Genomic DNA, 229,251 nt, shown 5'->3' on the forward strand with positions numbered 1-229,251 from the left:
TAACCCAAGCTGAGCCCCGACGGGACATGGGAGCAGGTACCTAATGAGTGCCTCGCTGCCTACTATGGTCTATTAGGGAGTCCCGTGGGACGTCGTTCGTTTCGAATCCCATAACGATTTAGGCTGGAGCCGCGGCCGGGATTTGAACCCGGGACCACGGGATTACAAGTCCCGCGCTCTAACCAGGCTAAGCTGCCGCGGCGCATTCACCCGGACCACGATCGTCAGCATACTTATATGTTACGCTGCCGACAGACCCGGTCACTCGGTACCTCGACCAGTTCTCCAGCACCAGTCGTACCGTCGGTGTGCCTTACTGGGACGGAGATGTTAGGAGGTAGAAGCGATACTCGTTCCGCTTCGCGTCGGGATAGGACGGGGGGCAGCGCATCACCTTTCTGCCGACCGGGCGGGTCGCTATTCGCCCTCCAACTCCTGCAACCGTCGGACCATCTTGACGGCGGCTTCTACGGCGCGCTTAGCGTAGTGGACGCGCTCCAGGGCTTCCATCCTGGTCATGCCCGGGCCGGAGATACCTAGCGCCACGGGCTTACCGTACTCGACCATAAGATCCTGTATCTTTCTGAACGCCTGTTGCGCGATAGCCTGGTCGTGGTCGGTGTCACCCTTGATGATCGCACCGAGGGTTACGACGGCGTCGATGTCGTCACGCTCGAGGAGCTTCCTGACCGCCAATGGTACCTCGAAGGACCCAGGAACGAGGACGCGTTCAACGACCTCTGCCCCGAGATCCTTGGCGTGTTGGACCGCAAGTTCCTCCATCGCGTAGGTTATCTCCCGGTTGAATTCCGTTACGACGAGACCTAACCGCACCGTGGACATCTGACACACCCCGACGGCTCCGCGCTCCGACACGTCCAAAACCCCTACGGTCATCAGTCGGTGGGGGGACGGCGTTGGCTGAAGACGATGAGGTCTTTCGGCGCGCCCGTGAGCGTCTGGTGGAGCGGTTGAAGTCCCTGGGTTATATTAGATCGGATCGCGTGGCCGAAGCTATGCTCAAGGTGCCGCGCCATGAGTTCGTCCCGGAGGACCTCCGAGATCGGGCTTACGTCGACTCGCCCTTGCCCATCGGCAAGGGACAAACCATCTCGGCCCCGCACATGGTGGCGTTGATGACCGAATTGCTCGATCCACGGATTGGGCATAAGGTGCTCGAGGTAGGGGCTGGTTCGGGGTACCACGCCGCCGTGGTAGCCGAACTGGTAAAACCAAATGGTCGTGTGATCACGGTCGAGAGGATCCCGGAACTAGCGGACTTCGCTCGGAATAACCTGAAGAAAACCGGATACGACCGTTTCGTGAAGGTGTTGGTGGGGGACGGAACCAAGGGCTACCAGCCCGAGGCTCCGTACGACCGTATTCTGGTGACGGCAGGCGCTCCGGACGTCCCGGAAAGCCTGCTGGAGCAGCTGAAGCCAGGAGGGAAAATGGTCATTCCGGTAGGAGATCGACACATGCAGGAGTTGTGGTTGGTGGAGAAGACCGAGGACGGAGAAGTCAGGCGTCGTCGGCACGGTGGATGTGCGTTCGTACCACTCGTAGGGGAAGAGGGATTCCAGGAACCCGAATCTTGACCCACTCTAGAGGATATGTACGACCCCGGGGATGAGGAGACCGGCAGGAGGAGACCGGGATGATCGAGGACCCCGATACCCGACCCGGGAGGTGAAGACCATGGTTAAAGTCCCTGATCGCGTACTGAGCCGCTCCGAGGTCGCTCAGAATCCACACCGGGCCGTAGGAGAGTACGTCGAAGCTGTGGTGGTGCAGATAAAGGGAGATCAGGGTATTCAGCTGGAGCTCGGCCTACCGTTCGGCGTGTTCCTACCGGCCGGAGCGATCCGGGCGGCTTTAGACTGGCCCGAACCGGTGGATTTGGAGCTACTATTCATACCCGGGGAAGAGCTGATCGTCAAACTCGAGGATCTAGATCTTAAGAACAGAGTAGCTCGTGTGTGGATCCCGGAATTCGAGGTGGAACGGCTCCGAGTGAGGCTCGGAGAGAGGCCGCCTCGCCGCGTGATCGAGATCATGACTAGGGAGGAATTCTTCGATCTGATCACCGAGGGTCTGAAAACCGCAGAGATACGGCCGTCCGATCACCGATCGTTCAGGTATCTGGAGCCGGGCGATACGCTCATATTCAAGAACTTCAAGGCCGGAACCATGCGCTGTATCGAAACGGTAGTCAGGAACGTCGAGAAGGACCTGGACCCTAAGGAAGCTGCCGAGAGGTTCTATCAGGAGGCCGGATTCGAGAGCCCCGAGGAATGTCTAGAGGGGCTCAAGGAGATGTATGACGGACTCCCAGAGAAGGTCGATGTAGCCGAGTTCGAGCCGGTGAGGGAGTGGGAAGAATGAAGGAGGAAGTGGCAAAAAGGATCGCATCGGAAGTGGCACCCCGGGTCGACTCGAAGGTAGTGGACAGGGTCTACGTGGCCGTGCGTGAGGGTACCGAAGAAGACCCAGAACCCGTCGCGAGGCTCGTCGAGGAAGGAGAGGAGGTATACGTGGTCTTCATCGGGCTCGAGGAGTCCGAAGACAGCAGTGCCGATAGGACCCTCGTGAACCCTAGGAACCTCGAGGCTATGACCATCGATCTGATGGAGTGGGCGAAAGAGAAGTTCGAGGACGTCCACGTGTTAATCGGTGGCGTATCTTTCATCTGGAAGGGTGGCTCGTTCCGAGATCTCCTACGGCGCTACGGTGAGGATCCGAACGACTTCACGGTGATCGAGGAGAAGGCCGTAGGTATCCCTCCCCGCTGATTCAACGCCTAACGGAGCTCATCTAGGGGCATTAAGGCGTTATCGAAGCTTCGGAGACGTATTCTGGGCGCGTGGCTGCGGCTCTTCGCACGTCCGCGATACGTTGGCCGCCACTCACGGTAATTCACAGATCATAGGCGCGTCCATCCCGGGCAGCGACGGTTTCAACGCCAGTCTCGTGCTCAATACGCCTCGCTTCGCGCCCGGGACCTACCCTAAGCATCTTCATTCCGAAATGTGTTATGAAAACCTTCCGGAGTTCGGGTGCTTCCGAGACTAACTCTATCACGTCGCGGGTGCAAAGATGTCCTCTGATCCTATCCGATCCCGGCCTTACGACGTTGACTATAGCAACGGTCACGTCTTCTATCACCTCGAAGAGATCTTCACGAAGCTCCGTGTCTCCGGTGTAGTAGATGGAGTCGTCCTCTGTTTCGAGACGGAACCCGATACCGGTAGGGTCCCCATGGGCGGTCGGTACCGCTTCGAGGGTCCCGACCGGTAGGTCTACCTCATCGCCGGGTTCGAGCACCACCACTTCTTCCGGTAGGCTTCGGTGGTAAGCGCTGAGGACGGGACCGTAGTCACCGGAGTCATCGGAACACCCTTCCACTGCGGAAACGGAGCCTACGAAGATGCCACGACGTTTAGTCCCGCCGCGCGTCATAGCCTCGACGAGTACCTCGGCTTCGGCGTAGTGATCGGGATGTGAATGGGAGACGAACACGGCGTCGACGGCCGTGGTGGGTCGTCGGGAGAGTCTGGTACTCAGAAGACATCCAGGCCCTGGATCCACGTGGAGATGGAAGTCCGGGAACTCAAGACGGAAACCTCCGGTTCTGCGTTTCTGAGTGATCATAGCGAAGCGCCCGCCGCCTGTACCAGCGAAGAACATTGTAGTGTTGTCCGTCCACCGGTTCAACGTCTCGTTCGGCAGATTGAGTACCCCGTTACTACGGGCAGGTCCTTTCCATCTATCTTCATTATCCCGTCTTTCACCACCACCGTATCGCCCGGCTCTACCTTCTCGGGATCACCTTCGACGGCCATGACGATCTCTTCACCGGGACCGGCGACCACGTCTCCCATGTGCCTGGCGTCGACGTCCTCCACGAGCCTGACGACGATCCGCCGCTCGGGAGGAACGTCCTCCACACCCTCACCCTCCTCCTCGGTGCCGACCTCGACAACTTCGCCGACCACCCCTTCCTTCAAGATATCGTAACCTTCCCGGATATGCTTGAGCATCTCCTCAGCGAGTCGTCGTCTATACTCGCGGAGTCGTTCGATGTCCTCGTCGATGGCCTTTTGGAGGTGAATCCGAGCCAAGTGGTCCACCCTGCCCTTTACCTCGAACGCGTCGTACTCGGAGCTCACGAGAACGGTGTTGGAAGACACGTACTCGAAAATATCATCCAGTGCGTTTCGTAGGGATTCTAGGTCTGGCTTCCCTCCGAGCTCGGAGTCCACGAACTCGATCACCAGTTCCTTGACGACCTTAGGACCTTCCACGATCAGGGCGGGGCCGCCGAAATTTTTGGATAGAACTTTTTCTCCTTCGAGTTCGACGATGGCGTGGGCTCCGGGAGTAGCATAAACACGGCGTCTCCGGACGCCTTTGGCAGATCTTACACCGACCTCTCCGGCCACCACCTCGTCGTTCACTTTCCAAACCTTCTTCCTATCGTCATGGAACTCGAAGTAACCACCCTCGACCTCGAGATCTTTCAGGAACGATTCCAATTCTTCTTCCGTTCTTATTTCACCGGAGTACAGTTTTTCCTCCACTTCCCGCATCTTTTCTTCATCCATACGAGCGACTAGGATGCGATGGTCCCCGGCCACGAGAGCACCGTCCGTCCCGGCGTAAGCCAGTACCAGGGTCAACGCGTCCTCTCCCCGAGCTAGTTAGAGTTAGATGGAAATTATTTCAAGTTAACTTCAAACGTATCGGTATATACAAACGTCGACGTTTTCCAGATGACGCTCGGCGGCGCGTCTGCACTCTCGCATAACACGGACCGGCGTGTAACCGAGATCCGCCGAGTGGTATTGAGGCACGTGCTGGAGAATCCGGTAAGGTATGCCTTCGTCGATGGAAGCCAGAAACTCCGCAATTTTCTCTACATCCTCGGGCGTAATATACCCTGGCACTACTAAGGTACTCGGACGGAGGATCGGTGGATCTTCTCGCGCGAATTCCCGACCGATGATCTCGAGATTCTTAAACGTGTACTCGGGGTCGGAGAAGGATAAGGCGTAGTATATCCGTGGATCGAACGCCTTGACGTCCATGTTAAAACCTCCACCGGACTCGTAGCAGATCTCGGCGATTCTACGCATGAGTTTTGGTCTTAAGCTTCCGTTCGTTTCCAAGCACACGCGAACGCGGAGCTCCTCCCACTCACATCCGATCTCTATAACCTGGTCGTAATGGGGGGTTGGATCACCACCGAAAAAACATACGCACGTCACGTCCGGATCGGAGGCACGACGTTTCAAATCTTCGGAACTCAGCCGCTCACGTTCCATCCAATGTTCGTAATTCTGGCAGAAGAAGCAGTGATGGGTACATCCACCGTAGAATACGGCTAGGTTGTATCGATCGCGCTCGGGCCCCAGTGTTTCCGTGTACTTCGGGTACCCGCGAGAGGTGGCACCAGGGCAGACCCACGCTCCCACGCAGTTGGTAGGATGGGGATCCAGATATGCGCGGCCAATGTGCTCGCGGACTATCTCACCGCATTCGTTTCGAACGACACCGCAGTACCCTACCTTCCCCTCGGGTATCCTACACCGGTTCACGCAGGCGCCGCACTCGAGCCCTCCCGACGGCGGCTCCGGTGGGAGTCCAAGCTCCCTCCTCGCTTCAGCGTGCGCCTCTCGGAGGATCTCTCGGGCTTTATCCCAACGGTTCAAGATACATTCCCTACACACGCGTAAAAACGAGGATGCGGGAGCCCCGCAGAGTTCGCAGGTCATTCTTCTTCCTCCGTCAACACGTGTCCGACCAGCTTCACGTCGACGTTCACGCCCTCGAAGGCGGACTGGAGGGCAGCCTTGACTTGTTCCACGATCATCAGTGCGGAGGGACAGAACGGGTTAGTGGGCCGGATGATGACTTCGATGTTCTCATCGTCTGCGTTCACCTCCTCGATGAGCTTCATCGAGACTATGTCGAGTCCCGTGTGTGGGTCTTTCACACTCTTGAGCTCCTTTAACACTTCCTCTTCTGAGGGCAACTAGGTTCACCCCCGAGCCTTCCGGAGCACCTCTTTCGCGAACTTACGGGCTTTTTGAACATCTTGTTCGTCTGGGTGCCCTCTGGCGATCAAAGGTAAGAAAGGGTGCTCTCCCTTTATGGTTAGTTCCCCGATCACCTCCCCGCCGGCTCGTTCGATCCTTTCACGCATCCATTTGATGGTTTTACCCCAGTGTAAGGAGTACGTGCAGAATAGTGCGACTTTAACGTCGCTCCAGTCGTTGTTGCGCACGAAGTGACGAACCGGCTCCGCCGGTCGGAACGCGTGGACTGGGGTGCCGAGGAAGGCGAGCTCGGCATCCAAGCGTTCGTTGCCGCTGAGGATCTCGACGAGCGAGGCTCCCGTGGTCGAAGCGATCACTTGGGCGATTACTCGAGTGTTCCCCGTCTCCGAAAAGAAATACACTTTGCGTCTTATGGGATCTCACCTCCACACGTGATTCGGTTATCACGGTTCCGGGTCAGGCATCTCGACGACCCTTTCGAGCTCTAGGTAGAGTTCTTCCATTTCCTCCTGATACTCGGCCTTACCGAGTGCTACGGCGTCCATGCGTTCCTCAAGATCTCTCGTCGTCTCCTCCGATACGAACCGCTCGTAATTAGCACTGAGATATTCGTAGATTGCTTCACCACGGGTTGTCGGGAATATCCACCTCCGTTGCGGTACCTCGTACACGTATCCGCGTCGAAACAGCTTCTCAACTATCTGCGCGTAGGTGCTAGGACGGCCAAGCCCCCGCTCTCGCATGTCTTCAACCAACTCCGACTGATCGTACGGGTACTCTTCATGTCGTTCCAACACCTCTACGTCTCCTATTTTGAGCCGGTCTCCCTCTTCCAGTTCTGGGGTCTCCCGGATGCCGTACGCCGGCAGGTCGTATTCCGTTAGGACCTTAGTGAAGCCCGGATCGACGATCTCTAAAACCCCGCTGAGCTCGAGCTCCGCGACGGGCACCCCTTCGACTTCGACCTCCAGTACGGCCTCCTGGTAGAGGACCTTCGCGGACTTCATCTGGCTAGCTACGAAACGTCGAAAGACGAGATCATAAAGGCGTAAATGGTGGGAAGTCAACGTGACGGTGGTTCGAATCGCTCCCTCACGAACCATAGTTCGTATCTCCTCGACGTCGGCAGGTTTGGTTGGTCTTATACACTCGTGGGCGCCTTCGACGTGCTCGGCCTCGGGTTCCCAGGTCCTCGGATTGTAGTCCTCGGGGTCGAAGTTAGCCCGAATGTAATCCCGAGCCACGCGCTTGCCCTCCTCCGAGACTCTGGTAGAGTCGGTCCGGTGGTATGTGATGAAGCCCCCCTCAAATAGGTCCTGAGCCAGCTGCATGACGCGCTCGGACGACAGTCGAAGTCGTCGGGTAGCTGCCTGAAGCATGGTTCCGGTCTCGAAAGGTGGTTTAGGGTGTATTTCACGCTCCTCTCGATTAACTCGGACGACCTCGGCTTCCGCTCCCCTCATCGAAGTGTAGGTCGATTCAGCGACGGGTCTGTTCCGGATCCGAAGTGTCGCATTCAATTACGATCCCCCGGCCTCGCAAGGTTAGGGCGAGCGCCGAGGCAAATATTGACTTTCGGGAGAACGGGCCCGGGTCGGGTGGGTAGGGCATGGACACGTTGTACCGACGCTGGTGGGAGATAGCCCCAGGAGGCACCCATATGATGGAGGGCACGGGGAGCCCCGACGGCCAGGGTATCCGAGTAGTGATCCGGTGGGGAGTGGGATGATTGTGGTGAACGGCGGCGGATAGAATGGTAGCACATCTCAATCGCGCTGATAGGCATGAATGATGAACATCGGGGCTCGCGAGCATCACATCGACGGAGATACTGTGAAGTTCTTCGGGATCGAGCGGTGTGACCGTCATGCTCCCGAAGTGCCAGTTCCTGTCGTGTCGGCATTCACCGCGCCGGGCGGGTCGGTAAATAACGTCGAGGAAGTCGGGAAATAGGTACTGTCTGAAGGCCAACGGTATCCCCTGATCTACCGGCCGCGCCCTCTGGTATTAACGGCCCGAAGATCGATTGTTATCCGCGACAGAAGTCCAAGTGCATCTTAGAGGGTGACGGTTTCTCGTCCCCGTGGTATTTACCACTGGACTCCGCATAGGTACGCTCCGCGGGGCTGGAGAGCCTGTGGAACACTATTTGTACCACCCTCATGCCGGGACGCAGCTTGACTGGCATGGGGTTGAAGTTAACCAGTTCTAGCGTCAGCCGCCCACGCCACCCAGGGTCCACGTACCCGGCCTCGACGTGGGCTTGTATTCCGAGCCTGCCCAACGACGAGCGTCCGTGAAGGACTCCGGTTATGTCCGGTGCGTTGATCTCGATCCACTCGTGCGTGACGGCCAACACGAGCTCGCCTGGATTGATCACGAACTCTTCGTCTTCATCGATCACTACCCGCTCCGTGTTCTCACCGGCGTCGACAGTTGGGTCTATGCAGGGCTTATGGAGCGTCTTGAACACCACAAACTCGTTGCCTAAGCGCAGATCCAGACTGGCCGGTCCAAGGGCTTCCTCGAGATACTCCTCCTCGAGTGGTTTCACGACGATATCGCCCTCTTTCAGAGCCCGCTTGATGTCCCGGTCCGAAAGCACCGTCAAAGGCTCTCCCCCGGGTTGAACCGCGAATCGCATACGTTCCGACCCTCTATCTCGACTGGTGGTACCTTGACCTACGGTACCGTCGGGACGTGTGCCGAGCCATCACCGTCGACCGACGAGACGGATTCGGCTATGATAGCACAAAGTGCCGGCGTCCAATCCGGAGCGTGCGCATGCGGAGTTACCAATATCGGGAGTGGCGTTGGTGGCAAGTTCGAATACCATAATTTTTGGCTTCGTGGACGACGCCGCGGCGCTCGTTGAGCGAGAGATCGAAAGAACCCGATATCCGGAATCCCTTCCGCTGATCGACGAGGCTAGAGAGGACTTAATAGACGACAATTTTAAGGCATACGTTTGTGAGTCAACCATCAAAGCCAGGGTTATTATTTCCGATGTAGTGTTAAAGTTGTTGTTGGAGCTTCGGAGTTTCTCAAGCTAATTACGGATTCGGGTGTGGATGTGGTTTAGATAGTGAGATGATTTCCGTGGAGCCCTCCTCGGATGTTTTAACTGGATTCGGTAGCAAGGGATGATAAGACCGGGATCGTGGTGCCAACGGATTCAACCGGGTCTCTGCCTCGATCTGAAGGTGTAAGGGAACGTCTACTTACGAGGCCACGGCTACATCGGCGTTCAGTTTCCCACCCTCGACGTAGGTTCGCTCCATGGGACGCGAGACGTGGTCGGGGGACACGCGGCGGGCTCAAGTCGACTGTCGGCGAATGAGCTGCCTGCGCGAGGACTCCATCACCGTCTCGCTCCTGAAGCGGCTGCGAATTATTCGCCCTATCATCAGGGCCTTCACTCAGTTCCCGCCGAGTGTACGTGCCGGACTACTCCACCGACGGGTGGCGACACTGTTACGTGATATTGTAGTTACGTGACCAACTAGCGGAGATCGCCGAGACTATCGTGGCAAATGGCGTAGGGACCGGTGTCGGACCCGGATACGCTTCGAGCTACTTTTAGGCTCCGTCCCAGAGTGTCCGTCGGGGGCTGTTCTTCGTGGATGAGAAGAAGATCGAGGAGCTCGTGAGCAAGGTAGTGGAAGGTGAGATCAAGTTCCACGAAGTGGAGAAGTATACCGACGGTGATAGTGAGGTAGCCACAGAAGTTCGACGTCGTGCGCTGGAGCGGTTGACCGGCGCGGAGCTCAAGCACCTCGGCGAGTACACTATCGACGCGAACCGTGCGATGGACAAGAACATCGAGAACATGATCGGAGCCGTTCAGGTACCGGTCGGTGTCGCAGGTCCGCTGTTAGTGCACGGGGAGTACGCAGAGGGGGAGTACTACGTACCGCTCGCGACGACTGAGGGGGCGTTAGTGGCCTCCGTCAACCGAGGTTGTTCGACTATCACCGATTCAGGCGGTGCCCACGTGAGGATAGTGAGAGACAGAATGACGCGTGCTCCGGTGTTCAAACTGCCGTCCGCTCGTGAGGCGTTGGAGTTCTGCGAGTGGGTATGTAAGCACTTCGACGAGATCAAAGAGGTGGCCGAGAGTACCACACGTCACGGTGAGCTGCTCGATATTCAGGAATTCGTGGTTGGTAGGCACGTATTCCTCCGGTTCGAGTTCGATACGAAGGACGCGATGGGTATGAACATGGTCACTATCGCCACCGAGGAAGCTGTGAACTGGATCGAGGAGAAGTATCAGGACGCGAAGTGCGTTTCGATAAGCGGGAACGTTTGTGTGGACAAGAAACCCTCGTGGCTCAACAACGTACTGGGCCGAGGTCGAACGGTGGTGGCCGAAGTCGAAGTCCCGCGCGATATAGTCGAGGAGAAGCTTAAGACCACTCCGGAAGCTATGGCCGAGGTCAATTACAGGAAGAACCTGGTGGGTTCCGCGGCCGCCGGTAACATCGGGTTCAACGCGCATCACGCGAACGTTGTGGCCGCTATCTTCATCGCTACAGGCCAGGATGAGGCGCACGCTGTCGATGGGTCAACTGGGTACACCACGATGGAGGTCACGGAGGACGGTGATCTGTACGCCAGTGTGACGATTCCCAGCTTGAACGTAGGGACGGTTGGAGGGGGTACCGGAGTGGAGACGCAGCGCGAGTGTCTGGAAATCCTCGGTGTGGCTGGTGGGGGAGACCCGCCCGGTGTCAACGCTAAAGAGTTCGCCGAAGTGGTCGCCGCCGCGGTCTTAGCGGGTGAGCTGTCACTCGTAGCTGCACTGGCGGCAGGACATCTGGGTAAAGCGCACAGGCTCTTAGGTCGTTAAGCTTCGAAAATCGGGAGTGGGAACTCCTCCTTCCCTTCCCCTCCCTCTACGAGCTCACGCATGAGTTCGTGGACGCGCTCCCGGATCTCTTGGTACTCCTCAGTAACGTCCTCCATCAACGTCACCGCGTAGCCGAACTCCCTGTCCGAGTCTAGGGAGACTACCTCGGGTTCCTCTTCCATAATCTCCTGAAGCATCTCGTACGCCTCGTCGAAGTCGTCCGCCGAGAACCGAGCTGAGAGTATCATGCGGTCACCGTGGCTGAACACCCTGAGTTTCACCAACTTTTCCTTGTGCTTGTTAAGTATCTCCATGATCATGGCCTAGAACAGCCCCCGATGCGAGGGTGGGTAACGTGACGAGGTGTCGGCGCTGCGGATACCCCGTCGAATTACCTCTTAAATGTCTCCGTTGCGGGGAACCGTCCTTCGAAGTCGCCGCGTTTCAAGTATACCCGAAGGATGTCAGGTACGTCGTAGCGTTCGTCAACGAGAGCGACGTTCACACAATCCGCCAGTCGTTTCAAGGAGATCCGGACGGGATCATGCTTCGAAACCTTGCAGAGAGACTAGGAGAGCTTCTCCACTCAGCGGCACCACACGCCGCGACGGCTGTCTGCACCCCACCGTGGATAGTCGAAATCGTGGAGCGGATATCCGGAGTAACCGTTCGCACGGTGAGGGACGATTTCGACGATGTTGTAAGGTCTCTGCAGGCCGAGCTTCGAGCCGACCGGCGGCTGGACCGCGTCGAAGAACCACCGGAGCGTAAGCTAGGTGGTAGTCACTCGACGATCATCGGTGGTCGGCGTGGGAGGGAACTCGTACTCAAGGTAGCTTCCGTACCCTACGTCAAGAAAGTGATCCCGGGTCGTATAGGAGCTAAAGGATCGCGTGGAGGTGGGGGAGTTCGACTGAAGGTGTCGCGGGTCAGTGGCAGTGGTAACGTGAAACTACTCCTCTCCGAAGGGGCGGCCACCCAGGAGATTTTCGTGGTGACCACCGCCCGGGACGAGCGAGAAGGTAAGCTCGTGGCCAAGCTACTTGAGCGGGTCATTCGATGAGCTTTCTTTCCCTCTTTCGCGGTGGACGTACCGTAACGACCGCTAACGCCCTTTCATCCTCTCGGACGAGCACCAATGTGCGCGCTTCTCCCGAGAATCGGGCGTACTCGAACTCTGTCGCTAGATCATCGACATCCAGACGACCTGCCGAGGTTGGGCGACATCCCTCCGCAGTGATCACATACACGGTGTAAGCGGGATGTAATCTGTCCAAATGACGCTTCAGCTCGTCCTGGTACTTCTCTAGCGGCACGGTTCTCATCTCGGAGAGCACTAGTACCCTTTCGGTTCCCACCGCAATCCATACGTCGTTCTTTATTAGCACTTTAGCGGCCGAAGCTAACCTCCTGAGTGCGTGGACGGCTTCGGGGACGTCGGCTGACGGCGACAGTTCCCTCTTCCTGAGTCGTTCTAAGGCGTGCCTGGTGGGCACTAACACCCACTTGTTCGGGTCGAACTTCCGTACGATAGCCAACTCACGATCCCCTCGGTGGGTGATCACATTGGTGTCGCTAAGTCCAGAGGAGGTCCATCGTAAGTGTTCGGAGAAAGGTTGGGTGACCATGTACGAGAGGATCGCCACGCTCACCGACGAGGACAGGGGACGCGTACTCTTGGTCGAGGACCATCCAACACCTGTCGGCGCCGAGTGGGTGATAAGGAACTACGAAGCCACCAGCCCGCTGGTAGAGAAAGCTTGGAGGGAGGGTAAGCGCCACTTTTTCTTGCTGAGGGTCGGGGAGACCTCGCTGAACCTTGAATCGGGTGTACGGGCCGCGGGTGTGGAGAGCGTAGAGGTGCGGGACGGCGAGGTCCGGGTGACTCATGCGGGGCTCGCCGGGGCCGGTGTCGGTGCCGCTCTATCCCGGGGATGCGCCGAGGGTGTTTCTCGGGTCGAGATTCATGAGGAAGGAGGAGGATCCCGACTGGGTCGGGCGACGGTGGTAACGCCGGAGCTACGACGCCTAGTGATCGGGGTCGATGATACGGACACCGAGGAGGAAGGCGCTACTTGGTCGGCGGTTGACGTGATCTGTCACCGCTTGGAGGACGAGGCAGGGGTTTTCTATTCCCGACACGTCATAGTGCAGTTGTACCCTAAGACACCCCACCGAACTCGAAACTGTGCGGCGGTAGTTGTAGAGCTCGGGGTGCCGCCGAAACGCGTAGAGAAGGTCAAGAGGAAGTTCCTGAAGATGCTGAAGGAAGTGTCCTTTTCCGATCACACATGTGCGGCGTTCTGGGACAGGTTAGAGTTCCCGAAGGAACTGAGAGATCTAGGGGACGCCGCCAAGCGTCGGATCGTTAGCCGGGAGGAGGTCGATGAAGTGGTAGAGATATGTGAGATCGAGGTCGTCTCGATCGGGGACGGAGAGCGCGGGCGGATAGGAGCCGTGGCAGCTCTGCCCTTCATCGACGACCACGGGCTCGCCGCCCGCGTTCCCAAATAACCCTACCACCGCGCTCCACCCGAATTACCCGATGTACTGGAATCTCCGCGTTCCACAGCACTAAAAAACCCCTTTTAACGTCTTGAATCTCATCTCCCCAGATCCGACGGAGCCCACTCGAGGATCCACGATCGATGACGTAGATCACGTACTCCGAGGGGTCGTCGTCCGGATCGTGCAACATGCGGCTAAAAATTTCTTCAAGTTCCGTTTTGCGCGACACATCGCCCACTCCCCGGGGGAGCCAGCATGTATCGAACGTTAACGCTGCTCATAATTTCCACGACCCTAATGACCATCGCAGCTGCAGAACGCCTAGACCCAGTCGACGAGAGCCGGCCGCACATTCTCAACGTTTACATCGAGGGGCACGATGCCACCTGCTTCGGCCAAGGTATCGACACGAAACAGATCGAGACCTCGGGCCTGAAGCACGTTCCAGAAGTCCAGACGAAAGGTGAGTTCACCGTGACGGTGGAGTTCGACACTGGTCCGCGTCCCCCTGAGCGACTCGCCGTGGAGCTTTACTTCCCGTCGTGGTTGGTGGTGCCGCCTAAGTACGAACTAAAGCCTGAGAAAGGGGTCGAGATCGATCATCCCGAACCTAATAGTACCATTCGTGCCGATCTCCGAGTTAGGGTCGGTGAAGGACCTAACCCACTGAGCATAGGCGATGAGTACTATCTCGTGGCCGTGCTTCGGGATCCGACCAAGGAGTCCGACGTCCTCGACTACGTGGTTTTCAAGCTGAGGTTCAAGGAACCGCGCGGTGGGGAAAGTACCCACGAACCGGCGCTCCTGAAGGTTACTCGGTCAGCACTCGGTGATGCCGCGTCGGTGCTCGTGGCAGGGTTCATTTTGGGATCTTTGAGTGTTCTCGTCGCGGAGATCGTGTGCGGATGGATTCATTCCGGACCGGCGGCGCAGTGGGCGACGGTGATAGGAGGGTTGATCGGAGCCCTCCTGGTCTCGATTTAGAGGGGGATCCAATGTGAACGTGAGGATCTACGCGGCGGCGTCCGTATTATGCCTGGCATTGCTCGCGGCTTCGGTCCAGTGGGACGTACTTGCGGATTTACCGGAGGCATGGAGGGAGCTGAACGCGGCTACGGAGCTAGCACACAAAGCCCTCGAGGAGAAGAAGAAAGGTGACGAACTGATGGAGGAGGTATCCGCCACCGTCAACGCGGCTAGGGGTGCCGGACTCTTAGCCCTCTCCGTTAACGCCCCAAGAATACTGGAAGACCTTCGCGAAGCGTACGTCCATTACGCCAGAGCCGTCGATGCGATAGAAGCGGCCGTCGATCATCTCGACAGAGCCCTTGATGTGATCGGAGCGACGGCCGATCCCGAGATAAGGGAGTCACTGAAGCTGATGCACGAGGGCGTGAGTCACTACAAGATGGCTTTAAAGGAGTTCAAGCTGGGCGTCCAGGCGGCCGACGAAGGGGATGTCGGAGAGGCGTTCCACCGCGTTAATTTGGCTTATCGCCTGATGCGCGAGGGCATGAAGATGTTCAGCCGAGGGAAAGCGGAGCTGGAAAGTAAGACGCTGTTGTTCATGGGATGACTCGTTTATGAGAGGACTCGAAGAGAAAATCCGGACGTTGCAGTTGCCTACGGGTGTGCGATGGTGTCCTAGGCGGATGACCAACAGGTCCAGGGGACGCCGGTGGTACGCTGTTCGCGGATCGGACGCCGTACGCGTAGTACTACCCGTTAGGGTGTCTCGACGTGATTTCAAGAAAGTGCCGAAAGGTGCCGAAGACGCGGCGGCTCACCCAATCATCGAGGAGATTAAACGACGGTCGCGCGAGGAACCGGACCTCTACCCGTTGTCCGGGAAGCTCTTGGACCATAAAAAGGTCCGGAAACTCACCGAGCCCTGTACGGTCGTACGACTCCACGGCTTTCGCACTCCTCCCATTTGGATGCCGGGAAAGTCCAACCGTGTCCTGCGCCGGTCACGCGAAGTCCTGTTAACGGTGCGGATGTTGTTCCCGCCCGATTGGTCTGAGGAACGCGTTCTGGACGGTGTATACGCAGCCTTGGACGCGCTTCGAGAGGTCGTACTGGAGATCCCACGGAAGGAAATCCTTCGAACTTGTGATGTGGTTCTCGATCAGCGAGAGCTTCGGGAGCAGTTGGAGAGAGGTGAGATCGAACACCGAGGGAAGCGGGTAGTATCCTTGATAGGGGATGGGGCACGACCCGCTCGCAGGTTGACGGACGTCCGTCGACACCACCGCATAGCCGGCCCCAAGCCCGACCCTCACATCCCGTTCGAGGTTCCTGAGGACCACGATGCGGACCTAGTTCCGCTGGAAATTGAGCTCCCCCGAACCGGCGAGCGAAAGCGCTTCCTACCGATTTACGAGGGAGAACTGTTCGCCATCGCCGGAGCCAACGCGCAGGGCAAGACTACCCTGATTAACGCCGTGGAAGCGGGTCAAGACGATCATGCGCCCGGGGACGGTCGTGAGTACGTGATTACAGTCCGGCGCACCGCCAAGGCCGAGGCGGGTGTCAAGAGGATGAACGGTGAGGATGTGAGTCTGTTCTTCCGGGAATTACCGCCCGGATACGAGGGGACTCCTGAAAACGTCCGTGGCCTCGCCAGCGGTTCGATGAAAATGGCCGCGGAGATCCAGCGGACCCTGGAGGAAGGAGCCAAAATACTCTTCATCGACGAGGACAAGGCCGCCGTGAACCTACTAGTGCCGGGAGTTCTTACCAAGGAACTTGAAGGTATCCGCACTCTCGTGGAGGTACGTGACGAGATCACATCCCGAGGCGTCACAATCGTCGCGGCTACAGGCGTTCTCGACGACTTCACCGCCGCCGCCGACAGAGCGATCGTAATGGAGGATCATCGGCCTAAGCCGTTGAACTTGAGGGAGTTCCGCGCACGGTTGGCCCGGTATTACTTGGAGCGGGCCCGAAGGTATCGCTCGAACGCCGAAAGCCCTGAAAGTGACTGAAAAAATCACCCGAGCTTGCCGGCTTCACCGCGTACACGCTCCCTCATCGCCTCGGAGTACCTAATGAACTCTTCAAGCTCGCGCCGCCGTGCCTGGTTCACGTTCAGTACTCGCGCTTCCTCTTCCGGTTCGAGCTCTTTCGCAAGTTCTAGGGTCTCGTCTTTCCCTTCTTCGAAGAACGTCTTGAGAATCGGCAATACGGCGGATAGCGACGGTGCCGCGACGGCTACGTCCGCTTCTGGTATACAGTACTCGTTCCCGTTAAAAGCTACCGCCAGTCCGCCCCGTTCCCTCACGAACTTCAACATGTCTACGTCCGTTATGCTGTCACCCACGCACGCGATCTCGGAAACGTCGGTATCTTCTAGGTCCGCGACCTCTTCCACGACCTCCGCCTTCCGAGATCCGCCTACTACCTTTATTTTAGAGCAGAACTCCCCGAGCTCGGTCTCGGAAAGTCTCCCGAAGAAGTCGTCGACACTCTCGACGAGCTCCTTTTTGTCGGCATCACTCGGCGGGTAGAACTTCCTCAGTATTTCCATTTCCATTTCGAGCACGAGCCGCCGCTCATCTTCTGAGGGTTCCGGAGCGTCATCTAGCGGCATCTCCGTGCAGTACACGTGTTCGAGTGGAATGCCGACGAGGCCGGCGATACGCATGGCATGCTGCTCGTAACTCGTGGAAGCTATGAACGGAGTAGCATCGAGTTCTCTCACCGTCCTTCGAGCACCGGGAGTGAGTGTAGCATCTTCCGAAACCCTTCGAAGATCGTCTTCAGTGACGCCGTGAACAACTAGGAACGGAACGATGAGTGCCAGTGTGGTTCCCGGTTCGTATCCCTCCCGCTGCTCCTCGAAGTACACCACATCGTCGTAGAAACTGATGACCTCAAAGATCTCCCGACCGTTGGGAACGCAACGCGCCATGACCTCGTAAGCGTGGTCCATCGGGGACAGCGGGCCTTCAAGGTCGAACACTACGGGCACGTTGACGCCCCCTCAGGTGCTTCAGAACTCGCTCGGTTCGCTCTTCGATCACGTCCATCCGGACGGCGCGACCCACGCAATCGTCCTCCAGGAAGTACATGTAGAGCATGCCCACTACCCGCTCGTTCTGCGCCACCGGGGCGCCTGCGTCGCCAGGTCCTGGGATTGCCACGTTTGGAATTCTGATACTCAACTCTCGTCGACCTACCTCCAACACCTCGGCTAGTATCCACCTGTTCCCGATGTGAACGGCACACGTTCCTTCTTCCGGTAATCCTACGTCGGTTACCTCCGAGTGACCCGGCTCCACCCAATATGCCGCGAACCCACCGACTGGGTCATGGAACGCGAGCTCACAGACGGTTCCCCCACCTCGGACGCGCTTCGGCACGTTCTCGGGGTTAGAGCTCGTGATCACTACTCGACATCCGTTCACGTCCAACACCGCCGTGACCTTTCCTTCCCACCCAAGTCCGTGGATCCTGTCACCGGCTTTCAGCAGGCGCATGACCCCCCGTGTCACCTGCGACTTCGAGCGGGGTTATCACCCCACGCTCACGACGCCGATCGAAAACTAGGAAATCGATAACTAGGAAGTCAGAGGTAGGTTAGGGAGCTGAGGAGTATAGGGCGACTCTCGGGTCGAGCGGGAGTCAGACCTCGCGGGCCCAACTTCCCGAGACTGTCGCTACGTGGCTACCACGCAGTGAGATCATTCGCTGAACCTTCCGAAACGTCGGCCGGAACGCTGATCACACCTTCCGAGCCACTAAAGTCCGCTCGTTAGGTGTATTCCGTTTCAGGCGCTCGATAGCCAGTATCTCGTACCCGCGGCGCTCGTATTCGAGTTCGGTTTCTGAGACAGCCGTCTCCACGTCCGATGCGGCGTATTTTCCGGTTGACGGGTCGACGGCCAACTTCACCGTCTGCACTATGAACCCGCCGGGCTCGAGGAATTCGTCCGCGACGCTGAGGGTGATTTCGGTGGCTTCAGTGTGGATCCTATTGAGATCGCTCGTGACTAACCTGACACGGCCTTCGATGTCGTCTTCGGTCAGCTCTTCGGCCCTTTTCTTGAGGTGTACGACGTTGTCTAGCTCGAGAACCTTCGGGTGCAAGTCCCCTGGATCTACGGCGTATACCGTCCCTGACTCTACCCTCCTCGCCAGTTCGTAACTCCAACCACCCGGTGCGGCCCCGAGATCGATCACGTCGGAACCTTCCCGTACGATGTACGGATGGCGCTTCAGCAACTCCCTGAGTTTGAGCTGAGCCCTGGAGATAGGTCTCATCCCGGGACTCCACTTGCGTACCCGTTTAACCTCTTTGCTGACGATCAGGTCCGGAGGGGCTACCGAGATCCCGGCGGTATCCTGTAGCACCTCGATCCAGACGTAGTAGTCGGGGTCCTCCAAATCCACCGGGGCGCCGGTCGCCTCCTGTACCGCCGCACCTACCTTCACCTCGACCTCTCGCTGTCCGAACGGTGGTTTGCCCCGCTTTCGGCACCGTACTGCAAACGACGTGTTTTCGCCCAGCTTACGTCGCGCCAGGATCGTGGCCGTGCGTTTCATCACGTCCAGGTCGGCGCGCACGGTTCGGTGGATGGGGACGATCTTAGCCACCCAATCCGTGTCCGCATCTTTCACTATCTCGACGATCTCTTCCGGTTCTAGATCCGATCGTACCACTACGACGCCTTTGAAGTACGTGGGCTCCGCCTCCGTGTACGGGTCCTCTTCTTTCAGTATACCCTCGAGCTCTTCGACACAGCGGAACTCGAACCCGGCGGGGCATGTCACTAGAGCTTGGAACGGTGGAATCATCCTACCAGTCCTCCGGCACTTCGGGCGCGTCCGGGTGCTGTGATAGTATGTCCGGAAGCTCGTCTCGAACGTCCTCGCGACGACGTTCTAGTTCTTCCAGTACCTCCGCTAGTGCTTCTCCTACCATCCGTTTGCACTCACCGCAGATGATGTCCCCTTCTCGGCACTTCTTCCGGATCTCCCGTAGCTTTTCATCCCCTCCGATGCGGTCTGCTAGATGGTACACCATGAGTTCGTACACCACGCACTTGTCAGGGTCGCCACCGTGCTCGCGGTGTTCCTCGAGCGTCGCCCCTCCACCTGTCTTCGCGTTCCACACCTTCTCTTTCGCCGCCTCGGGATCGTCGGTGAGGAATATCGCGGTGTTGGGTTTACTGCTTGACATCTTACCACCAGTCAGCCCGGTCATGAACCTGTGGTACGTGCTGGCCGGCTTGATCAAGTCCTCCTTCTCCGCTATATCCCGAGTCAGCCGGAGGTGGGGGTCCTGGTCGACACCCACGGGTACGAGGACCCGGTGTGGTCTTTCGATCTCCTGTGGGTGTAGTATGTCGGCGGCTTGAACGATCGGTGCGAAAGCGTGCCCCATGCTGGTCTCGCCGGTGAACCCGTACGTGTTCTTCACGGCGTTCCACGTGAGTCGGCCAGCTAGCAACAGTGCCATCCGCTGGACTGTCTTTCTCTCGGATTGGAGGTAGATCTCACATCGATCCGGGTCCAGGTCGAGACCCAACGCGGCGTAGTTGAGGACGTACTCTTCGATGGCGATCCTGTGTGCCCGATCCAGGTCCATGTTCCGGGCGTTGTATGCCTCCAAGTCGGCAATTGGGATGTACACCTTGACGTCCATCTCCTGTTGGTAGAACACCAGTTGATCGACGACCGTCTTGTGGCCGAGGTGCATTCGGCCGCTAGGCATCATTCCGCTGAGGACGCTGACGAGTTTGCCGTCGTTGTAATCCTTGAGGAAGGCGTCGTAGTCGCGGTGCCCGAAGACTATACCACGGTCCAGCAGCGGGAATCGCCGTGGTAGTAACTCTCGGACTTCCTCGTCGATCGGTCGAATGCCGAACTCCTCGGTAAGACGTTCGTAGTCAACTTCTTCTACGTCCCAGGGATCGATCAAAGTCTCGGGTATGGGAGTTCACACCCGCTCATTCGCTCTCCACGAACTTTTCCTTCACGTAATCGATGAGGCCTTCTTCCTCGGCCTTCTTTAGGTGGTACTTCACGGACTTAAGTGAGATGCCCTCTTCCTCGGCTATTTCTTCCTCACTCTGTCCCAAGACGTACTTTCTGAGGATTATTCTCGCCCGCCGGGCGCTGGTGGTCACTCCCTCCTCGACGAGATCTCGTGGGTGACACGGCCAGGCTCCGTAGTACGGCTTCTGATCGGCCATGGGAGTGTCCCCCTTACAGTCTCTTCCACCGCCACATCACATACTCGATGCGTGGTTCTTCGACGTCCTCAACGACGGCTAGGACGAAATCCTTCCGGACGGAATGTGCCAAACGTGTGGCCCGCAATACGTCACGGGTAGACAGTTCCGTGTCCGGCTCGACCACCCTCACCACGTATTTAGAGTGTTCCCGGTCGGGGTCCTCCTCGTACACCCGGAACCTTCCTCCGTACTTAAACCCGGACTTCACCACGTATCCCCGCTCGGTGAGATCCCGATAAACGACGTATCCTGCCAAAAACCCAGGTCTCCTACGTTCGAAGAAGGAAAGCAGTTCTTCCACATTCATGGATTCGCCTTCCGGCGTCTCCGGGTTGATCTCACCTTTCTCCGCCAGGTACACGGTTTCGAAAGGGTCAAGGAAGAGCACGTTACCGTGCTCTGTTCCGAAGTACCGACGCTTCAAGTCCTCGTAATCCTTAGAGACTAAGCTACCACCTTCGAAGACCTTAGCATGTGGCAATTTCTCACCCCCAGTTCCCGGCGCACAACATTCAACTAGGATGGATCGTTCGGACTACATGGGCGTGATGAAAGGCCTGCGTCGCGGATCCTGCGGATGAAGATTGAGCCCGGCACTGACTCGGCCTGGGTGTTCACCGTGCGGTTCCGAGGACGGCCCGACCGGTACGTGGCGGCGTGGAAGCAACCCGACCGAGTCACGGGAGCGGATCGTAGTGTAGTGATAGTGCTGTCCACCCGGGGCTGCCGATGGTTCCACGAGACCGGAGGATGTGTGTTCTGCTCCTACCCGCTCGAGGGCGCGGGTACGAGGGTGCCGACGGAGCTCCTAATACGCCAGTTCGAGCGAGCTTATTCCCGACACCGACTGGACTCACCACACGGAGTCAAACTGTTCACGTCGGGTAGCTTCTTAGACCCTGAGGAAGTGCCAGACGAAGCCGTTCGGGAGATACTAGGTCGGCTGGCCGAAAACGATCTGGTGACGGAGGTATCCTTCGAATCTCGCCCCGAGTTAATCACGGACGAGCGGTTGGAGTTGATCACGGACGTTTTGGACGGGAAGTCCTTCGAGGTAGGCATCGGGTTGGAAACCAGTGATGACGAGCTGCGCGCGTCTATGAACAAGGGCTTTTCCTTCCGTGAATTCGCCAAGGCCGTGAAGAAGGTGAGGGAGTATGGAGGAATCCCTAAGGCGTATGTAATGCTGAAGCTCCCATTCCTCTCCGAATCAGAGGCACTCAGGGACGCGTACATGTCATGCGTTGACGCCCACTTGGCCGGCTGCACTAGGATTTCGATATGCCCTGTCACAGTCCATAGGGAGACCGTGCTGGAGAAAGCTTGGCGCGCCGGGCTTTACAGACCGCCCTGGTTGTGGACCTGCGTGGAGGTAGCTAGGAAGGTGAAAGGGGACTTAGGTGATAGGGTCGATCTGCTGGTAGATACGAGCGGTGCCGGAACTCCACGAGGTCCGTCCAACTGTCCGAGATGTTCCCGGCGTGTCGCCCGGGCCCTTCGGGAGTTCACCCGTACGCAGGATACCGGCAAGCTCGAGGGTCTCAAGTGCTCATGTTTCGCGGTTTGGCGCACGCATATCGTCTGCTAGGCACGTTTCAGCCGATGCTGAGTAGTGTCGCCAGCAACAATCCCCATACGAACACCAGCGCCGCCCGCGCGAGTATTCCGATGACTGGGCTCAAGTCACCCTCCGCCGACGCTCCCGATACTTTTTCCAGTATCCCCATCCCCGAAAGTGCCCCGGAGACGGCTTCGAACGCCCCCTGGAGCAACTCCAAGGTGATCTCTGCGATTCCGATCGCCGCCTGTCCCAGCGAGCTCAACAACTCCGGATTGACGATGGACAGTGCCAATCCTCCGAACGTCCCGAGCACTAGTCCCGTCAGCAGCAGGCCCGATAGGTCGAACTGTCCGCCTCCTACCGGACCCCACTGTGAGGTACCACTCGCGGACTCCGTGATGGACCTTATGACGTCACGTACGAGCTCCATCCTCTTGACCTCTCCGTACCTGAAGAGCCATACGTCCGGACAGCCAGCCTCCTTCAGCAGCGTTAGCTGATGCGCTAGACGACTTTCGTTTAGCTCGTGGAGCGCTATTGCCACCTTGCCTGGGTAGAGCCGCTCGTACAGCTTGTACACTCTGACGGGCCACTCGTCGTCCCTCCCGTACTCCTCGGTGTAGGCCTCGACGATGAACTTGTCCACGTAAGTCGCGATCGCGTCTCGGTCGATGGAGTACGGCTCCGGCTTCTCAGGCAGTAAGCAGAAGTACACCACCTTACCGTGGGAGTGCACGAGTTCCGAGATCTCACGTACGAGGTCGGTGATAGCCTGCATAGCTTTCGCGCGCTTGACGGGGTCACTCGTCGGGTACCGGAAGGAATCGTCCAATATTACCCCATCACAGTACGGTAACGCCGACCGTACTGCGTCGAGGATTTCCCTACGCGCTTCTGGGTCCCACGGCTTGTCCCAGCCGTCCTTACGTTCGAACCCCACGATCCAGGCGTATACCTTGACGTTCGGGTCCCTCGCCTTGATGTGGGAGTATACGGCCGAGAGCGTGTCGACGCGCGTCGGGGTGCTGACCCCGCGGATTAAGACGGCCACCTCTGTGTAGCCCGTGCTGAGGATATCGTCCGTGAACTTTTGGACGCCTTCGGACCTTATCGTGCTTCCCCAAGCGAACACCCCGACATCGGTAGCGCAGGCGGGTGTAGCGAGTAGAATGGTAGAGATCGAAGTCATCAAAACTCTAGTGAGCATGTCCACCCCCCTCGAATGCCTCGGAGGTTGCAAAACGTCTATAAAGTCCCTGGGCGGGCACACCACCAGCTCTGGATTGCCGGAAAACCCGTTCCGGGGTGTCGACTTTGGCCGACGAGGTATACACGGTCGACTTCAAGAAGCGTCAGGAGGAGAACGAGGAGAAAGTCGAGAAGGTGATGGAACAAGTCGAGAGTAAGGACGTCAAGTTCGTCAGACTCCAGTTCGTCGACATCCACGGGTTCGTTAAGAACTTCGCGATCCCCGCGGAGCGCCTCGAGGATGCGCTGGTCGAGGGTGTCCTCTTCGACGGTTCGTCCATCGAGGGCTTCGTCGGCATCGAGGAGTCGGACATGATCGCGATGCCCGACCCGGACACCTTCGCCGTACTGCCATGGAGACCGAAGGAGGGTAAAGTTGCGAGGATAATCTGCGATGTTTACTGGCCGGAAGGCAAGCCGTTCGAGGGCTGCCCGAGACTCAACCTGAAGCGCGTGATGAACGAGCTCGCCGAGAAGGGTTACATGATGTACTGCGGTCCCGAGTGTGAGTTCTACCTGCTCAAACAGGACCCGGAGACGGGAGAGGTGGAGGCACACGACGAGGGTAGCTACTTCGACTTCTACCCACTGGACCGCGCCGAGGACATCCGGCGTGAGATCATCTTCGCGATGGAGGAGTTCGGTCTTGAGGTCGAGATGAGCCACCACGAGGTCGGTCCCGGTCAGCACGAGATCGACTTCAAGTTCGCGGACGCAGTGACCACGGCCGACAACGTCATCTCGTTCAAGCAGATCGTGAAGGCCATCGCCAGGAGACACGGACTGATCGCGACTTTCATGCCGAAGCCGATCTACGGCGAGAACGGTAACGGAATGCACACGCACCAGTCACTGTGGGATCCCGAGGGTAAGGAGAACCTGTTCTACGACCCGGACGCTGAGGACCAGTACTACCTGTCAGACACCGCCTTGTACTACATCGGTGGTATCATGGAGCACGCCCATGCGCTGTGTGCCGTCTGCAACCCGCTCGTAAACTCGTACAAGCGACTAGTGCCGGGCTACGAGGCTCCGGTGTACATCGCGTGGAGCCCGAAGAACAGGAGCGCGTTCATCCGTGTACCGGCCGCGCGTGGTAAGGCCACGCGAATCGAGTACCGCTCGCCAGACCCGGCGTGCAACCCGTACCTGGCCTTCGCCGCGATGGCCGTCGCGGGTGTCGACGGCATCGAGAACAAGATCGACCCGGGCGACCCGGTGAACGAGAACCTTTACGAAATGAGCGAGGAGGAGCGGAAGGAATTAGGCATCGAGCACCTACCAGAGAACCTCCGCGACGCCCTGGAGGCGTTCGAGGAGGATGAGGTCGTGCAGAGCGCGTTCACGGACCACATCGTGGAGCAGTGGCTGGAGCTGAAGTGGGAGGAGTGGGGCGAGTACCGGGAGCGCGTCACCAAGTGGGAGATCAAGAAGTTCATTGTCTACTAAGCCCGGAACCTTCTTCCCCACCACCTATAGTATTGTTACAGGGGTTGAAACGAAATGAACCAGCTGGACGTGATGATCCTCAAGATACTCGCCGAGGCAGATCGACCCATGGGCTCCGGTCGCATCGCCGAGCTCATCGAGGAACGGTTCGGTGAGAAGTACAGCACGCGCTCCATCCGGTACCGCCTCCAGAAGATGGAGGATAAGGGACTAATTCGGAGGGTACGGAGGAACGACAGGGTAGTCGGTGCCGAGATCACCGAATGGGGCCTCACGGCGCTGAAGATCGAGACATCTTCCGAACGCGTGGGCATGTACCTCTCAGTGATCGAAGAGATGGCTTACCGTTGCTCCTTCGATCCCGATGTCATGAAAGGGAGAGTAGTTTGCAACGTCTCCGTAGTGAAGAGGGAACACCTCGACGACTTCCTCGACGCAGTCGTTGAGACGTACCGTGCCGGCATCTCGCCCAGCCCGCTGGTGGCGATTAAAGAGGATCTGTCGGATCACGACGTCGAGGTAGGAGAGGACGAAGTCGCAGTACTCACGGTGTGTTCCGTCACCATCGACGGTGTTCTGATCAACCGGGGTATCCCGGTAACACCCGTCTGCGGAGGCCTGCTTTACCTAGAGGAGGGCGAACCTCTGGGTATGCAGGAGTACATAGAATACGAGGGGTCTACAGTGGATCCTCTCCACGTGTTCGTCGCTAAAGGGATGACTCAGGTCGAACGCGTCCTAGAAACCGGTACCGGGTTGGTCCCCGCCAACGTCAGGTACGTACCGTGGGCGGCGCTGGAGGACGTCGAACGTGTCGAACGCGAGCTCGAGAAAGCCGACATCCGTGGGATCGTAGACGTCCCCAAAGTCGAAGGGGAAATCTTGGGAATCCCACTCCCACCCAGAAGCTTGGGTATCGTGGCGTACGGTGGGCTGGTCCCGGTAGCCCTCCTCGAAGAACGCGGTATCTCGACTCGAACGTATCCCACGCGCACTTTAGTGGAGTATTCCTCGCTAGAAGATGCCCGCCGTTACTAACGCCGGAACCTCGAGAGTAGTCGTCTGATGGGACCCAAGATACCCTCAGAGGAGGTCATCCTCCGGATTTTCAACTCTTCCCCTCCCGCTCTTTCGGGCAACTTCTTCGGAGGTCCCAGTTCCTTCAACCTTTCAATGAGGTCTTCCGGCAGTACCGTGGATAAGGCAAGGCTAGCTCCAGCTAGGACCACACTCTGCTCGTAGTGGTACCTGCTTCCGGCGAAGAACCCGGTAACGTTCGAGAGTATCTCGTTCGGATCTTCCCAGTCCAGATCTACCGTGGATCCTGGTTTGATGGCCTCCTCCTTACTGTTCATCTCAATGAACACTTTAGCATCTTCAGAAACGCCCGGGTATCCGGCAAAGACAAAGAGCACGGGTTCCCCGGCGTGCGTCAGTACCTTCCCCCTCTTCCCGTTCACCCTGATTTTGACGGTGTGGTACGGCCTGGGTGGATCTTTCAACAGCTTGGTCACGAGGTTATAGCCGGTCTCGAACAGCTCTTCCCGCGTGACCGTGTACCGGTTGAAAGACAGGAAGTTTGAGGTGACCAGTATGAACAACGGTAACACCCCGATCACGCCGTGACTCCCGGCGCCCTCCCCTCATAACCCGATCGTCATCTCAGTCATCTTATCAGACATTCCGCCCCGGTCATCGGGTGGGGTGAAGCCTGTGTCCGCGTTTAAAACGTTGACGTTGCGGGTGTACTGGGACGAAGCACGGTTCGAGGTCCTGGACCAAACGGAGCTACCGGACCGAGAGGTTTGGCGTGAATGCACTTCCTACAAGGATGCCGCGGAAGCCATCGAGAACATGCGCGTCCGAGGAGCACCTCTCATAGGAGCCGTCGCCGCCTTGGGCGCGTGGGTGGCGTACGAGCGGGACGAGGACTACGGAGAGGCCATCGAACGACTCCGTAACACACGGCCGACAGCACGCAACCTCTTCTGGGCGCTCGAGAGGATGGAGGACGCTCAAAACCCACGAAAGGAAGTCGAGCGGATCCTACGAGAGGATGTGGAGGTGAACCGAAAGCTCGGCGACCATGGGGCCGAACTACTGCCAGACGAGTGCACGGTTCTCACCCACTGCAACGCCGGGGCACTAGCCTGCGTGGACTGGGGGACAGCACTCGGTGTCGTCCGGTCCGCGGTATTCGACATGAACAAGGAGGTCGAAGTCATCGCGACCGAGACGCGTCCCGTGCAGCAGGGGGCGCGCCTAACCTGTTGGGAGCTCTCAAAGGACGGCATACCGGTGAAGCTGATAGCCGACACGGCCGTAGGATACGTGATGTCGAAGGGTAAGGTCGACGCGATCATCGTAGGTGCAGATCGCATCGCCCTGGACGGATCCGTCGCCAACAAGATCGGCACCTACCAGATCGCCGTGTTGGCGGATCGCCACGACGTGCCGTTCTACGTGGCGGCCCCTACGAGCACCATCGACCCAAACACCGAGACCGGCGAAGACATCCCGATCGAACACAGGTCCGAGGAGGAGGTGAAAAACGTCCGTGGCGTCCGGGTGGCCCCAGAGGACGTGACGGCCCTCAACCCGGCGTTCGACGTCACACCGCCGGAACTCATCGACGCCATCATCACCGAGAAGGGTGTCGTCGAGCCCCAGGAGGTGGCCGACCTGGTATGAGTAGCATCCTCGACCCGATACGCGGGATCCCCGTGGATCTCGAGCTAGTGAGAAGGGAACTCAACGTCGATCTTCCCACGGCCCGGTACTTGGTACGGACCGGTCTGATCACGACCGACGGAGCCCGGGTGCTCCGACGCGGGCCCACCACCGGGACTTGCGCCACCGCGGCCGCCAAGGCCGCGGCTATCCGACTCCTGGAGGGCAGAACGGTACGGATCGTCCGCGTTCGCCTGCCGATAGGGACGGTAGTGGGCGTTCGGGTTTCGCGCGTCGATGGGTACCCACCCGAAGCCAGAGTGAAGAAACCCGGGAACGACGACCGCGTGGACGTCACCGCGGGTGTTACCATCGCCGCCAGGGTCGAGGAGACCGGCTCCCAGGGTATAGAGATACGCGCGGGTAGGGGGGTTGGTGAGACACCATCCGGAGAACCAGCGATATCCGAGGCTGCGCGGGAACAGATAATCGACAACCTGCGCTACCTCGCTGACTCCTACGGGATCGGTCTAAGGGTCACGATCGAGGTGCCGGACGGCGAGGAGATCGCCCGCAAGACCCTGGCACACCGTCACGGGGTAGAAGGAGGCATCTCGATCCTGGGAACGAAGGGTTTGGTGGACCCGAACTCAGAGGAGGCCATCGAGGGGTCGATCCGGAGCGACCTCCGGTACGTCGGGCGCTTTCCCTGTCTGGTCACCGGGTACAGGACCATGGACAGGGCGCGACGACTCGGGATACCCTCTCGCGACATCATCAACTGCCATGGAAGGTACGACCTGGCGCTCGAGGCCGTGAAAACAGGTGTTCCGGCGGACGGGGAGGTCAAACGATTCGGCGCCGTGCTGATCTTCGGAATGCCAGGCAAGCTGCTCAAGCTCGCGGCGGGCGTGTACAACACGCACTCGAAGGTAGCCGACGCACGCCGCGAGTCCCTGGTGACCCGACTAGTCGAGATCGGCCGGCCCGACATCGCGGTCAAGGCGTTGCGTCACGAGGGGCTGATATCCGAGTTCCTCAGAGGCCTCGACCCAGACGTCCGTCGGAAGCTGTTCGAACGCGTCTGCGAGCTCGTCGAGGAGCGGGTGAGCTCCGATCACGACATCGAGTGCGGGTGCGCGCTATACTTCCGCTCGGGCGACTCCGAAGAAGTCGTTGAGGGGGAGGGCTGGAAGCGGCTGGTTCGCGGGCACGATGATGATCTGATCGGCCGTCCGAGGGGATGAGGACACAGGCCGCCGCTGAATCCCGACCTTAACGGAGTGGAAGCATCCCGGATGATGACCTAATCGGCCGCCCGATCGGTGAGGACGTTCCAGGCCGCTGACGGGGTCAAGCTACCTCGACACCTTCCGAGACCCCGTGTATCGCCGACACGCACTTTCCGCTCAACGCGTCTTCGAGCGCCGTCTTGACGTCTTCGGCATCCTCGCGCCAGCACACGGCGAAGACCGTGGGTCCCGCGCCGCTGATCGCGAACCCCAACGCCCCTGCCCCGTAGGCGGCTTCCCGGAGCTCACCATATCGGGGCACGAACCGCCTGCGCACGGGCTCGGAGATCCTATCCTGTCCGATCAACCTCGCGAACGTCTCCGCGTCCCCCTCCGCGATCGCCGCCACCATCAGCGCGACCGCCGAGAGGTTGTTCACAACGTCGTCAAGCGAAGGCGGCCTTTCTCTGAGGACCCTCCTGGCCTCCTCCGTGGTCACCCTGACCCCGATCGGCGTCACCGTCACGAACCCGAGGTCCCCAGGTACCTCCAGCCTCCTGTACTCCCGCTCGGACCGCCAGATCACGAAACCGCCCAACAGGCACGGGGCCACATTGTCGTAGTGGGGCTCCCCGGCTGCCGCGCGCTCCCCTTCCGCCGCGAACCTGAGCAGCTCGGACTCCTCGAGCCCTAGCCCGAACTCCCGGTCGATAGCCACGGCCGCAGCCACCGCCGAGGCCGCGCTACTACCTAATCCCCCCACAGGAACGCCCTTACCGATCTCTAAGGTCACCCCGGGTAGGTCGAACTCCTCAACCATCCTCAGGGCCACGCGTCCCGCGGTGTTGCGCTCGGGATCGGTCGGGATCGAATCCTCGGTGACTATCCTCACGCCGTCCGCTTCGCGGGCCTTCACGACGTCATGGAACCCGTCGACCGCCAGTCCGAACACGTCGAACCCTGGACCGACGTTGGCGATCGTCGCCGGTGCCCGTACGACCGTCGACAACGGCGTCACCCCGACAAGGATACTTAGCGCCGGCCCTTCCTGGGATCGGGTGGTACCCTTGAACATCAGCCGTTACTTCGCTCTAGCCCCCGGCGCCGGGGTTTCGTCCAAGGAGCTCGTCCAGTGGCTCCTCGAGAACTCACCGCCCGAAGTGACGATCAAGGAGACCTGCTTCGGGGCCATCGCGGACGGTCCCGAGGACGAGCTACGGAAGCTCGCCGAGAGGGCACGTGAGGAGTTCGGATACGCCGTGTTCTCCAAGGTGAGGGGATACCCCGCAGGGGACCCCAGAGTCTGCCGGAGAACCAGAGGGGGCGGTCCCAGACCCGGGTTCCCGCAACTCCAGCGCGAGGTCGAACTCCTCGACCTCATCGCGGAGGGATTGCGCGCCCTGGACAGGGGGGAGGAGGTAGAACTAGAGGAGCGGGAACCAGTGTCCGCGAATACGATCCGGAAGCTCGCCGAAGAAGAGCTGGAGTAACCCTCGTGAGGGATATCGGCGTCCTAAGATGAGATGACGGGGATACATATCGGGTACAACATCGCCACAGCTAACAGCTCACGCCCCGCATGGAGTCTTCCTGTATTATCTTTTTCCACCGTCAATTAATAAGTCTAAGAAATGTCACAGAACCTGATAGTCGAATCCCGACTTCCGTATTCTGCCGTCAGGATAATACCACACGAGACGTGAACGTGTGCTGTGGGTCGGAGATGATGATCCAACCTACCGGCACCCCATATCGTGTCGCTAGTGTGCGGAACCTCCTAGGGTTCTGATCAGGAAGGCTTCTAGTCGGTCTGAGTTCTCCTAGAGGGTCCCCGGAGCTCGATCGTATTCGAGGTCTCGCGTCGGAGGTCGGGCTTAACTCGCAAAACGAGTACCCGAAACGAGTACCCGTCTCGCCCGGTTCGTGTGGAGATACGAGAGTACTGAGAGTGGAGTTGCGCATTAACTGACGGGTCCGGCTAGAGGACTCTCCCAGGTCCAGGGAAACTTGACACCCCCGTGGAATACTTTCGTTCTAGGGTTTGGGTGGAAAGCTCGCCCGCGCTCGAACCGGTGATCACGACTCAACCTGGCAACGTAGTACGGGGCCGCTGGAGCTTCAGCGGCCCGTCTGCTCCTCGATACGATGGGTGAGAGTGTTTACGTACTGTTATCCACTAACACTCATACTAATATCGCACTATATACGTATCATCTTCGTATGATTACTCAACAATAGTAATGTGATCGCCCGACCACGATGGAACGGAATGTGGATCACGGGTGGAAATTCTACACCACTTCCAACGCGGGATCGTATTGGAAACGAACGCACATGTCCGGTACTGGGGCGAGGGTCCACGAAGGAGCACCGTCTACGGCATAAGACTCAAATACTGGAAGGGGTTGGATGGGATTGTGGGATAGGGCCCGCAGTTCAGCCCGGCAGAACGCCGGCCTGACGAGCCGGTGGTCCCGGGTTCAAATCCCGGCGGGCCCACCACCGCTAATTGTTACGAAAATCATAACAACATGACCCCGGACCTCGAGAATGAGGTGATTGAATTCTCTCCATACCATCATGGGAATCGTGACGCTCGCTCCGCCTAACTATTATATGAGTCATATGTTCTTGATTTCCGGAAAGTATTGAGCGGTGGTCCCGCCGGACCTGGGGGACTGTTGAGGCTGGGCATCCCGTTCCTTGTCGGCGTTACGGCGTACCAGGGTGGGACCGGCAAGACTACAGTGGCTTTCAACGCAGGTTTGGAGTTCGCGCGTCCTAGGGGCTTCGACGGTGTCCCAGCCTGCCCAGTGGTTATGATCGATCTTGACCCACAGGGTCAAGCCAGGAAGGGTGGGAGAACGCTGGTTTCCTTGTTCGAGGACGGACCGTTCGAGCGACACTCGATCAGGATATCGGTCTCGGACTTCCGAATGTGGAAAGTGGAGTACGATCCCAACGGCTTTGACGACATCGTCCGAAAGGACGTACCGTTCGGCACCGCACTACTGGCCGTACCTAGAAAGGGGCTGGAAAGGATCAACGCCAGTTCGTTACGGAGATTAATAGGGGAGGTACACGAGTTGGTTGGCGATCCCCCAATCGCCTTGGTGGACACTCCACCGATGAACGTGAGGGCGGAGTGGGTTCGAAACATTCTGGTAGAGTGCGATCTGGTGGTGCCGGTGGCGGACTTCAGGTCGATCAAGCAGTTAAGTAGGTTCTTCCGTGAGTCGGGCTACGTGACCCGATTCGCCGTACTGAACAAGGTGTTCGAAGGGCGAACGAAGGAGGCCGAATTCCTGAGGAAGCGTGTGAAGGAAGAGCTGAGCCGATTACCGATAGATACCGAATCCGACTTGATTTGGGTTCCCGATTCCGAGGTGATCCGCGTGGCGACGGATCTCGGAGTACCCGTGCGGATGAGGTTCAACTCCTACGGTTACGCCACACCTTTCCGTAGGATAGCACGTCGAATCACACTGGAATGGAGCCGGAGGGTGATATAATGACTTCCACGGAGGTCAAGTTCGACGGCGAGGCAGTACAGCGCGTGTTCGGCGTTCCGCGAGATGTGATTAAGGGTACGGTAGTAGGAGCTATGGACGTCATGGAGGAGAGGAAATCCGAAGGCCTCGCCGCGATCCGGCGACCGGATGAGATATGGCCAATAGGACGGGCACTGGCGCGGTTGGCCTCGACGGCGAGAACGTCGCTAATCCGGACGGGCGGTATCTCGGAACCGTGGGGAGTACTCGAAAACGTGCTTGGAGACAACGAGCCGAAATCCCCGCTTCTCCGTCGATTGTGGGCTTTGACTATGGGACGGGGAAGTGTTGGTTTCCCTGCACTGACTCCGGAGACTACGGTGATAGCTTGGGGCGTTCGAGACACCGGCGAGGTGAACTTGGAGGTGAGAAGCTTGGTGGAAACCCCGGTTGTTCGAGGTCTGGTGACGCTGGCAGTGATGGACGACATGGGTGAGATGATGCTAGACAGGTTAGGTGATCGGGCGGAGCGGTTGTCCGAAGCACTCCGACGGGCGTTCGACGACCGAGCGATCAAACTTCTGGGTACTTGCGCGTGCTCGTGGATGTCGGAGAAGCTCGGGGACGAGTTCGAGGAGTGGTGGAACGAAGGCGGTGGGTGGCGGGCTCTCTATAGAGTCGTACGTAAGAGCGAGCTGGTGGAGTCGACGGTGAAGGAACGCACCGGGATAGAGCCCGGGAAGTAAGCCCGCGGTCCGGCCCCCACGGTTTCGTTTCATGATATCCGGTTTTCGAGTTCTCGGTACACCCCGCCCTCACTCGTCGCGAAAGCGACCACTTATCAGAACTGTCGACATTTTACCCGCTCATCGACATTGATTGTGAGGTATTCGTCATTCATGGCTAAAGATAGTGAGTGAGTTATGGTGGCTAGTTTTGAAAGGTGGATAAATCTGTGTTGGATGGTATATGTGAAATAGTTGAAAGATTGATTTGATTAGGCAGTGTTCATATAAGGAGTAGGACAATAACATTTTTCAATCGGGAAAGGATAGGTGTGTCGAAGTTGATGGTGATGAGAATGAAAAGAAAAATAAAGGCAGTAAGAGGTAAAAATAGTAGAAAGCAATACACTGAACTGTTGGATTAAGAAGAACACTCTCGAGAAGAATACTCTAGATTACTGGGTCAAGGTATAATAGAAGATTATGCATAGAGGTGAGTAAGGTGTGATGGGGAGGAGGACTACTCCTTCTCCACCGGGCCCAGGACACTGTCCAGGGCCTTCTTCCAGGCCTTGGTGGGCACCTCCGGCATCGCGGTGACGCCCTCGCGGACGACGGTTATCGCGCTCACCGGGCACGCCCGGGCGCACGCTCCGCAGTAGGCGCAGGTCTCCGGGTGTGCCACGATCTTAGTTTTACCAGCCTTACCGCCTTTCTCAAACTCCAGCGCGCCGCACGGGCACACCTCGACGCACAGTCCGCAACCGACGCACTCCTCGTCGTCGACCTCCAGGGTTCCCTCGTACGGCTTGATCACCTCGATGGCGTCGACCGGGCAGACGAAGCCACACCATCCGCAGTATACGCAGGAGCTCGGGTCGACGTCGACGGACCCATCGACCTCACTCTTCTCCGGGATCTCGCCGCGGGTGGTACCGTAGCACACCATACAGCCGACCTTGATCGCGTCCACCGGGCACGTCCTCATGCATACGCCGCAGTACACGCACTTGTCCTCGTCGACTTCGATGCTGAACTCGGGCTCAGGGTTATCGGCGCTGGGCTTCGGCCGCTCGACCGTGATGGCGTCGGCAGGACACGCTTCCTCGCAAGCCTTACAATAGATGCACTTCTCCTCGTCGATCTCGATCTCTCCCATCACGAGGTCACCGGGTGTCGGAACCTCGCGCTCGACTGTAATAGCCTCCTGCGGGCAGGTGTCGGCGCATAGGGAGCAGTACACGCACTTCTCCTCGTCCACTTCCACCGACTTCGGCAGCTTAGGCAGTCCAACCTCTGTCATGGGCTTCCCGTTGACGAACAGCTGGATGACGTCGTACGGGCATACGAAGGAGCAGATGCCACAGAGGACGCACTTACTCTCGTCGACGTCGATCGGGTCCTCTCCCTTGCGCACGACGGCGGACGGTGGTGCCACGGAGATCGCGCCCACTGGGCAAGCCGTCTCGCAGATCCCACAGGCGGCGCACTTCGACGTGTTTACCACGAGTTCCCTCTCCTCTGCACCCTCCCTGACCACGCGCAGCAGCGGTGGGGATACCTCCTTCACGGGTTCTAGCCTGGCTTCCGCCATGTGTGTTTCCCCCAAGTAAATCTCGTTCGCGCCACCCTCAGACCGTCGTCCGCTATAAATCGTGTTGTCGACACCTGAATGATGGTAAAGGTTATCTATATTTACATGCGTAAGACGCAGTCCACCTCGGCACCACTAAGCGACAGATGTCCGCTGTCGGCGTCCTAACTTCACGGATGAAACGGCCGTCTTTCATGTTCCGAAAGGTTTAAGTCCGAAGAGTAGAGGACAGACGTTGTGTGGAGTCCGATTGCTACGTCTGGTCCAGAAGGTTCTGTGGTGGATTCTGTCCAACCTGGAAGAAGTTATCTATACGGAGAACTTACTGCTCCGCGTGGTAAGCCGTACGATCGTTGTGATGTTGCTACCGATCAGGTTACCGTACAGGTTGTTGAAGACGATCGCTGAATACCTACGACGAGGACTTACATCCACCTACTAGAGAACGTTCCGTTTACTTTCTTGAGATTCCGAGGTTCGCGTTCCCCGTTGCCATGTACCCTACCCGGTGCCCTTGTTTTCCTCCGTCAAGGACGTCACGCGGTGACCATCACGGTTAGTCTTACGGTTGATTACCGCTCCACTTTTTGGTGCGAGGCACGCTGGTTCGAATAGGGAGTGCGGTTGGCTCACGCAGTGATCCGAGTTTTCAGTCCGATACTTACCTGTATGGAGTTTTCCGTAGGTGATGATACCTTCCGATACCGTCAAGAGTCGGGATCGAGGGTTGGTATCATTCGCGAGCGACGGACCGTGGCGGGTCAGTGTCATAGCGTACGCCCGGTGTACCTAAGTGGTGCACCGCTGTGTAATCCGTCAGGAATCCGATCGGCCGGGGGGTGCCTCCGTGGCGAAGATCCTGGTGACGGATCCCATACACGAGGACGCGCTGAGGAAGCTCGAGGAGCTAGGAGAGGTCATCGTGTTAGAGGACGCCGACGAAGAGGAGATCCGGGAGCACGTGAGGGACGCGGACGCTTGGGTGGTGAGGAGCGGGACGAGGGTGACGAGGGAGATGATCAAGGAGGCCGAGCGCCTCAAGGTCATCGCCAGAGCGGGTGTGGGCGTCGACAACATCGACGTGAAGGCCGCTACGGAACGCGGTATCATCGTCGTCAACGCGCCGGAGTCGAGCTCGATCTCTGTCGCGGAACACACGATGGGTCTCATCCTCGCGTTGGCCAGGAAGATACCGCAGGCGGACAGATCGGTACGCCGCGGGGAGTGGGACAGGAAGACGTTCATGGGCGTTGAGCTGGCTGGGAAGACTTTGGGCCTCATCGGCCTCGGCAGAATAGGTCAACAGGTGGCCAAGCGTGCCAAGGCGTTCGAGATGGAAGTGATAGCGTACGACCCGTACATACCGAGGAAGGTGGCGGAGGAGCTCGGGGTGGAGCTCGTCGACGAGCTCGAGGAGCTGCTGGAGCGCGCCGACATAGTCTCGATCCACGTCCCCCTGACCGAGGAGACGGAGGGGATGATCGGCGAGGAGGAGCTGAAGAGGATGAAGAGCTCGGCGTTCCTGATCAACTGCGCGCGCGGTAAGATCGTGGACGAGGAGGCGCTGATCAAGGCGCTGAAGGAGGGCTGGATCGCGGGCGCCGCCCTCGACGTGTTCGCCGAGGAGCCGCCCGGCGAGGACCACCCTCTGTACGAGCTGGACAACGTGGTCCTGACGCCGCACATCGGCGGCTCGACTGGTGAGGCACAGCGATCGGCGGGTCTGATCGTGGCCCGTGAGATCGAGCGGGTGTTGAAGGGTGAGATCCCAGAGAACGTGGTCAACCTACCGCTGGCTGGCGTGCCGGACGACGTGAGAGAGCTGATGGAAGTGGGCGAGCGACTGGCCGACGCTGCCGCCCAGGCACTCGAGGGACGTCTGAGATCGGTTCAGGTTAAGGTGGGTGGTGAGTTCGAGGATCGGGAGAAGGAGGCGCTGAAACGGGCAATTCTGAAGGGATGCCTGGACCGTGTGTTGACGGATCCCGTTACCATGGTCAACGCGATAGACGTCGCCGAGCGAAGGGGGATCGAGTTCGAGTTCACGGTCTCGGACGAGCTCGAGGGAGGAGAGGTGGAAGTGGTTGTCCGCTCGGACGAGGACGAGATCTCGCTCAGGGGCGAGCTAGTCGAGGATCGGGTGTACCTGACGTCGGTGAACGGGTACGAGGTGAGGTTCAAGCTCAGCGGTCCGACGCTCTTCGTGTGGCACGTGGACAGGCCTGGGGTGATCGGGGAAGTCGGGATAATCCTGGGCGAGCACCGCGTGAACGTGGCAGCGATGGAAGTCGGACGCCGGGAACGTGGCGGCGAGGCGATCATGGTCATACGGACGGACGAGGAGCCGCCCGAGGAGTGCCTGCGGGCCATCGACGAGGTCGAACCGGTCCGCCGGGTGGAGCTCGTCAGGTGCTGAAGAGCGTGGCCGTGGCGGGTGACCTGGACCGGTTTAGGGAGGTGATTAAGGAGAGGGGTTGGTCGGAATACTCTCCCAACCCCGCCACGGGCCTCCTCACGGAGCTGGTCGAGCGGTTCTTGGCTAGGTTCCCGGGTGCCGTGGCCGTCAAGGGACCGGACCGGGAGCGAGGTACCGAGGAGTTCGTCGTCGAGATACCGGGCGGCGACGCGTTCTTGGACGAAATACTGGAGGAATGTGAACGGATACGTGAGAACTTCGAAAGAGAGTTCAGAGGAGAGGTCACGATCAGCCTCGGTGTAGGCGTCGGCCCGGCACCACGCAACCGCCGTCCACTCCGCGAAGGCGAGTCGCCGGCGGTCCGGAGGGCCCTCGAGGCGCTTCGGGAGGCGAAGAGGAAGGGAGGAAACGCTATCGTAGTCCGGGGGTGACGGAGTTGACGGAGTTCTGGACGCGGTGCTACGCGCTGGCGGCGAGATCGCTGATCGAGGTTATGAGGACGAAATCGTACCCGGTGCAGTATATCCTCAGGAAGACGCTGTCCGAGTACGACGACAAGACACAATCCGTGACGCGGAGCATGGTGTACGACGTGCTCCGCCGCTACGGGACACTAGAGCGCGTCGTCGACGACGTCTCGAGGTCAGAGCTTCCGCCGTTGGAGCGCGCCCTCGTGATGGTGGCTGCGAACGAGGTCCTCTACGAGGGTAAACACTCGGCACCGGTGACGGACTCCGCGACCCGGGCAGCCAAGGAACTCGGATTGAACCACCGCCGCGTCCACGGAGTCGTCGCGGACCTAGAGGAGTACGAGGGACCGGAACCGGAGGACGATATCGACAGGATGTGCCTTGAGTACCACCATCCACGGTGGTTCGTCGAGAAGTTCGGTGCCCTCATCGACGAGGACGAGCTCAAGGATCTCATGGAAGTCCACAACGAACCGCCTGAGTACTATACGTTCCGAGTTAACACGATGGTAACCGACGTAGAGGACGTCCTCCGTGAGTTCGAAGAGCACGGCTTCGAGGTGGAGCGCGGGAAGTACGTCGACTACTGTATCCGGGTGAAGAAGGGGCAACCGCTGCGGCTGGAGGAGCTGGAGTGTTGGCGGGAAGGGCACATCGTACCCCAGGACGAGGCGGCGGCACTGGTAACCGAGATACTGAACCCACAACCCGGGGAGAGGATCGCCGACTTATGCGCCGCGCCGGGCGGTAAGACCACACACATCGCACAACTGACTGGAGACGAGGCGGAAATCCTTGCCGTAGACGTCAGTGGGGTACGACTCCGCAGGCTAGAACGGTTCGCGGAACGAATGGGATTCGAGAACATCGAGACCCTACGCGCGGACGTCCGCAGGCTAGGTAGGAACCCGCGGTACGTGGGTAAGTTCGACCGGGTGCTGTTGGACCCTCCATGCTCCAGTCTTGGAACGCTCCGGAGCGATCCCGACGTCAAGTGGAAGATCGGGCCGCGAGATATCCGAGAGTTGGCACTAAAGCAGCGTCAGCTCATCCGCGCGGCGGCCCGACTGCTCAAACCTGGGGGCGTACTGGTATACTCGACCTGTACCATCACACCCGAAGAAAACGAACTCGTCGTATCCGAAATTATCAAGCGGGATCGCTTGCGTCCCGTGGACGTACGTTCGAAGTTCAAGTTCTTACACCCGCCCTTAGGAGTCGACGGAGTATCGTCGAGCTTGGAAGCCGGTCGGATGTGGCCACACGTCCACGGTACTACCGGGTTCTTCGTGGCCAAGTTGAAGAAGGTGGCTTAACAAGTGAAGGCTATCCCGAATCCCGCTATCCCCGCGATCGTGGGTGGTAGGAGTGTGCGACATGTTCGCTCGAGGATCTCTGCATTACCGAACACGGCCGTCCATAGGTACTTCACGAGTATTGATTCCAGCGAGGACAGTGCGATCAGTACGCCCGCGGTCGAGGAAGGAAGGGTACCCGAATTCACCATATAGGCTAGGCTCAAGCTCATCGCGTTGCTGCTGGCTAACGAGCCGACCACGGCACCGACGACCAAGCCGGCTTTCCCCGCGAACAGCTGTCCTATCTTCAGTGTCATCGAGAACCCCGAAATGAGGAGACCTAGCTTCACCGCGGGTTTCAGGGAGAGGGGAGACCGCATCCGATCCTTAACGACACGTCGGAGATCTTCCTCGTCGACTTCCGCGCGACCCGACTCGTATACGGAGATAGCGAACCCGGCTATGGCCGCGGGGATCGCCACGTAAGCCACCTTCTTCACCACGGCTAGGTCCCTCGAGACGGCTGCGACCAGGATCATGTTGCGTAGGATCGCGACGGAAGTCGCGGCGGGTACTACGGCGGCAGGCACCAAAGGGAGTTCCTTGAACCTCGCCACGACGGTCGCGGTGGTGGCGGAACTGCTGACGAAACCTCCGACCAGAGACGTCGTCAGTACCCCTCCCCTGACGGACGTCCGAACTCCCAGGTACCCGAGTGCCGTCACAGCGAGCACCAGCAGGACGATCTCCAACACCCTCCTCAGGTTCAGAACGCCCCAGGGATCCACGGGGCCGGGTGGACAGAGCGGATAGACCAGTGCGGCCAGCGAGAACACCGTCAAGGCGTCCAACACGTCCCTGTCGGACAGTCTCCTCAGGACGGGGTGGATCCTCGCCCGGGAGAGGAGTACTACGGCCGTCGCGATCGCTAAAGTGGCTCCTTCTTTGAACCTACCCATTCCGACCAACGCACCAGCGGCGAACGTGGCCAACAGCGCCAACGGTGTGACTATACCCAACGATCGACGCTGGTACACCCGCATGACGTACATCGTCACGGCCAGCGCGGCGGCCCCAACCGACGTCACCGTGGCTATGGGGACGCATCCTAACCTGTAGAAGTACGCGGTGAGTCCTCCGAGCACACCGATTAAAGTGAACGTCCTGAAGCCCGCGACCCGACGCGCGATGTGAGCGTGCTCGCGCTCGAGTCCCACCACCATCCCTACCGCGGCCGATAACACCAGCATCTGTAGGAACCGGAGGTACTCATCCATGACGATATCCTCCCGGGGGCAACCTGAATGGGGTTGGACTACGAGCCTTCACACTTGATGTTACTGGTTACGGTATTGGACGATCGGGACGGCGAGGTGCTGGGCGACGCGATTCAAAAACTGATCGAGCGCGAGGAAGTACTCGCGTGTCACGCGGTCCCGTGTGTGACGAAGAAGAACCGGCCCGGACACGTCCTGGTGGTTTTAGTGGACGGTGGTGAGAATCCCGACCGGGTAGCGGAGGACGTCGCCCGTGACATCATGGTGTTAACTGGGTCAACGGGTGTCGACAGGTTCGATGCCGATGGTGTGTACTCCGTACCTTCCAGGTTCGAGGACGTCCGGGTGGTATACGGCGAGCGTGAATGGAGGGTCAGCGTCAAGATCGCGGAGACAGAGGAAGGAGAAGTCGTCACGGTGAAAGCGGAGTTCGACGAGTGTCGTGAGATAGGTGAGGAGACGGGGATCCCACCGCGCGAGGTGAAGGCCATGGTAGAGGCCGCCGCGAGGGTCGGGGGTTGGGTCGACCTCAAGGATCGCGAGATTAAAGTTCGGTAAGTGTCCAGACCCAGTGGCATAACGGTATGAAAAAGTATCCCCGGACCGTGGGGCCCCCTCTCATCCCGGCGCCTCGCGGCGTCGAGGGGGCCCCGCCGACTTGTACCGGGGGTCCGTAGCGGACGCTCATCGGATCGGCTTCGGCCACCTAGCGCCCGTCCCTTGAGGGAAGTTAGCGTGAAAGGCCTCCGTCGGCGCCGCAATCATCACGTGTCAGGTTCGGGCAAGAGTCTTCATCGGCTAAACTACCGACGATGGCGTAAGATTTGAAGATCTCGCTCGAACGCCACGGAGGACCAACAGCGTAGAGAAGGAGCCCGTCCGCTTCAGGGGCGGAGGATGTCGATCTTCTCCTCTTCGACGGCTTCGATCGCTCTCTCCATCAGTTTCTTCGCGAGATACGCCGAGGATTCACGAACGATGATCTGGAGCCTTCTCCCTTCGACTTCGAGTTCCCCTAGATCGACCTCGACCGCCGGGCAGAACTCGTGACAGTATCCACAATGGAAACAGTCACCGGTCCGGAGGTCACCGTACGGATACGGGCACTTCTCCTCGAGTCGGCAAGGGTCACAGTTCTCACAGCGATCCGGGTTCCAATGGATGGTCTCTTGGATCCACGTATCGGCGTACGTGGCCTCCTCTACTGGTGTTCTGTCGGAGAGCCTAGCGATCGGTAGGGCGGCGTCGGAGTGATCACGCTCCAAAAGCGGAAGCGTTTCCTCGGTAACCGCTATCACTGACGCGACACCCGCGATATTCTCCGGTCCCGCGGATGTCCTATACTCGCCCATGAACGTAGGGTCACACTCGGTGAGATCCGCGTGAAGTGTTAAGTTAGGGCGTTCCCGGGTGCTGCGGGTACCTCTTCCAGTGATGACCCCGGGAGCCCCACAGAACAGTACACGTCGGCCGGGTCGATGGAGGCGGAGGTCCGGATCGTGTTCCAGAGGGTTGTAACCTCCGCACCCGCTGAAGGATGCCTCCCCGGGTTCCAGAGGTCTCGGTGCGAAGATAGTCGACGCGGGTCGTTCGCCATCGTTGAATATCGCGGAGTAGTTACGGAAGCACGCACGGGTAGACGCGATCATCGCGCGTTCAAGCTCATCTAGGCCGACTGTTACCTCATACTCACGACCGTCGTCCGATACGGCGACGACGTCGAACTCTTTACCCTCCGCTATCGTGCGGAGTAGGTGCGCCCCAGAAACGTCTCCATGAGCTGTAGCCGGGACCAGACACTCGATGAGTCCGAGGCGCTCGTTAGGGCACGGGCCCACGGGTACTCTTATACCCTCTAGGTATGCTTCCTCGAATCGACGCACCTCACCGGGTTCAGTGATGCGAAAAGACAAAATCCCATAAACTCCACTCATCAATCCGACAGTGGCGCAAGTGACGGCATCGACGGATCGACGTTCACCTTCGGTCATGTCCCAGAACTCGTCGATACGTACCACGGTAGGCACACCCGATCCCCCGCATCCACTGAGCCCCAAATATTCTGTACTAACGTTACCGGGCAGCCTTAGCCCCACTAACGGCTTAGCAAACCCTTTACGGCACGTGTAGTTTTTTCACGCCGTGAAGTAAGATGATGACGGAGGTAAAAGGGTATAGTGGAGGATAGAAACGGCGTCACGTTAACTGAACTGCACCGGTATCGTCGTAACGAAGCGACGTAGGTATGACGGTAACGATCGAAGGTCTAGCGGAGCCAGTGGGCGCGCTCCGCTACCACGTACCCATCGTCGGACTTGGGTGCGTTCTTGAGTATTTTCTTCTTGAATTCACGATCACGCCTCGGATTGTCATCTTCACGGAACTTACGCGTCCTCTCGGAAGTTGTCCACGTCTCATCCTCCGCGTCAACGTCTTCTAATCGTTCCGCGAACTCTTCCAGCAACTCCATAGTTTCCCTTAGGATATCCAAAACATCGACGTCATCACGCTCGGAAGCCAGAGACAGGTACGTATCGACCTCGAGGAGTTGCTCAAGCTCCCTTCCCTTCATAACGAGACCCCCAGCAACTCTCCGGACCGCGCGACGAGTTCGTCGTCCAGGTAAAGCTCGAACTCCTTAATAACCGCATCGAGATGCACCCGTGAGCTTACCCGCCCGCCAAACGTGCTGTTGTCCCCCAAACCCTATGTGGACGGTCCCGTAGACCTTCTCGTCTTCCAGTACCACCCCACACAGCTTCGCCCCGGGATTGGTGCCCACTCCCAGCTCGCACAACATTTCTCCGTTCTCGATCCGGCGGATCAGCCGAACGAATTCGAGATCTTCATGCGAGGCTTCGACCATCCGACCATTCGAGATCTCAAGCTTTATAGTCAAGCTTTATAGGCTCGTCGAGAATTCCATCAGGCGCCACGCTGCCGTCGATTTGAACGTGCCCTTCCGCCGACCCTTCGATCGGGGCTACGAAAGCCTCTCCAGCCGGAAGGTTACCGAATTCCCCTGGGTCCCGCAGGTTCCCGTCGTCCGCCAGTGCCTCCCGTCCGCTGATGTCTATCACGAGCTCGCCCGCAGGAGTCACCAGACGGGCTTCGGAGGCTTCAGTGAGGCGTTCAGCGAGTCCTCGAGACAAACTCCTCAGCCGCTTATAATCGACGTCAATGGCACGTTCCGCGGTATCACGAGTGAGGCCGGGCATCGATGCCACCCTAGCCCCGGCTTCGCAGGTCCGTCGCCGGGCCTCCGTGTGAGATATCGACCAAGAGGTGACGGCAGCGACCGCGTTGGAGCTCCTCATCATTGCCGCGACGTGGTCTGGGGGCTCCTCGCCGTGGGTTTCCCTGGGATCGATGATGACTAGCGCTCGGTCTGTCCCTTCAGCGGCTTCGAACAGTTCGCGACCTAGTTCCTCCATCCCGGGATCGGTCAGCACGAGGAAACGCTCGCCCTCAGAGAGCCCTAAGCACTCTCGAACGACCCGTTCAGCCCAGCCCAAACCGACCACCCGCGTGACGTCACGCTCTGGAAACTTCGGACACGTAGCCCCGGACCGGTGAAGGAAGGTACGAACGGCGTCGCGATTTGCGGATGGGGTGTTACAACGGCTCCATCTCACGTGTTGTCGGAGGACCAGAAGTTGAGACGATACGGTTTCTCCGAACTACAGGTTGCGTCTCTCGAACAGGTAGTCCGACTGACTGTAAGCGTGAAAGGAAAGCTAAACGACCACATTACCCACCTCACAGGCGAGCCGGGCCCACGTCAGGATGTCCCTCACGGCACCCCATACCCGCCTCCCGGGTCAACGCCTCCGGCTTTTCGAGCATCTTCACGACGTTAAGCGCGTGTTCTTCCGCCCTCTTCACCGCCAGCTCGTGGAGCTCCCGTTCATCCTCCGCCTCATCCTCGTGTACGAACACTTCGATGATATGCGTGTTGGTGAGTAGTTGTGCCAGTATTAACCCCATAGAGGCGACCATCGCGCACTGTTTGTCGATCTCGGTGGGGCCGGGCATACCGAAGGCCATGACCAAATCGCAATCTTCCTCCTCGATCAGTCGCTTGCAAGCCACCGGCAGATCCTTTATCCCAGGTACCGTGTACCTGGGAGTCTCGACCCCGGGTAGGTACTCCTTCAAGACCTTCTCCGCGACTGAGGCCATGTCAACTCGGGCGAAGGTCGTGTCCGCCAGTCCGACTTTATATCTGGTCACCGGTCATCACCCCAAGCTTCGGGCTGAGAGGGGTCGGGTTTGAGGACCTTGGAAGCGTCGAGGCGCAGGACGGCGTTTGCGCAGGCACTCAGCGCGCAGAGAGTCCCTCTGCCCGAGCCCGAGGGAGTGATTATTTCCGGATACTCCTTCACCCTGAGCTGGACGCCACCCTCTATTTCGGTCAGACGCTGGAGCACCACGTTTCCAAGTGCGCTTATGGGCTTACCAATCCAACAATGCTTCAAGGGACATTCGTCACAGTAGGCTCGGAGCAATCGCTTAGAGCGTTCCGACCCGTATCCGGCCTTCAACTCAGCCCGGACGATCGCGTAAGCCACACAGCACCCTCGGTTGGTGACACTTCGGTTCGCCAGCCTAAGGCTCGCGAAAGCTATTCCGAAGCGGACTCTCACACGATTCACGACACCGTCATCGGCCTTCATTTTACCCGTGTTGGGAACGTCGGCGAGCTCACGCTTTAGCTCACGGTATACTCGGGGATGCCGTACCGCCGCCAAGGCCAGTGCGCAGGCTGGACAGTAGGAAACGTATTCCGATTTCGAACCGTCGTAGTGTATCTCCACCTCAGAGCCGAGATCGTGGCGTCGGACGAGTATAGTACCTCCTCCACCGAGGACGATTCGAGATGCAACCTTGTCGACCGTCAGCACCCTCCCATAGCCGAATACACGCGCCAGTCGTCTCATGTCACGCTCCGGAGTGAGGACCTTAGAGAGCCTTTCCTCCCACCCTTCCGGGTAGACCCCAGATTTTATCAGAGATTCGAGTATCGCCGGTGCCCAAGTGACGTCGCGACCTTCGGTCACCGACTCGTCCGGACCGATAAGGCGAGCTCTCACACCCAGCCGCTCCTCGATGCACTCCACTCGGTATCCCGACCACGATAGGATTTCCAGGGTAGCGTGTGCGATACCGCACGCTCCCTCTCTCGGATCGAGAACGCGTTCAACTTGGTTGCGGATCCCCTCCAACGGCCGCACCACCTACTCGGGGTGTGTATCATGTTCGACCCGGAAAAGTTCGTCGAAGAGGCTGTCGAAGAACTACGCCAGGAGATAGGGGATAGGAAAGCTATCATTGCCGTATCCGGCGGCGTCGATAGCACCACCGCCGCAGTTTTAACGCATCGGGCCATCGGGAGCCACCTGGTGTGCGTGTTCGTCGATCACGGTTTCATGCGCAAGGGCGAGCCGGAACGCATCCGCGAGTTACTGGAAGAAGAACTGGGTTTGAACCTCAAGTTCGTCGAAGCCGCGGACGAGTTCTTCGAGGCACTTCGAGGAGTTACCGATCCAGAGAAGAAGAGGAAAATCATCGGGGAGAAATTCATCGAAATATTCGAGCGGATAGCGAAGGAAGAAGAAGCCGAAGTGCTCGTTCAGGGTACGATCGCACCTGATATCATCGAGTCCGAGCGTGGAATCAAGTCTCACCACAACGTCGGTGGACTGCCCGAAAAGCTGAACCTCGACGTCGTGGAGCCACTTCGGGACCTATACAAGGACGAGGTGAGGAAGGTTGCTCGCTACCTGGGAATACCAGATGAAATCGTGGAGCGTATGCCATTCCCCGGCCCCGGTCTCGCAGTCCGAGTGCTTGGTGAGGTAACGCCTGAGAAGGTCGAGATCGTGCGTGAAGCGAACGCTATCGTGGAAGAAGAGGTCGAGAAAGCTGTCGAAGAGGGGAAGATGTCGAAGCCGTGGCAGGCCTTCGCCGCACTCCTGGACTGCAAGGCCACCGGTGTGAAGGGTGACGAGCGGGACTACGGATGGGTCATCGCCGTTCGGATCGTCGAATCGATCGACGCGATGATAGCGGACGTACCAGAGGTTCCGTGGGAAGTCCTACGCAATATCCAGGACCGGATCACCAGTGAGGTACCTGAGGTAACCAGGGTTTTGTTCGACGTAACTCCTAAACCGCCAGCAACTATCGAGTTCGAGTGAGGGGGGACGCGCGTTGGCTTTCGTCGTCATCCCATCGGTCGATGTAGTCGAAGGTAAGTGTGTGCAGCTCGTCGAAGGAGATCCGGAGCGTAGGACGTTCGAGTCCGATGACCCGGTGGAAACCGCGCACCAGTGGTCCGAGTTCTTCCCCTGGATTCACGTGGTGGACATCGACGCGGCACGCGGTGAAGGGGATAACTCGAATATTATCGAGCGGATCTGTGAGGAGGTCGACGCCAATGTTCAGGTGGGTGGCGGGATCCGTTCCACCGAACGCGCGGAAGAGCTCATCGAGCTGGGTGCCGACCGTCTGATAGTGGGAACCGTGGCGTTCACCGATGAGGATGATTTCTTGAAGATCGTCGACGTGTGTCATGATCACGGTATCGAGGTGTTCGTGGCACTGGACGTCAACGAGAACCACGAGGTGTTAGTCGGCGGGTGGAAGGAGGACGCAGGAATCACCCTGGAGGACGCCATAAAACGCTTCAACGAAGTTGCTGACGGGTACCTGACCACCGCGGTGCACGTCGAGGGCAAGGAGATAGGTATTGACGAAAAAGTCGTAGAGAAGTCGACCAGCACCACGAATCTCCCGGTGTTGTACGCCGGTGGAATAGGTTCGATCAAGGACGTGAAGCGGGCCAAGGAAGCCGGAGCGTACGGAGTAGTGATCGGGACCGCCCTGTACCATGGGGACATCGATCCCGTGGCGCTACTCGATCTCATGGAGGAAGACTAGGGTATCATCCTCTCGATAGGAAGGACGATAATACCCTCCGCACCTAACTCCTTAGCCTTGAGTACTACCTTCGACACGTCCTCCTCGTTCACTACCGCGTAAACGTCGACCATGTCCTCGTCCCCGTATATCTCCGACACTGTAGGACCGGTAACGCCAGGCAACAGCTCGTGGAACTCTTCTAACCGTTCTCGAGGCACGTTCATCATGACGAGGCACTTTCCATCGGCGTTGAGCACACCCTTCAGCGATAAGTAAACTCTCTGGATCACCTCACCGTCCGTCGCGTCGGGATTGGCGATCAATCGTGCGGAGGTCTCCAGCAGTTCGTCGACAACACGAAGCCTGTTGACCTTGAGCGTAGTCCCCGTGCTACACAAGTCCACGATCGCGTCCGCGACTCCTATTCTCGGCATGATTTCGGTGGCTCCCGACACTTGAATGATCTCCACGTCCACGCCGATATCCTCGAAGTACTGCCGGGCGATGTTTGGGAACTCCGTGGCGACGGTACCACCGTCGAGGTCTTCCGGTGACTTCACATCCGACTCTTCGGGTACTGCGAGCACCAGCCGCGCCTGACCGAACCGTAGATCGAGCAGCTCCTTTACCTCCACTCCAGCCTCTACTATGAGGTCGTATCCGGTGATCCCGAGTTGCGCCACCCCCTCTTCCACTAACCGAGGGATATCCGCAGCCCTGACGAACATAACCTCGATATCGGGGTCCGTGGTTCTGGCCTTGAGACGGCGTCCCAGAGGCTCCTCTACGCCGATTCCAGCGCGCTCGAGGAGCTTAAGTGCCGGCTCATGTAGGCGTCCCTTGTTGGGTACCGCTACGGTTATCACTTGCGCCCTCCATCGACGTCCCAGTCGCAGGATATAACGGTACTCGGGGACCGTGGACTTGAGGCTCGCGATACTAGGAGGCGTCGCGGTAACTCCGGAGCGTGTGATTGAAGACGCAGGAATTCTGATCGAAGACGGTCGAATTTCATTCGTAGGCACACGAGAACAGCTCGAAGAGTGTGAAGACTGGGAGGACGAAATAGAGCTCGAAGAGAAGGACGTTATCATGCCGGGTTTGATCAACACTCACACACACGGTCCCATGACGCTGTTTCGAGGTGTCGCCGATGATATGCCACTGATGAAGTGGTTGAGGGAGGAAATATGGCCGCTGGAAGAGCGCCTCGACGCCGAAAAGTGCCGATGGGGAGCGGCGCTCGCGGCTATGGAGGCCCTCAAGTCCGGCACTACCTGCCTCGTAGATATGTATTTCTTCATGGACACCGTAGCCGAAGCCTACGCCGAGGTCGGCATCCGCGCGGTTATCTCCCATGGCATGATAGACCTCGGCGAGGAGGACAAGCGGGAGGAGGAGCTGAAAGAGTCGGAACGCGTGTACCGCAAGTGCCACGGGATGGAAGGAATCATCGAGTTCTCGCTAGGACCGCATTCCCCCTACACATGCTCTGAGGAGTTGCTCAAGGAGGTCCGGCGCTTAGCTGATGAGTGGGGAGTTAAAATTCAGATTCACGTAGCCGAGACCAAGGACGAAGTGGAAGAAGTGAAACGGGAGTACGGGAAGCGACCTGTAGAGTACCTGGATGAAATAGGACTGCTCGACGACGACGTTATAGCCGCTCACTGCGTGTGGCTCAATGATAAAGAAATTGAAATATTATCGAAGAGAGGAGTGGTTGTTTCACACAATCCGATCAGTAATATGAAGTTAGCTTCCGGTATCAGCCCCGTACCTGAAATGCTCGAAAGAGGTGTTAACGTCACTATAGGTACAGATGGGTGTGCGAGCAACAACAACCTCGATATGTTGGAGGAAATCAAAGTAGCAGCCCTGTTACATAAAGTGAACAAGATGGATCCATCGGCCACGGAGATGTTGGAGATCATGAAGATGGCGACTGTGAGGGCAGGTACGGTCTTCTCGAGCGAGAAGATAGGGGACATCGAAGAGGGTTACGCAGCAGACCTAGTAGTTCTAGACGGCAGCTCTCCCAGATTAAATCCCAATCACAACCAAATTTCAAACATTGTGTACTCAGTCTCAGGATCAGATGTGAAGCATGTATTCGTGGCTGGGGAACTCGTAGTTAAGAATAGAAGACTCGTCAGAGCAGACGAGCAGGAAATACTGGAGAACTCCACAGAGTGTGCAGAGCAACTCACTTCCTCATGAGTCTAACTCCTAAGTAAATCGCCGCTCCCGCCAGCACTGCTACCAAAAGTGCCACCAACGCCCATGCGACGGACTTTGGCGACAGCTTCTTAAGTTTCTTCTTTATCTCTTCCCTTAGTTTCCCAATCTTCTTTTTTATCTTTTCAGTCGCCGTTCTTACCTTTTCAGCCACTGTTCCTTCGCCACTTCTCTTCTCTTCTTCGCCCTTCTCGCTTACCTTCTTCCCTTCCTCGCTCCCGCCTCCACCGGCATGCCCACCGGTCGTACTTCCGTGGGTCGTACTTCCGTGATCTTGTTCGCCATGTCCTCCTCCCTTAGCGCCCCCTCCGCCGTGTCCTCCCCCTACGCCGGCGGAGCCGGCCGGCGAGGGGTGTGAGGCGGGCGGAGGGGGCGTTTGGCCTACGGAAGGCGAAGATCCCCCTCCGGTCCCGCCGGAAGGGATAGACGGCGGTGGTGGTGGTAGTGTCTGCGCCTGAGTTGCGCTTATCGCCATCAGGACCAGCGCCGCGAGAACCACAGCAGTGCGCCGCAAGCTATCAACCCCACCATAGGGTTCACCGGGACTTTGAACGTTATCACCGCGGCGATTGTGCCAGCTCCGGCTATTATCACGGCGAGTGACACCGGAAGCTTGACACCGAAGACCTCGATGTAATCCCCGGACCCATGCTCCTCCGACGCGAACACGTCAGATATCCTTACAGGAATCCGCTTCGTACCATTTATATATTCATCATAAAGGCGTGTTACTTCCTCGTACTCTGGTATCAACTCCGAGTCTACCAACCGTGCCGCTTCATCCCGCTGACCCAGCTCCAGCAGCTTCGCGACGCGCTTGCACTCTTCGGACATCTCCGTCAGGAGGTCACGAATTTTAGCAGCGATCTCCGCGAGCCTCTCGAGCTCCGATCGGTACTCTGGATGGGTCTCTGCGGATTTGCTCAGGTATTCAACAGTGCGACCCCAGGTCTCGGCAGCCATCGCGTACCATCGGGCAAGCTTACGGTATCCCTCCGGAGTCGGTGGGACTTTACCTCCTTCGAGAGCGTAGAGGTACAGGGCTTCTAGGAAGGCTTTGTCCAGTTCGGTCCGATAGTTATCGTAATTCGGAGGAAGCTCTCGCCCGATGTAGTAGTAACCGTCCTCGAAAGTTGCGGCCGGAATCCCGTGCTTGGCGACTGGGGCGGTGACCCATGGTGGAGACGTTCCGGTCTGTTGTGTGTCGACCCTCGCACCGATCACTCCAGCTAGTACCTCACAGATCTGAAGCGCCCGTTGGAAGGACTCGGGGTTGTCGTTCCCGTGGATCGGGCCGGCTGGGATTAGGATGAACTCTGACACTCCCCAGCTCGGCCGATGCGCGTGAACGTCAAGGAAGAGTTCAGGTTTCCCTGTGATAGGCACACCGACCTTTCTCCCAAGCTCCTCGGGATGTAGCACGTAAGGTAGCACGTGGTTGTAAAAAGTAAGCTGTCCGAGATCACGTGATACTAGGTACTTCTCCTCTTCACTTCCGGATTGATAGTACTCCGTCGGAATCTTAATCCACGAGACTACGAGAGTTCCCTTAAACTCACCAGAGTTATATACAAACCATTTCACGGCTTCAAACATGCATTTATGAGCTTGATATTCCAGTGGATGAACACCCAAAGACACCCACACAAAGTGGCCATCGCCATTCTTCCAAACATAATATTCGACCGGAACCTCATACACTTTATTACCCAAAGTAACTTGATATGTCTCCACTAGCTCACCATATTGTATCGAACAGGCCCCAGTAAGTGCCGTAAAAGCCATCGTGAGCACCATCACCACACGACGCACCATTTCACCCCCTGATACGATAAAGGTGTACCCGGCGGCCAGGCCACCCGGTCATCGACGGCACTACGGCCACTCACGGGCGTGACGGGAACCGATGTGCCGGGAACGTGACCACGGGGATCACCGCCGGGAGACTCCCGCCTCCCCCCGCCGGGGGCCGGCGTAAGAAACACTCGATCATGCCCATTACCATTTTCGGGGGATGCTCGACGTTGGTCGTAGTTAAGGAGGGTGAGTACGCGATTCGAGACCCTTCCCTAGCTCCGAAGGGTCGAGACATGATTGAGTGGGCCCGAGACCACATGCCAGTGTTAGAAGCTATCCGCGAGCGGTTCGAAGAAGAACGACCACTCGAAGGTATAACCGTGGGAATGACCCTACATCTCGAGGCCAAGACGGCCGTTCTGGTCGAGACGTTGATGGCCGGTGGCGCCGAGGTAGCCATCACCGGATGCAACCCTCTTTCGACGAAGGATGAGGTCGCGGCGGCACTCGTGAGGGAAGGAGTGCACGTATACGCCTGGCGTGGGGAGACGGAGAAAGAGTACTATCAGAACATCGACCGGGTGCTCTCCCACGAGCCCGACATCATAGTCGACGACGGTGCAGACTGTATTGCGCGTGTGCACACCGAGTTCCCGGACCTAACGGAGCGCGTGATCGGGGCCACCGAGGAAACAACAACGGGCGTTAACAGACTGCACGTGATGCATAGGGAGGGCATCCTAAAGTTCCCGGTCATCGCCGTGAACAACGCTAAGACGAAATACCTTATGGACAACCGTTACGGGACCGGACAGAGCGCACTGGACGGGTTGATGCGAGCCACCAACATCCTCCTCGCTGGCAAGACCGTAGTGGTAGTCGGGTACGGGTGGTGCGGCCGCGGCATCGCGCGTCGAGCGCGGGGCTTGGGAGCCAACGTCATAGTAGTGGAGGTAGATCCGATTAAGGCCATGGAGGCTATCTTCGACGGATTCCGAGTGATGCCGATGGACCGAGCTGCCGAGGAGGGCGACATCTTCATCACCGCTACCGGAAACCGGGACGTGATCCGTGGCGAACACATCGAAAAGATGAAGGACGGCGTCATTTTAGCCAACGCAGGTCACTTCGACGTGGAGATCGACAAGGAGTATCTAGAGGAACATTGCGAGGAAAAGATCGACCGCAGGGGCGGCCTGGTCACCGAATATCGGATGCCAAACGGCAAGAGGGTTTACCTGATCGCAGAGGGAAGACTGGTGAACCTGGCGGCCGGAGAGGGACACCCGATCGAGATCATGGACATCAGCTTCGCGCTCCAAGCGCTTTCCGTCGAGGTGTTGGCGAAAGAAGGGGAGGGTATGGAGCCCGGAGTGTACAAGGTACCGAAAGACGTTGACAAGCGCGTCGCCGAACTGAAGTTGAAGTCCATGGGGGTCGAATTAGAGGAACTGACACCGGAACAGCGCGAGTACATGGAGAGCTGGGAAGAAGGTACGTAACCTGCCGATGATAAGGATCCGAAAGGTTATTTTACCGACGATCAACGGGGTCTCCCGGAGCGTGCCTTTTCAACAGGATAACGGGGAGTGGACGTGATGGAACTAGACGATGTCGTCAAGGAACACGGCGTTCTCTGTGCGTTCGTTGCCACCGAGGACGGATTCGTTGTCGACGCGGCGCACGACACCGACATAGATCCCGAGGAGAGTGCAGCTCTGGCGGCGACCGCCGTTATGAGGCTCAAGAACGTAATGAACAGATTGATTGGTGAGTCCGAAGAGGAAATGGAAATCATCGCCGTGTGCGGCCATTCCCTAGCACTGAAAGAGGTCGAGGGCGGGCTCATCGTTGGACTGTTGTACGATAGCAACGAAGTCCCCACTGGAATTGTTAAGCTAATTCTTCAGGAGCTTGAAGAAGAGTACAGAGGAAGAAGCGTCGAAGAGCTGCTTTGAGGGTACATCACTGGGGGGTAAGTGGTGGCTATCGAGATCGAAGACGTGAACGAGGTCCTACTAGCTGCATCGTTGTCGGCACTCAAAGAGCTCGGTGAAACCCCTCACACGATCGCACTAGTAGTGAGAAGTCTACTCGAAGACGGGGTAGAGGAGATCCCCAAGGAGTTCTTGGACGAGCTCAAGGAGACATTGCACTTACCTCCTGGATCCGTACAGTCACGGGGAGGTACGAGGTATGAGATAGATAATGAGGACGGTAAAGTTACTATTCGAGTTGAAAGCTGTAGCTGGAAATCTATCTGTGAACTTCAGGAAGAAATGGGGCAAAGAATCTGTCCAGTAGCAATCATTATCGATGCTATATCTGAAACATTACCTATTCACGTTGAGTTCGATAACAGTTCAGAGTGCATAATTAAAGCTAAGAGGGTGAGGACATGAGCACTGCTAGCATCGAACATACAATTGCAATAATGTCAACTCTTAATAGAGTGATTAAAGAGAATGACGGTTCAGTAACACATTTCCACTTAAGCATTGTCTCGAGTAAGATAATGGAAACATTAGCGGCTAAAAATCGTATAGAGCAGGTAATCGAAAAACTGCGAAAAGGCGTCGATATCGCCGTCGAGAATGGCGAATCAAAAGTCGATATTGACGGGTATATGTCGATAGAATTTAGATCGAAATCCGATAATGTTATATCATGTACAGTAAATGAGTGTCCTTACAGAAAATGGTGCACTAAAATCTTACCGATGGTAGTAGAAGACGAGGAACTAATGGTGCTGCCATGCACGATCCTTATGGAGTGCTGTTTCCAGGACTCTCATGGGGGAGTGCATAAAGTCGAACCGGACGAGTCCTGTGAAATCGAGATCGTGTTCAAACGCTGAGGTGTTCCTACCCGAAATCGACGATAGATGTCACGAGTTGGCGGAACGTTACGGCGTCCGACCCTACATGATAGCTAGGTATCTGGCTCTCTTAGGACGATCTGAAACCGAGAAACTTCTGGAACACATGGAAGACATCCGTCCGGCCATTCGAGCAAATACCATTCTGGTGAACCCAGAAGGACTCCGACGCATCTTGGAAGAGAAGCGGGGGTTCGAGCTGAAGCGCTGCCCAGAGCCCGTGGATGTAGGGTTCTGGATCCTCAACGACCCGCCTATTTCCATCGGCGCTACCTTAGAGTACATGATGGGGTACTACGTGCCCCAGGACGCCGCTTCCATGCTGCCTCCGGTCGTGTTGAACCCGGAACCTGGAGATCGAGTGCTCGACGCGTGTGCAGCTCCTGGTGGAAAGACCACCCATCTGGCCCAACTCATGGATAATGAAGGCACGTTGGTAGCCATCGACGTGGATCCGAACCGTGTGCGGGCGTTGAAGAGCAACCTGGCCAGATGCGGTGTCGCCAACGCGGTGGCCCTTCGGATGAACGCCCTCGACTTACCGAGCACCGACTGGGAGTTCGATCGGATTCTTCTCGACGCGCCGTGCACCGGGGAGGGAACCATTCACAAAGATCCTTCTAGGAAGACAAGCCGCGATCCGGAGGATATCGCCACGTGTGCTAGGTTACAACGCCGCTTGATCGACGCGGTCGTAGAGGTGTTAAGACCGGGTGGGGTGCTAGTCTACTCTACGTGTACGTTCTCACCCGAAGAAAACGAGCTGATAGTACAATACGCCGTGGATGAACACGGACTGGAGCCGGAGCCCGTAGACGTAAGGTGGGCGGACAGGGGACTACGCGTGCCGGGGGTCGAGCCGAAGGTGCGACGGGCGTGCGCCCGGCTATACCCTCACAGACACGGCATGGAGATTTTCTTCATCGCTAGATTACGGAAACCCCTCAGCTAAGGCCCCATCGATCATCCAAACTCACCAAGGGATTCCTTCGTCATCGGGGAGAGCGTTGGTAGTACTGGAGGAGTCCGAGTGGAAGCTTGCTGAACGATGTTTCTGTCCGTCAGGTGACTCTGTACCGTATGAAGACGGCTCGAGTTTGGGGAATGGGGAAGGAAGAAGGTATTCGAAACAGTACAGTAAGAGAGTTTGCGCATGGATCAGCTGTGAAGGATTCGATTACGTCCTTGAAGGTAGGTGAAGACAGGCTGCAACTTCTTCTGCAACCGTCCTTAAGTTGAACTTGTTCGAGCGAGCACATGAGAACGGCGTGAAGTCCTTCCACTTCGACTTTCAGGGACGAGGACTGCGGTGGAGGGCAAGTACGACGTGGGCGTAGTCCAAATCAAGGTCGTAGGCGGGAAAGCGAGGTGGGAGCTGACAGAGGAGTTAGAGAGGCTGTTCTCTGTCACTGAGGTGTAGGTCGGTCGGCAAAGGGAGAGTTCCTCACACGTTCGGATAGCGGGGACCTCCTCATCCCGACTCGACAAGTTCCTCGCAGAGGTCGATGAACTGTTCCCGAGCGTTGCCACCGAAGAGCTCTCTACCTTTCTCCCCCATACGCTTCAGGTCCTCGTAATCGATGCTCAGGGCTCGACTCACGGCTTTTACGACCTCTTCGGGGTTAGAAGCGTCTTCGGCCGCCACCGCGACACCGCGTTTCTCCAATTTTTTGGCGGTAACGTATTGGTGGTCTCTGAGCACGTCTCTTCTAGGCAAAACCACTACCGGCTTGCCCAACGCGGCGGCTTCCACGGGAGTGGCTCCCCCTAAGCACACGACGAGGTCGGCGGCCTTCAATAGAGCCGGAAAATCGTGGAAGAAACGCCTCGCCACAATCCCGGAGCACAGTCCATCCAGCTCTCGTCTTAGGCGCTCAGGATCCATGGCGTTCCCCGTGTTCACAACCACTTCCCAGTCCCTCAGTAGTCCATGCTCAGCACACTTGACTAGTCCCTTCAAGGCGGGTCCGTAGCCGGCCGAACCCGTAGTCCACACGAGTACTCTCCCTCCCAGGCCGTAATTCTCCCGTGCCTCTTCCGGATCGGCCTCCTCGAAGCTCCGGGGCAACACGATACCGACGTTAACAGCTCGGTCGCCGTAGTACTCGGCCATATCCTCGTCCCAGACTCCGATGACGTCGGCGCACAACTTCGCTACCTTACCTGAGACGGAGACCACGTCGGTCGGCTCGTAGTGTGCCACAGGCAATCGCTTGAACTTCCCTGCGAGCATAGGTCCGATAGCCACACCGGACCCCGTGGACAGAACCAGGTCGGGCTGCACATCACGGAGTGCTTTGGAAGCCGCTAGGTAATTCTTCAGCCCGCCCAGAGCGGCCCTCCAGATGGTATCGTTTATCCTTCTGGGTCTCGGCAGGCCTATGTACCCTTCGAAGCCTGCCTTCTTGAGCCGTTCTACTGCCTGATCAGAGTCTTCATTGACGGCGAAAGTCACGTCATGTCCTCGGTCGGATAACTCCTCGGCAAGGGCGAGTGCCCTCGTGAGATGTCCACCATCCCCTGAAGCTATTAACACGTGCACGGGCGTTCCCCCGGGGACTACCGGTTGGGAGTGCATGTAGGAATAGTAGGCAAGCCGAACGTGGGTAAGAGCACGTTCTTCGCGGCTGCCACACTGTCATCCGTGGAAACCGCAGATTATCCGTTCACTACCGTCGACCCGAACCAAGGTGTCGCCCACGTCCGAACGGAGTGCCCCTGTAAAGCGTTCGGTGTGAAGTGCCAGCCTCGGAACTCCTTGTGCATCGATGGTAATAGGTTCGTACCCGTGGAGCTGATCGATGTCGCGGGACTAGTTCCTGGCGCCCACGAGGGAAGAGGACTCGGAAACAAGTTCCTAGATGATCTCAGACAGGCCTCTGTACTGATACATGTCGTAGACGTTTCGGGGTCCACGGACGAGGAAGGTCGTCCGTGCGATCCAGGCACTAGGGAACCTACCGAGGACGTGAAATTCCTGGAGCGCGAGCTGGACGAATGGATAGCGGATATACTACGGAGAGACTGGGGCCGAACTGTCAAGCGCGCGAGCCTGGAGAAGATCCCGACGACGGAAGTCCTCAAGGAACGGTTGGCGGGCATCGGAGTGTCGGCACCGGACGTCGAAAGTGCCATGGAAAGGGCGGAGGTACCGAGCGACCTCACGAAATGGTCGGACAAGGACATCCGACGGTTCGCTCGGGAAGTACGACGTGTCAACAAGCCGATGGTCATCGCCGCTAACAAGATCGACGTCGAGCGCGCCGAAGAGAACTTGAAGAGGTTAGAAGAGGAAGTCGAATACCCGGTGGTTCCCACATGCGCCGAGGCGGAACTAGCGCTCAGGCGAGCGGCCGACCAGGGGTTAATCCGTTACCTGCCGGGAGATTCAGATTTCGAGATATTGGAAGAAGAAAAGCTGAGCGACGAACAACTCCAGGCGCTCGAATTCATCCGGGAGAAAGTTTTGAAACGTTGGGGTTCCACCGGGGTGCAGGAGGCCCTGAATCGGGCTGTATTCGATGTGGCTAGGATGATCGTCGTGTACCCGGTAGAGAACGAGAACAGGTTATCGGACTCCGAAGGCAAGGTGCTACCGGATGCACTGCTCCTCCCGGAGGGTACTACGGTACGCGAATTGGCCTATAACATCCACACCGAAATCGGAGAGAGTTTTAATAGAGCCATCTTAGTGAAGCCCGACGGGAGTCGTGAGGTGGTTGGTGAAGATCACGAGTTGGAACATGGAGACGTTGTCAAGATTCAGACATCCTGACCCCACCCCTAAGGGGGGTGAGCGCGCTTTGAGAATCCTCGTACTGGTATTACTACTATCGCTCCCTCTTACTCCAGCACTCGCGGAACCCACACCCTCCGCTGGGTATTCTAGTACTTCAGAGCAACCCGCTCAGGAGGAAGTGAAAACCGAAGGGCAAATGGTCGAGACTAGCAACGTACCTCCCAGCGAAGCTGTACATCCCTCAACCCCAAAACAAGAAAATGAAGTCACAACCACGACCCCAGCATCTGGTGGTCCTGAGACCCCCGAGATAACAAAGTCGGAGAAGACGGATGAGAGGAAGGAGAACCGCGTGGTCAACCTCCGCGAACCGAACCCTGTGGAGAAAAAGAATAACGCGAACGTTACTATGCTCATGGGCATCCTGGCCGCATCGGCGTTAGGCGCGTACAGTATCGCGAAGAGGAAGAGGAAAGAAGCACTCGTCAAGGTTCCCGCAGCATGATCCTGTCGGCCTCCTTAATGGCGGCTTCCGCCGCGCGCTCAACTGCCTCTTTAATTTCCTCATCGGGGAGTTCGCTCAGCGGGTGTACCTCAACTTTAACGTCTACTTCCACGGACTTGCCGTCCACCGTCACCGTTACGTCAACGTCCTCCAAGTCACGCTTTGGAATCCTGCGATAGAGCTCCTGGAGGGCTACTTCGTGAATGCGTTCTATGTCTTCGAGCTTCAGGCCGCTCCGGCCCCGCCACCTCCCTCAGCCTGCTGAAGGGCTTTCTGGAGCCTCTCCTGGAGGTTCTCGATCTGCTGCTGGAGACGTTTTTCCTGCTTCTCCAGTGTTTTTACTCTTAGCTCCAGTGTTTCCTTTCTGTCCTCGAGCTCTCCCTTCACCTCATCACGGTCAGCTTCTATTAGCAAGCCACCAACAGTTTTGTATATCTTGGTACCTTCTTCGATTTCGTCGAGTTCCTTAAGGGCCCTTTCGATCTCCCTAAGCTGCAGCTCCAGCTGCTGCTTTTGCGCGACGATAGAACTCAACTGCTGCTGAAGCTGCTGGAGCTGAGCTACCTGCTGCTCCATATTCTGAGCCATTTACACGTCCCCCAGAACCGTCGTGATGACCCGCTCTGAGAGTGCGAGGAGACGGAACACTCCTGAGACTGATGCTCGGAGTGCCGACACGTCTTCCGCTCGGATCTCTATTTGTATGTTGTTACCGAGGCGGTCGATGTCCACCCGTGATCGCCGTGCCGGCATGAGTTTAACGTCCGGTAACACCGATTCGTGGATTACTCTGGCGACTCGTTCCGATTCGAGCTCGGCATTACATCGAAGCGTGTGCATGGTTCCACCCTCGTGTTATAGTTTCATCCTCTCGTTCTTGGTGCGGAAATCCCGATAGAACAGGGACGGGCCGACCTTCTCGGTGCGACGGTAAAAGGTTAGGGTTCCTAAGTGACGGGGATGGCCTTCGACTACCAACAGCACGTCGGCTAGGGCCTCCTCGAGTACGTCCTCCAAGGAACCCACTCGGGGTACGAATTCTACTCCGAGAACTTCGGACAGCGACTCCGCGACCTTCATGTGACCGGAAACTGGACGTTTCGACGTCGTGATCACCATATTGCCAGGAAGATCAACTCTATTCCCGAAGAGCTCACGCTGTAGCTTGACACCACCTAGCCAGAACGATAGTCGTAACCTGGGTGGAATCTCCCCTAGGTCTATCACATGGAGTTGGGCGGGGTTACCTTTGGCTTCCGTCACGTAGAAAAGGACTTCAGCGCCGGATTCTAATGCTTCCAGTACGGTGTCCCGGAGGTTCTTCGTACCCCTCAGGATGTAAGTAGCATCGGGTAGTGCGCACTCCAGGTCACGACACAGCGAGCGCGTGCGGCGAGCGGGGCGCTGTGAGGTGGTGATGGCAGCCTGTCTCAACGAGCTGTGTACCTCCTGGGCACGGGGTGCCGGGGTTTCATTACCAGTCTGAAGCCACAATGGGTACAGCGAATGGGATCTTCGTTGATGTCCAACCTGACCTTCTTACCACACCTCATGCAGATGTACTCGTACTTCTCTTCCTCGTACATGGTCACTTCTCCTCCAACGCCTTCCGAATAGCGCGCCTGACGATCCTCTGGGCTTCAGTCTCGGGATAGTAGGCTCCTCCTGTAAACTCCGCACCGCACTTAGTGCACCTCCAAATACCGGTACCAACCCTCTTCACGGCCCGCTTGTGACATACGGGACACTCGTGTTTCTGTCGCTGGACCGATTCGATCTCCGCGACACGACGTCGGATCCGCATTCCGTACCTGGGTCCGAAACGTCCCGCTGGACCGACCTTCTTCGTGCGACCCACCGTTCCGCACCCCCGCGCGCAGGCCCTTTGACCGATATAAGGTTTGGGGAGTTGATTACAGTTGAGCCTTGACGGTACGTCGGACTTCTTCCGCCTTCTTTGTGGCTAAGTCAATGGCGTCCTCCAGTAGATGTTCAGGAAGATCCCCAAACTCTCCCTTCTGAACCGCGCAGACTTCTCCACTTTCAGTGACGGTTACCGTTAGCCTGGTGTCCATGATGATCTCTTCCTCGAGACAGGGGTCGACGAGCAAGTACTCACCAACTCTAGCGATAGTAACGGAGATGGGAAAGTCGTTGATAGCGAGCGGTTCGGTGTTTTCCTCTATAACTTTAACCTCGTCGTCCATGACTTTGGCTTTCGGTACCTCGGTGATGGAGAGTGCGGAAACCGAACCGATCATGGAGGCGTCGAACAAGTTCCCGTCGTGGTCCAGTATGTGGATGTCTACGAAAGTCACCCAGCAGTGCTCACCTTCCTTTATACAGAGCTCCTTAAGGTCTATCATCTCGGACTCACGGATTCCCCTATCCACGACACGAGAGAGCTCGATCGCGTTTTCATCTGGAGGACCTGGTTCGAAAGATGGATCGGCGAGCGGGACGAGTTCCGCGTTGACCGCCAAGGCACCTTCGTTAGGTGAATCGGGGTAAGGGCGACCCACTTCCAGCTTCACACCGACGACCAGCTGGGTGTTCCCGAGGCGGACCAAGGCCGACCCGTTCGCTTTGGAGATGACTCCAGCACGCACCTCGATAGGACGAAACTCTTCGAAATCACGCCCGTCGATCCTTTCTCCGGCCTTTATAGCGGCAAGTACCTCATGACGTTTGATACGGGCCAGCAGGTCTAGGTCCACGTCAGTCTCCCCCGTATTTCTCCTTCAACGCCCTGCGCTGCTCTTTGTACACTATCTTGCACCCTTTCTTGGCCAGCTTCACCGCCTGTTTGAACTCTTCAGGTGTCATATCACCGTCCATTTGGAGCAGCGTGATCTTGCCCTCTTTCGGCATCATGGCGAGCGGGACGTCAGCTTCCCCGTATCCGTCTTCGTAGTACATGGGATCCAGCACTACTTTCCCTTCGACTTTCCCAGCCGCACACGCCGCCACCAGATCGCGCATCTCGATCCCAGCATCCGCTAAGGCGACTGAAGCCGCACTGATACCGGCACACCGTGTCCCCGCGTCTGCCTGAAGGACCTCGACGAATATGTCGATGGCCGTTCGCGGATAGTATTCGGTGAAGATTGCCGGCTCCAGGGCCTCCTTAGACAGCTTGGAGATCTCGATAGATCGTCTGTCCGGACCAGGCTGCTTCCTTTCGTCCACAGAAAACGGGGCCATGTTGTACCGGAACCTGACGACAGCACGGTCAGGTTTCTGCTTATGCCTGGGATGGAGCTCTCGGGGCCCGTATACCGCGGCTACTATCTTGTTGGCACCTAACTCCAAGTAAGCCGAGCCATCAGCCCGCTTCAGTACTCCGGCTTGAATCTTCAGCGGACGCATCTCATCGGGTTTGCGACCGTCCAGCCTCAGGCCGTCCTCCGAGATCAACCGCTCTGGCCTCTCCTCCATTTTACAGATCACCACCGTGAGAGTCGTTTTAGATTCGCTTTCAACCAGTCGGTAAGACCACGGAGATGCGATCGACGCTCGATCTCGCGGATAGCTCGTACGGCGAGGAGCTCTCGTTCTTTCTTCGGTTCCTCCCGAGCACGCACGTATATCCGCCCATTGGCACCCACGATGATGTCACAGCCGAGAACGCGCTTGATCACCCTGATCATGGAACCTTTACGTCCGATAACCCTGGGGACCTTCACGGGATCTATCTCTACGACCCGACCACCCTGAAGTCGACCGAGCCTCGTCGGAGCATCGTCTTCTAGTAGAGACAGTTCCACGCGTTGTACCGGGTCCACCTCTCGAACGACAGCCGTTATGACATCTCCCGGACGGTAGTACCTGGAAAGGTCGGTTTCAATGAGATCGACTTCTTCATCAAGAGCGTTCGACACGTGAAGTATCGCCGGAAGAGGCGCACGAACGTCGATGAGCCAGCTTGAGAACTTCACCTCCTCCACGATCCCAACGACGAGATCGCCCGGAGAGGGCCTGTATGGGCCGGCCAGCGGTATCACTCTGATCCTACGGCCGTCGATGTCGACGAGCCCGGTGACTTTAGAGTAGACTTCGTCCCCTCTGGTGTACGTCCCCTCGCTCGCGATCACCTGTCCTCTAGCCAACAACTCACCGGGAGTGACGACCTGACGGTCCTCGACGTACAGCTCGAACTCGGGCACGCTCGCATCACCTCGGTACGTAATCCGGGAACCTTTGCACGACCTCAGTTACGAGCTCGAGGGCGTGTTTCGCATCCTCGAGATCCAGCACCTCCGCCGGTGAGTGTAGGTACCTGGTCGGGATTCCCACCACACCCGTCGGGACGCCACCTCTGGTCAGGTGAATAGCCGTCGCGTCGGTGGTGCCTCCCTCGCCCACTTCGAGCTGGTATGGGATGTCCAGCTCTTCCGCGGTATCTATCAGTAGCTTTCTCACCTTAGGGTGAGTGATTAGACCTCGACCACTCGCGTCGACTACCGTGATCGCCGGTCCCTTCCCAAGCTTTAGCTCCGTCCTCTTCAATCCCGGCACGTCACCAGCTACGGCGGTGTCCAGAACTACAGCACCGTCTGGATAGACCTCAAAGGCGGACGTTTTGGCCCCCTTCAGACCCACCTCCTCCTGAACTGTCCCCACCAGGTAAAACGTGGGGTGATCTCCGTCGAGGTCGGAGAGACGCTCGGCCAGAGCGAGAAGGACGGCGACGCCAATCTTATCGTCGAGACCTCGACCGTTTACTCTCGACCCTACCAGTTCCACGAACTCTCCGGCTAGGACACCGACATCACCCACGCTCACGAGTTCCTCAGCCTCCTCACGGTCTGAGGCGCCGATATCTATGAACAAGTCCTTGTGCTCGGGTACCTTCCGCCGCTCCTTCGGCTCCTGGATGTGCGGAGGCTTAGTTCCGACTACCCCCGGCACCTTCTCGCCCTCGGAGTTCACGATGATCACGCGTGAGCCCGGTAGGATCCTGTCATCGATACCGCCGAGCTTCGCGAACCGTATGAACCCGTTCTTGTCGATGGATTTGACGATGAAACCTACTTCGTCCATGTGGGCGGCTACCATCACCTCGTACTCGGAGCCTTCGATAGTACCGACCACGTTCCCCAGGGTATCCACATGGACGTCGTCACAGTATTTCTCCAGCGTATCCTCCACGTACTCGCGGACCTCGTCCTCCCAGCCCGGCGGAGCCACACGGCCGATAAGCTCGCGTAGGTGTTCCGCGAGGGTTTCGACGGTTACCATTCAGGGACCCTCCACACTCTCCCTTTCCAGGATCTTGCTCTCGAAATCTCCCTTAGTGATCTCGTTAAGCTTCTCGAAGAACTCGTCCTGCAACCCAGCCGGTAATCGTACTACGGCTACCCAAGCACCGTCGTACTGCCACTCCTCCCGCTCGATATCACCGAACTCGCGCACGATACCCATAGCCTGTCCGGTGTACTTCGCGGGGATACGGATGGCCACTTTCACTTCCTCGAACTTCATCGGCAGGACCGGACGCAACTGCTTGATGACGTCCTTTACCTGCTCCTCAGCACCCTTCATAGGATCGATGTGAACACCGGTCTCCTCCATGGCACGTTCGATTCGCTCAGGAGGATGCGGAGCCCCCGTTCTGGGATCCACCGCGCGGCGGGCGATTATGTGGACGATTTTCCGTTTAACTTCTTCCTGCATTTTCCTTCGTTGTTCCGCGGTTAGCTGTATTTCTCCCTCCTTGATCACGATTTCCGCGACCTTAATGGGGTCGGAAGTGCCGAAAAGTTCCTCCATCGCTTGCTCTGAGGCCCTCTCACCTTTCCTGGCATCGCGAAAGACTTGTTCCACGGCCAATATCTCCTCGACGTCCACGTCTTCACCTTCCCGGAGTTTACGGGCCCCTTCGGGATCGACGAGCACCTCGAATCGTTCGCCTCCCTTCTCCAGACGTGCTACAACGGCGTCTTCCAGACTGACTCTGGCCATTGTTACTCACCCTCGTCTTTCTCCGAACCGACTGCACGTTCAAACATCTCCTCGATTTTCTCCCGCTCAAGCTTCCGGAATCCTTGTTCGTCGACGACGGCGATCTCGAGGTTGTCGGCGGTGGTCTCCTCCCGTGAGGCTTCGTACAGCGCCCGCACCGCGAGCTTGACGGCCTCTCGGATGGTCATGTCCTCCCGGTATTCCTCCTCGAACACGTCGAGCGCTTCCTGGCGACCTTCACCGATCGCCGTGGCTTTGTGCTCCGTCAGAGCACCGCTGGGATCGGTTTCGAACAGGCGACATCCCTTCCTATCTACACCGGCGATCAAAAGCGCGGTTCCGAAGGGTCGAACTCCTCCATGCTGCGTGTACACCTGCTTGAGGTCGCAGATAGCCTTCACGAGCACGTCTACATCGATCGGCTCACCGTAAGTGTACCGATACGTCTGTGCCTCGATCCTGGCACGCTCGACTAACACGCGAGCGTCCGCGACGAGTCCCGCCGTAGCTGCTCCGATGTGAGTGTCGATCTGGTAGACTTTCTCTATGGACTCGGGCTCGATCAGCTTGGAGGTGACACGCTTATCGACCCCAAGGACGACGCCTTCTTCCACTTTAATCCCTAAAGCCGTAGTACCGCGCTTGACGGCCTCGCGCGCGTACTCAACCTGGAACAGTCGGCCGTCCGGGCTGAAGACGGTGATAGCCCGGTCATACGCCGTCTGAGCAGGTTGCACGGCTACTACCCCCGATTCTCTTCAGGCAGTGGACGTTCGAAGCTGGCGAACGCAACTACACGACCATCCTCCACGACGTCGATTTCACCGTTCTCGTACAACACGAACTCGCGGTTCCCCACCCGCTCACGGTCACATTTCGGGACTCGAGAGAGGTACCGTTCCGCCCCTTTAATCGTTCCGGAGGTACCGAGAACCTCGATGAAAACACGACCGAGCTCCGGATCCCGACGGTATAATGATAATGCCGCGCGTGCCTCCTCCTCTTGACCCCGTCGCACCCTCAGGATGCCCGCGTTAAGATCACGGTAACTACGCACTAACCATGGTCCGATCCGGCCGGTTCCCGTAGGCCCCAACACCGAAAGTAGAGCTCGAACGACGAGGTCCTTCATCCCCTCGAAATCCAGCACTTCGACGCGCTCCGACCATACCTTAAACGTTACATAACGCCATCTGGGGCGGAGTGCGGAGGACAGACGCACACGCATGTGTTTCACCCCAGTGAGGCGACGCCGGGCACCGTGAAAACATGCTTACACGCCGTGTTCCACCGGAGGATTTCCCTGGGAGCCTCGACAAACATCTCCTTCACCTCGATATCTTCAAACCCCAGAAGTTTCAAGACATCCTCCACCTGCTTCGGCCTGATCAATTCCAGTGGATCACGTGCACCCAGCGCCACGACAGTCGGAAACCGTTTCCTGCGGCGCAAGCGTAAGAGGTCACGAATTCGAGAGACCTGCCACGCGAGTCGCTCGCCCTCCCGTCGGAGCAGTCTCGATAGATCGATCTCCACGTAGGTCCACTTCTCCCGTGCTAGCTCGATCTCATACTTGCCTAAACCAGCGTGGGGGTTACCGCGCTCTGGATGTGATAGTAGATCAACCCTAGTATCGGAAACAGCAGTTCGATTGATTTTAGGATCGCCGCCGCCGACGGCGAGCAAGTACACGAGGGGTCGTGTTCGGCGGATCGCTCTACGGAGAGTCTCCGCGGACTCCGCCTCTAGTTTGCAGCCAGGTAGGACGAGCACGCTCTCAACGTGTTCACGGATGTCCCGGATTTCCTCGATGAGCCACCTCAAATCGTCAATATTCAGATGTTCCGCTTCCAGTTCCAGACAGAGGACGGCGATCTCGTAGTCCAAACGCTCGACGGCCAGAGCCATCCTCAGGGGATCTACCTCGTCGACGTGAACTCGAAGGGCGAAGTTCTCGGAAACCCTCAATCGTCGGAGAAGATACCGAGCCGCTCTAGCGTCTTTATGCCCCCCTCGCGGCTCGCAGGGTAGCTCTCCAGGTTGACTTTCACCCTGACCACATCGTCTGCGTCCGATATCCGCAGCTCCCCCTTGTAGGCGCTCTGCTTGTCGAAGCGCAGGTAGAGATTGCCCTTGTCATCTACTCGCCGCTCTATGTCACTCCACACGCGCCTCCGCTCCTCCGCTGGTATGTTCTCACGCCAGTGTTCCAGGACTCGCTCGATGTACCTCGGCCTGTCGATCTTGACTTGAAATATGGTGATCGGGTTCCCGTGGTGTCCCTCCGCGTAGAACGTCTCGGGCTCGACGTCTTCCTCCTCGAGAACACCACCTAATACGTTCGCCAACGCCTCGAGAACTTTCACCTCATCCTCAGTAGCGTGAGCGATCACGCGGGCTGAGATACTGTTGACGGGGAGAGTCAAGGTACGACCCCGATGAGGGCGCGGCGGAGATCACTTACCGCGCCTCCTGTGGGCTCGGAGGCTCGGCCTGACTTTCTCGGCACCCTTACCGCGCTTCCGCAGTCCTCGAGCCTTCTTGCCCGCCCCGGTCTTACCACGGAACACGCGTCCTTTCTGGGACTTCTGACAGATCCAGTTAATGCGGTGGTCACTCTTGATCTGCGGGTGATACGGGTCCACCATGATCACCTCATAGTACTTGTACTGACCATCCTCACCGACCCAGTAGGAGTTGAGCACTTCCAGATTCGGGTACTTACGCTGGGCGCGCTCCTCGGCTATCCACTGCTTGCTCTTGCCCGGCGAGAACTTATTCTTACCCATACGCTTGGGGCGACGACCCTTCCTCGGTCTCGACTTGCGACGACCTCCCTTGGGTACGCGTACGCGAACTACCACGTAGCCGGGCTTAGCGCGGTACCCTAGACGACGTGCTCGCTCGATTCTCGTCGGACGCTTAATACGCTGGACCGACGGTCCCTTACGCCACTTCGGGAGACGCTCTTTCAGCAGCTCTCCAACGTAAGAGTCATTGGGTCGCTTCCACGCCTCCCGCTGGTACTTGTACATCGACACGGCATCCACCCCCTCGCGGCCGGCCCACGCCGACTTAAGAGTTTACCGTGAAGGATCATCCACGGGTTGACGCATATGAGGATGGACCCTCCTCGATCTCCTCGAGGATCTCGGCCACCAGCTGTCTGACGGCGTCTCGCCCCTCTCGAACCCTGGTGAGGAAGATCTCGGAGGGCCCGACGCGCCTTAGGACCTCTTCGACGAGCTCGTCAGTAGGCTCCATGCCGAGCTCCCTCAGCCGAGCCCTGACCACGTTACGGGCGGCTTTGATCACTTCGGTGGCGAACTCGGCATCGGACCGGTCCGCCAGGTGCACGATGAGAGCTTCAGGTGTGTTCGGAGGTATCGGAGATCCGCGGCCGTGATGTGCGGCCACCGCGTGGATGAGTTCCACCGGTGCACCTCGAGCGTACAACTCCGCCGCGATCAGTGTGAGGTGGTCCAATCGACGTCCGAAGTCGGAGATCTTATACCGTTCCTCGCGCTGCTCGTAGGATGTTGCCTTGCCCAAGTCGTGAAGTATCGCGGCCGCGATCACGAGGTCACGGTCCACCTCCACCCCGTAAATTTCCTCGAACACCTCAGCCATCGCGAGGGCGAGTTTAGTCGTCGCTACTGTGTGTTCGAGCAACCCCCCTGGGTAAGAGTGATGTTGTCTGCGGCTGGCCGGAACCTCCTCAACGGGCTCGGGATCGGGTACTTCCTCGTGGGCGAACCCTTCTTCCAAAACCTTCATAACGAGTTCTCGCAGTCCCTCGTCTTCGATACTTTCGACGAGCTCCTTCAACTTCAGTTTCAACTCCTCGGTTCTCAAGCTCGTTTCCCCTCGGGGGCTCGAAAATGGTCGAGGGGACTTCCTTTCTGCTGGGAGCGTAAGTTGCCCGACCGGGTACGGATCTTCGACACAACGCTGAGAGACGGAGAACAGACGCCGGGCGTCAGTCTCACGGTGGAGGAGAAGGTCGAGATCGCGATGAAGTTGGACGAGTTCGGCGTGGATACCATCGAAGCGGGTTTCCCCGTAGCCAGCGAGGGTGAGTTCGAGGCAGTGAAGATGATAGCAAGTGAGGAACTGGAGGCGGAGATATGCGGGTTAGCTAGGTGCGTGAAGGGTGATATAGACGCGGCGATCGACGCAGACGTAGACTGCGTACACGTGTTCATAGCAACGTCGGACATCCACCTCAAATACAAGTTGGAGATGTCCCGGGAAGAGGCTTTGGAGCGTGCCGTAGAGGGCGTGGAGTACGCCAGTGACCACGGGGTCACAGTGGAGTTCTCTGCGGAGGACGCCACACGGACGGACCGGGACTACCTGCTCGAGGTCTATAAAGCTACCGTGGAGGCCGGAGCGGATCGTGTCAACGTCCCGGACACTGTTGGCGTCATGACCCCTCCAGAGATGTATCGACTGACGGCGGAAGTAGTCGACGCCGTGAACGTGCCAGTCAGCGTTCACTGCCACAACGACTTCGGCATGGCCGTGGCCAACTCATTGGCCGCCGTCGAAGCTGGGGCCGAACAGGTTCATGTGACCGTAAACGGGATCGGCGAGCGCGCCGGTAACGCATCATTGGAACAGGTCGTAATGGCCCTCAAAGCGTTGTACGATATCGAGTTGGGCGTGAGGACCGAGATGCTCGTCGAGCTCTCACGGCTCGTGGAGCGACTGACTGGCGTCGTAGTGCCTCCGAACACCCCGATAGTCGGCGAGAACGCCTTCGCCCACGAGTCGGGGATTCACTCCCACGGTGTGATCAAGAAGGCGGAGACGTACGAACCCATACGGCCTGAGGACGTCGGTCATAAACGGCGTATAGTACTAGGTAAGCACGCGGGTCGGCACGCGATCAAGAAGAAGCTCGAGGAGATGAGGATCGAGGTCACGGAGGAACAACTCGACGAGATAGTTCGGCGCGTCAAGGAGCTCGGGGATAAGGGCAAACGCGTCACCGAAGACGATCTCGAAGCCATAGCCCGGGACGTCGTCGGCGAGGTGCCCGAGTCAGAGGCGGCGGTCAAGCTGGAAGAGATCGCCGTGATGACTGGGAACAAGTTCACGCCGACAGCGTCGGTACGTGTGTACTTAGACGGTGAGGAGCATGAAGCGGCGTCGACCGGTGTTGGCCCAGTTGACGCGGCGATACGGGCACTGCGCAAGGCGATCGAGGAGCTCGGTATAGACGTGGAGCTGAAGGAGTATCGCCTAGAGGCTATCACCGGGGGCACCGACGCTCTCGCCGAGGTTACGGTGAGGTTGGAGGACGAGAACGGGAACGTCACCACTGCTCGAGGTGCCGCAGAGGACATCGTGATGGCCAGCGTGAAGGCGTTCGTTCGGGGCGTGAATCGGCTGGCATGTCGACGCGGGGACTAACGCGTCGGATCCTCCAACCCTAACTTTTCCGCCACTTCTCGGACGGCACGTACCGATCCTTCCGGAAGCTCGATACCCTCCCGAAGTGCGCGTTCTCGGCGTCGGAACTCCAGCTCTCCCGGGAGGAGAACGTCGTCTCCGGCGGATTTAACTTGCGATACCAACTTTTCAAGTCGATCGTAGTACTCATGTTCGTCGACTAAGGCCGACAGGTCGAGCGCTACGAACACGTCACCTTTGTTGCACGGAACCGTAGGATCCGTAGTCCCCTGAACGTCTTTCCCGGCGGCAGCCCCAACGACGGGACCAGTTAACACCTCGAGTGCCAAGCACAGGGCATACCCCTTGTGCCCTCCGAACGGTAGTAGTGCCCCTGCAAGGGCCTCCTCGGGATCCGTGGTAGGCTCTCCGTCGGGCCCTACGGCCCAGTCTTGAGGTATCTCCCTACCCTCTCGCAATGCCTGAAGGATCTTCCCCCTCGCGACTACGCTCGTGGCCATATCGACGATGATAGGTGGACCGTCCCTACGGGGGAACGCGATGGACACCGGATTGGTTCCCAGCACAGGTTGGGAGCCGCCGTAAGGGGCGACCGCAGGTTCCGTTCCACACGTTGTGAATCCGATGAATCCCCGTTCAGCGACCAGCGTCGTGTAGTACCCGGCGATCCCGTAGTGAGACGCGTTACGGACAGCCACCACGCCTGATCCGTGCTTCCGAGCGAGTTCGACAGCCTCCAGTGTTGCCCTGTATCCGACGACGTGTCCCAGCGAATGATAAGCATCATAGAGTACGACAGAGGACTTCCTGGAGATTTCCTCCATCCTCAACTCGGGGCGGATTGCGCCTTTCTCGATTCCTTCGATGTAACCAGGCAACCTCAGAACGCCGTGAGAGTGGAATCCGCGAAGGTCTCCCTCTACGATGACTTCGGCGGCTGTCCGAGCGTCTTTACGCGGTACACCGACGGAGTGGAGAGCTTCACTGACGAAGTCCATCAAATCCTCAGGCGGTATTTTCAATGATCATCCCTCCCGCAGCGCTTGAACGAACCGCACTTTGATTTCCTCCGGATTCAAATCTATCAAGGGGACGTCGGCGTTTCCAGGGTCGACCTCCAGCCTTACCATACGAGGACCTTCAGTCGCGAGCGCGTCTTCTAAGGCTACTTCAGCGGACTCTGGCTCGGAAGCCTCGAAGTACGTCAACCCATGGGCCTCAGCCACCTTCTCCCAGTCGATGCGATCGGACGGCGTAGGCTGATCTCCTGTAGTGGCGTACGTAGAGTTGTCGATGAGTACGAGGGTGTAGTTACGCGGTCTCTCTTGGGCGATCGTAGGGAGAATTCCCATATTCATCATAATACCGCCGTCTCCTTCAATCGCCAGTACTTCCCGATCGGTACAGAGAGCCAGTCCGAGACCGACTGAGCAGGACTGACCCATCGCTCCCAACATGTAGAAGTTGAGGCGCCGATCGTTAACGTGGTAGAGCTCCCGGGCCGGGAAACCTAAGTGGACCGTAACTACGGCGTCGTACCGCTCGGCTACGTCGGCGACCACTCTTAAAGCTTCAATTCGCTTCATACTTGTCGGCCCCGCGCCACCCGGTCCAGAATACACTAAAGCCGTTCCCCCAGAATCGGCCGGGGGGCACTCGGTGAAGGCGTTCGAAAAGTCCGTGAAGATTCCAAAAGTGGACGGCGCGACGGTCATGCTGGACAAGGCACTGACACCCGAGTTCGTGGAATCGTTTCTGAAAACCGCCGGAGAGTACGTGACGGCCGTCAAGCTGGGATGGGGCACGGCACGGCTCATTGACAAGGAGATCGTCGCGCAAAAAGTCGAGATGTACGTGGATGCGGGGCTGGACGTGTTCCCTGGAGGCACCCTGGCCGAGATAGCGATTGCTCAGGGCAACTTCGGGGAGTATCTGAACGAGCTCGATGAGCTAGGATTCAACGCTATCGAGATCTCAGACGGTATGATTCCGATGTCCATCGAGAAGAAGTGCGAGCTCATCGAACTGGCGTGTGAGCACGGTTTCACCGTCTACGCAGAAGAAGGTAAGAAGAGGGACGAGGAGTACTCCATGCTTTCGCCATCTGACATCGTGGGGCGCATGAACAAGTGCATGGAAGCCGGCGCCGAATACGTGATCGTCGAGGCCAGAGAAAGCGGTAAACACGGTCCGATGGGAGCGGAGAAGAGGGAGCGAGTGCGCGTACTATCGGAGATCGTTAAGGGAGTCGGAATTCAGCGCGTGATGTTCGAGGCTCCGGAGAAGGAGCAGCAGTTCGAGTTGATCGTCAAGTTCGGTCCTGAGGTCAACATCGCGAACGTCCCGCCGGAAGAGGTGATACCGCTAGCCACACTGCGGGCGGGTCTCAGGGCGGAGACTATGGGCCGGGTCGCGCTGGACGGGGAATGACGATTGAACGTCGATGATGCCATTGTCGAGGCTCTGGAGGAAGCTGGAATCACCTTCGCCTGCTGGCTACCATGTTCACTATTGGACGGGATCATCAAGAGATTGGAAGAACACCCGGAGATCCGAACGGTCAGGGTATCCAGGGAGGAAGAAGGCGTAGGAATCTGCGCGGGAGCCGCTCTCGCGGGCGAGAAACCCGCACTGATAATGCAGAACTCGGGCCTCGGTAACTCCGTCAACGCTCTTTGCTCACTCACCTTAACCTACCGACTCCCACTGTTGATGTTGATGAGTCACCGTGGCTACTTGTTCGAAGACATCCCAGCGCAGGTGGGGATGGGGAAAGCAGCGCCCAAGATCTTGGAAGACATCAACCTACACACTTTCACGATCGAGCGGCCGGAAGACCTGGACGTGATACCGGGCGCCTGGAAGCTCGCTGAGACTGCGGGCGAACCCGTCGGTGTATTCCTAAGTCCGAGATTGTGGCGTCAGACAGGCCGATAGAAGACGTGGAAGCAGTCCCAACTCTTTTCCACAATCACATCATACAGTTGTTCGAACGACGGCTCGTACAGTTCCACATCAAGTCCGCGCCACCGGACCACTTTGCCGACGAGCGCCCGGTACCCACCCTCTCGGTCGTGGAGCGATGCGTGTGGGTATCCGAAAGCCGCGGCGATCTCGAAACCATAGTCCAGAAGCGTTTCAATGAGGTCGAGAGTAACATCGAGCCCCAGCAGATGTATGTGATGTTCGATGAACAGCTTCGGCGGATCATCCGATTCCAGTAGCTCAACCATACCTCGAATTACCTCAAACTCGGCTCCTTCAACATCCATACGTACATAAGTGGGACTCTCGCCGAGTTTCTCAGACAGCTCATCAAGTGTTATTGACTCAACCTCTATATAATCACTGTTATCGACGTTAACGATACGATGCCAATTAGATCTATTTTCCAGAATCATGCGAACCCTACCACACTTATCAGATACTGCATACTCGAAGGCTTTAACTCTATCTTCCAAATTGTTAAGGGCTATATTCTCCTGAAGTAATTCCAAGTTTTCTCTAATGGGTTCAATAGCATACACTCGAGATTGCTCAGAAGCTAACGCTGTAAGAATAGCATAATAACCAATATTTGCACCTACGTCAAAAGCTATTTCTCTGTCATTAAGAAAGTCAGTAACAAGGTATCTAGACGCCTTCGGTTCTCGAATATTGTGAAGTCGGAGTTCCCGTGATACACCAGAATCATTTGTATGAACACGGAGGAGGAAGGAAACACCTTCTACTTGCACGCGCACGACGTCACGGTTATGTTTTAATTTGTCCATTATAGCATCCACTATTTCAGTGAGTACCACGCATCCTGAATACAGTAGTCTAGGCCAAAGTCGACGCGGTCGATTCCCCATTCCGGGATAAAGACCAAGAGCAGTCTGGAGACGCTTCCACAACGTGAAAGTTCCCCTAGGGAGCTAGCTCTGAAAACACGTAGTAATTCACATCGTAGTCGTTGTCTACTATAGCTACTACCAGATCAAACTCCGTACTTTCAACTAGTTTCAACCACTCCAAAACATCTTGAGCTGTGAACTTGTCAAATTCCTCCTGCAGTACTTTGACTGCTATCCTTTCGTCTTCACTGCGGAACGCCCGGAATTCGGTCCCGAATTTGCGGCCTGGTTTAGGCTTCCATCCACGTCGTCTGAGATCAGCATATACTGCGTAACGTACGGGGAATCTCGGATCCTTCTCCATAAATTTAGCCATCAGCTCCTCCGAACTAATCCGTGCGTTTCCACTGCGGACTTCGAGCCTACCGATCTCACATAAGAATAGCGCTTCTTCAGGCCACAGCTGCAGGCCGCGACGTGATGGTTTCCCGTACATAGAGGAGTACAATCTGTTCGCATCTCGGTCATCCCGAACGATCACCTTCGATCCGACTAACTCACCTCTCGCTACCATTGTCTTCCACCCGCACGGTAACACCGTCAACTTCGATTTCGTCTCCAGGGAATACCAGCCACCAAGGCCTCCTGACAGGCTTGCCGTTCACACGTACACGTCCCGACTTTACCAGCCGTTTGGCCTCACGTCGGCTTTCGGCGAGACCGACGTCCCTAATGAACGCGTCCAACCTGCGTCCTACCGCCACTCGAGCTCTTCCTCCCGCACCCTCGGCCTCTTTACCTCGTAAATCGGCTTCCCGTCGATCGTCTCGGGTGCCAGCCAGTCGATCACCTTCTCGACGTCCTCGGGTCGCTCGGGGAAAACTTCCACCACTATGGGACCCAGGGGGGATTCCCCTCCTTCGGCGAAGCTCACGCTCCCAGCGAACGCCACCTGCTTATTCAGGTGGAACAGGATCGATCCTTCAGCGGTGACTCCTTCTCGCAGCACCCTACGGGCCGCGTCTAGGATCTGCTGCTCCCTGAGCAGCTCGTAAATGCGACCCAGACTCAAGCGTGCCTGGGGACCCTCGCACACGAACTCTAGTCTCTTTAAGTCACCCATTTCCTCCTCACGTTCCTCAAACATCTCAAGATCGAACAGATTTCCTACGGCTTTTCGGACTTTCTCCTCGTCTTCAGTCGGGTATACGTAAGTGGTTAAAATTACCCGGGAGATCATCCGGATCACCCCTTAAGATCGCCTTTATTACCATCCGGCACTTCTCCCGGAACTCCGGCAGGCTAACGCTCTCGTTCACTATCATCACGTCGGCTCGAGAGATCACGTCACCGATCCCGAACCCTAACTCTCGTTCGTCCCGCTCTTCGAACTCTCGCTTGGTGTTCGGATCATCCTCACGGCCTCGTCCACGCAATCTTTCGAACCTAGTCTGAGGGGACGCGTGGATAGCCACGACTATTACCGACCGCTCACCGAACCTGTTCCGGAAGTACTCGAGCTCCTCCGGGTTCCTGATTCCGTCGATTACTACAATTCCAGCCCGCCTCAGTTCGCGTTCGACGTCTTCCACTACTAACCGGGCAACTGCGTCCATTCCTCGCTCCTCACGGAGTCGCTTCGCCATCTCTCCTACGTCCATCCCCCGACGCTCGGCTTCGCGACGGACGGCGTCACCCATCACCACGACGGGGATACCTTCTTCACGGGCGACCTTGACGAACTCGCCTTTGCCAGCCCCCGGCATCCCGACTACGCAGATGAGCATCCGGAGATCACCCCCTGAACGTTCTCTGAAACAGAACGATCTGTACGGGTATTTTAAGACTCAGTCACACGGTCCAGGAAGCGGCGGAGTCGGGGAGACCTAATCCGCTCCAGCAGCTCGGCTGCAAGTCTCATGAGCTCTCGATGCACCGGGTAAGGATCCCCGGACTTGCAGCCGAAAGCTGCCGTGTACTCGGCAGGATCGCGACGATCGGGCCCTTCTCCGTACACTACTTCGGCGATCAACGCCAGGGCACGGACTAGACCCCGTCCGACGCCGCGCACGGCCAGGAACTCCTTGAAATCGGTTGGATTGACCTCATACAGGCGCAGCAGAGCGTCTCGATCGAGACGCCTTGGCACCCATCCGTCGGGCACTTCGACGCCACCCTCTATACCCAGGTATTCATCGAGCGGTCCTGAGACGCTGTTCCTGACAGCCCTCCACTCTCGCAACACGCGGTCCGGACCATCCCCAACTAGATCGAGTACGATCTCCCGACACTTATCGGCTCGATCCCCCTGAAGCGACAGGACTTTCCTCGCCTCATCCGCCACCACCGGATGTCCCTCCACAAACTCCGAGACTTCGCTGTCGAGCCAGTGGTAACGTCGCGCGGTCTTCCGATCGACGTCCATTCCCTGCTGGATCACCACCCACCTACCGTTTTCGTCGAACACGATAACGTGGTGGTAGAGGTCGTGACCATCTTGGAGACACACGGAGTCCGACCGTGCCGTTAGACGGCTAGCCGTCACCAATGGTCGGGGATCCAAATCCATCCGATCGGCGAGCTCCCGCACGCGCTCCGGGGTTTCAAGGGCCAGTCGTCCTTTCCCACCAGCGACGGCGATCCCGTGTTCTTCGGGATCCAACGCCTCACGGAGCGCCGCCGTGACGACTGTAGTACTACCGGACGTATCCCGCTCATACCCTAGCAGACACGCCAGGGATTGGAACCATCTCGGATCTGCGAGCCTCTCTAGAGCCCCGTCAGCACCGTGCTCCTCCACCAGAAGTCTGAATAACGCCCTGGATAGTTTCACCATCTCGGGAAAATGACGGGGTGGAGGACACTTCACGAGACGCAGCTCCGCTGCGCGGGGCATCGCCGCCGGTCCCCCAAACGTTATGAATTTCGTAACGGTTCCTGACTTGGTGCCGGGGCCGGGATTTGAACCCGGGACCTCGGGGTATCCCAGGCCGGTTCACCTCTCGAGGTCATCGGGCCCTATGAGCCCCGCGCTCTACCAGGCTAAGCTGCCCCGGCTGCGCCCGCGGGAGACCCCCCTCTCGAATTAAAAAAGTTACGTGGGGCGGTCCCCTATGGAGCTGCTCCTAACGCTCGTTCCGGACGTTCGACCGGATGAGACCGAGAGAATGGCACGGAAAATACAGGACAGGCTCAAATTACCCGCGGAGCCCGATCCTCTGAAACCGGTTCGCAGGCTTAGGATTAAGGGCGTAGAAGATCCAGACGTGGTCGTTAATAGGCTGAGAGAGAAATTCCCTGAGGTATCTCGGATCGTGATCGTGAAGCATAGAGGCCGATCCAACGATCTCGATAGGATCGCCGCGCTGGCGGCTAAACTCGCGAAAAATGAAATATTGCCGCATCATACCTTCGCCGTCGACGCCAGGAGACTCGACAAGGATCTTCCCTACACGTCCCGTGATCTGGCCATCGAAGTCGGCGAAGCGGTGCGGCAGGCCACGGGTGCGTCCGTGGATCTCGACAGCCCGGACCGGTACGTGGACGTCCACGTGTCCCGACGTGGATACTTGATCGGAATCACTCCAGCAACACTGAGGGAGCCGCACCGGGGTTGGCTTCCGTCCGGCGCCTTTAAGCACATTCACGTGTGCTGTGAGCGACCGGAGACGGGGTACGAGATCGCCGACTTAATCCGGATAACCGCGGCACTGAAACTGGGAAGCCTGATATTGGTGGAGCCGAACCGAGACGCCGTTCGGGGGGCCGAGAAAAAGGTGGGGGCCTCTTCGCTTATCGACCTTCGAATCGAAAGGGACCTGAAAGAAGCGTTGGCAGGGTTCGACGTCGTAGTCGGTTTACATCCGACGGCGCCGAACGCCGAGCGGGAACTCCTACGGGCTGTGAAAGGAGCGGACCAGATCTGCCTCCTGACGGGATCCGAGACTAAAGGGCTCAGTCGAGAAGCGAAGGAACTCGCGGACGTGCTCGTACACCTAGGACCGACGACGGCCGAGCCTATGCGGACCGCCAACGCGGTAGCGTACGCTGTAGGTGTGATGGCCGCCAGAACGGTTGGCTTAGGGTCAGCCACCGCTCCCACTCTTCATCGGTGATATCCTCGTAGACCCGGTTGACACATCATCCCCGACTACACGGGAAAGCCGCTTTACGGACCACGGGCCGCAGGTCCGGGGAGTGTTCGATATTGGTCCTAGAAAGGATCTTCGAGGAGACTAAAAGCGAAGGACGTGGCGCGTTGATCGGGTACTTAACCTGTGGATACCCGGGACTCGAAGAAACCATCTTACTGGCTAGGGCGCTCCGTGATGGAGGTGTGGACATCTTGGAACTCGGGGTTCCGTTCTCCGAGCCCATCGCCGACGGTCCGACGATACAGAAGGCGGTAGACGAGGCGTTGCGGGCGGGCACTACACCATGGGATTGCTTGGAAGTCGCAAAGGAGGTGTCCGAGTTCGTTCCCGTCGTGCTCCTGTGTTACTATAACACGCTCCACGCCAACGGGTTGGAGCGGTATCTCTCGACGGCGGCGGAGGCCGGTGTCTCCGGAATCATAGTTGCGGACATGCCGGTCGAGGAATCCGACGAGGTCCATTCCGTCGCTCGAGATCTCGGAATCGACGTGATCTACCTAGTAGCCCCTTCAACGACTGATGAGCGACTGAAGAAGATAGGGGAGAGGGCCTCAGGGTTCGTGTACGTGATCTCCAGGTACGGCGTCACCGGAGCACGACGGGATCTTTCCGAAGGTACTCTGGAGCTCGTTCGTTGGGTGCGTGACCACATCGACCTACCTGTAGCCGTGGGATTCGGGATTTCGGAGCGTTGGCACGTGGAGGAGGTAATAGCCGCTGGCGCTGACGGGGCGATCGTCGGATCGGCGTTCATCGAGGAAATACACAAGTCCGAGGACATAGCGGAAGCAGAGAAGCGGGTTAAAGAGCTAGCAAAAGAGTTAGTGGAGGGTGCCCGGGACGGGTACCGTCGAAGATCATCCTCTGAGTGATCTATCTGCGGCTTCTTTTAGCTTCGCAGCTAATCGTTTAGCCGCCCGGCTCAGCGCTCTCTCCGCCTCCTCCTCGAGTACTTCATCCGCGATCTCCAAGGCTCGCTCGACAACTTTCTGTGCCTTTTCCGGATCTGACAATTCGGACTTTTTGCGTCTCAGTTCGTCCTGCAACATCCTCTCTAGATGCGCGTAAGCGCGGTCGGATAGCGGAGGGACAAATCGTTCGTAGAACTCCGAACTTAATGTTTCTTTCACCGAGCTTCGATTAACCTCGAGCCTCTCCGCCAAGTATACCTCATGCCAGAGCCTGAGGATCCTCTCACGCGCCTTCTCCGAGGCGATGACACGACGGGTCACGCTCACTCCTCCCCTAACTTGAGGTGCTTCTCAAGCTCCTCCAGAACTTTGTGAACGCCGCGCTCGGCTACGTACCCTAACCTCCAGTCGACATCCTCAAGCGCCCGCTCCACGGTCTTACACACTGCCTCCACGATCCAGCGGTACTCGTCGACGTCGATCCCGGCGTCACGTAATCTCTTGTAGTACCGACTGCGGAAGTTGACGGCGAAACGCTCCAGCTCCCTCTTCACCTCGTTGGAAAGTTCGATGGGGTCCAGTTCTTCCCTAACACGATTTGAGAGATCTGAAATTACCTCCTCGGTGTGTCCAGCCGTCAACGGTCAACCCCCGCGATCCGAGGGATAGACGCAAAGAAAACGTAAAGGAATGACAAAAAATTTCCGACGGGTAGATAGGGGTCGGAAAGTCCGCCTACGGTCATCCCTCAGGGGTCCCACAAGGCTGAATTCGTCATCCCCACCTCCGCGCAAAGCTTTTTACGACTTCGCACTTTCATCACATGCGCGGGGAGTCGGGCCCGCAGCTCAGTCCGGTTAGAGCGCGGGGCTCATAACCCCGTGGTCCCGGGTTCAAATCCCGGCGGGCCCACCCTAGAAACGTTATGTAATTTATAACCTTTCATTCGAGAGTACCCATTACGTGAAGACGAACGGGACGGGGTACAAGACGGCTACCATGGACATCACCTTCCAGTCCAGCTCGTTACTGCGGCCGTAAAAGTACAGCAGCGTCATCGCCGCGAGTGGTACGGTGATGGTTACCAATTCCCTAGAACCGAGGCGCCAGCTCGTGAACAGGAGTCCTACAGCGACTGGAAACGTCGCTTGGAATACTATCGCACCTGTCACATTACCCAGGGCCAGGTCGTCACGGCCTTTCAGATACCAGATCACGCTGTTCAGCTTCTCTGGGAGTTCCGTGGCGACCGGTGCGAGAAGACACGACACAGTGAACGGGTCGGCTCCGAGTCTCTCCGCTAGTCGTTCCACCGCATCCGCGAATCCGTGCGCCCCAACTACCAACAGAGCGACCGAACCGACGAGGAACACGGCGGCCAACAGACCCGCCAGTACTGGATGTGCCATTTCGAACTTGATGGAAGGCCGCTCAACCACGTCCCCGGCCCTCAGGAGCTGTCGTACGTAGGCTAGATACAGCAGGAACAGCACGGCTGCAACGGTGAAATGGGCAGGTTTGAAATCCACAAGTGATACCGCGAGTACTAAGGAGTACGCCACCAGAAAATGTCGGACATCCAAGCTAAAGTGGGAGGTCTCTATTACGGGTCGCCGCCGGCGACCCATTAAGTACGCCGCGAGCACCGAAAGACCTCCTATTCCCATAGCGACCGTCGACAACATCAGGGGAGCGCCTAAAATGGCACCTATAGCTACCCCTTCCCGGTATCCCGAGACGATCGCTACGATAGGTACTAAGGTTTCGGGTAGAGCTGTGGCCACTGCGGCTATGAAGCTCCCGGTGAATCCAGACGGTAACTTGAACCGATAACCGATCCACTCGACGGTGTTCGTGAACAGCCAGGCACCCAGGAGCAAGGCCCCGAAGCTGGCCGCTATCTGCGCTATCAGCGTCAAGGGGGCCAATCCCCGTGTCCGGGACGATCAAACTGAGCCGGTGTGGTCTTCGGGCTCCCACGTGCGAGCCCGTCCGGAGATCTTACTTCGAACGACTTCGCAGGTACCGCGATTATCAGGTGAGGGAACTCTACGAGTCGGGTGTACGGATAAAGGTGTTGGCTCAAGTGTTCGACCTCTCCGATGGGAAAATCAAGGACATCCTCCTCTCGCCGCCACGGTGCGCGCGCTGCGGCAAACCGCTCCGCACGAACGTGCCGTTATGCTCCGAGTGCGAACGGGTGCTGGAGGAAGATGATAGGAGCCGTACTGATGGGAGGCAAAGGCCAGAGGCTCGGCGGTGACAAACCTTGGCTGACGGTGAACGGTCGGCCGATCGTAGAATGGGCGGCGAAAATGCTGCGTAAGATCGGTTGCGAGGAGGTCTACGCGGTTTCACCCCGTAGGGACGGGCGCTGGGATGGGCCATGGCTGCGAGACAGTAAAGGCTCAGGACCTATGGCGGGCGTGAGAGCGGTGTTCCGAGAGTTCCCGAACGAGATAGTGTGCGTGACATCATGCGACGTCGTATTCGACCCAAGGATGTTTCGAGAAGTCGCCGAACCCCCTTGTCACACCCGCGAGACCTTGTTCCCGTTCCTGGTACACGCGGAGGACGCACCGGAACACCGCACCGTTAGAGGGTTCCTGAAGAACATAGGATCCAAGGAATTGGAGGTACCGGCGACGGACCTGGATAAGTTAGAGGATTTACCTCGATATCGAGCACTACTCTCCCGGATCACCGGATGAACTTCCCTCTCCGCCTGCGTTGGTACTCTTCGATACAACGCAATATGCGCTCTTTTTCCCGCTCCCGCTCGCGTTCTTCCCACCGCTTCCGAGCTCTCCTCACGGCCCTCCGAAGCTCGTCCGACTCCACGAGGGCCAGAGTACCTGCCCTCCTCACAGTTACGTCTTCACCCTCGCGGAGTAGTGGCAAATCGAGGCGACGAAACTCCTCCAAAGCGTGTTCCGGTATCGACGCATCCTCAGGTACGATCACGGCCTCAGGACTCAGGTCGGAGAGCTCCCTGACGTTTGACTCACTCATGCCACTGGGATCTTCGACGTAAAGCACGAACACTGGTGGGGTCTCTAACTCCGAGAGCGCATCGTGCGACGCTTTCTCCACCTCGACGACCGGTATTCCCTTACCCGACCGAAGGATAGCATTGAGTCTCTCGGCCCGTCTCAACTCCCGTTCTAGGCGTTCCCGACGCGACTTTTCGCGGATCAGTTCACGTCTTAAGAGCTCGATCTCACGCTCCTTAGCTTCGAGCTTACGACCTATCTTTTCTTCGACGAGCTCCTCTATCCTATCACGCATCCGATCCAACTTCCTTTGGAGCTCTTCGTTTTCGCGCTTGAGACGCTCAACGAGGCGTTCTAAGTGCTCTATCTCATGCTCGTACTTCTCGACCTTTTTCTCGTATGCACGCAGTTCTTTCTTCAATGAGGCGATGCGCTCACGGTATCGATGGATCTTCTCGCGCTCTTCCCTCCGTTCACGCTCCACTTGACGCTCTTCTTCCACTATCCGGAGAGCGTCCACAACCGGGAGTCCCTTGATCACGTAGCTGGCGGCCCGGAGTATGTCCCGACGTTTGATCTCTTCCGAAGCTTTGTGCTCGACCTTACGCAGAGCTGGCTTCACGATCGCGTGGTATGCCTTTACCGCTGCAGCAAGCGCGTCACGTTGGTGGGTGTCCCTGGGTCTGACGTTCTGGTCCTGCCGGGCGAGATGTCCTTTCACGAGTTCACGTTTCTCGTCCACCGAGAGTCGGCGATCCGGCACGTAAAGCCGTGCTCCCAGGGATCGGGCCAACCGTCGAACGGTCTGAGGGACGGGAGTAACGTCGGTGGCGACTACCGCAGGTCTGCCCAGCGACTCGATCCGCTCGGTGAGCTCGCTGAAGGATAGCTCACGGGAACTCTCGAGGTGTACGACCTCGCCATCCGCGTTGAGAACTGCCAAAGCCGTAGTCGTCCCGGGGTCCACGCCGATGGTGAGAAGCTCACGGCGGTGGGAGGTATCCCGGAACGTGATCCGGTCGCGAAGTACGGGCTCGACGTCGATTTTAATCTCCCGCGCGTCGACCTTGTTCACGACGGGTTTCACGCGATCGTACCGATCATACACGGTGAACTCGGCGCTGGCGTATCCTCCCTCGGCCTTTCTGACCCGAAGATCGTACTCCATCCCCTCCGCTTCGAGGAGCCGTTGGAGCTCTCTCGTGGCTCTCTTCACCGCGGCGTGCAGGTTCCTAGCGTAACGTGACTGGCTGTACCCTCCCTGACCGGGTCTTCGCAGACGACCTATTCGGACCCTCGTCTCGTCCTCCAGCACGAACGCCTCCACACCAACCCCGAGTTCTGCCAGGCGCGCACACGTCAGCGCTTCCTCCTCTGGGTTCCTGGGATCGGGCGTCGGGAGACCGTGTTCACGCGCCAAGCGTTGGAGTGACCGTTGGTTGCCGGGCTTTCCTGTGACTTGAACTAACTTGAGCTCGGGATGCGACTTCACGAGTTCTAAGAGCTCAGAAGCTCCGTTCAGGAGTTCATAGACGTCATCCACGGCCACCACGTCCGGTTTCAGCGAGAGAATGAGATCGAAGAGTTCGCGCTTGGAAAGACGTCTCTTGAGGACTTCCTCACCATCCTCCAGTATCGCCACGGCATATTCCGGGGGTTTAGATCGGACGATGTCGATCCCCACTACGATCACGTCCGAAACCACCCGGCCGGAGACCTCTCAGTTTTATCAAACCGTAGGGCTCAATAATTTGCTGGGGCCGTTCAGGTGAATCCGGCACCTTTCGAGCTGCGGTTCGGCGCCTACGCTATTGACTGTGTGATCACGGCCGTGATATCGTTGTTAATATGTCTGGCTTTAGCGTGTCTGGTGACTCCGGTGAAGTTCCTCAGCACTTGGTCACTGACTTCATGGATATACTGGACGATATTCGAAGGCACCTACGGAGAAAGCCCAGGTAAACGGGTTTTCGGACTCAAGGTCGTCAACGAAGAAGGAGAGGCGTGAGTTTCCCGGAGGCGGCAATTCGAAACGTTTCGAAGGCCTCACCAGTAGTATGCTACGTGGACGGTGCGTTGGTTCTGCTGACTGAATCACGACAACGGATGTTCGATCTCCTGGCGGGGACGTTAGTCGTTACTTCAGGATGAGTTGTCTTGCGACGGAGTTTGCCATGTGATCACCGCAGAGCTCTCGAACTACCTCTAGGCAAGCTTCGATCGCGAATGCCGGGCCCCTACTAGTCACCACGTTCCCGTCTCTCACCACCCCTTTAGGCACGGGCTCCGCGCCGTTCACCTTGAGCTCCGCTTCAAATCCTGGGTATGTGGTCGCCTTCCTTCCACGTAGAACCCCAGCCTCCGCAAGGACTAACGCTCCAGAGGATAAACCCACTACTACACCACCGTCGGATTCCACAGACTGGATGAGGTTCAGGCAGTGCCGATAACCGATCAGCGTCGTGGGCGCGGATCCGCCGGGCACGATTACACCCTCATAATCGCCCCCCTCGACATCCCACACCGTGGAGTCGATGTCCACTTCCATACCCCCCATCCCTTCAGCGCGCTCCTCGACTCCCACCAGATCCCACTCGAGCCCGCCGCGTGAGAGTACACTCACGACTGCGCCGAACTCGATCTCTTCAAACCCGTCGTCCACTAGTACAGCGATCAAGGGGGAACCTCCCTTGCTCGTCGTCTCCCTGGGGTGTCCGAAGATCCCACCGAAAATCTCCTCCGCAATTTACGCGTGTCACCGGTATGACGATAGAGTGTTGGTACTCAGCACCGAGACAGGATGTAAGCTCCTCGAGTACGCCGACCCTGAGGGGCTGTACGTGGATGAAACTCGAACGTACGAGAAATACCTAGAGGATCCTGACGCCGCCGGTATCCTGCTCGCGTTCGTGACGAACGATGCAGAGCTACAGATAGCGGTCACCCTTAAGGAAGTATCCGAACCCGACGACGCGAGAGCTGTGTGCATCGAAGAGTTCGAGGATCGGCTCGAGGACTACGGGTTCCTCACCGCACCGGTAACTGGTCGGCGGTGGAAGCACGACCCGAAGAGGTGGGTTAAGGCGGTCGAGGACGTGTTGGGGGCGAGTCGATGACGTTCTGTCTTGAGGAGCGGGAATACGAGATACTTATGGCGAGAAGGCCGTTCGGCGACTGTGCGAGATACATTGAATCGAAGTTTGGAAACATCATCAAGTTGCGGCCTGGTGAGGAGGTTCTGCCTGGGCTTCGGGTGATAGGATGCGGAAAGATCCCAGTAGCGTACGGGGATGGTTGGATCGTACTACCGATAACGAAACCGTGTCACGGAAGCTTCGTCGTGAAGGTAGAAATTAGTGCGGAAGAACTCGAGTGGTTCCGTAAGAAGCACGTAAGCGGGCGTTAGCGGCGTCCACCACGACCCGTCTTCCGGGCCGCGATGTGACCGACCTTCCTACCCGGCGGGTCACCTCTAGCGATCGTCGTGGGCTTACCCGGACTCTGGTGATTACCTCCACCGAACGGGTGGTCGACGGCGTTCATCGCGACACCGCGTACTTTCGGCCACTTACCACCCTTGCTGCGCATGTGGTGATACTTCTTACCCGCCTTAACGAACGGCTTCTCGCGCTTACCGCCACCGGACATGACACCGATCGTGGCCCGACATCGTGGGTCGAACGTGCGTACCTTACCGGAGGGGAGCTGCACGTAGGTACGTCCGACATCGTGGGCGATGATGGTGGCGTAGCATCCGGGCGCCCGCGCGAACTTACCGCCGTCGCCCGGCTGTCCCTCGATGTTGAATATGGGAACTCCTTCCGGGATCTCCGCGAGTGGAAGCGTGTTGCCGGGTTTGATCTCCGCAGACACACCGCACTCTATGGTGTCGCCTACCTTGGTCCCCTCGGGCACTAATATGAGCCGCTCCTCTCCGTCCTCGAACCTTACTCTAGCAACTGGAGCGTTGCGCGCCGGATCATGGAGCAGCTCGACTACCTTACCGGCGACCTTGCCCTTCTTTTCCTGTTCATCATAAGGCCTATGCTCTATACGACCGCGGTAACGGTGAGATGGAGCGCGGTACGTAGGCCCGCCACGTCCCAGCCGTTGCGGGCGGATACGCTTGCCCATCTCGGAAGCCCCCTACAGAATCCTTAAGTCGACTGCGACGTCCTCAGCGCGGTACTCCGGCTTTAACTTGACGTAAGCTTTTTTCTCCCCGGTCGGGGTGATCAGGGTGTTTACCTTTTCCACCTCAACATCGAACAGCTCCTCGACGGCCCTCTTGATGAGAGGTTTGTTGGCATCCCGCCGTACGATGAAAGTGAGCTTGTTCTCCGCCTCCATCAACCGCATCGCCTTCTCAGTGGCCACTGGGTACAGTAGGACGTCGTGTGGGTCTTCGATCTTAGGACCGTATCTCTTGGCCACGGTTTACTCCCCCAAGCGCTCTTCCAGGACCTCCAGAGCTCCGGGTGTGAACACGGTCAGTCGCCCGGGATGCGCACCGGGAGCCAGGTGTTCAACGCCCAAGTGCATCGCCTCGACGACGTCGACGCCCGGGTGGTTCCTGGCACCTAACTTGATACCATCGTCCTCATCCACCACGATGAGCACGCTCTTCGGCTTCACGTACCGCCGACCGCGCCGCTTTCCTTTACCCGCGCGAATACGTCGCTTGCGCTTGGCCCGCTCTACGTCGGCCCACAACCCGACGTTCTTGAAGAATTCCCGGACCTCCCTGGCCTTGTTCACGCTCCTTAGCTCGTCCACGACCACCACTGGGAGGTGTGGAACGTCATCGATTACATGGCCGCGCTCCTTCACGAACTCGGGCTTGGCAGTCGCCGCCAGAGCGGATCTGAGCGCCACACGTCGCTCCTTCCTGTTAACTCGCTGAGCCCAGTCCTTTTCTGGCGTCGGTGCGTGGGCCTTCTGCCCTCCGACCGCCTGGGCGACCCTGGCGGCCCTGCCGGCCGCCGGATGTCTTCGTCCCTTCACCCTCGGAACCATCGCCACGCCGTGACCGGCGCCCCAGGACTCGGCGCTAGTCCTGAAACCGGCGCGCGGATCGGTACCGTAGGGTTGGCGGCGGTTAGCCTGAGCCGCAAGCACCGCGCGCCGGATGAGGTCCTTACGGACCGGCTCCTTGAAGAAAGACGGTAGGTCGATTGTGTCGACATCTTCACCCTCGAGGTTGAAGACGGGAGCTTCCACCATTCACTACCCCCTTAAGCGCTCGTGGGGCCTCCGAGCTGCTCCACGATCTCATCCTCGGAAGCCTTCGGCCGAACACCCTGCTGCGATGTTCGGCTGATGTACAGGATCTCGGGCGCTCCTTCGGGCGCGTTCTTCGGCGGTCGCACGGCAGGTCTTACCCGGATCAACCTCTTCTTCGGTCCAGGAACCGTGCCGTGAATCATGATGTAATCACCGCTGACGACTCCATAGTTAACGAAACCTCCGCGCGGAGTGACTTCCTCACCGTCCTCTCCGATCTTGAGGATGCGCTTATTGTGCTCGGTGCGCTGGTGATAACCCACTTGACCCGCCATTGGGACGGTCCACCTCACCCTGGAGGGTGTGATCGGACCTATCGATCCGATGTGCCGCCCTTTCTGCTTCCGCTGAGCCTTACGGTCCTGGATCGTAACACCCCAGCGCTTCACCACGCCCTGGAAGCCCTTACCCTTCGTAATTGCGGAAACGTCCACGATCTCGCCCTCGTCGAAGACGTCCTTGGCTCTGATCTCCTCGCCGAGTATCTCTACAGCGTACTCGAAACGCTCCCGTACGTCCTTACCGCCGATCCTGTGCTCCATGACGTCGGGCTTCTTCTTCGGAACTCCAGCCTTCTTCGGCTGTGTGGCCACGATAACCCTGATCTCCTCCACGATACCCTCGTCGACGAGCTCCTCGATCTTGTCCAGATCTCCAGCCTCGCCATCCTTGGGTACCGTGAACACCCGGTCCATCTCCAGCTCCTCGGGAATCTCCACCCACGCCTCGGTCACGCACTTGTAACCGTCCGGCGTGGGCGCGTAAGCGCGGATGGCGGCGACGTACATCGGAGGGGCATCGAGGATCGTTACGGGCACCGAGATTTCTTCACCTTCGGTCGGACTGTTAGGCCAGTCATCGATCATGATGACGTGGGTCATTCCGGCCTTGTAACCTGCGAATCCTTGCACGCGCACTCTCTCCTCGTCCGGCCAACTTCGGATCCTAGGAACGGGCCGTGAGGCACGCTTCCTCGGACTGAAGGCCAGAGAACCGCGTCTTGGCCTACCTGGATTCCTGCGTCCACCGCGTCCCATCGGCCGTTTCCCCCAATCCTCCACCGTTTTCTCGGCTCCGGCGGGACGGGTCCGACCGTATAAAGTTTGAGCGTGCGGCGAGGTTTTTGAGTTCGGACGCAAGTTGATCTGGAGGAGAAAAAGAATCGTCGGGGCTTGGAAGCAGTGGACGTCAGATCCGCCGAGCGCTTGCTGGAAGACCTGAAGGAGTTCGCTGAACGCGTGAACAAAGCCTTCTCCAGGATCAACCCGCAGATCATGGAGCGTCGAACTCCCAGAGGATGGCTTCGTGAGATGGTGAGGGAGTACTTCGAGAACCTGGGAGCCGAAGTGCTCCGGGAGGCATGCGAGATCGCCAAGGAGGATATCAGAAGTTACCGAGAGCTGGACGAGCTGCTCCAAGAGATCGAGTGCTCCACCGATCGAGAAGAGGACGTTTTGTACGTACGTCGAGCCCTCCTCAGGTACATGTTCTGCAGGACGTACACGCTCCAGCGATTATTAGTCCGACTGTACTGGAGCCTGAACGCCGGGACAGCGGACGTCGCCGAGCTCGTGGGGATGCTCCGCAAAATGGACCTGTTCGCAGAAGAGGCTCAACTCATTTACCCCGTAACGCCGGACGTGGAAGACCTACGTGAAGTGGTGAAGGATGCGATCCAGGTCATCGGGAATGATGTCGGGGCAGGAACCGAGGAAGAAGATGACCGTTTAGAACCAGAACCCAAGCTCGAGGTGTGCGTCGTTCGCGGGAAGCTACCCGCTTTCGTGGATCCGGATACGGGCGCGGGGGTGCCACCCTCAAAGGAGGGAGATTTATTAATGGTTGGGGAGACGGCCGCGCGGATCCTCTCGGAACGGGGGCGTCGATGGGGCGGTCCCTTCGCGGAACACATCCGAAGGTGGAGGGGGTGAGTCGTTGGCCAAGATCCCGAAGAAAATCCGAACGTACTGCCCATACTGCAGGAAACACACCATCCACGAGGTAGAGCGTGCCAAGAAGAACCCAGCGAGAAAGATGTCGTGGGGACAACGTCAGTTCGAGCGTGTTCTGAAGGGATACGGTGGATTCCCACGTCCCAAGCCGTCGGGAGAGAAACCCACGAAGAAAGTGGATCTGCGCTACCGATGTACCGAATGTGGTAAAGCCCACACTCGGAAGGGTTGGCGGGCCGGTACCCTTGAGATTACCGAGGAGTAGGGGGTGAGATCGTTTTGGATGAGGAGCGATTCCTGAAGAGGTTCACCGAGTCCGACCTCGTACCGCAGCCTCGTAGCAGATTCCTCCGCGTGGAGTGCGTGGATTGTGGTAACGAGCAGATCATATTCGGAAACGTGAGCACCGAGGTGAAGTGCCACATCTGCGGCCGTACTCTAGCCAAGCCGACCGGCGGTAAGGCCAAGATCCTCACCAAGATCAAGGAGGTGCTCGAGTAATGCCCAGAAAGTTGCGTGATATTCCCGAAGAAGGCGAGATAGTGATGGCCACGGTAGAGCGTGTTGAGGACCACGGAGCTTTCGTCACGCTGGACGAGTACCCTGGAGTGGACGGATACATCCATATCTCTGAGGTGGCAAGCGGTTGGGTCAAGAACATCGGTGACTACGTCAAGGAGGGTCAGAAAGTAGTCGCCAAGGTTATCCGCGTGAACCCGAAGCGTAAGTACGCCAATCTCTCACTCAGGAAGGTCACCGACCACCAGCGCAAGGAGAAACTGAAGGAGTGGAAGCGTGAGCAGAGGGCCGAAAAGCTCCTCGAGATGGTCGCAGAAGAGCTCGGCAAGGACCTGGACGAAGCTTACGAGGAGGCCGGGTACAAGCTGATCGAGGAATACGGGTCCCTTTACGATGCACTGGAAAGGGCGGCCGCCGAGGAAGGACCGGAACCACTCCTCAAGGCCGGAATACCGGAAGAGTGGGCAGAAAAGCTCGCGGAACTGGCGATTGAGAACATCGAGCCGGGTCGCGTGAAGATCGAGGCGTACGTCGATCTCACATGCCCGGCTCCGAACGGTGTAGAGATAATCCGAGAGGCGCTCGAGAAGATCGAGGAGTTCCAGCAAGGTGACGTTAAAATGGAAGTACAGTACGTAGGAGCTCCACGATACCGAATCACCGTGGACGCCCCAGATTACCGAACGGCTGAGAAAATGGTCAGGAAGGCAGCTCAGGCCGCGATCGACCACGTGGAAGAGCACGGAGGCGAGGGAGAGTTCCACCGGGAGATCGAGGAGGGGTAAAGCGTGCCTAAACGACTACGCAGGTGTAGGGAGTGCGGGGAATACACGCTTCAAAGGGACAAATGCCCGCATTGCGGTGGAAATCTGGAAGTGCCGCACCCGCACCGATTCTCCCCGGAAGATCCGTACGGTAAATATCGGAGGAAGCTGAAGAAAAGGATGTGGGCCGAGAAATTCGGCCCGCCTCCTGGCGAGGGGGATTAAAATTTGGACTTGCTGGAGCTGGCTCGTGGGAACACCGTGATTAAGTTCGATTTCGAGCCGGAGGTGGAAAAGCCGGTCCTCGTGGAAGGGCTTCCCGGTATCGGGCACGTGGGTAAGCTAGCCGCCGAGGCGATGATCGAAGACTTAGGTGCCGAAAAGTTTGCGGAGCTGTACTCACCGCACTTCCCGCCACACGTATCCGTGAACGAGGATGGTATTGTGGAAGTGATGAGGAACGAGTTCTACGTGTACGAATCCGAGGGTAACGAACCCGACATCATCTTCCTCATCGGCGAGGCGCAGGCGCAGGGTGAACTCGGACAGTACAAGGTCACCATCCGCATACTGCAAACCGTTAAGGAGTTCGGAACGGAAATGATCTTCACACTCGGAGGCCTCGGAACCGGAACCGTCCCGACTGAACCAAAGGTCGTCGGGGCGGCTACGCACAAGGAACTTATCGACCTGCTAAAGGAGCACGGCATTGAAGTCCGCAGCGGCGACAAGGGCGGCAATATCGTAGGAGCTTCCGGTCTGCTGCTCGGCTTCGGGAAGATGATGGGCATGAAAGGAGTTTGCTTGATGGGTGTAACCCCAGGGCACGTTATTGACCCACGGGCTGCGATGGCCGTCGTCGAGAAACTGTCCACGATTCTGGGGGTTGAAGTTGAGGCCGATTCGTTGAAAAAGCAAGCCGAGCGATTCGAGCGCGAATTCGTGGCACAGATGGAGGAGATGCCTTCGGCGCTAGAGGAGGTGCAGCAGGAGGCGGAAGAGGGTAAACCGGAAGAAGACCTCAGGTACATAGGGTGAGCCTCATTGGGACCACACTGGCGACACGCCGTCCGCGCTATTTCCTCGGCACTCTCTCCCCTTATCCCTCCCGCACTGTCTCCTTGGGTCGCCTTGGTTTCAGTATGTGTGGAAGAGTACGGTCCACCTCTCACAGCCGTGGCCTCAGGAATCGTGGCAGCATCTATCACCGGACACCCCGCACTCGCAATGGTTTCTGCCCTGATAGGAGAATTTACCGTGGGGGCTGCACTTCGCAGGAAGCTCCCACGAAATCCAGTTTCAACCCTGCTGTACTCTGCCGTGGGAGGAGCCGCAGTAGCCCCATTGGTACTCCGAGCTACGTTAACTCCCCTTCACGCCTTGATCTTCGGACTCACACTCCTTACGGCTTTCATCCGACCCCCGCTCGCCCCCATGATTTACGAGAAGCGGGAACGGTACGACCCGTGGAATTCGATCGTCCTAGCCGCGCTTATGATATACGGTCTCGCACCACTCGTAGGTCTCGAGAACTCTTGCTTGGCCTTCCTAGTCGCTAAAGGAGTAGATGGTGCCGGCGGTATCACGCAGTTCATCCCGAGATCGATCAATCCAGTGGTGTCGCTCAAGGGATTTCGGATCCGTGAGGTTGAGGAAGGAATCAGCCCGATCGGGACGTTCTTCGAGTTCTTAGCGGCGTCGGGGCTAGGGTGGCTGATCACCGGAAGCGCCCGGGGTGCCTTAGTAATGGGTATCGCCGTAACCGCGGCGGACATCCTCTCAAATGTTACCGGAGTCGAGGACCACCACAAGGGAGACGACCTGCTCATGATGCTATCATCGGCGTGGGTGATCCAAACTTTTGGAGTCTCGGGCTTAATGCGGCTCCTAGAGCTGATGCCGGGGTGGTGAGTGGTGGACCTGAGGTATCTAACCAGTGTCATCTCGGTATCACTGTTCGTTTACTCGGGCATAGACACCGAGCCGCTCCAGTATGTGACGGCCCAGTGGGTAGAAAGTGTGCTCCATTTAATGGGGCTCACCGTTCCCAAGTCCGGCTACATATTCCAGATCGGAACCGTAAGTGCGGTAATCGTGAAAGGATGCGTCGTCTGGCCCGCTATCTCGCTGTTCGTAGGACTGATCGTCGCCACCCCCGGTCCATCTGTGCTCCGAAAAATCGCTGCTCTCGTCGCGTCCGTAGCACTGCTCACGGCCGGCAACGTGCTAAGGCTGGCGGGCATGTTCTACATGATGGAGGTGTGGGGAGTGGGGTTCCGGCTAGCCCACGATGTGATCGGTCAGTTGGTGGGACTCGCCATCGTCATACTAGCGGCGTGGGTATCATTCTACATCGTGCCGGAAACCGAAGATAGACTCCGTGAAATAATCCCTTGGCCGGGTGAGTGAAGTGGGAGAGCAATACGACTCAGACCTACATCTACATTCCCAGTACTCGGGAGGCACCTCACCTAGGATGGTAATACGAGAGATAGCACGAGGGGCCGCTAAGAAAGGTCTAGATCTCGTTGGCACGGGCGACATACTACACCCGAGATGGAGACGCCACGTGCGGAGGGAGCTCGTAGAGGACGAATATGGACTCATTAAGGAGCCGAAAACCGGTGTACTGTTCGTCCCAACGGTAGAGGTCGAAGACGAGCGTCGCGTGCACCATTTAATCATCTTACCATCACTCGATCACGCCGAAGAACTGCATGGAGAACTTTCCAAGTACTCCGACGACATTGATGCTGAAGGCCGACCGCATCTGCGCATGACTGGGGCGGAGTTGGCGGATTTACTCAAAGATCACGACTGCCTCTTCGGACCTGCACACGCCTTCGTGCCGTGGACGAGCGTTTTCAAAGAGTACGACTCACTGAAAGAATGCTACAGTAGTGCCGTAGACCGCGTGGACTTCGTAGAACTTGGACTTTCGGCCGATTCCGATTACGCGGATCGGATATCGGAACTTCACGAGTACACGTTCCTCACGTGCTCCGATGCCCACTCCCCTTACCCGCATCGTCTGGGTCGCGAGTTCGTGAGGTTCGAGCTAGAGGAGCCGTCGTACGACGCTCTCAAAGCGGCGATCAGGAGGAAACCGGGTGGCCGCGTAGTACTCAACGTGGGACTCATCCCCGAGCTGGGTAAGTACAACCGGACCGCCTGTGCTCGATGCAAGCGTCAGTTCGAGCTCGATGAGGCAGAACGCCTTAACTGGAGGTGCCCCGAATGTGGAGGCACGATTAAAAAGGGTGTCCGGGACAGAGTCCTGGAACTGGCCGATCTCGAGAAGCCGGAACATCCTAGCCATAGACCACCTTACCTCAGAATTATCCCACTAGCCGAGATAATCGCGAAAGCCCTCGGACTATCGACTATAACCGCCAAGAAGGTCAGGGCTGTTTGGAACTCGTTAGTCCGGCGCTTCGGTAGTGAAATAGACGTGCTAATCGAGACACCGACCGAGAAGATAGCAGAAGTCGACGAGCGGGTTGCCGAACTGCTAAGATCGTTCAGGGAGGGAACTGTGAACATTCGACCGGGCGGAGGCGGAGAGTACGGGAAGATAATCACAGACGAGGAATCGGAGCGCGAAGAGCTCAGAAGCCGCAAGCCCGTCCAGCGCACACTCGACGAGCTGATAGGCCGGGGGTGACGAGACTGTTTTTCAAGCGGCGGAGCGTGGAATCCTTCGCGGAGAAAGTCGAAGTCATGGTGGGGGTAGAGGAAGAGCTTTTCCTCATCGACCAGGACGGATCACTGGCCCGGGCCGCAGACGATGTGATAGTGAAGGCGGCGGAGTTATTGGAGTCAGACTCGAATCTCCTAGAAGATTGCTGGCGAACAGTTCTGGGGCTGGATCCCGAACCCAATCCGGCCCAGATCGAATATCTGACCCAACCTTTACCTCCCGATGAAGTAATCGAGGCCTGTAAGGTAGGCAGAGAACTCATAAAGAAAGCCGCCGTGGAGTTAGGACTGCAAGTTATGTTAGAGAGTATGCATCCTTTCGAGAGCGACCCACTACCTATCAACGGAACTCACATCAACGTGATGGTGAAACTTAAGGATCAACCGTACATGACCCCAAAGCAGATGTTGGTAGTTTACAATTGGTTGTGGTATAACTTACCGATTATAATCGCAGCAACTGCGAACACACCGTATTGCTGTGGCGGAAAAAATTTCGCAGCTAGTTGTCGTCTTCTCAAAAGCAGAGTACTCAAACCGAATTACTATGCAGCGATAAAGCGCTTGGAGAAGCGCCCATACTTGACGAAAACTCAGTATTATGGGAGGTTAAGGTACAGACTGAGACTTAGGAAGGATACTGAGTTCGAAGAGCGGGTCGTAGCGCACCCCGACGGCCGAAGGCTCGTGGACATAACCCCTAGAGGGCCCGCATCGAACGTCACGGGAGACGAGAACGACAGCCCGACTAGGAACAGAGTCGAGGTGCGAGTAATCGACAATCAAAAGTCCATGAAATATTTACATGATGTGGTAATGCTTATAGTTGGACTATCTTTGGAAGCGCTATATATGTATGAAGTAGAGGGCAAATTACCGCCAAACGATCCTAATCATTTTGATAATAGAAGGGAAGCTATAGAGAAAGGTATTAACGCTACTTTCGTTATTGACGGTAGAAAAATTGATGCTGAAGATGCATTACTAAAGATTATAAGCAGAGTAGATAAATTTTTAGAACATTTAGGATTACGTTTCGTGTCCCCTCTTAAAAATGGGAAAGTAGAGTTACAAGAGAGACCAAAACTAAATGTAGAGTATGCACATAAGGACGTCATAAAATATATCGGAAATTACGCAGAAGTTATATTAGGGTCGAACAAAACTGTCGAAATTAAAGGGAAAAGGTACACAATTCCGAAAGGTACTAAAGTAATCGGTAAGTTAGTTCCAATGGCATCTTATAAGTACAGAGTTGATAATAAGGGTTTTGTTAAGGATATAGTTAAGGGTGTTGTAACGCTCGGAATAAAGCGAAACGGTGTAGAAATTCCCTTAGACGAGAGTGATAGAATAGTAAACGTAATGTCGGAGCTGGAGTACTTAATGCGCTCGATGAGGGGATTGTTGTGAAATGGTCATAGACGTGCATAACCATCTAGGAGAAGATATTGACGGCACAGTTCAAACACCCCAGATGCTGCTGGCGAGGATGGAAGCAGCGGGCGTAGATATCGCGGTAGTGTTTCCGTTCAATGATGTTGATCCGGGAGTGTGTTTCTCGAAAGCAAATGAGCGAATCGCGAAAGCGTGCAAGGAGTACGATGAGTTCGTGGGTTTCTGTCGGGTGGATCCGAACTGCGAGGAACGCGCCGTAGAGGAGGTAGAGAGATGCGTGGAAGAGCTGGGGCTTAAAGGCGTAAAGCTCCACCCCAGGAGCCAATCGTTCTACCCCGACGATCCCGAAGCCGTGAGGGTTGTCGAAAAAGCCGCAGACCTGGGAGTACCCGTGATACTCCACACCGCACGCGGTGAACCGTTCTCCGATCCCGTCCGCGTCGGTAGGTTGGCGGAGGAAGTTCCTGACGTTCAGCTGATCATGGCGCATATGGGTAAAGAGCTAGGGTATGATGCAACGATTGAGGTGGCGGAAAATTACGAGAATGTTTATCTCGAAATATCGTTGGTAAAAGACCCCAAAGTAATTGAGAAAGCGGCAGAACATGTGGGTGATGATCGAATAGTTTTTGGGTCAGATTCACCTTATGGTAGTCCATCTGTACAACTTGAGATCGTAAAAGAGGCGGATGTTAATCATGATAAAATCTTGGAGGAAAATGCTGCAAATATATTGGGGCTGCGGTGAAGATTGCTTCGTACAAAGGTTATAGAGTTAGTTTTACATGAGGGGCCAATAACTGTCGATGAAATTTCAAAAAGGTTAAGAATTGATTCAGAGTTAGTATTAAAAATAGTAAGAACGACTCCTAATTTGGAACTAGAAGATGGAAAGGTCAGCACTCGGATGGATATCAACGGATATATAGAACTCACCGGGACGCGGCCGGTACTAATAACGGCACCTCACGCTCAGGGTCCAGGCGCGGACGTATTCACTGGTGAAATCGCGTGGAAGGTGGCTCAAGCTACCGGAGCGTACGCTTTAGTAGCAACCGTCAGCAGGCGAGCTAAGCTGGAGGACGGGAACCCGGCGGACTACAACCGCGAATGGGCACGGAACACTCCCTTTCGACGTCGTATCGACGAGCTGATTAAAAGGTACGGTGTCAGGTTCATAATCGACGTGCACGGGATGGAGTCCGATCCAGTGCGGCCGGATGTAGACTTGGGAACCTTAGGTGGCCGATCTGTGAAAGGGAAACTCGTGTCCAAGATCGTGAAGCGGTTGGAAGAGGCCGGTTTCGACGTGGGATTCGAGCAGGAATTCCAAGGTGGTGACATACTCGAGTATCATTGCGACGGAGAACGCGTTCAAGGCGTTCAACTGGAGCTCTCCGAGGAGCTAAGGGAGTTAGGAGAATATAGAGCCGTACAGGCTGTACTCGTAGTCGTTAATACAGTATTGGAGGAGGTGTAATACCATGGTAGCGGTGGTGTTGGTCGGGCACGGGAGCCGGCTTCCCTACAGTCGGCAAGTCGTCGAAAAGATCGCTGAATACGTCGAAAAGATGGGTGACTTCGAGACCGTCGAGGTAGGTTTCATGGAGATGTGTGAACCTACCGTTCAGGAAGCCGTGAAGAGGGCGGCGGAGTCCGGTGTCGACAAGATAGTCGTCGTACCGGTGTTCCTGGCCCACGGTGTGCATACGAAGAGGGATATCCCGAAGATGCTGGGACTGGAACCGGAGTGGGACTACGACGAAGATGAGGACCATCACCACCATCACCATCATCACCGTGACTACACGCCCGTGGACGTAGATGCGGAGATAGTGTACGCGGAGCCGCTCGGGGCTGATCCCAGAATCGCCAAGATAGTCATCGATAGGATCAAAGAGGCGTTAGGCGAGGGATAATCGGGGCTTCAGCTTGATCATCGCCACTCTTACAGGTAGGACCGTCGAGGACATGATAGAACTGGCTATAGAGGCCGTCGAGCAGGGTGCGGACGCTCTGGAAGTCAGGCTCGATTACTTGGAGAACTTAGACCTATCGACGGCGCTCAGAGCCGTACGGGAGTGTACTAAGTACGAACGCGTGGTGGCGACGCTCCGACGTGAAGAGGAGGGAGGACTGTACAAAGGAGATGAAGACAGGAGGCTCGAAATCCTGGAGCGGGTATCCTCCGAGGCCGACTACGTGGATTTGGAGATCGACGTAGCGGAGGAAGAGATCATAAGCCCGTCTTGTGAGACGATCGTGTCGTACCACAACTTCAAAAACACGCCACCTAAGGAGGAGCTGATCGGCATCAGGGACCGATGCGCTGAATTAGGAGACGTTGCGAAAGTCGTCACTATGGCCAGAGGACACGAAGACGCTCTGCGGATTTTGGAAGTAGTACGAACGGCGGAAGCACCCACTATAGGATTCGCGATGGGAGAGGAGGCCAAGTACACCAGGGTATTGAGTGTTCTGATCGGTGGGTTCGCGACTTACGCCGCTGTGAGGAAGAAAGCGGCACCAGGGCAACTGACGGTCGAGGAAACACGCAAGTTGCTGGAATTACTAGGTTAGCCGCTCGAGGATCTCCTCCGCCGCTCTCTTTCCTGACTCGAGCATCCCTCCAAAGATGGGCCCCATCCTATACGCGCCCTTCACCGCCGACGCTGCCATGCCGGCGACGAACAGTCCAGGCTTCACCTCTTGGGTATGTTTCACTACGAGTTCTTCCCCGCGCTCAGCCCACATGGGTCCCTCCCCACTCACTTCGATGCCCGCTAGCTTGCAGACTGCAGCCTCGTGTCCGGTTGCGTCTACGGTATACTCGGACTCGAAAGCTAGCGGATCGACGTGCATGTTAGCGGCGTTCACCGCCGTCCAGTTCACCACTACGCCACATACTCTTCCGCGGCGCTCGATGACGTCCTCGACCTCTACACCCACTAGAATCCTCGCTCCAGCCTCAAGGGCCGCATTCGCTAGCTTAACGGCGGCTTCGACGGGGTTGAACACTAGGAGACCCGCCTCAGCGGGACGGAGTTCTACTCCGACTTCTTCCAGTACTTCGGCAGTTTCCTCCATGATGACACCCGCTGGGAACAGCATCCCTCCACCGGTCATACCGCCCCCCACGTACAGTTTCCGCTCCACTACTGTAACGTCAACGTCGTTCTTCGCGAGCTCGTAGGCACAGGTCAACCCGGCCGGTCCTGCTCCTACTACGATGACGTCACTTTCGGAACAATCGTTAATAAACTCATAACCTTCCCTAAGAATAATGGAAGTGATCTCCCTTTCCACGCGCATGAACCCCTGAGGACGTTTATTCAGAGGAGAGTTCCCGTAATCTGCTTTCCAACCGTTCGACTTTGCGACGGATGTCGTTGCGGAACTCGTTAAACCTCTGCTCGAGCTCATTCAGCTTACGATCGAGAGCGTCAACACGCTTCTCTACCTTCTCAACGTCTTCGGTCGTGGCCAATCCCCAGCTGTCGATGAGCTCCTCCACGCGACGCTCGATCAGCTCGTCAACCTTCTTGGTTATGACGTCTGACCTGGTAGTCAAGGAAATCTTGTCGCGGAGCATTGAGAGACTCTCCCCTTCGGGAGCCTCACGGCTGCGAACTATGAGCGCGATCGCAACAATAATGGCTAGTGTGAGTACACCAACTGCCACAAACTCGGCTATCGTCATTCATTTCCACCGCCTCTAACGTTGCCCTCCACGCGCTCGAGGTCCTTAGAGATATTCTCGAGACGCTTTAATTCGGTTTCGAGTTCGACCACGGTCAGCCGGGTCTCGACGTCCATATATTTTTCCGCCAATCGCGTGAGCAGCGAGCGAATCTCACCCAGTCTCTTCACCAGACGCGTGTCTTCCGGGAGGTAAAACAACAGATCCAAAAGCTTCCGACGTTCGAGGTCCGCCCTAACGAGCTCGACTTTCTCACGTTCGACCTTCAGCTCGAGCTCCCTGACACGGAGCTTCCTCGAATAAGTTTTGAGGGCCATGAAGGCTATTACCACGGACGCTGTCGAGCCGATGAGCACGGAGATTACCATAGGTTGCAGCAGGACCTTCACGAGCAACCTTTATCCCCGCAGGGCGCGCCGGAGCTCCTTGATAACGTTTTCCGCATCGTCTAAGTCTCCGGTGATATCAATCGTCAGAGGCGTGACTACTATGGAACCCCGCTGGAGTTCGTACAAGTCGGTTCCTTCGGGCGGATCTTGAATGATCTCTCCATCGATCCAGTAGTATTGACGTCCACGTGGATCGTATCGTTCTTCTATTCTAGGCCGGTACATCGTGGAAGCTAGTGGAACCACTTTAATTTCTCCGTTCCAGCGATCCGGATCGGGCACGTTGACGTTCAGGACACCCTTCCAATTCACCCCTCGAATCCCTTCAAGTAGGGCCTTTAAGACCCTGATGGCTAAGGTGAAGTCGACGTTCTTGGCGCTGTTGTCCACGCGTGCTCTAGCGTCACGGACCTCCTGCGAGATCGCTATGGCCGGAATGCCATTCCCATAAGCTTCCAGCGCGGCACCGACGGTCCCAGAGGTCGTGACATCAGCGCTGACGTTCTCTCCGAGGTTGATTCCCGACACCACCAGATCGGGTGGCTCGTCCATAACGGAGAACGCTCCGATGAGGACGGCATCCGCCGGTGTACCGGAGATCGCGAGCGCGTCGATGCCTTCCACTTCTATCTCTTCCACCCGCACCGGCTCGAGTAGAGAGATACTGCGCCCTACACCACTCTGCTGTGTCGCAGGAGCTATTACGGTAACTTCACCTACACTTTTGCAGGCGCGGACAGCCGCTCGGAGACCGGGAGAGGCTATACCGTCGTCGTTGGTGATCAGTATTCTCACGCCAATCACCCCGCAGTTCACCCTTGTACACGATCTCAGCCGTCCCTATCAGCAACGGTCCGTCGGAGAGCGACACGCGCAGGCTACCTCCGGCCGTCCGGACACTCACTTCATCGAACGGCCCAAAGATCTCTGAGTACACTAGAGAAGCCGCGACGACTCCGGACCCACACGCCGGCGTCCAGCCGACGCCACGCTCGAACGTCCTGACCCTCAATTCCTCCACCGAGGGTGCTGCGTAGGTTACGTTGACACCTCCTATCGACTCATATTCGGAAAAAATAGCCTTGGCATCGTCCGTCAAGCTCCTGAAGTCACGAACTGGATCCCGCTCAGTGAGACGAACGAAGTGCGGGACACCGGCGTCCACCTCGTAACCTAGCTCGACCACCTTCTTGATCTCGGCTTCGGGCACCTCGACAGCGATCCAACCTCCCAGCACCACCACTCGGTGAACTCCAGATAACGTTCTCAAGACCTTAACGTTCTCTCCACGCACCTCCGTCACGTACTTCACGACACACCGCGCAGCATTCCCACAGAACTCGGCCTCGGAGCCGTCCCGATTGAACACTCTCATCTCCACACTCGGAGGATCGGAACGTATGAACACCACGCCGTCGGCACCTATACCTGACCGTCGGTTACACGCCCATCTCGCGAAGTCAGGCTTATCACTCTCAGGCACCACTTCTTCCTCGGTTTCGTCTACAAGGACGAAGTCATTCCGAGTACCGTGAACTTTCCAAAATTGCATGGTGCCTACCCCAGGATAGTGACAGGGTTTCAGAGGCGGCGGAGTGCATCGACTATCTGGGTCTTTGCTTCGGTCTTCTCATCCACATCTTTGACAACACGCGCGGGTACGCCGGCTACAACTTTACCCGGCGGCACGTCTTCGGTGACGACAGCACCGGCCGCGACCACGGCCCCCTTCCCTACCCTCACTCCCTCGAGAATGACGGAGTTGGCCCCGATAACGACGTCGTCTTCGATCACGACTGGTTTAGCGCTGGGAGGCTCGAGAACACCGGCGATGACCGCACCGGCACCGATGTGTACGTTCTTACCGACTTCCGCCCGGGAACCGACGACTGCGTTCATATCGACCATAGTACCGTCGCCTATCTTGGCACCGATGTTAATTACGGCTCCCATCATCACCACAACTCCTTTGCCCAGCTTCACCTTCTCTCGGATTATCGCGCCCGGCTCGATTCTGGCGTCCTCGAACTCTGAGTAGTCCGCCAACGGCACGGCCCTGTTGCGGTGATCCAGCTCTTTGTGGTAATACTCCACCGAATCCTCGCTCTCGAGCACTTCAACCACATCGTCATGCTCGCCAACTACGATGACATGATCGATACCAGTGAACACCTTGGCGTCCTCCAGGCGCTCCTCCAAGCGCTCGGCCAGTCCTTCGGGATCGTCGGTTTTAACGTAGAATTTGGCAATCGTGCGTTTGGGACTGTTGGAAATGTACCTAACCAGCTCTTCGGGATCCAGCCCCGACAACGGTCTCACCCCAGTAGCTGTAGGAAGTTGCGAGCGATCCGGTCCCCGCCCTCGGTCATGAAGCTTTCAGGATGGAATTGCACCCCGTACACGTCGTAGTCGGCGTGCCTGATGGCCATGAGCTCTCCATCGTCCCCCGACCACGCGCACGGTAGCAGTTCTTCTGGTAAGGAAGATTCTTCGATGACCAGTGAGTGGTACCTCATACCTTGGAAAGGACTTTCAAGCCCTGAGAGGATTCCCGACCCGTCATGTTCTATCGGCGATGTCTTTCCGTGGACGATGCGTTTAGCTCGACGGATCTGCACCCCGTACGCTACTCCGATGCACTGGTGGCCTAAGCACACCCCTAAGATTGGGATCTCACCAGCGAACCTCCGGATAGCTGGCACGGATACCCCAGCGTCTCGTTCCGGGTGCCCGGGTCCGGGACTGACAACGATACCGTCAGGGCGCAGCCGCTCGAGCCTGGAGAGCGGTACCTTGTTGGAAACTACTTTCAAATCGAGATCATACGAGGCGAATAAATGGTAGAGATTGTACACGAAACTGTCCTTATTATTGATCAGAACTAGTCTCCTCAAGGATAGCTCCCACCATTGCCTTCATTTTATTTTCAGTTTCGAACCACTCGTTTTCAGGCACCGAGTCGTACACGATACCGGCACCCGCCTGCGTAAACCATCGACGACCCGTTGAGAAAATGGTACGGATCGATATCGCGAAGTCCATATCTCCAGTCCAGCTGACGTATCCGACGCCTCCGGCGTATGGACCTCGCTTGTACACTTCCAGCTCATCGATGATCTCCATAGCCCTCACCTTAGGGGCCCCGGAAACCGTCCCGGCCGGAAACGTCGCACGGAGTACGTCCCACGGGGTGACTCCATCTTTCCTCTCACCCACCACCTCGGACACGATGTGCTGTACATGGCTGTATTTCTCAACTTCCATAAGCCGCGTGACTTCGACCGTCCCGGGCTTTGAGACTTTACCAACGTCGTTCCTGGCGAGGTCTACGAGCATCGCGTGCTCTGCGAGTTCTTTCTCGTCTTTGAGCATCTCGCGGGTCAGCTCCTTATCCTCTTCCGGGGTACTGCCTCGAGGTCTAGTGCCGGCTATGGGTTTCGTAACGATGTGATCACCTTCTAACCGGACGAGCGTCTCGGGGCTGGATCCGATTATCCTCCGCTCGCCAAACTCCAGGCAGTACATGTATGGGGACGGGTTGATGTCGCGGAGTCTCCGGTACACTTCGAGTGGATCCGCGACCGCCCGCACCTCCACTCGTCTCGAGAGTACGACTTGGAAAATGTCCCCAGAGACTATGTACTCCTTCGCTCGCTCGACGATGCCCTCGAACTCCTCTTTCTCCAGGTCCCGCCTCAGTTCCCCCATCCTGTACACCTTGGGGACCGTCCGTCCACTCACTTCTCGAACACACTCTTCGATCGCCTCCGCCGTCCACTCGACCTCATAGTCATCGGGATGGACGGAAATCAGCTCAACTCGATCCTCGTAGTGATCGAAGCGTATCACCGAGTCGTAGAGACACAGCTCGAAGGACGGCCACTCCGGGTCGGCGATAGTAGTTGGCTTGATGTCCAGCCAGTCCTCGACGACATCGTACGATATGTAGCCTACGAGACCGCCGACGAATCCGGATCCCTCGACCTTCGGGATCCGGGAGAACACTCGGCGCATGAGTTGGAAGTAGTCCTCATCGGTTTCCTTTCGACCTTCGACTACCAATTCAGCGTACTCCGGATCACCGACGTCCACGCGGACTCGACCGTCGACACACTCTACCTTGAGCGCAGGTGAGAAACCTACGAAGGAGTATCGGCCGCTGGCACCGATCTCGGCTGACTCGAGTAGGAACGTGTGTGAGGACAGCATCCTCAGGGCTGCGTAAACCTCGTCAGGAGACCTGTCTACGTCTAACTCTCTTACCGTCAAGCGCACTTCATAGCACACCCTACTACTATCGGTGTTACATGAACTTCCAAGTACGCGGCGACGATCAAGCCTGCGATACAAACGGCCATGTTACGTATTACCCAACCTGGAACCTCCAAGTTCCCGCGAGGCCACTGCTCGTGGAGACGGACTCTATAGATCAAGTAATCGGCCAGATGCACGCCCATAGCTCCCGCGATGATCAGCATCGGGAATTCGATTACTCCGTGGGGGAGTAAAGCCGCACCCAGTAGGGAGACCGGGCCAAAGTTCTGCAATATCCACATCGCGAAGGCTCCAGCGGCGAACCCGTTGATCGCTGGAACCAGCAGCGGTCCGAGTTTCAGCGTCAGTATCACGTCGGCCTCTTTATATCGCCGTACGTCGAACCCGAGCTTGCGAGCTAATTTGACGAGGATCGGAGCGTACGGAGGGTTACCAAAGGTTCTGCGGAAGACGCCGGAAGCGTACCTCGTCGCCAGCCGGTCCAGAGTTAACGCTACCAGGCCGCCGAACGTGCTCATTAGTATCGCCATGGCGTTCCATATCGTGATAGACATAGTGAATCGCTCCATCGGTAAGGGTAGGAGACGCGCGAGTGCTTCCACCTTCTGACACGTAATCCGAAGGACGATGTCGGGAAGGGAAGGAAGCATGAAGTACGTGATCATTCCCAGTAAGCTCGAAATAAGGAAGACGTCGATCACCGCCACGATATAGCGCCAGGGACTTCCCACCGATGTACCCCCCGGATGATGAATACGGCGGATTGCGGAACGTGGTGACGAGGGACCCAGTCACCTGACTTCGGCTCTGAATGTCACGAACACCGGCCCCTCAATTTTGATCTCACCTCCTTTTTTGGTTACGTAGCGCAACAGCTTCCGAGGAAGACTCAGGTTAACCTGAGAGGGGCGGCTCACTTTACGCACTGACACCGTGGTCTCCCCCCCTCCGGTCGCGAGCAGCTCCTCTACTTCGTAAGCCAGCCGCGCCGCCAGCCCTTCTTCGAAAGATACTCCGGAATACACGCCTTTCTCGCGGATCTCACGACCGAAGTCGCCCTCGGGCGGGACGGCGTACAGGCTCCCATCGAGGACGTAAACGCGGTTGAAGGCCGCGGGTCCCGCGAGAGGTTCTCCCCTCTCTTCCTCGACGGCGTGGATTACCACCTTCCGATCGCCGAACTCCCCGCGGAACAACTCGACTTCCACGGGTCCCTCCTCGTCGGCGTGCTCCTGGAGCCCTCGCACCACCTCACGGACTAGCTGTTCCCCGAACGACGTAGCCGGCTTCCGCTCGTAGTCGATCATCCTAGCCAGCTCCAGATCCGAAGGTTCCCACGGTTCGTACTCTACATATGCAAGGGAACGCACGTCGTCGATACCGTGGAGGACCATGCAAAGTCGTTCCACGCCGATCCCGAGGTTCATGACCGGATATTCGATCCCGTACTCCGCCAGCGCCACCGGTGAGTACAGCCCGAACGTCGCTATCTCCACCCAACCCGGTCCTAAATTCTCGTCCTCGATGGAGTCCTCCAGGTCGGGGTGATAGGCGTACACCTCAGTCTGTGTCCCGGGAACGTAGTACTTGGACATCTTCTCGTCGGGTATGAACTCGAAGTCTTCGAACCCAAACTGCCGGAGGATCGCCTCCGCCACTGCCTTCCCGGTATCCACGGTCACGTCGTCGCCGACTACGACGCACGACGCGGAGTGGTACGTCATCAAGTGACTCTCGTCCTCGCGCTGCTCACGCCGGAAGCACCTGTCGATGGAGAACAATCTCAGAGGTGGGTCCTCACGTTTCAGTATCTCCGAGATCGTTATAAACCAACCCGCGGTCATGTGTGATCGGAGGGTGAGCGGAGGCTCTAGCGGTTCGGGCTTCATGCGCTTGAGCTCGGGAAAGACTTCGTCCAGTACCCTTACCGCCGTCCCGTCATCCGTGTCAAGGGCCTCCGCGATCTCGTGTGTCAACTCGTCACCATCGACCTCACCCTTCTTGTACGCGTGCAGGGTTTCCCTCAGTCGTTCCACCTCCTCTTCGGACGGTTCCCGGCCCAACACCTCCGCCAGCTTCCCGACCTTGTCCGCTCCCAACCCCACGTCCGGACGCGGGAGTCCGGCGAGGTAGAAGCACCGATCCAAGACAGCCGCAGCCTCCGGGCCGAACTGCTTGTACACTTCCTCCTCGGGAATGATAACCGGATTCACGACCTCCTTGAAGCCTGCGCGCAGGTACGCTTCCCTCAGCTGCTGAATCGTCTCGAACAATGGATGGGGCTCGCCAGTTTCCACTTTGAGCTTCGGGTACCTGTCCCGAAGTCCCGGTTTTTGAACTAGCTTCGCACCTTCTTTCCAGGCCCGATCGAAGTCGCGCTGGGCTAAGGATTTCAGTTCCTCCAGCTTGTCACGGTCGAACGGCATTACTCGGTTACCCCTCACTTACTAAATCCGTCCATACTCTTCTCTTACGGCGATGCGTCAGAGTTGACCGCGGGACGTGAAGTGGTGTGCGATCGGAGGATCCAGTGCACGCTCCGATCGCACCGCGAGAACAGCCCGGAACCCTCTTCAGTATCCCTCCTGTTACCGAAGCTTAATCGGGAAAGTCCTTCCACGAGTCGTCCTCGACACCACCTCGTTCCAACGTCCTCTTCAACTCTTCCGTCTTACCTGCGATGGTGACCTCACTCCTGGTCCTCTCGAGGAGGGACCGGACTACGTCCTGCTTCCTCTTAAGATTGGGGACGACAGCCCTCGGGTAGTCGAACGTCATCGTCAGCGAGTATATCTCCTCCATCACGTTGAGGAATTCCTCGGCCCGGTCCAGGTCGCCCTCCCTCAGCGCGTCCACGACGATCCTTCTGAGCTCGCCTACGGCGTCCAACAGTCCCAGCAGGTAAGCTCGAGGACTCAAGTTGATCTCCTCGGGCGAGGGTGCCTTACGGTTTTTCACGATCGAGTACAGGATCTCCGCTTCGGCGTACTCCTGTAGGTGGTTCTCGGCGAACCCAGTGCGGAGCAGTTCCGGGAAATCGCCTAGGAGCTCATGGAGCTCCGAAACCAGTTCGGCGGCTTCATCCAACTTCTTCCGGGCTCCCTCCAAGTTCCCACGGTGTACCTCGTACACTGCCTCCGAGCTCAGCTTGTGGAGGTCCCGCAGGATCACCTGTGCCTCGTCCCTAGCCTCGTCCAGCGCGTCAAGCTCCTCGCGGATGTTCTCGATGATCTCACGCAAGTTCTCGATCTCGGACACGGACGTCCCCATACGATGAGGGTCCCCCACTGAGATAAGCCATCATCGCACTATCCCCGGACCAGCCGAGCTACGAAGAATCCCTCCGTACGGTGACGATGAGGCCAGAACCTGCGTACTCGATCCGCCCAGGGGTATCTCTCGTTCATCCAGGACTCGAAGCCGGGCGAGCCGAACCTGAGAGGTTCTTCCACGTCGAATTCGTCGAACTCGCGCAAGAAGCGGCGTACCACGGACTCGTCCTCCACTACGGTGACCGAGCACGTGGAGTACACGAGGGCTCTTTCCACCAGCGGCGCGACGCCACGGAGAATCGAGAGCTGGCCGCGGGCGTATCTCTTCACGTGTCTCCACTTGACGGTCCACTTGGCCTCAGGTGCCCGAACGTAAGCCCCGGAGCTCGAACAGGGTGGGTCCACGAGAGCAAGGTCGAACGTCTCGTCGGTTTCACGGTAGAGCCGGGATGAGTCCGTCCTGCGAAGCCTGGCTTCGACCCTCCATCGGCGGAAGTTACGACGCATCTCCCTAAGGCGCTTGGGGTTCACGTCTACGCACGTGAGCTCGATCTCGCCTTCCGTCAGAGCGTACAAGTACGCCGACTTCCCACCGGGAGCCGCACAAGCGTCGAGCACACGATCTCCGGGCTCCGGCCGCAGCGCGTAAGCGGCGGCCGCGGACGCCTTATCCTGATAGGCCACCCAACCTCGGCGGTAAGGCTCGGTCCTGACGGGAGGTACGTCATAATCCACTACCCGCAGCATGAGCGGTAAGTCTGGATCTTCCTCCACGATTACCCCGTCGTCCTCCAGCGCCAGTATGGCCTTGTCCGGATCCACCATGTGAGCGTTAACTCGAAGGTAACGCTCGGGCTCGCGGTTGTTAGCGTCCATCAACTTCGTCAGCTCGTTTTCACCCAGTAGGTCCATCAGGTGCTTGACGAACCATTCCGGATGGGAGTACTCGATCGACAGGAGCTCCACGGTGTCCCTAGCCCGATCCAGTACGTCGGAAAGCTCGAGCTGTTCGACGTCGTAGAGGACGGCGTTCACGAACCGGGCGGGACCCCCGGCACGCTCCACGACGATTTTCACGGCCTCGTTCGTGGCGATCGCGGGCTTCACGCCGTTGAATTTCATCTCGAACGTACCGACCCTGAGGGCGTTCCTAACCCACAAATCAAGGTCGAAAAGCCTCGCGTTCCGTATCGTCGCCTCCAGGAACGCGTCGACCGTGCGGAGGTGCTTCATCAGCTCGAAGCAGTACGCGTGGATGGTGCCCCAGACGCGATGGTCCCGGACTCCTTCGTTCAGCAGCACCTTCTTAACGCACTCACGAAGCGAACGTCGCGTCCCCTCCCACTCGACGAATACGCGTGCCGTAAGTTCCTGTCTGCTGAGGCTCAACAGATCACCCCGGGGTTCTAGTGACTTGTACTTAGCCGAAGTGGCCGGGATCGAGGAGCCTAGTACCGTTGCCATCTTGGGTATCGGAGGCGGTGGCGATATCGTTGGAGCCTGTCACACATACCGATGGGTGAGAGAAGGGATCGAGCCGGAGCGCTTGGTCCTCGGAGGGCTTACCTGGGAGCGTGCCGTCGTCGATCCGGAGCCCGGTCCTCGATCGCGCGACGAAATCATAGGAGACGTTGAATGGATCCACGAGCGTATTGGAATACTCCGCGGGAGGGCGAGGCCTAAACTGGGACGGGAGTTCGCGGAGTCACGCGTCCGACGCGTATTGAGGAGGATGGGGCACCGCGACGTGGAGGTCGTACTGGTGGACGTCAGTGGAGGCGTGAAAGGAACCGTGGACGGCCTCAAGGCGCTGATCGAACACTTCGAGCTGGACGTTGTCTTCGGAATCGACGTGGGTGGAGACGCGTTAGCTAGGGGTGACGAGCCCGGAGTCGAGAGCCAACTGGCCGATTCTATCATGACTTGTTCGCTGTCGAAGCTCGAAGAGGCCGTGCTCGGAGTTTTCGGCTGGGGGTCCGACGGTGAGCTAACCAGAGAAGAGCTCCGGCGGAGGTTCTCCGAAATAGCGGCTGAGGGTGGTTACCTCGGGGCGATCGGACTCACCGGACGCGATGTAGAGTTCCTGAAGAAGTTGGCGGAGGTGGTGGAGACGGAGGCCAGTTTGATTCCCTTAAGGGCGGCTGTCGAGGGCGAGTTCGGACCGCTGGAGATTCGAGGAGGGTACAGGACCGTGGAGCTCGGGCCGGCGTCGGTGTGTACCTTCTACTTCGACCCGGAAGTCGTCGCGCGTAATAGTCTCCTATGCAAGATCGTGGACAGCACCGAGAGTGTGGAAGAAGCCCACGAACGCATCCGGGAGGAGCTCGACATCAAAACCGAACTCGACTGGGAGCGTGAGAGGGCCGAGCGCTGAGCTTCGGTTACGGAGTAACAACCATCCCCGTATCCGACGCACCTGCCGAAGGATCGTGGAAGTTTAGATACACACCGACGTCGAGTAACGCTGTGCATTTGATCCCTTCCACCTACAACAGGGGAGATCGGTCGTGCTCCTGAATGAGGTCAAGGTACGGAAGATCGTGGAGCTAGCACTGGCGGAAGACATCGGCCGTGCGGATCTCACCTCCTCCATCGTAGAAGGTGATCGGGCAGAGGCGGAGATCGTGGCGAAAGAGGAGGGCGTCGTTTCGGGAACGCTCCCGGCCCGACTGACGTTTGAACTCCTAGACTGCGAAGTCGACACGCTAGTTGAGGACGGCGAACGAATTCAACCCGGTGACATCGTGCTGAAAGCCTATGGAGAGGCTACGTCCCTACTCGCAGCGGAACGGGTTGCGCTCAACTTCCTCATGCGGCTGTCCGGGATCGCGACGGCTACTCGGAAGGTCGTCGAGAGAGTCCGTGAGGTGAATCCGGACGTTATTGTAGCCGCGACCAGGAAAGTCCACCCAATCACGGGGTTTCTCGAGAAGAAGGCGGTATCGGATGGGGGAGGAGATCCTCACCGGTTCGGCCTGGACGATGCCGTTCTGATCAAAGATAACCACCTGACGCTGGTCGGATCGGTCCGGGATGCCGTGAGGCGGGCAAGGGAACGGGTGGGTTTCACCAAAGTAATCGGTGTGGAAGTCGAGTCGATCGAAGACGCCGTTGAGGCCGCGAAGGCGGGTGCGAATCACGTGTTACTGGATAATATGAAACCGGCGGAGGTCCGGCGGGCGGTGAACGAGGTTCGAAAAGTCCGTGAAGATGTGATCCTAGAAGCTTCCGGCGGCATTACGCCCGAGAACGCACCCGAGTACGCGGAAACCGGAGTTGACGTGATCTCGCTCGGGTGGTTGACACACTCCGCGCCGGCCTTGGATCTTAGCATGCGGGTTCGAATGCCATGAAAGGATGCCGGGATCGTATCCTCACTTACGAAAACGGTACTCGAGCTCGTGAACGAAATCTCCCAAGGTCATCACGAACCGAGCGTCGGCGACGCGGTGAGCGTACGCGTCGGGATCCGGGTTGACGGAGACCACGAAGTCGGAGCGGAAGTCGACGGCGAATGTGTCGTAAGAAGCACCGATGAGAATCAGCAGTTTCTCCTCGACGACGTTACCCGTGTTGACACCCGTTGGTGGGATCCCGGGGAGGAACTTGGAAGCATGCTTAGTACAGTACAAGCGGACGTCGAGACCTAATCCTTCGAGAATTTTGACGAGACGGTTCAATGCATCCCGTTCGTCATTGAGGGAAGATGTGAACGCCGGTAGGTTCCCTGAAATGTCACCTAAGACACCCTTACCGACTACTACTGCGACGGTATCATAGAGATTGATGGCACGGAGGAGCTCGTCCCAATCGGCTTCTCCGGTGGGTTCGACCTCGGGCTTTCCAGGCGGATGGCTCGAAAGCAGAAGGTCTTCGGTAAGGACTACGCAGGCAAGCCTATGCTCATCCTCGGAGGATTCTGCGGCGTCTAGGATGGTCTCGTAGATGTCATCTTGAGTCTCGGGGATCTCGACGCGGAGTTTCAGATCGCGTAGGACGTCAGGGAGCTCGACGGAGCATGTATAGGAACCGCGGCCGTCAGCATCCAAGCCGATAATTAGGAGTCCGGGCCAGTCACCTTCCTCGGCTAGGAATTGGGCGGCAACGTAAGCACCCTTATCCTTGAGCACGGCGACACCGTAGCCGTTGGTTTGGGCGAGGCCGATCACGATTCCGACCGCGTCAAACTCGGAGGCGACGGGTATGACCTCGAACGGATGATCACCTTCCTCCAGTTCTCGGACGACCTCGTTGAGCGGGAACCCCGGCAGGTACGCCACGGCGTCAGGTTCGAGGTCGTGAAGGGCGCGGATGACCTCGTATGACCCTACAGGTAGGTGATCGGTCGACACCTCATCTCCACTAAACTCGGTCCTTCCTTCCGACACCTCTTCAGCACCTCCAGTGCCTCTTCGACGCTTTCGGCGGTCTCGGCTGGATCGAAACCCATGGAGCGGGCTATCTCGGCCGGTGAGGTGTGAACGGCAGGGTTCTCCTGGCCTCCCGTCATTCCCCACACCTCGTCGGTTACGACCACTACCGTCAGGTTCTCGAAGCGGTTGCGGTTCTGAGTTACGGTAGCCAAAGTGTGCAAATGCATGAAGAATCCACCGTCGCCGACGATACAGTAAACCCTCCCATCGTCGATCCTGAGGCAGTGACCCAACGCCACGGACATCGAGCCGCCCAACGCGCCCGTGCCTCCGTCCGGATCCAAGCCTACTTTAGCAGCGGCAATGGTGTGATCACCTAAGTCCACGATCACTCGATCTCTCTCTTCCAAGACCTCCCGAAGTGCGAGGAGAGCCTCCTCCGGCCGCAACGTCGTTCCCTCACTATTATTCCAGCAGGTACACTATACCTTTGTCCAAGTCCACCTCCACTTCACTACCCTCTGGAGGCATGAGATGCTCGTGCTCTTCGCCGTGACAGGGTGCATCTTCGGGTATCTCGGGCTCCACTAGGAGGTCCTTTACGTCATCGTCGATAGGTTTCGCCTCTTTTACAACGGGGATGGCTCCGTCTTCGGAGAGCGTCCGAACATCCCCGGTACAGATTATGGCGACGGCACCCATTACTTCGGGGTACGTGTCGTAGGCTCCGCCGAGGTCTTGAGTGAAGACTACTTGCCCCTCCTCGATCTCGACTATACGGTCCGGGTGAGTTATGTGGATGACCTCACCGATTACCTTGCCCTCACCGCGCACGGTTTCCCCTCGCAGCACCGGTGTTGGCAAATCGGTCCCCCCGTCAGCTCGGGACCGGCACCCTTATTTGGGTTCTTCATTCCGGATAGCCTGCGACACTCGCTCTCGGAGGGGTAGTCCGTTGGAAGAGCGAACTAGGTGCGAGATATGCGGACGCGTGGTCGACGGTCGACCTAAGGTCGTGAAGGTGGAAGGATCGGAACTGCGAGTGTGCGAGGAATGTGCCAAGTTCGGCCGGAAGGTAGTCAAGCCGGGACTTCGCCGTGAGGAACGGACGCAGCGTGAGCAGCGTCCACGGCGCAGACTCATCGGCGCAAGACGAAGACCGAGAGGGCTCGATCCCTTCAGCGAGGGTCTGGAGGTAGTCCCAGATTATGACGAGCGCGTCCGCGAGGCTAGAGAACGTAGAGGTTGGAGCCAGAAGGACCTAGCTAGGAAGATCGGGGAGAAGGTTTCGGTGATCCGACGTATTGAGTCTGGTAAGATGGAACCGGACGTCGAGTTGGCGCGCAAGCTGGAGCGGGTTTTGGAAATAGAGCTCCTAGAGCGGGTGAGTGAAGAGGACACCGGATCCGTGGGAATAGAGAGCGACGAGCTGACGTTAGGTGATGTGGTAGAAATTAGGAAGAAGTGAGCGTTACACTAGAGACGTGCGAAGTATCAACGTGACCACAACGATCGCTAGAGCAACCGAAACCAAGGCGAATCCGTAAGTTCGGGTGTCGATATGTGCGCTGCGACGTTCCTCCACCACGCGCTCTGCCACCTTCATGCAGAGCTCCCGAGCTTTATCTTCAGCCTCACCCTCGTCACCGTTCGAGTATATTCGTAGTCGACCACGGTCACTATCGATGACCAAGAGTACGTCTGCTTCCACACCACGCTCATAGTCGCACACTTCTTTGAACTGCTCTTTGACCAGAGAGAGTACCTCGTTGATGGTGTACTCGTCCGCGGGAACGTCCAGGAGAAGCTTCCCATCGACCTCCGTGCCTTCATCAACTATCGCCACATCACAACGCTTAATCGGAAGCGATTCCTCGGAAGTTTCGAGCTTCTCATCGATGGAGAACTTATCGAGATAATCCTCACCGAATAGGATCACCTTCCCGGTTTCTTTACACACCGAAGAAAGGATACCTTTATTGAACTCGTCTATCTCACCTATCACTATCACCACATCGTTCTTCGCGGACTTAACGAGGCTCATTACCTCCGGAATCGTCCAGCCCCTCCTTAAGACCAGTAATGTTGCCTGCCGTCTCACTTACTCCACCCTCGACCTCATGAAGTTCGTCTACCGGGATGAGAATGGGCCCCATCTCCTTAACTTGAACTATTTTGTACTCCTTCGGAAGCGTGTCCACGGTATCTCCCACTTCCGACCCACTGACGTTCACCTTAACGCCGTCGACGTCGTCCGTGCTGTCTGCTCCTTCGAACTTGATGGTTACCGTACCAGCGTACGCCCGACCACGGAGTTCCGCTGTTACGGGCGCTGGTTGCATCAGGATTATTTCCTTAATGGCGCTGATGATGGCTTCTTTCAGCCCCGTCTTCCTCGGGATCTTTACGGAATCCTCGATCTGGCCCCCTACTTCGAGGTAATACCGACCTTCGGGAGCGCGGAACTCGTCGATGACCACTTTCACGTCACGACCGGAGCACTGCTGACACAGGGCGGTATCGCGGAGTACGGAGACCGCCACTACACGCATGGGTCCCGCGAGTTGCTTTCCGATGTGTGGTATCTTCGAAGCTTCGAGCATCTCCACCTTGGGTACTATTCCCAGGTAATCACGGTAGGCGTCGAGAATGGCCTCCCGGACGGCCGTTTCAGCTTGGTCGAGCAAGACCCCTCCTCCGTACAACTCGACCCGCTCCGGGACGTTCATATCTAAGCTCCTGATGATGCTCTTAACAGCCGATCTCACGGCGTCCCGGACGTACTCCGCAACCTCCTCGATAATCTCCAACACCTCACGGCGGGTGAGGTCGTACCGCGAAAGTTCCGAGTCGGCCATCGGTGAATTGACCTTCTTTTTGATATTTTCCGCTTCTTCATATGTGAGTCCCAAATCATTAGCTATGGCTAAGGTGAAATCACGTCCGCCGACTTTAATGGAATGACACACTTCCACAAGCGTGTCACGCACGACAGAGATGTCTGTAGTACCTCCTCCGGAATCAATTAGGAGACAGCTCTCGATTTTATAGTCCCTGATCGCTTTGGCTACGGCGAGGGGTTCGACCGAAATCGTGATTAACTTCATATTAAGAAGCCTGGCGATGCGCTCTATGTTATTGATGAGTCCCAAGCTTGTGTTCGATACTATGGCTCTGAACTGCAAGTAAGAGACCTGGGATCCGATGAGACCATCTGGGTGGTCTGCCCCGAGTTCTCTTGGGTCTACTTCTGCACCATCGACCTTGAGATCCACTATATCGACGGAGACGGGCCAGTTCTCGGGGGAGAACTCCAAGCGGTGCGCCAGCGCGTATCCTATGTCATCCATGCGAAGCTTTCCTTCGGGACTCACGCTAGCTTCCGCTTCCACCATAGTAAACTTGTCTCCCGTCATCGATAATCCGATTCCCTCTACGTCCGAAGGACTGACCCCTGCATCACGAAGCGCTTCTTCGACTGTTTTCTTGACTATCCGGCTCACGCCCTTCACGTATCTGACGTTCCCTCGCTCCATGATCGTGGGGTCGAGAATGTACCGCTCACTGTACCCCTTGACCATCAAGTTACCATTCCTGAGCCGCCCTACGGCGGCTGAAATCACCTCGGTACCCAAGTCTACGGCGATCACGTGCAAGCGGTCATCCCTCCATCTGTCCGAGTTCCCGCTGCTTAGTCCGCTGTCTCTCTACGATCTCCTCTAGGTCGATATCGTGAGCTGTGAGAAACGCTTCGATCTCTATCAGTAGGTCACCCAGCTCCTCAATGAGCGCTTCCCGGTCGCCGGAACGTACCACGTTCCTAACCTCGATAGCCTCCTCCACGAGTCTCGCGCCGGTGGACACCTCTACCGCTCGATCCTTCCGTGGCAGTAACCCCTTAAGGCCGAGGATTTGAGAGCGTATCAGATCAACCGACTTGAACCTTCTGACGGCCTCAGCTACGAGGTTCAATGTGAGACTCCCCTGTACACGTAAGCGCGTCGTAAATCGTCCAGTCGCAGCACCTCCGGTGCGCCTAATCCTGGAACCTCGAAGGTATAGCTCACAATGGTAGCTCCGCACGATACCAGTTCCTCCGATATTTCCTCGAGAAGGGAAGGCACTAAATACACAAATACGACGTCCGGGTCCAACTCCCGCAAGTTGACGTCCCGGACGTCAGAATGTATGAAGATGGTCTTATCGTCTACCCCAAGCGTCTCGGATTTTGTGAGGGCTAACTCGAGTACATCCTCCCGTACGTCCACTCCCACCCCTTCACACCCGTACAGGTAGGCAGCCGAGATCACGAAGCGACCGTCTCCGCAACCCAGATCCACCACCCTATTTTCAGGGGTTAACTCCAGCTTTCGAAGGATCCTAACTACGGTCTCGATGGGTGTCGGTACGAAGTATAGCTCCGTTGGGCACGTCACCACATGACCGTCGCTCCGGTGATACTCAACTTCGTCCGGGAACTCATCGAGCAGTCTCTCGACCTTCCTTCTCCCTATCATCTTCGATCCTCCGCTTAGGCGAGTGGTATCCGCGAAGCTCCTCGAGCTTTCCGAACCTGCGGGCTATTCCCCTGTACACGTCACCGTGCCTGGGTGTTATAACGATCAGATGAGCCGGAGGATGGATGTCAGAGATCTTCCGAATAATTTCAGCCGGTTCACCTTCTACGCGAGCGACCGCGGCCACTGGATACCTTCTTCGCACCTCGCCCAAAAGCTCCCGTACTATCGTGTCGGCAACTTCCGGATCCATAATTCTCGGTTTGCCCAAGATTTTAATACCCGCATACCTTTCGATATCCGACAAGCTTGTGAGTATCTTCTCGTAAGAATCCGACCTGATCACCACGAACAAGTTTTGGTCCCCTCACTCTCCCGATGCTGGGGGGATTAACCTGGGCGGCAGGGTGAATATCGTCGGTGTCGACGTCTCGGGCCGACACGCGGAGGATGACGGGCACTATAATAGGATCACGGCCTGCGTGTCGGCCGAGGTGGATGGGTTCAACGTGTTTACGGTCAGGGATGTGAACGTGTTCGTCGTGTGTACTTGCGAGCCCCCGAACCTGCGGACACTGACCGAGGAGGTCTCCCGGGCCCTTAATGGCCTAGACAAGGACGACGAGTACATGGTGGTGGCGGAGCCGGGTGAGTTCTTCGGAGAACCGGAGTGGAGGGTCTCGGCCCTTCTAGGAGCCCCGTTCAAGTATGCCGAGACCGTAGCCGAGCGAGAGGTAGTGGAAATGGCGCATAAGCTCGCCTACGGAGTCTACAGAGGTGTGAAGATGGGGTTGAAGGTTGCCCAGTCGCCCTCGGGCGGTTTTGGTTGAACGGTTGGAGTGGGGACAAGAGAGCCGCATCGATGAACTGAAAGAGCTGGCCGAATCCGCCGGCTACGACGTCGTCGGCTCGTTCAGACAGGTCCGTCATGAAGACCCCAGGCACCATATAGGAGAAGGAAAAGTCAAAGAACTGGCCGAGTTCGTGCGCGAGAACGACGTGGACAAAGTCATCTTCGAAAACGAGATTAAGCCTGTCCAGGCGTTCAACCTGGCAGGTGAGCTGGGAGTCGAGGTAATCGACAGGTTCCAGTTGATCCTAGAGATATTCGCACAGAGAGCTCGAACCCGCGAAGCCAAACTGCAAGTGAAGCTCGCGCAGCTCAAGTACGAACTTCCCAGGGCACGTGAGATGGTGAACCTAGCTAAAAAGGAGGAACGTCCGGGTTTCCGCGGTCTCGGTAAGTATGAAGCCGACAAATACGAGGAAATGATTCGACGGAAGATCGCCAAGATAGAGCGTGAACTCCGACGGATCGAGAAAGATCGAGAGCTCAAGAGGAAGCACCGACATAGGTTAGGGTTCGAACTGGTTACATTGGCCGGGTACACATGCGCGGGTAAAAGCACCCTAATGCGGACCCTAACCGACGAGGCTGTTTACGTGGATTCCAAGATGTTCTCCACGCTGGATACCAAAACTAGGGCCGTAGACCTGGATGGACACCGCGTACTACTCACCGACACCGTCGGATTCGTGGATAACTTACCTCACTGGCTCGTGGAGTCTTTCAAATCGACTCTTGAGGAAACCGCCCAAGCCGACCTGATTCTGCTGGTGGTAGACGTCAGTGACGAGTTACCGGAGATCAAGCGTAAACTCCGGGTGTGCCACAGGACGTTGGATGAGATAGGCGCTGAGGGTCCCATCGTAACGGCGCTCAACAAGGCGGACTTGATAGGATGGGAGGAAGCGGAGCGACGCCTCCGGGAACTGGAAGGGTACGTGTCCCATCCGGTGGCCGTTTCCGCTAAGACCGGGGAAGGTCTAGACGACCTCAAGGCCAAGATGCGTAAGGTGCTCTCCAGGTACTGGAAGAACGTCCGTATCGAGCTACCGATGAGGAACGAAACCATGCGGGTTGTTTCGAAACTGCATGAGCTCGGAAACGTGTTAGACGAGCGTTGGTCGAACGACGGTGTTGAGGTGTTCCTCGAGGTCAGTGAAAAGGCCCTTGGAACCGTGAGAGGTACCGTGAAAGGATTCGGTAAAGTGGAGATATTGGATTAATCCTTACGTGAACTCTTCCGGTACCATTCCGGAACTTGGATCAGTGAATAACCTCCATCGGGACCGGGCTTTCCGTCGATTTTGAAGCCCATCTTACGGAGATCTTTCACCCTATTGTGGACGGCTACGCGACTCTCTCGACTGATGTACTCTTTAAGTAGTTCACCACTCACATAATTGCCGGTTTTAGTGTAGATACCAGCATCTTTCAATATTTGCTTTGCACGCTTTTCGCCCACGGTTTTTGAGAGCTGATCTAGCAGCCTGTTCGCTTCCTCCAACACGGACAGAATGATGAGGTGACCCGCGTCTATCTTCACGCCTTTCTCGTACGCTCGCTTCAAGAACTCCCACAGATCACCTCTGGGGCGACTCCTCGCGACACGCTCCAGCCTAGACTGCGTGAGTACGGCAATCTCGTCGTCACGCGCCACGTCAGGATCACCCCCGTTCCGTCCCCTATAACGTTTCGAGGATTTTAACTTTCCACACCGTCGTAGGGCATTACATCCCCCTGAGCTCGCGTCTGCGCTTGGCAACCTTCCTGGCGACCACGGCCTCCCCGAGTTTAAACAGGTAAATAAAGAGGTTTTCTAGACCCCCCATGAGCCATAGTACGTATCCGAACGTCCTATCACCTATCTTACGCTCGAACTCCTCGGGCGTAAGATCTCGATTTAATTCGCGGTTGAATACCATCGTGGCTGCTTCGATGAACTCATCCCATGATATTCCAGGCACGTTCTCTTGAATCTTCTCCAGTAGATCCCGCGCCGGCGTGTCGTAAAGGTTAGACATGAGCTCGACGACGGTCCTGAGCGTAACGACACCGACCACCCGCATGTCTTCCTCCAGTGGGACGAGCGTGAGGTCGGAGTCCGTAAGGATTTCCACGGCCTTCGTGATAGGGTCGGAGGGAGAGATCGACTCCGGCGATCGGCATACTTCCTCGACCGTCTCGGCGCCAGCGGTGAGTCCTCGAGCGATGTCGTTGGACGTTACTAAGCCGACCAAACGATCCGAACCGTTCACCACGACAGCCGTGTACTCGGAGTACCTCGCGAGCTCTCGGACAGCCTGCTCGAGACCGTCCTCGGGTTTCACTTTAGGGTACTCTTTAGTGGCCCACATCTCGGCTTTCATCGCACTTCCTCCCTAACTTCCTTGATCTTTATCGCACCAGTCGGACAGTTTCGAGCACATTCTCCGCATCTTATGCACAGATCGTAGGAAATATTGGCGACATCGCCATCCATCTCGGCAGCGTCCACTGGGCAGACTTCTACACAGACCCCACATCCTATACACAGATCCTGATCCAACTCAATTTCACGCTCGAATTCAGGAGGTGTTAAGGTACGCTCGATAACGATAGCATCGACAGGACATGCATGCTCACAAGCTTTGCAGCCTATGCATTTATCCTCGTCTATCCTCAACTTATCAACATTTGGTGCCTCGACAGGACAAATCTGCTCACAAAGACGACAGGCTATGCATAGATCTTCTCTCAGGATTGCCCTCCTAAGTACGAACTTACGTCTTATTACATCAACTTCCTCGAGCTTCACTTCAATACTGTTATCAGCTACTCGGGCTTCACCGGATACCACCTTGATAGCATCTACAGGGCAAGACTTGGCACATAACCGACACCTTACACATGCGTCGTGATCAACTTCCGGAGGATTGGTACTGTCAGGTTCTGTTAGAGCATCTACCGGGCACTCTTCGTAGCATGTCTTGCACCCTACACATCGCTCGGAGTCTATAGTCACGAACTCCCGACGTACAGCTGGTGTCTCAGAAAGTACTTCCAACACTATATCTCTATCAGCGTCTTCCACACTATCTAACACCATTTCAACCACTTTATCGATCGGAATTTCGAGCGTTTTCATCTCCGGAGTCCCCCACGGGTTCGATAGCACGGGACGGACAGGTTCGAACGCACTCGAGACATCCTATACACCGATCAACGTCTAACTTGGGAAGAGGTCCTTTTGAGCCGGAGAGCGCTTCAACCGGGCAGGAAGAAGAGCACGCCTGGCAACCGACGCATTTGGACTCGGATATTCGCACGCCCACCTCTGGACGTTCTGTCAGAACCTCGATTCGGTAGCTTCCTTTGGGAAGCTCACATATGGCACGGCCGAGGAGTATGGCATCAAAAGGACATACCTCCACACACAAGCCGCACCGTACGCAGTTCTTCTCGTCGATCTTAGTGGAATCCTCCACCTCGATCGCGTCTGTGGGGCACTCTTTCTCACAGAGACCACAGGCGCGGCATAACTCGTGTATCACAACAATTTCACGGACTTCGATGATCACGTCCACTCACCACCTCAGCCATGAGCTCCTCTATCACGTTCTTCACTTCGAACTTGACGATACGGCGTACCCTTTCCTTGGACATCTTACGTTCTAAAAGTTCGGAAAGCCTCTCCTCGACGTTCCTTTCAGTCTTAGTAGTTGAGCCGAATTCCTCGGCTGCTTCCAGCATTTCTCGGGTTAAGATGCCGAGGAACGCATCGGAGATCCGAGACCGCAGCACTTCACGCTCTGCCTCCTCCGTAGGTATGCGGTCCACGGCAGATGTCGGACAGGCGTCCGTGCACAAGCCGCATCGCACGCACAGGTCGGGCATGATCACAGGCATCCGAGTTATTTCCTCGATGCATATAGCGTCCACCGGGCAGATATCGTAGCATATACGACATCCTATGCACATGTCGGGTCGTATGTAAAACACTTCGTCGGTACACTTAGGTCGTGGACGGTGATCAGGTCGTTTCAGTGCTTCCGTAGGACAGTATGCTACACAATTGTAACATCCTAAGCACCGTTCAGGGTCCGGATCCCCATCTGGAACGTTGTCAGCTGCGCCTGTCGGGCACACCTCGTGACAGCGGTTACACTCAACACACAGCTCCCTATTCAGTCGTGGATTACTTCGACGTTTGAGCTGAGGTACTTCCAACTCTACTGTAACACTACCATAGGGACAAACTTTTACACACTCTAAACATCCACGACATGCGTCCAAGTCTATTCTATGCTCTTCAATGATCTCACGCATAACTCCAGTGGGGCAAACCTCAATGCAAGGCTTATCTTCACAGCGATCACATGTGCGGAGATCAACACCGATGAACTTCACTTCAATATCCGCTTTAGGAACACGAACAGGTCTGCGTTTCGGCTTTAATTCCGTAAATGATATCTCATAAAACCTGAATACATCACGGGGACACGCCTGTACACAGAAAGAACATGCTACACACCGATCCTCATCGAGCCGTATCTGCTCGTTTATCTCGATCGCTCCGGTAGGGCAGACTTCATCACAGAGGCCGCATCCCGCGCACTCGTCGGGCCGTTCGACTTCCACGATGTTTACGGTCACGTTACGGAGGCGATCCTCAAAGAAGAAGTGAAGATCGGTCACCACCGGTCACCCCCGAAGCGAAGCTTCGAGGTATTCCTCCCATCGTTTCACTAGTTCGTCGGTGTCCGTAGGAACCAGCTTGATAGCACCCGCAACTGGGCATACCTCTAGACACACCTCGCATAGTACGCAACGCTCTTCGTCCACCTCGGCAGTCTCTTTCACGGTGATGGCGTCGGACGGACAGGCGCTCTCACACTTACCACAACCTACGCATAAGTCACTGTCAACGACAATGCGAGCGGGCTTGGGCGGCTGGATTCGTTCCTCGATTTCCTCGTGGAGCGTACCCATCTCGATAGCTCCTGTTGGGCATACTTCCACGCAGAGACCGCAGCGAATACAACGTTCCCTGTGTAGGATGGGCCCTTCCTCGGACATTTCCATCGCAGGCGGGCATCCATTCTGTCCCTCAACTGGACAGGCATCGGCACAGGTTCCGCACAAAACGCACTGATCCAGGTCGATGTCTGGAAAGTCCCGGAACCGAGCAGGTCTTCGAGTTATCTCCCGAGGGGTGTGAGCGTCGAACAGACGCTTGAACCCTTCACGGCTGAGTACGTGGTTTAAGAAGTCCTGGAGCAAGCACGGATCACCTCCCGTGCCTTACCTTCCAGAAGGACCTTACCCTCACGTTCATCTATCACCACGAACCTCTCGTTGCACGCGACGCACGGGTCCAGACTCGCATATGTGGCCACGGCGTCTGCGATGCTAGGGGACCCAGGCGCTATCGCCTCCAAGACTCGGATATTCGGGACGGAAGGTGTGCGGATCGTAACGCGCTTCACTACTCCTCCAGATGCTAGTTCCATGTCATACACGAGTTCCCCTCGTGGGGCTTCGACGCGATTATCGACGTGTCCCGCGTCCACCTCAAGCTCCCGTCGATGCCTTCCTTCGGGTAACTCATCGACGACCCGCTCGATGAGCTCCATGGACTGCAAACACTCGTCATATCTGACCAAGATCCTGGATAGGTTGTCTCCATTCTTCCTGTAAACGGGCTTGAAGCCCAGTTCCGGATAGACAGGCTCTTGGAGACGCATGTCGGATTCCGGAACTCCAGAAGCCCTAGCCTGAGGTCCTACGACTCGGTACTTCCTGATATGATCCTTCGTGATCACTCCGACGCCACGCGATCGGAGTTTAATGAAGGGATCGTTACTGGCAATTCGTCGGTACGTTATCACGTCGTCACGGATTGCGTCTAAGGTTTCGAGAACGTTGTTCAGTTGGTCTTCTGTGACATCCATTCGAACACCACCGACGACGTTCCAGCCTGTCAGGATCCGGTTACCTGTTATCTCTTCGATGCAGTCCAGGACGCGCTCACGAGTGTTCATATTCCATACGAACATAGTCTCATGCTCTATCGAATAGAAGTAGGCGGCGTTGGCTATGAGGTGGGATTGAATCCGATCTAGCTCTTGCACAAGGACACGGAGGAACAGCCCACGCGGAGCGGGGTCTCCCTCGGCGAGTTTCTCAACACCTCCGATGAAGCACATGTTGTGCGCGTGGGAGCAGATTCCGCAGACTCGTTCTGCGAGAAAGGCGGCCTTCTGCCAAGGCATTCCCTCCATGATCTTCTCGATACCACGGTGGCAGTATCCCATCTCTACCTTGCAATCCACGACCTCTTCTCCTCGAACTGCCAGCTTAATCCGGAGAGGCTCTTTAAGGATCGGATGATTAGGACCTACGGGGATGCGGTGTGATATCGGCTCAATCTCACCCGTCTCGACGTCCACGACTTGAACGTTGGATCGGATCTCACGCCTCCTGCGCTTCATGGGCTCCACCCCTACGGAACTCCCAACTGCGGAACAAAGCAGGAAGCACGTCGACGACAGCGGAGACTATCTCCTCGGGCCGTGGTGGACATCCTGGAACCTCCGCGTCTACGGGGATCACCTCGCGTACCGGCCCACATACGCGACCTCCCCGCTGGTTGAAGATACCACCAGAACACGCGCAGGTGCCCACAGCGACGACGGCCTTGGGCTCAGGGACCTTATGGTACAGCTTGACTAGCTTATCTCGCCACTGATACGTAACTGGTCCAGTGATTATTAGGACATCAGATTTCCTCGGATTATTGTGGTAATAGATACCGTACTGTTCTAGATCGTATCGGTAAGTATAACAAGCCAGGATTTCAATATCGCAGCCATTACACCCACCGGTGTTCACTACTGTTACGTGAATAGACCTAGATCTCACAAACCCTTTCAATTTTTTGAGCACTGATTTCAGACTCATATAATCCCCCTCTCGCGGAGAGAGGTAAAGAACTTTGTTAACACCTTACGGTCTATCGGCACGGACTTTCGTCCTTCAAACATTCGTAGCAGTTCGTTCTCCAAAGCTTCACCGAGTTTTCCATCGCTAACCACATCCATGAGTACCGCTAGAGCGACCACTTCATCGTCGACGTTGTCCAGCAACCGCTCGACCTGTTCAACTTCCGAGTGTAGCCCATAGAGTCCGGAACAAGACCGTGCCCTTGACAGTACATCGATCACATGATCCTCGTTAACGTTCAGAAGCTCAGCCAGACGGTGCACGATGTCCCGACGATATGCGTGGCTGGTGAGGATCCACTTCTTGACGCGGAGTACCAGATCCGGATCCTCAGCATAACGCTCGTTTAGGTCCTCTTCGGTGATGTTCTTCCGCCTTGTCAGGAACCGTATCATCGCGGTCATAACCCCTCAAGCCAGGTGAGGACGGCGAGAAAAATCGCAATTCCTAACGCGGTTTCAACTCGTCCATACCCCGGTCGCATGTTCACCACGTACCCGATCAGGAACGCAGCTATCCAGATCCCTACCGGCGCCGATCGCACCCAGGATACTGCCAGGAGTGTCCATCCCAGTATCGCCAGCAGCAGACCGATCGGATCCACCTTCCGCTCTCGGAAGATCTCGGGGTACATGCGATAGCTGTACTCGAGACCCACCAACGAACCTGCCAGAAACGTCGCTACAGCGCCCACGATCACTGCTTCGACGAACATCCTGCCCTCGAAGCCGATCATAGGTGACCCGCCCTTAGCGTGTGTATCGAGACACCGAGGATCAGCAGGATCGCTGCCACCACTGCTAATTGTTCGGTTCTGTGTAATGCACGCTCCAACCTGGCGCAAACGAGAAAGATAACTGACGACGCCAGTAGCAGCACTCCTCCGGCTTTAGCGTAGATAGAGTGCTCGAAGAGCAGGATCGCGGCCATCCCGACCAAAGATAACGACAGTACGCAGAGGTGCGATCGCAACGGGACCCCCCTATCCGAAGATAAGGAAGTCCAGGAACATCATCGAGGCTATTATCACGTGGAACCCGACGGCCTGGTACGGATTCAGTATCGGCGTCAGCGCGCACATCGAGGCCAGGAGTAGCGTGAGAGCCCCCATAGTTAGGAGGTGAGAGACTGGGTCTGATATCCCCAAGAACACTGCCTGGAACACCCAGAGCTCGCAGTAGTACTTGAGTGCCTCAGCCACATACATCAGCCCACGCAGGAACCCCGGATATTCCGTGAGGTAGCCCTCGACGATGTCATATCCCTTCGAGGGATCCAACGGGGAGTAAGGCGAGTCCACCCATAGGAGGGTGAAGAACGCCAAGGCCGAGAACGGGATGTGATCTATCAGTGGGCCGTGGGAGTGTTCCCACGCTAGTATACCGGACACGTCCATGTGCCCTGTTATGAAGTACGCCGATATCAGGGAACAGGCCAGCGCCAGCTCGCCGGCGGGCATAATGGCGTGTCGCACACCACCGATCTTGGTGTAAGTGGAACCTGAGGACACTCCGGCACCGTGGGAGAGAACCTTGTAGGACGCGTACAGGGCGAAGAACGGGAGCAGGTTGCCACGATACACGGCAGAGATGGTGACCGCAGCCGACCAGATTATCACGTTGAAAACCGGCACCATCCAGTACAGGAACTCCGCCGAGGTCAGTGGGGCGTATCCCTCCTTGATCATGAACTTCAGTGTGTGGAGGAACTCTTGAACTATCGGCGGTCCCGGTCTACGCTGGATGCGCGCCATCACCTTCCGGTGCAGTCCGAGGAACACGCTTCCGACCAGGAAGGCTTCGGTGATCCCTACCAGGGTTTCGAGCACGATCAACGCTCAGTACCCCAGGAAAGGTGTCCTATCCCGGTCACCTCGAGGCGAGAGCGCCCATCCTAGGACGAAGATCGTGATGGAGATCGCCAAGATCGTTAGAGCGGAGAACAACCCGTGATATCTGTCCACGAGCCACGGTCTGGCAACGTCAATCCACACGAGCGTCAGGTCCGCCACCAGTACCGCAACCACCGGCACCCACCGCACGCCACCGTCCCCCTAGGGTAAGGCCGCAAGCAACTCCAGGTAACGGGAGAACGTCAACAGCGTCGTCAGGTGTATCACGAAGGCGTATCGGCCCCAGATCCGACGGAACGAGTCCACCTTAACCGCGTAGAAGGGGCCGACTCCGGCCTCTCCGATGACTCCAACCGTTAACAGGGTCTTACCGTAAGTTAGCGTCCAACCTCCAGCTCCCTTCGGCATTTTCATCAACTCATGAACGCTCAGAGTGCCCGTAGAGGCGAGTATGAGTGCCGCACCTCCGAATAGGGGTAAACTAGCTATCAAACACATGAGACCGTAGTTGAAGGCACACTCCAGCGCGAACTCATCTTCGACGGTGGTGCCTATTAGCCCCATGTTGGAGATTCCGAGCAGCGAAAGGAACAGAGTGAAGTTGAAGACGTCTCCAGTAGTCACGACGCCGATAGCCGCGAGAGTTGAGACCAAGGCCAGGGCCGCTTTGATCTTGTCCTCCCGTGGGCTGACGATCTTGGCTTTGATCCGAGGCCTGCGGTGGTCTATTTCAACGTACACATCGGTATTGCTGAGGATAGGAAGTGCGAGAACTGCGAGAAGGACTGCCAAAATGATCGTGTTAATCGTGCTTAGGTACGGCACTATGTCACCCAGCGGCACTATGAAGAGTACCTTACCGCTCGGGTACACGTCGCTGAGCCCCCGCTCTCACATCGTAACCCATGGCGTAACCCAGCAGCGTGAGCTTGGGGCCGACCTTAACGAGTATTCCACCGGTGCCCGCCAGGATCAGGGCTAGGAGCCACGCTTCTGGGTGTAGGAAGAACGTGCTGAAACCGGCTACCCAGAACGCCCAACCGATCCCTGAGATCGACTCCATCCCTCGCCACTCCTCATAGTGCGGTCGATTCGCCCTGGAGAACAGGTAGAACGCCGCTCCTGAGCCCGCCACGGCCCCTCCGGTGAAGCCCGTGAGTAAAACCCCGTAGACTACCAGTCCGACCATGATGGCCGTCGGCGCCGTCCGGAGGATCTCCATGTCCAAGGGTTCGAACTCCGGTAGAGAATCCCCGTCCGTGTATCGGGCGACTAGTACTTCAGCCGTAGCTATCAACTCGGCCAAGCCGACCACCAGTCCGGGTAGAATCAAACACTCCGCTAGGTCGGTACCGACGGAGGCCAGGAGTGTCAACGCTCCGACTTCCAGTGCGTCGGTCATAGTCAGCCTGTTGAGTGGGTTGCGATCCGCCGCGATGTCGACCGCCGCGATCAGACCTACCGATATCCCAGCGGCTACGGCCACATGATACATATTCACGGTAATCTCTGGAACGGCGTGAGGAACTATCATTCGCTTCCCTCCCTTTCCATCGCCTCTTCACCGATCGTCTTGGTTCGGACTATCCACGAGAATACCACGAAGGCCACGAACATGATGGACGATTCAAGGACCGTGTCCAAGCCTCGCGTGTAGTAGAGGATTTCATCGAGGATGCCGCCAGGATGGGACACGATCGTCGTACCGCAGTGCTTAGAGTTGCGAGCCAGCCACCTGGTGAACGGTGTCAGGTAGGAGGTAACCCACCCGCGGACGGGTTCGAACTGGGGGTACTGCGATATAGTCACTCCCGGGCTTTCGAGTGGAATTCCCCCGCGATCGTAGGGGGCGAGTGGGTCCCCGGCCTTCATCTGAACCTGCGGCGCGGGCCGTGGGTAGAGCTGCTCCCGATAGTACGAATATCCACAGTGCAAACCTAAGAGTGCTAGTACAGCCAGGAGAAGGCAATACACTGACACCATGCTTTCAGGCCGTCTAATCGCGTTCAGAGCCCTCGAGAGCTTCGCGGTCACGCTCACTGGCCTCCACCCTCAATATCGCCCTCATCAATATCGGGGTCGCGAAGGCGCCGACCGCGATGAACGTGATTAGGGCTAGTAGGTGATTGAACGCTAGGAATACCAGGCACACGCCTACCGTCGCTAGTTCCAGGTTGAGGGATTTTACGACGGGGTCTGAACGAGCAGGCCCTATCGCCGCTCCTAACGTGCCGACGACTATCATGAAAGCACCGGTGTACAGTATGACTTCGCACTCATGCACTTCGCCTCACCTCCTCAATCCGGATCAGATATACGCAGAACATTATCGTCCCTACCACCTCGAGGGCCACGCCGGCGGCAGCGACATCGAGGTACCCCTCCGCAGCTACGGCACAGATCATACCCGATTTAACCAGCGCAATCGAAGGAAGCTTCTGAAGAGGATCACGGCGTAACACCGTGGCGATCGATCCCAAGATGCAGGCGATGAGCGAGGTGAAGAGGAGCCAGTTCAATCCAACTCGCCCGCCCTTCTGATCTCCTCGACCTTTCGGATTGTGTAGGAGATAGCGTTAGACTCGAGCGTTGAGAAGATGAACACACATATGGCCGCTATCAGACCCATGTCGGTACGCCACATCGTTGCCACGAGACCTGCGAGTCCGAACCCTACCACGTTGAGGTAGAGCATTTGAGCGTAGAGATCACTCGCTACCAGGAGGCGCAATGACATCAGAATTACGACGGCCGCTATCACCGCTTGTGCGGATATCACTTTTCGACCCCCCTCCCCATCCGGCGGGCGATATCACCGATTAGCCGGGACGCCCGAGGGTGGTCAACACCGTGGATAGTCATGATCGCTATCACCATTCCAGCGACGAAGTTGGCGGGGTCCATTCCAAGCACTTTATCGTAGAGAGTCACCAACACGGTGGCCGTAAGCGACCCGATGGTACCGGCGTATCCGGGATCGGCACACAGACGATTACCCAAATACACCGCTAGAGCCGCAACCAACCCACCTTCCGGTCCTCCTAGGCAGTAGTACCCAGAAGAAGCCAGTAAGGTACCGGCAGACGCGTCTGGTGAACACACTATATTGCCCATGAAATAGCCGCCGGCGATGTCACCTCCTCGGCGTTCGACTGAGCGTCCGATGGCTTCTGCGCCTTTAACACCTGGAGCTTCCGGCAATCCCATAAGTATATCTACGATGACGAAGTTCAGCCACGCGAGGACTGATCCGACGACTATCTGAAGAATCTGGACTTCCTGCAGTCCGATCACCCCTCCTCGGGTCGGGGGAACACCTTCTCGATGTACGCGGTGAAGGCCGCCGACAACGCCCCAACGACAGCGCCTACGATCGCGAGCGATATCGGAGAACGGTACTCGATCACCCTGATCACGAGTACTGTCGCACCGGCGGCTATCACCGGCGTGGGAAACGCGGCCGATACTTTCCATGACTTCCTGCGGGGTTTATCGGGCTGGATCGGTGGTAGGCCCAGCGCTAGTGCCGTCCCGAACGCAACGGCGGCCGCCACTCCCGCAGCCACTAACTCGGGATCCTTCATTTTAAGGTTTCCCCCAACATCTCTTGGGCGGTTCCCGAAGTGGGGGTTTCATATTGAGTAAGATCATCATGCGACCTCAGGTTACTATCGAAGATGATTGGATAATATTCGAAGGCGAAGAGGGATTCGTAAGGCTTCCGAAGGACCCATATAAGGTTATCGAAGACTTTGAGGAGTATGGATACTTCTTCGACGAAGAACATCGGCGCGACTTCGCAGCCATGTACATGACGCTGATAGTCGAACAGACCCCCGTCTTGCTCGTCGGTCCTCCGGGCACGGGTAAGACGAAGCTCGTCCGTCTTATCGGAGAGCTGTACGATGTCCCAGTAGTGGTCATGCGTGGTCACCAGGAGGCGCGGGAGCAGGAGTTCATAGGAGGTGTCGACGTGGCCGCCCTCCCGGTTGCCGATAAGATCGCCGAGGAGTACACCGAGGTCGGAAGTATGGAGTACGAGGAGGTCATTGAAGCACTTAAGGAATTCATTTACGTAGGCGGCTACCTCAAGGACGTGGTGAACGACGCTCGACGCCGTGGAGCGTGTCTGTTCTTCATCGACGAAGTTAACCGGTTCCCAGGTTATATGATACCGACACTCATCCACATCTTCGAGAAAGACACTGAAGTCATCTACATCCCGCACTCCCCAATCGATTTCGGGGAAACGGGGGCCATAATGCGAATAGGTGCACTAAACCCAGAAGGCAAAGGTACTACTAACTTCGACGAAGCTCTTCTGAGGCGTGTTGAACTCGTCCCGTGGGGCGAATACGACGTCGAAATTTACAAACGCATAGCCATCGAGTCGGCCCGACAGATCATCGAGCTGACCAAGATGGCCGAGGAAGTATTGGAAGATTTAGCGTCTCTGATCAAAGATATGGGTAAAGGTGTGGACGTCGCTAAGGACGTGGCGCAGACGGTCGCTGTAGGCACTAAAATGGGATACGACGTGGACACCGTAGCAAGGAATGTGGCTAATAAGATCCTAGGCGATATGTTATTAGACTCTGAAAAGGCCGAGGAGTTCGAGGCCCGAAGGAACGCCCTAGAACGTAAGATCAAGGAGAAACTCAAACCCGTGTTTAAGTCCTGACTAACCCGAATCGGGTGAAAAGGCAGCCTTGACCTTCAAAACCGAAATCAGATTGGAAGAGGCCACCGAAGTTGTAGGAGAGCTTATGGAGCGACTAAAGCGTAGAGGTGATGTCCACGCCCCACCAGACCTACCTGAGGGATTTTTCCGGAAGCTGACCGTGTTAGCGGATGGTGACTCCATAGATCTCCAGACGTTCGTAGACATGGCGATCAGACACTTCGCCCGGCACGGCTACAAGAAGCCGCTCGATGCGTACGAACGCGTGATGGTGGCACGTGCTATCGTAGCGGAAGAACTTGCCAAGATTCTGTTCAGGGAGGAAGCTGACGAAGAGGCCGTCGAGTCACTCAGTAAGTTCATCCCACACGCTAGCGAGGAGGTTCGTGAAGAGCTGGAGTCACTGGTCGACGTTGTTGATGAAGGAGATATTCGAGAAGAACCAAGCCGAGAAGATCTCGAACGTGTTATCGAGACGTTCGGTTCGCAGCTATCCGACGAGGCGATCATGGACCTACTGAAGACAGCCATCTTCGGGCCCGAGAAGAAGCGCATGCTTGAGAACATTACCGACGAACAGATGGTAGGAAGTCTCCTTCAGCAGCACATCCCACGTCCGGTGATCGAGAAACTAGCTGAGCAGGGCAGACTAGACGTTCTCAACCGACTAGGGTCGCCTATCGAAAGTAAGGTCGAAGCCATAGCCTCGCCGCACGCTTCAGACTCGTACTCGACGGATCAAGAGGAACTTGAGAAGGCGTTCTCGGACGAGGCGTTCAACCGGCAGGCACGACAGATGTTTTCGGAGCTCGCCCGACGACTCAACGAACTCGCCGAACAAGTGGGTATTGAGCAAGCCCTGGAGCGCGCTAAGCGCGTCTCCGAGGCTATCCAAGCCGCTAATGACCGATGGGAGCGAGCCGCTAAGATGTTCGAAAGGGCGATAGAACGACAACTCACCGAACGAGGGCCGTCGTCCGATCCCGTTGAGGCGTACCGTCGTGGAGCTCCTATGGATCCAAACCACGTCAAGGATGAAGCCGGCCAAGACCCATCGGATTACACGGCATCACTAGAGCAGGCTCAGTTCGTGGTCGAAGGTATCGAGCGACGTGGTAAGTTCAGGAACCCACTCTTGAGCACAGTTCAGGCCAACGACATGATAAAATCGATCCCTAACCTCTCCGACGACCAATTCCGTCAGCAGGTGAGGAACCTACTGAGATCCACGATGAGGGAGCTCGAAGAGTGGGCGAAAGACGTAGGGCGAGATACAGTTCGACGAGTTTTGGAAGAGCTAAAACGAGCCGAGGAACATGGGTATTACGTACCGGAGGAACTTAAGGAGAAGATAAAGGAGGTCCTTCAAGACCTGCAAGATGAACCGGAGAAAGGGCGAGAAGATGAGAGTGACAGTGGAGGACCTTCAGTCGGCGCCTCTGAGTCGCCTTCGTTCGTATCCCAGGAAGTATCCGAGGAAGGAGAAGAACCGACCGATGGGGAGAGTGGTCCGATACCGACGGAGAGTGCCTCAGGAGTCGGTAAGGGCGGAGATCCAGCCTTCGCGATCGACCGATCGTTCCCGGAGCGCAAGAAGTTCCTCAAGATCCTACAGAGCGAATCGCTGAAGATCCTGGATGAAGGTCACGAGATATCGCGCGAGTTCGAGGACGTCGAAGAGGGAGAAGCTAAAGCGCACTTCGGGTGGCTGTACGGTTTCGATAGAGCCGATTTCCCGTACGACGTGGATTTCGAGCGTAGCTTAGAAGAGGGTTGCTTCAAGAACGTCCCACTCACGCTGTACCGCCGCGAGTTCCGCAACAAGGACGAACCTAAGGTAGCCATCCTGCTCGACTCGAGCGGATCTATGAGCGGGGACAAGATGGAGGTCGCCGCGACGCTAGCGGCAGCCCTGTTCGAGACCGTGGGAGTAGAAAACGTCGGCCTGTGGGCGTTCAGATCGGAGGTCCATCAACTTAAGGACTTCGAAGAAGTGATCAATCGAAGGAAACTCATCGAGAAGATACTAGGGATACCCGCCGGAGGTGGTACCGATCCCGTAAAACCGTTGATCAGAGTACTGGACTCACTAGAAAGCGTGGATCACGACAAATGCAAAGTTATCTACATAACGGATGCGATATTCATGCATGATGATTTCATTCGGATCAGAAACTTGCTAAGTGATCGCGACGATATTGAACTGTATGCGCTACTGATTAAAGACGAGTTCGAACACACGGGACCAACAATTTTCAAACGCATAACAGAAGAATTCGACGGTGGAGTAGTCCAAGTTAATCCAAGGGACCGTGAAGGTGTTCGCGAGAAACTCCGTCAATTCGTTGACATGATCTCAGACTAACCGACTAACGCCCGCTCCACTGCCTGCATTGTTTCCATGGCATCCTCTCGGATATCCTCGTACCATACCGAGCATTCACGCCTGCTCGTTTTTACTACCATCCTATCACGGTGCAAGCTCACGTTAATCATACCACGTACGTCCATACTTAAGCTTCTGAGGAAGTTATGAGCTAAAATGATGTCGTTAACATAGTCTGGATACAGTTCTCCGAGCGGAGCTCGGTACGAGATACCTTCCTTTTCCCAACTACGACGGAACTTTGTATGGAACTCACGGAATAGGTACTTCGAGTAGTTATGTTCAAGCAACACGACCTCAGTCACGCCAGCGTGAATCATCTGTGACGCTGCTTCTACGCTATGCCAATTTTCCAAAATGGACTCAACACTCTTTGGAAAGAACGCCTCGCAGCCCAATGAATTGACCCAACCTACCGCGCAACTGACTTCGAGTTCTTTCAATTTTTCAATATATTCCTTGTACGTGTCATAATGGCGGTCATCCACGAAACTTATCACGGCCATTTCGTCGTCCATTTTCCTCGTCATAAACGTCTTATGCGTCACTCGGAACTTTCTGATCCCAGATCGCATCAGCTGAGCGATAAACTGTGTCGGGATCGCGGTCTCTGCGATCATCTTCACATCGACTGCTCCGGAAGTGCCAACAAATCTAAGGTCTAAACTGTTGTCGTCTCCTTCAACCACCTCGAACCTTTCGAGGCCGGAGAGTTCATCATCGGCGATTTTAGCCAAGTGGGCTAGTGATTTAAGGAAGGGTGACATGAAAGGTCTTTTGACGCAAACTTCGATAGTTTCATCGGGCAAGGAGACTCGGATAGTGCTCCGATCTTCAACTACGGGGATCACGTCGAAGTTGACGTTGAATTCACGTGATAACGCCGAGAGTAGAGGTTCAATGTTCGCGTACATGATGAAGGTACTCCCCACCCTATTGGATGCAGTCGTTGAGGAAGTCAACGCCGATAAAGATCATTCGGAAACCTTCCGGACGGAGCCGTGGTCCGGGCAGCCGAACGAAGTCGTGGAAACTAGGTATATCCAGCTAGTACGGCGGCTCGTAAGGGAAGGGCGAAATGTCGTGCTCGTAGGAGAGCCTGGAAGTGGGAAATCCACGACGGCGATGGCGGCCTGCGAGAAGCCAGTCCCGGTGGTGTTGACTTTCAGTAGAAACCTGCCCGTTTCCATACTTAAAACTTTCGTCAACACTCTACGTGTGGTGGGTCCTAGGAGGCTGATCTCCGCCGATGCCGCAGTAGTGGGCGACGCGGTGATCGATGGCGAAGTCCGACGACTTCCCCTAATCGATGAATTCGTGGTGTTCTCGGTAACAATGGTTACGTGGTGTCTAACACGGGCTCTGAAGATTCCGATCATCGCCATGCTGGCCACCGACAAGAAATACTACGCCGAGACCCGGAAAATCTTGGAGCTCGCAGGATTCGAGGTGGTTGAGATAAGACCCGACAAGCACACAGTCAAGGAAGTCCTGCGCGCGCATGGACTCCAAGGTTCTCCTAGAACAAACAATCCTCGGGAAGAGCTCAAAAGGTTCTCCGAGCGATCGTCCAGCCTCTCTCAGTCCGACGAATAAGTCCCCTGGATTCCATCGACTCGAGTCGACGTTTGAGTCTGCTACGAGCGATCCGGAGTCTACGGGCGAGTTCTTCGGTACTCACGGACCCCCCTCTCGTAGAGTTCGTTCATGATCCGCTGCTCCAGCACGCGGCCGGTGAAGGGGCAGCCATCGTACTCCCGACATTCTATTCCGAGCATACACACCACTTTGTCCAAGTATTTTCGAATACCATACAGTAATGACCACGTCATTGGGGAGATACAGCAACTCTTCACCAACACGTCTTCAGGAAGTTTCGATCGCACTGTCCTGTATATAAATTCCAACTTATCCGGTGACGAGAGGGGCCCACGGGCCGGATCTTGAGCAGGGTTGAATTGGACGATCCTCTTTCTAGGGTTAAGGGAGAGAATCGACAGGATTCGTTCCGCGTCGGCTTCAGGAGGGACACCGGGTAGCCCGACAACTCCACCCACGAAGGTCACCTCGAGCTCGTGTTCGTGACACCATCGCACGACACGCCAAAACTCCTCAAATCCGCGACGACGCCCAGTGATCGCCTCCCACTCCTCCGGTGTGCGGCCCGAGAAGCTGAGTTTCAGATAGTCCAGACCGGCGCGCTGGAGATCTTCCAATAGATCGAGTGGTATGAGAGGACCCGTTCCGACACCCACGTCGACTCCTAGTTCCAGCTTGATGAGCTCCACAGCCTCCACGAGATCCGTACCGAGCGTGTGAGGGGAAGCTCCCTGAATTACTACTTCTCGGTTCCCCGCTTCAACTCACTTTTCCGCCTCGCGGAGGATCTTTTCGGGTGTCAGCTCGACATGATCCCGCACTAGGTTATAATAGCAGAATTTACATTTCATATCGCATCTAGTCGTCGCCACTATGCTCCCAGTCCGGGTTTTGGACCGACCCGTGATCACGCGGAGGAACGCCTCGACTTCCGGACCGTCCGTGGACAATCGAACAGGTTTGTTACTGTACTCGTAGTCGGTGCTCGGTCGTACCAGCTCCAAGAACCCCTCCTCGGTGAGGACAAACCCGCGATGAGTCGGTTCGATAAGCCCCTCGTCACGGAGGTCGTTGACTGTCTTGCTGATGAGACCCCGATTACCGCTCACCTCGTCCATGAGTTCACGGCGGGAGAGCGGACCCTTCTCCGTTAGTGTGCGGAGTACGCGCTTCCGAAGGTCACCACCATGTTTTCGAGAACGCTCCATAGTCCTGAACCCTTCGGACTCCGGTAATTTCACCGTTCCGTACGACAACTGAGCCCGGGATCGGGTAGCAGTTATAGTTACTGGCCATAGATTCGCAGTAGGCACCGGCGGACAGGAACACCACGAGGTCGCCTTCCGAAATATCGACGGGAAGCTCCCGGTCTTCGGCTAGCACATCCCCACTCTCGCACAGCGGACCGGCCACGGAGGCATTCTCAGTAGCCGAGTAATCGCAACCGTGAACGACGACTTCATGATAAGCATCGTAGAGAGCAGGTCGTATCAGGGCGTTTATACCGGCGTCAACGAAGACCCACTTTCGGCGTCCCCGTTTGACTTGTCTGACGCTTGTGACCAGAATCCCAGCTTCCCCCACTATACTCCGACCGGGCTCAAGGTACAGGTTGAACCCCGACGACTCGGAGTGAAGCTCCTTCAGGTCCTTCTTGAGTTCCTCCGCCAAATCGTGAGGGGACGGTACCTCTTCACCTCGGCGGTACCGAATCCCGAGCCCACCGCCGATGTTTAGGTACGAAATTTCCTCGATCAGTCCGGTGTTCTCGAGAAACGTTCGGACGGATCTCAACGCCTCTGAAAACGGACCCAAATCGGTGATTTGGGAGCCTATATGGTAGTGAAGCCCAAGGAACTCGACCCACTTCGATTCGATCATTCGCCTGCAGACTCGCTCGGCGATTTCCAGCTCGACACCGAACTTCGACCCTTCGACCGCGGTGGCGATGTGAGGGTGAGTGTCGGGACTCACCTTCGGGTTGACCCTGAGCGCCACTAATGCCTTTTCACCCTCACGCCTCGCGATTTTTTCGATACGTTGGAACTCCTCGAAAGAGTCGACGTTGATCACCCATGAGCGCTCCACAGCCGCACGGATCTCATCAGAAGACTTCGCGTTGCCGTTGACTACCACCGTCTCTGCTCCCAAATTGACCGCGATTTTCATCTCCCACAGTGACACCACGTCTGAAGCTCGAGTCTCGTTTATAATGTGCTCGACGAGATATGGATTGAAGTTCGCTTTCATCGCGTAGCATACGTACACGCGATCCGGGAACCAAGAAAACGCCTCCTGGTATTCACGGGCAGCCTCTACAGCAGCATCTGCGTCGTAGACGTACACCGGTGTTCCGGTACCGGCCTCCTCCAAGATTTCGTCGAGTTCTCGACCACCGACTTTGACCACCGCTACGTGTTCCGTTTCTATCAATGCGGGACTACCCCTTCAAGTTGGCGACCAGTAGCTCCACCGACTTAGGTCCGATGCCACTCCGGTCCGCCCAGGCGGCTAGGAAGACCACCAAGTCATCCGAGGCTCGGCCGAAGGTGTAGGCGACGGCACAACCCAGAGCTTCGAGGTCGCGTTTAAGACGTTCGAAGCCCAGCGGATCGAGGAAAATTTCACCCTGAGTGAAGGCGTCGACGGCCTCTAATGGGTTTTCCACGGGACGCACGGGAACGGGCTCTTCGTCAGCGTATTGGGCCTGAATGCGCTCCGCTACGAACCTCCCCAGTTCTTCTATCAGCTCCTTACCCTTCGGAGATTCCTGGTCGACCACCTCGACGTCGCATCGCTCAAGGACGCTCTCCAGGTATCCCTGCAAGTCGTCGAGGTCCCAATCCTCACCCCTACTCATACCGCGGACTATGAGGACGTCTACGTCATCCAATAGTGGCCGCGAGCCCTCGAAAGCGTCAAGTTCCGTCATGATCCTCTTAGCGAGTCGATGAATGTGGATTGGAGTACCGGGCACGATTAACTCCCCAGTTCTTTCCTTAGCTCTCCCATGGTAGTCACACGTTCCGCGAACGCGTCGTGTTTGTGGATGGACTCCTTGTTTATCTGGCGGACTATAACTACAGCATCGTCGGGAAGGTAGTCGAACCGTTTGACAATTCGCTTAATCATCTCGCGGACGCAATCCTCGACGAATTTCGGGTTCTCACACGCGGAGCACGTGACCTTAAGCTCGTCGGGCCTTTTCAGTAGCTCGTAAGTCGGAGCGCTCATGGACTCTTCTATTATTTCGATGATATCGTTGATGCTCACCCTGTGCACGTCAGACACTTCGATGAGTATAGTCCCCACTCCTCGCTGGTTATGGGTCATAGGATGCACGTCCTCATGCACTATCTTCTTGGCGAGTGCTTCCGCCTCTTCCTTCTCCAAATCGAGTTCTTCCATCAACCTGCGTTTCACGCGTTCTTTACCGTGCTCGCGCATCATTTCGAGGGCACACGGACACGCTGTCAGTCCGATTACCTCGGCTCCGACCATCTTTCTAGTCTTGATGCCGTTATCGGTCCTCTTGGACACCGCACGACCGATGATTTTGTAAGGTTCTTGAGTCGGGAGTCTCGTTACTGGAGTTCGCCGGGAAAGTATCAGTTCGCCGGTCATATAAACCTCAGATCGCGTCGCGTAATCATGACGTTCCAGGAGTCTTCGGGATATCCGCGAGCATAGGTCTTCAATGACGACATCACTCTCCTCGATCGACATCTCAAGCTCTTCGAGAACCTCCTGTAGCACTTCGTGACTGCGTGACATATGTATTCCTTTCTGGTGAGCGGGGAGATCCACGAACAGGTTGAACGTGGACACGAGTACAATGGGACGCTTTCCGCGACGCGGTACTTTTACGAGCTTCTTTATCCCGCTGATCCCGACCCGGGTTAGGTGAGCCGGGATCTGAGGGTCGGAACTTTGAACATCGGGAAAGCAAGACCGCAAAGGGTACCCTCCCCCAAGGAGATACGGCGCTCTCTATCCGATAGACGATAGTTTATACGACGGTTCACTGTTCGAATCGGAGGAACGTATCGTGTTGGGGTGTCGGGGTTGCCGATCAAGCTCCGAGTAGAAAAAGCCTATCCTGAGGACGTGGGTAAGCGCGCGGTACGTATGGACAAAGCCTCTCGGGATCGTGTTGGAGTCTCAGAAGGAGATCTCGTCAAAATCACCGGGTCGAAGACCACGGTAGCACGCGTCCTGCCGGCTAAGAAGGAAGATGTCGGTAAAGGGATAGTGAGGATGGACAAGTATGAGCGGCAGAACGCCGGAGCCTCTGTAGGCGAGCCAGTCGAGGTAGATCGGGCCGAAGAGAGGGTCGCCAAGCGCGTCGAACTGATGCCCACGGAACGTGTAGTAGTTCCGGTCCAAGCCGGACTCAAAGAGGAAGTCGAAGAGGAACTGACACGGGAACATGAGCAGGACATTTTGGAGCAGATTAAGCGTTACTTACGGTCACGTGCTCAGCAGGCGCCGATTCCCGCGACGCACCGGGATGTGATCCCGCTGGAGGTTCAAGGCAAGACAATAGCGGGACACGTGTTGATCAAGTTCCCAGACAGCCTGCTCGTCGTCGGGATCGAGCCCGAAGATGCCACCGTGATCGGTCCCGAAACCGAGATCGAGGTCAAACCGTACTCGGAGGACCTCGCGAAAGCTGCGGAAATCCCGGACGTGACATATGACGACATCGGAGGACTGGACCGGGAAATCGAGCTCATCAGGGAGTACGTCGAACTCCCACTAAAGCGACCGGAACTTCTCAAAGAATTGGGGATCAAGCCGCCGAAAGGCGTGCTACTCTACGGCCCGCCCGGTACCGGTAAGACCCTACTCGCCAAGGCCGTAGCGAACGAATGCGGGGCGAAGTTCTACTCTATCAACGGGCCGGAGATCATGAGCAAATATTACGGCGAGAGTGAAGCGAGAATCCGTGAAGTCTTCGAGGAAGCCCGTAAGAACGCCCCGGCGATAATCTACATCGACGAGATCGACGCGATCGCCCCCAAGCGTGAGGAGACCGGCGAGGTCGAACGGCGGGTCGTCGCACAGCTGCTCACCCTCATGGATGGACTGTCCGAAGACGAGCGTGTGGTCGTGCTGGCCTCGACGAACCTCCCGGACGATATCGATCCCGCACTTCGAAGACCAGGGCGGTTCGACAAAGAAATCGAAATCGGAGTTCCGGATAAGGAAGGCAGGAAGGAGATACTCCAAATTCACACTCGCGACATGCCGCTGGCCGACGACGTCGACCTGGACAAGCTGGCAGAACTCGCCCACGGCTTCACAGGTGCGGATCTCGAGGCCCTATGTAAGAGCGCTGGACTGAAGGCTCTGCGCAGGGCGATTCGGAAGATCGGCGCCAAGCTGGCCGAAGAGGGTGGAAAGGAAGAAAGAGAAGTAGCTATTAGGGTCTCGGAACTGTCGGACGAAGAGCTCATGGAGGTACTGGAGAAGGGTCTGGATCGCGCGAGGATTCCGGAAGAGAAAAAGCGTGCGCTCCGCCGCGTTCTAAGGGAAGTCGAGGAAGAGGAGGAAAAAGACGTCGAGTATACCGACGCGCTAGAAAAGGTGCTAGAAGCCGAGGAGATACCCGAAATCCGAGAGGAGTTAAAGGTCACCATGCGCGACTTCATGGAGGCGCTGAAGGAAATCGAACCCTCGGCGCTGCGCGAAGTCATCGTCGAGGTGCCGGACGTATCGTGGGACGACATCGGAGGGCTCGAGGACGTCAAGCAGGAGCTGAAGGAGGCTGTCGAATACCCGCTTAAGTACCCGGAAGTATACGAGAAACTCGGTACGAGGCCTCCTAAGGGTATACTGCTCTACGGCCCGCCCGGTACCGGTAAGACCCTACTCGCCAAGGCCGTAGCGAACGAATGCGGGGCGAAGTTCTACTCTATCAACGGGCCGGAGATCATGAGCAAATATTACGGCGAGAGTGAAGCGAGAATCCGTGAAGTCTTCGAGGAAGCCCGTAAGAACGCCCCGGCGATAATCTACATCGACGAGATCGACGCGATCGCCCCCAAGCGTGAGGAGACCGGCGAGGTCGAACGGCGGGTCGTCGCACAGCTGCTCACCCTCATGGATGGACTGTCCGAAGACGAGCGTGTGGTCGTGCTGGCCTCGACGAACCTCCCGGACGATATCGATCCCGCACTTCGAAGACCAGGGCGGTTCGACAAAGAAATCGAAATCGGAGTTCCGGATAAGGAAGGCAGGAAGGAGATACTCCAAATTCACACTCGCGACATGCCGCTGGCCGACGACGTCGACCTGGACAAGCTGGCAGAACTCGCCCACGGCTTCACAGGTGCGGATCTCGAGGCCCTATGTAAGAGCGCTGGACTGAAGGCTCTGCGCAGGGCGATTCGGAAGATCGGCGCCAAGCTGGCCGAAGAGGGTGGAAAGGAAGAAAGAGAAGTAGCTATTAGGGTCTCGGAACTGTCGGACGAAGAGCTCATGGAGGTACTGGAGAAGGGTCTGGATCGCGCGAGGATTCCGGAAGAGAAAAAGCGTGCGCTCCGCCGCGTTCTAAGGGAAGTCGAGGAAGAGGAGGAAAAAGACGTCGAGTATACCGACGCGCTAGAAAAGGTGCTAGAAGCCGAGGAGATACCCGAAATCCGAGAGGAGTTAAAGGTCACCATGCGCGACTTCATGGAGGCGCTGAAGGAAATCGAACCCTCGGCGCTGCGCGAAGTCATCGTCGAGGTGCCGGACGTATCGTGGGACGACATCGGAGGGCTCGAGGACGTCAAGCAGGAGCTGAAGGAGGCTGTCGAATACCCGCTTAAGTACCCGGAAGTATACGAGAAACTCGGTACGAGGCCTCCTAAGGGTATACTGCTTTACGGCCCGCCCGGTACCGGTAAGACCCTACTCGCCAAGGCCGTAGCGAACGAGTCGGACGCCAACTTCATCGCCGTCAGAGGACCTGAAGTTCTCAGTAAATGGGTAGGCGAGTCAATCCCGGGCGACGAGGTCGTCTGGGCGAAGGTCGACGGGGAAGCTAGGCTAGTACCCATCGAGGAGCTCTACGAGCTGTGGAAGGAGAATCGGGACATCGAAGTCGCCGCGCTGGCGGACGATGGTATCGTCTGGTCGAAGGTGGACCGGATCGCCCGGCACTGCCGCCGAACCGGTCTCGTGAAGATCATCACGCGCACGGGTCGTGAGGTCATCGTCACCGAAGATCACTCCGTCTTCACGGTCCGTGACGGCAAGATCGTGGACGTGCCGACCTCGGAACTGTCGGAGGGAGACTGGATCGTCCTGCCAGCGAGGCTTCCAGCCGGCGACTCGGACGAGATTGACGGAGTCAAGATCGACGAGGACTTGGCATTCCTGCTAGGCCTGTACGTGGCGGAAGGTAGCCTGACGAACCAAAAGGACGCCGTCAGGATACATAGTGAAGACCCGGAAGTGATCGAGGAGATTGACCGGATAGTGCGAGAGAGGGGCTGGGAAGGCCGGTACCACGAGAGTGATTACAGCTATTGGGTTAAGAGTCGGGAGCTTAGGCGACTGTGCGAGAAGCTGGGTACTAAGGCTCGGGAGAAGCGACTCGGACCACTCCTGTCGCTGAAGCCTGAGCTGCTCGACGCCGTATTACGCGGGTATTACACCGGCAACGGATCGTTCTCGGTGAAGCAGCACGGTCGGTCTGCAATCATCGAAACGACCGCGGTGAGCAAGCAGCTGGCCGATGAGCTTCTCATCGCGCTGCAGATCCTAGGCATCGTAGCGCGCAGGTACGAGTGCGACGACGCGAAAGGAAGCACGGAGCACCGCATCATGATCACCAAGTCGGAGCACATCCGCACGTTCGTGGAGAAGGTCGGGTTCGCGCAGTCCGAAAAGAACGAGCGGATCATGGAGTTCCTAGCGAAGAAGAAGTGGACGAGGGGCCATTCCGACATCCCGACGGAGCTCGTCGGAAGCCACTACGCTCACGTCGAGGTCGAGTACATTTCGGATCGTGTCGCCACGAACGGTGGTCTCATAAAGGCGGAGCTCGGGCACCTGTACTTCGACAAGATCAAGGAGATCGTGCCGCTGGACCGTGACGATGAGTACGTGTACGACGTTGTAGAGGTGAAGCTGGGCCACAACTTCGTCGGAGGCCAAGGAGTCCTGCTGCACAACTCGGAGAAAAGGATCAGGGAGATTTTCCAGAAAGCCCGACAGACTGCCCCGTGTGTGATATTCTTCGACGAGATCGACGCGATCGCCCCCAAGCGCGGTATCGAGGCAGGAGGTTCACGCGTCACCGAGCGTATCGTCAACCAGCTGCTGACGGAGATGGACGGTATCGAAGCTACCGAGGACGTCTTCGTGATCGCGGCGACGAACCGTCCGGACATCATCGACGATGCGCTATTAAGGCCAGGCCGCTTCGACAGGGTAGTATACGTACCACCGCCGGACGAGGAGGCGATGAAGGAAATCGTGAAGATCCACACCCGAGACATGCCACTGGCGGAAGATCTAACTATCGACGACATCGTCGAGGTACTTCGGAGGAGAGAACGTGAAGAGAACGCGAAGTACACCGGCGCCGATATCGAAGCTGTCTGTATGGAGGCGGCGATGTTGGCGCTTCGCGAGGTACTCGATGAGCTGGAGAGGATTGAGAATGAGTCAGAGACCGAGGAAGAGCTCGAGGCCAGAAAGGAAGCACTACTTGAGGAGCTTCGGGTGGAGCGGAGACATTTCGAGAAAGCCGTTGAGAAAGTACCACCTTCCGTCTCCAAGGAGAAGCTGGAGGAGTACGAGAAACTGAAGGAGGAATATCAGCACCTCGCGGGGTGACCTCTCCCCTCGCTCCTCCTCACCGATCACATGCTTCTACGACTGTGTAGATGGCTGAGACTCTTAGGTTATCCTACGATAGCCGCCCATGAGATAGTCGATCCTACGAAGGTCGAGGACGAAGACGAAGTGCTGCTAGAATTCTGCCGAGAACACGGGGCCATATTGATCACGAGAGACCGACAGCTAGCCCGAAGGACTCGGGCCGTTCTAATCACCGCCAATAGTGTACCGGAACAGATAGCCGAGACGTTAGAGTTCTTGGGAGACGAGGCCTTCCTAGACCCGGATGAATCACGATGTCCCGAGTGCAACGTACGGGTGCGACGGACGGAGGTGGATAATCCAGGACCATTCGAAGTGACGTGGGAATGCCCCAAGTGTCGGCGTAAGTACTGGGTCGGCGGGCATTGGCGAGATATGGAGGAGACTATCGATCGAGTCAAGGAAGTACTACGCCGAGTGTCGGATCCTCAAAGGGGGCATCCACGTGGGTGAAAAATTGACAGTGGAGGAGGGAGAATTCCTTGTCCGCCTCGCGCGGAAAGCGATCGTCCATTACCTTGAGTCAGGCAAAAAGATCGAGGAAAAGCCTCTAACTCAACGACTCGAGGAAAAGCGTGGAGTCTTCGTCACACTTAAGAAGTACCCGAGCGACGAGCTGAGAGGCTGTATCGGGTTCCCGGAGCCCATCAAGCCGCTCGTGGAAGCTACCGTAGAAGCCGCGATCAGCGCAGCCACTGGGGACCCGAGGTTCCCGCCTATGCGCGACCTTTCGGAGATGGAGAAGATTAAGGTAGAAGTCAGCGTGTTAACACCGCCTAAGAAGCTTGAGGTTGATAACCCGAAGGAGTACGTCGAGAAGATCGAGATCGGAAGGCACGGCATTATAGTGCGCCGCGGAGCCCGATCGGGGCTCCTGCTGCCGCAGGTACCCGTAGAAGAAGGTTGGGACGAAATAGAGTTCCTGTCTCATGCCTGTCTCAAGGCGGGCTTACCACCGGACTGGTGGTGTTCTTCGGATTGCGAAATCTACGTGTTCGAAGCGCAAGTGTTCGAGGAAGAGAAGCCAGAAGGGCCGGTCCGGGAAAGGGACCTAGCCGAGGAGCAGTGAACCGCTGATCCGGAAGGCCTCGAAGGCTTCCGCGTATCTAACACCTATCTCCATCCCACGGAACTCCGCCGTCTTCAAAACCATTTCTTCACTGATCGCCCCACGTTCAACCTGAGAGCGATGCACCCTAACGGCTTCCAGCTTCTTCTCTAGCACGTCGGTGACGTCGACGTAAACTACTGGTTGAAACCCCACCGTGGAAGGTCCTTCTCCCATTAGCACGGTCACCTCTGGGAACTTGCTGACGGCAGACGTTACTATTCGGAACGTGCGGCGATGGTCTTGGTGCGTGTCGTTGGGTGAGTGTGTGAATACAACGTTCGGCTCGAACTTCGAGATCAGTCCCCGGACGGCATCGATACTCTCGGGATCGACGGAGATCCTACCGTCTTCATGGTTTAGGAATTCGACCCGGTCGACACCGAGACATCTAGCACCCTCGAGAGCCTCACGCTCCCGGACTTCCTCGTCGCCACCGTTGTTTCCCTTACTCATTATGACTTCAATGACTCTGTGCCCCGCTGAGGAAAGCTTACGCACAGTTCCGCCACAGTGAACTTCCATGTCGTCTGGATGCGCGAATACCGTCATGACGATCAATCATGATCGTCCCCCTCCGAAGCGCGAGTGGGACTGTACCAAACGTTACCACGGATCGCAAGCCAGACTAGGCCGTACACGGCGGCCCATTCGACGAAGAACGTCCACATAAACTGGCAAGGAATAACGGCGAGAGCCCAGAGTGGTCCCCTACGATCTGAACATTCTAGTGCAGCAAGGACAGAGTAAATCACGCGACCGGTGATGGAAATCAATATCGTCCATGGATACATCAGCGGGAGAACATAAGTGGTGAGGAGCGACGCCAAAAACGATCCCAGGACGAAGACTGCGAACCCTATCCCGGGAAGATTCCGAGATCGGAGTGCCTCTGCGCAAGCTTGGTACATTCCCGCCCACCAACGTGACTGCTGGAAGAAGTTCTCCTTCAGGCCGGCCGGGTCATCCATCCACACCTCTAAATCAGCCCGATATACGAACCCGACCTTACGCCAAGTATGGGTCAAACCGAGTGTTACGTCCTCAGCGAGATTTTCGGGGAGCCCTTCTTCGAGGAGAAACGTCGCCTTGAACAGAGTGCCTGTGGTGAAGACTGGGGCCGACCCGACGACGTTCCCCCAGAACGATATTCCAGAGCTGACGACGTCGAACTGAAGCCCCACCATCAATCCTGTCAGGTTCCTTCCACGGTATCGGATTCTACCGAAGGCTAGGGTAGCATCCTCCTCGAGCAGCTCACGGATGTAGCGGTCGGAACTGAGCTCGTCCCCGGCGTCGATGAGGAATACGTAGTCGGCGCGGACGCTCACGCGTTTCAGAGCGTTGTTGACCGTCTCACCCTTGACGTTGCCTCCCGCCTTCACTACTTCCACGATGTCGTCGTCGGCGAACCGCCGCGAGAACCGTCTGTGATCATCTTCCGTCCCGGCAGCAATTACAATCTTCTCGATTTCGACGTCCTTCTGTGATAAGACGGAACGGAGAGGTTTCTCCACGGCTTCCGCTGATTCGTGCTTAGCTGGTATCAGTACGGCGATGCGGTCCAACTGTGGTTCCCCGGATGTCAGTGTTCTCGACACATGGCTAGGAACTCGTCGAACACCCACTTAGTATCCCAAGGGCCAGGACCTGCCTCTGGATGGAATTGCACGGAAAACGCCGGAGCGTCCGTATGAACGACGCCTTCGACTGTACCGTCGTTGACGTTAACCCAGCGGATTCTCAGTGGTGTGTCTCTGAGACTGTCCGAATCCAGTGCGAATCCATGGTTTTGGGAAGTGATGTAAACTCTACCTTTATCGAGATCCTTGACTGGCTGGTTCGCTCCACGGTGCCCGAACTTCAGCTTGAAAGTGTTGCCCCCCTCTGCGAGTCCGAGGATTTGATTGCCTAAGCATATACCCATCAATGGAACTTGACCTATCAGTTCACGGACGGTTTCCACGGTCTCCCTGACGCGTTTGGGGTCACCCGGCCCATTTGATATTACGACACCGTCGGGATCGGCGTTCATTATTTCCTGGGCCTGGGTGTTGTATGGGACTACGGTAACGCCGGCGCCGCGTTTGGCCAGCTCACGCAATATGCTCCTCTTCACTCCACAATCTATGACCACGATCTCCGGTTTCCCGTCGGAGAACCGGTATTTCTTACGGGTCGAGACCTGCGGTACCAGGTCCATCTCCGAGATATGGGGGACTTCTCGCACTCGCTCCAGTAGTTCTTCGTCAGAAGGTCGGTCTCCTTGTTCGTAAGGTACCAGAACCCCTCTCATGGCGCCTTCTGTCCGGATTTTCCTCGTAAGCATCCGCGTGTCGACGCCCGAGATCCCAGGAACGCCGTGGTCCTGGAGGAATTCGTCCAATGTGATTTCGGCACGCGGATGGGTAGGACCATCGTGAAGGTATCGCACGACGAAGCCCTCCACTTGCACCCGATCGGACTCGCCGACCTCCGGTAAGATCCCGTAGTTACCTTGCATCGGGAACGTCATGATCAGGATCTGTCCGCGGTAGGACGGATCTGTTAGAGCTTCCTGGAAGCCGGTGTGAGAAGTGTTAAACACGACTTCCCCTTCGGCCTCGTGCGGACTCCCGAAAAGTTCGCCATGTACTACCGTCCCATCCTCAAGCGCGAGTGCCGCCCTCAACCGGACGAACCCTCGGAGTTCCCTAAGATCTTAGTGATAAAAGCTACACCGGGGAACCCACGTTGATAAGGGAGCTGAGACCGCTGCTGCGACGGGTGTCGGACGCCAGGATAGCGTCACTCAAGAGGAAATGGGACGAAGCCTCTACTAGCATCTTTGTACGCGGTGCGATCGAAACGCTACGACATGCGCTCAGGAGGACCACCGGGATCGATCCCGAAGCATTGGCGGGGGCCGCGACGGCGAGAAGAGGCGACCACGTCGGCCCGCTCCGGAACTTAACTCGGGTGTTGGAGGGTAGGGCCGAACACCTCGAGGTGAGGGCACTCCAACTGTACAAGGCAGCCGCGTGGGACCTACTAGAAGCCGAGGAGAAGCACTTGGGCCTCGGTGTCGCATTGGACATTGAGGGGGGTAAAGTCGTCGTTCGTCGGAGTCCCAACGTCCGGGAGTACATACCGATCTCTCAACGTTACGATCTACCGGACGACCCGCACGAGTTAGCGACGCTTTTAGTGGAACGTTATGACTTGGACTTCGTCTACGTTGCGGACTTGGACGCCATTTTGCGCGGTAAGCCTGCGGATATCTCGGATGTCCTTGAATCGTTAGAGAAGCCTATCTTCGTGGACGTGGGAGCATGTGAACCCGACCTTCCGAGTCACGCCCACAGGGTGATCCCCACGGAATGCTATGATGATAAGAGCGAGTACATCGAGGATCTAGAGGAAGACGAGAGTGCCGTGGCAGGGCTGGACTTGAACGGCTCTGAGATCCTCGGCAACTGGGACGGCGTGGGCGACTTCTTGAACGCCGTGGTGGATATAGTGTACAGACGCGATCCGGGCGTGCTCGTGATCGACGTCGGTGCAGTCGGTTCGAAGGAGGGACCGCCGTACGAAGCCGCGGCGTCCGTCGGGATGTATTCTACGGTCTTGATCGGAGGGGGCGTCGGGCATCCGGAGCACGTGAAGCTGGCTTTGGGTACCCCAGGCGTTTCGGGCGTTATCCTCGGGACCATACTCTTCGAGGGGGAGGATCCCATGAAGCTGGAACAGGCGCGCCGAGAGGGTAGGCGGCTACGAGTCCACCACATGGGGTTAGAGGAGGAGTACTTGAACCTCATCAAAGAGGGTAAAAAGACCGTAGAAGGGCGTGTGAAGGACGACAAACGTGCCAGGATAAAGCCCGGAGATAAGATACTCTTCAACCGCAGGCTTCTCGTAAAGGTGATAGACGTAAGAGAGTACGACTCATTCGAAGAGATGTTGAGGGAAGAGGGGCTCGAAAACGTCCTTCCGAACGTGGACTCCATCGAGGAAGGTGTAGATATATACCGGCGCTTTTATTCGAGTGGGAAGGAGAAAATGTTCGGAGTGTTGGCGATCGAAATAGAACCGATCATGGATCTCTGGGAAGGAATCTGTGACTGAACATCACTCGAGGATCGGACCTTCAGGACTAGGGATGAAACCTATCCGCTCCAAGAACTTGTCATCGTATATAAGCTCCACTTCACAGCCTCGCAGGTACGGTCCTACTTTGGCGAGGACGCCGGGAGCGTCGACGCCTTCATCGAACACCACTTCGCTCTCCAGAAGCCCCCATCTTTCGATCCGGATGACGCGTCGCCCGAAGCCGGCGCGGTTCAATATCCTCTGAAGGCGTTTCCGCGTGACACCGGTTACGATCATTCTATCGTAATGATCTGCCGCCATCTCGAGAAGGTATTCAACCTGCTCATCGGTGAGTTTCGCTTCGATCTCACCACGTTCCTCGTTCACCTCGACGATCTCCACCTCTAGAGGCATATTCTCGACGAAACCGAAACTCCTACCGATGTCACGTATCGACGCCTTCTCACCGTCCAGGAGTTGCTCACGGAGTCTGTAGAGTGGTACTAGCGCGTCCACGACTTCGGGACCTACTACTCCGATGTCTACGTAGACACCGTAGCCGACGCGATACAAGTCCACGATCCGACCGTAGATGATGTCGCCCGGGGAAACGTCAAACAACGATCTTACAGTGTCGAACTCTTCCACGATTTCTTCTACAGCTTCTTCCACCTCAGGGCCTCGAATGCGTAGCACTGCCCAAGCCCTGAAATTTTTCCTGATCTCCTCAAGTTCGGCGTCGAACTCAGATATAACGTTTTGAACCTGGGTACGGAGTGACTCCTCGGCACCGCTGTTCCGGTACAACTTTTCCAGTATAGTCACATCCACAACGGACACACGATCACCACCGGGTTAATTCGGGAGGTATAGCGTTCAGATCGACCAACTCGTTATGAAGCTCGATCAAGCGCTTAACGGCCGGAGAATCTCCTCCTAATCGTTCAGAGAACTTGCGAACGACTACCTTGATCGGAACGTGCTCCGTTCCGAACGTCAAGTTATCGGCATGCGCCACGATCTTCTCCTCGAGGGTCTCGGGAACGTAATCTTTCGGCGGCAAACCCAGCTTCTTGGCTTCTTCCTTGGGAATACCGGCTCCGATGTGCCTCTCGACGATCCGGACGACCTCCTTTGGGTAACCGAATTCACTGACTATGTTCGCACCCACGACCGCATGATCTATGTCATGAGTACGGGCTCTGCCGATGTCGTGTAATAATGCCCCGGTGCGTACGAGGCTCAGATCTGCGTCCTCTTCGCATCTTTCAGCCATCTCTTCAGCCAAGCGACAGACGGCCTTGCAGTGCTCGATAACGTGCTTGGGGCAACCTACTCGCTCTAGGTCTCTAATAGGATCCCTCAACCGAGCCGTTCCCTGAGCTCCTCCAGCCTTCGGATCTCTACTTTTAGTTCCTCCGCTAGCCGTTCCAGCTCGCGCCTCTCCTCGGTGAGATCCACCTCTTCCAGCAATTCACCGCACTTAGGGCATCGGAACTCGTGTTCCATAGCCTCCTCGAACGACATTCTAGGGCAATCATCGTTCCCGCAGTGGAATACGGGATGAGACATGTCGTTACTGAGTGCACGCTCAACCTCTTCGAGCTCCCGTCGACGCTCCTCGAGGCACATCCTGAGGACTTCTCGAAGGTTGAGCCGCCATGAGTAGACGGGGTATCGGTACTCTTCTCGACGCTCCTTTCTGAACGTCGCAACGCCGCGTTCATGGAGCTTGTAAAGTACCTTCCGAACTTCTCTCGGGTCAACGCCCAGCTCCTCAGCTATCTCTTCGTCGATGGCCTCACGCTTGAGTATCACATCCACGGTTCTCTTCGCGACTTCAGGATCCACCCCTTTCTCACTGTCTAGGAGCGATAAAGTTACGTCTCTGAGGACCTCCAGGTCCTCTTCACCCAGATCGGCATACACGTTTGGACCCCCCACCCCCTTACTGGATGCGCTTCAAGCACGTAATAAATTTGTGTAATCGACGGAACGTGTCCTTACGCGGATGGACTATAACTGCTGAACACTCACCTTCAGCAACCATTTTTGCTGCCTCTTCGGGCTTTTCGTCGTCGATCGTGTAATGATCAATCCCGATACCCTCGATACACCTCACTCCCAACTCGTCGAGGATGCCCTTAATCCACTCCGGGGAACGCACCCCCACGAGCAAGTGCAAATCCGTCTCCGCCGCAGCCTTACCGAGACCGTGAACGACCGAGGGATGCAACTCAGGGCCGAGATCTTCCTTCCAGCCCTTCCTAGGCACCTTTCCACGGAAGAGTGCCGTGTGGAGAGGGCCACAGGCCGTCAGGTACTTAGCACCGTCGACGATGCGCAACGCGTCGTACACGGCCTCCTTAATCTTGCTCTCCGGAACTCCGGTGGCGAGAGATGTACGGTGGAGGCCGATGTAACCTGGGCTGAGGTGAAGGGCCAGCTCGTACCCCTCCTTACGTAGACTCTCGACGTATCGCACGTCGGGATGGTACTTCCGTACACTTCCAGCGATTGACCAGACGATCTTTCCGCCCAATTGTTCAACGCGCCTTCTCGCCACCTCTACTTCGGAGTTAGGTACCTCCTTCTTGGATGGATGATCGATGAACACTAGGAACTCCGACAGTCGTAGCACCCCCTATTCCAGGTAGTGCAACGGGGCCCTCCACAGCTCTTCCAGCTCCTCTCGATCCAGTGATACGTCCACGGATCCCACCGAAATCCGCAGGATACCATCTCCAGTGACCTTCCCTACCACTTGAGCCGGTATACCGGCCTCTTCAGCGGCTCCCAACACGTCGTCGGGTCGGTCCGTAGTCACGATAGCCCGACCGTGACTCTCGGACAACAGTAGGAAATCCCACCGTGACACGGAGTTCGGGACTTCGGATAGGTCCAGGGAAGCTCCTACGGATCCCAGTAGCTCGGCCACGGCTGCTAGAAGTCCTCCAGTGGACACGTCGGTGACCGAAGAAACCATATTCTGCCTCGCGATGCGGCGGAGCAGGTCGTGTAGGGCTCGCTCCCCGTCGTATCTCACGCGTGGTACCTTGCCACCCTTGATACCATGGTACTCGATGAGATACAGGGACCCGCCGAGCTCCTCCCGAGTCTCCCCTAGAACTATCACCGCTTCGCCTTCTTCGGGCTCTCGAGGGAAGTCTTCTAGATGGTCCAATCCCCGGATCACTCCCACGGCGCCTATCACGGGCGTAGGATTTACCGGGCCGTCGACTTCGTGCTCGTTGTACAGGCTCACGTTTCCTCCGACTACAGGAACCTCGAACTCGCGGGCTGCTTCTCCGAGTCCTTCGATCGATCGGCGAAGCTGGTAATAGACTCGCGGGTTTTCCGGGCTTCCGAAGTTCAAGCAGTCAACCAGGCAGAGCGGCTCCGCTCCGACGGTAGCTAGGTTACGCAACGCTTCGGCGACGCACCCTTCCGTACCTGTTTTCGGATCGATGAGCACGTGCCGTGGATTCGAATCGGTCGTTAGGGCTAAGGCCACGTCTTCTAGGCCTTCGTGCTGCAGCCACATCACGGCAGCATCGTGACCCGGTTTCACGACGGTACGTCCTTGCACCTCATAGTCATATTGTCGGTAAACCCACTCACGAAGCGCCGGCGAAACGTTTGGAGAACTCAAGACTGAGCGCACTAGATCTTCGGGGTCCGGTTCCGGCACGTCCACGTTCTCGGGGTACGAATAAGGCTTCTCCTCCCACTCGACTTCGGGAGCACCATCGGCCAGAAACTTTGCGGGAACTCGGGCGATGACGTCGTCACCGTCCTTGACCGTAAGGCAGCCGTCGTCAGTAACCCTGCCGACGACCGACGCCTCGAGACCGTACTTACGGCAGATTTCTATCACCTCGTCCACGTCCTCAGGAGCCACGACGAGCAGCATTCTCTCCTGGGATTCCGAGAGCATGATCTCCCACGGTTCCATCCCTTCCTCCCGGAGTGGGACCTTGGAGACGTCGATCTCGACGCCGGTCCCTCCATCGGCGGCCATCTCGGTTGCGGCGCACGTCAGACCGGCGGCACCTAAGTCCTTGCACCCCTTGACCAAACCACGCTCGACGGCCTCCCGGATGGCGATGATCAGTTGACGCTCCGTGAACGGGTCGCCGATCTGGACCGCCGGCCTGTCTTCTTCCTCCGATTCCTCGCCCAGCTCCTCAGAAGCGAAGGCCGCACCACCGATCCCATCGCGGCCCGTCCGAGCGCCGACTAGTATCAACACGTCTCCGGGGCAGTCTGCACGACCTCGTACGATCTCACTTCTGCGGACTATACCCACACACATAACGTTGACGAGGGGATTGCGCTCGTAAGAAGGATCGAACTCCAGCTCTCCACCCACAGTCGGGACTCCGATGCGGTTACCGTAGTCCGAGATCCCGCGGACGACACCGTCGACGAGGTAGGGGACGCGTCCCCCGTCCAGCGGGCCGAAGCGAAGCGGGTCTAGGAGAGCTATCGGAAACGCTCCCATCGACAGAACATCTCGGACGATCCCGCCGACGCCCGTCGCCGCCCCGTTGTACGGGTCCACGTAGGAGGGGTGGTTGTGACTCTCTATACCGACCACTACGGCCCATTCATCGTCGATGGCAACTACGGCGGCGTCATCACCGGGACCCACGATGACATGATCCGCCTCGCTGGGAAGCTGTCGAAGTAAGTGGCGAGTACTACGGTAGGCACAGTGTTCCGACCACATGTTCTCGAACATGGCTCGCTCCGTGGCGTTTGGGTCCCTGCCCAGTTCCTCCCGGATGAGCTCCAGATCACGTTCGTCCAACGTCAAGTCGAGACCCCTAAGGGAGTGCGTAACCTCGTCATCCCAAAACGTCGGCAGACAGCGGGTTCCTCATCGGGATAAATCGACGACGTGGTCCCACAGAGGCCTTGCGTCGATAACCTCCTCGAGTGTGCTGACGCACATAGGGCAGGGTGTGAGGATTGGTCTTCCGAGTCGTTCGTACGTCCTCACCGTGGACTCCGAGGGCTTCTTCACAAGCGCCCCGCCGCCGCAACATCGATACTTACGCGGTGGTAACTCAACGTCGGGAAGGCGCTCTAGGACGTAGTCGTCCACTCCATGCCTTACGAGGTGACACGGTGACTTATAAGCGGCACCTTTCGGCACCCCGTCGAATTCCGCTATCTCAGCGTAGTACAGCGGACGCTCTCCTACCACTTCCACACAAAAATCGTAACAGCCCGGGCAGAACACAACCACGATGTCGAAATCATCGAACATCGAGCACCACCTCTGCACTATCTCCTCGGGGACTTCCTCACCACGCTTCCGAGCGAAGTTCATACAGCAAGGTTCATCCTCGCCTAAAGTCGCCAATCCCGCGCGGCGCACGATTTCGATGACTCGTTGGAGCCACTCCGGTCGACTTCTGATCGTGCATCCTAAGATCGCCACTCCGTCACCCTGTAGGGGCTCGGATTCGTCCGCGAGCTTTCGTCCGTAGGGGGTACCTATCTGCCTGGCCTTTCGCACGGCTTCGGGGGTGGGTTCCTTCTTCCTCAGGTCGGTGATCACCTCGGTGTGGGGAACGTCGTGAGGGCACAGCTGCTCACAGAGGCCACATACCGTACAATCGGAAGCTACACTCAACGCCTCTTCGAATCGGCCCAAAGCGGCGAGCACGTTGAACGACCTCCTAGGTATATCGTTCGGACATCTGGATTCGCAAGCCCCGCAACCGTCACACCGGGCCAACACGCGCTCCCACTCCAACATCGTTTCCCCTGAGGTTCAACCGTGCTCGAATCCTTTCCACACGGGATACGGTTTAACTTCCTTCATCCCACGTTTTTCGACCCTCTTAGCGGTCTCAAGTGCAAGTTCCGCGAGTTCTTCCGGGATAAGACCGGAGTCAACGGCACGCTCCAGATCCTCCTCGTCGATTATTTCGCGCTCCCCTTCCTCGGGTTCGACGACGTCAACCTCCAAATCCACGTACCGCACGCAGTTCTTGAACACCTCCAGCGGTGTCCCTATGTTGTAGTAGCGACCCTTCAGCTCGCCGTCTTTGTTGAAATACTGGTGGACCGTAACCATGGAACCGTCTGGGAATATCGAGATGGCGTAATCACCTTCCTCAATTGGTTTGTCGATTCCATCGTAAAAGCCAGGTCCACGCATCTCACGACGCACCTTGAGGATTCCCTCCACGGGGTCATACTCTATTACCTCAGGGTTCCCACCGAGCTTCTTGACTCCTTGCCCCGGTTTCACGTGGACGATGTCGATACTATCGCCTTCGGACGGCCCTTCCGACCCAGTTAGGCACTGGATCAGGCGCTCCACAACGGCTTCCTCGTCTAGGTCATCCAGGAACGGTTCCACGGTATCTACGGCCACGCTACCGGCGAGACTGCGGCACTTGAAGTAATGATGACCTACCACAGTCGGTAGGACTTCGGAGCGCACGGAATCGAGCCTGCTTTTAGCTAGCGAATGGAGCTCTAACTCCATCTCACGCACCTCTCGGATAGGACCAGGTTCTGACATTTCCTCGGCACGCTTGAACAGCTGCTTACGTTCCTCGATTAAACCGTCGATCTCTTCCGCTAGCTCTTCCCCGGACTTGCCCTCGGCGGCGGTCCTCCAGATCAACCCCCACCCTTCCGGGACCAGCGCCTCGCCGAGACGCTTCAGACGTTCACGCTCGCGTTCGTCCCGGATTTTGCGACTGACTCTGATCCCATCAACGGGTACCAAGACAGCGTACTCGCCGGCCACCGTGACCTCCGTCGTCAGCTTGAGCGGACCGTCAGACACGGACTTCGCGACCTGTACTACGAGCTCCTCTCCTTCCTCCACGACCTCCGACTCGTCCTCGCTGAGGAAACCCTGAAGCCCGTCCCCGAGGTCTACGACGGCGACCCCAGCCCGATCATCGATTTCACGGACCACGCCCTTGAACACGCTCCCTTCTCCGATCTTGTCGACCGTAACTGTAGCCCAAACCTCCGACTGGAGGACGTTCACGAGTTCTCGAACGTCATCTGCCGGGCCCTGGATCTCGATGCCGTGTCGATTCCTCGTGTCCCGAACGTCCACGTCGGGCGAACCGGAGTCGAACTCTGCATCGGGGAACCGCCGTCTGATGTCGTCGGAGGGTTGGGTGACTGTGAACCCGTGATCCAGGCAGATCTTAGTGAGCGCCGTCGAGTATATACCACGTATCCTGACCTTACAGGACACCTAGAGCACCCCCGGGGGAAGCGGATGGGAGACCCAGAGGTTCTCCTCGAGGTCTACGAGGTGATCCGTAACCGTATCGAGGAGCGTCCGGAGGGATCTTACGTCGCGGATCTCACTGAGGGCGACGATACTAAACCGGCCATCAACAAGATCTGCGAGAAGATCATCGAGGAGTCAGGAGAGCTCATCCTCGCGGCTAAGGACGGGGACCGAGAAGGCGTAGTTTATGAATCCACCGACCTAATCTTCCACGTGTTGGTCTTACTCGCGTACCTAGGGATAGAGATAGGGGAAGTGTTCGATGAGTTCGAGCGGAGAAGGAGATGAGCTGCCAGACCTCCCGGTGCCTGAGGATTGCAAGTACGTCTACTACGTGGTCCTGTTTCAGAACCCAGAAGACAAGAACTGGGACCTTTTCGCAGTGATCCGCGGCTATCCGGGTCTTAAGGAGCTGTATGCTATAGCCGTCCACCTTGCGCGTGTGGTCGAAGACGCACTGAAGGAGGTAGACGAAAAGCTGGATGTGGAGCTCCAAATAATCCCGGTAGGAGGCGAGAAGGGCATCCCGGAGGAGAAAACCGCGAAACTGTTAGAAGCTGTCGACGGGCTCCTTGAAACAGCAGCCCAGTGTGCCAGAGGGCCCGAACGAGTGGATGACGAATTCTGAGGACGGTGACCGTCTGGGATGATCGGTGCGGGCGAGGCCGACATGGATCGAGTCGTTATCATCGGCGCAGGACCGGCAGGACTCTTCGCGGCCCGAGAAGTGGCGCTTAGGACCGAGCGAGACGTAGAGGTAGTAGTGTACGAACAAGGACCTAGCCTGGAAGACCGGCTGGAGAGCGGGGAAGTAATGCGCGGCGTGGGTGGAGCCGGTGGACTTTCAGATGGCGTGCTGAACCTCAGGCCAGACGTCGGGGGCGACTTGATTTCCATCGTAGGGGGACAAGAAGTCAGCGAACAAACTCGTCGAGTACGTCGACGAAGTCTTCCTGAAGCACGGAGCACCGAAGGAACTCAAGGTACCCGAAGGCCCGAAGGCGGAGGAGATCGCACTCCGTGCAGCGGCAGCCGATGTCGAGTTCGTCCGGATTCCACAACGTCACATCGGCTCGGACAACTTGCCGAAGGTCGTAGGATCATTGGTCCGTGAACTGGAGGAGTTAGGGGTAAAAATCGTCCCGGAAACCAGAGTCGAGAGGATCCTGGCCGACGAATGCGTGCGAGGGGTTAAGCTCGAAGACGGACGTGAGGTAGAAGCGGACTACGTCATCGCGGCTCCTGGACGTGTCGGAGCCAACTGGATGATGCGTGAGGCGAAGCGGCTGGGGCTGCGGCTAAGATACAATCCCATAGACGTCGGCGTTCGGGTTGAGATCCCTCGCATAATTTATGGAACCTGTCGTGAAAGTATCGCTCGATCCGAAGTTCCGCACCCGGACCCCAACGTACGATGATCCGGTACGGACTTTCTGTGTATGTCACGGCGGGTATGTGGTGAAGGAGAACTACGAGGGATTCGTGGGTGTAAACGGACACTCTTACCGGAGGAAGAAGTCCGAAAACACGAACTTCGCGTTCCTCGTCAGTATAGACTTGACTGAACCTGTAGAAAATACCATCGAGTACGGTAGATCGATCGGCCGATTGGCCACTACCATCGGCGGAAACAGACCGATAATTCAGCGGCTCGGCGACCTCCGCCGCGGAAGGCGGTCGACTTGGGATCGCATCAACAGGTCTCACGTTACACCTACTCTAACGGACGTCACGCCTGGGGACATCTCGATGGCACTCCCACACCGAGTCACGGTGAACATCATCGAAGGATTAGAACATCTCGACGAGGTGATACCAGGAGTAGCCTCCGATTCCACACTGCTATACGCACCGGAGATCAAGTTCTACTCGGCTCGAGTAGAAACGAACGAAAACCTGGAGACTAGAGTGGAGAACCTGTTCGTAGCCGGTGACGGCGCCGGATTATCCCGAGACATCGTGAACGCTGCCGCTACCGGAGTTATCGCCGGGCGTGCAGTCGCCGAGCGTATCGGTTAAGGGGGAAATCCATGCTATCCCACGCACTACTAGCCCTACTTATAGCCACCCAAACCGATGTTGGACACGACAATGGATGCTGCACAGTACTAGTGCACGTGCATCACGGATACGATGTAGTAGCGTACAGGAGAGACGCTAGATACCAAGCTGAAATACTGATCGTGCGCACGAAATGGGCCGGACGGAAGGCGATTAAAGAATACAAAGTTCAAGGCGGGTACTTTTGCCACACTGTAATCACGGAAGATGGATGGATAGTAACTATAGGAGGACGGGATATTCCTAAAGTGAATAGGGAACTTGAAAAACTTGGGGCAGAAATAGTATCCAGAGGCCGAATCAAGAAGGATGAAATCGAAAGAGCTGAAGAACTTCTTAAGGAGGCTAAGTGGGGACACTTCGTCGTAAAATCCCCGAGCGACGTCGTTGGAGTGGCGTCGTACGACTATAGAATCTCCTCATCGGAGGTCGACGTGTTCAGGATTAAGGACGGTGAGTACGTTAAAGTGACCAACAATCCGAGGTATTACAATCGGGGGCGATTCGAAGAGTTCGGTAAAAATCCCATCGACGCTGCCGTTAAGATCGCAGGGAAAGACCCGTACGGACTCCATCGACGGGATATAATCACGTACAAGTTAACGGTGAACAAAACGTCAAGCAGCGTCAAAGTTTGGGCTTCCTACGATGGCGGAGCGCTACTCGAAGGGGCTAACGGAGGGCCGGATCCGATCCGATTCATGGGCAAGACGGTAGAAGCCAGCGATATTCCGAGGATTCCCAAGAGGAAACCGCTAGGAGAAGTGATATTACGGGTGAGCGGAGGGCACAAGGGCGAGGGAGAGTTGCCCAATCCCGCCGCCGTAGCCGCGGCCTTGATCAGTGGAGCCGTGTTCGTGGCGTTTCTAGGACAGTTATCGCTCCAGAGGCGAAATCTTTATTAAATACCTAGAGGCGATGGAGGGCTTGGACCGAGGGCCCGCAGCTCAGCCTGGCAGAGCGCGGCCCTTGCGAGGCCGTGGCCCCGGGTTCAAATCCCGGCGGGTCCACCAACCACGAATCGTTATGTTCCTCAAAACATTTCGGACCCTCGATATCGCACGAACTAGGGGTGATGACAATGAATGGCAAGATCTTAACGGCTATAGGGGTAGCAGTATGCTTAGCATTAGCTACCGGCGTAGTAGCGTTCAACCCTGTAAGTAAAGTCAAGGAGTTCGACCCTAAGCATGCTTTAGACTTTGCTAAGAAGGTATGTAATCTAGGACCACGCTATGGAGGCAATGAGGCAGAGCTGAAAGCAGCCAACATGATGGTAGCGGAGCTGAGGAAATATGGACTTAACGTACGCAAGGAAAAAGTCGATTTAGGTGGCGGTAAATATACGTACAACGTGATAGGGGAAATTAAGGGGACTGATGAACCAAATAAGTATGTGATTGTTGGATCCCACATCGATTCGCCAGGATTCTGTGAAGGTGCTACAGATGATGCGGCAGCAATGGGAATTCAAGTCGAAATGGCACGAATACTTGCTAAGAATTTCCGTCCGAAGAAAACTGTATTGATAATTGGATTCGGTGGTGAAGAGCTATGGTTCAAAGGATCAGAGGCTTTCGTAAAGAAACACCCAGAGATTGTTAAAAATTGTGAAGCAGTAATCGACCTTAACTGTGTAGGTGCCGGACAGAATGTGTTCCTAACTCGGAAGAGTGCGAAACCGGAACCGGTAGAGGGGGATCCGAAGCTCATCAAACTTCTGGAAGAGTGTGCGAAAGAACTTGGACACCCGGTCACGGTAGGAGACACGACGTATCCGAGCGACACCTACCCGTTCTATCATAACGGGACCAAACGCGTCCCCGTGTGTCAGGTGATGAGTCAGCCGTTCGAAGTGCCACCGTGGAGTGAGTCCAACACGGCGGACAAGTTAGACCCGAAGGACATGGAGAAAGTGGGAGAAACCGTCACCCTCGCTGTTGTGAAACTGACGAATGCCGAACCCGCTTCAAAACCGCTATGGGAAGCGAAGCGCGCCGAGGAGTCCGGCGGTGCAGGTCGGCTTACGCCGGTATGGTGGGTGACCGCGCTTCTTGGAGTTGCAGCCGCACTGCTCCGGCCTCGGGGGAGATAAGATTGTACGCACTACTGATCATAGACATGATCCGCGACTTCGTAGAGGAGGGAGCCCCACTGGAGGTTCCGAAGGCACGTCAACTCGTACCCCGTATCGCCCGTCTCGCGGATGAGTTCAGAGAGCGAGGTGGTCTGGTCGTCCACGTGTGGGACGAGCACTATCCGGATGATCCGGAGTTCAAAGTGTGGGGTGAACACGCCGTTGCGGGAACGGAAGGTGCGGAACCGGTAGAAGAGCTGAAACCGAAGGACGGCGACTTAGTAGTGCGGAAGCGGAAGTATAGTGGGTTCTACGGCACGTCTTTGGACTACGACCTACGATCCAGGAACGTGAAAGAGATCTACCTCACGGGAGTGTGCACGGATATCTGCGTACTCTTCACATGCGCGGACGCGCTCATGCGAGGGTATCGAGTGTACGTAGTAAGGGACTGCGTGGCGTCACTTGAGGAGGAATCCCACAGGTTCGCTTTGAATCACATGGAAAAGCTCGGGGCTGAGGTAATCGATTCGGAGGAGGTGCTGGGGGACTGACCGCTGTGAAGAAGATACTTGCGTTGGTGGACGGTGAGCACTACATCCCCGTAACCAGAGAGGCGTTGGAGACCGTAGAGGAATTGGACCTAGGAGAACTCGTAGGTGCCGTGTTCATCGGAGGGACCGAGAAGATCAGCGAGCCCGAGACCGTCAAACGTGAGCTGGGTGTACGGGTCTGGCTACCGGAATCCGAGGGCGAGATACCGGTAGACTTGATCGTCGAGGTGATCGAGGAAGAGGACGTAGACGTGGTGCTGGACCTGAGTGACGAGCCCGTGGTCAGTCCCGACGACAGGTTTGAGATAGCCTCAGCGGTACTCTCGGCGGGAGCGGAGTACTGGTGCCCGGACCTCCGGCTGAAGCCGGTGGAGTTCCACGATGTCCTCGAGAAGCCGTCGCTTCGGATCATAGGAACAGGAAAGAGAGTCGGCAAGACCGCCGTCTCCGCCTACACCTGTCGTGTGCTCAATGCACGGGGTTACAACCCGTGCGTAGTGGTAATGGGTCGTGGAGGACCGAGGGAACCCGAAATAGTGCGTGGGGACGAGATCGAGCTGACCCCAGAGTACCTATTGAAAGAGGCCGAGAAAGGTAAGCACGCGGCGAGCGATCACTGGGAAGACGCGCTCCTCAGCAGGATTCCGACGGTCGGGTGTCGACGGTGCGCGGGTGGATTGGCGGGACGCACCTTCACCACGAACATCGTGCGCGGTGCCAAGGTAGCTAACGAGTTGCCGGCCGACTTCATCGTGGTCGAAGGCAGCGGCGCGGCCGTACCGCCGATCAAAACGGACGCGGGTATCGTGATCGTCGGGGCCAACCAGCCACTAGAGCACATCGGCGGGTACTTAGGCCCCTACAGGATCCGGATGTGCGATCTGGCTATCATCACGATGTGCGAGGAACCGATGGCGGACGACGCGAAAATCAGGAAGGTCGAGCGCACCGTCCGGGAAGCCGGAGACGGCATCGAAGTATTACTTTCGGTATTCCGACCTAAACCCACCGAGGACGTGGAGGGTAAGCGTGCGGTATTCGTAACGACGGCACCTAATGAGGTCGTCCCGAGACTCGTCGAGCACCTAGAAGAGGAATACGGGTGTGAGATCGTCGGGACGTCGCCGCACCTCAGTAACCGTCCGAAGCTCCGCAAAGACCTGAAGAAGTACATCGACGGGGCGGACGTACTGCTCGCGGAGCTGAAGGCAGCCGCCGTCGACGTGGCCACTAGGGAGGCCCTGAAGGCCGGACTGGACGTGGTGTACGTGGACAACGTCCCTATTGCCGTCGGAGGTGATTACGACCACGTGGGTGACGCCGTGGAGAACGTAGCCGAGCTGGCGATCGATCGGTTCGAGGGTTAATCACTGTCGATCCCGAGCACCACCTCAGCGAAGGCGCGCTCAACGTCTGTCCGCTCCACGAACCGGCTTCCCCGCGACGCCGCGATCTTTCCGGCCCGTTTACCGATTTCCTCCGCCAGCCGTTGGACGTGATCCCTGAGAGTTTCGGAGGCTTTCCGACTTACACGTACGTCCCCTCCGGCCGCCCTTAAGGCCCGGTCGAACGGAGCCACCGGCAACTTCTTCCGCACGCAGCTTCCACCCTACGGCACTAGGTACTCGGGAGCGTAATTATAGGTCTCGGGGGTCGGAATTGACGAAGGTACTGGTGGAGCCGGATCCGGAGGAGGTGAAGCAGCTTTCGGAGGCCCTGGGACGACAACCGGTGATACTAGCAGGGATATGTGAGGCCGAGTATTGTGGCCGTGCCGAGTCGGTGGCCGGTCCCGCACTTCGAATCGCCATGTGCAAACCGGACGGCACGTTCATCCTCCACAACGCAATGGAGAAGCGAGAACCGACCAACTGGAACCCCGCACCGTCCAGACAGTCGATCGAAGTCCGAGACGGATGTGTCGTGCTTAGATCTCGAAGACTGGACGTTCCAGAGGAAGTCGTGGTGTATTTCCACCGGGTGTTCCTAGCCTGCTCGCTGCCGAAGGAAGGGGCTAAGAGTGAGGACTCCGTGTTCTGCTTATTCAAATCCGAAGAGGACATGAAACGTGTAATCCGAGAGAATCCCAGCGTCATCGAGCCGGGATTTCGCCCCGTGAGTGAGGAAGTGGAGTGCGAAGCCGGTGTGGCTGACATGGTCGGCTACGACGAGAAAGGTAGGTTCATCGTATTAGAGCTGAAGCGAACCCGAGCTGGTGTGAGTGCGGCATCTCAGCTGCGCAGATACGTGGAAGCATTTCGAGAAGAACGATGTGAGGAAGTACGCGGAATACTGGTCGCTCCGTCCGTGACCGACAAGTGCCGACGCCTCTTAGAGAAGTACGGGCTAGAGTGCAAGAAGTTAGAACCCGAACCGCTGAGAGAGGATGGTGGTAAGAAGCAGTGCACTCTCACGGAGTTCTTGGATGGGGAGGGAGACTGATCGTGGTTAGGGTGAAGATCTGCGGTGTAACCAGGCCCGAGGATGCAGCGACAGCCGACGAGGCGGGAACCGACGCCGTCGGTTGCGTGGTAGAAGTTCCCGTTTCCACACCACGAAAAGTGTCCGCGGAGCACGCGAACGAGGTGTTCTCCGTAGTTTCACCGTTCGTGTCGAGGGTCGCAGTGCTGATGGACAACCTAGAACCTGTCGACCGGCTGGAAGAAGCCACTGCCGTGCAACTTCATGGAACGGAGGACACGGAAACCTGTGAAAAGCTCAGCGAGCTTGGATTCGACGTCATCAAGACGTTCTGGGTGGATCAGCGAGGGTCCGTATGGTTGGGAGAGGAATCGATAAGGGAAGAAGTGCTAGTTGAGTACTGTGAAGTCGTGGACGCCGTGCTCTTGGACACCAAATCCGAGGGAGGTGGAGGATCCGGTGAGCGTCACAATTGGAACGTGTCGGCACAATTGGTCAGGCGACTGAGCGTACCAGTGATCCTTGCTGGTGGTCTGAACCCGGAGAACGTCAGGGAAGCCATCGAGACCGTCAACCCGTACGCCGTCGACACATCTTCAGGGGTGGAAAAAGAGCCGGGAATCAAGGATCCTGAGGCCATAGAGAAGTTCGTGAGGGTCACCAAGTCGACTTAGTCGTGACACTGCCATATCTCATCCACACGAACCATAATATCAGCGTCCCTACTACTGCGGCCATGATGAGGTACCTGAGGATCGGTGACACGGGTGAACCCGAGGAACCACCCTGTCGTTTCAACACCTCAGCCGATGCCGCGGACCCGGTACCGTAGGTGGACACGCTGCGCGCGGGTGAGCTACCGTTTGGAGATATTCCGGAAGACTTCTGACATTTAGTCGTGATAGCCGCGGTACCCGTCACTTTCGAAAATATGTGCTCAGACGGAAAACTACGGTCCTTAGTCACGGAAGCTGAAGTAACTCCGGAAGATACGGTCGCGACTGAAGACACTCGTGTGGTAAGGATGGAGGTCGACCCTGGAGACGCCGACGTCCGCTCGCTTGACATCGTGGAACTCAGCATTGTGCTGAAGCTTGGAACGGTCGTGATTACCGGAGACACCCCCACAGAGAACGGGTTGGGGATGAGGAGTTCCACAACGGCGGTAAACTCCTCTAAGATCCCACGGAGCGCGGGGTTAAGAGCTACTGCCAAACAGCCGCACGGACCGTACTTACTCACCATCCTGGTGAACGTCTCCAACGAGAACCGTCTGGCCGTTTCCCGAAACCTTCGCACCCACTTCTCGGCTTCTTCGAGCTCTCCGAGCTGGTATAGGACCTGATAGTGGTACGACCACCTCAGCAACTTGAAGCCGAAATCGGAATCCAGAATCACGAACACCCGGCCCACTATCGACTCGACCACGTACGGGTTCAGCCTCTCCAAGTGCCGCACGACCTCTTGATCCAGGACGAACCGTTGAACGAGCTCGAAGAATAGCTGTCCCAGTACTCCGGCGATAGCTTTCTCGGCTACGGTAGTCGGATTCAATATCGTGGGAGCGAACAGTATCATCCACGACATCAACCGTGAAACTCGATCCATTAAGTCGTTGGCCTCTCCCGCGGTACGGAGCGATAGTAACCAGTCCCTGTCCATCCACAGTGAGTGAAACTCTCGGGAGAGCTCACCGAACAGCTGACGGATACGCAACGAAGACACTTCGTCGAGCACCAACGGATCGGGCAGGCCTCTTACCAGTATCGCAACGGCCAGAAGGCCACCGTAGAATTCGATCACGTCTTCCGCTAGAACACCCCAGAGCCTATCGGTCACGGGCTTCAGGACGGAATCGACGATGAGGAGGTCTATTCGGAGGAGTCCCGGGGCTGGTTCAGGACCTTCCGGGGTTAAGACGTTCTCGAGCTTGGACGAGAGGGAGCGAGCTAACGTTTCCCACTCCTCGGGTTTCAAGCGCTCCGTCGCGGCTATGACACCCATCGTGTAGTCAGCGGGACAGTAGACGCACAATGCGGCCCTGATCGCGGCCTTCTCGATCGGCGTTCCGTTCACCTGGACGTCGTAGAGGAACTTCACCGCCCATGCTGCGTACCAGAGGGGACCAGGTCGGAACGTCGGGCGCACGTCGACGTCACCTAGGGAAGCGGAGAACTTCCGGAGCACCTCTATACCTCTATCCAAGAGTTTCGGGTCCAACCGTATCGATGCCAACGATTTACGGAAGTCCGGATCCTTACACCTGTCAGGGAGGGTCTTCAACAAGTTTGCTACGGCGAAGATGTCCTTCGGGGCCCTAAGAACGGCTTCGACGTGTGACTTAAGGAGCGCCCGCCCAGCCGGCATTCGGGCGAATATCGCCTCGAGCCCCTGGCATACGAGGACCGGGGAGTAAACGGGGGATCCAGATAACACGTAACGCCCTCCCACGCGGTTGACACCGGATGATTTTAGTAGAACCGCGAGAGACAGCCCACGATCGTTGAGAACATCTGCGGCGGATAGAACGAAGAAAGTGTTCTGCTTAACAGTGACCCACCCGGAAAGCATCCACGCCGTCTCAGACGGTATCAGCTCGGGGTTCAGCAAGCAGAGCATTCTACCCGTAGGTAGCACGGAGATGTCTACGGTCGGATCACCCGGCGGGCCCATGGGCACCGACTGCCCTTCCAGAACGCGCAGGAGGTTCTCGATTTCGAGCTTAGCAGAAGTGACGATGAGATCTCTGATACGTTCCATCTCACGGTACAGCTTAGGGTAGCGAAGCCGGAGCTCCGATGGGTTACGAACGAGTGACTGCCACTCCTTCCACATGCGATCGAAGAGCTCCAGTGCCCTTTCCCCGTACTTAGCTATGTTCTCCGGTGAGAGCATCGACTCGAGGTCCTCGCCGTAGGTTTCGGACGCGAGCTTCAGGTACTCACGGAACAGCAGCGCGGAGACGTACTCACGGACCTCTTCCGAGGTCACAAGGCCGTAGACGTGCAGATGACGGGCCAACTTGACCGGCGTCGGCGATTCACCGTGAGCTTGCATGATATGCAAGTGAGAGTGGAGCTCGGAAACGAGACGGCTAAAGTCCGTCCGGGCCATCCGTTCCACGTCATTCCAAGTGAGGCCCATCCACTCATAAATCCGGGTGCGCTTGAGGAGTTCCATGATCACGGGCTTCAGCTTCTCCTCCACCTCGGGATTACCCTCGAAGACGTGGAAGCACGAGTGCAGCAGCTTTACGAGTGTGTTGAGGTAGAAGTCATAAGCCGTAGAGGGCGCGGGTGGGAGGTAGCTCAGGACCACGGCGGACGTCCTCCACTTGACGTTGTAGAGCTCGCCGTTCGTCGGACACCACAGGTACACGTGGGGTACGTCGCCTAGGAGCACGGTCGGGAAGTCGATGTGAGACAAGAACGTGCGGCGCAACGGCAGCCACTCCAGCGTACCGTGAGATCCCACGTGTACGACGACGTCCACGTGATGCTTCAGCCAGAGGTAAACTGCGAGGTAATAATGCGGCGGAGGTAGGAGCAATGAGTGGTAAGCGGCCATCCCCCAGAGTAGACCGCGTGGAGGTTGAGGTAATAGTATGATGTTTCCGAACTTCAGTCCCGGCACGACGAACTCGTCGTTGACCACCATAACATCACCCGGTGGAGGACCCCATCCGAAGATACCGGTATGGTACCGCCGTTCGAACTCGCGACCCAGATCGACGGCACGTCGGAACGCGCGCTCCAGCTCGTTATGCCCAGACTTTCCGGCGGCGTAACGGAGCAGTGCGTCGACAAGCTCCCGCAGAGCTTTCAGGACGTCGGTTGTGTCGGGTACCCCGAGGTCGTTCAGGAGAGTCTCAACGTCGCGTAACATGGCGTTCAGGTTGCGGGACAACGTCTCGAGTGATCTACCTTCCAGGGCTCGGCCTTCCAGGACTCGGTGCAAGAGCTCGGCGTATCCGTACAGGAGACCCGGAATACCGTACTCCACGTAGAGACGAACCGGCTCGGGGAGCCGATTGTACCACTTCAAGTACTCCGAGACGGGGATGGTCATGAGGTATGCGTGATGGTCGTACATGGCGCGGAGGTAGTCACCGTGCCACCAGCCCACGTTCACACCATACTTCTCGATCATCCTAGCTAGCTTTTGGGAGATTTTCTGAACTAGCTCGGCGGCCTCGTCCCAACGCCCTTCCCGCTCGAGTTGGGCTATCTTCAGGAGTTGATCATCCCAAGGCGTACTCACTCTGTAACCGGCCGCCTTCAGGTTCGCCATGATGTTGACGAGAGACCCGAAGACGTCCAATCCCGACGCCCGGATCGATTCCCTACCCGGAGGCCAGTCGTAGTACACTAGCGCGATCACCTTCCTATCGTTCGGTTTCTCGGACAGTTCTCTCCACCGATCGACTAGCTTCTGCACGATCTCGGCGTTCTGTCGATACAGCTTCCCGCCAAAGTGAGTGGGCGGCGTCACCACCTCGCCGCGGGAGTCAGGCATGATCACCTCGCGGAACAGCGCTCCGGTCGGATACCCTAAGAAGTCGGACCAGTAGACGTCAGGCTTGACACCTGCGTCGGGTGTGTGGAACTGAAGCTGCGACGATGCCGTTACCGGCATCAAGAGTGGTAGGATTGGGAGCACCACCGCTACCGTGATGCGAGGCGAGGTTCCCGGGCCCCCATTATCGCACTCGCGTTCCGCGGTTAGGAACCAGACTTTAAGACTCTAGCGTAGTGTGCTCCGCCGTATCTGCCCGCTTAATCGAATTCTGTAAGAGTTTCGGGGACGACTCCTGCGGTTTTAAGGAGAAAAGGTAATAATATTACCGCCTTAGGTAGCATAGGGGGGGTGACACTGTAGTGTCTAAGTTGTACTCCATAGTCGCCGTCGCCGCGATGGTGTTGCTAACTGGCGCCGCTGCGGACCTTCAGGAGTACAAGGAGGCGTACTCCGCCGCTGCTAAGATAGAGGAGTACGGGGAAGGAGTCAGGGATTCTCTAAACATCATCGGCGGCTTCCAGCCACCGTGCGGTCTCAAGGTGGTACCCACGGCGTACCCGTACATGGCGTTCAAGGACGATAAGGATGTTATCAGTAAGGTGTTCCAGGGCACGGACGTAGCCGAATCCGAGTCGTGGACCGAGGTCGGTCCGGGAGACTTCAGGGCGCTGATCTACGGCATTCACGAACTGGGTGAGAACTGGTTCGAGCGAGTAAAGGTGGTCGCCGATCTGGCGCAGGAGCCGGCTGATTACGCGCTGAAGGTCCACGAGGAGACCCACGCATGGGAGGGAGCAGTTGAGAAGGTCGGAGAGACCTGGGAAGACTGGGAAGCCCACAAGGGTGACGAGAACCTGAAGACAGCCATCGCGTCGCGTGTGCTGGCGGTTCTAGGACTGGTCGTGTCCGAGAACTGGCGGGCCGTCTTCAACGAGACGAACAAAGCGGCTCAAATCGCCGAAAACGTGGGTAAGGTGACGATACCGGCGGGCGTCTACGGTAACGACGACCCGATCGAGCTGGACTTCAGCAAGTGCGAGAGTCCGGAGGACGTGACTAACGTGATTAAAAACAACCTAATCAAGGTAGTGTTCGGTACCGACGATTTGACACCGGATCGCGTGATCGAGCTGATCGACTTAGAGGCCAAGCATTTCGGGCTCGGCGACAACTTCGTGGAGACCTATATGGAGGGTGGCCAGTACCAGCCGCACGAGGGTGGCTTCACGGTAGAAGATATGAAGAAAGTGATCGAGATGTTCAAGAGCGGTAATGACGTGTACGGACAGAAGCTATCCGAGGATGCCCTGGCGTTCGCGATCCTGTTTAACATCGAGGACGTTTGGGCTACCTACGAAGAGTACGTGCACCAGTACGGACACTTCTTCCCACCGGCCGAGAGCGACCTCAAGCTGGCGTGCGACAAGGTCGAGGAGAACGCGAAGACCGTCGAGAACGTGTTGGACAAGCTGAACGCGTGGGCCGATGTGGGGATCACTAAGGCTAAGTTCGAGTCGAACCCACTGGAGTGCGCACCGGCGGTCAAGGACTGGGCCGTGGGCGAGCTGTTCAACGTCGTGGAGAAACTTGAAAGGAAGAAAGTCCCGGTGAACCCAGTAGCGGTACTGGTCGGACTGCTGGCGGCGCTGGCAGTCCTCCGGCGCCGCTAGCCCAAAGTCCTTCTTTTTGTGTTTCTTCATCACTTACGATCCCGAACGGGGGTGCATGGTGTGAGGTTAGTTCATGGTGGGATACTATCTCTCGTCGCTGCCCTCTGCTTGTTGGGCGCGGTCGAGGCGGACCTCGTGAGTGATGTCCAACAGCGCTGCGAGCAGGCAGTGGATTGGCTCCTTAAGAACCAGCAACCGGACGGCGGTTGGTTGTACGAGGGGACCCAGAAATCCTCCGCAATGGACACCGGGGTGGTCCTACTGGGATTGTGCGAAGTATATGATAAGCTCCCTAAGGGTCAACAAAGTAAAGTACGAGAGGCCGTGGACCACGGCGTCGAGTTCCTGAAGAAGTGTTGGGACGACAACAGAAAGATGTTCTGGGATTACCCTAACAGAGGAGGAAGGGAAGAGTACATGCCGATGTACACCGTTCACGCGCTGATGGGTCTCATCGCTGTCGAGAAGAAGTTCCCGGATATCGCTGAAAAATACGGTGTGAGTAAATTCATCGATGAAGCCCTAAGAAAGCTGCTGAGTATGCAAAACGACGACGGATCATGGAGCAACTTCGGCCCGGGTTCGTGGCAGAACCCGGGGCGGTGTACAGGACTCGTCGTATGGTTGGCGGAGTGGTCCGGGAGGTACGGACCCAGTGACAAGCGCATCGAAAGTGGCCTTAAGTACATCGAAAGTCATCTAGGGAAGTCGCCTTTAGGTGGGATGATCTCCAGCAACGGGCCGAAGATCGACTTCACGGCTTGGGACATGCTGGCGTTCTACTTCTCGGGTAACAAGTATTACCGTGGTTTCGTGCCGAAGCTGCAGGAGGGAGTGCTAGGGTTCCAGCGTAAGGATGGTGCGTTCGCTGCTCACACGTCGGTGTACGACAGTGAGTACGGTCCGGAAGGAACCGCAGCTCCGTGTCCACACAAGACGGCGCGAGTGTTGTTCGCGTTGATGCTGACGGGAGCCGACCCGAACGACGACCGAGTGAAAAAAGCCGTGGAGTTCCTACTGAACACGAGGAGCCAATCAGAGGGAGCGTGGTTCTGGCCTACGATGAACGACCCATCGAAGCCGCAGGAAAACCCGATGAGGGCGTACTGTACGGGTTGGTGTCTAGCCGCACTGGGTGCGTGGCTGCAGAAGGCCAAGAGAGGCGGAGTACCGGTATCACCGTTGGCAGTGCTGGCGCTGGCGTTCATTCCAGCTCGTCGAGCTTGGCGGGCAGGTATTCCTTGACGACGTAGTCCAAGGAATACTTCGCGAACGCCTGCTGCTCGGCCTTCTTTCCGAGTTTTTCCAACAAATCAAGTTCTTTCTTCCAGAACGGGTCGTCGTACCGCGGATCTCGTCGTAACTCCTCTATCCTCTTGTAATCGGTCTTTTTCAGGGGTTCCGTGGGGAGGTTGTACTCGACGATGTCAGTGGCTGTGACGCCGATGAATTTAGCGTCGGGGCACGCGAGCTCCTCGTTGAGGTGAGCTGCCTTGGCGCTCCCACTCCTTATTACCATGTAAATGTGCCAGCCGTAGGGATCCCCGTCCGTGAACACGTACACTGGTAATCCCAATTCCTCGTTCAGACGTCGGAGCAATCGTCTGGTCGCCCGGGCGGCTTGACCTTTCAGCCCCACGATCAGCGCGTCCAGCTTCTCGTGAGCGCGCTCCTGGACGAGCCTACGGTACATACCCATGGTCTCGACGGCGATCACGCGTTCGGCGCCACAATCCAGTATCTCGACGTCGTCGACGTTAGGCGGAATGTTATAGCCGCTGATCCCGGCTCGCTCGGCGTGAATTTCGACACGGTTCTCCCGAACTAGTAAGTCACCGTATACGGCAGCACCGTCCTCCTCGGGCCATACACCAAACTCTTCACGCTTGAGGCCTAGCGTTGCCTCTAAGTCCTCCACGATCGCATCGCTTTCGCGCTGATCCTTGAAGTCGACTTCCCATCCTTCACTAGTGTAGTAGATTTCCCTGAGAGTAGCGGAGCGTCCCTTCTCCACGAGTTCCTTGGCGAAAGCGGCGACGCTCAGCATCTGGGCTAACTTCTTGGAGCCTTTCAGGGTGCGTGGACGGCGCTCGAGCTTATCAGGACCGAGTGTGAAGATTCCACGCTTGGGATCGTAACGGATGTTGGAAGTTGTACGCTTCGGTATTCGAACTGGTTCGTCCTTCTCCACGCACTTCATGACTTGCTTCGCGAACTCGCGGAGGCGTTGTAGCGCTTCGGACATCCTGAGGTTCCCTAGGGTGCCGTGAGGGGCGAGATGTTAGAGGATGTCGGGGGGCTCCGAGTCTTTCCATAGGCGCAGCTTCTCGCGCTTCATCTTGCGACGCTGGTCCTCGAGGAACCGGTACACGCGCCCGTGCGGAGCACCCGAGGCGAGCATTTCGATCGCCTTCCTCGCGATCTGAAGTTGTCTGGGTGTTCCGATAAGGGCCACCGTCTTGCCGCGGATGGACACGTCGGCACCGCTGAGCTCCTCGATAAGTTGTCGAGTGCGCCCCTCTCGACCTATGATCCTAGCCCTCTGCCGCTCCAACGCTTTCGGGTTGCGGCCGACAAGCTCGTACAGATCGATTACTTCGAGACTTGCGTCCTCCTCCCTCAGGAGTCGGAACGCACGCTCAGGGGAGAACCCCCGACCTATGGCCAACACACATTCTTTGGCTTTGATGAGATCGAGCGGATCCTTAACACGCTCGGTGGGACGGATCTCGACATCGCCCGTCTTGCTGTCTATGCGCAGTTCAACTCCCGTCTTTTCTTCGATGTAGCGCTTGGTCTCGCCGTCCTTACCTATCAGCACTCCGACGCGATCTTTAGGGATCTTCACGCGCTCGGCGCTTTCGTAGAACTCGTCGGCCAGCTCCGCCAAGTTCTCACCCCCGGACGTACTCGAGGACCTCTTCTAACGTGGGAGTGTCAACTCTCAGGCGCTCGAAGAACCGAATGAGGTTCCGCAAATCACGTATCAACAGCTCTTCGGCGATAGGATGATCCAGCACGACCCCTTGGGAGAAATCTATGATCACGTAGTCGCCCTCGCCCCGGTAGAGGACGTTGTACTCGCTGAGGTCGCCGTGGACTATCTCGGCTTTACGATACATCCTGCGGTAGTCATCGAGGATATTCGAGAAAACGTCTTCCGCGTATTCTTCCTCCGGAGGATTGTCCTTCATCAACGGGTACGGGTTCCCTTCGTCATCTCCTATGAACTCCATAATCAGTACATTGTTCAAGTGAGCGATCGGCTCAGGACACCTTACACCGGCCCCGTAAGCTCGGGTTAAGTTCTTGAATTCCTTCTCGGCCCAGGCATAGACGATACGGTGTCGTTTTCGCCCGATGTTCTCGAATCTGGGATCGCCCCGGATATACCTCCACATCCGGCGGAAGTCGCTGGTAGCGACGCGGTAAATCTTGACGGCGACTAGCTCGTCGCCACGGACTCCCCTGGCGACGTTGGCTTCCTTCCCAGTCTTCACGAACCCCATGAGCCCGTCGATATACCCACGCCTGGACAGCTCGTACAGGGTCATTAGGGTGTACTGGTCGAAGACTTCCTCTTCTACCTTCAGGTCTTCCAGGGTTTTCTCCAGTCTTTTGACCTTTCCTGGTTTCGGCTCCAGTTCCTCGATCGCGGAGAAATACTTATCCTCGGTCAAAGTCAGGCGCCCGGTATAATCTCCTCGAGGAGCTCGGTCACTCGTTCGTCCAATTTACCCTTGCGCTTCAGCCAGTCGACCTGTACCCTAGTATACCTCCACGTAACGTCGGCGCGTTCAGGTTGGAATTCCCATGGTTTCACAAGAACAACGTCTCCCTCCCTGATCCAGACACGCTTCCGCATCTTTCCGGGTATCCTCGCCACTCTAGTCTTTCCGTCGACACACCTCACCTGCACTCGGTCGTTACCCAACATTTTCTCCACGACTCCAAATATTTCACCTTCCTTTGGGAGTCTGATCTTCTTCAGAGTCTCGTCGTCGATACGCTTACCCATCTGCGTCACCCCCGTCTTTAGCCGGTCTCACGAGCTTAAGTACTTCCTCGGAAACTCGGACGCACGCCAGTAGCGCGTCGATACCGGACAGCACCTTCACAGGGCTCCGAGCCTCGAACGTCACTCTGACGCGATTCCCTCGCATACCGATCTCGTGGTGGAAACCTTTGGGTCCACCCTCCCACAGAACGCCGGAAGCTACTTCGGCGGGCAGTTCGAGGACGAGCTCTCCTTCGAGTCGCGAGTCGCCATCAACCCCTTTATGATGGTGCACTCATAGCTTTCCTTACTGGTCTCAGGATCTCAGAGAGGTACCTCGCGGCGTTTTCCTTCAAGTCGAGCGGGTGGAGCTCACCGTCGATGAAGTCCCGCTCCAGCTCTTCGTAGCTGGTGTAAGTGACGTCTCCACCGTATTTCTTCGGACGTTCGATCGTAACCTCATCGTACTCCCGGAATATGAAGTACCGGTAGATCTCGAGAACAGGGTTGCCTTCGGCTTCACGGGCCGGACAATACGCCTTACGAAGCTTCTCTCGGATGACCTCCGGCTCGTCATCGACGGCGATGAAATTGTTCCTGCTTGAGGACATCTTTTCGTCTCCGTCGAGCCCGTGGATGATCGGGGTGTGTAAGCACGTCGGCGAGTCGTAACCTATCTTGGGAAGCACGTCCCGGGCTAACATGTGGATTTTGCGCTGTTCGAGCCCACCGATAGCCAGATCGACGTTCAGGTGCACGATATCCAGTGCCTGCATAAGGGGGTAAACGACCTGGGATACCGGAGGATTTTCCTCACTCCTGGCGATCATATCCATGCTGCGTCGGGCTCGGCGCATGGTAGTATGGCGAGCCATCCGGTACACGTCCAGCGCGTAGTCTTCGTCCAGCTGAAACTCCGACCCGAGGACGAACTCGGTCTTGTTCGGGTCCAAACCCATCGCCAGGAAGCATCGGCGGTTGTAATCCGCCAGTTCACGCACCTCCTCTAACGTGCCTTTCTCGTTGAGATATGCGTGGAGATCTGCTAGGAGTATGATCACATGGAAACCGGCCTCTTGGAGATCGATCATCTTGTCGATGACTAGCTTGTGGCCGAGGTGAACTTTACCCGAGGGCTCGAACCCGACGTACGCTACGGGTTCTTCTTTTTCCTCTAGAAGTTGTCGAAGCTCCTCTTCAGTTACGACCTCGACGGCGTTTCGGGTTACGAGTTTCAACCTCTCCTCGACGTCCACGGACGAGACCCCCTGGCGGCGTCCCGCGTCCGTTAAAGGTATTCTTCAGGAACTATCACGGCGACGCCTCTCAGCAGAATCACGTATACGCGCTGTCCGACGTGAAGGTCGATATCACTTTCATAACACTCGACCGTTTCACCCGTACGCTCTAACACGACACGGGGCGGGGTGTCTTCGATCACCACGGCGGGTTCGGGCTTCAGAACTTCGACGCCCTTCATCTCCTCCCACTCACGTTTGACCACCTCCCCGTTGATGAGATGACGAAGGGAACACCTCTCACCCAGGCCTGTGACTAGGTAAGGCTGGCCATCCACCAGTAGGATATCTCCTTTCCGGAAATGAGGTATCCTCACGGAGATGGTGGCTTTGTACTTGCTCTTACCGCGCTCGCGGTCGAACCCGACGAGCTTGTGCGACTCCCTTACGATCCCGCCGTACGCATCGACGAGGCGGCGGGCGAGCTTGCGTGCGGCATTAAGCGAACCGATGTAGAAGTCGATACCCTCATCCGGATACTCCACATCAGAGATGTAGGCCATAGGATCACGCTCGAGCAGTGAGGCGGCCACTTCCGTCACGAAGTTTTCGACTTCCTCCCGCTCACGCTCGGTCAGCTTACCTCGAAGCGACCGCACTTGGAGTATGGCCTCGTAGTATCCAGACCGGAATTTCATGCACCGATCACACAGCGCGAAGACTACCGGGACCCTGAGGTGGTACTTCCGGGTGAAGACTTCCTCTCCTACCTCCCATTCACTATCGGCGAGTAACTCGACAAGGACGCGGGTTCCGGGACCACCAGGTTCACCCTTAACCTCTAGAGGTTCTATCCGGACGTCCACATCGGGGAGCGTTCGGAGGTTTTCTTCTAACTCCCTAAGCACGTACTCCACGAGCAGCTCTTCGGTACTCCCGACACTTTCAGGAGGGTCTTCCCAGCGCAGCCCGGTGTAACGTGCTAAACACTGCGCACAGACTCGGACCTCCAGTCCCTCGGGTACTTCGATAATCGGGTGTTCTTCCAGGTAACATTCAGGGCACAGGCCGTCTATTGTCGTATCGACCTCACGTCCGCACCGATGACATATCAGCTACCCTTCACCCCCGTTCTGGGACGTATAGACGGTTGTCGGGAATGCCCACGGTGTTGCCGACTCCTACGATGATCACGGTGCTGTCCTCAGGGGCCTCTTTGGCAAGTTCGAGAGCACGTTCGGCGGCTTCTTCCACGGCGTCGACGACGGGCTTAGGCATGGGCATGACAGCTTCCGTCGCACTCATCTTGATAGCCACCGCATCAAGATCGATGCCTTCCTCGGCCGCGATCTGCTCGATTTTGTAGCTCTCATGGCCGGGATCACCCATGGCTACTCCCACGCCCTCGCTGACTTTGCCTGTTTTCTCTCCTTCGAGTTTGAGTGCGGCGTCGATAGTTATAATCTTAGAAACATCACCGTATTCTCTTACGAGTTTCTTTACGGCACGTCCAAGTTTGCCTAAGTTACCACCGGGCCCATGCGCCTTGACTATCACCAATCTGCGTCCCTCTAGCTCCTTCTCGGCGGCCACAGTACCTTTCTCCACCTCTCGAACTGGTGAGTCTCCGATGAGCCTAGCCGCGACCATGGGGCCGACGCTGTCGCCGATAGGCACACACTTGAGGAATGCTTTCGCACCCTCGTAGTTACTCTTCACGAACTGTTTAAATGTCGGCAATAGCATGGTTATTAGAAGTAAGAGCTGTATGTTGTTGGTTTTCTTGGCTGACAACAGCAGGTGTCGGAGATATTGAGCGATAACATGGATGGAGAATACGCACGTAAGTGCCATACTCATGTTATCTACTTCGACACCATCGCGTTTTCCTGTGAGTACTCTTGCGTACGAGCGGAACTTATCTTCACTCCGCTCGATCAAGTTTTCAAGGCGTTCAATAATACCGTGAGGATCCAATTGCACAGGCTGAACCACGAATAGGTTTGCAGCCCGTTGTACGAGTGTTTCAGCCTCTTCCCTATCGCATCTGGCCTGCCTCACTACCATCTGCTGGACTTTCTCGTCTATTTTCCGTATACGTTCTACTTCTCCCTCTATCCTCCTGAAGAGCACCACCTGATAGTAGACCCGAATGAAGAGCCAAAAGAGGACGATGGAGACAATAAAATACACCAGGTTCTCGACTAATGACGTGTCCACGTTCAACGCCAGCACCCCATGGAAGGTCGCTGGACTCCGTCACCCTTATACGTGATGGAATCTGTGTTGCCGGTTGGCGGGGGGACCCGAGTTGGCGCTAAAGAACCCGGCGGTTCACTTACTCTCGGCGTTGTCCCTATGGGGGGTCGCCGGGCTCATACTCGCTGGTGCGCAGTCAGGACTAATCTCGTTCGCCTCCGTACTGTCCTCCGATCCCGGTATGGTTTTAAACGCTTTCGTCCTCTTCCTAGCGCTCGTTAGCGCAAACTCTCCCGCAACTTTCGCAGAGGTCTACATGGGAGAACCTCAACCGTATGCGATAGCATCGATACTGTTCGGATTCACTCCTATAATACCATATCTAATGATTTCACCCTTTCGATGTAATGTGCTTGTGTTAACGGCGTGGTGGAAGCCCATAATCATAGCCTTACTAGCGATATGGTGTATAGAGTTTGTAATATATTATCGCAAGGTGAAAGTCTTCGGGTACAGATACGTGAACGTTCACAGATTCGTATTCCGCTAGTCCTGTCTCTTGACTCCTAGAATACGCCGTTTAGCTTTCTCGAATATCCACAGTAGTGCCTTGATTTCTTTATCTGTACATCTTGCTCTGGCGAGAAACCTCCGGAAAGTCGTGCATACGTTCTCGCGACGGGTGCTGTCGAAGTTCAAAGTCTTCATGAGGTCGTCCAAGGACTTCACTAGCACCTCCTTCTCTCGCTTGGTGGCAGTACGGCCGTACCGTTCAGGCACATACTCTACCTTCTTAAGCTCATAAAGTACTACGGCCACGGAATGCGAGAGGTTCATGGAACGGTACTCCTCGCTTGTCGGGATATGAAGGGTGGCGTCGCAAATCTCGACCTCCCAAGTCCTCAGACCTCTGTCTTCGGGCCCGAATACCACGGCGATCTTCTCGTAGTCAGAAAACGTCTCTCTAACCTCCCAAGGCATCATTGGATTCCTAGCGGGTGTTGAGGCGAGGACAGCGGTCGTCGCTATGGCCGCCTCCACGTCCTCGATAGCCTCCTCCAACGTGTCCACTATCACCGCGTTCTCCAACAGGTCGAGCGCGTGCATCGCCCGAGCTATCGCCACTTCGCCGAGCTCTGACCTAGGCCTTACTAAAAAGAGCTCCTTTACCCCGAAGTTTTTCATGACACGGGCTACGTGACCGACGTTCCCGTCGTACTTCGGCTCTACCAGTACCACCCGCACGTCCAAGCTTGATTCCTCCGGGGTGCAGTCTTTGCTCGAAGGTGTGGTCGTGAACAAGTTTCGGGAGCGAAGGACCAACTACTGGGACGGGGAAGTCGAGATCGAAACGGAGGACGGGAAACTCAAGCTCCGGATGCCCGGAACTATCGCAGGTTGGCTCACGAAGGGCACCAGGGTCAGGGTGCACGGCGTCGACCGTGTACGGTCCGTCGACGTATTTAAAGATGATGTGGAGGTGGAGCGGAAGTACGATGACGAGTGGGTGCCGGTGTGGCCACCGTTCGAGATGGAGACCAAAGTAGAGAAGCGGGATACACTCGGTCGTGGTGTCTACGAGTATAGATTGCGGGCCAGGGAGGCCATCTATCGTGAAGACTTCGAAGCCATTGTGAGCCTCGAACAGTACCATTACGCCTCCGATAAAGACGTGGTGGCAGTGTGGAAATGTAAGGAGTGTGGACGTTTAATAAGGGCCAACCTCAAGCCGGAAGAGTGCCCTGGGTGTGGCTCGTCGCGGATCGAACTTAGAACGATCAGAGGCTCGTTACCCGCTTCCAGGTTCATGGTAGTGGAGTTAATGAACGGCGAGGAGTACGAGCCTGATATCTTGGCATACGTCCGCGTGGATCCTCCTATCCCCAAACTCAACCGACGTCTCGACGGTAAAGTGGAGCGAAACATCAGGGAAAAAGTCTTCAGCAAGAACTGGTTCCACCCCACCTTCGAGCCTAAGCGAGGTAAGACCATCGAGGATATCCTACGTGCCTGCGACACCAAGGCGGCTCGCATAGCACGGGTCGTGGTTCATCCGGAGTACCGAGCCGACGGTATTGGGAGAACCTCGGTGCAAGCCGCTGTAAGATGGGTGAAAGAGCGTCGAATCCCGGAAATGAAGTCGGAAAAACACTTGATCGAAGTTATCGCCCAAATGGCCAGATACCATCCGGTCTTCGAGAGCGTCGGATTCGTATACTTGTGGGATACCGGCTCAGGCCGACCTTACCTCGTGCGTCCGTTGTCGGAAAATGCCAAGCGGAAGGTTTCGAGGTTCATCAAAACTGACAAAATAGCGAGACAGCACGGCGGCCGACTATACAAATCCAGGTTGCGAAAACTCGAGGTAGACCCCTTAGACGGACCGATCGAAGTGAAGCGACTCCATAAGATGTTCTCCACGGAGCTCGACGTGAAAGGGTTGCCCAAGGACGTCGTTAAGCTCCTCGAGGCGTTCGGGGTTCTTCATCGGAGGATCCAACAATACGCGCTTCAGGACGTGAATCTACGGATCGAGCCCGGCGAACTGGTCGTAGTGGTAGGCCCTAGCGGAGCAGGAAAGACGACATTAGTCCGTATGATCATGGGAGCACATGAAGAGTTCATCGAGAACGTCCGTCAGCGCATTATCCGCGAGCTTTCGACGCCGGTAGTGTCCCGAGCACTATATTCCATGGGTACTAACCCTAGAGAGGTAGCGGATAAGTTGGTCAAGGAGATGTACCAACCCGACAAGGGAGAGGTTTCCCTACCTGAAAACACCGAACTGTCCGCGATGATCCCGGGGGAAGTGGAACCCGAGATCGACCCAGGTGTGACCATCATCGAAGACCTGTGGTCGGTGACCGGGGACGTGAACGTCGCTGTGGAGATACTTAACCGGTCCGGTATCTCAGACGCCGTGCTGTACCGAAGCCCGTACGAGCGGTTGTCTCCGGGTCAGAAGGAGCGGGTTCGTCTGGCCAGGATGATAGCGGAGGGGGCTAATCTGATAGTAGTCGACGAGTTTTGCTCGCACCTTGATCCGAAGACCGCCATGCGCGTAGCACGGAGCTTCTCGGAAATGTGCAGGGAGTTAGAGATTACCGCACTAATTATCACTCACAGGTCCGAGGTCATCGATGCGCTAGCGCCGGATAAACTTGTGTACGTCGGGTATGGGTTGGTTGGGGTGGAGTAGAAGAGTTAGCCTTCTTCATGCTCCCCCTCACCTTCGAGCGGTATCGCCAGTACCGGGCAGGGTGACCTTGATAATACACCCTTAGTCGTACTGCCCAAGATGAGACCCTTAACTCCGGAGAGGCCTCGTGTACCCATCACGATCAGGTCGACGTCCCTCTCCTTAGCCTCCTCAACGATCCCTTGAACCACAGAAGGTGACTCCACTACGAGGGTTTCGACATTATCAATGCCTTCCTCCTTAGCCATCTCGGCGATCTCGTTGACGATCTTCTCGGCTTCTTTCACGATCTCCTCGGGCAGCGTAAACGATGGTTTCGTACCCAATGGACTCCATAGCGGAATCACGTGAATCACAATCAGTGTCGCATCTTCTTTCTTGGCGATTTCGATGGCCACTTTGGCGGCCTGCTTAGCGTTTTCCGACCCGTCGGTCGGTACCATAATCCTATCAAACACTGGAGGACACCCCCATTACCGTAGCTTCACCGCGTATAATACCGTAACGCTTCATCTCGGGGGGTAAACCTTGCACCCCATGGCCCGTAAGCACTTTGAGAAACTGGACGAGAGGAACGTACGTGAGCCCGTCGGTCCCAATAAGGAATGTGAGTACTACCCGTGCCACTTTGATAGTCAAGACTGTACATGGTGTTTTTGCCCTTTATACCCGTGTCTAGACGAAGAGCTTGGGGGATGGATTAAGACCAGGAACGGCTCAGAAGTTTGGAGCTGTAAGGACTGTCATCTCATCCACAGACCGGAACCCTCTAAGGTGCTACTTCGAGAACTGTTAAGTGTGGGAAACGGGAGCATATTACGGGGTGCAGAACAACTAGAAGAAAATCCAGAACTCAAGGAGAAAGTGCTTGAAAGTATCAAAGAGGCCTATCGGAAACACCGACAGCACTCCTCACGACGTTGAGGACTTCCTGGTCAATTCGGAACAGCGGGTTAGGATGGAAATCCATGTTCAAGCGCTCCTTGATGAGATGCCTCAAGTCCTCCAGGTGAAGAGGGTTAGGATACCTAACGGGACCGTCCAGTGCAATCAGGTACGCGTGATCACAGCCCTCAAGGTACCTCATCAGCTCGTCCTCGGACGCTTTGGCTAACTCCGCGATCTCAGCGAGATCTTCCTCGGACTGTATCGCCACCTTCTTGATTTCCTCTATGGTAACCTCGCCGAGCACGGTGCACAGTGGACTCGACGCGTACACGATGCAGGTACGTTCTCGGAGGATCGTTCCCGGTAGCCACTTTCTAACTTCGACGTTCTTGACTCCGTCTAGGATCATATCCGCGAATTTCGGCTTTACCGACATCCACACGGGCAAACCGAGAACCCGTAGTGGTGGAGTGCGTTCCTGGTTTTTGTAATCTTTGAGAAGAGCTATTGTAGGGCAAGAAATGGTATGAGGGCGATCGGGATAGTGAGGGTAGTGGGATGCAGAAGGAGGTTACTCCTTGAAGTGCGGAATGACTTCCTGTCCTACGAGCTCGATTGCCTTCTCCTTGTCCGGACCGATCGGTGAACCAACGACGACCTGGGTGACACCTGACTTCAGTAGTTCTTCGACCTTGTCGACTACGGTGTCCGGGTCTCCGGCGATAGAGAAGGCTTCGATCATGTCCTCGTCTACGAGCCCGATCGCGGTGCCGAAGTCTCCCTTACCGATCGCCTCGGCGATCTGCTCGGCCTTCTCCGTGTCGATACCATGACGCTCAAGCACCACGTCCGGAGAACCCATCACGATGAACGCGACCACGATCTTCGTAGCCTCGATGGCCTTATCCTCGTCCTTGTCGATTGAGAAGCACGTGTACGCCGCGACATCAATCTCGTCGAGGCTTCGGCCGGCCTCCTTCGCTCCTTCCTCGATTTTCGGCACGGCCTCTTCGAAGTCCTTCGGGTGCGAAGCGTTGACGAGGACTCCGTCCGCAATCTCACCGGCCGTCTTCAACATGATCGGGCCCTGAGCTCCCATGTAGAACGGAATTTCTGAACCCTGGATCGAGCGCGCGTTCACGTCGGCTGTTCCCGTCTTGACGTACTTGCCCTCATACTCCACCGGTCCGCCTTCCAAGTACTGATAGATCACCTCCTTGACCTCACGGATAGCGGTCGCGGGACCGACCTCATCCTCGGCTTCGGGGTTCCAGATCGGGATCTTACACGGGAACGGTAGTCCCATCTTGTCGAACGTGGCTTTGTCTCCGGGACCAATTCCGATAACCGCACGACCGCCGGAGATCCAGTCCAGCGTGGCGATATTACTCGCAGTGACCAAGGGATGCCGGGTGTACGGGTTGGTGATACCCGGGCCGAGCTTGATCTTGCTAGTGATCACTGCGGCTAGGGTTAAGACTCCCATGTAGGAGTAGTTATTGTAGTGATCACAGATCCATGCGTACTCGAACCCGTTGTCTTCGGCGACCTTGATCAGGTGGGCGATCTTCGTGGGCTTGTCGTCCGGTAGTAACTCGATTCCGAACGATACCTCTGTCATTATCTAAACCCCTACCGAGCATTTGATCTCACTTTTAAATACTGAAGGTCTCGGTGCGGGGCGAACTGAAGTTAGTAACTTCGTTCACCGGCGAGAGTTGAGGTAAACTCTACAGTGGTCGCAAGCGTAACCGGTGGAGTTATTACAACGGCAGAAGACGCGCGTCCTCCGCGGGGGTGTCACTCATTGGTGCGCAGCGTGTCGGTAGGCGAGGTAGCCAGACGTGACGTGATCACGGGTAGTCCCACGGAAACCGCAGTAGAGATCGCCTACAAGATGCGGGAACATGGCATCGGCAGCGTGGTCATAGTGAACGAGAAAGACGAGCCTATCGGTATCGTCACAGAGCGCGATCTCGTGATAAAGGTGGTATCACAGGGTAAGAATCCCGACGAGGTGATAGCCAGGGATATCATGTCTCAACCGGTGATTACCGTCGAGGAGGACATGGAAGTCAACGAAGCCGTGAAACTGATGGTGGACAAGGGGATTCGAAGGCTTCCGATCGTAGATGATGATGGTAAACTGATAGGTATCGTAACGATGCAGGATATCCTTCAGGTCGAGCCCTACTTGGTGGCGACCATAGAGGAGGAAATGAAGAAGTTCCAGAAAGAGCTAGAGGAACTAGAGGAGGTGTCAGAGATTATTGAAGGAGTCTGCGATCTCTGTGAAACTTACTCGGAAGAGCTCCGATTCGTCGACGGAGTGTGGGTTTGTCCCGAGTGTTATGAGGACGTCTTAGGCAGGGAAATCGAAGACAGGGAACTCGAGGAGTGATCACCCGTGCTGACGCGTCGTTCCGGTTTACCAGACACCTCCGTCATGAGGTTAGCCACCACGAACGTCGTATCGATGCCGCCTACCGCCACAGTGAAAAGCGCTGTCGACACGATGATACGGTACGGGTTCCGCCGGATTCCAGTGACGGAACCGGGCGATCTGGAACTGGTAGGCATTCTGACGGGTAAGGATGTGCTAGACTACTTGGTCGGAGAACGTCGGAAGATAATAGAGCGCCGATATGAGGGCACGCTTCTTCCGGCACTCCACGAGCCTGTGAGATCACTAATGAGAACTGAAGTTTACGTCATCACCCCATACGATACCGTCCGTAAGGCCGTTCGAACGATGTTTGAGTTCGAAGTTGGGGCTTTACCTGTAGTGAAAGACAAGAAGCTCGTAGGCATAATCACTGAACGTGACGTTATGGCCGATCTTTACGATGTGCTGGAGGACACGAAAGTTGAAGAGATAATGACCGAAGACCCCGAAACAGTCCCATCGGACATTACGATACTCGAAGCCGCGGAGATAATGGTTGACAGAGAGTTTCGGAGGCTCCCAGTAGTTGAAAACGGGAGGTTATGCGGCCTCGTGACCGCTACTGATGTGCTCCATCACGTCTCCAGCATAGCTACCGAAACATCACCTGATGCGTCCGTTGAAGAAGTTATGGATGTACCGGTAGAAGAAACCATGACGGAAGATGTCATCACAATCGAGCCCGACGTTAATATCGAAGAAGCAGCATTAACGATGAAGGGGGCTAACGTCGGAAGTTTAGTGGTGACGGATGGTGACGATGTAATAGGGGTCATAACCGAACGAGATATTATGTACGCCATCGCCGAGAGAATGTGAGGTACAATGAAACACAGAGGCTGAAAGCCGAAAGAGCAATCCAAAGTGGGTGAGTGTTCCAAACGAATTTGACGGTGGTGGGACTCGGAACGCGAAGCAAGATCATATTGTCAATGCCACCCAACCTCACGCCTCGATCCGGGATCCAGCAGGGGAAGTAAGGTACCTTCACCCATACCCACCCACGCCCATAGACTTTGAACCAAGCGTGTCCCAAGTCCACACGTATCGGTTTTAGGTTCCTCTTAGGTAGCATCTTCGCAATATGAAGCGGTCTGTCATGAACTATATTGATCCCGAACATCTTAGTTTTGGACTTACGATATCTATCCAGCACTAGGATTTCCTTAACTCCAAATTCCTTAAGTGCCCTTACTTCTTCAGGTGATGGGTGTTTATCCATCACCACAACTTGTGGATGAGCATAACGTACCAAGTCACAATTAGGAATTCGTGTGAAGGCGTACGCTGGTGCGTATTTAGGATCATATCGCAACAGTTTACAAAGTCTCATATACCTGTATTTATTACCTAAAAATACCGATTTAACACCATCCATCTCGTACCCTATTATCGGATTAAACTCGTAAACTCTTACCCATCGATAATCACGAATAGGTCGCACACCGACGCGTTCCAGTTCCTTGATCATACGCTTAGCATATGGTTTTCGTGAACTTAATATCAAGAACCGAACTCCTAATACATCCCCTATTTTCAACGCTTTATTGGGCTCTATACGCTTGAATGAACGCTGGTACTGTACGACAATGTCCCGAATTGGAGTACCTTCACGATACCATCCGAAAACTGATGGAGCACCAGTAATGTAAGGCTCCATCCCCCAAAGTGCCCGATATCCTACCGTTGCTACCCTATCCCACGGCCCAGTATGCTCCTTCACCCACAGTAAAGCCGACAGTTCGGAAACTGTGTAGTGAATTGGACGATAAGCGTATTTTAAACCGATTGCTGCATCGATCATCATTATTGAACATATCATTATTAGTACAGCGTGTCGCCTTAGGGACCGGAAATTATCAATAACAAATGCCACAAATGTGCAGAGAATCACTGCTGAAAACATCAAAAACCATTTCGGTTCGAAACCGATCCGTTCCATGGGCTTCTGAAGCACAAGCCCGAAGGACAGGAGCAGTGCCACGCCTGTCATGATCGCAAAGGGGAAGAAAGTTCTCGGACGGCGTCGTGCCGCGAGGATTAGCCCCGACCAACCAAGGAAGAACTGGACCGCACCCACGTATTTAGCATACCTTGTTTTCCAGTAACCCGGTACGAAGAACTCCCACGGATCGTGTACCGAAGACATGCTGATCCACCACTTCGGCTTGGTAGTGTAGGAGTACGTTCGGTACTCAAGGGCGGGTACCAACCACCACGAAACCGCGAGTACTGAGAGCAAGATCGCGGAAAGCACCCACGCGTGTCCCGGTACTTCCGGGAGTATCGAAGGAAGCTCTTCTTTCCCCACCGCCCACAACGTCCAGGATCGAAAGACGCGGAGCGCTACGTAGGCCAGGCACACCGTTATAGCTGCCAGACCTGAACTATGGTGTGTGAGAACGGTCAGTGAGAGCACGAGCGCCAAATAACCGGCCCAGCGACTGCGCTCCCAGACTCTCCGATATACGGCCACGAGCAGCCCGGGAACTAGTGCGTAGAAGACGATGGCAGCAACAGTCGGGATCCGACCTTCAGTGAATGTAATTTCAATGTGATTGTAGGACGTCTGGTACGCGACGGCGGCGATCAGAGACCCTAACGGTGAGGCACCCATCAGACGGGCGGATGCGTACACCGACGGTCCCGCAAGCGAGTAAGCCAGCCAAGTCCACCATTTCCACGCCGTTAGAACGTCCGTCTTTACGAAGTGCGTAATCAAGGCAGGGATGAAGTATGACAGAGGCGGATAGAACCACAGAAAGGGATACCCACAGTACCAGTATTCTGACCATTTCGGGTACGGCACGTCGCCCATCGACCAGAGCTTTTCGAGCATCCAAACCTTAGTCATGTGTCCGCGCGCGTCTGCACCGCTAGGAAACCAGTTCCAACCGTAGTTAAGAGAGGGAGAAGACACCACCGTACCAACCACGAAAGCGACCAGTGCACACAGTACATCTTTACGGTCCAACGTCCTCTTCCTTCCCCCTCGTCCGCGGGGTGAGAGCGTGGCTGACCCTTCTAAGGACGTTAAGAAGCTGTCGATGATGCTCGAATCGGAGGAATGGCGCGTAGAAAAGGCCATAGAGCGTGGTACGATCCGACGTGTGAGGACGTCTTTCCCGGACTTCGCCTACTACAGAACCGTACGGGAATTCGCTGGGTTCGAGCGGGGAACTTTGATCGTCCCGAGCCACGGGTTGTTGTTGCGCGGGTTTCCCAAGATTGAGCGCGCGTTGTTGCTTGAGCCGGCTCTCAGGTCGAGGTTCGGGAAAGCAGGTAAAGTGATCGTAGAAGAAAAAATGAACGGCCACAACGTACGCGTGTTCGAGCTGGACGGAGATGTGTACGCAGCCACGCGCGGAGGTTTGATCTGCCCGTACACTACTCACAAGCTCCGGACTATGTTCGGGGATGAGTTGAAGCAGTTCTTCGAGGATTACCCCAGAACGGTAGTCTGTGGTGAGTTCGTGGGGAAGGAGAATCCGTACGTGTCCCGCGAGTACCCAGAAGCCCGTGACGTGGGGTTCTTCGTGTTCGATGTCCGAGACCCGAGTGGGCGGTTCTGGTCGTACGAGGAGAAGCTGAGAGTTGACGAGTATGGGCTCGAACGCGTCCGGTGCTTCGGTGAGTTCGAGGTGGGCGAGGTCGAGGAGATCCACCGGATCGTCCGAGAGCTCGATCGTGAGGGCCGAGAAGGTATCGTCATCAAGGATCCGGATCGAAGGTTACCCCCACTGAAGTACACGACACACTCGGCGCACGTTGAGGAGATCGAGTGGGCGTTCAGGTTCGCGTTCGACTTAGGTCGTGATTTCGTGCTGACTCGTACGATCCGAGAGGGATTCCAATCGTTTGAATGGTGTGAGGGGAATGAAGAGCTGAAGCGTCGAGGCGCGGAGATAGGGAGGGCGATAGTGGAAGGGTTGAGGAGAGCCGTAGAGCAAGTGGTGGAGGAAGGCGAAGCCTACGAAGAAATCCCACTAACCTTCGAATCACAAGAGTGGTTCGACCGGTACAAAGACTTCGTGAACCAGGTTACCGGAGGAACTCATTCACTTGAGATCATTGAGAAGAGGGAGGACGGAACCGTCCGTGCGGTACTACGAAAGCGTTACTTCGGGACCGGTGATAAGGTGTCACGAATCCTCGAGGAGGGGGTCCTGTAGGGGTTTGATAGAAGTAGAGATCCCAGGTCGAGGCGAACTGCGGCTAGAACACCTAGTCCTCGATTACAACGGTACGATAGCTTCGGGAGGAAAGTTGCTCGAAAGCGTCGTCGAGCCACTGCAAGAGCTTACCGAAATCGTGCACGTTGTCGTCGCATCTGCGGATACTTACGGTACGGTTGAAAACGAACTGAACGGTGCCGAACTGGACATCGAGATTTACAGGGTAAGCGCCGGGAACGAGCGGGAGGATAAAGCCGAACTGATCGAGGAACTGGGACCGGAAGTCTGCGCTGCCGTTGGGAACGGTGCGAACGACGAGTTGATGCTTAAAAGGGCCGCATTGAGCATCTGCGTGATAGGTCCGGAGGGAGCGTGTTCGAAAACCCTGCTGAGTGCAGACGTGGTCGTGCGAGAGCCACGTGAAGCCCTGGAGCTACTCTTAGATCCGAAAGCGCTCAGGGCGACGTTGAGGTGTTAACGTTGCGGGCGCTGCTCAATGGTAAGATCTTGATCGGAGGACGGGTACGAGAGCGCGAGGTGCTGATCGAAAATGGTTGGATAGTTAAGATCGGCAAGAGATTGAACGAAGAGGCCGACCTCACGTTGGAACTAGGAAGAAGGGAGCTAGCTGTTCCAGCACCGATCGACCTGCACGTGCATTGCCGGGACCCGCACCCGGACTATCCGTTTGGGTTCAAAACCGAAACAAGAAGGTTTCTTTTAGGGGGAGTCGCCACCGTAGTAGACATGCCGAACACGCGTCCGGCACCCACTACACCTGAAGCGTACTACGAAAAGGAGAAACTGGCGCGGGAGAACGCCGAGATCGAGGTCATCGTAGCCGGGGGCGTGAAGGACCCACATTGTACCAAGAAACTCATCGAAGCCGGGACGTACGTGCTCGGAGAAGTGTTCCTAGCGACGTCCACTGACGCGCCTGCGATACCGTGGAGCACGCTCCCGGAGATCTTCAAGGAATTACCACCTGATGGCCCTCTAATAATATTCCATCCCGAGCTCGACGAGCTGGTGGCCGAGAAGCCGGCTCGAAACCTCTACGAGCACTTGAAAAATAGGCCACCGGAGGCTGAAACAGCCGCCGTAGGGCTCCTGGCCGGTCTCAAGGCGAGATACCCGTGCCGTATCCACCTGTCTCACGTCACGCTGCCAGAGTCGGTAAAGATCGCAAAAGGAGCGGACATCACCGTAGACGTGACTCCCCATCATCTCTTTTTCGACGTACTGCGAGTGGACCCGGAAGACCCGGTGTTTAAAGTGAACCCTCCACTGAGAGGTAGTCATCACAGACTCAGACTCCTGCGCGCTGTGAGAAGAGGGGACGTGGACGTACTCGCCTCCGATCACGCCCCACACACCTTCGAGGACGAGTTCGAGGGCATCCCATCAGGAGTCACTGGAGGAGAGGTTATCCTGCCAGCGGCTCTCACGTTACATAAACGATTAGGTTTACCACTGAGGGACGCTATAGCCATGATCACGCGCCGACCGGCGGAGCTCCTAGGCCGCGACGACCTGGGTGAGATAGCGGTGGGGAAACGTGCCAGAATAACGGTTGTCCGAATGCGGGAGTTTGTCGTCCGGGCCGAAGAGTTCGGAGAGGAAGATCGGAAATTCCCCTACGACGGTATGCGGATGTTCGGAGAACCCATCAAGTTGATCGACGGAACCAAGGTGTACGACCTCAAGGAATCTCGGCGGGAAGGGAAGCCGGTCATATTGGAGGGTGAGTGAGTTGCCCACGGGTGCCAGGGTACTCGTCGAGTGCTTGAAAGAAGAGGGTGTCGAGCACATTTTCGGGTACCCGGGAGGCGCCGTCCTACCGATTTATGACGAGATCTACGACGAGGTTTCGATCGAACATATCCTAGTACGACACGAGCAGGGAGCGGCTCACGCCGCCGATGGGTACGCGAGAGTGAAAGGGAAACCCGGAGTATGCATGGCGACATCGGGACCAGGGGCGACGAACCTAGTCACAGGTATTGCCACAGCTTACATGGACTCGTCCCCGGTAATAGCCATCACCGGACAGGTTCCCACTACCATGATCGGAAAGGACGCATTCCAGGAGGTCGACGCCGTCGGCGTGTTCATGCCCATCACTAAACACAACTACCAAATAGGGAAACCTGAGGAGATACCGGAAGTCGTGAAGGAAGCGTTCAAGATAGCTATCACCGGTCGGCCGGGACCTGTTCATATCGACGTACCTAAGGACGTGCAGGAAGCGGAAGCGGATATCGAGATACCCAAAACTGTCGAGGTCGAGGGATTGAACGTGGTCAAGCGCGGCCATCCGGTTCAAGTCAAACGGGCAGCGGAGTTACTCGCCGAGGCAGAGCGACCCGTCATCTTGGCAGGTGGTGGGTGTGTAATATCCAACGCCACTCGGGAGCTGATCGAGCTCGCGGAACTGCTCGGTGCCCCGGTGGCTACGACCCTCATGGGGAAGGGAGCGTTTCCAGAGGATCATCCACTAGCACTGGGTATGGCCGGTATGCACGGCACTAAGGCTGCGAACTACGCGCTAACGGAGTGCGACGTACTACTCGCTGTAGGGTGCAGGTTCTCGGATAGGACTACGGGAGATCCTTCCGGATTCGCTCCCGGAGCGAAAATCATCCATATCGACATAGACCCCGCCGAGATCGGCAAGAACATTCCAGTCGACGTGCCCATAGTCGGTGATGCGAAGCTAGTCCTCAGGGACCTGATCAAGGAGTTGAAGCGGCGTAAGTACTTGAGGGAACGTAAGCGCTGGGGGAAGAGAATCGAGGAACTTAAGGCCGAAGTGGAGATGCCTCCGGAACACACGGAGTCCGACCAACGGATCAGCCCACGTGAGCTCGTACGCGCGTTACACGAAGCCCTGAGAGATCGGGATTACATTCTCACGACGGACGTAGGTCAGAACCAGATGTGGATGGCACGATACTTCCCGGTGGAAGAACCGCGCAGGTTCATCTCCTCCGGCGGTTTAGGGACCATGGGATTCGGTCTCCCGGCCGCGCTCGGTGCCAAGGTGGCCGCACCGGAGAAAACCGTGGTCGCCGTGGTAGGAGACGGCGGATTCTTGATGACAGCGCAGGAGTTAGCCACGGCCGTGGACAACGACATCGAGGTGAAAGTCTTCGTAATGGATAACAGACTACTGGGGATGGTAGCACAGTGGCAGAGACTGTTTTATGACGAAAGGTTGTCGGAGTCGAAACTCGATGAGAAAACCGACATAGTGAAACTGACGGGGTCGTACGGAGCGACCGGGATCACCGTGGAGGAGCCGAGCGAGCTGGAGTCCGCAGTGGAGGAAGCTTTCGAGACTCCGGGCACGGTAGTGGTGGATGTGTTTGTGGACCCGAAAGAAATCATCCCTATGGTACCGCCGGGAGGCGAGTTGCGCGACATCTTGGGTGAAAAATAAGGAGGAAGCGTAAAAAAGGATGGAAGGGATCTACTCCTCGACCTCTATCACACGGGGCACCAACATCGCTGTGCACATTTCAGGCATTTCGAGAGTGGTCTGGTCGTCCTCCCAGCGTTCCAACTCCACCCGATCACTTCCGGATAGAGTGTGGAGGACGCGTCCGAAATTCATCGGGTCCTCCCCCACTCGTTTTACCCACGAATGTACGAGGTCGTTAAAATAGAAGGCGTGTCATGACGAGGGTGTGGAGTTCCTAAAGCGCGATCCGTGTTCACGAGATGGGCACAGCGTTGTTCGATCTACTTCGAAAAAGTTAAAAGGCGCGTAGCGGACGAGGATCGAGGGGGTCCGAATATGGACTTCGAGGAGTACCTCGAGAAGTGGTTCAAGGGAGAAACTACCGAAGTGGGTATCTATATGGCGATGGCTATCGTCGCTAGAGAACAGGGTTATCCCGAAGTAGGTGACTTGCTGGAGCAAATCGCCATGGACGAAGCCAGACATGCGGCCGCAGCGGCACTGATAGCAGGTAAAGTAGAGAACAGTCTAAAGGGACTGATCGAGAAGATGGAGGAGATGATTGAAGGTGAGAAAAACGCCTACGAGACCAGGATGGACGAGGCCGACCACCACTCCGATGAGCTGGACGACGAGGTTATCACCCTGCTGAAGGCCACAGCATACGACGAGAGGCACCACAGGAAGATGCTCAAAGCGGCCCTAGAAAAGCTGAATGAGTAATCCCAAGCACCTTTCTTCGTCGCCCTCGCTCAATCGTTATGACATCCGAAACGAGGGAGTGGACCTTTGAGGTACGTCGACGCGCACGTACACCTCGACGTTAGGAGTTACGAAAACATCGAGAAGATGGCTTTATCTGGAGTCCGAACTGTCATCACGTGCTCTCACGATCCCTACCCTGACATGACGGCCGAAGTGTACTCCGCCCTCTTTCGGAGGCTACTCAAAGTGGAAACGTGGAGAGGCAGAAAGGCAGGGCTAACGGTCAGAGTGGCAGTGGGAGTACATCCGGGAGGAGTACCGGATAACGTGAGTGACGTGCTACGGGAAATCGAAGATCTCCTAAGTTATGATGACGTCGTAGCGATCGGAGAGACAGGTCTCAACGAAAATCCGGACGATAGAGATCCGAGCCTTAAAGGTCCAGCTGGAGTTAGCCCGAGAATACGAGGTACCCATCATTGTCCACACGCCGAGCAAGAACAAGGTTGGAATCACCGAGAAGGTGTTGGATATCTTGAATTCCTCGGGTATAGATCCATCACTGGTGTTAGTGGACCACGCCTCGGCGGAGGACCGTCCAGCTAATCGGTGAGGAAGGGTACGCGGTTGGGCTGACACTCCGACCGGGAGAGCTCGACGTGTGGGAAGCGTGTGATATCGTAGAGGAGTACGCCGACGAGGTGACGCTCATCGCGAGCAGTGACCTGGGATCACTAGCCGCCGATCCACTCGCTCTCCCCAAGCTAGCCCTCGAACTGGAACGCCGGAACGTCGAGAAAGGCGTTATCCGGGACGTTACAGCCCGGAACGCCAAGAGGTTTTACGGGCTCTAACCCCTAGCCCTAGAGCACGAGGTTTCAGGCAGCTCCGGTTCCTTCCTTTATCGATCACGCGGGCGGGTGATCAAGCCTGTCAGAGCAACCCCACATTGAAGACGAATCCTACAGCGATTCCTAAGGATCACTTCCTCATCACGAGACCGATTAAGACCTGAGGACGAACCCTCGTTCTAGTCGTCCTTGATGACGTTTCACGAGGGGCCGTGAGGACCGATTGCGCTTCGCCGCGCTCTACTCACATCCGTTCGGTAAGAGGATGATAGCCAATCTACTGAACGAACCCGGTCACTGCAGAGCTTGCGGGCCTGCATGCGACGGATGCAAGTACGACATGTACTCCCTCGTCGACTCCCTTGTCACCGTTGAGAGGATACCTAAACCGGAGGAGTTACCATCGTTCATCGACGAGCCAAAGAACTACCTCCCAGAAATACCACCAGTAGATGTTCTTGTGGTGATCGGATTGCACCCAGACCTCCTTGTAGCGTTACCCAGAGTGTACAAAATCAAGGCACTGATAGTACCCGTCGAGGAACCCGATTGGATCGACCCGTGGATCGAGGAGAAACTACGAGAGGTGTGCGAAGGAGACGGCGTGGAGCTCACCGTGGCGAGGCCAGGGTGCGACCTGGAACCGTCGGGTCCCGTAACCGAGGCGTTCTGCGACGCGGGCATGATCGGGAAGCCTAAGCTGTTTATGAAGGTCGAGGACGGCGTCGTGACCGACGTCAACGTAGTACGATCGGCGCCATGCGGTTGCACGTGGTTCGTGGCCAAACGACTGGTCGGTGTGGACGCTGATCCCGAAGAGGTGAAGGCTACAGTTTCCGAGACGCACCACTCGTACCCCTGCACGGCTTCGATGGAGGTCGACAAGCACGTCGGGGACACCCTGCTCCACGTAGCGGGACGGTTGCACATCAAGGCGGCTCTCCGAGCGCTCGAAGAAGCGATAGATACCGACACCTGATAGGCATCTCACTCCTCTCCTGGTACTCTCTCCAAAACTTCCCGGAACAGTCTCCACTTATCCTCGTATAGATTGTACTCCCTGCGTACGTCGTCCTCGACGTCTTCGACTCTGTAACCCACGGGATAGTACGTCGAAACAAGCTCTCCGTTTCGGCGCTTTGGTCTCAGTTCTATTTCACCCAGACGGAGCAGATCGAAGACAGCTTCCTTCACATCGACGGAGAAGTAGGGTGCCTTGAGCAGTATGCAGTGACCGTATTCAGTTCCCGTCAGTGGTCTTCCGGTCTCACGCTCGAAAGCTTTGTCCAGTAAATACACCGCACGGAACAGGGAGCGCTTGTCTAGACCGGGCCGGAACGCGACGATGTACTTCACCAGAGGCCGCAGGTTAGCGTCCGTCGGTTTGACCTTGTGACACCTGCATCGGGCATGCAATCGAGGCTCCCCCTCGTATCGGTGTGTTCGGAAGTACTCAAACGTTTGATGAAAATCGAAACTAATATAAGTCGAGCTACCCTCATAACGGTCGAATAATGTCGAACATTCCAACAGTACCGAACAGGGGAGATCCCCGTGGAAGAGAAGAAACCTTCGTGTCCGTACACTGATGAAGTCGTATGCGAACTGGTCGAGCACGCGAAGGAGCTGAATGAGGAGATACCGAGTGTAGAGACCCCACATATCCGATGGCCAGTTCAGTTCCCGAAATGCCCGTATGGCAAGCAGGGCGTTTGGTGTAACATCTGCTCGAACGGCCCGTGCCGGATCACGGAGAAGACGCCACGAGGTGTCTGCGGAGCGACGGCGGACGTGATCGTAGCACGGAACTTCTTGCGTCACGTCGCCGCCGGAGCCGCCTGCTACTTACACTGCCTGGAAAACGCCGCCAGGGCCTTAAAGTCCGTAGCGGACGAGGAATCCCCTTACGAGATCGCGGACGAGAAGGCGCTGAGGCACGCTGCCGAAGTTTACGGTCTAGATGCATCAGGTAAACCGGAAGACGTGGCCGAAGAGATCGCGGAGTTCATCCTCGAGGACATTTACAGGCCGAGATACGAGGAATCGGAAGTGTTCAAGGCGGTTGTGCCGGATTGGCGTATCGAGATGTATGAAGAAATGGGTCTAATTCCGGGCGGAGCTAAGTCGGAGGTACACGACGCACTCGTCAAGACAAGTACGAACCTCAACTCAGATCCCTTAGACATGCTCCTCCACGTGCTGCGGCTGGGACTGATCACCGGACCTGTTTCGCTCTTCGGAGTGGAGACGATCAACGATATCCTCTTCGGTAGCCCGAGGATCACGCAAACGGAGGGTGGTCCCGGAATATTGGATCCGGACTATGTCAACATCATGACCACCGGTCACCAGATGTCTCTCATGAAATACCTAACGGACGCCGCCGAGAGGCTGGAAGAAGAGGCCAAGGCGGCAGGCGCTAAAGGCATCAGGATCATCGGTGCGACGTGCGTCGGTGACGATTTCGAGGCACGTGCCGACCACCTACCGGACACGTACGCGGGTTTCGCGGGCAACAATTTCGCTACGGAGGCACTCGCAGCGACGGGTCTCGTGGACGCGATCGTGAGCGAGTTTAACTGCACGTTCCCAGGTCTGAAGTTCTACGGTGAAAAGCTGGACGTTGAGCTGATCGCAGTCGACGACGTGGCTAAGGTGTGGGGAGCAAAGCTGATCTTATGGGACCCGGAGCGTGCCGAAGAGGTCGCGGAGGAGGCCGTCCGGAGAGCTATAGAGGCGTTCAAGGAGCGGAGGTCGAAGCACGAAGATAAGATCCTAGAGCCGGAGCATAAGCACGAGAACGTGGTCGGGTTCGGATACTTCTCGATCGAGGAGGCGGTAGGTTGGGAGAACGTTCTCAAGCTGATCGAAGAGGGCACCATCCGCGGAGTGTGCGCCATCGTGGGTTGTACGAACCTCTCCAGCGGCGGCCACAACGTGCCGGCGGTCGAACTCGCAAAGGAGATGATCAAGCGCGACGTGCTCGTGCTCGGTGCAGGTTGTGTGAACGGAGCGTTCGCCAATGCTGGAATGTTCAACCCTAAGGCAGCCGAGCTGGCCGGTGATAACCTCAGGAAGGTGTGCGAGGAGTTGAATATTCCACCGGTACTGCATTACGGCCCGTGTTTAGCGATCGGTAAAGTCGAGCATCTCGTTTTCGAGATCGCAGAGATACTTCGAGAGAAAACAGGTGAGGAAATCGACATACCGGACGTACCCGCCGTTGCGAGTGCGCCGCAGTGGCTCGAGGAGCAAGCCCTAGCGGACGCGTCCTCGGCCCTAGCTCTAGGTATCACGCTGCACGTGAGCCCAGTGCCGCCAGTGACCGGTAGCGAACTGGTTACGAAGACGTTGCTGGAAGACCTACCGGACCTCACCGGCGGCGAGCTGATTGTAGAGACGGACATGAGACGGGCCGGAAAGACCCTAGCCGATAAGATCGAAGAAAAGCGGAAACGGCTCGGTATCTAGTTCCAACCCACACTTCCGGGATGGTGATGGTCATGGAGATCGAGGCGATCCGTATCGCAACGGGAGCTCCTGGCGATCTGTATATGGTGGCAGAAATCGCGGAGGGCGAGGTTGTAAACGCCGAAGTGTGCTCTAGTACGACACCAGTCTCCTGGGAGACGCTCGTCCTCGAGAAGCCCGTGGAGTTCGCCGTGGTAGCAGCCGAACGAGTATGCGCCAGCTGTGACGCGAGTCTAGGGCTCGCCGTAGCCGAGGCGGCCGAGGCGGCTCTTGACGTCGAGATCCAGGACGAAGCAGAGCGAGCGCGTGAGATTCTGAACATGGCTAACATCGTCAGGGCACACGCCACCGTGCTGGCGAGGACCGACTTCATCAACGTGAAGAAGCCAGCATACGACCTGGTAAAGGCAGCGAAAGACATCATGCATGCCGTCGGAGGAAAGCCAGATCACCCACCGGCCGTGACCGTAGGAGGTATGAACATCGAAAGGCTACCCGTAAACAGGATTGAATCCGTAGCCAAAGATGCCGCCGATGTAGCAGACAGGCTCGAAGACGAGGTCGGATTCGAGGTAGATCGGGCGGAGGAAGGTATCAATGTGGAGACTGAAGAGGTACCGACGGGACTGAAGGTTTCGGATACATACAAGGGCGACATAGATCCAGACAAGGTCGAGGTTCTAATGCCGGACGAGTTCTACCGGATGAGAACCACCCTGAAGATAGCGAACAACGTCGTCGCCAGGTATGACGGGGAACCCGTCCTCGTCGGTCCTTACGCCCGAGTAAGGAGAGTGGAGAACCCGCTAGACCTCTACACCGTCAGGGCCGAGGAAATAGCGAGGATGCTCGACGGTATCGCAAACGCCACATCCGGGCTAGACCCGACCGGGAACTTCCGAACGGACGTCGAGCTCGGCTCGGGAGTGGGTACGGCGGCCGTGGAGGCACCAGAAGGTACTCTGATCGTCTCGCTGGAACTACGGGCGGGGCGCGTGGATAAAGCCCTGATGCTAACACCATGCAACTTCAAGGTTGCGGCGGTCGTGGAGATGGTACGCGGCCTGACGGTTGACGGGGCTGAAACCGTTCTGCGCGCGGTCGGCCTCTCCGGTAGATGTCTTACTCACTAGGGGGAGCTCGAAGTGAAGGTGGCTGTTCTGTCCCTTATGGCTTGTGGTGCATGCGCCAGGAACCTGGAGGAGTGTTGCTACGAAGATGGTCATGAGATAGTCTGGTCGAGCCTAGATGGCGACGAAGGAGAACCGGACGCCGACGTTCTGTTCGTAGAAGGCTCGGTGGACTTTGCCGACGCCGAGACCCTGGAGAAGTTAGAGGAGGCGGCTTCAGCCGCCAGCACTGTGGTATCACTGGGCTCCTGTGCTGCCACCGGAGGTTTCGAGCGACACGTTATAGGCATGCGCGATCCCGACAGACACCACTTTACGGTCTTCCCAGCCGCCAAATTCATCGACACGGACTATGCTATCAACGGCTGCCCACCCACTACTGACGTGATCGCATCCTTCCTCAGAGCGCTAGAGGAGGGGAACGAGGATGAACTCCGGCCGTACGAAGTCCTGTCCGGGGATTTCCACGAGCTTACACCGGAGTCATCCCAAGTAACCGGTCCGACGATACCGGTCGAGGACGTGCTCCTGACGTCGAACAAGGACTTGTGCTTAGGCTGTGACTTAGACGTGATTGAGAGAGATCTCTTCTGCGTTGGCTGCGGAACGTGCGCCGCCTCCTGTCCGGCGTGGGCCATCGAGATGGACGAGAAACCAGTGATCCAACAAGAGAGATGCATTCGGTGCGGAACTTGCTTCGTGAGTTGTCCTAGATCGTTCGAGATCCCCAATGGGAGGTGATCTATGTTGCGCAAACTGATCCGAAAAATGGTGAATAAAAACAAAGATGAACCCACAAAGAACGACCCCCTGGACTCCGAGATCGTAGGTAAGTACCGTGAAATCTACTTAACCAGAGCAACGGACGAACTCATTCGCGAGCGCGGACAGGACGGAGGTACCACTACTGCGCTGCTAGCCCACGCGTTGGAGAAGGGTACGGTGGAAGCCGTAGTCACTTCGACTACCACAACAGAAGCTTGGAAGCCCGAGCCCGTGATCGTCACCGATCCAGACGAACTAATCGAGACAGCCGGATCGAAGTACTCAATCTCTCCAAACGTTAGCGTCCTCGACAGGGCCATAGCTTCGTATGACTCAGTAGCCCTCGTAGGGACGCCGTGTCAAATTACCGCAGTGAAGAAGTCGGAGGTGTACCCTTACGGAATGACCAGCGTGATGGATAGGGTGGAACTGACAGTCGGTATCTTCTGCACCGAGAACTTCCAGTACGAGAACCTACTGAAGTTACTTGAAGATATAGAAGTAAGCATCGAGAACGTCGAGCGTATGGACATCAGTCGTGGTAAATTCGTAGTAAAAACCGAGGACGGTGATGAACGGTCGGTACCGGTTTCCGAGCTAGGCGATTACGCCAATGAAGCGTGTAACTACTGCACGGATTTAACGGCTGAGGACGCAGACGTCAGCGTGGGATCCGTAGGCGCGCCAGACGGGTGGAATATCGTCCTGATTCGAACGAAGAGAGGCGAGAAGGTGTTCCGATCCGCCGTAGACGACAACGTCCTAGAAGTCAAGGGTATCGGAGAAGGGGATCCGAACCTGCTCGAGAGACTGGCCAGGGACAAGAAGAGGCGCATTCATACCTCAGTGTGTGCCACTTGGAGGCCCTACCACCCAAACATTCCATTATAATTCTTTACTCAGGGGTCAGAGCTGTGATAGGACCGCGGGACTTCCTGAGGTACTTCCTCTTCTCTTACATAGTCACCTCTGCACAGCTGCTTGGAGATAAAGCTCCAACTCTGCGGCGAATGGTATGCAAAAACGCGGTAAAGGCGTTACTGCGCGAGCATCCGGAGCTGAAAGACGTTGAGCCTGTAGAGCTTGTCAAAACTGTGGCAGAGAGCCTTCTAGGGGCAGACGTCAGGGTAGATGAGAAGTCGGAAGAAGCAGTCGTACATGTGAGAGGGTGTGAGATCTGCCCTCGCGATCTGATCGAAGAGTTCGTAGGCGAAAACCCCAGCTTAGAAGGTCACATCTTCAGCTACAACGTGTGCGCGTTTGCGACTATGGCTGAGGAGGTTCTGCACGCTCTGGATTATGATTTCATCATCGAACACGAACCGATCAAACGCGGGCACTGCCGCGTAATCGTCAAGTCTAGGGATACTGAGAATTGATCTCCAGTTGACGTCCCTACGTCTCCTCAAAGTGACCTGGGAGGTAGGTGTTATCGGCACGTGAACACGTCAGATACGGGTTACTGAGGCATCGGCCCGCGCGCTACCCTCGATCGACTCCTAGGGAAACGGTACGATTTTTTCCGTCCGTCTAAAGAACGTTCGAAGTTCCTTCCCCGCTCGATGGGGAAGTCTTGAGCTCGTCGTCAGACCTCCGCCGTCTTCGTCGTGCTAAAGACTTCTCAGGACTCGGGAGTCATCCTGGCGGGGCTAGGGACAGTAACTACTGTGACATGGTTTCGGTTACATTGAAAATCGAAGTCGAACGGATCACTCGGAAAACCACGGGCGATGATCCGACTTGTACTGGGAGCTTGAATCCTGCTAGGCAGTACCGATCGGTGGGCGGTTGTTTAACCTTGGATAAAGAAGATTAGGATAACGACGCGTTGAGGACGGGTATCTGTTAACCTGATGAGACGAGTCTGGGACCCGGTTTGGGCAGGGGGCACCCGAGCTGACGGCGCGGCTCGACGGTCGGAACCTTCAAGGGGGTCCGAGCTATGAAGTTGATGATTAACGTGCCGAAGGAGATCGCAAAGGCTTTGGACAGCAAAACGCGGCGTGAGATTCTGAAACTGCTGGAAGAACGCGGATCGATGACTATATCGGATATCGCCAAAGAACTGAACATGTCCAAATCGACTGTTCATCACCATTTGCAGGAACTCCGAAAGGTCGGTCTCGTGGACGTCATTAAGGAGGACCGCGAAACTCCACTCCCGAAGCGTTACTACGGGCTAGTGAGGAGACCCGTCCGAGTGTCGGAACCGAAGCTCGAAGACGCGTCCAAATACGTCATGAAAGTCCTAGAACGTGGGGAAGATCTGGGAACGTCGATGGCACTAGTGATCGCGGCCGCATATCGCGCGGTGTTGGAATCGCTGGGTATTGACGCTTCGGAGGTCCTGTACGAGCTCGGAAAGGAGGTCGGTAAGCGACTAGCGGAACTGGAACCTGGGGAGGACGTGCTACGGAAGGGCTTAGAGATCATAGCAGAGTCAGTGGAATTCCGTCAGGAGGACGACCGTGTGGTGGTCGAGATTGAAGGATGTCGAGAGTGTTCCGACCTACCCTACGGCCCCGCATGTCATCTGGAAGCGGGAATAATAGCTGGTGTTCTGTCGAGTTTGAGGGAACTAACTTACGAAGTCCGAGAGATAGAGTGCTGCGGAGAGGGCGCTCATAAATGCGTGTTCGTGGCGGAGCCAGCTACTGGCGAAGAACACCCCAGGTCCTAGTGACTTTGGACACTCCCTCTACCCAGGCGACCAAGGCTAGTGTTGCAGCTATCTCCTCGTTGGTGACTTCAGCTACGTTCTTCGCTGTCTCGGCAATGAGGTTTACTCTACGCTCGTCTCCGGCAGCCGCCGCCAAAGCTAGTGCGATAAGGTGTTTCGTCTTGTTGTCCAACGGAGATTCATTCCACACTATTCTATGAAGCTCCTCAACGACCTCCGCGTACTCGTCTCCTAGCATCTCTTCGGCGTACTTCACGGCTATCAAACCTTTTTCCTCCTCCCTCTCGGCCGGTTCGCCGGGCTTCCTAGACAACGGCAGCCCCCCGCACGCCATAGTTGGGGAGAAGTTAAACGGGGAGCGTGTTCTATCAAAGTCGAAAATCTTTAATTTCTCCAGATGCCCAAAGCCCGCGCACCGAATCCTGTAATGCCCTAGCTATTGGACGGTATGGCAACTCGACATGGGGTGTTGAACGTTTCCGGGAAGTGAGTGGACGTCCCCCCTCATGTGGGGTCCGATGATGCTATCAGACTGTTCCTGAGGTCCGACCGGGGTAGGCTAGGTGAGACTGCTGTTCATTCACGCGGACGAGATGTCGTTCGAGGCGAGGCAGAAGACTAAGATCGCCGAAGAAGAGCCGCCTATCAAGGAGGCGGAAGTTGAGGACTGTATGGTTGTTTTCGCAGCGGTCCAGGAGGCTGATGAAGAGAATCCAGAGGCTATCGCCGAAGCGGCCGTAGAGGAGATCGAAGACGTCGCTGGTAAATTGAAGGTCGATAGGATAGTCTTGTACCCGTACGCTCATTTAGCCGACGATCTCGCTTCTCCGGACGTTGCCGTCGAGGTTCTGAAGAGGATGGAGGGCCTCCTGAAGGAGCGCGGATATGAAGTCGTGAGAGCCCCATTCGGATGGTACAAGGCGTTCCGGTTGGCGTGCAAGGGACACCCACTTTCTGAGCTCTCCAGGACGGTAACACCAGAGGTCGCAGAGGAAGTCGAGGAGGGGAAGATCGAGTCCGAGTTCTTGATGTATATGGACGGGGAACTGATACCGGTAGAAGAAGTGGATCTCTCGGAACTTCCCGAGGACTTCAGGCACCTGGTGGTGAACGAGCTAGGCGAAGAGCGTGAAGTGAGCGACAGGGAACCCGCACACGTGAAGCTGATACGGGAGAAGGGAATCTGCGACCACGAGCCGGCAGCGGACGTTGGACACGTGCGTTGGTACCCGAAGGGTCATGTGGTCAGGAGATGCCTGGCGGAGTACGTGGAGAACCTCATCGCCGATCTAGGAGCGGCAGTCGTCGAGACACCCGTGATGTACGATCTGAGCGAGGACGCTATCCGAGAGCACGCCGACAAATTCGGGGAACGACAGTATCGGATGAGGGTCGGAAACCGGGCATTGATGCTGAGGTACGCGGCCTGCTTCGGAGCCTTCAGGCTACTGGCGGACACCACGCTCAGCCGGCGTCATCTACCCCTGAAGATCTACGAGCTATCACAAAGCTTCAGGTTGGAGCAGAGTGGCGAGGTGGTCGGGCTGAAGCGGTTACGGGCGTTCACTATGCCCGATCTCCATACTGTTTGCGCTGACATGGATGAGGCCGTAGAAGAGTTCCTCGAACAAGCGGAATTATGCTTGGAGGTAGGACTGGATCTCGGGCTGGAGTACGAAGTGGTGTTCAGGACCACGGAGAAGTTCCTGGAGGAGAGGAAGGAAGTCTTGGAGAAACTGTCCGAGGCCGTGGAAAAGGCGTACGGTGACGCGAAGCCCATACTAGTGGAGGTACTGCCAGAACGTAAACACTACTGGGAATGTAAGGTGGATTTCGCGTTCATTGATAGCCTCGGCAGACCCATCGAGAACCCGACTGTACAAATCGACGTCGAGAGTGGGAGGCGCTTCGGAGTCACGTACGCGGATGAGTCGGGTGATGAACGTCATCCAGTGATATTACACTGCTCACCGACTGGGAGCCTTGAACGCGTAATATGCGCGATCCTCGAGAACCAGTACAAGCGGTTCAAGCAGGAGGGTAAGCTGCCGACTCTACCGACGTGGCTGTCACCGATACAGGTGCGTGTGATCCCAGTCTCGAAGAAAGTGCTAGAGGAAGCGGAAAAAGTCTTCGAAGCGCTGAAAAATGAGGGGTTCCGGGTCGACCTAGATGATCGCGATGAGCCGGTGGGACGTAAGATCCGGGACGCGGGTGAAGAGTGGATACCGTACGTCGTCGTTATCGGTGAGGAGGAAGTGAAGAAAGGCACGCTCTCGGTGACGATACGAGAGGAATCCACGCTGAAAGAACAGCGGCGTGAGGAGATGACGTTAGATGAGCTCGTGGAGCGGTTGAAGCGCGAAACGGCCGGTAAACCGAGGGTCCCACTGGCGATGCCGGACCGCCTCAGCCGGCGTCCGCGGTTCGGCAGGTAACTCACGTCTCCCTCTCCATCGCCACAACACCCGTCCTGGCGATTTCGACGATGTTGCCGATATCCTTCATAAGCTCGAGGAGAGACTCAACACTCCGCGGCTCCCCCACGATCTCTACTGTGATGGTCTCACGACCCACATCGACTACTTCGGCGCCCGCGGCTCGAGCCAACTCGGCGGCCCTCGCACGGTCCTTCGTTCTGATCTTGACCAATGCTAACTGCCGCTCCACAGTGCGTTCTGGGTCCAACTCCGAGACCTTGATAACGTCGACGAGCTTGTTGAGCTGCTTCACTACTTGTTCGATCGTTTGGTCGTCCCCTTTCACCGTGAGCGTCATTCTGGCCAACCCTTCCCGCTCTGATGGGCCCTCGGCGATAGAGTCGATGTTGAACCCGCGTCTCCTGAAAAGTCCAGACACACGTTGCATGACACCGGGCCGGTCCTTCACGAGCACCGAGAGTACGCGACGCTTGGACAACCTCAAGTCCCCCAATTAATTAGCAGGTGTGTGCTTATTTCTCGGACAGTTCCCATCCAAGGATAGGGATGATGGAGGCCCTCCCTAGCCGAGGAACCGATGAGGATCCAGCCCTTTCGCCGACCCCGACAGTGAAATGTTATCCGGAGGAGCGGGGGGACTCGATTGAAGAAACCCGTCGACGCTCATTGTCATCTTTGCTTCGAACACTTCAAAGGCGAGGAAGACGAAGTGGTGGAACGGTCACGGAAGAAGGTGTTACGTGTGTACGATTGCGGGGCTACTCCTGGAACCGCACGGCGGACCCTAGAGTTAGCGGAAAGATTCGAGGGGTTCGTGTTCCCCACGATCGGACTCCATCCTCCACGAGCGCCGAGGATGCAGCAAAGCGTCATCGATGACGTGGTCCGAATTATCCGTGAGCATACCGATAGGATTGCGGCAATCGGAGAGATAGGTCTTGACTATTACTACGTGAAGGAACCAGGAGAGCGCAGGAAGATGCGAGAGATCTTCGAGAGGTTTCTGAAGCTCGCGGAAGAGCTCGACAAGCCGGTAGTGATCCACGCCAGGGATGCGGAGGAGCACGCCCTCGAGGTCCTGGAGGGCTACGACGTAGTTGCCATGTTCCACTGCTACGACGGGTCGGCCGAGCTCGCTCGGCGTATCGCGGACGCCGGCCACTACGTTTCACTGTCGACGATTCACGTCATTCGTGGATCGAAGGATGAGAGAACGCGGGAATTGCTGGAGACGGTACCGTTAGGAGCGGCGCTTACGGAGACGGACAGTCCGTACCTGTCACCGGTGCGGGGAGAACGCAACGAGCCTCGAAACGTGTGGAGGATAATAGAGCTGCTTGCGCGAGTGAAAGGAGTTCCCGTCGACGAGGTAGTTGAGACCACAACTCGTAACGCGTTGGAGTTCTACGACCTATGAGGAGAAAATTTTAAATACAACTCACCCAGTGCGTAGCCGTGGCGGCGGCCACAGCGGCCGGGGCCACACCCGGGCCACATCTCGAACCCGGAAGTTAAGCCCGGCCGCGTCCCGGGTGGTACTGCGCTCCGAGAGGGCGCGGGAAGCCCGGGATGCCGCCGCCGCTGCCCAAATTGTTATGAATCTTAAAACGATGGGGGCGAGCCGTTGAAGAAGACGAATCTGGCCGCGCTAGTCTCTGCCGTAGCGCTCCTCGGCGCGTTGGTGTTAGCCTTCGCCGGCGGTCCTAGGTGGCCCGTCGGGGTGTTAGCCCTGATAGTAGGTGGGTTAGACGTAGTAATCTCGTTCAGACGAGGTGGAGACAGAGTTCTCGGTCTGATGGGGTTCTTACTACTGATGATAGGCATGGCCGTACTAACGGGCAGGGTGAAATAGCTTGAAGTTATGCCTGGTGGCGTTTGACGGAAAGATCCCATTACTCAGCAGTATCGTCGGCAGGTTCGAGGAACACGTATCGGAATACCTGGACGAGGTAGAGGTGGAAAGGAAACGAGAGAAACTACCCGAACATGCGTACTCAGAAGTGAGGGACCAGTACCTAGCAAGTGCTCTCCTCGATATCTTACGCAACGTGAAAGGGGAGTACGACCGTGTCCTAGGATTGACCTCGGAGGATCTCTACGCTCCGGGGCTCAACTTCGTCTTCGGTCAGGCCCGATGCCCAGGTAGAGAGGCAGTAGTCTCAGTGGCCCGACTGCTGGATCCGAATCCGGACTTATACCTGGAACGTGTCGTAAAGGAGCTTACACACGAGCTCGGACATACCTTCGGGTTAGGCCACTGCTCGGACCGTAACTGCGTGATGAGCTTCTCTAGTTCATTACTAGAGGTAGACCGCAAATCACCGAACTTCTGTCGAAAATGTGCCGGGTTGCTTCGAGGAAACTTGAAGCGTGGAGGTTGAGCGGGGCACGTAATAGTGACCACCGAGTACGTAGACAAAGTGGGACGTAAGGTAGTAGTTCGGAGGGCTAAGAGGTCTGACATCCCGGAAGTGGTGGAGATAGAAGAGCGTGCGTTCCCGAAATCACCGTATCCGACGTACGTCTTCCTTTATAACTTGAGTAACAATCCGGAAGGATTCTTGGTGGCTGAGGTTGAGGGTAAGGTGGTGGGGTACGTCATCTTCGAGCTCCGACCGTGGCTCGGTGAGGGCCACATAGTCTCGATCGCCGTGCATCCTAACTACCGGCGTACCGGGATCGGTACTATTCTCATGAGAGAGGCAGAGTACAAGATAGTAGAAGCCGGGTACAAAACCGTCCGGCTGGAAGTCAGAGAGTCAAACTTCCCGGCCAGACGTTTCTACGAACGACTGGGTTACAGGGAGGAACGTAGGGAACGCGGTTACTACTCCGACGGAGAGACTGCCGTTATCATGGTAAAGAAGCTGAACACCGTCCGGTATCATCGGCGATGACGTCATAACGGCTCTCGTGGGAGCGGGAATTGTGTGGAGTTTTCGGCGAGGTTAAAACGTTTTAAACATTGTAACGATAGCCGTGTGGCCCCGCCGGGATTTGAACCCGGGCTACGGGCTCCGCAGGCCCGCGTCCTATCCAGGCTAGACTGCGGGGCCCGCCTCCAAGGCGGGGGATCCCGTCCAGTTTAAAAAACCTTATGGTGCGGAGCGATCCCGACCGGTGAACGCTAAAGTCCCCCCATACGGTCGATACCTTCACCGGCTTGTGGGGGGAATTTCTCGGTTGTGGTGGCGCGAACACGTGAAAGAAATACAGAGAAAAGCCGAAACGGGCGAGTATGCTGTCCGTGGGTTCGGGACGAGCCGTAAAGTGCCACACTTCGACGATTTAGTCATCCTCCCAGCACAAGTTTCGCGACCTCCGATCGACAAGTATCGTGAGCCATGCAATACCAAAACGGTTCTCGGCGACCGGTTCGCGGAGAAACCATTGAAGTTGGATATCCCGGTGCTGGTTGGTGCCATGTCTTTCGGGGCTCTCAGCAAAGAGGCAAAAGTCGCGATCGCTCGTGGAACGGCTATGGTCGGAACTGCCACGAACACTGGTGAAGGAGGTATGTTACCAGAGGAGCGAGAAGAAGCGAAGTGGCTCATCGCCCAATACGCTTCAGGGCGATTCGGAGTCTCAGCGGAGTACTTGAACGCTGCCGACGCTATCGAGATCAAGATCGGACAGGGCGCCAAGCCCGGCATGGGAGGTCATCTCATGGGAGAGAAGGTGACGAAGGAAATCGCGGAGATAAGGGGCATCCCAGAGGGTTCGGACGCGCTGTCACCGGCCCGTCATATGGACATAGTCGGACCCGAAGACCTGAAGATGAAGATCGAGCAGCTTCGAGAGATTACGGATTGGGAGATCCCTATCATCGTTAAGTACAGCCCGGGCCGAGTCAAAGAGGACGTGAAGATCGCGGCCAAGGCCGGGGCTGATATCATAGCGATCGACGGAATGCAAGGAGGTACCGGCGCGTCACCGGAGATCGCGACCGAAAACGCTGGAATACCCACCATCGCCGCGCTAGTCCAGGCTGTGGAGGCCCTGAACGAGATCGGGATGCGGGACGAAGTCGACATAATCATCTCTGGCGGCATCCGCGACGGTGCGGACGTCGCCAAGGCGTTGGCTTTGGGCGCCGACGCCGTCTACGTCTGTACTTCGGTCCTGATCGCCATGGGATGTACGGCGTGCGCTCAGTGCCACTCTGGAAGGTGCCCAGTGGGTATCTGCACTCAGGATCCGGAACTCCGCAAGAAGCTCGATGTCGACGAAGTGGCGGAACGTGTGGCCAACTACCTTAAGGTGGTGACCGAGGAGTGCAAGATACTGGCACAGTTAGCCGGTAAGACGGACGTACACAACCTCGAAAAAGAGGATCTTAGAGCACTCTCGGAGGACGTAGCCCGTATTACCGGCGTGAAGATGGCGGGCTCCGACGTCGAGCTAGCATAGGGGCCTCTCCCCGTTTGATCCTTATAGTCGACAACCACGGCCAATACGTGCACCTGATCCGCAAGAACTTCGACTACATGGGTGTTCCCGCCGAGATCATCCCTAATACCACTGACCCAGAAGACGTCCGCGAACGTGCCAGCGGTGTGGTGATCAGCGGAGGACCATCCCGTGAGCTGGCGGGTAACTCCCAAGAGATTATCGAGGAACTGGCAGGAGAAGTACCTATACTGGGAATCTGCTTGGGGCACCAGCTCATGGCCGAGGTTTTCGGAGGGAAGGTGGATTGGGCTGCGGGTCGTGAGGAATACGCCAGAACGGAAGTAGAGATACTGGACCACGAAGGCATCTTCGAAGGCTTACCGGATAAAATCGTGGCTTGGGCTTCGCACCGAGACGAGGTGAAGGAGGTCCCCGACGAGTTCGTCGTGACAGCCCGTTCCGACAGATGCGACGTAGAGGCGATGCGCCACGAGGAGGTACCTTTATATGGCGTCCAGTTCCACCCAGAGCTGAAGTTCACCGAGTACGGAATGGATATACTGAAGAACTTCGCGGAAATCTGTTCACGAGGATGACAAGGGGGAGCGCAACACGCTCCAAGAATTAGTATTGTGGTCGTCCGTGCTCGCGTTCGCTACCGCACTCTGTTGGATAGGTTCGGAATTGTTGGTTTCGAGCCTTATAACGATCGGAGAAACCAGCGGTATCCCAGAAAGTGTACTAGGAGTACTGGTCTCGGCTCCTGGCACCTCGCTCCCGGAATTCGGATCCTCACTTGTAGCTACTCTCGCAGAACACAAACCTGACGTAGGCGTCGGATGTGTTGTGGGTTCAAACGTATATAACTTATGTGGGATTTTAGGGATAGCGACTTTAGTAACGGTCATGAAGACTAAGACTCCGATTGAAGTTTCTAGATATCCAGTAATCGACGCGGTAGTATCAGCAGGAGTTATAGCGATGCTCATTGCAATGACTATTGACGGCATGATAACTAAATGGGATGGCGTATTGTTCTTCGTTATTTATTGCATATACGCATATGCTCTTATAAAGCATGGCAAAACGCACGGGGAGGAGAATAAGGAAGCAGAAAGGAAAGAAAGGTACGAACAGCACACAAAAGACGCAGGCGTATCTGTAGTAATGAGCCTGGACTCTCGTAGTAAGTTTAAAGTGGTGACAAAACTTGTAGTGGGAATAGGGTTGTTCGCAATCTCTGTGAGATTGCTTGTAAAAGCAACTATAAAGCTTTCCATAATTCTTGGATACCCATCGGCTCTCTTAGGTTACACCATATTGGCTATCGCTACCTCACTTCCGGAAACATTTACCACGATTAGCGCCGCTGTTAAGGGTCACGGCGACCTAGCTGTAACCAACATATTGGGGAGCAATAACTTCAATATACTCATGGGAATCGGTATTCCGTCCCTATTCGGTGGTGTTGCCACCACCCTGGCTGATAGACGTCTAACAGTCATCCTTCTGACCGCCACTTTAGCAGCACTCCCCTTCATCTACCGAAGACGAATCGGTATACTTTTCTCACTAACTATGTTCGCCTTTTATAGTCTGTTCATCTACTACACTGTTGCATTGATTACTCATTAATGTCAGTTAAAAGGGTGATAAATTGGAAATGGTAGGTGATAACTTGACTGAGCCTACGTATCATGACCATAAGAAACATTCACCTGAAACCCTCCGTCTCGCTATTATGACGGTTAGTAACAGTAAGTTCGACCAAGCTGCTCGCAATAGACATCCAGATGACCCTTCAGGAGACATCCTGCAACAAAAGCTTGAGGAGACTGATTGTAAAGTCGTCTACCGTACCTTACTTCCGGATCAATCGGACGTGATCGTCGGTATGGTGAAGTGGTTTGTTGATCGCGTTCATGCTATTGTCATAGTGGGAGGCACTGGCATAACGCCAACTGACACTACTATTGAAGCTTTAAAGCGTATCGCTGATAAGCAAGTTCCGGGATTCGGTGAGCTATTTCGTCGTCGATCCGAGAAGGAAATAGGAGTCCACGCCGCCCTAACTCGTGCCACGATGTACATAGTCGACAAGACTCCAGTCGCTTGTCTGCCAGGGTCACCGCATGCCGCAGAGCTCGGTGCCGAGATACTCGTTGAACTCTTACCACATGCTGTCGTTCATAGCCGCGGCGACGCCTAGGAGAACTCCTTCTATTTGATGATCTTCTCCACTACCCTAACGTTCTCGATGCGAGTGTGTGGGTATTGCCCCTCCCTATCCTTCTCAGCGTATTTAACCATGTCCCAGAGCGTGACTAATCCGACCACTAACCCTGTTAGGGCGTCCATCTCGACACCTGTCTTCCCTTCGGACTTGACCCGTACCGACATCTTCACGCCGTCTTCAAGGACCTCGACGTCGACATCGACTCCAGTGATCTTGACGGGATGGCAGTGGGGGACCAGCTCCGGCGTCTTCTTCACGGCGAGTATGGCAGCTATCTTGGCAACCTCGATGGGGTCACCCTTACCCTGTGGATGAGATTCGCCCGACTTCACCGCGTTCACGCCATCCTCGGTTAGTCTGAGGAACCCACTGGCCTCGGCAATGCGGATCTCTTCCTTCTTCCCGGTGACGTCCACCATCGACATCAGTTTACCCCCAGCGGTCACTCCTAAAGGGGCTCATCACCCAAAGGGATCGGTACTGCGGGACCCGTTCATCCCACCACACATATTGTTACGAAATCCATAACAATATGAGGAAGGGCGGGAGATCATCGCCCCCTCGCAAGCCCGCCCTCCGGGGCTTTCGTTACCCCACCGCATCATCCCCGCCGCTGGAGGTGATCCAGCCGCAGGTTCCCCTACGGCTACCTTGTTACGACTTCGCCCCCCTCACCCCCCGGGGGCTCGCCCCCAGCCCTTGCGGACCGGGGGCTTGCCCCCGGGGGGCTCGGGTGGCGTGACGGGCGGTGTGTGCAAGGAGCAGGGACGTATTCACCGTGCCATTCTGAGGCACGGTTACTACCGATTCCACCTTCATGCGGGCGAGTTGCAGCCCGCAATCCGAACTACGACGGGGTTTAGGGGATTTCCTCCCCCTTTCGGGGTCGGATCCCATTGTCCCCGCCATTGTAGCCCGCGTGTAGCCCGGGGGTTTCGGGGCATACGGACCTGCCGTCGCCCCCACTTTCATCCGCCTTAACGGCGGCGATCCCCGCAGAGTGCCCGGCGCCCCTTACGGGGCCCGCTGGCAACTGCGGGCGGGGGTCTCGCTCGTTACCTGACTTAACAGGACACCTCACGGCACGAGCTGACGGCGGCCATGCACCTCCTCTCAGCTCGTCCGGCAAGGTCGTCAACCTGGCCTTCATCCTGCTGTCGCCCCCGGTAAGGTTTCCGGCGTTGAATCCAATTAAACCGCAGGCTCCACCGGTTGTGGTGCTCCCCCGCCAATTCCTTTAAGTTTCAGCCTTGCGGCCGTACTCCCCAGGCGGCGGACTTAACGGCTTCCCTACGGCACTGGGGCGGCTCGTGGCCGCCCCAACACCTAGTCCGCATCGTTTACAGCCGGGACTACCCGGGTATCTAATCCGGTTTGCTCCCCCGGCTTTCGGCCCTCACCGTCGGACCCGTTCCAGCCGGACGCCTTCGCCACTGGCGGTCCCCCCGGGATGACAGGATTTCACCCCTACCCCGGGGGTACCTCCGGCCTCTCCCGGTCCCAAGTCCCGCAGTTTCCCCGCCGACTCCCGCGGTTAAGCCGCGGGCTTTCGGCGGGGACCCACGGGACCGGCTACGGCCCCTTTAGGCCCAATAAAAGCGGCCACCACTTGCGGCGCCGCTATTACCGCGGCGGCTGGCAGCGGTCTTGCCCGCCGCTTTCTACCCGGGGCTTTTTACACCCCGGTACAGCCGCCGGGGCTTTGCCCCGACGGCACTCGGGGTCCCCCCGTCGCGGTTGCCCGCATTGCGGAGGTTTCGCGCCTGCTGCGCCCCGTAGGGCCCGGGGCCTTGTCTCAGTCCCCGTCTCCGGGCTCCGGCTCTCACCGCCCGTACCGATTATCGGCTTGGCGGGCCGTTACCCCGCCAACTACCTAATCGGCCGCAGGCCCATCCTCGGGCGGACCCGGGCGGCATGGGCCCGAGCCCTTTCGGCGGAGGACCGTTCCAGGCCGCCCCGCCTATCGGGGATTAGCCCCACTTTCGCGGGGTTATCCCCGTCCCGAGGGTAGGTTACCCACGTGTTACTGAGCCGTCCGCCGGGCCGCCCCCATAGCCGGGCGGCCCTCGACTTGCATGGCTTAGTCGGACCCCGATAGCGGTGGCCTCCGGCAGGATCAACCGGAGTTAGGTGACGGCCGCAAGGATTTCGGGTCCGCGGTGGGGCTCTCACGGCCCCGGAGGGCGGGCTTGCGTCGACCCCGGGGCCCCTGGGGTGTGTTCCCCCAGGGGTTGCCCGGGGTCCCATCGGGGGGCTCTTCTCCCGCGGCCAACCTCCTTTGGAACACGGTTATATATTAAATTTTCGGGCTTCTCGGATCGCAAGCACGGACCTCATTCTGCTAATGGGAGGCGTCGCCGAGACCATGGGGACGCGCTTGGCATCGCTCGATTACATTAACCTCAGACCGGTGAGGGACCCGTGGTGGGGTTCGCGAGAGGCGACCGGTACCGGCTGGAGTGCAGGGTTTCCACCAAGGTGCTTCGTCCAGAAGGGCGACGGTGTTGGAGTTCCTGGAAGGGATGTTCGATGGTCACGGGAGGCTGGAACGGATTCGTGAGATCTGAGATGGGGGTAGGTGGGGTCGGTCAAGGGTGGGTTGGCCATCGGAGAGTCCTCCCCTTCGCGGGCACTCGTCATCCCGTACCACCGAGTGGCCTTCTTCTTGGGAGAGTTTAGCGCTCGGAAGCGGGAGACTTAAGTGGGCCCTCGGACCGGGTTACCCACGAGTTCATGCTGGTGTCCCGGCTCATTATCCTCCGACCGATGATGATGTCGTTGCTCTCCCCAGTGATGTCTTCGTGGTGAGTGTCCCGCACCCGATCGGCTGACTTTTCACTACTCGAGGGCCGCCGAATGTTCGGTCGCGCCCCATTCCCGTCGGAGGTCTGGGTGTAGGGAGCGGCGTTCTAGGTATCGTTACTATTTCCGCAACGATCTCTGAGGGCCGGGGGCGACCGGTCGGTACCCTCGGGATGTATCATCGCTACTAGCTCAACATGGAGCTAATCCCCATCGTCCCGGACCCTATTCGTATGTGGTGGTCGGGTGGGCGGATTCCGATCATCCCGCGGCGGTCGCTCCCGTGGCCGTGTCCTCATCCTTCCATTTCTTCGAGCTCTTCGAGTAACCTTTCGATGTCGTCACGCTCCTCTAGCTCCTCCAGCACCTCGGAGTCTTCGGCGACTTCACGGGCCATGTGTTCGGGCATGTTTAGGATGTCGTTAAGGTACTCGTCGACGTCATGGATCTCACCGGCTTTCACGTCGAGGACCTTATCGCAATGTACCACGACGGTCCCGTCCTCGAGGATACTCATCGGCGCCCGATATTTGGGAAGGTGTGGTGGCAGAGTACGGATCGGGAGGAGACTGTACACAAGGGCACCACGGAACTCGTGTACTGCGGTCTCCAGCAGGACGTCGGCTACCTCGGCGTTCGGGGATCGTAAGGCGGACTCAGGTAGGGCGCATCCGGCGAGGACGGCTATGTCGTTTTTCACCGCGGCCGCTTTCAAGACGGAGACCACTTGCAGGAATTTCTCGTGCTCGCCGCGGTGCATCGGGTATATCGAGTCAATCACGACCACGTCGGGGTCGTACTCAGGCACGATTTCTCTGATCCTGTAGGGTTCGATGTCCTGAATAATCTCGCCTATGGCCCGATGGTATATACCGGCGCGGACGCAGAAAGCGTTGAGGACGACCAGATCACCTTTCTCGTAAGCTCCTCGGGCGTCCTTGCCGTACTCCTCGGAACGTCGCAGGAACTCGTAAGGTGAGGTGCTAGTAGCGAGGAGGAGTACGCGAAGGCCGTCTTCCAGGATGTTCCAGATAGCGTTATCGAGCAGGGGCTGTCGAGGGGATCCGGGAAGGCCTGCGAGTATCGTCACGCCACGTCGTGGGAGTCCGCCACCGATCATTTCGTCGAAACCGAGTATGCTAGTCTCGATACGGTCGGTCAAGTTGGACACCCTCAGACCTAGGGGGCGTGGACTTCGTAAAACCCTCGATATGCGGAGTGATACGTGAGGACTCCTAGCTTTTCGATGTGTGTTCGGAGCTCCTTCTCGAGCTGTAGGTACGGTCCGGGGTCCGCGGCAACCTCCAGCAGGTGGGCCCGACGCGCTCGTCGACAGGCCGAGGAGCAGGGGACGAACCCCTCGGTTACGATAACTACGTCCTCCGGGTCGTGGTCGAACTTGACATGGCCCTCCATGAAGTACTCGACGCAGCAGCCGGGATAATCAAGGAACTTCCCGATTTCCTCGTCATCGAGCGTGTACACTCCGATTCTCTCCGAGACATAGGGATGTAGGGCGGGGCGAACGTGTAAGCCGCTCTCCTCCCACATGGTCAGCTCCGTTTCGACAACACTTATGCATAGGTCGAGATCCACGGGTGTGAGCCGTTGGAGGGCGAACTCCGCGAGGGTTCGCGGTTCGGGTAAGTCACCGGTACCGTCCATATAGGAGCGGAGATCTTGGAGGAACGTGAGGATACGCTCGAGCGTGTTCAACTCGGATCCCCCGTGGAGAGCCGTGTCGGAGGTGTTAATCCGATGATCGGACATGGGCCGGAAGGATGGGGAGCTAGTCCGGGGGTGAGGGGCTATCCCGATGATCGTCCTCCACGGCCCCCGACCGGTCTTCTGAGAACGTTCCGACTATCGTGACGGAACGGACCGCGCCCACGAACCGTCGTGATGACTGCGATGTCTCGACGTGATCGTTATACTGCCGGGCGACGGTCTGGCGACCGGGGATCGTTCTTGGTCCGGGTACGGTCCGTCTCCAGGATCCATGTGACGCTTATCGACTTACATGGTGGGTTGGGTCGTGTAGACGGTAGCGTGGGAGTGACGCTAGAAGGACCCAGGATAGAGCTCGAAGTGGAACCTAATGAGGAAGGAGTAGAGGTCAGTGGAGAAGGCGAGATCGCGGAGAAAGTGGAGCGGGCGGCGCGGAGGACACTCGAACTGTACGGGATCGAGGATGGCGTCCGGATCGAGGTGGTAAGGCGGTATCCCGAGCACGTGGGCCTCGGTTCCGGTACACAGGCGACGCTATCGGCGGCAGTCGGAACGTTAGAAGCGCACGGTGTCGAGAGCTACGACGTGCGGGAACTAGCGGATGCGCTGGGTAGAGGTGGTACATCTGGGATCGGTGTGGCGGCGTTCGAACGGGGAGGGTTCATAGTAGATGGTGGCCACGTCTTCGGTTCGGGTGGGAAGGAGGAGTTCAAACCGTCGGCGGCGTCTGGCGAGGTCCCGCCGGCACCGGTGATCTCGCGGCTGGAAGTGCCGGAGGATTGGCGGTTCGTGCTCGCGATCCCCGAGGTGGAGCGGGGTGCGCACGGGGATAGGGAGGTTGACATCTTCAAGCGGTACTGTCCGGTACCGGCGCGGGAGGTGGGGGAGATCTGCAGGTGGATACTAATGGTAATGCTGCCCGCGGTGGTGGAGGATGATCCTGAAGACTTCGGTAGAGCCGTAGACGCTATCCAGGAGTTGGGGTTCAAGCGTGTGGAGGTGGGCCTGCAGCACCCCGTGGTCGTGGAGATAATGGAGGTGGCTCGGAACGCGGGAGCTTACGGGGCTGGGCTGAGCTCGTTCGGTCCTACCGTGTACGCGGTGTGCGATCCGTCCTCGGCGAACAGCGTCGCGCAGGAGCTTGAAATGTATATGAGAGAGAAAGGTATCGGCGGGAAGGTAAGCGTTTCCGGACCGAGGAACGAGGGTTTCGAAGTGACGGGGTAGGGGGACCACCTTTGGGAGTCTACGTGGCCGAGAACTTCACTGGAGTTTACGCGTTCGATGAGGAGGGGAACCTGGTAGACCACGAGCCGTTCCCGAAGGATCCGAACGAGATATTGGAGCGTCTGTTGAAGCGGGAACGTGGTGAGGTGTTGGAAGAGGAAGAGGCGCTGCTGTCGAGGCTAGATGCGGACGTGATCAACTTCGAGGGTACGAAGGCGGACCGGGAGAGGTTAGAAGGGGTGTTCGACGGGGAGCTAGTCGTCGAGTTCCCGAACGTGGCCGGGGAGATCCTTCGAGAGCGGGCGCGGGAGCTCGCCATCGAGGTCGGTGTGGTCGACTCCGAGGAGGAGTATTCGGAGCTAGTGTACGAGGTCGGTATGAAGCTGTCGAAGGAGAAGGTCCGGGCGACGGTAGAGGAACGGGACCAGATGATCATCCAGGCCATCAACACCATCGACGACATCGACAGGATATTGAACATACTAACGGATCGCGTGCGAGAGTGGTATGGAATACACTTCCCAGAGATTAACAAAATCGTAAAGAAGCACGATGATTTCGTGACGTTGGTAGCCGAGCTAGGACACCGGGAGAACTTCACGTATGATAACATCAAGGAGGTGTTACCGGAGTTCCCGGATCACCTAGCCGAGAAGCTCGAGGAGGCCGCTAAGGACTCGATGGGCGCGGAGATGGACGAGAAGGACTTAGCGGCGGTACAGCGGATCGCGGAGGTCGCGCGGGAGCTCTACGAGATCAGGCGAAAGACCGCGGACTACATCGACGAGTCGATGGACGACGTGGCGCCGAACGTGAAGGCCCTAGTGGGTCCACTAATCGGTGCGAGGTTGATCGCGCTAGCCGGTGGATTGAAGGAGATGGCGAAGTTACCCGCGAGCACTATCCAGCTGTTGGGAGCGGAGAAGGCGCTGTTCAGGCACCTTACCAAGGGGACGAAGCCGCCGAAGCACGGTGTGATCTTCCAGCACCCGCTCATCCACCGAAGCCCGTGGTGGCAGCGCGGTAAGATCGCGAGGGCACTGGCCGGCAAGCTGGCTATCGCGGCGCGTATCGACGCTTACTCTGGCGAATACCGGGGCGACGAGTTGAAACGACAACTAGAGCAGCGGGTGAAAGAGATCAAGGAGAAGTACCCGAAGCCCCCGAAGCGCAAGCGTGGTGGTCGGCCGCCTCGCGGTCGTCGACCGCGTCGGAGGCGCTCACCCCGGAGATCTCGTAGGGATCGCCGACGCCGCTCACGCCGAAGGCGGTGACTTCATTTCCTCGAGCACAACCGTTTTTCGAGGGTGAGTGAGGAAATGGTGGAAATCGAGATCGAACCGCATGAGGAGTTCGAGGGTGTGTACTGGGCGATCTTTGAAGACGGTCGGAAGAAGCCCGCGACCGAGAACCTCGTTCCCGGGCATCAGGTTTACGGTGAGAGGTTAGTAGAGTACGACGGGAAGGAGTACCGAGTATGGGAGCCGCGAAGGAGCAAGCTTGCCGCCATGATCATGAACGGCATGGAGTACTTCCCGCTCGAGGAGGGTTCGAAGGTACTTTATCTGGGTGCGGCGGCCGGAACGACGCCGTCGCACGTGTCGGACATCATAAAGGAGTCGGGCGTGGAGTACTGCGTCGAATTCGCCTCGAGGATGATGCAGGAGCTGATCCCGGTGTGTGAGAAGCGCCCGAACATGATACCCATTCTAGGCGACGCTACGAAGCCTCATGGATACGCACCGCTTGTCGAGCAAGTAGACGTAATTTACCAGGACATCGCTCAGCCGAAACAGGCGGAGGTCGTCGCGGACAACGCCGAGGCGTTCCTGCGTCCCGGAGGATACGTGATCGTCGCTATCAAGGCGCGCTCCATCGACGTAACTAAGGAGCCGGAAGAGGTCTTCGAGGACGAGGAGCGTAAGCTCGAGGAGCGCGGCTTCGAAGTGCTAGAAGTCATCGATTTGGAGCCGTACGAGCGCGATCACGTGGGGCTCGTCGCGGAGTACCACGGGTAACCGTGATGAGCGTTTCGCTAGCCGACGCGCGGATGACGAGTTACTCCCGCTCTGAGCTCCTCTCCCCGATGACTGCATTCACCCCTCCTGAGAACAAGTGATGAAGCGGTCCCCGGAGAGGAGGGCCCGATGACGAAGCAGCCCCAGCCTGAGGGATGACGACGGAGAGCCGAGCCGAGGGCGAGAGACTTTAACCCGCGAACGTCGATTCATCGGGCGGTGACGGTCGGTAAGGTGAGTGATGGGGTGCGAGCGTGAACGTTCTGGAAGTTCTGGCCGTCGTCGTACCTTCACTCTACATGGGATGGACCATAGGAGCTGACGATGCCGGTGCGGCCATGGGATCCGCCGTCGGAGCAGGTATCCGCACGATGCGGCAGGCGGTTACGCTGATCGCCGTTTTCACAACCATGGGTGCGGTGCTGGAAGGGCACAAAGTAGTCAAGACGCTGGGGAAGGGAGTCGTACAGGCGCACCTCGATCCTATCGCGGCCGGCGCGACCGTACTCGTGGCGGCCGCCTGGTGCCATCTGGCCGTCATGCTCGGAGTGCCGATCTCCACGACGCAGGCTACCGTAGGATCCATCGCCGGAGTAGGATGTGCGCTGGGCCTCCCGGTTAACTGGAGCAAGTTCGGCCAGATAGCCGCCGGATGGGTCTTATCACCGATACTTGCGATGATCCCAGCCTACTTCGTTTCTCGACGCTTGCGAGCCGTATTGGAGAGAGGTAAGTGGCCGCTCGCCAAGATAGAGTGGAAGATCGGATGGTTACTCACCATCTCAGGGTGCTATGTCGCCTACACTATAGGTGCGAACAACGCCGCCAACGCCGTGGCGCCGATAGTAGTGGCCGGTCTTCTGGACGTCAGATCGGCCGCCATTGTAGGTGGTATCATGATCGCAGTAGGGGCTCTAACGGCGGGTTCCAAGGTCATCGAGACCGTGGGGAGGAGGATCACCAGGTTGGACCCTGTAACAGCGTTCTCTGCGGAACTTTCGGCCGCGATAGTCACGCACGGGGCGTCGGAGCTCGGAATCCCCATTTCCATCAACGAGACGACGGCGGGAGCTGTCATCGGCGTTGGGCTATCCCGAGGTGAACTCAACACCCACACCTTGAAGAAGATATTTACAACGTGGATCGCGAGCCCGGTGGGCTCGTTCGTAATGTCGTACGCACTAATGCGTCTCTACTTGTCGGTGCGAGGGGCGGCGATGCCTTGATCTTACGCCCGAGCACGCGACCCGCGGAGCGCGCACTAGACGCGCTCCTTAAGGAACTAGACACCATGATTGAAGCCTGTGATCTGCTTTCCGACGTAACGGAGATGGATGGTCCGAAGGAAATCGAGGAGCGGCAAGAATCCCTGAGCGAAGAAGTGGCCGAACTCAGGGACCGTATAGATGAGGCTATGGAAAGCAGCTCCATGATCCCGGTCGTCAAGGAAGAGTTAGGCTACATAGCCGAGAATGTGAGGAGAGCCGCCGAGACGTTGCTGAGTTTGGCCTCCCTACTAGTGAGCTTCTACGAAGATTTAGAGGAGGAAGATCGAGAGAAGCTAGACGAAGTGATCGATGGTATCGCCAAAATCGCCTCAGGAGTACGTGAGTCGGTCGAGTTGTTGAACGAGGACGTACGGAAGGCGGCGGAGCACGTCGAAAAGATTCGGAGCCGGGAGGAAGACGTTCGGTCCCGACTACGCGCGTTGATGCTCGAAGCCGAGAGGAACGGGCGTCTAGCACCGATCGCACTGGAAATCGAACGGGCGCTTGAAGATATGGACCGAGCTCTTGACGGGGTGAACAGGATCAAAGTGAGGTTCCTCGGGTGATACCGGTGGAGGTCCTAGGGAAGCGCTGGGACCATCCGATCGCCTGCGCTTCCGGGGCTCTCGCCGCACATCTGCCGGGTATGGAGGATGCAGTCCTACGCGGTGCTGCGGCTATTTTCACGAAGACGATCACGGAATCACCGCGCGAAGGTCATCCAGGACCGGTATTCGTGGACTACCCAGACGAGGGATACGCGCTCAACGCCATGGGCTTACCGAACCCAGGTCCGGACAGGATGGTGGTGGAAATAGAAGAGTTCCGGGACGAATTCGACGTGCCGGTGTACGCGAGCGTGGCGGCCGACGGTCCGGAGGGTTTCAGGAAGTTGGCACGCGCGTTCTCCGACGTAGCGGACGGGTTGGAACTGAACGTCTCGTGCCCTCACGCGGGCAAAGGGTACGGGGCGGAACTAGGCTCCGATCCGGAAGCCGTAGCCGAAATCACCGAGGCCGCTGTCCGGGCGTTCGACGGACCGATGTCCGTGAAATTGACTCCCAACGTGGACCGCGAAACCTTGCTCGAGGTAGCTGCAGCGGCCATCGATGCGGGAGCGGAAGCACTCACCGCCGTGAACACGCTGGGACCTGGCCTTAGGATCGACCTGAGAACAGCTAGCCCCGTTCTAGGAGCCGGGGTGGGTGGACTGTCGGGCCCAGCGCTCAAACCCATCGCGCTCCGCGTCGTGGCGGATTTAGCACTGGAATTCGGGGAGGAGGTGGAGATCATAGGAGTCGGTGGGATCCGGAGCGGGGAAGACGTCGTCGAGTTCCTGCTCGCCGGTGCTAAAGCGGTGCAGGTTGCCACGGCGGCTCGAGAGAAGGACTTCGGAGATATCGCGATGGAAACCTACCGTATTCTCAAGGAACTCGGATACGAGGAACCCGAAGAGGCGATCGGAGCCGCCCTCCCTGAGTACCGGAAAAGATTGCGCCGATTAGGGTGGTGTCAGTGAAGCCAACACCGGCGGAGGTCGTGGAGAACAGGGAAGAATGTGAGCGGACGCTCGTACTTAGGCTACAACCGGAGAGGCCGATACGTTGGGAACCCGGTCAATTCCTGATGCTCGGAATTCCCGGAGTCGACGAAAAGCCGATGGCGTTCTCAGGTGGAGACGACCGAGAGCTCGAACTCACTATCGAGATCGTAGGCCCGTTCACAGAGCGTTGCGCAGACCTCAAGCCTGGGGACGTGGTCTGGGTACGGGGGCCGTACGGGAAACCGTTCGAGGTGAGAGGTCCGAAGGCGGTGGTAGTTGCCGGAGGGACCGGGGTAGCACCGTTGGTTCCGCTCGTTGAAAGGCTACGTCGAGCACGGGTTCACGTTACCTCGGTGCTAGGAGGTCCACACGCGGACCGCCTCCCGAGGAGGAACGATCTGGAAGAGCTGTCCGATGAGCTGTACATCACCACGGAGGACGGGAGTGAGGGGCGTAAAGGATTCCCTACGGACGTCCTTGAAGAACTCGTGGAAAAGGAATGTCCGGATGTAGTGTACGCGTGCGGTCCCGAAGGGATGCTGGCCCGGGTTGCCGAGATAACACGAGAGTACGGTGTCCCTTGCCAAGTCAGCGTCGTCCGGTACGTGAAATGTGGCGAAGGGATCTGCGGCTCATGCGCCTTAGGCAAGGGACTGCTAGTGTGCCGCAACGGTCCGGTGTTTTGGACGGAGGAGCTCGAAGGTACGGAGTTTGGGAGGGTCAGACGTGACGTCACGGGAAAGCCTGAGTGACGTCGCATTCGTGATACCGGCACATAACGAGGAGAGTGCGGTGGGAAGAGTCGTACGCGAGATCCGGGAGATGTATCCCGACGCTCTGATAATAGTAGTGGATAACGCGTCCTCGGATCGCACTGCCGAAGAGGCGGAAAGGGCCGGGGCCCTGGTCGTTAAAGAACCGGTCAAAGGGCTTGGAAGGGCTGTCAAAGTGGGGATTCAATGTGCACTCGAACACGGCGCTCACGTTATCTTCCGAACGGATTCCGACGGAGAGTTCGATCCGAATTGTTTCGACGAATTGATCGAAGCCTCGGACGATTACGATCTGGTGATAGGGAACAGGTTCTCAGAGGGTAGACCGGAGAACGTGCCGTTTTCCCATTACCTTTTCAATTTGACACTGATGGCGCTCTTCTGGCTGTTTTATGGGAAGATCCTTGACGTCACGTGCGGGTGCCGCGTGTTTTCCAGGGAATTCGCGGAAGAAATCCTAAAACGGTGCGTAGACGACGGTCCCGCGTTCGACGCCGACACCACTTCCCTTGCGGTATCTTTAGGGTACTCTGTCAAGTCCGTCGATGTGAGGCTGCGTGGGAGGATATCCGGACATAGGAGAGTAGCCCCTACGATGATAGACAAGATCCTCGTCGGACTCAGGATACTGTTCAGGGTAGCTGCGAATAGGATTAGATGGCGGTGCGAAACGCCGTCGACCCCGAATGAGGGATGATAGCGACAGCCCGGGTAGTTATAAGTTAGATCCACAGGGGTTCCTGGAGGGGACAATTTGGGGCTAGCCGAACTCAGAGAACTGATCGAACCCGAAGAGACGGACCTGAAAGCCCTCGCCGGTCGGGAGATCGCTATCGATGCGTTCAACGCCATGTACCAATTCCTGACCACGATCATGAAGGACGGACGACCTCTCATGGACTCGAGAGGCAGGATTACCAGCCACTTAAACGGTCTCCTGTATAGGACCGTGAACTTGGTCGAAGAGGGTATTAAGCCTGTGTACGTGTTCGATGGTGAGCCCCCGAACCTGAAACGTGAAACACTGGAGCGTCGACGGGAACGGAAGGAGGAGGCGATGGAGAAACTGAAGCGGGCAAGAACGAAGGAGGAGAGGGAGAAGTACGCCCGACAAGTCGCCAGACTCGACGAGTCGCTGGTGGAAGACGCGAAGAGGTTGTTGGATCTAATGGGCATTCCGTGGGTACAGGCCCCATCGGAGGGAGAGGCACAGTGCGCGTATATGGCGAGGTGTGGAGACGTGTGGGCGGCAGGCAGTCAAGACTACGACTCGATGCTGTTCGGCAGCCCCAGGTTGGTTCGCAACATCACGATAGTCGGAAAGCGGAGGCATCCACACACCGGAGAAATCGTGGAGGTCAAGCCAGAGATCATAAGGTTGGAGGACGTACTCAAACAGTTGGGATTGGAATCGAGGGAGCAGCTGGTGGACCTGGCGATCCTATTGGGCACGGACTACAACCCGGATGGAGTACCCGGTATCGGTCCGAAGCGAGCGCTGCAGTTGATCAGGAAGTACGGGTCACTGGACGAGCTTAAGGACACTGACATCTGGCCTAAGATCGAACGGCATCTACCGGTAGAACCGGAGGAGCTCAGAAGACTCTTCCTCGAGCCGGAAGTCATTGATGACTACGAACTAAATTGGGACGAACCAGACGAAGAGAGGCTGGTCAAGTTCCTGGTTGAGGAGCGTGATTTCTCTGAGGATCGAGTCCGCCGCGCCGTCGAGCGTCTGAAGGAGGCGCTTCAGGAGTTGCGAAAAGGAGGTCGTCAAGAGACCCTGGACACGTTCTTATGACCCGAGATCCCGGCGGCTCCGCCTATGTAGCCGGTACTCTTCAGGAGTGGATCTCCGAACGCTCAGCTCGAGGTTGTAGGACGGTCAGAAACTCCCGAGCACACCGAGTGGGGGTACCCCAGAGGGTCCGAAGGTCAGGTATCCGATCACCACCCCGTAAACTAGCAGCAGCCCGATGTCCGCGAGTAAGTTGACGGTAGAGAGCAGCGACCCGGAACGAAGCCCGGTGATTGCGACCGTCACGGGTCCGCAACTCCTCAGCAGTCTTCCTACGTACGATAAGGCCGCTCCAGTTACGGCGAGGGAGTAAGCGTGTGCGTAGTCGAGGACCCCAGATCGAAGCATCGTCCCGACCGCCGCGCACCCGGCCACCGGGTTAGCCAGAAACGTCATGGGCACGGCGTACCCGCCCAATCCGCGAAGAAGGTGAGATGATAGAACAACCCCAAGCAGAGTCCCGGGCACTAGATAAGCGGCGATACGGCCGACGGTGCGAGTCGCTTCGTTGAGAGCGTCCCGAAGGCTCCCGTGTGTGGGAAGTTGCGCATGCACCCGACGGAGGAGGAGCCCGCCGACGATGGTCTCGGTGACATCCACTAGTGCTAGCGTTAGAGCGTACGGCTCACCCACCGTCGACCCCAGCAACGTTAACGCATTCACGCACGCTGTAGCGGTGTAGATGGCGGAGTTGAACGAAACCTTGGCGATAAGGAGCTCACATCCCTTGAGGCCCATCTCTCGTGCCGTCGTCAGCGCCGCGTGGGGGTGGACCAAACCAACGGCGACGAGCGGTACGGCACGACATCGGATTCTTTCGGATACGAGCGCCCCGAGCAAGTGTAGCCCGAACACACTGACACCGATAACTAGCAGTGCCTCGAGCACGAATTTCACCACTTCAGCGATCAACCGACTTCCCCCTAGGACTTTAACGACGGAGACGGTGCGTGTTGCCGGGGCGTCGCGTTGGGCTCGCTGGAGACAGAGCCCGTATCGTTATCCCTCAAACGGCCGTTCCGGATATCGGGCCGGGAAGTTAGACGAGTGCGGGGCTACTGGTGTACGTGCGTCGCGACACCGGGAGAGGGTTCGGACTCTGTCGTGGTATTGCCGAGGAGATGGCGATACTGGACGCCGCGGCTAGAAGGTACGACGAGCCACTGTGCACAGTCTTGGGGGGAGAACCGACCTCGATCGAGTCGTTCGCCACTGTGGATCTGGTAGGCGCGGAGCGGGCTGAGAAACTCGCACGGCGTTACTACCTTAGAGGGTATCGGAGGCTAAAGGTGAAGGTAGGAGGTGACTTGAAGCGGGATCTGGAGCGTCTCGAGGCGTGCGTGGAGTCCGCCGAGTTTGACGCCCTCATATTGGACGGAAACGAGGGACTGACGGTTGAAGGAGTGTTCCGGTTACTAGATCTCTTGGACTTCGACGGTGACGTGTACCTCGAACACCCGACGCCGCCCGATAGCCTGGAGGAAGTGTGCGAATCTTGCGAGGTGCCCGTGATCGTGGATGTAATGGATTTGGGAGCCCGGTCTATCGACGACGTTCTCGACGTCGCGGAACCCTGCGACATCGTGAACATTAAGGCACAGGAGGTCGGATTCGTCGGTGGTTTGAGGTTAGCTCGAGACGCGCAGGAAGAGGGTTTCAAGGTGATGATAGGGTGTGCCGTCGAGAGCTTCTCCTCCGTATCCGCCGCCGCTCACTTAGCCACCGCCGTGGAGGCCGACTTATGTGACCTCGATGGACATCTGTTTCTGAACGAGGATGTCGTGAGCAACCCCAGATACGCACCCGTGATGGTCACCGAAGGACCCGGATGGGAGGTCCGCGTGGAGCGACCTAAGCCCCGGTAATATGAGTAATCAGCGATGCCACGTAGGACACGAGTTGACGGCTGGAGGTTGTTGTGCTCTTGACGACTCACTCTCCGATATTTTCAACCCGATGACCGCTAAGTGTGATAATGGAAAAACTCATGACAGGAGGTGGTTCGTTGGGGTTACCGCACGAGCCCGGAACACCCGCGATCATACTGTGTCACGGGGCGTTCGACAAGCCTCATGGGAAGACAGCACACGGACTGCTCCGGTTCGGACGTGTTTATGACATCGTTGCCGTGATAGATCGCGAGCTGTCTGGGAAAACCGCACGAGATGTGGATCCGAATTTCCCGCCGGTGCCTATACTGCGGTCGGTGAGTGAAGCCATAGAGGAACTGGATCCTGAAGTGTTGCTGATCGGAGCGGCGCCGCCCGGTGGGAAATTAACCCCGGAGTGGAAAGAAGAAGTCATCGAAGCTGTCCATGCGGGCCTGGATGTAGTGAGCGGGCTCCACGAGTTCCTTTCGGAGGACCCGGACATCAGCGAGGTGGCCGAAGAATCAGGTTCACGGCTGATAGACGTGAGGAAACCTCGGAAAGAGTTGTTCCGAGTTGCGGACGGGTCGGCCAGGGACGTGGATGCCACGGTAGTTCTCACGGCGGGGACGGACTGCGCCGTTGGTAAGATGTCGGCGGCCATCGAGCTCGCGGAACGCCTGAGGGAAGAAGGGGTAGAGGCCGCGTTCTTGGCGACGGGACAGACCGGTATCATGATCGGGGCTGAAGATGGCGTCGTGGTGGATCGCATGCCCGGGGACTTCATGACGGGGGCCGTTGAGGAACTGGTCGTCCGCTTGGCCGAGGATCATGAGATCGTCGTAGTAGAGGGACAGGGGGCGTTAAGCCACCCGGCGTATTCCGGGGTTACACTAGCTATCCTGCATGGCGCCTGGCCTGACGCTGTGGTGTTGGTGCACGACCCGGTTAGGGAGGTGCGGGATGGTTTCCCGAGGTTCCGAGTCCCCGACCCACGCACCGAGGCGACGCTGATCGAGTCGCTTAGTGCGGCGGAAATAGTCTCGGTAGCTTTACGCACGTGGGACGAGAGACTCGCGGAGGAGTTATCGTCCGAAGGATACCTGGTAGAACGTTTAGGCGACCTCAGGAAAACTGTAGACAGGGTGTTAGAGGTTCACCGGACGGGGCGCTGAGTCACCTTCCTGAGCGAGGAGTAGATACCGTAAGTGAGGTCGACGACACCGAGTGCGGCGATAGTCTCGCTCTTATCCTTGATAGGAACCACTACAACCGGTGTTCCTTCGTAGGGTCCCGATTCCGGCACCTTTCTGATCACCTCACCTTTCTCGAGCACCTCCTCCAGGATCGGGCCCGTGTACTCGTCGTCGATCACCTCGCCATCCTCTATTCTTACCCCGGGATTGTCCCGGGTTCGCATTGTCACGGGCAGACGATTGACCAACTCATGGACCGCCATTGCGAGCGGTAATATATCTTCGGCTGTCGAGTCGGGTCTGATTCTCATAGCGACCTCCCCGTTTCTTCAAATGGAGAGGATACTTTAACGGGGTTCTCATCTGGACGTTCGGTGGGGATCACTTGATGCTGAAGTACCCTCATTCACCCGGAGATGTGATCGCTGCGAGTTCGCCGACGAAGATCGGGTAGAGCGGACTGTGGAGTCGTACCACGGGATGAACCGTTGGATACATGGAATGGACGGGTCGAGGAGACGGGACTATACGAGCGGATGGGTTGGAAGAGCGTCGGAGTGGCGTTCTGCGTGGGATTAGCCGAAGAGGTCGAGGTCACATTATGCGAGTTCCTGAGGGCTTGGAGGTGTAGCCCCATCTATGGTTCGGAGGGGGGTATCGAAGTCGAAACTGTACCTGCCGGAGCTGAAACCGAGACAGGACCTCATCGGGTTATTCGTGGGTCACGACATCATCTTCATCGAGGGGTCTGAGGCTCCCGTGACCGTCGCGGGTGAAGGATCGAAGACTGGCCTACTGCCCGGCCTTAGCCCCGACAAACCGGTGTTGTAGGAGAAAACTCGGATTGGAGTGAAAAAATCAGGCGAGGCCGAGCTTCTCTAGTATGGGTGTGCAGTCGATCTCGTGCGTTTCGAGGGCGAGCTCCTCAGGGTCCATTCCGAACGCCAGACCGGCCAACTGGCAGTAGTGGAACACCGGCAGCTTCTTCGGCGGAAGTTTCTCAAAGTGTTCTTTCATCTCGATCTGTCCACGGTCGAACTGCAGGTGGCAGAACGGACACACGTTGGTAGTGCAGTCGGCACCGGCCTCGAGCATGTTGAAAATCTTCTCGCGGGTGAAATGCAGTGACATCTTGAGTTCCCTGGACCTGACACCACCTCCCGCACCGCAGCACATGATCTTGTCCTTGTAGTCTACGGACTCCGCACCTAGGGCCTCGACGAGCTCATCGAGTGTCCTCGGATCCTCGACCGAACCCGGGAACTCGGTCACCTCAGACGGCTTCAGCAGGTGGCAACCGTAGTGAACGGCTACCTTCAGCGGCTCACCGTCGGTCTTTTTGAGCGGCCTCTCGACTTTCTTCTCGATCTTCTTGACACCCACCTCCTCGTAAAGGAAGGTGTTCACGTGGTAGATCTTGATTTTACCCTTGTACTCCCTGTCGATCTCGGCGAGCTTTTCGTTCACGAACTCGCGCAGCTCCGGATTCTCCTGCAACAGGTGGTTGGCCTCGTTCAGAGATCCGAAGCAACCGTTGCAGACTGTCAGAATGTCGTATCCTTTCTCCTCGGCTATCGACAGGTTGCGAGCTGCTATCGTGACCCATGTCTTAAGATCGAAGGACCCGAACACTCCGGGCGCCGGGCAACAGGAGGCTCCGTCCATGTCGACGAGTTCGTATCCCAGTTCCTCGAGGACTAGACGCGTGGCCTTCTCGACGCCCGGATACCTGTTCGGCATGATACAACCCAGGAAGAAGCAGAGCTTTTTGGCCAATGGTCAACCCCCTTAGTCGACCAGGTCACCCTCTTCCCAATCGTACCCGATCAGTTTGTCGAATTCATTGATCTTGACCAGCTTCTGGACCTCTTCTAGGGCTTCCTCATACCGATGTGTTGTCGGCGGTACCTCGTCCAAGCCGATGTTCTTCCTTACCTCGCGGATCTCATCGTTGATCGGCACGGCGTGTCCGGTCTTTATCACGAACATAGCCACCATCCTGTGAGCCTTAGCCATATGCCCCTCCTTGGCCGCGAGGTTCCGGGCGGCCTTGACGGCGTCTACGATCTTCACGCCACGTGGGCACCGTTCGTAGCACGTGTAGCACGTGGTGCACATCCACAGCTCGTCGCTCTTGATTACTTCATCGACTAGTCCTAACTGGAGTTTCCGCATGATCAGTCGGGTGCGGTAGGAGGTTCGTCGCCCGCTGGGGCACGAGCCGGTGCACGTACCGCACTGGTAGCACGCCTGGACCGACAGTACCTCTTCCTCCTCGAACACCGGCTCGACGAGCTCGCTCAGTTCTTCCAGGAAGTCCGGGTTGAGGTCTTCCTCCCGGATGACGGTGTCCCGTGGCTCGACCAACGTGCGGCCCTAGACGATTCCACCCAGAAGAACCTTTTTACGATACCCACCAGGCACCGCGTGTAGGTACGCTCAACGTCAACCTGCGGGGAACGGCTCCGTGAGGTTAAACGTCGACGTGGCGATCAGGGTGAACGGGATACTCTTAACCCCCGAAGAGCTCGAGTTGCTGCTCAAGTTGTCGGAACACGGATCAATGTCCAAAGTGGCGGAAGAGAAGGGTGTGACACGGTCCGCGGTACATAAAAGGATTAGGAATCTCGAGGAACGTCTCGGGTGCCGACTGGTTGAATCGAGCCCTCTCGGATCTTATCTCACGGAGCACGGACGCAGGATAGTGATCAAGTACGTGAACGCCAAGGCTAGACTCTCGAGGACGGAAACTACAGTGGCATGTTCTGAGACCGTGATAGAAGACGTCCTAGCCGCTCTAGGTAGGGAACACGATGTCGACGTTATCGTGCCGCCCCACGAGAAAATGAGTCGTGTGGAGGCGGACGTGGTGGTCCCAGACGATCCGGTGATAGTCTTTGACCGCTCTGATGAGGCCGTCGGCGAACCGGTCGTCGTCAGACGAACGCGGCTGGTACGGGTCGGTGACGGAAGTGGGTTCGTCGAGGTACCTGGGAGCGCACAGCGGATATACCTTACAGATCTCCGCAACAGGGAGGAGGTAAGACCGAAAATGCGCGTAGGCTATTACGCTTCGGCCCTCGAGGCTGTTCGAAACGGAGGAATGTGGACCGTGGTACCCGAAGAGCTGGCGCCTGAAGGAGACGATCCCGGTCCTCACTACACCGTGATGGCGTTACCACTCACCCGAGAAGGGGAGGACCTCCTCGATGCTTTGGAAAGCTAGCCTAGTAGGTTTAGTGGCAGTGTATGCGATTTTGGCAACCGCAGGATGTCAGGAAATGAAAGCACCGCCGATCGACCAGCCGCAAGGGCCGCAGAAGGTACCTGAAGTAGGAGGTCAACCGGGACCGGGGCCATCCGGTCCCGGTCCAGGTGCTCCCGGAACAACACGAACTCAACAGTCCTACTGGCAGACGTTCACGAACCCTATGTACTCCGTACAGTGGGCCACATCGGAGATACCGTGGTTCCCCATAGGACTGATAGCAGCGATCGTGGTGGGGTATTACGTGGGGTACCGGAAGGGGCCGTCGCCGTGGGAATAGCCGGAAGTTACGGTATTTCGGTGATTGAATTACCTACTACGAGAAACGCCATCGGAGACATTGCCGCCACTAGGCACTCATCAGGGACTTCCGCGTAAGTGCGCGAACCGTTGCACCCGAGTGTGAAGTTAACTCCACCTTCCTTCACGATCTTGCCCACCGCGTCGCCGCACAGGGACTGGATACCGGAGAAGTTGGAGTGTACTCTCCCACCTTCTGGGTACAAGTACGCCTGAGTTATTTTCATGGCCTCCTTAGGCCTACACACGACCAAGATGACGTCCGGAACTACTTCGACATCGATAGCCTTCTCGTACGTGATAGCATCGAACACTCCCTCCCCGTCGAAGACCTTCGGTACCCGATCGACCGTACGTTTGGAGGCCGAGAGTGTAGAGTGCTGCCCGAGTTTCTCGTGGTAGAACTTACCCGTCCTCACCGGGTCCGGGATGTCGTCGAGTCCTATAGCCGCAGATCCGCCCTTACAGGCCTGCTCCTCCGAAGTTGCGTAGATCTTGTCCATCTCACCGCGAGCTACCTCCATCACGAACTCGCAGTGACGGCGGGCTTCATCTACCCGCTCGTAGCCGTTCGGGACATCCTCTTCACTGAGGTACAGCTTCATCACCACAGGATGCAGG

The 229,251-nt window shown here is 57.0% G+C and carries 269 protein-coding genes, 6 tRNA genes, 2 rRNA genes and 3 pseudogenes (2 of these 280 cut by a window edge); 124 read left to right on the forward strand and 156 right to left on the reverse strand.

What is annotated here, in order from left to right:
- The 3 genes from hemL to ribH form a co-directional block, all read right to left on the reverse strand.
- A protein-coding gene (hemL, locus tag BW921_RS03175; protein WP_148688540.1) for a glutamate-1-semialdehyde 2,1-aminomutase crosses the window boundary here: on the reverse strand, nt 1–8 show its 5' portion. The gene continues 1,285 nt to the left of window position 1, outside the view; the window shows 8 of its 1,293 coding nt (coding positions 1–8); its start codon is at nt 6–8; its stop codon lies off the left edge, out of view.
- Between the two features lie 116 nt (nt 9–124).
- Nucleotides 125–202, reverse strand: a tRNA-Thr gene (locus BW921_RS03180).
- Nucleotides 203–417: 215 nt separating this feature from the next.
- Nucleotides 418–843, reverse strand: coding sequence for a 6,7-dimethyl-8-ribityllumazine synthase (gene ribH, locus BW921_RS03185; RefSeq protein WP_088335489.1), 426 nt, complete (start codon nt 841–843; stop codon nt 418–420).
- 74 nt (nt 844–917) lie between these two features.
- On the opposite strand from ribH, the gene BW921_RS03190 reads away from it, so the two are divergent.
- The 3 genes from BW921_RS03190 to BW921_RS03200 all read left to right on the forward strand — a co-directional run bounded on the left by BW921_RS03190 (nt 918) and on the right by BW921_RS03200 (nt 2,792).
- Complete coding sequence (locus BW921_RS03190) at nt 918–1,598, forward strand: protein-L-isoaspartate O-methyltransferase (RefSeq protein WP_088335490.1); 681 nt, start codon at nt 918–920, stop codon at nt 1,596–1,598.
- A 100-nt stretch (nt 1,599–1,698) separates the two neighbouring features.
- Complete coding sequence (locus BW921_RS03195; RefSeq protein WP_168168701.1) at nt 1,699–2,385, forward strand: ASCH domain-containing protein; 687 nt, start codon at nt 1,699–1,701, stop codon at nt 2,383–2,385.
- Nucleotides 2,382–2,792, forward strand: coding sequence for a hypothetical protein (locus BW921_RS03200; protein WP_148688542.1), 411 nt, complete (start codon nt 2,382–2,384; stop codon nt 2,790–2,792). Before BW921_RS03195 ends, BW921_RS03200 begins: the two co-directional genes overlap by 4 nt.
- A 124-nt stretch (nt 2,793–2,916) precedes the next feature.
- Here the strand turns inward: BW921_RS03200 and BW921_RS03205 are convergent, their stop codons facing one another.
- The 7 genes from BW921_RS03205 to dcd form a co-directional block, all read right to left on the reverse strand.
- Entirely contained in the window at nt 2,917–3,714 is a 798-nt protein-coding gene (locus tag BW921_RS03205; protein ID WP_148688543.1) for an MBL fold metallo-hydrolase, read from the reverse strand.
- The gene (locus tag BW921_RS03210; RefSeq protein ID WP_148688544.1) at nt 3,711–4,679 is read right to left on the reverse strand and encodes a DUF2121 family protein; all 969 of its coding nucleotides are present in this window, start codon (nt 4,677–4,679) and stop codon (nt 3,711–3,713) included. The genes BW921_RS03205 and BW921_RS03210 overlap by 4 nt, the downstream gene beginning before the upstream one ends.
- A gap of 54 nt (nt 4,680–4,733) precedes the next feature.
- Nucleotides 4,734–5,711: a radical SAM protein gene (locus BW921_RS03215; protein WP_168168702.1), complete on the reverse strand. Its 978-nt coding sequence runs from the start codon at nt 5,709–5,711 to the stop codon at nt 4,734–4,736.
- A 59-nt stretch (nt 5,712–5,770) separates the two neighbouring features.
- Nucleotides 5,771–6,034, reverse strand: a complete 264-nt coding sequence (locus BW921_RS03220; RefSeq protein ID WP_088335496.1) for a metal-sulfur cluster assembly factor — start codon at nt 6,032–6,034, stop codon at nt 5,771–5,773.
- A 6-nt stretch (nt 6,035–6,040) separates the two neighbouring features.
- Nucleotides 6,041–6,415, reverse strand: a complete 375-nt coding sequence (locus BW921_RS03225; RefSeq protein ID WP_168168703.1) for a hypothetical protein — start codon at nt 6,413–6,415, stop codon at nt 6,041–6,043.
- A gap of 87 nt (nt 6,416–6,502) precedes the next feature.
- Nucleotides 6,503–7,579 (reverse strand): DNA topoisomerase, encoded by a 1,077-nt coding sequence (locus tag BW921_RS03230; protein WP_168168704.1) that lies wholly within the window; start codon nt 7,577–7,579, stop codon nt 6,503–6,505.
- Nucleotides 7,580–8,088: 509 nt separating this feature from the next.
- Nucleotides 8,089–8,664, reverse strand: a complete 576-nt coding sequence (gene dcd / locus BW921_RS03235) for a dCTP deaminase (protein WP_236953791.1) — start codon at nt 8,662–8,664, stop codon at nt 8,089–8,091.
- Nucleotides 8,665–8,875: 211 nt separating this feature from the next.
- Here dcd and BW921_RS03240 point away from each other — a divergent pair, with 211 nt between their 5' ends.
- Nucleotides 8,876–9,112 carry a hypothetical protein gene (locus BW921_RS03240; protein WP_168168705.1) on the forward strand — a complete coding sequence of 79 codons (237 nt, stop codon included), beginning with the start codon at nt 8,876–8,878 and terminating at the stop codon, nt 9,110–9,112.
- 566 nt (nt 9,113–9,678) lie between these two features.
- A complete protein-coding gene (gene hmgA, locus BW921_RS03245; protein ID WP_148688550.1) occupies nt 9,679–10,911 on the forward strand; it encodes a hydroxymethylglutaryl-CoA reductase (NADPH) in 1,233 nt (410 codons plus the stop codon).
- Here hmgA and BW921_RS03250 read toward each other — a convergent pair.
- On the reverse strand, nt 10,908–11,231 hold the full coding sequence (locus BW921_RS03250) for a hypothetical protein (RefSeq protein ID WP_088335502.1): 324 nt from the start codon (nt 11,229–11,231) through the stop codon (nt 10,908–10,910). The two genes, hmgA and BW921_RS03250, sit on opposite strands and share 4 nt — an antisense overlap.
- A 35-nt stretch (nt 11,232–11,266) precedes the next feature.
- Between BW921_RS03250 and BW921_RS03255 the strand changes: the two genes are divergently transcribed.
- Complete coding sequence (locus BW921_RS03255) at nt 11,267–11,974, forward strand: DUF2103 domain-containing protein (protein ID WP_148688551.1); 708 nt, start codon at nt 11,267–11,269, stop codon at nt 11,972–11,974.
- On the opposite strand, the gene BW921_RS03260 is transcribed toward BW921_RS03255, so the two are convergent.
- The gene (locus BW921_RS03260; protein ID WP_148688552.1) at nt 11,964–12,449 is read right to left on the reverse strand and encodes a hypothetical protein; all 486 of its coding nucleotides are present in this window, start codon (nt 12,447–12,449) and stop codon (nt 11,964–11,966) included. The genes BW921_RS03255 and BW921_RS03260 overlap by 11 nt on opposite strands.
- 31 nt (nt 12,450–12,480) lie before the next feature.
- Between BW921_RS03260 and mmp11 the strand changes: the two genes are divergently transcribed.
- Nucleotides 12,481–13,425, forward strand: a complete 945-nt coding sequence (gene mmp11 / locus BW921_RS03265; protein WP_148688553.1) for a methanogenesis marker protein 11 — start codon at nt 12,481–12,483, stop codon at nt 13,423–13,425.
- Here mmp11 and BW921_RS03270 read toward each other — a convergent pair.
- Entirely contained in the window at nt 13,385–13,648 is a 264-nt protein-coding gene (locus BW921_RS03270) for a DUF504 domain-containing protein (RefSeq protein WP_148688554.1), read from the reverse strand. The two genes, mmp11 and BW921_RS03270, sit on opposite strands and share 41 nt — an antisense overlap.
- A gap of 26 nt (nt 13,649–13,674) precedes the next feature.
- On the opposite strand from BW921_RS03270, the gene BW921_RS03275 reads away from it, so the two are divergent.
- From BW921_RS03275 to BW921_RS03285, 3 genes are read left to right on the forward strand one after another with little or no spacing between them, the layout of a single operon-like run.
- Entirely contained in the window at nt 13,675–14,403 is a 729-nt protein-coding gene (locus BW921_RS03275) for a hypothetical protein (RefSeq protein WP_148688555.1), read from the forward strand.
- 13 nt (nt 14,404–14,416) lie between these two features.
- Entirely contained in the window at nt 14,417–14,995 is a 579-nt protein-coding gene (locus tag BW921_RS03280; protein ID WP_148688556.1) for a hypothetical protein, read from the forward strand.
- Between the two features lie 7 nt (nt 14,996–15,002).
- Nucleotides 15,003–16,406, forward strand: coding sequence for a P-loop domain-containing protein (locus BW921_RS03285; RefSeq protein ID WP_148688557.1), 1,404 nt, complete (start codon nt 15,003–15,005; stop codon nt 16,404–16,406).
- Nucleotides 16,407–16,411: 5 nt separating this feature from the next.
- Here BW921_RS03285 and BW921_RS03290 read toward each other — a convergent pair whose 3' ends face one another.
- The 6 genes from BW921_RS03290 to endA all read right to left on the reverse strand — a co-directional run bounded on the left by BW921_RS03290 (nt 16,412) and on the right by endA (nt 21,141).
- Nucleotides 16,412–17,392, reverse strand: coding sequence for a hypothetical protein (locus BW921_RS03290; protein WP_148688558.1), 981 nt, complete (start codon nt 17,390–17,392; stop codon nt 16,412–16,414).
- Nucleotides 17,370–17,900 (reverse strand): hypothetical protein, encoded by a 531-nt coding sequence (locus BW921_RS03295; protein WP_148688559.1) that lies wholly within the window; start codon nt 17,898–17,900, stop codon nt 17,370–17,372. Before BW921_RS03295 ends, BW921_RS03290 begins: the two co-directional genes overlap by 23 nt.
- Nucleotides 17,901–18,144: 244 nt before the next feature.
- On the reverse strand, nt 18,145–19,218 hold the full coding sequence (locus tag BW921_RS03300; protein WP_148688560.1) for an SAM-dependent methyltransferase: 1,074 nt from the start codon (nt 19,216–19,218) through the stop codon (nt 18,145–18,147).
- A gap of 1 nt (nt 19,219) precedes the next feature.
- The gene (locus tag BW921_RS03305) at nt 19,220–20,344 is read right to left on the reverse strand and encodes a tryptophan--tRNA ligase (RefSeq protein WP_148688561.1); all 1,125 of its coding nucleotides are present in this window, start codon (nt 20,342–20,344) and stop codon (nt 19,220–19,222) included.
- A 28-nt stretch (nt 20,345–20,372) separates the two neighbouring features.
- Nucleotides 20,373–20,618, reverse strand: a complete 246-nt coding sequence (locus tag BW921_RS03310; RefSeq protein WP_088335514.1) for a sigma factor-like helix-turn-helix DNA-binding protein — start codon at nt 20,616–20,618, stop codon at nt 20,373–20,375.
- 13 nt (nt 20,619–20,631) lie between these two features.
- Nucleotides 20,632–21,141: a tRNA-intron lyase gene (endA, locus tag BW921_RS03315; protein ID WP_168168706.1), complete on the reverse strand. Its 510-nt coding sequence runs from the start codon at nt 21,139–21,141 to the stop codon at nt 20,632–20,634.
- Between the two features lie 138 nt (nt 21,142–21,279).
- On the opposite strand from endA, the gene BW921_RS03320 reads away from it, so the two are divergent.
- Nucleotides 21,280–22,248: an archaeosine biosynthesis radical SAM protein RaSEA gene (locus tag BW921_RS03320; protein WP_168168707.1), complete on the forward strand. Its 969-nt coding sequence runs from the start codon at nt 21,280–21,282 to the stop codon at nt 22,246–22,248.
- 7 nt (nt 22,249–22,255) lie between these two features.
- Here the strand turns inward: BW921_RS03320 and BW921_RS03325 are convergent, their stop codons facing one another.
- The gene (locus BW921_RS03325) at nt 22,256–23,428 is read right to left on the reverse strand and encodes a hypothetical protein (RefSeq protein ID WP_168168708.1); all 1,173 of its coding nucleotides are present in this window, start codon (nt 23,426–23,428) and stop codon (nt 22,256–22,258) included.
- 179 nt (nt 23,429–23,607) lie between these two features.
- Here BW921_RS03325 and glnA point away from each other — a divergent pair, with 179 nt between their 5' ends.
- Both glnA and BW921_RS03335 read left to right on the forward strand, forming a co-directional pair.
- Complete coding sequence (gene glnA, locus BW921_RS03330) at nt 23,608–24,918, forward strand: type I glutamate--ammonia ligase (RefSeq protein WP_088336472.1); 1,311 nt, start codon at nt 23,608–23,610, stop codon at nt 24,916–24,918.
- 54 nt (nt 24,919–24,972) lie between these two features.
- Entirely contained in the window at nt 24,973–25,956 is a 984-nt protein-coding gene (locus BW921_RS03335) for a DUF128 domain-containing protein (RefSeq protein ID WP_148688565.1), read from the forward strand.
- On the opposite strand, the gene BW921_RS03340 is transcribed toward BW921_RS03335, so the two are convergent.
- Nucleotides 25,953–26,519: a hypothetical protein gene (locus BW921_RS03340; protein ID WP_148688566.1), complete on the reverse strand. Its 567-nt coding sequence runs from the start codon at nt 26,517–26,519 to the stop codon at nt 25,953–25,955. The genes BW921_RS03335 and BW921_RS03340 overlap by 4 nt on opposite strands.
- 112 nt (nt 26,520–26,631) lie before the next feature.
- On the opposite strand from BW921_RS03340, the gene mtnA reads away from it, so the two are divergent.
- On the forward strand, nt 26,632–27,609 hold the full coding sequence (mtnA, locus tag BW921_RS03345; RefSeq protein ID WP_236953773.1) for an S-methyl-5-thioribose-1-phosphate isomerase: 978 nt from the start codon (nt 26,632–26,634) through the stop codon (nt 27,607–27,609).
- Nucleotides 27,606–28,835, forward strand: a complete 1,230-nt coding sequence (gene cbiD / locus BW921_RS03350; protein WP_148688567.1) for a cobalt-precorrin-5B (C(1))-methyltransferase CbiD — start codon at nt 27,606–27,608, stop codon at nt 28,833–28,835. Before mtnA ends, cbiD begins: the two co-directional genes overlap by 4 nt.
- Nucleotides 28,836–28,941: 106 nt before the next feature.
- On the opposite strand, the gene BW921_RS03355 is transcribed toward cbiD, so the two are convergent.
- Nucleotides 28,942–29,829 (reverse strand): homoserine kinase, encoded by an 888-nt coding sequence (locus BW921_RS03355; RefSeq protein WP_168168709.1) that lies wholly within the window; start codon nt 29,827–29,829, stop codon nt 28,942–28,944.
- A 58-nt stretch (nt 29,830–29,887) separates the two neighbouring features.
- Here BW921_RS03355 and BW921_RS03360 point away from each other — a divergent pair, with 58 nt between their 5' ends.
- The 4 genes from BW921_RS03360 to BW921_RS03375 all read left to right on the forward strand — a co-directional run bounded on the left by BW921_RS03360 (nt 29,888) and on the right by BW921_RS03375 (nt 33,057).
- The gene (locus BW921_RS03360; RefSeq protein WP_168168710.1) at nt 29,888–30,310 is read left to right on the forward strand and encodes a methanogenesis marker 6 protein; all 423 of its coding nucleotides are present in this window, start codon (nt 29,888–29,890) and stop codon (nt 30,308–30,310) included.
- A 935-nt stretch (nt 30,311–31,245) separates the two neighbouring features.
- Nucleotides 31,246–31,322 (forward strand) — tRNA-Val (locus BW921_RS03365).
- A gap of 179 nt (nt 31,323–31,501) precedes the next feature.
- Nucleotides 31,502–32,332: a ParA family protein gene (locus tag BW921_RS03370; protein WP_148688570.1), complete on the forward strand. Its 831-nt coding sequence runs from the start codon at nt 31,502–31,504 to the stop codon at nt 32,330–32,332.
- Nucleotides 32,332–33,057 (forward strand): hypothetical protein, encoded by a 726-nt coding sequence (locus tag BW921_RS03375; RefSeq protein ID WP_148688571.1) that lies wholly within the window; start codon nt 32,332–32,334, stop codon nt 33,055–33,057. Before BW921_RS03370 ends, BW921_RS03375 begins: the two co-directional genes overlap by 1 nt.
- 499 nt (nt 33,058–33,556) lie before the next feature.
- Here BW921_RS03375 and BW921_RS03380 read toward each other — a convergent pair whose 3' ends face one another.
- Nucleotides 33,557–34,630 carry a 4Fe-4S binding protein gene (locus BW921_RS03380; protein WP_148688572.1) on the reverse strand — a complete coding sequence of 358 codons (1,074 nt, stop codon included), beginning with the start codon at nt 34,628–34,630 and terminating at the stop codon, nt 33,557–33,559.
- A 250-nt stretch (nt 34,631–34,880) separates the two neighbouring features.
- Between BW921_RS03380 and BW921_RS03385 the strand changes: the two genes are divergently transcribed.
- The 4 genes from BW921_RS03385 (at nt 34,881) to BW921_RS03400 (ending at nt 38,832) form a co-directional block, all read left to right on the forward strand.
- Nucleotides 34,881–35,072 carry a hypothetical protein gene (locus BW921_RS03385; protein WP_148688573.1) on the forward strand — a complete coding sequence of 64 codons (192 nt, stop codon included), beginning with the start codon at nt 34,881–34,883 and terminating at the stop codon, nt 35,070–35,072.
- Nucleotides 35,073–35,477: 405 nt separating this feature from the next.
- Nucleotides 35,478–37,046 carry a phosphoglycerate dehydrogenase gene (gene serA, locus BW921_RS03390; RefSeq protein ID WP_148688574.1) on the forward strand — a complete coding sequence of 523 codons (1,569 nt, stop codon included), beginning with the start codon at nt 35,478–35,480 and terminating at the stop codon, nt 37,044–37,046.
- The gene (locus BW921_RS03395; protein ID WP_148688575.1) at nt 37,040–37,477 is read left to right on the forward strand and encodes a hypothetical protein; all 438 of its coding nucleotides are present in this window, start codon (nt 37,040–37,042) and stop codon (nt 37,475–37,477) included. The genes serA and BW921_RS03395 overlap by 7 nt, the downstream gene beginning before the upstream one ends.
- 5 nt (nt 37,478–37,482) lie before the next feature.
- Entirely contained in the window at nt 37,483–38,832 is a 1,350-nt protein-coding gene (locus BW921_RS03400; RefSeq protein WP_148688576.1) for an RsmB/NOP family class I SAM-dependent RNA methyltransferase, read from the forward strand.
- On the opposite strand, the gene BW921_RS03405 is transcribed toward BW921_RS03400, so the two are convergent.
- A complete protein-coding gene (locus BW921_RS03405) occupies nt 38,829–40,091 on the reverse strand; it encodes an MgtC/SapB family protein (RefSeq protein WP_148688577.1) in 1,263 nt (420 codons plus the stop codon). The two genes, BW921_RS03400 and BW921_RS03405, sit on opposite strands and share 4 nt — an antisense overlap.
- A gap of 27 nt (nt 40,092–40,118) precedes the next feature.
- On the opposite strand from BW921_RS03405, the gene larC reads away from it, so the two are divergent.
- Complete coding sequence (gene larC / locus BW921_RS03410) at nt 40,119–40,649, forward strand: nickel insertion protein (protein ID WP_148688578.1); 531 nt, start codon at nt 40,119–40,121, stop codon at nt 40,647–40,649.
- 326 nt (nt 40,650–40,975) lie between these two features.
- On the opposite strand, the gene BW921_RS03415 is transcribed toward larC, so the two are convergent.
- The 6 genes from BW921_RS03415 to BW921_RS03440 all read right to left on the reverse strand — a co-directional run bounded on the left by BW921_RS03415 (nt 40,976) and on the right by BW921_RS03440 (nt 45,316).
- Nucleotides 40,976–42,118: a methanogenesis marker 16 metalloprotein gene (locus BW921_RS03415; protein ID WP_148688579.1), complete on the reverse strand. Its 1,143-nt coding sequence runs from the start codon at nt 42,116–42,118 to the stop codon at nt 40,976–40,978.
- 239 nt (nt 42,119–42,357) lie between these two features.
- A complete protein-coding gene (gene gatC, locus BW921_RS03420; RefSeq protein WP_148688580.1) occupies nt 42,358–42,663 on the reverse strand; it encodes an Asp-tRNA(Asn) amidotransferase subunit GatC in 306 nt (101 codons plus the stop codon).
- Between the two features lie 66 nt (nt 42,664–42,729).
- A complete protein-coding gene (locus BW921_RS03425; RefSeq protein ID WP_148688581.1) occupies nt 42,730–42,990 on the reverse strand; it encodes a hypothetical protein in 261 nt (86 codons plus the stop codon).
- Nucleotides 42,974–43,606: an aminopeptidase gene (locus BW921_RS03430; RefSeq protein WP_148688582.1), complete on the reverse strand. Its 633-nt coding sequence runs from the start codon at nt 43,604–43,606 to the stop codon at nt 42,974–42,976. Before BW921_RS03430 ends, BW921_RS03425 begins: the two co-directional genes overlap by 17 nt.
- A 244-nt stretch (nt 43,607–43,850) precedes the next feature.
- Nucleotides 43,851–44,324 (reverse strand): riboflavin synthase, encoded by a 474-nt coding sequence (gene ribC / locus BW921_RS03435; protein WP_148688583.1) that lies wholly within the window; start codon nt 44,322–44,324, stop codon nt 43,851–43,853.
- The gene (locus BW921_RS03440) at nt 44,321–45,316 is read right to left on the reverse strand and encodes a hypothetical protein (protein WP_148688584.1); all 996 of its coding nucleotides are present in this window, start codon (nt 45,314–45,316) and stop codon (nt 44,321–44,323) included. Before BW921_RS03440 ends, ribC begins: the two co-directional genes overlap by 4 nt.
- A gap of 30 nt (nt 45,317–45,346) precedes the next feature.
- On the opposite strand from BW921_RS03440, the gene guaA reads away from it, so the two are divergent.
- Together guaA and hisA are read left to right on the forward strand one after the other, a co-directional pair.
- On the forward strand, nt 45,347–46,291 hold the full coding sequence (guaA, locus tag BW921_RS03445) for a glutamine-hydrolyzing GMP synthase (protein ID WP_148688585.1): 945 nt from the start codon (nt 45,347–45,349) through the stop codon (nt 46,289–46,291).
- A 13-nt stretch (nt 46,292–46,304) separates the two neighbouring features.
- Nucleotides 46,305–47,033 carry a 1-(5-phosphoribosyl)-5-[(5-phosphoribosylamino)methylideneamino]imidazole-4-carboxamide isomerase gene (hisA, locus tag BW921_RS03450; RefSeq protein WP_148688586.1) on the forward strand — a complete coding sequence of 243 codons (729 nt, stop codon included), beginning with the start codon at nt 46,305–46,307 and terminating at the stop codon, nt 47,031–47,033.
- Here the strand turns inward: hisA and hisG are convergent.
- Nucleotides 47,030–47,878, reverse strand: a complete 849-nt coding sequence (gene hisG / locus BW921_RS03455; RefSeq protein WP_088336475.1) for an ATP phosphoribosyltransferase — start codon at nt 47,876–47,878, stop codon at nt 47,030–47,032. The genes hisA and hisG overlap by 4 nt on opposite strands.
- A gap of 55 nt (nt 47,879–47,933) precedes the next feature.
- Here hisG and BW921_RS03460 point away from each other — a divergent pair, with 55 nt between their 5' ends.
- Nucleotides 47,934–49,232 carry an amidohydrolase gene (locus BW921_RS03460; protein ID WP_236953774.1) on the forward strand — a complete coding sequence of 433 codons (1,299 nt, stop codon included), beginning with the start codon at nt 47,934–47,936 and terminating at the stop codon, nt 49,230–49,232.
- On the opposite strand, the gene BW921_RS03465 is transcribed toward BW921_RS03460, so the two are convergent.
- Both BW921_RS03465 and BW921_RS03470 read right to left on the reverse strand, forming a co-directional pair.
- Complete coding sequence (locus BW921_RS03465; RefSeq protein WP_148688588.1) at nt 49,219–49,764, reverse strand: hypothetical protein; 546 nt, start codon at nt 49,762–49,764, stop codon at nt 49,219–49,221. The genes BW921_RS03460 and BW921_RS03465 overlap by 14 nt on opposite strands.
- A complete protein-coding gene (locus BW921_RS03470; protein ID WP_210400493.1) occupies nt 49,725–51,062 on the reverse strand; it encodes a hypothetical protein in 1,338 nt (445 codons plus the stop codon). The genes BW921_RS03465 and BW921_RS03470 overlap by 40 nt, the downstream gene beginning before the upstream one ends.
- Before the next feature lie 179 nt (nt 51,063–51,241).
- Here BW921_RS03470 and BW921_RS03475 point away from each other — a divergent pair, with 179 nt between their 5' ends.
- The 4 genes from BW921_RS03475 to BW921_RS03490 all read left to right on the forward strand — a co-directional run bounded on the left by BW921_RS03475 (nt 51,242) and on the right by BW921_RS03490 (nt 54,877).
- Entirely contained in the window at nt 51,242–52,549 is a 1,308-nt protein-coding gene (locus BW921_RS03475; RefSeq protein ID WP_148688590.1) for an adenosylhomocysteinase, read from the forward strand.
- Nucleotides 52,550–52,645: 96 nt separating this feature from the next.
- Nucleotides 52,646–53,005: a roadblock/LC7 domain-containing protein gene (locus tag BW921_RS03480; protein ID WP_168168712.1), complete on the forward strand. Its 360-nt coding sequence runs from the start codon at nt 52,646–52,648 to the stop codon at nt 53,003–53,005.
- A 24-nt stretch (nt 53,006–53,029) separates the two neighbouring features.
- Entirely contained in the window at nt 53,030–53,449 is a 420-nt protein-coding gene (locus tag BW921_RS03485; RefSeq protein ID WP_148688592.1) for a hypothetical protein, read from the forward strand.
- 456 nt (nt 53,450–53,905) lie between these two features.
- Entirely contained in the window at nt 53,906–54,877 is a 972-nt protein-coding gene (locus BW921_RS03490) for an RsmB/NOP family class I SAM-dependent RNA methyltransferase (RefSeq protein WP_210400495.1), read from the forward strand.
- Nucleotides 54,878–55,396: 519 nt separating this feature from the next.
- Here BW921_RS03490 and BW921_RS03495 read toward each other — a convergent pair.
- Nucleotides 55,397–56,467, reverse strand: a complete 1,071-nt coding sequence (locus BW921_RS03495) for a glycosyltransferase (RefSeq protein WP_168168713.1) — start codon at nt 56,465–56,467, stop codon at nt 55,397–55,399.
- A gap of 24 nt (nt 56,468–56,491) precedes the next feature.
- Between BW921_RS03495 and BW921_RS03500 the strand changes: the two genes are divergently transcribed.
- Both BW921_RS03500 and BW921_RS03505 read left to right on the forward strand, forming a co-directional pair.
- On the forward strand, nt 56,492–57,700 hold the full coding sequence (locus tag BW921_RS03500) for a redox-regulated ATPase YchF (RefSeq protein WP_148688595.1): 1,209 nt from the start codon (nt 56,492–56,494) through the stop codon (nt 57,698–57,700).
- A 28-nt stretch (nt 57,701–57,728) separates the two neighbouring features.
- The gene (locus BW921_RS03505; protein ID WP_148688596.1) at nt 57,729–58,169 is read left to right on the forward strand and encodes a hypothetical protein; all 441 of its coding nucleotides are present in this window, start codon (nt 57,729–57,731) and stop codon (nt 58,167–58,169) included.
- Here the strand turns inward: BW921_RS03505 and BW921_RS03510 are convergent.
- Genes BW921_RS03510 through BW921_RS03590 form a run of 17 tightly spaced genes read right to left on the reverse strand, consistent with a single transcriptional unit; the run spans nt 58,150 to nt 67,988 of the window.
- Nucleotides 58,150–58,398, reverse strand: a complete 249-nt coding sequence (locus BW921_RS03510) for a DUF3194 domain-containing protein (protein WP_148688597.1) — start codon at nt 58,396–58,398, stop codon at nt 58,150–58,152. The genes BW921_RS03505 and BW921_RS03510 overlap by 20 nt on opposite strands.
- Complete coding sequence (locus tag BW921_RS03515) at nt 58,395–58,757, reverse strand: prefoldin subunit beta (protein WP_148688598.1); 363 nt, start codon at nt 58,755–58,757, stop codon at nt 58,395–58,397. Before BW921_RS03515 ends, BW921_RS03510 begins: the two co-directional genes overlap by 4 nt.
- The gene (locus BW921_RS03520; RefSeq protein WP_088335550.1) at nt 58,758–59,009 is read right to left on the reverse strand and encodes a KEOPS complex subunit Pcc1; all 252 of its coding nucleotides are present in this window, start codon (nt 59,007–59,009) and stop codon (nt 58,758–58,760) included.
- A 15-nt stretch (nt 59,010–59,024) separates the two neighbouring features.
- Nucleotides 59,025–59,603: a hypothetical protein gene (locus BW921_RS03525; RefSeq protein WP_168168714.1), complete on the reverse strand. Its 579-nt coding sequence runs from the start codon at nt 59,601–59,603 to the stop codon at nt 59,025–59,027.
- Nucleotides 59,600–59,755, reverse strand: a complete 156-nt coding sequence (locus BW921_RS03530; protein WP_088335552.1) for a DNA-directed RNA polymerase subunit P — start codon at nt 59,753–59,755, stop codon at nt 59,600–59,602. The genes BW921_RS03525 and BW921_RS03530 overlap by 4 nt, the downstream gene beginning before the upstream one ends.
- A 2-nt stretch (nt 59,756–59,757) precedes the next feature.
- Nucleotides 59,758–60,027 (reverse strand): 50S ribosomal protein L37ae, encoded by a 270-nt coding sequence (locus tag BW921_RS03535; protein ID WP_011018749.1) that lies wholly within the window; start codon nt 60,025–60,027, stop codon nt 59,758–59,760.
- A 55-nt stretch (nt 60,028–60,082) separates the two neighbouring features.
- Nucleotides 60,083–60,886 carry an exosome complex protein Rrp42 gene (gene rrp42, locus BW921_RS03540; RefSeq protein ID WP_148688600.1) on the reverse strand — a complete coding sequence of 268 codons (804 nt, stop codon included), beginning with the start codon at nt 60,884–60,886 and terminating at the stop codon, nt 60,083–60,085.
- A 1-nt stretch (nt 60,887) separates the two neighbouring features.
- On the reverse strand, nt 60,888–61,607 hold the full coding sequence (rrp41, locus tag BW921_RS03545; RefSeq protein WP_088335554.1) for an exosome complex exonuclease Rrp41: 720 nt from the start codon (nt 61,605–61,607) through the stop codon (nt 60,888–60,890).
- A gap of 8 nt (nt 61,608–61,615) precedes the next feature.
- The gene (gene rrp4, locus BW921_RS03550) at nt 61,616–62,335 is read right to left on the reverse strand and encodes an exosome complex RNA-binding protein Rrp4 (RefSeq protein ID WP_148688601.1); all 720 of its coding nucleotides are present in this window, start codon (nt 62,333–62,335) and stop codon (nt 61,616–61,618) included.
- Nucleotides 62,336–62,342: 7 nt separating this feature from the next.
- Complete coding sequence (locus BW921_RS03555; RefSeq protein WP_148688602.1) at nt 62,343–63,410, reverse strand: M42 family metallopeptidase; 1,068 nt, start codon at nt 63,408–63,410, stop codon at nt 62,343–62,345.
- Nucleotides 63,411–64,133, reverse strand: a complete 723-nt coding sequence (locus tag BW921_RS03560; RefSeq protein ID WP_088335557.1) for a ribosome assembly factor SBDS — start codon at nt 64,131–64,133, stop codon at nt 63,411–63,413.
- A 2-nt stretch (nt 64,134–64,135) separates the two neighbouring features.
- A complete protein-coding gene (psmA, locus tag BW921_RS03565; protein ID WP_148688603.1) occupies nt 64,136–64,870 on the reverse strand; it encodes an archaeal proteasome endopeptidase complex subunit alpha in 735 nt (244 codons plus the stop codon).
- A 5-nt stretch (nt 64,871–64,875) separates the two neighbouring features.
- Nucleotides 64,876–65,361 (reverse strand): Rpp14/Pop5 family protein, encoded by a 486-nt coding sequence (locus tag BW921_RS03570; protein WP_148688604.1) that lies wholly within the window; start codon nt 65,359–65,361, stop codon nt 64,876–64,878.
- Between the two features lie 5 nt (nt 65,362–65,366).
- Entirely contained in the window at nt 65,367–66,101 is a 735-nt protein-coding gene (locus tag BW921_RS03575; protein WP_148688605.1) for an RNase P subunit p30 family protein, read from the reverse strand.
- Nucleotides 66,098–66,559 (reverse strand): RNA-binding domain-containing protein, encoded by a 462-nt coding sequence (locus BW921_RS03580; protein WP_088335561.1) that lies wholly within the window; start codon nt 66,557–66,559, stop codon nt 66,098–66,100. Before BW921_RS03580 ends, BW921_RS03575 begins: the two co-directional genes overlap by 4 nt.
- Nucleotides 66,560–66,589: 30 nt before the next feature.
- Complete coding sequence (locus BW921_RS03585) at nt 66,590–67,174, reverse strand: 50S ribosomal protein L15e (protein ID WP_088335562.1); 585 nt, start codon at nt 67,172–67,174, stop codon at nt 66,590–66,592.
- A gap of 55 nt (nt 67,175–67,229) precedes the next feature.
- Nucleotides 67,230–67,988 carry a 3'-5' exoribonuclease YhaM family protein gene (locus BW921_RS03590; protein WP_088335563.1) on the reverse strand — a complete coding sequence of 253 codons (759 nt, stop codon included), beginning with the start codon at nt 67,986–67,988 and terminating at the stop codon, nt 67,230–67,232.
- Between the two features lie 63 nt (nt 67,989–68,051).
- Between BW921_RS03590 and BW921_RS03595 the strand changes: the two genes are divergently transcribed.
- Nucleotides 68,052–69,551 (forward strand): 2-isopropylmalate synthase, encoded by a 1,500-nt coding sequence (locus BW921_RS03595; RefSeq protein ID WP_148688606.1) that lies wholly within the window; start codon nt 68,052–68,054, stop codon nt 69,549–69,551.
- On the opposite strand, the gene BW921_RS03600 is transcribed toward BW921_RS03595, so the two are convergent.
- Nucleotides 69,548–70,573: an Ldh family oxidoreductase gene (locus BW921_RS03600; protein WP_148688607.1), complete on the reverse strand. Its 1,026-nt coding sequence runs from the start codon at nt 70,571–70,573 to the stop codon at nt 69,548–69,550. The two genes, BW921_RS03595 and BW921_RS03600, sit on opposite strands and share 4 nt — an antisense overlap.
- A gap of 3 nt (nt 70,574–70,576) precedes the next feature.
- Nucleotides 70,577–71,137 (reverse strand): sulfopyruvate decarboxylase subunit beta, encoded by a 561-nt coding sequence (comE, locus tag BW921_RS03605; protein WP_168168715.1) that lies wholly within the window; start codon nt 71,135–71,137, stop codon nt 70,577–70,579.
- A 73-nt stretch (nt 71,138–71,210) separates the two neighbouring features.
- Here comE and comA point away from each other — a divergent pair, with 73 nt between their 5' ends.
- Nucleotides 71,211–71,981, forward strand: coding sequence for a phosphosulfolactate synthase (gene comA, locus BW921_RS03610; RefSeq protein ID WP_088335567.1), 771 nt, complete (start codon nt 71,211–71,213; stop codon nt 71,979–71,981).
- A 3-nt stretch (nt 71,982–71,984) separates the two neighbouring features.
- Complete coding sequence (gene comD / locus BW921_RS03615; RefSeq protein WP_148688609.1) at nt 71,985–72,488, forward strand: sulfopyruvate decarboxylase subunit alpha; 504 nt, start codon at nt 71,985–71,987, stop codon at nt 72,486–72,488.
- Here the strand turns inward: comD and BW921_RS03620 are convergent.
- The 7 genes from BW921_RS03620 to BW921_RS03650 all read right to left on the reverse strand — a co-directional run bounded on the left by BW921_RS03620 (nt 72,473) and on the right by BW921_RS03650 (nt 76,444).
- A complete protein-coding gene (locus BW921_RS03620) occupies nt 72,473–73,405 on the reverse strand; it encodes an FkbM family methyltransferase (RefSeq protein ID WP_343224373.1) in 933 nt (310 codons plus the stop codon). The genes comD and BW921_RS03620 overlap by 16 nt on opposite strands.
- A gap of 55 nt (nt 73,406–73,460) precedes the next feature.
- Entirely contained in the window at nt 73,461–73,961 is a 501-nt protein-coding gene (locus BW921_RS03625) for a hypothetical protein (RefSeq protein WP_148688611.1), read from the reverse strand.
- Nucleotides 73,945–74,151, reverse strand: a complete 207-nt coding sequence (locus BW921_RS03630) for a S4 domain-containing protein (RefSeq protein WP_168168716.1) — start codon at nt 74,149–74,151, stop codon at nt 73,945–73,947. Before BW921_RS03630 ends, BW921_RS03625 begins: the two co-directional genes overlap by 17 nt.
- Nucleotides 74,142–74,627 carry an RNA-binding domain-containing protein gene (locus BW921_RS03635; RefSeq protein ID WP_148688613.1) on the reverse strand — a complete coding sequence of 162 codons (486 nt, stop codon included), beginning with the start codon at nt 74,625–74,627 and terminating at the stop codon, nt 74,142–74,144. The genes BW921_RS03630 and BW921_RS03635 overlap by 10 nt, the downstream gene beginning before the upstream one ends.
- Nucleotides 74,584–75,174, reverse strand: coding sequence for an AAA family ATPase (locus BW921_RS03640; RefSeq protein WP_148688614.1), 591 nt, complete (start codon nt 75,172–75,174; stop codon nt 74,584–74,586). The genes BW921_RS03635 and BW921_RS03640 overlap by 44 nt, the downstream gene beginning before the upstream one ends.
- A gap of 53 nt (nt 75,175–75,227) precedes the next feature.
- A complete protein-coding gene (locus BW921_RS03645; RefSeq protein ID WP_088335574.1) occupies nt 75,228–76,283 on the reverse strand; it encodes a DUF763 domain-containing protein in 1,056 nt (351 codons plus the stop codon).
- Between the two features lie 47 nt (nt 76,284–76,330).
- Nucleotides 76,331–76,444, reverse strand: a tRNA-Met gene (locus BW921_RS03650).
- A 56-nt stretch (nt 76,445–76,500) separates the two neighbouring features.
- On the opposite strand from BW921_RS03650, the gene BW921_RS03655 reads away from it, so the two are divergent.
- Together BW921_RS03655 and trpA are read left to right on the forward strand one after the other, a co-directional pair.
- Entirely contained in the window at nt 76,501–77,502 is a 1,002-nt protein-coding gene (locus BW921_RS03655) for a THUMP domain-containing protein (RefSeq protein ID WP_088335575.1), read from the forward strand.
- A gap of 92 nt (nt 77,503–77,594) precedes the next feature.
- Nucleotides 77,595–78,413: a tryptophan synthase subunit alpha gene (gene trpA, locus BW921_RS03660; RefSeq protein ID WP_148688615.1), complete on the forward strand. Its 819-nt coding sequence runs from the start codon at nt 77,595–77,597 to the stop codon at nt 78,411–78,413.
- Here the strand turns inward: trpA and BW921_RS03665 are convergent.
- Both BW921_RS03665 and BW921_RS03670 read right to left on the reverse strand, forming a co-directional pair.
- Nucleotides 78,399–78,773: a hypothetical protein gene (locus BW921_RS03665; RefSeq protein WP_148688616.1), complete on the reverse strand. Its 375-nt coding sequence runs from the start codon at nt 78,771–78,773 to the stop codon at nt 78,399–78,401. The genes trpA and BW921_RS03665 overlap by 15 nt on opposite strands.
- 2 nt (nt 78,774–78,775) lie before the next feature.
- The gene (locus BW921_RS03670) at nt 78,776–79,093 is read right to left on the reverse strand and encodes a hypothetical protein (protein ID WP_088335578.1); all 318 of its coding nucleotides are present in this window, start codon (nt 79,091–79,093) and stop codon (nt 78,776–78,778) included.
- Between the two features lie 196 nt (nt 79,094–79,289).
- On the opposite strand from BW921_RS03670, the gene BW921_RS03675 reads away from it, so the two are divergent.
- A tRNA-Ile gene (locus BW921_RS03675) sits at nt 79,290–79,364 on the forward strand.
- A 47-nt stretch (nt 79,365–79,411) separates the two neighbouring features.
- Here BW921_RS03675 and BW921_RS03680 read toward each other — a convergent pair.
- Nucleotides 79,412–80,371 carry a sodium:calcium antiporter gene (locus tag BW921_RS03680; RefSeq protein ID WP_168168717.1) on the reverse strand — a complete coding sequence of 320 codons (960 nt, stop codon included), beginning with the start codon at nt 80,369–80,371 and terminating at the stop codon, nt 79,412–79,414.
- Nucleotides 80,372–80,385: 14 nt separating this feature from the next.
- Between BW921_RS03680 and BW921_RS07770 the strand changes: the two genes are divergently transcribed.
- Nucleotides 80,386–80,715 carry a hypothetical protein gene (locus BW921_RS07770; protein WP_157665935.1) on the forward strand — a complete coding sequence of 110 codons (330 nt, stop codon included), beginning with the start codon at nt 80,386–80,388 and terminating at the stop codon, nt 80,713–80,715.
- Nucleotides 80,666–81,163 (forward strand): molybdenum cofactor guanylyltransferase, encoded by a 498-nt coding sequence (locus BW921_RS03685; protein ID WP_157665937.1) that lies wholly within the window; start codon nt 80,666–80,668, stop codon nt 81,161–81,163. The genes BW921_RS07770 and BW921_RS03685 overlap by 50 nt, the downstream gene beginning before the upstream one ends.
- Here the strand turns inward: BW921_RS03685 and BW921_RS03690 are convergent.
- Nucleotides 81,153–83,138: a DUF460 domain-containing protein gene (locus BW921_RS03690; RefSeq protein WP_148688617.1), complete on the reverse strand. Its 1,986-nt coding sequence runs from the start codon at nt 83,136–83,138 to the stop codon at nt 81,153–81,155. The genes BW921_RS03685 and BW921_RS03690 overlap by 11 nt on opposite strands.
- Nucleotides 83,139–83,213: 75 nt before the next feature.
- Here BW921_RS03690 and BW921_RS03695 point away from each other — a divergent pair, with 75 nt between their 5' ends.
- Nucleotides 83,214–83,453 (forward strand): RDD family protein, encoded by a 240-nt coding sequence (locus tag BW921_RS03695; protein WP_148688618.1) that lies wholly within the window; start codon nt 83,214–83,216, stop codon nt 83,451–83,453.
- 129 nt (nt 83,454–83,582) lie between these two features.
- Here the strand turns inward: BW921_RS03695 and BW921_RS03700 are convergent, their stop codons facing one another.
- Nucleotides 83,583–84,122 carry a DJ-1/PfpI family protein gene (locus tag BW921_RS03700; protein WP_157665939.1) on the reverse strand — a complete coding sequence of 180 codons (540 nt, stop codon included), beginning with the start codon at nt 84,120–84,122 and terminating at the stop codon, nt 83,583–83,585.
- Nucleotides 84,123–84,135: 13 nt separating this feature from the next.
- Here BW921_RS03700 and BW921_RS03705 point away from each other — a divergent pair, with 13 nt between their 5' ends.
- Complete coding sequence (locus tag BW921_RS03705) at nt 84,136–84,561, forward strand: DUF1890 family protein (RefSeq protein ID WP_168168718.1); 426 nt, start codon at nt 84,136–84,138, stop codon at nt 84,559–84,561.
- On the forward strand, nt 84,558–84,851 hold the full coding sequence (locus tag BW921_RS03710; protein ID WP_148688620.1) for a DUF1894 domain-containing protein: 294 nt from the start codon (nt 84,558–84,560) through the stop codon (nt 84,849–84,851). The genes BW921_RS03705 and BW921_RS03710 overlap by 4 nt, the downstream gene beginning before the upstream one ends.
- On the opposite strand, the gene BW921_RS03715 is transcribed toward BW921_RS03710, so the two are convergent.
- The 4 genes from BW921_RS03715 to BW921_RS03730 are packed head-to-tail and all read right to left on the reverse strand — an operon-like array spanning nt 84,848 to nt 87,765.
- On the reverse strand, nt 84,848–85,579 hold the full coding sequence (locus tag BW921_RS03715; protein WP_148688621.1) for a 50S ribosomal protein L2: 732 nt from the start codon (nt 85,577–85,579) through the stop codon (nt 84,848–84,850). The genes BW921_RS03710 and BW921_RS03715 overlap by 4 nt on opposite strands.
- 12 nt (nt 85,580–85,591) lie before the next feature.
- Nucleotides 85,592–85,879, reverse strand: coding sequence for a 50S ribosomal protein L23 (locus BW921_RS03720; protein ID WP_148688622.1), 288 nt, complete (start codon nt 85,877–85,879; stop codon nt 85,592–85,594).
- 3 nt (nt 85,880–85,882) lie between these two features.
- Nucleotides 85,883–86,665, reverse strand: coding sequence for a 50S ribosomal protein L4 (rpl4p, locus tag BW921_RS03725; protein ID WP_148689303.1), 783 nt, complete (start codon nt 86,663–86,665; stop codon nt 85,883–85,885).
- Nucleotides 86,666–86,679: 14 nt separating this feature from the next.
- Entirely contained in the window at nt 86,680–87,765 is a 1,086-nt protein-coding gene (locus BW921_RS03730) for a 50S ribosomal protein L3 (protein WP_148688623.1), read from the reverse strand.
- A 144-nt stretch (nt 87,766–87,909) separates the two neighbouring features.
- On the opposite strand from BW921_RS03730, the gene BW921_RS03735 reads away from it, so the two are divergent.
- From BW921_RS03735 to aroD, 14 genes are all read left to right on the forward strand, one after another.
- Nucleotides 87,910–88,659 (forward strand): hypothetical protein, encoded by a 750-nt coding sequence (locus BW921_RS03735; RefSeq protein ID WP_148688624.1) that lies wholly within the window; start codon nt 87,910–87,912, stop codon nt 88,657–88,659.
- A 4-nt stretch (nt 88,660–88,663) separates the two neighbouring features.
- Nucleotides 88,664–88,945, forward strand: a complete 282-nt coding sequence (locus BW921_RS03740; RefSeq protein ID WP_011018787.1) for a 50S ribosomal protein L44e — start codon at nt 88,664–88,666, stop codon at nt 88,943–88,945.
- A 32-nt stretch (nt 88,946–88,977) separates the two neighbouring features.
- On the forward strand, nt 88,978–89,181 hold the full coding sequence (locus BW921_RS03745; protein ID WP_088336477.1) for a 30S ribosomal protein S27e: 204 nt from the start codon (nt 88,978–88,980) through the stop codon (nt 89,179–89,181).
- Nucleotides 89,181–89,984, forward strand: a complete 804-nt coding sequence (locus BW921_RS03750; protein WP_148688625.1) for a translation initiation factor IF-2 subunit alpha — start codon at nt 89,181–89,183, stop codon at nt 89,982–89,984. The genes BW921_RS03745 and BW921_RS03750 overlap by 1 nt, the downstream gene beginning before the upstream one ends.
- 3 nt (nt 89,985–89,987) lie before the next feature.
- Complete coding sequence (locus BW921_RS03755) at nt 89,988–90,188, forward strand: RNA-protein complex protein Nop10 (RefSeq protein ID WP_088335591.1); 201 nt, start codon at nt 89,988–89,990, stop codon at nt 90,186–90,188.
- A gap of 3 nt (nt 90,189–90,191) precedes the next feature.
- Nucleotides 90,192–91,001 (forward strand): proteasome assembly chaperone family protein, encoded by an 810-nt coding sequence (locus BW921_RS03760; protein WP_210400496.1) that lies wholly within the window; start codon nt 90,192–90,194, stop codon nt 90,999–91,001.
- Between the two features lie 6 nt (nt 91,002–91,007).
- On the forward strand, nt 91,008–91,874 hold the full coding sequence (locus BW921_RS03765) for a hypothetical protein (protein ID WP_168168719.1): 867 nt from the start codon (nt 91,008–91,010) through the stop codon (nt 91,872–91,874).
- Complete coding sequence (locus BW921_RS03770; protein ID WP_088335593.1) at nt 91,875–92,372, forward strand: archaeosortase/exosortase family protein; 498 nt, start codon at nt 91,875–91,877, stop codon at nt 92,370–92,372.
- A 1-nt stretch (nt 92,373) separates the two neighbouring features.
- Nucleotides 92,374–93,627 carry a TIGR00375 family protein gene (locus BW921_RS03775; protein WP_148689305.1) on the forward strand — a complete coding sequence of 418 codons (1,254 nt, stop codon included), beginning with the start codon at nt 92,374–92,376 and terminating at the stop codon, nt 93,625–93,627.
- A gap of 26 nt (nt 93,628–93,653) precedes the next feature.
- Nucleotides 93,654–95,075 carry a hypothetical protein gene (locus BW921_RS03780; RefSeq protein WP_148688627.1) on the forward strand — a complete coding sequence of 474 codons (1,422 nt, stop codon included), beginning with the start codon at nt 93,654–93,656 and terminating at the stop codon, nt 95,073–95,075.
- 1 nt (nt 95,076) lies between these two features.
- Complete coding sequence (locus BW921_RS03785) at nt 95,077–95,808, forward strand: amidohydrolase family protein (RefSeq protein ID WP_148688628.1); 732 nt, start codon at nt 95,077–95,079, stop codon at nt 95,806–95,808.
- 126 nt (nt 95,809–95,934) lie between these two features.
- On the forward strand, nt 95,935–96,540 hold the full coding sequence (locus BW921_RS03790; protein ID WP_148688629.1) for an N-formylglutamate amidohydrolase: 606 nt from the start codon (nt 95,935–95,937) through the stop codon (nt 96,538–96,540).
- A 4-nt stretch (nt 96,541–96,544) separates the two neighbouring features.
- The gene (gene cfbA / locus BW921_RS03795; protein WP_088335598.1) at nt 96,545–96,979 is read left to right on the forward strand and encodes a sirohydrochlorin nickelochelatase; all 435 of its coding nucleotides are present in this window, start codon (nt 96,545–96,547) and stop codon (nt 96,977–96,979) included.
- Between the two features lie 13 nt (nt 96,980–96,992).
- Nucleotides 96,993–97,640 (forward strand): type I 3-dehydroquinate dehydratase, encoded by a 648-nt coding sequence (gene aroD, locus BW921_RS03800; protein ID WP_148688630.1) that lies wholly within the window; start codon nt 96,993–96,995, stop codon nt 97,638–97,640.
- On the opposite strand, the gene BW921_RS03805 is transcribed toward aroD, so the two are convergent.
- The 12 genes from BW921_RS03805 to BW921_RS03860 form a co-directional block, all read right to left on the reverse strand.
- Nucleotides 97,632–98,372, reverse strand: coding sequence for a sulfide-dependent adenosine diphosphate thiazole synthase (locus BW921_RS03805; RefSeq protein WP_236953777.1), 741 nt, complete (start codon nt 98,370–98,372; stop codon nt 97,632–97,634). The genes aroD and BW921_RS03805 overlap by 9 nt on opposite strands.
- A 16-nt stretch (nt 98,373–98,388) precedes the next feature.
- Nucleotides 98,389–98,760: a hypothetical protein gene (locus BW921_RS03810; protein ID WP_088335601.1), complete on the reverse strand. Its 372-nt coding sequence runs from the start codon at nt 98,758–98,760 to the stop codon at nt 98,389–98,391.
- On the reverse strand, nt 98,757–99,155 hold the full coding sequence (locus tag BW921_RS03815; RefSeq protein ID WP_148688632.1) for a hypothetical protein: 399 nt from the start codon (nt 99,153–99,155) through the stop codon (nt 98,757–98,759). Before BW921_RS03815 ends, BW921_RS03810 begins: the two co-directional genes overlap by 4 nt.
- A gap of 3 nt (nt 99,156–99,158) precedes the next feature.
- Complete coding sequence (gene surE / locus BW921_RS03820; protein WP_210400497.1) at nt 99,159–99,944, reverse strand: 5'/3'-nucleotidase SurE; 786 nt, start codon at nt 99,942–99,944, stop codon at nt 99,159–99,161.
- Nucleotides 99,862–100,701: a diaminopimelate epimerase gene (gene dapF, locus BW921_RS03825; RefSeq protein WP_148688633.1), complete on the reverse strand. Its 840-nt coding sequence runs from the start codon at nt 100,699–100,701 to the stop codon at nt 99,862–99,864. The genes surE and dapF overlap by 83 nt, the downstream gene beginning before the upstream one ends.
- A gap of 29 nt (nt 100,702–100,730) precedes the next feature.
- Nucleotides 100,731–101,459, reverse strand: coding sequence for a 2,3,4,5-tetrahydropyridine-2,6-dicarboxylate N-acetyltransferase (gene dapD, locus BW921_RS03830; protein ID WP_168168720.1), 729 nt, complete (start codon nt 101,457–101,459; stop codon nt 100,731–100,733).
- Nucleotides 101,460–101,464: 5 nt separating this feature from the next.
- Entirely contained in the window at nt 101,465–102,043 is a 579-nt protein-coding gene (locus BW921_RS03835) for an aminodeoxychorismate/anthranilate synthase component II (RefSeq protein ID WP_148688635.1), read from the reverse strand.
- Nucleotides 102,018–103,424 (reverse strand): anthranilate synthase component I, encoded by a 1,407-nt coding sequence (gene trpE / locus BW921_RS03840; protein WP_210400498.1) that lies wholly within the window; start codon nt 103,422–103,424, stop codon nt 102,018–102,020. Before trpE ends, BW921_RS03835 begins: the two co-directional genes overlap by 26 nt.
- Nucleotides 103,415–104,155 (reverse strand): stage II sporulation protein M, encoded by a 741-nt coding sequence (locus BW921_RS03845; protein ID WP_148688637.1) that lies wholly within the window; start codon nt 104,153–104,155, stop codon nt 103,415–103,417. The genes trpE and BW921_RS03845 overlap by 10 nt, the downstream gene beginning before the upstream one ends.
- Nucleotides 104,156–104,215: 60 nt before the next feature.
- Complete coding sequence (gene sepS, locus BW921_RS03850; protein WP_148688638.1) at nt 104,216–105,850, reverse strand: O-phosphoserine--tRNA ligase; 1,635 nt, start codon at nt 105,848–105,850, stop codon at nt 104,216–104,218.
- A 172-nt stretch (nt 105,851–106,022) separates the two neighbouring features.
- On the reverse strand, nt 106,023–106,682 hold the full coding sequence (locus BW921_RS03855) for a hypothetical protein (protein ID WP_168168721.1): 660 nt from the start codon (nt 106,680–106,682) through the stop codon (nt 106,023–106,025).
- Nucleotides 106,683–106,732: 50 nt separating this feature from the next.
- On the reverse strand, nt 106,733–108,085 hold the full coding sequence (locus tag BW921_RS03860; protein WP_168168722.1) for an RsmB/NOP family class I SAM-dependent RNA methyltransferase: 1,353 nt from the start codon (nt 108,083–108,085) through the stop codon (nt 106,733–106,735).
- 25 nt (nt 108,086–108,110) lie between these two features.
- On the opposite strand from BW921_RS03860, the gene BW921_RS03865 reads away from it, so the two are divergent.
- Both BW921_RS03865 and nadC read left to right on the forward strand, forming a co-directional pair.
- Nucleotides 108,111–109,070 carry a DUF1152 domain-containing protein gene (locus tag BW921_RS03865; RefSeq protein ID WP_168168723.1) on the forward strand — a complete coding sequence of 320 codons (960 nt, stop codon included), beginning with the start codon at nt 108,111–108,113 and terminating at the stop codon, nt 109,068–109,070.
- A 133-nt stretch (nt 109,071–109,203) separates the two neighbouring features.
- Complete coding sequence (nadC, locus tag BW921_RS03870) at nt 109,204–110,049, forward strand: carboxylating nicotinate-nucleotide diphosphorylase (RefSeq protein ID WP_148688642.1); 846 nt, start codon at nt 109,204–109,206, stop codon at nt 110,047–110,049.
- A gap of 21 nt (nt 110,050–110,070) precedes the next feature.
- On the opposite strand, the gene BW921_RS03875 is transcribed toward nadC, so the two are convergent.
- The 3 genes from BW921_RS03875 to BW921_RS03885 are packed head-to-tail and all read right to left on the reverse strand — an operon-like array spanning nt 110,071 to nt 111,933.
- On the reverse strand, nt 110,071–111,048 hold the full coding sequence (locus BW921_RS03875) for a hypothetical protein (protein WP_148688643.1): 978 nt from the start codon (nt 111,046–111,048) through the stop codon (nt 110,071–110,073).
- A complete protein-coding gene (locus tag BW921_RS03880) occupies nt 111,024–111,518 on the reverse strand; it encodes a thiamine pyrophosphate-dependent enzyme (protein ID WP_148688644.1) in 495 nt (164 codons plus the stop codon). Before BW921_RS03880 ends, BW921_RS03875 begins: the two co-directional genes overlap by 25 nt.
- A 16-nt stretch (nt 111,519–111,534) precedes the next feature.
- The gene (locus BW921_RS03885; protein ID WP_148688645.1) at nt 111,535–111,933 is read right to left on the reverse strand and encodes a hypothetical protein; all 399 of its coding nucleotides are present in this window, start codon (nt 111,931–111,933) and stop codon (nt 111,535–111,537) included.
- Between the two features lie 91 nt (nt 111,934–112,024).
- Here BW921_RS03885 and BW921_RS03890 point away from each other — a divergent pair, with 91 nt between their 5' ends.
- On the forward strand, nt 112,025–112,537 hold the full coding sequence (locus BW921_RS03890; protein ID WP_148688646.1) for a multiprotein bridging factor aMBF1: 513 nt from the start codon (nt 112,025–112,027) through the stop codon (nt 112,535–112,537).
- A gap of 3 nt (nt 112,538–112,540) precedes the next feature.
- Here the strand turns inward: BW921_RS03890 and BW921_RS03895 are convergent, their stop codons facing one another.
- The 5 genes from BW921_RS03895 to BW921_RS03915 are packed head-to-tail and all read right to left on the reverse strand — an operon-like array spanning nt 112,541 to nt 115,935.
- Nucleotides 112,541–113,113: a hypothetical protein gene (locus BW921_RS03895; RefSeq protein ID WP_148688647.1), complete on the reverse strand. Its 573-nt coding sequence runs from the start codon at nt 113,111–113,113 to the stop codon at nt 112,541–112,543.
- Nucleotides 113,100–114,719 (reverse strand): cell division FtsA domain-containing protein, encoded by a 1,620-nt coding sequence (locus BW921_RS03900; protein WP_236953794.1) that lies wholly within the window; start codon nt 114,717–114,719, stop codon nt 113,100–113,102. Before BW921_RS03900 ends, BW921_RS03895 begins: the two co-directional genes overlap by 14 nt.
- A 10-nt stretch (nt 114,720–114,729) precedes the next feature.
- Nucleotides 114,730–115,041, reverse strand: a complete 312-nt coding sequence (locus tag BW921_RS03905; RefSeq protein WP_157665950.1) for a MazG nucleotide pyrophosphohydrolase domain-containing protein — start codon at nt 115,039–115,041, stop codon at nt 114,730–114,732.
- Nucleotides 115,038–115,586 carry a cyclopropane-fatty-acyl-phospholipid synthase family protein gene (locus BW921_RS03910; RefSeq protein ID WP_148688650.1) on the reverse strand — a complete coding sequence of 183 codons (549 nt, stop codon included), beginning with the start codon at nt 115,584–115,586 and terminating at the stop codon, nt 115,038–115,040. Before BW921_RS03910 ends, BW921_RS03905 begins: the two co-directional genes overlap by 4 nt.
- Nucleotides 115,549–115,935 carry a DUF356 domain-containing protein gene (locus tag BW921_RS03915; protein ID WP_236953795.1) on the reverse strand — a complete coding sequence of 129 codons (387 nt, stop codon included), beginning with the start codon at nt 115,933–115,935 and terminating at the stop codon, nt 115,549–115,551. The genes BW921_RS03910 and BW921_RS03915 overlap by 38 nt, the downstream gene beginning before the upstream one ends.
- A 58-nt stretch (nt 115,936–115,993) precedes the next feature.
- Here BW921_RS03915 and BW921_RS03920 point away from each other — a divergent pair, with 58 nt between their 5' ends.
- Both BW921_RS03920 and hflX read left to right on the forward strand, forming a co-directional pair.
- Complete coding sequence (locus tag BW921_RS03920; RefSeq protein ID WP_157665951.1) at nt 115,994–116,416, forward strand: DUF2209 domain-containing protein; 423 nt, start codon at nt 115,994–115,996, stop codon at nt 116,414–116,416.
- Complete coding sequence (gene hflX, locus BW921_RS03925) at nt 116,385–117,656, forward strand: GTPase HflX (RefSeq protein WP_148688653.1); 1,272 nt, start codon at nt 116,385–116,387, stop codon at nt 117,654–117,656. The genes BW921_RS03920 and hflX overlap by 32 nt, the downstream gene beginning before the upstream one ends.
- Here the strand turns inward: hflX and BW921_RS03930 are convergent.
- The 21 genes from BW921_RS03930 to ehaA form a co-directional block, all read right to left on the reverse strand.
- Nucleotides 117,653–118,090 (reverse strand): HTH domain-containing protein, encoded by a 438-nt coding sequence (locus BW921_RS03930; RefSeq protein ID WP_210400499.1) that lies wholly within the window; start codon nt 118,088–118,090, stop codon nt 117,653–117,655. The genes hflX and BW921_RS03930 overlap by 4 nt on opposite strands.
- A 70-nt stretch (nt 118,091–118,160) precedes the next feature.
- The gene (locus BW921_RS03935) at nt 118,161–118,799 is read right to left on the reverse strand and encodes a CBS domain-containing protein (protein WP_148688654.1); all 639 of its coding nucleotides are present in this window, start codon (nt 118,797–118,799) and stop codon (nt 118,161–118,163) included.
- Nucleotides 118,796–119,557, reverse strand: coding sequence for a 4Fe-4S binding protein (locus BW921_RS03940; RefSeq protein ID WP_148688655.1), 762 nt, complete (start codon nt 119,555–119,557; stop codon nt 118,796–118,798). The genes BW921_RS03935 and BW921_RS03940 overlap by 4 nt, the downstream gene beginning before the upstream one ends.
- Complete coding sequence (locus BW921_RS03945; RefSeq protein ID WP_168168725.1) at nt 119,529–119,990, reverse strand: 4Fe-4S binding protein; 462 nt, start codon at nt 119,988–119,990, stop codon at nt 119,529–119,531. The genes BW921_RS03940 and BW921_RS03945 overlap by 29 nt, the downstream gene beginning before the upstream one ends.
- Nucleotides 119,971–121,107, reverse strand: a complete 1,137-nt coding sequence (locus BW921_RS03950; RefSeq protein ID WP_168168726.1) for a 4Fe-4S binding protein — start codon at nt 121,105–121,107, stop codon at nt 119,971–119,973. The genes BW921_RS03945 and BW921_RS03950 overlap by 20 nt, the downstream gene beginning before the upstream one ends.
- Nucleotides 121,108–121,113: 6 nt before the next feature.
- A complete protein-coding gene (locus tag BW921_RS03955) occupies nt 121,114–121,692 on the reverse strand; it encodes a 4Fe-4S binding protein (RefSeq protein ID WP_148688658.1) in 579 nt (192 codons plus the stop codon).
- Nucleotides 121,674–122,903 (reverse strand): nickel-dependent hydrogenase large subunit, encoded by a 1,230-nt coding sequence (locus BW921_RS03960; protein WP_148688659.1) that lies wholly within the window; start codon nt 122,901–122,903, stop codon nt 121,674–121,676. The genes BW921_RS03955 and BW921_RS03960 overlap by 19 nt, the downstream gene beginning before the upstream one ends.
- The gene (locus BW921_RS03965; RefSeq protein ID WP_148688660.1) at nt 122,884–123,372 is read right to left on the reverse strand and encodes an NADH-quinone oxidoreductase subunit B family protein; all 489 of its coding nucleotides are present in this window, start codon (nt 123,370–123,372) and stop codon (nt 122,884–122,886) included. Before BW921_RS03965 ends, BW921_RS03960 begins: the two co-directional genes overlap by 20 nt.
- A complete protein-coding gene (locus BW921_RS03970; protein WP_168168727.1) occupies nt 123,369–123,809 on the reverse strand; it encodes a DUF1959 family protein in 441 nt (146 codons plus the stop codon). Before BW921_RS03970 ends, BW921_RS03965 begins: the two co-directional genes overlap by 4 nt.
- A 5-nt stretch (nt 123,810–123,814) precedes the next feature.
- Entirely contained in the window at nt 123,815–124,150 is a 336-nt protein-coding gene (locus BW921_RS03975) for a DUF2104 domain-containing protein (protein WP_148688662.1), read from the reverse strand.
- Nucleotides 124,147–124,386, reverse strand: a complete 240-nt coding sequence (locus BW921_RS03980) for a hypothetical protein (protein ID WP_148688663.1) — start codon at nt 124,384–124,386, stop codon at nt 124,147–124,149. The genes BW921_RS03975 and BW921_RS03980 overlap by 4 nt, the downstream gene beginning before the upstream one ends.
- 10 nt (nt 124,387–124,396) lie before the next feature.
- Complete coding sequence (locus BW921_RS03985) at nt 124,397–125,242, reverse strand: respiratory chain complex I subunit 1 family protein (protein WP_236953796.1); 846 nt, start codon at nt 125,240–125,242, stop codon at nt 124,397–124,399.
- A 9-nt stretch (nt 125,243–125,251) separates the two neighbouring features.
- Nucleotides 125,252–125,455 carry a hypothetical protein gene (locus BW921_RS03990; protein WP_148688665.1) on the reverse strand — a complete coding sequence of 68 codons (204 nt, stop codon included), beginning with the start codon at nt 125,453–125,455 and terminating at the stop codon, nt 125,252–125,254.
- A 12-nt stretch (nt 125,456–125,467) separates the two neighbouring features.
- The gene (locus BW921_RS03995; protein WP_088335634.1) at nt 125,468–126,139 is read right to left on the reverse strand and encodes a proton-conducting transporter membrane subunit; all 672 of its coding nucleotides are present in this window, start codon (nt 126,137–126,139) and stop codon (nt 125,468–125,470) included.
- Nucleotides 126,123–126,800, reverse strand: coding sequence for an EhaG family protein (locus BW921_RS04000; protein ID WP_148688666.1), 678 nt, complete (start codon nt 126,798–126,800; stop codon nt 126,123–126,125). Before BW921_RS04000 ends, BW921_RS03995 begins: the two co-directional genes overlap by 17 nt.
- Complete coding sequence (locus BW921_RS04005) at nt 126,797–127,306, reverse strand: DUF2106 family protein (RefSeq protein WP_148688667.1); 510 nt, start codon at nt 127,304–127,306, stop codon at nt 126,797–126,799. The genes BW921_RS04000 and BW921_RS04005 overlap by 4 nt, the downstream gene beginning before the upstream one ends.
- Complete coding sequence (locus BW921_RS04010) at nt 127,263–127,550, reverse strand: EhaE family protein (RefSeq protein ID WP_148688668.1); 288 nt, start codon at nt 127,548–127,550, stop codon at nt 127,263–127,265. Before BW921_RS04010 ends, BW921_RS04005 begins: the two co-directional genes overlap by 44 nt.
- Nucleotides 127,543–127,785 (reverse strand): DUF2108 domain-containing protein, encoded by a 243-nt coding sequence (locus BW921_RS04015; RefSeq protein WP_088335638.1) that lies wholly within the window; start codon nt 127,783–127,785, stop codon nt 127,543–127,545. The genes BW921_RS04010 and BW921_RS04015 overlap by 8 nt, the downstream gene beginning before the upstream one ends.
- The gene (locus BW921_RS04020) at nt 127,782–128,045 is read right to left on the reverse strand and encodes a DUF2109 family protein (RefSeq protein WP_088335639.1); all 264 of its coding nucleotides are present in this window, start codon (nt 128,043–128,045) and stop codon (nt 127,782–127,784) included. The genes BW921_RS04015 and BW921_RS04020 overlap by 4 nt, the downstream gene beginning before the upstream one ends.
- Nucleotides 128,042–128,560, reverse strand: coding sequence for a hypothetical protein (locus tag BW921_RS04025; protein ID WP_088335640.1), 519 nt, complete (start codon nt 128,558–128,560; stop codon nt 128,042–128,044). The genes BW921_RS04020 and BW921_RS04025 overlap by 4 nt, the downstream gene beginning before the upstream one ends.
- Entirely contained in the window at nt 128,557–128,850 is a 294-nt protein-coding gene (gene ehaA, locus BW921_RS04030; RefSeq protein ID WP_088335641.1) for an energy-converting NiFe hydrogenase A subunit EhaA, read from the reverse strand. The genes BW921_RS04025 and ehaA overlap by 4 nt, the downstream gene beginning before the upstream one ends.
- A gap of 53 nt (nt 128,851–128,903) precedes the next feature.
- On the opposite strand from ehaA, the gene BW921_RS04035 reads away from it, so the two are divergent.
- Nucleotides 128,904–129,947 carry an AAA family ATPase gene (locus BW921_RS04035; RefSeq protein WP_148688669.1) on the forward strand — a complete coding sequence of 348 codons (1,044 nt, stop codon included), beginning with the start codon at nt 128,904–128,906 and terminating at the stop codon, nt 129,945–129,947.
- 28 nt (nt 129,948–129,975) lie between these two features.
- On the forward strand, nt 129,976–132,312 hold the full coding sequence (locus BW921_RS04040) for a VWA domain-containing protein (protein ID WP_168168728.1): 2,337 nt from the start codon (nt 129,976–129,978) through the stop codon (nt 132,310–132,312).
- Here the strand turns inward: BW921_RS04040 and BW921_RS04045 are convergent.
- Nucleotides 132,309–133,247 (reverse strand): hypothetical protein, encoded by a 939-nt coding sequence (locus tag BW921_RS04045; RefSeq protein WP_088335644.1) that lies wholly within the window; start codon nt 133,245–133,247, stop codon nt 132,309–132,311. The genes BW921_RS04040 and BW921_RS04045 overlap by 4 nt on opposite strands.
- On the opposite strand from BW921_RS04045, the gene BW921_RS04050 reads away from it, so the two are divergent.
- On the forward strand, nt 133,234–133,929 hold the full coding sequence (locus BW921_RS04050) for a hypothetical protein (protein ID WP_148688671.1): 696 nt from the start codon (nt 133,234–133,236) through the stop codon (nt 133,927–133,929). The two genes, BW921_RS04045 and BW921_RS04050, sit on opposite strands and share 14 nt — an antisense overlap.
- Here the strand turns inward: BW921_RS04050 and BW921_RS08050 are convergent.
- From BW921_RS08050 to mptA, 6 genes and pseudogenes are all read right to left on the reverse strand, one after another.
- Nucleotides 133,880–134,014, reverse strand: coding sequence for a winged helix-turn-helix transcriptional regulator (locus BW921_RS08050; RefSeq protein ID WP_148688672.1), 135 nt, complete (start codon nt 134,012–134,014; stop codon nt 133,880–133,882). The genes BW921_RS04050 and BW921_RS08050 overlap by 50 nt on opposite strands.
- A pseudogene (locus tag BW921_RS04060) lies at nt 133,989–134,675 on the reverse strand (radical SAM protein); the annotation flags it as partial. The gene BW921_RS08050 and the pseudogene BW921_RS04060, both read right to left, overlap by 26 nt.
- A 21-nt stretch (nt 134,676–134,696) precedes the next feature.
- Nucleotides 134,697–135,140: a winged helix-turn-helix transcriptional regulator gene (locus BW921_RS04065; RefSeq protein ID WP_168168729.1), complete on the reverse strand. Its 444-nt coding sequence runs from the start codon at nt 135,138–135,140 to the stop codon at nt 134,697–134,699.
- Nucleotides 135,112–136,365: a diaminopimelate decarboxylase gene (gene lysA / locus BW921_RS04070; RefSeq protein WP_148688675.1), complete on the reverse strand. Its 1,254-nt coding sequence runs from the start codon at nt 136,363–136,365 to the stop codon at nt 135,112–135,114. Before lysA ends, BW921_RS04065 begins: the two co-directional genes overlap by 29 nt.
- 7 nt (nt 136,366–136,372) lie before the next feature.
- Nucleotides 136,373–136,909: a DUF2120 family protein gene (locus BW921_RS04075; protein ID WP_088335648.1), complete on the reverse strand. Its 537-nt coding sequence runs from the start codon at nt 136,907–136,909 to the stop codon at nt 136,373–136,375.
- Nucleotides 136,910–136,911: 2 nt separating this feature from the next.
- Nucleotides 136,912–137,889 carry a GTP cyclohydrolase MptA gene (mptA, locus tag BW921_RS04080; RefSeq protein ID WP_148688676.1) on the reverse strand — a complete coding sequence of 326 codons (978 nt, stop codon included), beginning with the start codon at nt 137,887–137,889 and terminating at the stop codon, nt 136,912–136,914.
- Between the two features lie 108 nt (nt 137,890–137,997).
- On the opposite strand from mptA, the gene BW921_RS04095 reads away from it, so the two are divergent.
- The 3 genes and pseudogenes from BW921_RS04095 to BW921_RS04105 all read left to right on the forward strand — a co-directional run bounded on the left by BW921_RS04095 (nt 137,998) and on the right by BW921_RS04105 (nt 143,878).
- The gene (locus tag BW921_RS04095) at nt 137,998–142,764 is read left to right on the forward strand and encodes an AAA family ATPase (protein WP_210400425.1); all 4,767 of its coding nucleotides are present in this window, start codon (nt 137,998–138,000) and stop codon (nt 142,762–142,764) included.
- A 27-nt stretch (nt 142,765–142,791) separates the two neighbouring features.
- A pseudogene (locus tag BW921_RS04100) lies at nt 142,792–143,262 on the forward strand (Mut7-C RNAse domain-containing protein); the annotation flags it as partial.
- Nucleotides 143,255–143,878 (forward strand): TIGR00296 family protein, encoded by a 624-nt coding sequence (locus BW921_RS04105; protein ID WP_148688678.1) that lies wholly within the window; start codon nt 143,255–143,257, stop codon nt 143,876–143,878. The pseudogene BW921_RS04100 and the gene BW921_RS04105, both read left to right, overlap by 8 nt.
- Here BW921_RS04105 and BW921_RS04110 read toward each other — a convergent pair.
- Genes BW921_RS04110 through carA form a run of 3 tightly spaced genes read right to left on the reverse strand, consistent with a single transcriptional unit; the run spans nt 143,861 to nt 146,588 of the window.
- Nucleotides 143,861–144,469, reverse strand: coding sequence for a PIG-L deacetylase family protein (locus BW921_RS04110; protein ID WP_236953797.1), 609 nt, complete (start codon nt 144,467–144,469; stop codon nt 143,861–143,863). The two genes, BW921_RS04105 and BW921_RS04110, sit on opposite strands and share 18 nt — an antisense overlap.
- Nucleotides 144,470–144,474: 5 nt before the next feature.
- Entirely contained in the window at nt 144,475–145,485 is a 1,011-nt protein-coding gene (locus tag BW921_RS04115) for a glycosyltransferase family 2 protein (protein ID WP_168168730.1), read from the reverse strand.
- 17 nt (nt 145,486–145,502) lie between these two features.
- Nucleotides 145,503–146,588: a glutamine-hydrolyzing carbamoyl-phosphate synthase small subunit gene (gene carA / locus BW921_RS04120; protein ID WP_148688681.1), complete on the reverse strand. Its 1,086-nt coding sequence runs from the start codon at nt 146,586–146,588 to the stop codon at nt 145,503–145,505.
- A gap of 62 nt (nt 146,589–146,650) precedes the next feature.
- Between carA and BW921_RS04125 the strand changes: the two genes are divergently transcribed.
- The gene (locus BW921_RS04125) at nt 146,651–148,021 is read left to right on the forward strand and encodes a HisA/HisF-related TIM barrel protein (protein ID WP_148688682.1); all 1,371 of its coding nucleotides are present in this window, start codon (nt 146,651–146,653) and stop codon (nt 148,019–148,021) included.
- A gap of 3 nt (nt 148,022–148,024) precedes the next feature.
- Here the strand turns inward: BW921_RS04125 and BW921_RS04130 are convergent, their stop codons facing one another.
- From BW921_RS04130 to BW921_RS04160, 7 genes are all read right to left on the reverse strand, one after another.
- Nucleotides 148,025–148,825, reverse strand: a complete 801-nt coding sequence (locus BW921_RS04130; protein WP_148688683.1) for a DUF2110 family protein — start codon at nt 148,823–148,825, stop codon at nt 148,025–148,027.
- A gap of 4 nt (nt 148,826–148,829) precedes the next feature.
- Complete coding sequence (locus BW921_RS04135; protein ID WP_148688684.1) at nt 148,830–149,351, reverse strand: TIGR00295 family protein; 522 nt, start codon at nt 149,349–149,351, stop codon at nt 148,830–148,832.
- Nucleotides 149,348–149,914, reverse strand: a complete 567-nt coding sequence (locus BW921_RS04140; RefSeq protein ID WP_168168731.1) for a hypothetical protein — start codon at nt 149,912–149,914, stop codon at nt 149,348–149,350. The genes BW921_RS04135 and BW921_RS04140 overlap by 4 nt, the downstream gene beginning before the upstream one ends.
- Before the next feature lie 19 nt (nt 149,915–149,933).
- Nucleotides 149,934–150,626 carry a hypothetical protein gene (locus BW921_RS04145; RefSeq protein WP_148688686.1) on the reverse strand — a complete coding sequence of 231 codons (693 nt, stop codon included), beginning with the start codon at nt 150,624–150,626 and terminating at the stop codon, nt 149,934–149,936.
- A 3-nt stretch (nt 150,627–150,629) separates the two neighbouring features.
- Nucleotides 150,630–152,804 (reverse strand): phosphoribosylformylglycinamidine synthase subunit PurL, encoded by a 2,175-nt coding sequence (purL, locus tag BW921_RS04150; RefSeq protein WP_210400426.1) that lies wholly within the window; start codon nt 152,802–152,804, stop codon nt 150,630–150,632.
- Between the two features lie 63 nt (nt 152,805–152,867).
- Nucleotides 152,868–153,752, reverse strand: coding sequence for a (Fe-S)-binding protein (locus BW921_RS04155; protein WP_168168732.1), 885 nt, complete (start codon nt 153,750–153,752; stop codon nt 152,868–152,870).
- Nucleotides 153,753–153,770: 18 nt separating this feature from the next.
- Nucleotides 153,771–155,225, reverse strand: a complete 1,455-nt coding sequence (locus BW921_RS04160) for a ribonuclease E/G (protein WP_148688688.1) — start codon at nt 155,223–155,225, stop codon at nt 153,771–153,773.
- Nucleotides 155,226–155,249: 24 nt separating this feature from the next.
- Here BW921_RS04160 and hisE point away from each other — a divergent pair, with 24 nt between their 5' ends.
- From hisE to BW921_RS04200, 8 genes and pseudogenes are all read left to right on the forward strand, one after another.
- On the forward strand, nt 155,250–155,552 hold the full coding sequence (gene hisE, locus BW921_RS04165; protein WP_148688689.1) for a phosphoribosyl-ATP diphosphatase: 303 nt from the start codon (nt 155,250–155,252) through the stop codon (nt 155,550–155,552).
- Entirely contained in the window at nt 155,527–155,892 is a 366-nt protein-coding gene (locus BW921_RS04170; RefSeq protein WP_148688690.1) for a hypothetical protein, read from the forward strand. Before hisE ends, BW921_RS04170 begins: the two co-directional genes overlap by 26 nt.
- A 42-nt stretch (nt 155,893–155,934) precedes the next feature.
- A pseudogene (locus tag BW921_RS08055) lies at nt 155,935–157,283 on the forward strand (NAD(P)/FAD-dependent oxidoreductase).
- An 11-nt stretch (nt 157,284–157,294) separates the two neighbouring features.
- Nucleotides 157,295–158,230, forward strand: a complete 936-nt coding sequence (locus BW921_RS04180) for a hypothetical protein (RefSeq protein ID WP_148688691.1) — start codon at nt 157,295–157,297, stop codon at nt 158,228–158,230.
- 31 nt (nt 158,231–158,261) lie between these two features.
- Nucleotides 158,262–158,338: transfer RNA gene (locus tag BW921_RS04185), tRNA-Ala, on the forward strand.
- Between the two features lie 68 nt (nt 158,339–158,406).
- Nucleotides 158,407–159,420, forward strand: coding sequence for a M28 family metallopeptidase (locus BW921_RS04190; protein WP_168168733.1), 1,014 nt, complete (start codon nt 158,407–158,409; stop codon nt 159,418–159,420).
- A 2-nt stretch (nt 159,421–159,422) separates the two neighbouring features.
- Nucleotides 159,423–159,956: a cysteine hydrolase family protein gene (locus BW921_RS04195; protein ID WP_088335667.1), complete on the forward strand. Its 534-nt coding sequence runs from the start codon at nt 159,423–159,425 to the stop codon at nt 159,954–159,956.
- Nucleotides 159,953–161,323 carry a cyclic 2,3-diphosphoglycerate synthase gene (locus BW921_RS04200; RefSeq protein WP_148688693.1) on the forward strand — a complete coding sequence of 457 codons (1,371 nt, stop codon included), beginning with the start codon at nt 159,953–159,955 and terminating at the stop codon, nt 161,321–161,323. Before BW921_RS04195 ends, BW921_RS04200 begins: the two co-directional genes overlap by 4 nt.
- On the opposite strand, the gene BW921_RS04205 is transcribed toward BW921_RS04200, so the two are convergent.
- Nucleotides 161,320–161,553: a histone family protein gene (locus BW921_RS04205; RefSeq protein ID WP_088335669.1), complete on the reverse strand. Its 234-nt coding sequence runs from the start codon at nt 161,551–161,553 to the stop codon at nt 161,320–161,322. The genes BW921_RS04200 and BW921_RS04205 overlap by 4 nt on opposite strands.
- A gap of 62 nt (nt 161,554–161,615) precedes the next feature.
- Between BW921_RS04205 and nucS the strand changes: the two genes are divergently transcribed.
- Together nucS and BW921_RS04215 are read left to right on the forward strand one after the other, a co-directional pair.
- Nucleotides 161,616–162,398, forward strand: coding sequence for an endonuclease NucS (gene nucS / locus BW921_RS04210; RefSeq protein ID WP_148688694.1), 783 nt, complete (start codon nt 161,616–161,618; stop codon nt 162,396–162,398).
- Between the two features lie 2 nt (nt 162,399–162,400).
- On the forward strand, nt 162,401–163,051 hold the full coding sequence (locus tag BW921_RS04215; protein ID WP_168168734.1) for a phosphoribosylanthranilate isomerase: 651 nt from the start codon (nt 162,401–162,403) through the stop codon (nt 163,049–163,051).
- On the opposite strand, the gene BW921_RS04220 is transcribed toward BW921_RS04215, so the two are convergent.
- Nucleotides 163,035–167,036, reverse strand: a complete 4,002-nt coding sequence (locus BW921_RS04220) for a cobaltochelatase subunit CobN (RefSeq protein WP_168168735.1) — start codon at nt 167,034–167,036, stop codon at nt 163,035–163,037. The genes BW921_RS04215 and BW921_RS04220 overlap by 17 nt on opposite strands.
- A 218-nt stretch (nt 167,037–167,254) precedes the next feature.
- Here BW921_RS04220 and BW921_RS04225 point away from each other — a divergent pair, with 218 nt between their 5' ends.
- Both BW921_RS04225 and BW921_RS04230 read left to right on the forward strand, forming a co-directional pair.
- Nucleotides 167,255–168,565: a hypothetical protein gene (locus tag BW921_RS04225; RefSeq protein ID WP_148688697.1), complete on the forward strand. Its 1,311-nt coding sequence runs from the start codon at nt 167,255–167,257 to the stop codon at nt 168,563–168,565.
- A 60-nt stretch (nt 168,566–168,625) separates the two neighbouring features.
- Nucleotides 168,626–169,810, forward strand: a complete 1,185-nt coding sequence (locus BW921_RS04230; RefSeq protein WP_168168736.1) for a prenyltransferase/squalene oxidase repeat-containing protein — start codon at nt 168,626–168,628, stop codon at nt 169,808–169,810.
- Here BW921_RS04230 and BW921_RS04235 read toward each other — a convergent pair.
- The 8 genes from BW921_RS04235 to BW921_RS04270 are packed head-to-tail and all read right to left on the reverse strand — an operon-like array spanning nt 169,770 to nt 176,020.
- On the reverse strand, nt 169,770–170,810 hold the full coding sequence (locus BW921_RS04235; RefSeq protein ID WP_148688699.1) for a DNA topoisomerase IV subunit A: 1,041 nt from the start codon (nt 170,808–170,810) through the stop codon (nt 169,770–169,772). The two genes, BW921_RS04230 and BW921_RS04235, sit on opposite strands and share 41 nt — an antisense overlap.
- A 36-nt stretch (nt 170,811–170,846) precedes the next feature.
- On the reverse strand, nt 170,847–171,455 hold the full coding sequence (locus BW921_RS04240; RefSeq protein ID WP_148688700.1) for a KH domain-containing protein: 609 nt from the start codon (nt 171,453–171,455) through the stop codon (nt 170,847–170,849).
- Nucleotides 171,456–171,459: 4 nt separating this feature from the next.
- Nucleotides 171,460–172,245 carry a serine protein kinase RIO gene (locus BW921_RS04245; RefSeq protein WP_210400430.1) on the reverse strand — a complete coding sequence of 262 codons (786 nt, stop codon included), beginning with the start codon at nt 172,243–172,245 and terminating at the stop codon, nt 171,460–171,462.
- 2 nt (nt 172,246–172,247) lie between these two features.
- Nucleotides 172,248–172,583, reverse strand: coding sequence for a translation initiation factor eIF-1A (gene eif1A, locus BW921_RS04250; RefSeq protein WP_088335677.1), 336 nt, complete (start codon nt 172,581–172,583; stop codon nt 172,248–172,250).
- Nucleotides 172,576–172,857: a hypothetical protein gene (locus BW921_RS04255; protein WP_148688701.1), complete on the reverse strand. Its 282-nt coding sequence runs from the start codon at nt 172,855–172,857 to the stop codon at nt 172,576–172,578. Before BW921_RS04255 ends, eif1A begins: the two co-directional genes overlap by 8 nt.
- Nucleotides 172,844–173,818, reverse strand: coding sequence for a tyrosine--tRNA ligase (locus BW921_RS04260; protein WP_148688702.1), 975 nt, complete (start codon nt 173,816–173,818; stop codon nt 172,844–172,846). The genes BW921_RS04255 and BW921_RS04260 overlap by 14 nt, the downstream gene beginning before the upstream one ends.
- A gap of 32 nt (nt 173,819–173,850) precedes the next feature.
- Nucleotides 173,851–174,915, reverse strand: coding sequence for a 60S ribosomal export protein NMD3 (locus tag BW921_RS04265; protein WP_148688703.1), 1,065 nt, complete (start codon nt 174,913–174,915; stop codon nt 173,851–173,853).
- 7 nt (nt 174,916–174,922) lie between these two features.
- Entirely contained in the window at nt 174,923–176,020 is a 1,098-nt protein-coding gene (locus tag BW921_RS04270) for a DUF1512 domain-containing protein (protein WP_236953799.1), read from the reverse strand.
- A 91-nt stretch (nt 176,021–176,111) separates the two neighbouring features.
- On the opposite strand from BW921_RS04270, the gene BW921_RS04275 reads away from it, so the two are divergent.
- Complete coding sequence (locus BW921_RS04275; RefSeq protein WP_148688705.1) at nt 176,112–176,549, forward strand: hypothetical protein; 438 nt, start codon at nt 176,112–176,114, stop codon at nt 176,547–176,549.
- On the opposite strand, the gene BW921_RS04280 is transcribed toward BW921_RS04275, so the two are convergent.
- Nucleotides 176,546–177,244: an RNA methyltransferase gene (locus BW921_RS04280; protein WP_236953800.1), complete on the reverse strand. Its 699-nt coding sequence runs from the start codon at nt 177,242–177,244 to the stop codon at nt 176,546–176,548. The genes BW921_RS04275 and BW921_RS04280 overlap by 4 nt on opposite strands.
- A 31-nt stretch (nt 177,245–177,275) precedes the next feature.
- On the opposite strand from BW921_RS04280, the gene BW921_RS04285 reads away from it, so the two are divergent.
- The gene (locus tag BW921_RS04285; RefSeq protein WP_148688707.1) at nt 177,276–179,198 is read left to right on the forward strand and encodes a GNAT family N-acetyltransferase; all 1,923 of its coding nucleotides are present in this window, start codon (nt 177,276–177,278) and stop codon (nt 179,196–179,198) included.
- Nucleotides 179,199–179,203: 5 nt separating this feature from the next.
- Here the strand turns inward: BW921_RS04285 and BW921_RS04290 are convergent, their stop codons facing one another.
- Complete coding sequence (locus tag BW921_RS04290; RefSeq protein WP_148688708.1) at nt 179,204–179,656, reverse strand: universal stress protein; 453 nt, start codon at nt 179,654–179,656, stop codon at nt 179,204–179,206.
- Nucleotides 179,657–179,735: 79 nt separating this feature from the next.
- Here BW921_RS04290 and BW921_RS04295 point away from each other — a divergent pair, with 79 nt between their 5' ends.
- The gene (locus BW921_RS04295; RefSeq protein WP_148689311.1) at nt 179,736–180,122 is read left to right on the forward strand and encodes a cysteine-rich small domain-containing protein; all 387 of its coding nucleotides are present in this window, start codon (nt 179,736–179,738) and stop codon (nt 180,120–180,122) included.
- On the opposite strand, the gene BW921_RS04300 is transcribed toward BW921_RS04295, so the two are convergent.
- Both BW921_RS04300 and mer read right to left on the reverse strand, forming a co-directional pair.
- Nucleotides 180,076–180,528: an ASCH domain-containing protein gene (locus BW921_RS04300; protein WP_236953801.1), complete on the reverse strand. Its 453-nt coding sequence runs from the start codon at nt 180,526–180,528 to the stop codon at nt 180,076–180,078. The two genes, BW921_RS04295 and BW921_RS04300, sit on opposite strands and share 47 nt — an antisense overlap.
- A 129-nt stretch (nt 180,529–180,657) precedes the next feature.
- Nucleotides 180,658–181,707 (reverse strand): 5,10-methylenetetrahydromethanopterin reductase, encoded by a 1,050-nt coding sequence (mer, locus tag BW921_RS04305; protein WP_148688710.1) that lies wholly within the window; start codon nt 181,705–181,707, stop codon nt 180,658–180,660.
- 189 nt (nt 181,708–181,896) lie between these two features.
- Here mer and BW921_RS04310 point away from each other — a divergent pair, with 189 nt between their 5' ends.
- A complete protein-coding gene (locus BW921_RS04310) occupies nt 181,897–182,487 on the forward strand; it encodes a CBS domain-containing protein (RefSeq protein ID WP_232452942.1) in 591 nt (196 codons plus the stop codon).
- A 6-nt stretch (nt 182,488–182,493) separates the two neighbouring features.
- A complete protein-coding gene (locus BW921_RS04315) occupies nt 182,494–183,351 on the forward strand; it encodes a CBS domain-containing protein (RefSeq protein WP_168168740.1) in 858 nt (285 codons plus the stop codon).
- Here BW921_RS04315 and BW921_RS04320 read toward each other — a convergent pair.
- Nucleotides 183,323–185,506: a 6-pyruvoyl-tetrahydropterin synthase-related protein gene (locus BW921_RS04320; RefSeq protein ID WP_168168741.1), complete on the reverse strand. Its 2,184-nt coding sequence runs from the start codon at nt 185,504–185,506 to the stop codon at nt 183,323–183,325. The genes BW921_RS04315 and BW921_RS04320 overlap by 29 nt on opposite strands.
- A gap of 37 nt (nt 185,507–185,543) precedes the next feature.
- On the opposite strand from BW921_RS04320, the gene BW921_RS04325 reads away from it, so the two are divergent.
- The 4 genes from BW921_RS04325 to BW921_RS04340 are packed head-to-tail and all read left to right on the forward strand — an operon-like array spanning nt 185,544 to nt 190,149.
- Complete coding sequence (locus tag BW921_RS04325) at nt 185,544–186,704, forward strand: RNA ligase (RefSeq protein WP_148688714.1); 1,161 nt, start codon at nt 185,544–185,546, stop codon at nt 186,702–186,704.
- Nucleotides 186,705–186,708: 4 nt separating this feature from the next.
- Complete coding sequence (locus BW921_RS04330; RefSeq protein WP_148688715.1) at nt 186,709–187,185, forward strand: HAD family hydrolase; 477 nt, start codon at nt 186,709–186,711, stop codon at nt 187,183–187,185.
- Between the two features lie 2 nt (nt 187,186–187,187).
- Nucleotides 187,188–188,459 carry an amidohydrolase family protein gene (locus BW921_RS04335; protein ID WP_168168742.1) on the forward strand — a complete coding sequence of 424 codons (1,272 nt, stop codon included), beginning with the start codon at nt 187,188–187,190 and terminating at the stop codon, nt 188,457–188,459.
- On the forward strand, nt 188,452–190,149 hold the full coding sequence (locus tag BW921_RS04340; RefSeq protein WP_148688717.1) for an acetolactate synthase large subunit: 1,698 nt from the start codon (nt 188,452–188,454) through the stop codon (nt 190,147–190,149). Before BW921_RS04335 ends, BW921_RS04340 begins: the two co-directional genes overlap by 8 nt.
- Nucleotides 190,150–190,179: 30 nt before the next feature.
- Here the strand turns inward: BW921_RS04340 and BW921_RS07775 are convergent, their stop codons facing one another.
- A complete protein-coding gene (locus BW921_RS07775) occupies nt 190,180–190,323 on the reverse strand; it encodes a hypothetical protein (protein WP_157665975.1) in 144 nt (47 codons plus the stop codon).
- Nucleotides 190,324–190,506: 183 nt separating this feature from the next.
- Here BW921_RS07775 and BW921_RS04345 point away from each other — a divergent pair, with 183 nt between their 5' ends.
- The 4 genes from BW921_RS04345 to BW921_RS04360 all read left to right on the forward strand — a co-directional run bounded on the left by BW921_RS04345 (nt 190,507) and on the right by BW921_RS04360 (nt 192,705).
- A complete protein-coding gene (locus tag BW921_RS04345) occupies nt 190,507–190,893 on the forward strand; it encodes a ferritin family protein (RefSeq protein WP_148688718.1) in 387 nt (128 codons plus the stop codon).
- 66 nt (nt 190,894–190,959) lie between these two features.
- Entirely contained in the window at nt 190,960–191,481 is a 522-nt protein-coding gene (locus BW921_RS04350; protein ID WP_148688719.1) for a TatD family hydrolase, read from the forward strand.
- 53 nt (nt 191,482–191,534) lie between these two features.
- Nucleotides 191,535–191,729, forward strand: coding sequence for a hypothetical protein (locus BW921_RS04355; RefSeq protein WP_148688720.1), 195 nt, complete (start codon nt 191,535–191,537; stop codon nt 191,727–191,729).
- A gap of 220 nt (nt 191,730–191,949) precedes the next feature.
- Nucleotides 191,950–192,705: a DUF166 domain-containing protein gene (locus BW921_RS04360; protein ID WP_148688721.1), complete on the forward strand. Its 756-nt coding sequence runs from the start codon at nt 191,950–191,952 to the stop codon at nt 192,703–192,705.
- An 8-nt stretch (nt 192,706–192,713) separates the two neighbouring features.
- On the opposite strand, the gene BW921_RS04365 is transcribed toward BW921_RS04360, so the two are convergent.
- Nucleotides 192,714–193,142 (reverse strand): hypothetical protein, encoded by a 429-nt coding sequence (locus BW921_RS04365; RefSeq protein WP_148688722.1) that lies wholly within the window; start codon nt 193,140–193,142, stop codon nt 192,714–192,716.
- A 138-nt stretch (nt 193,143–193,280) separates the two neighbouring features.
- Between BW921_RS04365 and cooS the strand changes: the two genes are divergently transcribed.
- The 6 genes from cooS to BW921_RS04395 all read left to right on the forward strand — a co-directional run bounded on the left by cooS (nt 193,281) and on the right by BW921_RS04395 (nt 199,772).
- The gene (cooS, locus tag BW921_RS04370) at nt 193,281–195,197 is read left to right on the forward strand and encodes an anaerobic carbon-monoxide dehydrogenase catalytic subunit (protein ID WP_148688723.1); all 1,917 of its coding nucleotides are present in this window, start codon (nt 193,281–193,283) and stop codon (nt 195,195–195,197) included.
- A 26-nt stretch (nt 195,198–195,223) separates the two neighbouring features.
- Complete coding sequence (locus tag BW921_RS04375) at nt 195,224–196,330, forward strand: Ni/Fe hydrogenase subunit alpha (protein ID WP_168168743.1); 1,107 nt, start codon at nt 195,224–195,226, stop codon at nt 196,328–196,330.
- A gap of 12 nt (nt 196,331–196,342) precedes the next feature.
- Nucleotides 196,343–197,068, forward strand: coding sequence for a 4Fe-4S dicluster domain-containing protein (locus tag BW921_RS04380; protein ID WP_148688725.1), 726 nt, complete (start codon nt 196,343–196,345; stop codon nt 197,066–197,068).
- Between the two features lie 3 nt (nt 197,069–197,071).
- Nucleotides 197,072–197,983 (forward strand): Coenzyme F420 hydrogenase/dehydrogenase, beta subunit C-terminal domain, encoded by a 912-nt coding sequence (locus BW921_RS04385; RefSeq protein WP_148688726.1) that lies wholly within the window; start codon nt 197,072–197,074, stop codon nt 197,981–197,983.
- 23 nt (nt 197,984–198,006) lie between these two features.
- Nucleotides 198,007–198,471: a hypothetical protein gene (locus tag BW921_RS04390; protein ID WP_148688727.1), complete on the forward strand. Its 465-nt coding sequence runs from the start codon at nt 198,007–198,009 to the stop codon at nt 198,469–198,471.
- A 563-nt stretch (nt 198,472–199,034) separates the two neighbouring features.
- A complete protein-coding gene (locus tag BW921_RS04395) occupies nt 199,035–199,772 on the forward strand; it encodes an ArsR family transcriptional regulator (RefSeq protein ID WP_148688728.1) in 738 nt (245 codons plus the stop codon).
- Here the strand turns inward: BW921_RS04395 and BW921_RS04400 are convergent.
- On the reverse strand, nt 199,744–200,085 hold the full coding sequence (locus BW921_RS04400) for a carboxymuconolactone decarboxylase family protein (RefSeq protein WP_168168744.1): 342 nt from the start codon (nt 200,083–200,085) through the stop codon (nt 199,744–199,746). The genes BW921_RS04395 and BW921_RS04400 overlap by 29 nt on opposite strands.
- A gap of 250 nt (nt 200,086–200,335) precedes the next feature.
- Between BW921_RS04400 and BW921_RS04405 the strand changes: the two genes are divergently transcribed.
- A complete protein-coding gene (locus BW921_RS04405; protein ID WP_148688730.1) occupies nt 200,336–202,210 on the forward strand; it encodes a threonine--tRNA ligase in 1,875 nt (624 codons plus the stop codon).
- 1 nt (nt 202,211) lies between these two features.
- Here BW921_RS04405 and ilvN read toward each other — a convergent pair whose 3' ends face one another.
- Nucleotides 202,212–202,691, reverse strand: coding sequence for an acetolactate synthase small subunit (gene ilvN / locus BW921_RS04410; RefSeq protein WP_232452914.1), 480 nt, complete (start codon nt 202,689–202,691; stop codon nt 202,212–202,214).
- A gap of 165 nt (nt 202,692–202,856) precedes the next feature.
- Between ilvN and BW921_RS04415 the strand changes: the two genes are divergently transcribed.
- The 5 genes from BW921_RS04415 (at nt 202,857) to rimI (ending at nt 205,110) form a co-directional block, all read left to right on the forward strand.
- Nucleotides 202,857–203,630: a TatD family hydrolase gene (locus tag BW921_RS04415; protein ID WP_168168745.1), complete on the forward strand. Its 774-nt coding sequence runs from the start codon at nt 202,857–202,859 to the stop codon at nt 203,628–203,630.
- A gap of 40 nt (nt 203,631–203,670) precedes the next feature.
- Nucleotides 203,671–203,794 (forward strand): 5S ribosomal RNA (gene rrf / locus BW921_RS04420).
- A 43-nt stretch (nt 203,795–203,837) separates the two neighbouring features.
- A complete protein-coding gene (locus BW921_RS04425) occupies nt 203,838–204,065 on the forward strand; it encodes a hypothetical protein (protein ID WP_148688732.1) in 228 nt (75 codons plus the stop codon).
- A 1-nt stretch (nt 204,066) separates the two neighbouring features.
- On the forward strand, nt 204,067–204,594 hold the full coding sequence (amzA, locus tag BW921_RS04430) for an archaemetzincin AmzA (protein WP_148688733.1): 528 nt from the start codon (nt 204,067–204,069) through the stop codon (nt 204,592–204,594).
- Nucleotides 204,595–204,609: 15 nt separating this feature from the next.
- Nucleotides 204,610–205,110, forward strand: coding sequence for a ribosomal protein S18-alanine N-acetyltransferase (gene rimI, locus BW921_RS04435; protein ID WP_210400432.1), 501 nt, complete (start codon nt 204,610–204,612; stop codon nt 205,108–205,110).
- Nucleotides 205,111–205,195: 85 nt separating this feature from the next.
- Here the strand turns inward: rimI and BW921_RS04440 are convergent.
- Nucleotides 205,196–205,269 (reverse strand) — tRNA-Arg (locus BW921_RS04440).
- A 109-nt stretch (nt 205,270–205,378) separates the two neighbouring features.
- Here BW921_RS04440 and BW921_RS04445 point away from each other — a divergent pair.
- Genes BW921_RS04445 through BW921_RS04460 form a run of 4 tightly spaced genes read left to right on the forward strand, consistent with a single transcriptional unit; the run spans nt 205,379 to nt 208,814 of the window.
- A complete protein-coding gene (locus BW921_RS04445) occupies nt 205,379–206,623 on the forward strand; it encodes an FMN-binding glutamate synthase family protein (RefSeq protein WP_168168873.1) in 1,245 nt (414 codons plus the stop codon).
- A gap of 14 nt (nt 206,624–206,637) precedes the next feature.
- A complete protein-coding gene (locus tag BW921_RS04450) occupies nt 206,638–207,201 on the forward strand; it encodes a GMP synthase subunit A (RefSeq protein ID WP_148688736.1) in 564 nt (187 codons plus the stop codon).
- A 46-nt stretch (nt 207,202–207,247) separates the two neighbouring features.
- Nucleotides 207,248–208,240, forward strand: a complete 993-nt coding sequence (locus BW921_RS04455; RefSeq protein ID WP_168168746.1) for a calcium/sodium antiporter — start codon at nt 207,248–207,250, stop codon at nt 208,238–208,240.
- Nucleotides 208,241–208,268: 28 nt separating this feature from the next.
- Nucleotides 208,269–208,814 (forward strand): molybdenum cofactor biosynthesis protein B, encoded by a 546-nt coding sequence (locus BW921_RS04460; protein WP_148689312.1) that lies wholly within the window; start codon nt 208,269–208,271, stop codon nt 208,812–208,814.
- Nucleotides 208,815–208,825: 11 nt separating this feature from the next.
- On the opposite strand, the gene moaC is transcribed toward BW921_RS04460, so the two are convergent.
- The 4 genes from moaC to BW921_RS04480 form a co-directional block, all read right to left on the reverse strand.
- Nucleotides 208,826–209,266 carry a cyclic pyranopterin monophosphate synthase MoaC gene (gene moaC / locus BW921_RS04465; RefSeq protein WP_236953719.1) on the reverse strand — a complete coding sequence of 147 codons (441 nt, stop codon included), beginning with the start codon at nt 209,264–209,266 and terminating at the stop codon, nt 208,826–208,828.
- A gap of 189 nt (nt 209,267–209,455) precedes the next feature.
- Nucleotides 209,456–210,968, reverse strand: a 16S ribosomal RNA gene (locus BW921_RS04470).
- 970 nt (nt 210,969–211,938) lie between these two features.
- Nucleotides 211,939–212,805: an RAD55 family ATPase gene (locus BW921_RS04475; RefSeq protein ID WP_148688739.1), complete on the reverse strand. Its 867-nt coding sequence runs from the start codon at nt 212,803–212,805 to the stop codon at nt 211,939–211,941.
- Nucleotides 212,806–212,822: 17 nt separating this feature from the next.
- Complete coding sequence (locus BW921_RS04480; protein ID WP_168168747.1) at nt 212,823–213,359, reverse strand: DUF483 domain-containing protein; 537 nt, start codon at nt 213,357–213,359, stop codon at nt 212,823–212,825.
- Between the two features lie 252 nt (nt 213,360–213,611).
- Between BW921_RS04480 and BW921_RS04485 the strand changes: the two genes are divergently transcribed.
- The 9 genes from BW921_RS04485 (at nt 213,612) to fen (ending at nt 222,001) form a co-directional block, all read left to right on the forward strand.
- The gene (locus BW921_RS04485; RefSeq protein WP_148688741.1) at nt 213,612–214,598 is read left to right on the forward strand and encodes a beta-ribofuranosylaminobenzene 5'-phosphate synthase; all 987 of its coding nucleotides are present in this window, start codon (nt 213,612–213,614) and stop codon (nt 214,596–214,598) included.
- Between the two features lie 11 nt (nt 214,599–214,609).
- Entirely contained in the window at nt 214,610–215,872 is a 1,263-nt protein-coding gene (locus BW921_RS04490; protein WP_148688742.1) for a C/D box methylation guide ribonucleoprotein complex aNOP56 subunit, read from the forward strand.
- A gap of 45 nt (nt 215,873–215,917) precedes the next feature.
- Nucleotides 215,918–216,616, forward strand: a complete 699-nt coding sequence (locus tag BW921_RS04495) for a fibrillarin-like rRNA/tRNA 2'-O-methyltransferase (RefSeq protein WP_198324668.1) — start codon at nt 215,918–215,920, stop codon at nt 216,614–216,616.
- 254 nt (nt 216,617–216,870) lie between these two features.
- Nucleotides 216,871–217,842: an inorganic phosphate transporter gene (locus BW921_RS04500; protein WP_148688743.1), complete on the forward strand. Its 972-nt coding sequence runs from the start codon at nt 216,871–216,873 to the stop codon at nt 217,840–217,842.
- On the forward strand, nt 217,839–218,450 hold the full coding sequence (locus tag BW921_RS04505; protein ID WP_148688744.1) for a hypothetical protein: 612 nt from the start codon (nt 217,839–217,841) through the stop codon (nt 218,448–218,450). The genes BW921_RS04500 and BW921_RS04505 overlap by 4 nt, the downstream gene beginning before the upstream one ends.
- Complete coding sequence (locus BW921_RS04510) at nt 218,447–219,403, forward strand: dihydroorotate dehydrogenase (protein WP_148688745.1); 957 nt, start codon at nt 218,447–218,449, stop codon at nt 219,401–219,403. The genes BW921_RS04505 and BW921_RS04510 overlap by 4 nt, the downstream gene beginning before the upstream one ends.
- Nucleotides 219,400–220,179 (forward strand): dihydroorotate dehydrogenase electron transfer subunit, encoded by a 780-nt coding sequence (locus tag BW921_RS04515; RefSeq protein WP_210400434.1) that lies wholly within the window; start codon nt 219,400–219,402, stop codon nt 220,177–220,179. The genes BW921_RS04510 and BW921_RS04515 overlap by 4 nt, the downstream gene beginning before the upstream one ends.
- Nucleotides 220,180–220,189: 10 nt before the next feature.
- Nucleotides 220,190–220,897 carry a glycosyltransferase family 2 protein gene (locus BW921_RS04520; protein ID WP_257789220.1) on the forward strand — a complete coding sequence of 236 codons (708 nt, stop codon included), beginning with the start codon at nt 220,190–220,192 and terminating at the stop codon, nt 220,895–220,897.
- Between the two features lie 57 nt (nt 220,898–220,954).
- Nucleotides 220,955–222,001 (forward strand): flap endonuclease-1, encoded by a 1,047-nt coding sequence (fen, locus tag BW921_RS04525; RefSeq protein ID WP_148688747.1) that lies wholly within the window; start codon nt 220,955–220,957, stop codon nt 221,999–222,001.
- 84 nt (nt 222,002–222,085) lie between these two features.
- On the opposite strand, the gene BW921_RS04530 is transcribed toward fen, so the two are convergent.
- Entirely contained in the window at nt 222,086–222,910 is an 825-nt protein-coding gene (locus BW921_RS04530) for a hypothetical protein (protein WP_148688748.1), read from the reverse strand.
- Nucleotides 222,911–223,059: 149 nt separating this feature from the next.
- On the opposite strand from BW921_RS04530, the gene BW921_RS04535 reads away from it, so the two are divergent.
- Nucleotides 223,060–223,863 carry an enolase C-terminal domain-like protein gene (locus BW921_RS04535; RefSeq protein ID WP_148688749.1) on the forward strand — a complete coding sequence of 268 codons (804 nt, stop codon included), beginning with the start codon at nt 223,060–223,062 and terminating at the stop codon, nt 223,861–223,863.
- A 140-nt stretch (nt 223,864–224,003) separates the two neighbouring features.
- Nucleotides 224,004–225,041 (forward strand): DUF1611 domain-containing protein, encoded by a 1,038-nt coding sequence (locus BW921_RS04540; RefSeq protein WP_148688750.1) that lies wholly within the window; start codon nt 224,004–224,006, stop codon nt 225,039–225,041.
- Here the strand turns inward: BW921_RS04540 and BW921_RS04545 are convergent.
- Entirely contained in the window at nt 225,023–225,373 is a 351-nt protein-coding gene (locus tag BW921_RS04545; RefSeq protein WP_148688751.1) for a DUF2111 domain-containing protein, read from the reverse strand. The two genes, BW921_RS04540 and BW921_RS04545, sit on opposite strands and share 19 nt — an antisense overlap.
- Nucleotides 225,374–225,550: 177 nt before the next feature.
- On the opposite strand from BW921_RS04545, the gene BW921_RS04550 reads away from it, so the two are divergent.
- The gene (locus BW921_RS04550; RefSeq protein WP_210400435.1) at nt 225,551–225,814 is read left to right on the forward strand and encodes a DUF1847 domain-containing protein; all 264 of its coding nucleotides are present in this window, start codon (nt 225,551–225,553) and stop codon (nt 225,812–225,814) included.
- Between the two features lie 106 nt (nt 225,815–225,920).
- Here the strand turns inward: BW921_RS04550 and hdrB are convergent, their stop codons facing one another.
- Entirely contained in the window at nt 225,921–226,838 is a 918-nt protein-coding gene (hdrB, locus tag BW921_RS04555; RefSeq protein WP_088335731.1) for a CoB--CoM heterodisulfide reductase subunit B, read from the reverse strand.
- A gap of 12 nt (nt 226,839–226,850) precedes the next feature.
- Complete coding sequence (gene hdrC, locus BW921_RS04560; protein ID WP_088335732.1) at nt 226,851–227,429, reverse strand: CoB--CoM heterodisulfide reductase subunit C; 579 nt, start codon at nt 227,427–227,429, stop codon at nt 226,851–226,853.
- Between the two features lie 100 nt (nt 227,430–227,529).
- Between hdrC and BW921_RS04565 the strand changes: the two genes are divergently transcribed.
- The gene (locus tag BW921_RS04565; protein ID WP_148688753.1) at nt 227,530–228,288 is read left to right on the forward strand and encodes a LysR family transcriptional regulator; all 759 of its coding nucleotides are present in this window, start codon (nt 227,530–227,532) and stop codon (nt 228,286–228,288) included.
- 329 nt (nt 228,289–228,617) lie between these two features.
- Here BW921_RS04565 and BW921_RS04575 read toward each other — a convergent pair whose 3' ends face one another.
- Nucleotides 228,618–229,251 carry the 3' portion of a DUF169 domain-containing protein gene (locus tag BW921_RS04575; protein ID WP_148688755.1) on the reverse strand. Its footprint extends 74 nt past the window's final position, so the window shows 634 of its 708 coding nt (coding positions 75–708); its start codon lies off the right edge, out of view; its stop codon occupies nt 228,618–228,620.

The sequence above is a fragment of the Methanopyrus sp. SNP6 genome, assembly GCF_002201895.1.
GTDB lineage: Archaea > JAADCQ01 > Methanopyri > Methanopyrales > Methanopyraceae > Methanopyrus.

What these genes read in the sequence shown, in the direction of transcription:
- ribH (WP_088335489.1), bottom strand. Translation starts at nt 843, where the DNA reads ATGTCCACGGTGCGGTTAGGTCTCGTCGTAACGGAATTCAACCGGGAG.
- BW921_RS03195 (WP_168168701.1), top strand. Translation starts at nt 1,699, where the DNA reads ATGGTTAAAGTCCCTGATCGCGTACTGAGCCGCTCCGAGGTCGCTCAG.
- BW921_RS03200 (WP_148688542.1), top strand. Translation starts at nt 2,382, where the DNA reads ATGAAGGAGGAAGTGGCAAAAAGGATCGCATCGGAAGTGGCACCCCGG.
- BW921_RS03250 (WP_088335502.1), bottom strand. Translation starts at nt 11,231, where the DNA reads ATGATCATGGAGATACTTAACAAGCACAAGGAAAAGTTGGTGAAACTC.
- BW921_RS03275 (WP_148688555.1), top strand. Translation starts at nt 13,675, where the DNA reads ATGTATCGAACGTTAACGCTGCTCATAATTTCCACGACCCTAATGACC.
- BW921_RS03285 (WP_148688557.1), top strand. Translation starts at nt 15,003, where the DNA reads ATGAGAGGACTCGAAGAGAAAATCCGGACGTTGCAGTTGCCTACGGGT.
- BW921_RS03295 (WP_148688559.1), bottom strand. Translation starts at nt 17,900, where the DNA reads ATGCGCCTGCTGAAAGCCGGTGACAGGATCCACGGACTTGGGTGGGAA.
- BW921_RS03300 (WP_148688560.1), bottom strand. Translation starts at nt 19,218, where the DNA reads ATGATTCCACCGTTCCAAGCTCTAGTGACATGCCCCGCCGGGTTCGAG.
- BW921_RS03310 (WP_088335514.1), bottom strand. Translation starts at nt 20,618, where the DNA reads ATGGCCGATCAGAAGCCGTACTACGGAGCCTGGCCGTGTCACCCACGA.
- BW921_RS03325 (WP_168168708.1), bottom strand. Translation starts at nt 23,428, where the DNA reads ATGCTCACTAGAGTTTTGATGACTTCGATCTCTACCATTCTACTCGCT.
- glnA (WP_088336472.1), top strand. Translation starts at nt 23,608, where the DNA reads ATGGAACAAGTCGAGAGTAAGGACGTCAAGTTCGTCAGACTCCAGTTC.
- BW921_RS03335 (WP_148688565.1), top strand. Translation starts at nt 24,973, where the DNA reads ATGAACCAGCTGGACGTGATGATCCTCAAGATACTCGCCGAGGCAGAT.
- cbiD (WP_148688567.1), top strand. Translation starts at nt 27,606, where the DNA reads ATGAGTAGCATCCTCGACCCGATACGCGGGATCCCCGTGGATCTCGAG.
- BW921_RS03375 (WP_148688571.1), top strand. Translation starts at nt 32,332, where the DNA reads ATGACTTCCACGGAGGTCAAGTTCGACGGCGAGGCAGTACAGCGCGTG.
- BW921_RS03380 (WP_148688572.1), bottom strand. Translation starts at nt 34,630, where the DNA reads ATGGCGGAAGCCAGGCTAGAACCCGTGAAGGAGGTATCCCCACCGCTG.
- BW921_RS03405 (WP_148688577.1), bottom strand. Translation starts at nt 40,091, where the DNA reads ATGGATGAGTACCTCCGGTTCCTACAGATGCTGGTGTTATCGGCCGCG.
- larC (WP_148688578.1), top strand. Translation starts at nt 40,119, where the DNA reads ATGGGGTTGGACTACGAGCCTTCACACTTGATGTTACTGGTTACGGTA.
- gatC (WP_148688580.1), bottom strand. Translation starts at nt 42,663, where the DNA reads ATGAAGGGAAGGGAGCTTGAGCAACTCCTCGAGGTCGATACGTACCTG.
- guaA (WP_148688585.1), top strand. Translation starts at nt 45,347, where the DNA reads ATGTTCGACCCGGAAAAGTTCGTCGAAGAGGCTGTCGAAGAACTACGC.
- BW921_RS03475 (WP_148688590.1), top strand. Translation starts at nt 51,242, where the DNA reads ATGCCCATTACCATTTTCGGGGGATGCTCGACGTTGGTCGTAGTTAAG.
- BW921_RS03480 (WP_168168712.1), top strand. Translation starts at nt 52,646, where the DNA reads ATGGAACTAGACGATGTCGTCAAGGAACACGGCGTTCTCTGTGCGTTC.
- BW921_RS03515 (WP_148688598.1), bottom strand. Translation starts at nt 58,757, where the DNA reads ATGGCTCAGAATATGGAGCAGCAGGTAGCTCAGCTCCAGCAGCTTCAG.
- BW921_RS03520 (WP_088335550.1), bottom strand. Translation starts at nt 59,009, where the DNA reads ATGCACACGCTTCGATGTAATGCCGAGCTCGAATCGGAACGAGTCGCC.
- BW921_RS03530 (WP_088335552.1), bottom strand. Translation starts at nt 59,755, where the DNA reads ATGTACGAGGAAGAGAAGTACGAGTACATCTGCATGAGGTGTGGTAAG.
- rrp41 (WP_088335554.1), bottom strand. Translation starts at nt 61,607, where the DNA reads ATGGAGGAGAGGCCAGAGCGGTTGATCTCGGAGGACGGCCTGAGGCTG.
- BW921_RS03555 (WP_148688602.1), bottom strand. Translation starts at nt 63,410, where the DNA reads ATGGTAACCGTCGAAACCCTCGCGGAACACCTACGCGAGCTTATCGGC.
- BW921_RS03560 (WP_088335557.1), bottom strand. Translation starts at nt 64,133, where the DNA reads ATGGCCAGAGTCAGTCTGGAAGACGCCGTTGTAGCACGTCTGGAGAAG.
- BW921_RS03570 (WP_148688604.1), bottom strand. Translation starts at nt 65,361, where the DNA reads ATGCGTGTGCGTCTGTCCTCCGCACTCCGCCCCAGATGGCGTTATGTA.
- comE (WP_168168715.1), bottom strand. Translation starts at nt 71,137, where the DNA reads ATGAAGCGAATTGAAGCTTTAAGAGTGGTCGCCGACGTAGCCGAGCGG.
- BW921_RS03620 (WP_343224373.1), bottom strand. Translation starts at nt 73,405, where the DNA reads ATGGGGAATCGACCGCGTCGACTTTGGCCTAGACTACTGTATTCAGGA.
- BW921_RS03625 (WP_148688611.1), bottom strand. Translation starts at nt 73,961, where the DNA reads ATGGTAGCGAGAGGTGAGTTAGTCGGATCGAAGGTGATCGTTCGGGAT.
- BW921_RS03635 (WP_148688613.1), bottom strand. Translation starts at nt 74,627, where the DNA reads ATGATCTCCCGGGTAATTTTAACCACTTACGTATACCCGACTGAAGAC.
- BW921_RS03640 (WP_148688614.1), bottom strand. Translation starts at nt 75,174, where the DNA reads ATGCTCATCTGCGTAGTCGGGATGCCGGGGGCTGGCAAAGGCGAGTTC.
- BW921_RS03645 (WP_088335574.1), bottom strand. Translation starts at nt 76,283, where the DNA reads ATGCCCCGCGCAGCGGAGCTGCGTCTCGTGAAGTGTCCTCCACCCCGT.
- BW921_RS03655 (WP_088335575.1), top strand. Translation starts at nt 76,501, where the DNA reads ATGGAGCTGCTCCTAACGCTCGTTCCGGACGTTCGACCGGATGAGACC.
- BW921_RS03685 (WP_157665937.1), top strand. Translation starts at nt 80,666, where the DNA reads ATGATAGGAGCCGTACTGATGGGAGGCAAAGGCCAGAGGCTCGGCGGT.
- BW921_RS03710 (WP_148688620.1), top strand. Translation starts at nt 84,558, where the DNA reads ATGACGTTCTGTCTTGAGGAGCGGGAATACGAGATACTTATGGCGAGA.
- BW921_RS03715 (WP_148688621.1), bottom strand. Translation starts at nt 85,579, where the DNA reads ATGGGCAAGCGTATCCGCCCGCAACGGCTGGGACGTGGCGGGCCTACG.
- BW921_RS03730 (WP_148688623.1), bottom strand. Translation starts at nt 87,765, where the DNA reads ATGGGACGCGGTGGACGCAGGAATCCAGGTAGGCCAAGACGCGGTTCT.
- BW921_RS03750 (WP_148688625.1), top strand. Translation starts at nt 89,181, where the DNA reads ATGCCCAGAAAGTTGCGTGATATTCCCGAAGAAGGCGAGATAGTGATG.
- BW921_RS03785 (WP_148688628.1), top strand. Translation starts at nt 95,077, where the DNA reads ATGGTCATAGACGTGCATAACCATCTAGGAGAAGATATTGACGGCACA.
- cfbA (WP_088335598.1), top strand. Translation starts at nt 96,545, where the DNA reads ATGGTAGCGGTGGTGTTGGTCGGGCACGGGAGCCGGCTTCCCTACAGT.
- BW921_RS03805 (WP_236953777.1), bottom strand. Translation starts at nt 98,372, where the DNA reads ATGCGCGTGGAAAGGGAGATCACTTCCATTATTCTTAGGGAAGGTTAT.
- BW921_RS03810 (WP_088335601.1), bottom strand. Translation starts at nt 98,760, where the DNA reads ATGACGATAGCCGAGTTTGTGGCAGTTGGTGTACTCACACTAGCCATT.
- dapF (WP_148688633.1), bottom strand. Translation starts at nt 100,701, where the DNA reads ATGCAATTTTGGAAAGTTCACGGTACTCGGAATGACTTCGTCCTTGTA.
- sepS (WP_148688638.1), bottom strand. Translation starts at nt 105,850, where the DNA reads ATGCCGTTCGACCGTGACAAGCTGGAGGAACTGAAATCCTTAGCCCAG.
- BW921_RS03895 (WP_148688647.1), bottom strand. Translation starts at nt 113,113, where the DNA reads ATGAGCCTCGTTAAGTCCGCGAAGAACGATGTGGTGATAGTGATAGGT.
- BW921_RS03910 (WP_148688650.1), bottom strand. Translation starts at nt 115,586, where the DNA reads ATGATAGGGAGAAGGAAGGTCGAGAGACTGCTCGATGAGTTCCCGGAC.
- BW921_RS03935 (WP_148688654.1), bottom strand. Translation starts at nt 118,799, where the DNA reads ATGAAAGCCGAGATGTGGGCCACTAAAGAGTACCCTAAAGTGAAACCC.
- BW921_RS03940 (WP_148688655.1), bottom strand. Translation starts at nt 119,557, where the DNA reads ATGAAAACGCTCGAAATTCCGATCGATAAAGTGGTTGAAATGGTGTTA.
- BW921_RS03960 (WP_148688659.1), bottom strand. Translation starts at nt 122,903, where the DNA reads ATGAAGCGCAGGAGGCGTGAGATCCGATCCAACGTTCAAGTCGTGGAC.
- BW921_RS03965 (WP_148688660.1), bottom strand. Translation starts at nt 123,372, where the DNA reads ATGAGTCTGAAATCAGTGCTCAAAAAATTGAAAGGGTTTGTGAGATCT.
- BW921_RS03970 (WP_168168727.1), bottom strand. Translation starts at nt 123,809, where the DNA reads ATGATACGGTTCCTGACAAGGCGGAAGAACATCACCGAAGAGGACCTA.
- BW921_RS03975 (WP_148688662.1), bottom strand. Translation starts at nt 124,150, where the DNA reads ATGATCGGCTTCGAGGGCAGGATGTTCGTCGAAGCAGTGATCGTGGGC.
- BW921_RS04000 (WP_148688666.1), bottom strand. Translation starts at nt 126,800, where the DNA reads ATGATAGTTCCTCACGCCGTTCCAGAGATTACCGTGAATATGTATCAT.
- ehaA (WP_088335641.1), bottom strand. Translation starts at nt 128,850, where the DNA reads ATGAAGGATCCCGAGTTAGTGGCTGCGGGAGTGGCGGCCGCCGTTGCG.
- BW921_RS04050 (WP_148688671.1), top strand. Translation starts at nt 133,234, where the DNA reads ATGTTCGCGTACATGATGAAGGTACTCCCCACCCTATTGGATGCAGTC.
- BW921_RS04045 (WP_088335644.1), bottom strand. Translation starts at nt 133,247, where the DNA reads ATGTACGCGAACATTGAACCTCTACTCTCGGCGTTATCACGTGAATTC.
- BW921_RS04065 (WP_168168729.1), bottom strand. Translation starts at nt 135,140, where the DNA reads ATGGAGCGTTCTCGAAAACATGGTGGTGACCTTCGGAAGCGCGTACTC.
- BW921_RS04110 (WP_236953797.1), bottom strand. Translation starts at nt 144,469, where the DNA reads ATGACGGTATTCGCGCATCCAGACGACATGGAAGTTCACTGTGGCGGA.
- hisE (WP_148688689.1), top strand. Translation starts at nt 155,250, where the DNA reads ATGGGAGACCCAGAGGTTCTCCTCGAGGTCTACGAGGTGATCCGTAAC.
- BW921_RS04170 (WP_148688690.1), top strand. Translation starts at nt 155,527, where the DNA reads ATGAGTTCGAGCGGAGAAGGAGATGAGCTGCCAGACCTCCCGGTGCCT.
- BW921_RS04180 (WP_148688691.1), top strand. Translation starts at nt 157,295, where the DNA reads ATGCTATCCCACGCACTACTAGCCCTACTTATAGCCACCCAAACCGAT.
- BW921_RS04190 (WP_168168733.1), top strand. Translation starts at nt 158,407, where the DNA reads ATGAATGGCAAGATCTTAACGGCTATAGGGGTAGCAGTATGCTTAGCA.
- BW921_RS04235 (WP_148688699.1), bottom strand. Translation starts at nt 170,810, where the DNA reads ATGTCCGAAGCGCTACAACGCCTCCGCGAGTTCGCGAAGCAAGTCATG.
- eif1A (WP_088335677.1), bottom strand. Translation starts at nt 172,583, where the DNA reads ATGGGTAAGCGTATCGACGACGAGACTCTGAAGAAGATCAGACTCCCA.
- BW921_RS04295 (WP_148689311.1), top strand. Translation starts at nt 179,736, where the DNA reads ATGGCCCGTAAGCACTTTGAGAAACTGGACGAGAGGAACGTACGTGAG.
- mer (WP_148688710.1), bottom strand. Translation starts at nt 181,707, where the DNA reads ATGACAGAGGTATCGTTCGGAATCGAGTTACTACCGGACGACAAGCCC.
- BW921_RS07775 (WP_157665975.1), bottom strand. Translation starts at nt 190,323, where the DNA reads ATGAATTTCGGACGCGTCCTCCACACTCTATCCGGAAGTGATCGGGTG.
- BW921_RS04345 (WP_148688718.1), top strand. Translation starts at nt 190,507, where the DNA reads ATGGACTTCGAGGAGTACCTCGAGAAGTGGTTCAAGGGAGAAACTACC.
- BW921_RS04375 (WP_168168743.1), top strand. Translation starts at nt 195,224, where the DNA reads ATGGTCATGGAGATCGAGGCGATCCGTATCGCAACGGGAGCTCCTGGC.
- BW921_RS04385 (WP_148688726.1), top strand. Translation starts at nt 197,072, where the DNA reads ATGTTGCGCAAACTGATCCGAAAAATGGTGAATAAAAACAAAGATGAA.
- BW921_RS04395 (WP_148688728.1), top strand. Translation starts at nt 199,035, where the DNA reads ATGAAGTTGATGATTAACGTGCCGAAGGAGATCGCAAAGGCTTTGGAC.
- BW921_RS04460 (WP_148689312.1), top strand. Translation starts at nt 208,269, where the DNA reads ATGGTAGGTGATAACTTGACTGAGCCTACGTATCATGACCATAAGAAA.
- moaC (WP_236953719.1), bottom strand. Translation starts at nt 209,266, where the DNA reads ATGTCGATGGTGGACGTCACCGGGAAGAAGGAAGAGATCCGCATTGCC.
- BW921_RS04495 (WP_198324668.1), top strand. Translation starts at nt 215,918, where the DNA reads ATGGTGGAAATCGAGATCGAACCGCATGAGGAGTTCGAGGGTGTGTAC.
- BW921_RS04545 (WP_148688751.1), bottom strand. Translation starts at nt 225,373, where the DNA reads ATGAGAATCAGACCCGACTCGACAGCCGAAGATATATTACCGCTCGCA.